General features: G+C 40.8%; 157 protein-coding genes and 6 pseudogenes (2 of these 163 only partly in view). 90 read left to right on the forward strand and 73 right to left on the reverse strand.

The features are described from left to right. The 4 genes and pseudogenes from L6469_RS11690 to L6469_RS11705 form a co-directional block, all read left to right on the forward strand. On the forward strand, positions 1 to 2,050 hold the 3' portion of the coding sequence (locus tag L6469_RS11690; protein WP_162091569.1) for a carboxypeptidase-like regulatory domain-containing protein. Its footprint begins 449 nt before the window's first position; 2,050 of the gene's 2,499 nt are visible here — the last part of the coding sequence; the start codon falls outside the window, past its left edge; it ends in the stop codon at positions 2,048 to 2,050. A gap of 6 nt (positions 2,051 to 2,056) precedes the next feature. Next, positions 2,057 to 3,118 (forward strand): annotated as a pseudogene (locus L6469_RS11695) (cysteine peptidase family C39 domain-containing protein); the annotation flags it as partial. Then, positions 3,117 to 3,422, forward strand: a pseudogene (locus tag L6469_RS11700) (hypothetical protein); the annotation flags it as partial. The pseudogenes L6469_RS11695 and L6469_RS11700, both read left to right, overlap by 2 nt. Before the next feature lie 178 nt (positions 3,423 to 3,600). After that, positions 3,601 to 5,895: a TonB-dependent receptor gene (locus tag L6469_RS11705; RefSeq protein ID WP_006283796.1), complete on the forward strand. Its 2,295-nt coding sequence runs from the start codon at positions 3,601 to 3,603 to the stop codon at positions 5,893 to 5,895. Between the two features lie 62 nt (positions 5,896 to 5,957). Here L6469_RS11705 and L6469_RS11710 read toward each other — a convergent pair whose 3' ends face one another. Next, positions 5,958 to 6,716 carry a response regulator transcription factor gene (locus L6469_RS11710; RefSeq protein WP_006283797.1) on the reverse strand — a complete coding sequence of 253 codons (759 nt, stop codon included), beginning with the start codon at positions 6,714 to 6,716 and terminating at the stop codon, positions 5,958 to 5,960. Positions 6,717 to 6,897: 181 nt separating this feature from the next. Here L6469_RS11710 and L6469_RS11715 point away from each other — a divergent pair, with 181 nt between their 5' ends. From L6469_RS11715 to L6469_RS11730, 4 genes are all read left to right on the forward strand, one after another. Continuing rightward, positions 6,898 to 7,380 (forward strand): hypothetical protein, encoded by a 483-nt coding sequence (locus tag L6469_RS11715; RefSeq protein ID WP_143067138.1) that lies wholly within the window; start codon positions 6,898 to 6,900, stop codon positions 7,378 to 7,380. Between the two features lie 31 nt (positions 7,381 to 7,411). Then, complete coding sequence (locus L6469_RS11720; protein WP_074802997.1) at positions 7,412 to 7,759, forward strand: hypothetical protein; 348 nt, start codon at positions 7,412 to 7,414, stop codon at positions 7,757 to 7,759. A gap of 191 nt (positions 7,760 to 7,950) precedes the next feature. After that, entirely contained in the window at positions 7,951 to 9,144 is a 1,194-nt protein-coding gene (locus L6469_RS11725) for a hypothetical protein (RefSeq protein WP_006283800.1), read from the forward strand. A 257-nt stretch (positions 9,145 to 9,401) separates the two neighbouring features. Then, positions 9,402 to 9,596 carry a hypothetical protein gene (locus L6469_RS11730; protein ID WP_039871293.1) on the forward strand — a complete coding sequence of 65 codons (195 nt, stop codon included), beginning with the start codon at positions 9,402 to 9,404 and terminating at the stop codon, positions 9,594 to 9,596. A gap of 73 nt (positions 9,597 to 9,669) precedes the next feature. Here L6469_RS11730 and L6469_RS11735 read toward each other — a convergent pair whose 3' ends face one another. Beyond that, the gene (locus tag L6469_RS11735; protein ID WP_039871295.1) at positions 9,670 to 10,536 is read right to left on the reverse strand and encodes a phosphate ABC transporter ATP-binding protein; all 867 of its coding nucleotides are present in this window, start codon (positions 10,534 to 10,536) and stop codon (positions 9,670 to 9,672) included. A 244-nt stretch (positions 10,537 to 10,780) separates the two neighbouring features. Between L6469_RS11735 and L6469_RS11740 the strand changes: the two genes are divergently transcribed. The 13 genes from L6469_RS11740 to pstA all read left to right on the forward strand — a co-directional run bounded on the left by L6469_RS11740 (position 10,781) and on the right by pstA (position 22,848). Beyond that, a complete protein-coding gene (locus L6469_RS11740) occupies positions 10,781 to 11,422 on the forward strand; it encodes a response regulator transcription factor (protein WP_006283803.1) in 642 nt (213 codons plus the stop codon). An 88-nt stretch (positions 11,423 to 11,510) separates the two neighbouring features. Beyond that, entirely contained in the window at positions 11,511 to 11,723 is a 213-nt protein-coding gene (thiS, locus tag L6469_RS11745) for a sulfur carrier protein ThiS (RefSeq protein ID WP_006283805.1), read from the forward strand. Positions 11,724 to 11,750: 27 nt separating this feature from the next. Beyond that, positions 11,751 to 12,557 (forward strand): HesA/MoeB/ThiF family protein, encoded by an 807-nt coding sequence (locus tag L6469_RS11750; protein WP_006283807.1) that lies wholly within the window; start codon positions 11,751 to 11,753, stop codon positions 12,555 to 12,557. Positions 12,558 to 12,609: 52 nt separating this feature from the next. Continuing rightward, on the forward strand, positions 12,610 to 13,017 hold the full coding sequence (locus L6469_RS11755; protein ID WP_006283808.1) for a M67 family metallopeptidase: 408 nt from the start codon (positions 12,610 to 12,612) through the stop codon (positions 13,015 to 13,017). 30 nt (positions 13,018 to 13,047) lie between these two features. Continuing rightward, positions 13,048 to 15,444, forward strand: coding sequence for a sulfurtransferase TusA family protein (locus tag L6469_RS11760; protein WP_006283810.1), 2,397 nt, complete (start codon positions 13,048 to 13,050; stop codon positions 15,442 to 15,444). 15 nt (positions 15,445 to 15,459) lie between these two features. Next, positions 15,460 to 15,915: a bifunctional precorrin-2 dehydrogenase/sirohydrochlorin ferrochelatase gene (locus L6469_RS11765; RefSeq protein ID WP_006283811.1), complete on the forward strand. Its 456-nt coding sequence runs from the start codon at positions 15,460 to 15,462 to the stop codon at positions 15,913 to 15,915. A gap of 56 nt (positions 15,916 to 15,971) precedes the next feature. Then, the gene (cobA, locus tag L6469_RS11770) at positions 15,972 to 16,769 is read left to right on the forward strand and encodes a uroporphyrinogen-III C-methyltransferase (protein ID WP_006283812.1); all 798 of its coding nucleotides are present in this window, start codon (positions 15,972 to 15,974) and stop codon (positions 16,767 to 16,769) included. Positions 16,770 to 16,801: 32 nt separating this feature from the next. Further along, positions 16,802 to 17,707 carry a sulfate adenylyltransferase subunit CysD gene (cysD, locus tag L6469_RS11775; protein WP_006283813.1) on the forward strand — a complete coding sequence of 302 codons (906 nt, stop codon included), beginning with the start codon at positions 16,802 to 16,804 and terminating at the stop codon, positions 17,705 to 17,707. Positions 17,708 to 17,770: 63 nt separating this feature from the next. Beyond that, complete coding sequence (locus L6469_RS11780) at positions 17,771 to 19,042, forward strand: sulfate adenylyltransferase subunit 1 (protein WP_006283814.1); 1,272 nt, start codon at positions 17,771 to 17,773, stop codon at positions 19,040 to 19,042. A gap of 19 nt (positions 19,043 to 19,061) precedes the next feature. Beyond that, positions 19,062 to 19,778, forward strand: coding sequence for a phosphoadenylyl-sulfate reductase (locus L6469_RS11785; RefSeq protein ID WP_223918761.1), 717 nt, complete (start codon positions 19,062 to 19,064; stop codon positions 19,776 to 19,778). Between the two features lie 184 nt (positions 19,779 to 19,962). Continuing rightward, entirely contained in the window at positions 19,963 to 20,949 is a 987-nt protein-coding gene (locus tag L6469_RS11790; RefSeq protein WP_006283816.1) for a PstS family phosphate ABC transporter substrate-binding protein, read from the forward strand. Between the two features lie 137 nt (positions 20,950 to 21,086). Further along, positions 21,087 to 21,971 (forward strand): phosphate ABC transporter permease subunit PstC, encoded by an 885-nt coding sequence (pstC, locus tag L6469_RS11795; RefSeq protein WP_006283818.1) that lies wholly within the window; start codon positions 21,087 to 21,089, stop codon positions 21,969 to 21,971. Between the two features lie 31 nt (positions 21,972 to 22,002). Next, a complete protein-coding gene (pstA, locus tag L6469_RS11800) occupies positions 22,003 to 22,848 on the forward strand; it encodes a phosphate ABC transporter permease PstA (protein ID WP_006283819.1) in 846 nt (281 codons plus the stop codon). 139 nt (positions 22,849 to 22,987) lie between these two features. On the opposite strand, the gene L6469_RS11805 is transcribed toward pstA, so the two are convergent. Next, positions 22,988 to 23,389 carry a hypothetical protein gene (locus L6469_RS11805; protein ID WP_143007220.1) on the reverse strand — a complete coding sequence of 134 codons (402 nt, stop codon included), beginning with the start codon at positions 23,387 to 23,389 and terminating at the stop codon, positions 22,988 to 22,990. Between the two features lie 216 nt (positions 23,390 to 23,605). Between L6469_RS11805 and L6469_RS14835 the strand changes: the two genes are divergently transcribed. From L6469_RS14835 to L6469_RS11825, 5 genes are all read left to right on the forward strand, one after another. Next, positions 23,606 to 23,965 carry a DUF6769 family protein gene (locus L6469_RS14835; protein WP_074803003.1) on the forward strand — a complete coding sequence of 120 codons (360 nt, stop codon included), beginning with the start codon at positions 23,606 to 23,608 and terminating at the stop codon, positions 23,963 to 23,965. Between the two features lie 82 nt (positions 23,966 to 24,047). Continuing rightward, on the forward strand, positions 24,048 to 27,200 hold the full coding sequence (locus L6469_RS11810; RefSeq protein WP_006283821.1) for an efflux RND transporter permease subunit: 3,153 nt from the start codon (positions 24,048 to 24,050) through the stop codon (positions 27,198 to 27,200). Next, a complete protein-coding gene (locus L6469_RS11815) occupies positions 27,197 to 28,426 on the forward strand; it encodes a TolC family protein (RefSeq protein WP_006283822.1) in 1,230 nt (409 codons plus the stop codon). The genes L6469_RS11810 and L6469_RS11815 overlap by 4 nt, the downstream gene beginning before the upstream one ends. A gap of 9 nt (positions 28,427 to 28,435) precedes the next feature. Further along, positions 28,436 to 29,611 carry an efflux RND transporter periplasmic adaptor subunit gene (locus L6469_RS11820; RefSeq protein ID WP_006283823.1) on the forward strand — a complete coding sequence of 392 codons (1,176 nt, stop codon included), beginning with the start codon at positions 28,436 to 28,438 and terminating at the stop codon, positions 29,609 to 29,611. Positions 29,612 to 30,233: 622 nt separating this feature from the next. After that, a complete protein-coding gene (locus L6469_RS11825) occupies positions 30,234 to 31,514 on the forward strand; it encodes an ATP-binding protein (protein WP_039871302.1) in 1,281 nt (426 codons plus the stop codon). A 1,488-nt stretch (positions 31,515 to 33,002) separates the two neighbouring features. Here the strand turns inward: L6469_RS11825 and L6469_RS11830 are convergent. After that, positions 33,003 to 34,172, reverse strand: a complete 1,170-nt coding sequence (locus L6469_RS11830; RefSeq protein WP_081456359.1) for a retropepsin-like aspartic protease — start codon at positions 34,170 to 34,172, stop codon at positions 33,003 to 33,005. Positions 34,173 to 34,502: 330 nt separating this feature from the next. On the opposite strand from L6469_RS11830, the gene L6469_RS11835 reads away from it, so the two are divergent. Continuing rightward, on the forward strand, positions 34,503 to 35,378 hold the full coding sequence (locus L6469_RS11835) for a helix-turn-helix domain-containing protein (protein ID WP_006283826.1): 876 nt from the start codon (positions 34,503 to 34,505) through the stop codon (positions 35,376 to 35,378). A 125-nt stretch (positions 35,379 to 35,503) separates the two neighbouring features. On the opposite strand, the gene L6469_RS11840 is transcribed toward L6469_RS11835, so the two are convergent. Then, on the reverse strand, positions 35,504 to 36,127 hold the full coding sequence (locus tag L6469_RS11840) for a flavodoxin family protein (protein ID WP_039871341.1): 624 nt from the start codon (positions 36,125 to 36,127) through the stop codon (positions 35,504 to 35,506). Positions 36,128 to 36,227: 100 nt separating this feature from the next. Next, positions 36,228 to 37,589, reverse strand: a complete 1,362-nt coding sequence (locus tag L6469_RS11845; RefSeq protein WP_006283828.1) for a glycoside hydrolase family 28 protein — start codon at positions 37,587 to 37,589, stop codon at positions 36,228 to 36,230. 665 nt (positions 37,590 to 38,254) lie between these two features. On the opposite strand from L6469_RS11845, the gene L6469_RS11850 reads away from it, so the two are divergent. Further along, complete coding sequence (locus tag L6469_RS11850) at positions 38,255 to 40,252, forward strand: BCCT family transporter (RefSeq protein ID WP_006283829.1); 1,998 nt, start codon at positions 38,255 to 38,257, stop codon at positions 40,250 to 40,252. A gap of 252 nt (positions 40,253 to 40,504) precedes the next feature. On the opposite strand, the gene L6469_RS11855 is transcribed toward L6469_RS11850, so the two are convergent. The 12 genes from L6469_RS11855 to L6469_RS11910 form a co-directional block, all read right to left on the reverse strand. Beyond that, positions 40,505 to 41,059, reverse strand: coding sequence for a hypothetical protein (locus tag L6469_RS11855; protein WP_039871345.1), 555 nt, complete (start codon positions 41,057 to 41,059; stop codon positions 40,505 to 40,507). 67 nt (positions 41,060 to 41,126) lie between these two features. Continuing rightward, positions 41,127 to 41,684 carry a hypothetical protein gene (locus L6469_RS11860; protein WP_006283831.1) on the reverse strand — a complete coding sequence of 186 codons (558 nt, stop codon included), beginning with the start codon at positions 41,682 to 41,684 and terminating at the stop codon, positions 41,127 to 41,129. A 5-nt stretch (positions 41,685 to 41,689) separates the two neighbouring features. Next, positions 41,690 to 41,869, reverse strand: a complete 180-nt coding sequence (locus L6469_RS11865; RefSeq protein ID WP_006283832.1) for a hypothetical protein — start codon at positions 41,867 to 41,869, stop codon at positions 41,690 to 41,692. A 191-nt stretch (positions 41,870 to 42,060) separates the two neighbouring features. Then, the gene (locus L6469_RS11870) at positions 42,061 to 42,621 is read right to left on the reverse strand and encodes a hypothetical protein (protein ID WP_006283833.1); all 561 of its coding nucleotides are present in this window, start codon (positions 42,619 to 42,621) and stop codon (positions 42,061 to 42,063) included. A 5-nt stretch (positions 42,622 to 42,626) separates the two neighbouring features. Continuing rightward, positions 42,627 to 42,983 carry a hypothetical protein gene (locus tag L6469_RS11875; RefSeq protein WP_143067139.1) on the reverse strand — a complete coding sequence of 119 codons (357 nt, stop codon included), beginning with the start codon at positions 42,981 to 42,983 and terminating at the stop codon, positions 42,627 to 42,629. Between the two features lie 136 nt (positions 42,984 to 43,119). Continuing rightward, a complete protein-coding gene (locus tag L6469_RS11880; RefSeq protein WP_006283835.1) occupies positions 43,120 to 43,719 on the reverse strand; it encodes a hypothetical protein in 600 nt (199 codons plus the stop codon). Between the two features lie 108 nt (positions 43,720 to 43,827). Next, a complete protein-coding gene (locus tag L6469_RS11885) occupies positions 43,828 to 44,133 on the reverse strand; it encodes a hypothetical protein (protein WP_143067140.1) in 306 nt (101 codons plus the stop codon). Between the two features lie 715 nt (positions 44,134 to 44,848). After that, positions 44,849 to 46,975, reverse strand: coding sequence for a glycoside hydrolase family 97 protein (locus L6469_RS11890; RefSeq protein ID WP_006283837.1), 2,127 nt, complete (start codon positions 46,973 to 46,975; stop codon positions 44,849 to 44,851). Between the two features lie 20 nt (positions 46,976 to 46,995). Continuing rightward, positions 46,996 to 48,777: a glycoside hydrolase family 66 protein gene (locus L6469_RS11895; RefSeq protein ID WP_006283838.1), complete on the reverse strand. Its 1,782-nt coding sequence runs from the start codon at positions 48,775 to 48,777 to the stop codon at positions 46,996 to 46,998. Between the two features lies 1 nt (position 48,778). Next, entirely contained in the window at positions 48,779 to 50,269 is a 1,491-nt protein-coding gene (locus tag L6469_RS11900) for a SusF/SusE family outer membrane protein (protein ID WP_006283839.1), read from the reverse strand. A 107-nt stretch (positions 50,270 to 50,376) separates the two neighbouring features. Further along, on the reverse strand, positions 50,377 to 51,855 hold the full coding sequence (locus L6469_RS11905; protein ID WP_006283840.1) for a RagB/SusD family nutrient uptake outer membrane protein: 1,479 nt from the start codon (positions 51,853 to 51,855) through the stop codon (positions 50,377 to 50,379). A 43-nt stretch (positions 51,856 to 51,898) separates the two neighbouring features. Continuing rightward, the gene (locus L6469_RS11910; protein WP_006283841.1) at positions 51,899 to 54,895 is read right to left on the reverse strand and encodes a SusC/RagA family TonB-linked outer membrane protein; all 2,997 of its coding nucleotides are present in this window, start codon (positions 54,893 to 54,895) and stop codon (positions 51,899 to 51,901) included. 220 nt (positions 54,896 to 55,115) lie between these two features. Between L6469_RS11910 and L6469_RS11915 the strand changes: the two genes are divergently transcribed. From L6469_RS11915 to L6469_RS11945, 7 genes are all read left to right on the forward strand, one after another. Continuing rightward, positions 55,116 to 56,777, forward strand: coding sequence for a DUF6377 domain-containing protein (locus tag L6469_RS11915; RefSeq protein WP_223918732.1), 1,662 nt, complete (start codon positions 55,116 to 55,118; stop codon positions 56,775 to 56,777). 230 nt (positions 56,778 to 57,007) lie between these two features. After that, entirely contained in the window at positions 57,008 to 57,472 is a 465-nt protein-coding gene (locus L6469_RS11920) for a GNAT family N-acetyltransferase (protein ID WP_006283844.1), read from the forward strand. A gap of 197 nt (positions 57,473 to 57,669) precedes the next feature. Continuing rightward, a complete protein-coding gene (locus L6469_RS11925; protein ID WP_006283846.1) occupies positions 57,670 to 58,155 on the forward strand; it encodes a DsrE/DsrF/DrsH-like family protein in 486 nt (161 codons plus the stop codon). 26 nt (positions 58,156 to 58,181) lie between these two features. Next, on the forward strand, positions 58,182 to 58,406 hold the full coding sequence (locus L6469_RS11930) for a sulfurtransferase TusA family protein (protein WP_006283848.1): 225 nt from the start codon (positions 58,182 to 58,184) through the stop codon (positions 58,404 to 58,406). 6 nt (positions 58,407 to 58,412) lie between these two features. Further along, a complete protein-coding gene (locus L6469_RS11935; protein WP_006283849.1) occupies positions 58,413 to 59,852 on the forward strand; it encodes a family 2B encapsulin nanocompartment shell protein in 1,440 nt (479 codons plus the stop codon). A gap of 287 nt (positions 59,853 to 60,139) precedes the next feature. Further along, positions 60,140 to 61,351, forward strand: a complete 1,212-nt coding sequence (locus L6469_RS11940; RefSeq protein ID WP_143067147.1) for a cysteine desulfurase — start codon at positions 60,140 to 60,142, stop codon at positions 61,349 to 61,351. A 320-nt stretch (positions 61,352 to 61,671) separates the two neighbouring features. Next, a complete protein-coding gene (locus L6469_RS11945) occupies positions 61,672 to 63,222 on the forward strand; it encodes an SLC13 family permease (protein WP_039871311.1) in 1,551 nt (516 codons plus the stop codon). A 27-nt stretch (positions 63,223 to 63,249) separates the two neighbouring features. Here the strand turns inward: L6469_RS11945 and L6469_RS11950 are convergent, their stop codons facing one another. From L6469_RS11950 to L6469_RS11960, 3 genes are read right to left on the reverse strand one after another with little or no spacing between them, the layout of a single operon-like run. Continuing rightward, positions 63,250 to 64,185: a CapA family protein gene (locus L6469_RS11950; protein ID WP_006283852.1), complete on the reverse strand. Its 936-nt coding sequence runs from the start codon at positions 64,183 to 64,185 to the stop codon at positions 63,250 to 63,252. After that, positions 64,154 to 66,577 (reverse strand): DUF3160 domain-containing protein, encoded by a 2,424-nt coding sequence (locus L6469_RS11955; RefSeq protein WP_074803006.1) that lies wholly within the window; start codon positions 66,575 to 66,577, stop codon positions 64,154 to 64,156. The genes L6469_RS11950 and L6469_RS11955 overlap by 32 nt, the downstream gene beginning before the upstream one ends. Positions 66,578 to 66,582: 5 nt before the next feature. Continuing rightward, a complete protein-coding gene (locus tag L6469_RS11960; RefSeq protein ID WP_223918730.1) occupies positions 66,583 to 67,095 on the reverse strand; it encodes a hypothetical protein in 513 nt (170 codons plus the stop codon). Positions 67,096 to 67,277: 182 nt separating this feature from the next. Between L6469_RS11960 and rd the strand changes: the two genes are divergently transcribed. Further along, positions 67,278 to 67,442, forward strand: a complete 165-nt coding sequence (gene rd, locus L6469_RS11965; RefSeq protein WP_074548930.1) for a rubredoxin — start codon at positions 67,278 to 67,280, stop codon at positions 67,440 to 67,442. Positions 67,443 to 67,555: 113 nt separating this feature from the next. Here the strand turns inward: rd and L6469_RS11970 are convergent, their stop codons facing one another. The 11 genes from L6469_RS11970 to L6469_RS12020 all read right to left on the reverse strand — a co-directional run bounded on the left by L6469_RS11970 (position 67,556) and on the right by L6469_RS12020 (position 85,537). Then, positions 67,556 to 68,236, reverse strand: coding sequence for a hypothetical protein (locus tag L6469_RS11970; RefSeq protein ID WP_223918729.1), 681 nt, complete (start codon positions 68,234 to 68,236; stop codon positions 67,556 to 67,558). Positions 68,237 to 68,246: 10 nt separating this feature from the next. Continuing rightward, positions 68,247 to 70,562: a TonB-dependent receptor domain-containing protein gene (locus tag L6469_RS11975; RefSeq protein WP_223918728.1), complete on the reverse strand. Its 2,316-nt coding sequence runs from the start codon at positions 70,560 to 70,562 to the stop codon at positions 68,247 to 68,249. Positions 70,563 to 70,949: 387 nt separating this feature from the next. After that, entirely contained in the window at positions 70,950 to 71,801 is an 852-nt protein-coding gene (locus L6469_RS11980; protein WP_162091570.1) for a TlpA family protein disulfide reductase, read from the reverse strand. Further along, on the reverse strand, positions 71,773 to 73,356 hold the full coding sequence (locus L6469_RS11985; RefSeq protein ID WP_006283859.1) for a RagB/SusD family nutrient uptake outer membrane protein: 1,584 nt from the start codon (positions 73,354 to 73,356) through the stop codon (positions 71,773 to 71,775). Before L6469_RS11985 ends, L6469_RS11980 begins: the two co-directional genes overlap by 29 nt. Positions 73,357 to 73,368: 12 nt before the next feature. Beyond that, positions 73,369 to 76,950, reverse strand: coding sequence for a SusC/RagA family TonB-linked outer membrane protein (locus tag L6469_RS11990; RefSeq protein ID WP_081456361.1), 3,582 nt, complete (start codon positions 76,948 to 76,950; stop codon positions 73,369 to 73,371). A gap of 7 nt (positions 76,951 to 76,957) precedes the next feature. Beyond that, positions 76,958 to 78,019: a FecR family protein gene (locus L6469_RS11995; protein ID WP_074803012.1), complete on the reverse strand. Its 1,062-nt coding sequence runs from the start codon at positions 78,017 to 78,019 to the stop codon at positions 76,958 to 76,960. Between the two features lie 65 nt (positions 78,020 to 78,084). Beyond that, positions 78,085 to 78,666: an RNA polymerase sigma-70 factor gene (locus L6469_RS12000; RefSeq protein WP_074803014.1), complete on the reverse strand. Its 582-nt coding sequence runs from the start codon at positions 78,664 to 78,666 to the stop codon at positions 78,085 to 78,087. A 298-nt stretch (positions 78,667 to 78,964) separates the two neighbouring features. After that, the gene (locus L6469_RS12005; RefSeq protein ID WP_074803064.1) at positions 78,965 to 80,548 is read right to left on the reverse strand and encodes a SusD/RagB family nutrient-binding outer membrane lipoprotein; all 1,584 of its coding nucleotides are present in this window, start codon (positions 80,546 to 80,548) and stop codon (positions 78,965 to 78,967) included. Positions 80,549 to 80,567: 19 nt separating this feature from the next. Continuing rightward, entirely contained in the window at positions 80,568 to 83,750 is a 3,183-nt protein-coding gene (locus L6469_RS12010; protein WP_006281489.1) for a SusC/RagA family TonB-linked outer membrane protein, read from the reverse strand. A gap of 687 nt (positions 83,751 to 84,437) precedes the next feature. After that, positions 84,438 to 85,166, reverse strand: coding sequence for a YjjG family noncanonical pyrimidine nucleotidase (locus tag L6469_RS12015; RefSeq protein ID WP_006281490.1), 729 nt, complete (start codon positions 85,164 to 85,166; stop codon positions 84,438 to 84,440). A 134-nt stretch (positions 85,167 to 85,300) separates the two neighbouring features. Beyond that, on the reverse strand, positions 85,301 to 85,537 hold the full coding sequence (locus L6469_RS12020) for a DUF2726 domain-containing protein (RefSeq protein WP_006281491.1): 237 nt from the start codon (positions 85,535 to 85,537) through the stop codon (positions 85,301 to 85,303). An 833-nt stretch (positions 85,538 to 86,370) separates the two neighbouring features. Here L6469_RS12020 and L6469_RS12025 point away from each other — a divergent pair. The 5 genes and pseudogenes from L6469_RS12025 to L6469_RS14840 form a co-directional block, all read left to right on the forward strand. Continuing rightward, on the forward strand, positions 86,371 to 87,309 hold the full coding sequence (locus tag L6469_RS12025) for a hypothetical protein (protein ID WP_237851164.1): 939 nt from the start codon (positions 86,371 to 86,373) through the stop codon (positions 87,307 to 87,309). Positions 87,310 to 87,328: 19 nt separating this feature from the next. Beyond that, positions 87,329 to 88,441, forward strand: coding sequence for a DHH family phosphoesterase (locus L6469_RS12030; protein ID WP_006281493.1), 1,113 nt, complete (start codon positions 87,329 to 87,331; stop codon positions 88,439 to 88,441). A gap of 23 nt (positions 88,442 to 88,464) precedes the next feature. Beyond that, positions 88,465 to 98,202, forward strand: coding sequence for a LamG domain-containing protein (locus tag L6469_RS12035; protein WP_006281494.1), 9,738 nt, complete (start codon positions 88,465 to 88,467; stop codon positions 98,200 to 98,202). Between the two features lie 91 nt (positions 98,203 to 98,293). After that, entirely contained in the window at positions 98,294 to 99,019 is a 726-nt protein-coding gene (locus L6469_RS12040) for a TraX family protein (RefSeq protein ID WP_006281495.1), read from the forward strand. Between the two features lie 385 nt (positions 99,020 to 99,404). Continuing rightward, positions 99,405 to 99,485 (forward strand): annotated as a pseudogene (locus L6469_RS14840) (N-acetylmuramidase domain-containing protein); the annotation flags it as partial. 139 nt (positions 99,486 to 99,624) lie between these two features. On the opposite strand, the gene L6469_RS12045 reads toward L6469_RS14840, so the two are convergent. The 6 genes from L6469_RS12045 to L6469_RS12070 form a co-directional block, all read right to left on the reverse strand. After that, on the reverse strand, positions 99,625 to 100,710 hold the full coding sequence (locus tag L6469_RS12045) for an ImmA/IrrE family metallo-endopeptidase (RefSeq protein ID WP_006281496.1): 1,086 nt from the start codon (positions 100,708 to 100,710) through the stop codon (positions 99,625 to 99,627). Between the two features lie 19 nt (positions 100,711 to 100,729). Further along, positions 100,730 to 100,936 (reverse strand): hypothetical protein, encoded by a 207-nt coding sequence (locus L6469_RS12050; protein ID WP_177181302.1) that lies wholly within the window; start codon positions 100,934 to 100,936, stop codon positions 100,730 to 100,732. Between the two features lie 70 nt (positions 100,937 to 101,006). Further along, positions 101,007 to 103,385: a TIM-barrel domain-containing protein gene (locus L6469_RS12055; protein ID WP_006281498.1), complete on the reverse strand. Its 2,379-nt coding sequence runs from the start codon at positions 103,383 to 103,385 to the stop codon at positions 101,007 to 101,009. Between the two features lie 829 nt (positions 103,386 to 104,214). Continuing rightward, positions 104,215 to 104,361 (reverse strand): PepSY-associated TM helix domain-containing protein, encoded by a 147-nt coding sequence (locus L6469_RS12060; protein ID WP_316928426.1) that lies wholly within the window; start codon positions 104,359 to 104,361, stop codon positions 104,215 to 104,217. A 98-nt stretch (positions 104,362 to 104,459) separates the two neighbouring features. Then, on the reverse strand, positions 104,460 to 104,816 hold the full coding sequence (locus L6469_RS12065) for a DUF488 domain-containing protein (protein ID WP_006281499.1): 357 nt from the start codon (positions 104,814 to 104,816) through the stop codon (positions 104,460 to 104,462). 4 nt (positions 104,817 to 104,820) lie between these two features. Further along, a complete protein-coding gene (locus L6469_RS12070) occupies positions 104,821 to 105,366 on the reverse strand; it encodes a hemerythrin domain-containing protein (protein WP_006281500.1) in 546 nt (181 codons plus the stop codon). Between the two features lie 68 nt (positions 105,367 to 105,434). On the opposite strand from L6469_RS12070, the gene L6469_RS12075 reads away from it, so the two are divergent. After that, a complete protein-coding gene (locus L6469_RS12075; RefSeq protein ID WP_006281501.1) occupies positions 105,435 to 106,358 on the forward strand; it encodes a hypothetical protein in 924 nt (307 codons plus the stop codon). Positions 106,359 to 106,558: 200 nt separating this feature from the next. Continuing rightward, the gene (locus L6469_RS12080) at positions 106,559 to 107,119 is read left to right on the forward strand and encodes a sugar O-acetyltransferase (protein WP_006281503.1); all 561 of its coding nucleotides are present in this window, start codon (positions 106,559 to 106,561) and stop codon (positions 107,117 to 107,119) included. Between the two features lie 107 nt (positions 107,120 to 107,226). On the opposite strand, the gene L6469_RS12085 is transcribed toward L6469_RS12080, so the two are convergent. Next, on the reverse strand, positions 107,227 to 108,162 hold the full coding sequence (locus L6469_RS12085) for an HAD family hydrolase (RefSeq protein ID WP_083382189.1): 936 nt from the start codon (positions 108,160 to 108,162) through the stop codon (positions 107,227 to 107,229). A 263-nt stretch (positions 108,163 to 108,425) separates the two neighbouring features. Between L6469_RS12085 and L6469_RS12090 the strand changes: the two genes are divergently transcribed. Then, positions 108,426 to 111,743 (forward strand): SusC/RagA family TonB-linked outer membrane protein, encoded by a 3,318-nt coding sequence (locus tag L6469_RS12090; protein WP_074803020.1) that lies wholly within the window; start codon positions 108,426 to 108,428, stop codon positions 111,741 to 111,743. A 14-nt stretch (positions 111,744 to 111,757) separates the two neighbouring features. Beyond that, positions 111,758 to 114,109 (forward strand): RagB/SusD family nutrient uptake outer membrane protein, encoded by a 2,352-nt coding sequence (locus L6469_RS12095; RefSeq protein WP_074803023.1) that lies wholly within the window; start codon positions 111,758 to 111,760, stop codon positions 114,107 to 114,109. Positions 114,110 to 114,223: 114 nt separating this feature from the next. Here the strand turns inward: L6469_RS12095 and L6469_RS12100 are convergent, their stop codons facing one another. The 3 genes from L6469_RS12100 to L6469_RS12110 all read right to left on the reverse strand — a co-directional run bounded on the left by L6469_RS12100 (position 114,224) and on the right by L6469_RS12110 (position 119,510). Further along, the gene (locus L6469_RS12100) at positions 114,224 to 114,886 is read right to left on the reverse strand and encodes a hypothetical protein (protein WP_039869303.1); all 663 of its coding nucleotides are present in this window, start codon (positions 114,884 to 114,886) and stop codon (positions 114,224 to 114,226) included. A 205-nt stretch (positions 114,887 to 115,091) separates the two neighbouring features. Continuing rightward, positions 115,092 to 115,292, reverse strand: coding sequence for a hypothetical protein (locus L6469_RS12105; RefSeq protein WP_027453993.1), 201 nt, complete (start codon positions 115,290 to 115,292; stop codon positions 115,092 to 115,094). Positions 115,293 to 115,337: 45 nt separating this feature from the next. Continuing rightward, on the reverse strand, positions 115,338 to 119,510 hold the full coding sequence (locus tag L6469_RS12110) for a two-component regulator propeller domain-containing protein (RefSeq protein ID WP_006281146.1): 4,173 nt from the start codon (positions 119,508 to 119,510) through the stop codon (positions 115,338 to 115,340). 190 nt (positions 119,511 to 119,700) lie between these two features. On the opposite strand from L6469_RS12110, the gene L6469_RS12115 reads away from it, so the two are divergent. Next, the gene (locus tag L6469_RS12115) at positions 119,701 to 122,109 is read left to right on the forward strand and encodes a glycosyl hydrolase family 95 catalytic domain-containing protein (RefSeq protein ID WP_006281147.1); all 2,409 of its coding nucleotides are present in this window, start codon (positions 119,701 to 119,703) and stop codon (positions 122,107 to 122,109) included. An 80-nt stretch (positions 122,110 to 122,189) separates the two neighbouring features. After that, positions 122,190 to 123,488: a serine dehydratase subunit alpha family protein gene (locus L6469_RS12120; protein WP_006281148.1), complete on the forward strand. Its 1,299-nt coding sequence runs from the start codon at positions 122,190 to 122,192 to the stop codon at positions 123,486 to 123,488. Between the two features lie 450 nt (positions 123,489 to 123,938). On the opposite strand, the gene L6469_RS12125 is transcribed toward L6469_RS12120, so the two are convergent. Continuing rightward, positions 123,939 to 125,180 (reverse strand): DUF3575 domain-containing protein, encoded by a 1,242-nt coding sequence (locus L6469_RS12125; RefSeq protein WP_176969581.1) that lies wholly within the window; start codon positions 125,178 to 125,180, stop codon positions 123,939 to 123,941. A 129-nt stretch (positions 125,181 to 125,309) separates the two neighbouring features. On the opposite strand from L6469_RS12125, the gene L6469_RS12130 reads away from it, so the two are divergent. Together L6469_RS12130 and L6469_RS12135 are read left to right on the forward strand one after the other, a co-directional pair. Beyond that, positions 125,310 to 125,801 (forward strand): hypothetical protein, encoded by a 492-nt coding sequence (locus L6469_RS12130; protein ID WP_006281150.1) that lies wholly within the window; start codon positions 125,310 to 125,312, stop codon positions 125,799 to 125,801. A gap of 7 nt (positions 125,802 to 125,808) precedes the next feature. Then, positions 125,809 to 127,080, forward strand: coding sequence for a DUF4421 family protein (locus L6469_RS12135; RefSeq protein WP_006281151.1), 1,272 nt, complete (start codon positions 125,809 to 125,811; stop codon positions 127,078 to 127,080). A 649-nt stretch (positions 127,081 to 127,729) separates the two neighbouring features. On the opposite strand, the gene L6469_RS12140 is transcribed toward L6469_RS12135, so the two are convergent. The 5 genes from L6469_RS12140 to L6469_RS12160 all read right to left on the reverse strand — a co-directional run bounded on the left by L6469_RS12140 (position 127,730) and on the right by L6469_RS12160 (position 132,876). Next, the gene (locus tag L6469_RS12140) at positions 127,730 to 128,959 is read right to left on the reverse strand and encodes a tetratricopeptide repeat protein (RefSeq protein WP_006281152.1); all 1,230 of its coding nucleotides are present in this window, start codon (positions 128,957 to 128,959) and stop codon (positions 127,730 to 127,732) included. A 343-nt stretch (positions 128,960 to 129,302) separates the two neighbouring features. Then, the gene (locus L6469_RS12145) at positions 129,303 to 129,701 is read right to left on the reverse strand and encodes an FKBP-type peptidyl-prolyl cis-trans isomerase (RefSeq protein WP_006281153.1); all 399 of its coding nucleotides are present in this window, start codon (positions 129,699 to 129,701) and stop codon (positions 129,303 to 129,305) included. A 97-nt stretch (positions 129,702 to 129,798) separates the two neighbouring features. Then, positions 129,799 to 131,763 carry a calcineurin-like phosphoesterase C-terminal domain-containing protein gene (locus tag L6469_RS12150; protein WP_143067143.1) on the reverse strand — a complete coding sequence of 655 codons (1,965 nt, stop codon included), beginning with the start codon at positions 131,761 to 131,763 and terminating at the stop codon, positions 129,799 to 129,801. A gap of 117 nt (positions 131,764 to 131,880) precedes the next feature. After that, on the reverse strand, positions 131,881 to 132,195 hold the full coding sequence (locus L6469_RS12155) for a hypothetical protein (protein WP_050787885.1): 315 nt from the start codon (positions 132,193 to 132,195) through the stop codon (positions 131,881 to 131,883). 24 nt (positions 132,196 to 132,219) lie between these two features. Then, on the reverse strand, positions 132,220 to 132,876 hold the full coding sequence (locus L6469_RS12160) for a phosphatase PAP2 family protein (protein ID WP_074614235.1): 657 nt from the start codon (positions 132,874 to 132,876) through the stop codon (positions 132,220 to 132,222). Between the two features lie 595 nt (positions 132,877 to 133,471). On the opposite strand from L6469_RS12160, the gene L6469_RS12165 reads away from it, so the two are divergent. From L6469_RS12165 to L6469_RS12175, 3 genes are all read left to right on the forward strand, one after another. After that, positions 133,472 to 134,479, forward strand: coding sequence for a helix-turn-helix transcriptional regulator (locus L6469_RS12165; protein WP_006281156.1), 1,008 nt, complete (start codon positions 133,472 to 133,474; stop codon positions 134,477 to 134,479). Positions 134,480 to 134,642: 163 nt separating this feature from the next. Next, complete coding sequence (locus L6469_RS12170; protein WP_027454002.1) at positions 134,643 to 134,933, forward strand: hypothetical protein; 291 nt, start codon at positions 134,643 to 134,645, stop codon at positions 134,931 to 134,933. A gap of 883 nt (positions 134,934 to 135,816) precedes the next feature. After that, complete coding sequence (locus L6469_RS12175; protein WP_006281157.1) at positions 135,817 to 136,815, forward strand: 2-hydroxyacid dehydrogenase; 999 nt, start codon at positions 135,817 to 135,819, stop codon at positions 136,813 to 136,815. Between the two features lie 30 nt (positions 136,816 to 136,845). On the opposite strand, the gene L6469_RS12180 is transcribed toward L6469_RS12175, so the two are convergent. Genes L6469_RS12180 through L6469_RS12190 form a run of 3 tightly spaced genes read right to left on the reverse strand, consistent with a single transcriptional unit; the run spans position 136,846 to position 142,275 of the window. After that, the gene (locus L6469_RS12180; protein ID WP_006281158.1) at positions 136,846 to 138,717 is read right to left on the reverse strand and encodes a glycoside hydrolase family 97 protein; all 1,872 of its coding nucleotides are present in this window, start codon (positions 138,715 to 138,717) and stop codon (positions 136,846 to 136,848) included. After that, positions 138,714 to 140,162 carry a family 43 glycosylhydrolase gene (locus L6469_RS12185; protein WP_006281159.1) on the reverse strand — a complete coding sequence of 483 codons (1,449 nt, stop codon included), beginning with the start codon at positions 140,160 to 140,162 and terminating at the stop codon, positions 138,714 to 138,716. Before L6469_RS12185 ends, L6469_RS12180 begins: the two co-directional genes overlap by 4 nt. A gap of 19 nt (positions 140,163 to 140,181) precedes the next feature. Continuing rightward, entirely contained in the window at positions 140,182 to 142,275 is a 2,094-nt protein-coding gene (locus L6469_RS12190) for a family 43 glycosylhydrolase (protein ID WP_006281160.1), read from the reverse strand. A 224-nt stretch (positions 142,276 to 142,499) separates the two neighbouring features. Between L6469_RS12190 and L6469_RS14755 the strand changes: the two genes are divergently transcribed. From L6469_RS14755 to L6469_RS12225, 7 genes are all read left to right on the forward strand, one after another. After that, a complete protein-coding gene (locus tag L6469_RS14755) occupies positions 142,500 to 144,716 on the forward strand; it encodes a TIM-barrel domain-containing protein (RefSeq protein WP_223918727.1) in 2,217 nt (738 codons plus the stop codon). Positions 144,717 to 144,771: 55 nt separating this feature from the next. After that, complete coding sequence (locus L6469_RS12200; protein ID WP_039869312.1) at positions 144,772 to 145,725, forward strand: alpha/beta hydrolase; 954 nt, start codon at positions 144,772 to 144,774, stop codon at positions 145,723 to 145,725. Between the two features lie 512 nt (positions 145,726 to 146,237). Next, complete coding sequence (locus tag L6469_RS12205) at positions 146,238 to 148,328, forward strand: protein-disulfide reductase DsbD family protein (RefSeq protein WP_039869314.1); 2,091 nt, start codon at positions 146,238 to 146,240, stop codon at positions 148,326 to 148,328. A 766-nt stretch (positions 148,329 to 149,094) separates the two neighbouring features. Beyond that, complete coding sequence (locus L6469_RS12210) at positions 149,095 to 150,474, forward strand: glycoside hydrolase family 28 protein (RefSeq protein ID WP_050787886.1); 1,380 nt, start codon at positions 149,095 to 149,097, stop codon at positions 150,472 to 150,474. Positions 150,475 to 150,653: 179 nt separating this feature from the next. After that, a complete protein-coding gene (locus tag L6469_RS12215) occupies positions 150,654 to 152,342 on the forward strand; it encodes a putative transporter (RefSeq protein WP_006281165.1) in 1,689 nt (562 codons plus the stop codon). Positions 152,343 to 152,371: 29 nt separating this feature from the next. Next, a complete protein-coding gene (locus L6469_RS12220; RefSeq protein ID WP_006281166.1) occupies positions 152,372 to 153,766 on the forward strand; it encodes a threonine/serine ThrE exporter family protein in 1,395 nt (464 codons plus the stop codon). Positions 153,767 to 153,807: 41 nt separating this feature from the next. Then, positions 153,808 to 154,716 (forward strand): LysR family transcriptional regulator, encoded by a 909-nt coding sequence (locus tag L6469_RS12225; RefSeq protein WP_027454010.1) that lies wholly within the window; start codon positions 153,808 to 153,810, stop codon positions 154,714 to 154,716. Between the two features lie 560 nt (positions 154,717 to 155,276). Here L6469_RS12225 and L6469_RS14720 read toward each other — a convergent pair. The 5 genes from L6469_RS14720 to L6469_RS12250 all read right to left on the reverse strand — a co-directional run bounded on the left by L6469_RS14720 (position 155,277) and on the right by L6469_RS12250 (position 164,892). Beyond that, positions 155,277 to 155,975 (reverse strand): hypothetical protein, encoded by a 699-nt coding sequence (locus L6469_RS14720; RefSeq protein WP_006281168.1) that lies wholly within the window; start codon positions 155,973 to 155,975, stop codon positions 155,277 to 155,279. 402 nt (positions 155,976 to 156,377) lie between these two features. Further along, positions 156,378 to 156,872 carry an anaerobic ribonucleoside-triphosphate reductase activating protein gene (gene nrdG, locus L6469_RS12235; RefSeq protein ID WP_006281169.1) on the reverse strand — a complete coding sequence of 165 codons (495 nt, stop codon included), beginning with the start codon at positions 156,870 to 156,872 and terminating at the stop codon, positions 156,378 to 156,380. Next, positions 156,872 to 159,091, reverse strand: coding sequence for an anaerobic ribonucleoside triphosphate reductase (locus L6469_RS12240; protein ID WP_006281170.1), 2,220 nt, complete (start codon positions 159,089 to 159,091; stop codon positions 156,872 to 156,874). The genes nrdG and L6469_RS12240 overlap by 1 nt, the downstream gene beginning before the upstream one ends. A gap of 333 nt (positions 159,092 to 159,424) precedes the next feature. Continuing rightward, positions 159,425 to 160,414 carry a helix-turn-helix domain-containing protein gene (locus tag L6469_RS12245; protein WP_006281171.1) on the reverse strand — a complete coding sequence of 330 codons (990 nt, stop codon included), beginning with the start codon at positions 160,412 to 160,414 and terminating at the stop codon, positions 159,425 to 159,427. 410 nt (positions 160,415 to 160,824) lie between these two features. After that, positions 160,825 to 164,892, reverse strand: a complete 4,068-nt coding sequence (locus L6469_RS12250; RefSeq protein ID WP_006281172.1) for a two-component regulator propeller domain-containing protein — start codon at positions 164,890 to 164,892, stop codon at positions 160,825 to 160,827. A 174-nt stretch (positions 164,893 to 165,066) separates the two neighbouring features. Here L6469_RS12250 and L6469_RS12255 point away from each other — a divergent pair, with 174 nt between their 5' ends. The 15 genes from L6469_RS12255 to L6469_RS12330 all read left to right on the forward strand — a co-directional run bounded on the left by L6469_RS12255 (position 165,067) and on the right by L6469_RS12330 (position 194,981). After that, positions 165,067 to 168,342, forward strand: coding sequence for a SusC/RagA family TonB-linked outer membrane protein (locus tag L6469_RS12255; RefSeq protein ID WP_074803028.1), 3,276 nt, complete (start codon positions 165,067 to 165,069; stop codon positions 168,340 to 168,342). A gap of 14 nt (positions 168,343 to 168,356) precedes the next feature. Continuing rightward, positions 168,357 to 170,372 carry a RagB/SusD family nutrient uptake outer membrane protein gene (locus tag L6469_RS12260; protein ID WP_074548985.1) on the forward strand — a complete coding sequence of 672 codons (2,016 nt, stop codon included), beginning with the start codon at positions 168,357 to 168,359 and terminating at the stop codon, positions 170,370 to 170,372. A gap of 148 nt (positions 170,373 to 170,520) precedes the next feature. Next, positions 170,521 to 172,764 carry a glycoside hydrolase family 88 protein gene (locus L6469_RS14760; protein WP_306432723.1) on the forward strand — a complete coding sequence of 748 codons (2,244 nt, stop codon included), beginning with the start codon at positions 170,521 to 170,523 and terminating at the stop codon, positions 172,762 to 172,764. A 466-nt stretch (positions 172,765 to 173,230) separates the two neighbouring features. Further along, a complete protein-coding gene (locus tag L6469_RS12275; RefSeq protein ID WP_074803031.1) occupies positions 173,231 to 174,586 on the forward strand; it encodes a DUF3575 domain-containing protein in 1,356 nt (451 codons plus the stop codon). Next, on the forward strand, positions 174,583 to 175,749 hold the full coding sequence (locus L6469_RS12280) for a hypothetical protein (RefSeq protein ID WP_006281862.1): 1,167 nt from the start codon (positions 174,583 to 174,585) through the stop codon (positions 175,747 to 175,749). Before L6469_RS12275 ends, L6469_RS12280 begins: the two co-directional genes overlap by 4 nt. Positions 175,750 to 175,785: 36 nt before the next feature. Further along, complete coding sequence (locus L6469_RS12285) at positions 175,786 to 176,988, forward strand: fimbrillin family protein (RefSeq protein ID WP_006281863.1); 1,203 nt, start codon at positions 175,786 to 175,788, stop codon at positions 176,986 to 176,988. 55 nt (positions 176,989 to 177,043) lie between these two features. Then, positions 177,044 to 179,086: a fimbrillin family protein gene (locus L6469_RS12290; protein WP_006281864.1), complete on the forward strand. Its 2,043-nt coding sequence runs from the start codon at positions 177,044 to 177,046 to the stop codon at positions 179,084 to 179,086. Positions 179,087 to 179,131: 45 nt separating this feature from the next. Beyond that, on the forward strand, positions 179,132 to 181,174 hold the full coding sequence (locus L6469_RS12295; protein ID WP_006281865.1) for a fimbrillin family protein: 2,043 nt from the start codon (positions 179,132 to 179,134) through the stop codon (positions 181,172 to 181,174). A 19-nt stretch (positions 181,175 to 181,193) separates the two neighbouring features. Then, entirely contained in the window at positions 181,194 to 183,134 is a 1,941-nt protein-coding gene (locus tag L6469_RS12300) for a fimbrillin family protein (protein ID WP_006281866.1), read from the forward strand. Between the two features lie 38 nt (positions 183,135 to 183,172). Further along, on the forward strand, positions 183,173 to 184,375 hold the full coding sequence (locus tag L6469_RS12305; RefSeq protein WP_074803034.1) for a fimbrillin family protein: 1,203 nt from the start codon (positions 183,173 to 183,175) through the stop codon (positions 184,373 to 184,375). A gap of 36 nt (positions 184,376 to 184,411) precedes the next feature. Continuing rightward, positions 184,412 to 187,279, forward strand: coding sequence for a fimbrillin family protein (locus L6469_RS12310; protein ID WP_143067144.1), 2,868 nt, complete (start codon positions 184,412 to 184,414; stop codon positions 187,277 to 187,279). A gap of 15 nt (positions 187,280 to 187,294) precedes the next feature. Then, on the forward strand, positions 187,295 to 189,130 hold the full coding sequence (locus tag L6469_RS12315; RefSeq protein WP_143067145.1) for a hypothetical protein: 1,836 nt from the start codon (positions 187,295 to 187,297) through the stop codon (positions 189,128 to 189,130). Between the two features lie 3 nt (positions 189,131 to 189,133). Next, complete coding sequence (locus L6469_RS12320; protein WP_177181303.1) at positions 189,134 to 191,716, forward strand: hypothetical protein; 2,583 nt, start codon at positions 189,134 to 189,136, stop codon at positions 191,714 to 191,716. Positions 191,717 to 191,720: 4 nt separating this feature from the next. Next, positions 191,721 to 192,815, forward strand: coding sequence for a fimbrillin family protein (locus L6469_RS12325; protein ID WP_074803046.1), 1,095 nt, complete (start codon positions 191,721 to 191,723; stop codon positions 192,813 to 192,815). 3 nt (positions 192,816 to 192,818) lie between these two features. Further along, entirely contained in the window at positions 192,819 to 194,981 is a 2,163-nt protein-coding gene (locus tag L6469_RS12330) for a hypothetical protein (RefSeq protein ID WP_006281522.1), read from the forward strand. A 53-nt stretch (positions 194,982 to 195,034) separates the two neighbouring features. Here L6469_RS12330 and L6469_RS12335 read toward each other — a convergent pair whose 3' ends face one another. Both L6469_RS12335 and L6469_RS12340 read right to left on the reverse strand, forming a co-directional pair. Next, positions 195,035 to 195,283 carry a hypothetical protein gene (locus L6469_RS12335; RefSeq protein WP_143067146.1) on the reverse strand — a complete coding sequence of 83 codons (249 nt, stop codon included), beginning with the start codon at positions 195,281 to 195,283 and terminating at the stop codon, positions 195,035 to 195,037. Positions 195,284 to 195,397: 114 nt separating this feature from the next. Further along, positions 195,398 to 195,487: pseudogene (locus L6469_RS12340) on the reverse strand (TonB-dependent receptor plug domain-containing protein); the annotation flags it as partial. Here L6469_RS12340 and L6469_RS12345 point away from each other — a divergent pair. The 3 genes and pseudogenes from L6469_RS12345 to L6469_RS12355 all read left to right on the forward strand — a co-directional run. Then, positions 195,488 to 195,736, forward strand: a pseudogene (locus tag L6469_RS12345) (site-specific integrase); the annotation flags it as partial. Position 195,737: 1 nt separating this feature from the next. Beyond that, a pseudogene (locus L6469_RS12350) lies at positions 195,738 to 195,932 on the forward strand (hypothetical protein); the annotation flags it as partial. A gap of 502 nt (positions 195,933 to 196,434) precedes the next feature. After that, entirely contained in the window at positions 196,435 to 197,037 is a 603-nt protein-coding gene (locus L6469_RS12355; protein ID WP_006281520.1) for a hypothetical protein, read from the forward strand. Between the two features lie 195 nt (positions 197,038 to 197,232). On the opposite strand, the gene L6469_RS12360 is transcribed toward L6469_RS12355, so the two are convergent. After that, positions 197,233 to 197,502, reverse strand: a complete 270-nt coding sequence (locus L6469_RS12360) for a helix-turn-helix domain-containing protein (RefSeq protein WP_074803052.1) — start codon at positions 197,500 to 197,502, stop codon at positions 197,233 to 197,235. A 270-nt stretch (positions 197,503 to 197,772) separates the two neighbouring features. Here L6469_RS12360 and L6469_RS12365 point away from each other — a divergent pair, with 270 nt between their 5' ends. Both L6469_RS12365 and L6469_RS12370 read left to right on the forward strand, forming a co-directional pair. Then, positions 197,773 to 198,267, forward strand: a complete 495-nt coding sequence (locus L6469_RS12365; RefSeq protein WP_006281518.1) for a hypothetical protein — start codon at positions 197,773 to 197,775, stop codon at positions 198,265 to 198,267. Positions 198,268 to 198,443: 176 nt separating this feature from the next. Beyond that, positions 198,444 to 199,301, forward strand: a complete 858-nt coding sequence (locus L6469_RS12370; RefSeq protein WP_006281517.1) for a helix-turn-helix transcriptional regulator — start codon at positions 198,444 to 198,446, stop codon at positions 199,299 to 199,301. Positions 199,302 to 199,579: 278 nt separating this feature from the next. On the opposite strand, the gene L6469_RS12375 is transcribed toward L6469_RS12370, so the two are convergent. From L6469_RS12375 to L6469_RS12405, 7 genes are all read right to left on the reverse strand, one after another. Further along, positions 199,580 to 200,752 (reverse strand): IS4 family transposase, encoded by a 1,173-nt coding sequence (locus L6469_RS12375; protein ID WP_006281516.1) that lies wholly within the window; start codon positions 200,750 to 200,752, stop codon positions 199,580 to 199,582. Positions 200,753 to 200,947: 195 nt separating this feature from the next. Then, entirely contained in the window at positions 200,948 to 201,241 is a 294-nt protein-coding gene (locus L6469_RS12380; RefSeq protein ID WP_223918725.1) for a hypothetical protein, read from the reverse strand. Between the two features lie 294 nt (positions 201,242 to 201,535). Then, positions 201,536 to 201,673, reverse strand: coding sequence for a hypothetical protein (locus L6469_RS12385; protein WP_006281514.1), 138 nt, complete (start codon positions 201,671 to 201,673; stop codon positions 201,536 to 201,538). Between the two features lie 179 nt (positions 201,674 to 201,852). Then, on the reverse strand, positions 201,853 to 202,212 hold the full coding sequence (locus L6469_RS12390; RefSeq protein WP_039869638.1) for a hypothetical protein: 360 nt from the start codon (positions 202,210 to 202,212) through the stop codon (positions 201,853 to 201,855). Positions 202,213 to 202,355: 143 nt separating this feature from the next. Continuing rightward, entirely contained in the window at positions 202,356 to 202,565 is a 210-nt protein-coding gene (locus L6469_RS12395) for a hypothetical protein (protein ID WP_039869635.1), read from the reverse strand. Beyond that, positions 202,562 to 203,065 (reverse strand): DUF3990 domain-containing protein, encoded by a 504-nt coding sequence (locus L6469_RS12400; RefSeq protein WP_006281512.1) that lies wholly within the window; start codon positions 203,063 to 203,065, stop codon positions 202,562 to 202,564. Before L6469_RS12400 ends, L6469_RS12395 begins: the two co-directional genes overlap by 4 nt. After that, complete coding sequence (locus L6469_RS12405; protein WP_006281511.1) at positions 203,062 to 203,481, reverse strand: DUF3791 domain-containing protein; 420 nt, start codon at positions 203,479 to 203,481, stop codon at positions 203,062 to 203,064. The genes L6469_RS12400 and L6469_RS12405 overlap by 4 nt, the downstream gene beginning before the upstream one ends. Before the next feature lie 237 nt (positions 203,482 to 203,718). Here L6469_RS12405 and L6469_RS12410 point away from each other — a divergent pair, with 237 nt between their 5' ends. After that, the gene (locus L6469_RS12410) at positions 203,719 to 203,991 is read left to right on the forward strand and encodes a hypothetical protein (RefSeq protein WP_006281510.1); all 273 of its coding nucleotides are present in this window, start codon (positions 203,719 to 203,721) and stop codon (positions 203,989 to 203,991) included. 164 nt (positions 203,992 to 204,155) lie between these two features. Here the strand turns inward: L6469_RS12410 and L6469_RS12415 are convergent, their stop codons facing one another. The 4 genes from L6469_RS12415 to L6469_RS12430 all read right to left on the reverse strand — a co-directional run bounded on the left by L6469_RS12415 (position 204,156) and on the right by L6469_RS12430 (position 211,719). Continuing rightward, positions 204,156 to 205,229 (reverse strand): DUF4957 domain-containing protein, encoded by a 1,074-nt coding sequence (locus L6469_RS12415; RefSeq protein WP_006281509.1) that lies wholly within the window; start codon positions 205,227 to 205,229, stop codon positions 204,156 to 204,158. 162 nt (positions 205,230 to 205,391) lie between these two features. Then, a complete protein-coding gene (locus tag L6469_RS12420) occupies positions 205,392 to 208,742 on the reverse strand; it encodes a pectinesterase family protein (protein WP_081456314.1) in 3,351 nt (1,116 codons plus the stop codon). A 298-nt stretch (positions 208,743 to 209,040) separates the two neighbouring features. Beyond that, positions 209,041 to 210,255, reverse strand: a complete 1,215-nt coding sequence (locus L6469_RS12425) for a heparan-alpha-glucosaminide N-acetyltransferase domain-containing protein (protein WP_006281507.1) — start codon at positions 210,253 to 210,255, stop codon at positions 209,041 to 209,043. Positions 210,256 to 210,414: 159 nt separating this feature from the next. After that, a complete protein-coding gene (locus L6469_RS12430; RefSeq protein ID WP_006281506.1) occupies positions 210,415 to 211,719 on the reverse strand; it encodes an acetylxylan esterase in 1,305 nt (434 codons plus the stop codon). A gap of 399 nt (positions 211,720 to 212,118) precedes the next feature. Here L6469_RS12430 and L6469_RS12435 point away from each other — a divergent pair, with 399 nt between their 5' ends. From L6469_RS12435 to L6469_RS12450, 4 genes are all read left to right on the forward strand, one after another. Then, the gene (locus L6469_RS12435) at positions 212,119 to 215,430 is read left to right on the forward strand and encodes a SusC/RagA family TonB-linked outer membrane protein (protein ID WP_006281505.1); all 3,312 of its coding nucleotides are present in this window, start codon (positions 212,119 to 212,121) and stop codon (positions 215,428 to 215,430) included. A gap of 3 nt (positions 215,431 to 215,433) precedes the next feature. After that, entirely contained in the window at positions 215,434 to 216,840 is a 1,407-nt protein-coding gene (locus tag L6469_RS12440) for a RagB/SusD family nutrient uptake outer membrane protein (protein WP_074803055.1), read from the forward strand. A 4-nt stretch (positions 216,841 to 216,844) separates the two neighbouring features. Next, positions 216,845 to 218,017, forward strand: coding sequence for a TlpA family protein disulfide reductase (locus L6469_RS12445; protein ID WP_006281747.1), 1,173 nt, complete (start codon positions 216,845 to 216,847; stop codon positions 218,015 to 218,017). A 150-nt stretch (positions 218,018 to 218,167) separates the two neighbouring features. Further along, entirely contained in the window at positions 218,168 to 219,391 is a 1,224-nt protein-coding gene (locus L6469_RS12450; protein ID WP_006281748.1) for a DUF4861 family protein, read from the forward strand. Positions 219,392 to 219,543: 152 nt separating this feature from the next. On the opposite strand, the gene L6469_RS12455 is transcribed toward L6469_RS12450, so the two are convergent. Then, complete coding sequence (locus tag L6469_RS12455; RefSeq protein WP_006281749.1) at positions 219,544 to 220,128, reverse strand: hypothetical protein; 585 nt, start codon at positions 220,126 to 220,128, stop codon at positions 219,544 to 219,546. 124 nt (positions 220,129 to 220,252) lie between these two features. Here L6469_RS12455 and L6469_RS12460 point away from each other — a divergent pair, with 124 nt between their 5' ends. The 6 genes from L6469_RS12460 (at position 220,253) to tnpC (L6469_RS12485) (ending at position 225,763) form a co-directional block, all read left to right on the forward strand. Beyond that, complete coding sequence (locus L6469_RS12460; protein WP_006281293.1) at positions 220,253 to 220,648, forward strand: hypothetical protein; 396 nt, start codon at positions 220,253 to 220,255, stop codon at positions 220,646 to 220,648. Then, positions 220,642 to 220,977 carry an IS66 family insertion sequence element accessory protein TnpB gene (gene tnpB / locus L6469_RS12465; protein ID WP_039869440.1) on the forward strand — a complete coding sequence of 112 codons (336 nt, stop codon included), beginning with the start codon at positions 220,642 to 220,644 and terminating at the stop codon, positions 220,975 to 220,977. Before L6469_RS12460 ends, tnpB (L6469_RS12465) begins: the two co-directional genes overlap by 7 nt. 129 nt (positions 220,978 to 221,106) lie before the next feature. Then, positions 221,107 to 222,915: an IS66 family transposase gene (gene tnpC, locus L6469_RS12470; RefSeq protein ID WP_006282801.1), complete on the forward strand. Its 1,809-nt coding sequence runs from the start codon at positions 221,107 to 221,109 to the stop codon at positions 222,913 to 222,915. 185 nt (positions 222,916 to 223,100) lie between these two features. Then, the gene (locus L6469_RS12475; RefSeq protein ID WP_006281293.1) at positions 223,101 to 223,496 is read left to right on the forward strand and encodes a hypothetical protein; all 396 of its coding nucleotides are present in this window, start codon (positions 223,101 to 223,103) and stop codon (positions 223,494 to 223,496) included. Continuing rightward, complete coding sequence (gene tnpB / locus L6469_RS12480; RefSeq protein WP_039869440.1) at positions 223,490 to 223,825, forward strand: IS66 family insertion sequence element accessory protein TnpB; 336 nt, start codon at positions 223,490 to 223,492, stop codon at positions 223,823 to 223,825. Before L6469_RS12475 ends, tnpB (L6469_RS12480) begins: the two co-directional genes overlap by 7 nt. A gap of 129 nt (positions 223,826 to 223,954) precedes the next feature. Further along, positions 223,955 to 225,763, forward strand: a complete 1,809-nt coding sequence (tnpC, locus tag L6469_RS12485) for an IS66 family transposase (protein ID WP_006282801.1) — start codon at positions 223,955 to 223,957, stop codon at positions 225,761 to 225,763. Between the two features lie 1,558 nt (positions 225,764 to 227,321). On the opposite strand, the gene L6469_RS12490 is transcribed toward tnpC (L6469_RS12485), so the two are convergent. Together L6469_RS12490 and L6469_RS12495 are read right to left on the reverse strand one after the other, a co-directional pair. Beyond that, on the reverse strand, positions 227,322 to 230,675 hold the full coding sequence (locus L6469_RS12490) for an RHS repeat domain-containing protein (RefSeq protein WP_006281139.1): 3,354 nt from the start codon (positions 230,673 to 230,675) through the stop codon (positions 227,322 to 227,324). Then, positions 230,665 to 230,686, reverse strand: partial view of an RHS repeat domain-containing protein gene (locus L6469_RS12495; RefSeq protein WP_039869290.1) — the 3' end only. It continues 2,855 nt past the right edge of the window; only the last 22 of its 2,877 coding nucleotides appear in the window; the start codon falls outside the window, past its right edge; the stop codon is at positions 230,665 to 230,667. Before L6469_RS12495 ends, L6469_RS12490 begins: the two co-directional genes overlap by 11 nt.

Genomic DNA, 230,686 nt, shown 5'->3' on the forward strand with positions numbered 1-230,686 from the left:
TGAGGGACTGGATATGTTAGGAGATAAGTACGGCATAGCCACCAACTCACTGCCACAGGTGGATGTGGGCTCCGTGCAGGTGATGAGAAACCATCAATCCATCCGTGTGCTGGAGGACTTCACCTATACCGACGAGGCGGCAGTGAATATCCGTATGAAGGAGGGAGCCAAGAGCCATTGGGTGACGTCGTTCAACGGAGGGGCAGGCATCAGCAGCCATACAGGGTTATGGAAATTCGAGGGCTTTGGTCTGCGGTTGAAGTCAGATTTCCAGACCATGCTCACCTACAAGACCAACAACACGGGGCAGGACATCAGCAAGGAAACAACGAGTCTATTCAACTTCGACGATTTGGAAAGTCAAGGCGACTATATCCAACTGTCACCGCCTACGACACCCAACCTTGCCGAAAGCCGCACCATGTTCAACCGCAGCCATGCCGTCACGCTCAACACACTGAAACGGTTTAATGAGTCGTCGCAGATGAACGTACAGATAATCTATAACAACAACCGCGAAACGGCAGAGGGTGAAAGGCGCACGGAGTATTTCCTGCCAGACGGTAACCGCATCATCGACAATCGCAAGGACTATCTGCAAAAGGTCAACGAACTATATGCACTGGTGAAGTATGAGCGCAACAGCACCAACCAATATCTGAAGAACTCGCTTTCGGAAGATTTCACATGGAGCCGCCAGTGGCTTAATGAGTCGGGGTCATCCAACCATAATCAGTTTGCCCGCAAGCCCGAATACGATATCAAGGACAATCTGTATATCATCCGCAAGTACGGCAACCGCCTTGTTTCGTTCTATTCCAATAACCGCATCATCAGCCGTCCGCAGTCATTGTCCGTAGATTCACTTTATCAGTACATTAGCAGTCAGCGATACAGCACCGACACCTATGCTATGGGTGGTATCAAACTCGGACGATTCAGCCTCTCACTCAAAGCGGGTGTGAATGCAGCCTTGCATCGTCTGGAGTCTGATCTGACAGGACTTCCCGACACCATCGGACAGTTGGCAGATAACAGCCGTTTCTCTTTTGCCCGCATCTATATGCAGCCGAATATAACCTACAAGACGCGCGACATTAATGTGGAACTCAGCCCTACAACGGAATACCTTTACGAGAAATACAGCCACGACAACGGTCATCACCAAATGCTCTTCATGCCAGACCTCAGCATCCGATGGTATGTCACGCCCCGTCTGCGTCTTTCGTTGGGTGGTTCTGCGTCCGTGGAGCCTTTGGATGCTAGTCGTTTCTACCGTTCACTGGTATTGCAGGACTTCCAGTATATCAACCGAGGATATGCGGGCTATCGGCATAGCCATACGCAGGCAATCCGTGGCGGCATCAACTATAACGATGCACTGAAGGCCCTGCACACCATTTTGACCGTATCGCGTACTTTCAGCACCTCGCCCTACACACCGACACGCCAGTTCGTGGGCGATTACATCATCCTCTCTGCTGTAGAGCAGGAAAGCAAGTCTGACTCTTGGCAAGCCAACCTGATAGCCAGCAAGGGCATCAACCTCTGGAATGGCGTTGTCAATCTCCGTGCCTTGTATCTTAACAGCGATGCCTCGATGCTTCAAAACGGAATAATGACCGACTACAACAGTCAGATGCTCAACGTCCGCGCAGGTCTCGACTTCTCTTTTTGGAAGGATATGCATCTGCGCTATGGCCTCACGTTCAATCAGAGCCGTATGCAAATCCAGTCGATGGATTATTCGCTGAAAACTGACGGCTGGAAGCAAGACCTCTCCATCATCATTCCTGTAAGCCCGTTCACTATCGACCTCCGAGGCGAGTATTACCGCAACGAGATTACCAGCGGAAATTACAAAGACTTCTTTCTGGCTGACATCAAAGCCAGTTACAAGTCAAAGCGTCTTGATCTCACTCTCTCGCTCAACAATCTGCTGAACCGTGACACCTATTCATACGTCATCACCAGCGACCTCACCAGCAGCACCTCCACTAACCGCATTCGTGGACGCGAGTTGTTTTTTTCAGTATATTATAAGTTATAATACTATATGAAAAAGATACACTATATTAAGCAATATGACAGTATGAAATGCGGGATCGCATGCCTACAAATGATATGTGCGTATCATGGAAGGACATTTTGTCAGGATTATCTTTCGAATATTTGTTTTGCAACTACTGAAGGTGTGTCCCTTCTCGGCATCAGAGACGCAGCCGTTAAAATTGGATTATATACTATTAGTGGTCGTTTAACTATAGACGAGCTATCCTCAGCAACGTTACCATGTATCCTGCACTGGAATCAGAACCATTTTGTTATTTTATATAAGGTAAAGAAAGGACAAAAGTTCTATATAGCCGACCCAGGAAAAGGACTGATAACTTACACTATGGATGAGTTCAAACAGCATTGGATTGAAACGGGGCAAGGAGAAGATGAAAAAGGAATTGCCATGTTTCTTGAACCTACACAGGCTTTTTACGATAACACCAACGAACATGAAACACGAACAGAAAAGCCGTTCAAGTTCTTATTCGGCTATATCAAGCAATACCGTAAGTATTTCTTCCAAATAATACTTGGCTTGCTTGTTGGAAGCCTTCTACAACTTGCATTGCCATTCCTTACCCAGAACATTGTCGATATTGGCATTAAGAACAAAGATATAAGTTTCATCTGGCTAATATTGATAGGGCAACTTGTCATCACACTCAGCCGGACATCGGTTGATTTTATCCGTAGGTGGCTCTTGCTGCATATCTCCATGCGCATCAATATCTCACTGGTAAGCGACTTCTTTATTAAGTTGCTTCAACTTCCTATGTCGTTCTTCGACACAAAGCTGATGGGTGACTTGATGCAGCGTATCGGTGATCATTCACGGGTTAACTCATTCCTGACACAGCAGACGTTAAATGTGGCTTTTTCCCTTATCAGTTTTGCTGTGTTCGGTTGTGTGCTGTTGGTCTATAACAGGCTCATCTTCTTAATATTTCTTATTGGAAGTATTCTGTATGGTGGATGGATGGCACTGTTTTTGCGCCGTCGTAAGGTTATTGACTATGAGTTGTTTGAGCAACAAGCTATCAATAACAATAAGACATACAAAATATGCGGAATATTGGCATATTGGACGCTTTGCTATTGCTAAAGATTCGGGAATATCTACATTGACTTTGTTCAAGCGGTTAATGGCATTGGCTGTAAAGCCGATAGTAGAGGACAAGTACAGTTATATGATTGCAGAGATTGACAGCAAACTATTGAAAGTAATGAAGGTCTTGGGATTTGGCACACGCCAAATAGGAAAATCCATAGACTACCTGACATCGGAGACCGTTCCTGTATGTTCCAGTAAAAGAGGTATCAAGGGTTTCTTTTCAAAGTATGGTGAACTTTGCAAGGCTGTATGATTACACTTTTGTGTAATATTTAAGCCAATAAACTTAGAATTACACTTTTGTGTAGTGAAAAGATTTGGAGAAGACAATACATTTGCAACATCGAAAGACAAGAAAAGTTGTCGGCATATCATGATGCCGACTCCAAAATTATAATAAGACAATGCATATAATAAATAAGATAATGTTTATGAAAAAGGAACTTCTCACATTGCTCATGTCTGGCTGCTCCGGTATCCTTGTTGCACAAACTACGGGAACGGTAGTAGATGAAAACAAGCAACCATTACCAGCTGCAACGGTTTCGTTATTTCGTGAAAGCGAAAATAAGATGATTAGTGGAGTGGTAACTGATATAAATGGCGGCTTTGAACTGAATACGCATGAAGGAGAGAACTATAGAATAAGGATATCCTTTGTAGGGTATTCTACGCAGGAAGTTAAATGCCAAAACATTTCTAAACACCTATCGTTGGGTACAATAGTGTTGGAACCGGACAGTAAGATGCTTAATGGTGTAACCGTGACAGCCAATAGCGTAACACAAAAAACTGACCGACAAATTATCATCCCTAATCAGCTTCAGCGAAAAACATCAAGCAATGGTTTAGGTTTGTTGCAGCATCTTCAGCTTTCACGCATCTCAGTAAATACGCTTGACAGTAAGGTAACTACTACTATGGGGGATGCCGTAGAATTGCGTATTAATGGCGTAAAGGCGGAGATACAGGAGGTGAAGGCTCTCCTGCCGGCAGATGTATTGAAAATAGAATATCATGATAATCCTGGTCTAAGATACGGAAATGTAGCTGCCGTAATTGACATTATTTTAAAGGAAAAGAAGAATGGAGGAAGCATCTCCGGAGAGTTGATGAACACTATCAATCCTTTAGGTATAGGAGATTATCAGCTATCGGGTAATTATCATGTAGGTAATTCAAACTTCAAGGCATCTGTAAACTGGAATCGGCGTAATGTAAACTGGTTACGTGAAAACATGGAGGCCTTCAATGCAACGACACCCGGTATCAGCAACTATGAGATAGGGCAAAAGACAAAGGCACGATACGATAACATCAATCTATCCATTGGCTACGATTACATACATAGCGGAAACATATTGAGTGTTACTTTTCGTGATTTATATAACAATACCCCTCATGCGGTATCTGACAGAAACTCCAGGCTTATTCAGGCCAGCAACACATTCGATATCAAGGACCGCACCAAGTCAAGGAGCAACAATCCATCGTTAGATATTTATTATCAGCATGAGTTTACCAAGGATAGGCATCTGTTCTTTGACCTGATAGGAACATATATCTATACTAAAAACGACCGTTTATATCGCCAATCTCAGGGGAATGCTGTGCAGGAAATAACTTCCCATGTCGATGGGAATAAATATTCGGCCATAGCTGAAGTTATTTACGAGCAGAAAATCAAGGATTCGCGGTTGTCATTCGGTCTGCGACATCAGCAGATGTACACAAAAAACGCATATGATGGAAACACATCCTCAAGCGTTAAGATGAATACAGCTGAGAGTTATGCTTTTGGAGAATGGGCTTCAACGTTAGGGAAACTGGATTATACGGTAGGTATTGGTGTAATGAGGACCTATGCCAGCCAAGGAAATGCAAAACAGGTAAAATATATATTTCGCCCGACTATTCAGCTGGGATACCGTTTCAACAATTATCTGTCAATACGCTACAAAGCCTACATGGGAGGGTACGCACCCTCACTTGCCGAATTAAGCGATGTTGAACAGCACATAGACATTTACCAAATACGCCGTGGAAATCCAAATCTACAGGCGGTCAGTTTTTTCTCTAATGAACTATCAATTAGCGTAGGAACAAAGTATATCAGTGCAGAATGGTTTACCCGTTACAGCTATGACAACAAGCCATATATGGAAGAAACAATCTACACGAATGGCCTCTATGTTAGGAGTTATGCCAATCAAAGAGGCTTCCATCGACTGAACTCTCAAATAAATCTAAAAATACGACCTTGGAAGGATTATATATCCATTCAATTAGCCCCATTTGTCAATCGCTATATCAGTAATGGCAATACTTATACGCATGCACATACCAACTGGGGGGTACGCGCCAACTTAATGGGAATGTACAAGAATTGGTACATAGGAGCCAATCTTGAGACAAGTTTTCATAGCCTGTGGGGGGAGACACTTAACAAAAATGAGAAATCACATAGTATAGTCTTTGGGTACAATAGAGAAAAATGGGGTATAGAACTCCAGTTGCAGAACATCTTCAGTTCACGTTATGAAATGTCTGTAGAAAATTTTTCCCACCTTGCTCCTTACAATCAAATGGTATGGTCGAGAAATCTATGTAAAGTTTTCGGCATAGACTTTCATTTCAACCTGAACTTTGGAAAGCATGGCTCTGAGGTGAACCAACGTATTCATAACTCTGATACTGATGCAGGCATTGTGCCAACAACGAAGTAGCAGATAAATATAAATTCACGTACAAGATAAAGAGGATGTCGAAAATCTTTGTTGGTTATAATTTACAACAATCCGTAGCTTGTAGCGTATGATAATGCTTCTGTGATATTTTTTACACCTAACTTGTCAAAAAGGTTGCGTCTATAGAATTTAATTGTATCTACAGACTTGCACATGTGATCGGCTATCTCGTCACGGTTAAATCCTTGTGCCGACAAAACCAATACATCTTTTTCTTCGGAAGTTAGTTCTATTTTCTCTTTTTCTTTCCATTTGTGTGAGAGACGAGAATACTCCCATATACGATCATCGCCAGACATACGGAATTCTATGTGTCCTGCGGAAGTGTGAGGTGATAATGAGACAACACATAACCCTAACCATGTCCTTCCATCTTCCGTCATAACGAGAGGAGTTATCTTATGATTGATTAACGTGGAGTGTTTTCCATTCAGAATATGGAAATCGTATGAGATAATACACTTCCGCCTTTGACTTAGTGGGAACTTATTAAAGAAATTAAATCCAGACTTGTTTATCTCTGCTAACATGCTATGTTCTTCTTTAGGCACATTGCTGATATAAAATAAATAGCCCATTTCCAACAATTCTTCAGGAGTATATCCACATAGGAAAAGTGGATTGTCAGATACATAAAGAAATCCCTTCTTAAAGTAGTCGATTACATAGACACTTTGATAAGTCGAACGCGAAAATGAATCCACGCCTCGAAGTAACACATCCAGATCTCTGTAATTTTCTTCTGTTACAGAATCTACTGAGTTTGCTTCTATAAAGAAATCCTCTACTCTAATATCCATTTGACTATGATTTTGGGTGCAAAGATAAAAAAAAATAATCTATAATATCAAGCGGTATTTACCCAAAAGGGTAATATTTAAAGGAGTTTTAACCTAATTACCCTTTTGGGTAGTGAAAATAATAAAAACACTAAGTATTTTTGCAAACGAAAAAGTAAATACATAATATTAAATGGAATACATGATTTCAATAATACAATATGTATTATCCGCTTACAAAATAAGTGGAAAAAGAAATGACATCTATAAGATTCTCTTTTCAGGCCCTACATTTCATCGTCTGGAGTCTGATCTGACAGGACTTCCCGACACCATCGGACAGTTGGCAGATAACAGCCGTTTCTCTTTTGCCCGCATCTATATGCAGCCGAATATAACCTACAAGACGCGCGACATTAATGTGGAACTCGGCCCTACAACGGAATACCTTTACGAGAAATACAGCCACGACAATGGTCATCACCAAATGCTCTTCATGCCAGACCTCAGCATCCGATGGTATGTCACGCCCCGTCTGCGTTTTTCGTTGGGTGGTTCTGCGTCCGTGGAGCCATTGGATGCCAGTCGTTTCTACCGAACCGTGACACCTATTCATACGTCATCACCAGCGACCTCACCAGCAGCACCTCCACTAACCGCATTCGTGGACGGGAACTGTTATTGACAGCTTATTATAAACTATAAACATCCATATTATGCAGAACAATCTTAGATACATAAATCTCTCTTGGGCAGTGGTGGCCATCTGTGAGGATGGCATCCTGCCACTTTCCACCATCGTCCATGACGCGCAGGACGAGGTGGAAATGGTGGAGCATTACGTCATCGGCTACATGGCCTTCTGGCACATCGCCTTTGTCGACGAGAGCCGCCTCGTGCCCTGCCACGAAGACACACTCCGCACCGATGCCCGACAGAAGATAGACCGCTACATCGCCAGCCATCCCCCCGTCGAGACCTTTCCCCGCTTCTATCTTGTTCTTCTCCGCCAGACTATCGCCCCGATGGAACCCGACGGCATGAGCCGGGTGTATCAAATGTAACAATGGTTAAAACTCAATAGCAAAATGAAAAGACTGATTCTATTGATGCTTATGTTTATACGCAGTACATCGGTGCATCACTCACATATAACTTCAATGCCACAAACTCAAAGTACAAAGGTACGGGCGCAGGTAATGCGGAAAAGAACAGATTATAATACTATAAGTTATAAACGATAATCAGAATAAAAATGAAACATCAGAAACACTACAAACGGTTCTTGTTCCTGCTGGCAATGCTTTTGACAGTGACATTTGCAGTAGCACAGACCGATGAACGAACAAAAAAGCAAAAGGATTATCTTTCGTTCATTCAAGGCCAGACCATTTCCCCCTTCGACTACTTATCACAGAAGATAAAGCAATATAATGTTGTATCGTTGGGCGAAGACCACTGGATAAAAGACCACATGCTATTCCTGGCTGACTACCTCGACTACGTTGCCAACGACACGACTTTTCACATTGATGCGCTTGCTTGGGAAAGCGGCAATAGCATAGACCAGAAGAAGGCCGACACGTTGATGATGTCGAAAACCTTCCGCGAGGATTTGGCGCTACAGATTCTTCGTGATGCCCCTGAAACTTACGGCTGGCCATACAAGGAGGCTCTGGAAGACATCAAGGCTTTGTGGCGTTACAACAGAGCACAAGGCAAGTTCACTCGTCTGCTCCTTCTTGATCCTCCCTACATGTTGCAACTATTAGACGGTGACAAATATGAGTACACGTTAAGCCGTGACCAATCAACAGCCAACAAGATTGCAGGCTATGTTGGCTCCAATCGCAAGGTACTCTACTACGCTGGTTTAAGCCATACGATGCGGCAATTTCATTCTTCTTATAACTCAAAGTCTGGAATGTACAACGTTCAGGCTACGGCGGGAAAGATACTCTCAGTCCTCTATCCCAACAGGGTTTTCACTATCAAACTTTGGGGTGGACTGATGGGTAGTAACGGCTACATCCCGAGTGCTGATGATTTCCGATGGGAACGTTCCAGCGACGGACTAGCAGACGAAGCCTTCCGCTGTAATGGCAACCGCCCTGTGGGTTTCGACATTGCAGGAAGCCCCTTTGCCAACATTCTCATTTCCGACTTTTTCCATTTTCAATATAGCGAACGGATGTTGAGTAAAAGTAACGGCAGTCCATTCCGTGCCAACGAAAGCCTTGGCGACCGTGTTGACGGCATTATTTTCTTTCGTCCTGTCAACGAGTTCTCTATCCCTCATATTGAACCGAAGATGTTCGATGACGTATTTTTGAAGCGCATTGAAAAGAGAACAAAGGGCGAAGTGAAGACGCTTAACGACCTGTATCTCTATATCAAGAAGAATCACCCGATACTGAGTGAGGACTTGGATAGTTTGTCCACCTACTGAAAAATAGCCAGACAAAAGAGCACGACAAGCAAATATTTAGGCAAACCGGATAATATCTCAAGAAACTATGCAGAACAATTTCAAATACATAAATCTCTCTTGGGCTGTGGTGGGCTTCTGTGAGGCTCCCCACCAGCCCCTTTCGTCTTGCATCCCAGGCATCGACAAGGACGAGGCCGCAGCCGTGGAGCTACAATGATGATAACCCAAACAAAAGAACGATGAAAAGACTGATTCTGTTTTCAATGGTTTGCCTGATGACCACAGTAACACAGGCGCAGAACGAGACTACTGCGGAGAACGATTCCGTGGCATGGGACAAGATGCTCAGCCAAATCTCCGTAACAGGACACCGCCACATCGTCAGGATTAAGGGCAACACGCTTGTTGCACAGGTGGCTAATTCAATAAAATGCAAGCTAAATTCTTATGTTTTCATGCAGAAAACCTGAGTATGCGCATTAGAGCTGTCTGAATAATATGCAAGTTATGACGAATATTTTGTCGCAAAAAAAAGAGAAAGCTTTAACTAAAAGCTCCCTCTAAATATTTCTTGGTTAATTCATTCTTAGGATGGTGAAACACCTGCTCGGCAGGACCTGCTTCAATCACTTCGCCTAGATACATGAAGACGACATAGTCTGCTAAGCGAAGGGCTTGTCGAAGAGTATGAGTTACCATAACGATAGAATAATCTTTTTTTAATTCTGTGAAGAGTGACTCTACCTTTTTGCTCGAGATAGGATCGAGAGCACTTGTACTCTCGTCGGCCAGCAGATAGCTAGGTTCTACAGCTAGGCTGCGGGCAAGGCATAGACGTTGCTGTTGACCACCACTCAAACGGTTGGCTGGACTATGCAGGCGATCCTTAACCTCATCCCACAAACCTACCTGCTGTAGATAGTGTTTTACAACAGCATCGAGCTTTTTCCTACCACGGATACCATGAATACGGCAGCCATAGGCTACATTGTCGTAGATACTCATCGGTAGCGGACAAGGACGCTGTGGAACCAATCCGATGTTACGACGCAGCTGAGTAAGTTCACTGCTCGATGCCTTTAATATGTTGTGTTCACCTAGAATAACCTCACCTGATATCTTCATCCCCTCTACACCATCGTTAAGACGATTGAAGGTACGGAGTAGGGTAGACTTACCGCAACCGCTTGGACCTATAATGCAGGTAATTTTGTGCTGAGGTATTTCTACATTTACGTCTTTCAATATCTTTGCACCTTTTACAGATACGTTTAATCCTTTAGTCGAAAGATTAACATTCTGCTCGCGCTTAAACTTTGCGTTTACCACAAAATGTTCGGTCTTGTTCCATCCGAAACTTGGGGCAAGCCCGAATACTTTATTAGTAACTGATGATATTGCTATGTTCATAATTCCTTGTCTAATTATTTGGTTCACGGTTGCAAAGGTAAAGCATAAAAATGATTCTCCAAATACCATTTTATAGGCATTTTGATACCATATGTTAGGTATGTGTTTCTAATGTGTTAGTTAGTATACCTAATGTATGGTATACCATATACCATATTTGGCTTATTGTACAACCCCAATATTTGTCATAATTTTGCACCAGAGTTAAGCCACTGATTATTCTCAATTAAAGAAAGACGATAATATGACGAATTTTATAATAGCCGATAATCAGGAACTTACGCAGGTAGGACTAACTGCTCTTATTAATAAGGTAGAACCCCATAGCAGCGTAATTGTTTCCTATAAGCGAGAACTGATAGAACAGCTTGAAAAAGCTCCCGACAGCGTTATACTGTTAGACTATACGCTCTTCGACTTTACCGATGTAGAGAGTTTGCTTATTCTTTGCGACCGATTCCCTACTTCGCAGTGGTTGTTGATAACCGATGACCTCACAGAGTCGTTCATGCGTAAAGTAATTTGTTCGTCTAAGAATATAGGCATCATCTTTAAAGATAGTCAGATTAGTTATCTCCATGAGGCGATACAAGATGCTGTTCAGAAACGGAGATATATCTGCCACCGTGCTACCGAGATACTTATAGACTCGCAACTTAAGGAGGAACCTGCTACTAACTTGACAAGTACGGAGATAGAAATACTTCGAAGCATCGCTCAAGGTAAAACTACCAAAGAAATTGCTGCAGAGCGATATAGTTCGATACACACGATTAATACGCATCGTAAGAATATCTTCAAAAAGCTCAAAGTAAATACGGCACACGAGGCTGTAAAATATGCTTTCAGAGCAGGACTGGTAGATACAAGCGAATTCTATATTTAGCGAAAATACAAACGCAAAGGTTATTATAAGGTATATGCGGCGGTTCTAAATCATGTGAAATATAAACCAATAAAACAGATAAAAAGTTATGGCAAAGATTATTGTTAACGACGAAGTACAGGAAGTTACTCTTCCTCTTAATCTCTCGGAATTGATTAAACTTAATCGTGTGTTTCAGCCAGAAATGGTTACTGTACAGATTAACGAAGAGTTTGTAGAGCGTGAAGATTATGATGCCACACAACTCAAGGAAGGTGATAAGGTAGACTTCCTTTACTTCATGGGTGGCGGACAGGCATAAATAGAAATCTCGAAAAAAAAGATTGTTATGGAACTTACAGAAGAACAAATAGAACGCTATTCGCGCCACATTCTGCTTCAAGATGTAGGCGTAGAAGGCCAGGAAAAAATAAATAATGCCCGCGTTCTCATCGTTGGTGCAGGTGGCTTGGGTGCTCCTGCTGCGATGTATCTGGCTGCTGCCGGTGTAGGGCATATCGGTATCGTGGATGCCGATGTGGTAGATCTGAGTAATCTTCAACGTCAGATTATCCATTTCACGAAAGATGTTGGTGTAAAGAAGGTAGAGAGTGCTAAGGAAAAAATGCTCGCCATTAACCCTGATATAGAGGTAACTACTTATCACGAATTTCTCTACTCTGATAATGCACGTGAAATAATCAAGCCATGGGATTTTGTAATCGATGGAACAGACAACTTTCCTGTAAAATTCCTTATCAACGATGCTTGTATCCTTGAAAATAAAGCTTTCAGTCATGGTGGTATCCTCCGTTTCAATGGTCAAACCTTTACTCATATACCAGGTTCTGCTTGCTATCGTTGTTTCTTTAAGGAACCACCTCCAGCAGGAGCTGTACCAACCTGTAGTCAGGCCGGAGTACTTGGTGCCATTGCTGGTATGCTTGGAACCATTCAGGCTGCAGAAGCTCTGAAATACATCCTTGGTGTAGGTGATCTGTTGACCAACCGTCTCCTTACCTTCGATGCGAAGACGATGAATTTCCGTACCATCAACGTGAAGAAACGTGATACCTGCGAAATCTGTGGCAGTCATCCTACAATAGATCATTTGATAGATTATGAGCAGGCTGCGTGCGATCTGAAAAACCATTAATATAGAATCTAACGATTCACGAATACAAACCCGTCAAGGAGGAATTGAAAAAATGAAAATCAATGAAGATGTAATAGAGCGCATGATACTACAAGCTCAAGAAGATGCGCCAATTGAAACATGTGGTTATTTGATGGGCAATGACGACGTGGTAACCGAAAGCTACTGGATGGAAAATATCGATCATAGCGAAGAACATTTCTCGTTTGCACCGAAAGATCAGTTTGCTGCACTCAAGTATGCACGTAGTAAAGGACTGAAAATTTTAGCCAACTGGCATTCTCATCCAGCATCACCATCACGACCATCGCAAGAAGATATTCGTATGGCACTCGATCCACGTATCCGCTACGCTATCGTTTCGCTCTTTGAGGGCATTCATATCAATTCGTTTGCCATTCGCGAGGGAGAGGTCATCGATAAGGAGGTGCATTTCGCACAGGAACCATCTGAAGAGTAATAATATTAGAATTTTAGAAAGGAACAAGATATGTATAGAATACCATCAACGCTAGCTGGCGATATCAGCTACACGGAAGAGCTTATACAAAAATTTAAGGCAGGCGAAATTACTGCTGGCCAGTTGAAGTCTAATCGTGTGCCAATGGGTATCTACGAACAGCGTAAAAACCAGCACCACATGCTTCGTATTCGTTGTACAGGCGGTATTATCACTCCTGCACAGTTGGCTATTGTCGCTCAGGTGGGCAAGCAGGTTTCTACATCCCATCTGCATATCACCACTCGTCAGGAGATTCAGATTCATAATGTGGATATCCTCGATGCTATTCCTGCTCTGCGTAAACTGGAGAAGGCAGGTCTTGCTACACAGGGTGGCGGTGGAAATACTGTTCGTAACATGACTACCAACGATTTGAGCGGTCTTACTAGCGATGAGGCTTTCGATGTGTATCCATACGTAGTAGAGCTTACTTCGCGACTCATCGCCGAGAAAGACTCCTTCTCTATGCCTCGTAAGTATAAGATAGCGGTAGATCATAACGTGAAAGATGCTAGTTCTTCTTATGTGGCAGATTTAGGCCTTCAGGCACGCGTGGTAGATGGTAAGCGCGGTTTCCGTGTTCTCGTTGCTGGTAGTACCGCCACTAATCCTCATGTAGGATGGGAAGTATTCGACTTCTTACCCGAAGTAGATCTTCTGAGAGCAGCTAAGGCTCTGAAAAACTGGTTTAATGCTTACGGTAACCGTCGTAATCGCCACAAAGCTCGTATGCGTTACGTATTCTATAAATATGGTGAGGAAGAAGCGAAACGACTCTATTTTGAGGAGTTTGACAAACTGAAGAAAGACGGTTCACTTGATTTTTATGCACCTGCTCTGCCGGTAGAACATCTTACACCCGACTTTGCTCCAGCTGAAGGCATAGCTAAGCATGAGAGTTTCAAGATTTGGAAAAAGCGTTATGCGCACCAGCAGACGAATGAGGAAGGTAAAAAGAAAAACTTCTGGTATGCTTATCTTCCTGTAAGTCATGGTAACAACCGTCCGGAGTTTTTCGCAGAAGTAGCCGAATTTCTTCAAGCATTTGGTAATGATGTTATTCGATTCACCAAGCGCGAGCAGATTCAGGTGCGTAATATACCAGAGGCTTATCTCCCAAATATCTACCAGCTCTTTAAGAAGCTCGGTGCTTATCAGGTAGACTATCCTGTATTTATCAATGCGCTTACCTCTTGTACCGGAGCAGATACTTGTCGATTGGGTATCTGTCTGCCAAAGGGAGCTATCGACGCCATTACTAAGCGTTTATTGGCAAGCGATCTTAATTTTGATGCATTACCTGACCTTCAATTGAGCATGACCGGATGTACCAATATCTGTGCGAATGCTACTTGGGCTGACCTTGGATTCAGTGGTCGTGTAGGTCGTACAGGAGATGATCCATATCCTGCTTATACGGTATGGTTACCTGCTGCTGGTAAAAATGAAATCGACTTGCAACAAGGTTTTATTGCAGCGAAATACATACCAGAATTTGTAGAAGACTACGTTCGTGATATCCTTAACCATTTGGCTGAATATGCTGATTACTATGACTATGTAGCTAACCGAGGGAAAAACGTGGTGAAGGAACTTCTGGTTAAATATAAAGAGGTACCTCCTTATAGCGAGGAGCCAGATACCTATTTCGATTTCGATGACGATGAAAAATTCAGTCTTATCAAGTACGGTCAGGCTGAGTGCTCTGCAGGTCTCTTTGATATCATCGATATCGATCAGGATACCATTGCCCAGAAGCGTAAGCAGCTCGATGAAGCAACATCGATCAGTGTTGACGAAACAGAGAAAATTCTTCACGATATCGTGTTCTCTGAGAATCGCATGCTTTTGGTAACACGCGGTCTTGACCCTCGTACAGACGATGACGTATATCATGGATTCGTTAACGAGTTTATCAACACCGGCATTGTTCCTGCCAAATATCAGATACTAACCGATAAGGCTCGAAACAACCAGCCACTGTTATCAGAGAAGTCGCTCATCTATGAACTGGCCGATCTGCTCAGCGATCTCTATAAGAATATGGACGATTCGTTACAGTTTAAGACCACAACCTCAGCTCCTGTAGAAGTAGTTCCAGCCGAAGAAAAGAAAATCGTTTCAGCCTCGGTTGCTGACGACAAAAAGGCGAGTGCTATCCAGCCAGATGTGAAGAAAGACTTCAGAGGGGTCGCTTGTCCGATGAACTTTGTGAAAACCAAGATTGCTTTGGCACCAATGCAGAGTGGACAGATACTCGAGATACTCCTCGATGACGGTCAGCCTATCGCTAATGTACCAGGTAGTGTTAAGAATGAAGGTCATGAGGTAATTGCTACCGAAAAAGTAGACAACTACTGGAAGGTAAGTATTAAGAAGAAGTAAATAACAATAAAATACATGGAATATCTTCCGATATCAATACGCATATCAGATGCCCGAATCCTTATTGTAGGTGGAGGTAAGGTGGCCACACATAAGGCACAGATACTACATCGGTTTACCGATAAGGCAACGGTTATCGCTAAGGAGATTTCCGATGAGATTAAGGCTCTGCCTTTTACCACCATAGAGCGGCCCTTCCGCGAGAAAGACCTCGACGGCATCAACCTGCTCTTTGTGGTAACAGGCGACCATGAGCTGAATCATCAGATAAAAGACTTAGCTTCTAAGCGAGGCATACTGACGAGTGTGTGTGATGACCCTGCAGCTTGCGATTTCATCTCGCCAGCGATCTACCGGCAAGATAACCTTACAATAGCAGTAGGCAGTGACTCACGCGATGTAAAGCGAAGTATACGAGTAAGAAACCGCATACAACAAGCTATAGAAAACGGTGAACTAGATATTGAATAGGTCTAAGAGAGGACACTTATTCTGTAGTAAAAACAAACGAACGAAAGGAACGAAGCATGAGTAAATTACACAATATAACTAAGCAGCAAGATAATGAAGCAACCATCCGTCCAGGTCAGGTAAAATTGGTAGGATTCGGTCCGGGTGATCCTGATTTACTTACAGTCAAAGCTGTTAAAGCTATCGAGGCAGCTGACATCATTTTCTATGATGATCTCATCTCGAAAGACTATTTAGAGCAGATTGATGCTGAAAAGGTATATGTGGGCAAACGAAGTGGGCATCATTCAGTAGAACAAAGGGATATTAACCAACTTCTTCTTCAGGCTGCTAAAGCCGGTAAGGAAGTGGTAAGACTAAAAGGTGGTGACCCGATGCTCTTTGCTCATGCTGGTGAGGAAATCGAATTCCTTGAGAGTTATGGTATAACCGTAAGTGTTATTCCTGGTATCACCACAGCCAGTGCGATGGCTTCCAGTCTCAAGGTGAGTCTTACCCACCGCCAGTTATCATCTAGTGTAGCATTGGTCAATGGACATTCCAATCGTCCTGAAACCCCTAATGCTGATACCTTGGTATACTATATGGGAGCTGCCAAGTTGCCTCTCATCGCCCGTACTTTGCTTGGTAAGGGTAAATCTGCCGATACCCCAGTAATACTCGTCTACAATGTATCGCATGCAGACGAACAGCGATTCGAAACAACCATCGGTGAGCTGGCTACTGATATCAGAGTATATCCTACACCACTCATAGCGCTTGTAGGCGACGTGGTGGCTACCATGCACCAGCGTGTAGAAGATATCGTCAAGGCCAGAGGCCAACAGTTCGCATTACGCGAACACCATGTGTAATCAATTATAAACCGACAAAAATAAAAGTATATATGGACCAAGAAAGAATAACCCATTTGCGTGAACTTGAATCAGAGTCAATATATGTGCTTCGTGAGGTAGCAGCTCAGTTTGAGCATCCTTGTATCCTCTTCTCGGGAGGTAAGGATTCTATCGTAGTTACCTATCTGGCATACAAAGCATTTTATCCAGCTAAGATTCCTTTCCAGCTGTTGCATATCGACACTGGTCATAACTTTCAGGAGACACTCGATTATCGTGATGCTCTCGTTGAAAAGTTGGGTGCAGACCTTATCATAGGCAGCGTACAGGAGAGTATTGATCAGGGACGTGTGAAAGAGGAAACTGGTTATTATGCCAGTCGTAACCGTCTACAGACTACCACTTTGCTCGATAGTCTTGAGAAATATAAGTTTGATGCTGCTATTGGTGGTGCTCGTAGAGATGAAGAGAAGGCCAGAGCCAAGGAGCGTTTCTTCAGTCATCGTGATGAGTTCGGGCAGTGGAACCCAAAGAACCAGCGTCCAGAGTTGTGGAACATCTTCAACGGTCGTAAAAATATGGGTGAACATTTCCGTGTATTCCCTATATCAAACTGGACCGAGATGGATGTTTGGCAGTATATCTACTTGGAGAATATTCCAATGCCAAGTCTTTACTTTACCCATGAGCGCGAGGTATTCAAGCGAGATGGACAGTGGTTGGCTGCACTCCCAGTAATTCCACGTAAACCTACTGAAGAGGTTGTTAAAATGCAGGTTCGCTGCCGTACAATCGGTGATATTACTTGTACAGGTCTTACAGAGAGCAAGGCTACATCTGTAGCCGATATTATCGACGAAATTGCTGCTACCCGTGTTACAGAGCGTGGAGGACGTGCGGATGACAAACGCTCAGAGACAGCTATGGAAGATCGCAAAAAGGCCGGTTACTTCTAAATCGAAGGTTGGTTATTCAGCTTTCAACTATCAAACTTCATCTTTCACTTTAAATAGAAAATTATGCCAGATACAAGAGGTTATTTAGATATGCAGCTACTCCGCTTCAGTACAGCGGGTAGTGTAGACGATGGTAAGAGTACACTAATAGGACGATTGCTTTACGATAGCAAGTCAATCTTTGAAGATCAGCTTGAAGCCGTAGAAGAGGCTAGTAAGAGTAGAGGTAATGAGGAGGTTAACCTTGCATTGCTTACCGATGGTCTTCGGGCTGAGCGTGAACAGGGAATCACCATTGATGTAGCTTATCGCTATTTTGCTACACCAAAGCGAAAGTTTATCATTGCCGACACTCCGGGACACATCGAGTACACGCGTAACATGGTTACAGGTGCTTCTACAGCAGGATTGTCTATTATCTTGATTGATGCTCGTCATGGTGTGCTTGAACAGACGGTGCGTCATAGCTATATATCATCATTGCTGGGTATTCCTCATATCGTAGTAGCCATTAACAAGATGGACCTCGTAGATTATTCTGAGGAAGTATATCAGAAGATTATTGCTGACTACACCAAAATGTCGGAGATACTTCATATTAAGAATGTGGTATTTATCCCAATCAGCGCCAGAGACGGTGATAATGTGGTTAACCACAGCGATAATATGTCTTGGTACAAAGGGCCTGCTTTGCTCGAATATCTCGAGACGGTGCCCGTAGAGCACAAGCAGGTAACAGAATATTTTCGTTATCCTGTACAGTATGTTATCCGTCCTATCAGCAGTAAGTTCCCTGATTTTCGTGGCTATGCAGGTCGTGTAGCTGGTGGTAAGATTAAGGTAGGCGATAAGGTACGTGTGTTACCTTCAGGACAGGAGAGCACCGTTACCCGTATTAGTCAGGCTGATCGTGAGTTAGAAGAGGCAACATCACCATTGAGCATCGATATCCAGTTGGCTAATGATATAGACATCAGTCGTGGTGATACGCTAGTTAAGGCTGATGAGCCACAGCCCCAGATAGAACAGGATGTAACCATGGATGTATGCTGGTTTAATGAGACACCAGCTCAAGTACGCAAGAAATATATCGTACGCCAGACAACCAGCGAAACTCTCGCTATCGTACGTAGTATTAACTTCCGTCGCAATATCAATACACTTGAGAAAGAGCAGGGGGTAAGCGAACTCAAGATGAACGATATCGCAGAGATTACCATCCATACAGCTAATCCGCTTGTGTTCGACCGTTATCAAGACAATCGTATCACAGGTTCTGTTATCTTTATCGATCCCGATACTAACGAGACTGTAGGAGCTGGTATGATCAAGTAATAAGAATACAAAAACAGTTCTGAATGATATGAGTGAACAAGAAATACAGCAACTGAATGAACGTTTTAGCGATGCGTCAGCTGAGGAAATTGTCGGTTTTTTCCTTGAGCATTTTCAAGGGCGCATCGCCCTTTCTTCATCCTTGAGTATCGAAGATCAGACACTCCTCGATATTATTGTGAAGAAAGATAAGAAGGCTCGTATTTTTACATTAGATACTGGCCGTCTTTTCCCGGAAACTTACCAGCTTATCGATCGTACCAACATGACCTATGGTATTAACATCGAGGTATTTTTTCCTGATTATAAAGAAGTACAGCGTATGGTACGCGAAGAGGGTATTAACCTTTTCTATGGCAGTATAGAGAGCCGTCATCGTTGTTGCCAGATTCGTAAGTTGGAGCCGTTGAAGCGTGCCATGGAAGGAGTGGATGCTTGGATTTGTGGTCTACGCAAAGAACAGTCGGTTACCCGTAAAGATATGCAGGTGGTAGAGTGGGACGATATACATGGCAAGATCAAAATCAATCCACTGATCAATTGGAGTGAGGAGGATGTTTGGAATTATATCAAGACCAATCATGTACCTTATAATAAGTTACACGATAAAGGTTACCCAAGTATAGGCTGCGAACCCTGTACCCGTGCCATCAAACCGGGCGAGGATGTACGTGCCGGTCGTTGGTGGTGGGAAGATCCTGATCATCGCGAATGTGGCTTGCATCAAAAGCACTAAATACAGAGCACCTTCTTCTAAGGGGGTGCTCTTATTGTATGTAGTGGGCGGATATAACAAACGTTAGTGATATGGTTTACCTCGTCCATGGTATTTCGTATACCTCTATTTAGCCGTACCTTTGCCGATGTAAATAGAATATAAACCAATACGTACTACTTAATCATTAGGAAAGGAAGTAAATATGCGAAAAATTATTGTAAACATAGCCAGTTTAGCATGGATAGCAATCATCGGCCTAGGCGCTGTAGCTTGTGGCGGAAACACAAATAGTAAGCATAACTCAGGTGATAAGGGCGAAGAACTATCAGGTAATATTTCTTTGTCTGGTGCTTTTGCCCTCTATCCTTTAGCTGTAAAATGGGCTAACGATTTTGAGAAACTCCATCCGCACGTTTCCATTGATATCTCTGCAGGTGGAGCAGGTAAGGGACTTACCGATGCTCTTTCTGATGTGGTGGATTTGGGTATGGTAAGTCGTGATCTTGATGCTTCTGAAATTGAGCGTGGTGCTGTAGGGTTCGCTGTTGCTAAGGATGCAGTGGTACCAACAATAAATGCCAAGAATCCTGTATATAAAGATTTAGTAGTCAAAGGTGCCAAGCGTCAGACTTTTGTTGATTTGTGGATTACAGGTAAGACTAAAACTTGGGGTCAGATAGCAGGCAATAGCAGTAAGGTTGCGGTGAGTGTGTATACACGAAGTGATGCTTGTGGTGCTGCTGAGACTTGGGCTAAATACTTAGGTAAGAAACAGGAAGACCTGAAAGGTACTGGCGTGTTTGGTGATCCAGGTGTGGCATCTGCTGTACAGAAAGATCAGAATGGTATAGGTCTTAACAATATCGGTTATGCTTACGATAGCAAAAGCGGTAAACTTAATCCAGGTATTGCCATTTTGCCAATCGATGTTAACGAAAATGGAAAAATCGATGATGACGAAAACTTCTATGCTGACCGTTCTCAACTTGTAAAAGCGATAGCTGATGGTAAATACCCTTCACCTCCTGCACGAGACCTCTATTTGGTGGCTCATGGCATACCTAAAAGTCCTGTAGTAAAAGCCTTCCTCAAGTATGTGCTTACGCAGGGTCAGAAGTCTAACGAGGGTCAAGGATATATCACCATCAGCCAGGAAAAACTGCAGAGCAGTTTGAAGAAACTCAAATAAGGCTACTTTTATACACCCCACTAGATGTAGCCATACAGTAAACCTATACGAAATATGAAACAGTTTTTAAGCGTATTCTTCAAGGCCATATTTACACTGGCCATCGGATACACAGTAAATTATTATATTTATTACGGATGAATAATACACGATTATGGAAAGATAAAATAGCAGGTAAGGTGATGGCAGTACTCACCATCGCCTCCCTGTTTCTTGTCGTAGCGATGGGAATAGGTCTCTACCTGAAGTCGGTGCCTATTCTCGAAAAGGAGTCTGTATGGACTTTACTCTCATCGTCAGAATGGAAACCGATGAGTGGTCGCTTTGGTTTTTTCCCATTTCTGATGGGAACCCTCAGCGTAACCCTGCTGGCTGTAGCGTTCGCTCTACCGATATCGCTTTTCATGGCTATTTATCTTACAGAATATTCCCGCAGTGTGGTGCGACGATTTATCTATCCTCTGCTCGATATTCTAGCAGGTTTACCATCTGTGATTTATGGTGTATGGGGTACGCTGCTCATCGTGCCTTGGGTGTCTGGTGTCGTAGCTCCAGCGTTGGGACGCTCTTCCAGTGGATATACGGTGTTGGCAGGCGCAGTAGTACTCGGTGTAATGATATTACCACTGTTGGTAAGTCTTTTTATCGAGCTATTTGCTAATGTGGGTAATGAGTATCGTGAGGCATCTCTCTCGTTAGGTGCTACTCGTTGGCAAACCACCATCCACGTTATTTTGCGTAAAACATTTCCGGGTATTATAGCAGCCATAGTATTGGCTGTAAGTCGTACGTTGGGTGAAACTATCGCTGTGCTGATGGTCTGCGGAAACTTGGCTATCGTACCTAATTCGATACTCGATGCCTTCTATCCGATTCCGGCGCTTATAGCCAATGCCTATGGCGAGATGATGTCCATGCCATTATATGAGTCAGCTCTCATGTTTGCGGCCTTCATACTCTTCTTTGTGGTTCTTGTATTTAATCTGTTCTCACGATTAGTACTCCGCAAGTTTAAACAGTAACCTATTATGCATTTTTAAAAAGTGAAAGTTTATGATTCGTAGTGTCATAGAAGAAAAAATAGCCAAGTCGTTGATGTATCTGTCGGCAGTATTGATACTCTATTTTGTGCTGAGTGTAATCTTCTCTGTATTCAGTCGAGGTCTGCCTGTACTTACTTGGGAAATGATAACTTCAACTCCGGGTGGTGGCTTCTATATTGGCGGTAAGGGTGGATTTCTTAATGCCATTATGGGTTCTGTATATATAGTAGGAGGGTCTACCATTATCGGTTTACTGATTTCTATACCAGTAGTATTCTATCTCAATGTATATCTCAAACCAGACAGTAAGTTTGGTTCTATCGCCCGTCTAGGTTATGATATGCTTTTCGGTATCCCTTCCATCGTGTATGGTGCTTTCGGTTTTACCATCATGGTACTCTTGGGGCTTCGTGCTTCACTTTTAGGAGGTATTATCGTAGTTACGTTACTTATCATTCCAATATTCATCCGATCTATGGACGAGGTAGCCAAGAGTATTCCGAAAGATTTGCTCGAAGCCAGTTTCTCGTTAGGAGCTACCCGTTGGGAAACCATTGGTATCGTGGTACGTCAGATTGCACCGGCGATAGCAACAGCCACCCTGCTTTCTATCGGTAGGGCTATCGGTGATGCTGCAGGGGTAATGTTTACAGCAGGCTTTTCTGATAATATACCCGATAGTCTTTCACGTCCTGCAGCAACTTTACCACTGAGTGTATTTTTCCAACTGAGTGCTCCACAACAAGAAGTGCAGGACAGAGCCTATGCCGCAGCCGTAGTCCTAACGATTATTGTGCTTATTCTTAGTCTTGCCGGTCGTTTCGTACTCAACCGCTTTTCCAAAAATAAAATTTAGTCCTTTTTATATCATATCCCATTGAGAGTGAATGGGGTGTACTTATCCTGACAGGTATCTCTATTATAGAGATACCTGATTGTTTATAATCCAAAACGAAAAGTATCGAATGTTTTCTGTTTATACTCTTTATTGTAGATTATTTGGTTAGTGTCACTACGGCATCATAAGTGTTTCCGTTGTCTGCTGTAATCTCGCTTTCAGCTATGAGCTGTTCATTTGAAAAAGATAGAATAGTCCATACCAGTTTACGTTCAGATCCATCACTCTCTTGATAGGTGATAAAGATGGCAGCATCACCTGCTCGATAGGTTCCCGTAGCCTCTGTGTTGTCGCCCTTCAAAGTAACTTTGCCATTTTCGTCAAATTCGATGTAGCGGTAGGTTACTTCTATCGATGTATCATTGTTGAGTAACTCGTAATCAAGTATCCAAAGTCCGGGTAGGGCATCATTAATGGCTCCCGAATCTTCTAACTTGTCGCACGATGTACTGCATAAAAGGCAGAGCATCAGTAAAATAGTTCGTATAATCGATTTCATCTTGGTTTATAATTATTAAGTCCGAGTAATTTGCTGTATATAAAGTTCAATCGGAAGACGAATAGACAGTTCTTATATTTTTTTCCAAAATTATATATATATTTTCTTCTGTCCAAATATTTTAGAGAATAAAGTAGAAGATATATGATTATTATCATCTATTTTGCCTTTTGCAACCGAGTTGCAAAAAGAAAATGATATCTTTGCAATCGAAAAATGAAAAAGGCTCTCTATATATACCATCTGGTGTTGGCAACTTTTTTGATGTTGCTAACCACAGTGATACCTCATCACCATCATGATGATGAGATATGTATAGAGGTAGAACATGCTGATCATAAGGCAGAGCATGATTCGAGTTGCATCAAGCATATGCTTACTATTCAGGCCGATGATTCTGTGTCGAGACAGACACATGTTTCAGTGCGTTTTGTTCCCCTTTATGCCTTTTTCCGAACTTTATCACGGAAAGCCTTGATGCAGTCTGCAGTCCGAGTGGCATATGCAGAAGTATCAACTTTCTACCATTCTCCCCAAACACGGGGCTTCCATTCTTTACGGGCTCCTCCGTTATAGTTTTAATTGTAGAATGTACATGTGATAGCATGTGCGTGAATATACGATAAAAACTATTTGAAATACTTTTTTAGCAGTAAATATGATTACTAAAATCATTCATTTTTCCATAAACCACAAGTTTATGGTACTGCTCTTATTGGTTGCTATCATCGGTGGCGGCCTATACAGCATGCGTACCATTCATGTGGATTCAACGCCTGATATTACAGATAATCAGGTGCAGGTGATTACGTCATCACCTAATCTGTCAACGCTTGATATCGAGCAATTTGTAACGTATCCTGTAGAGCTTGCTATGAGTAATCTGCCGGGTGTAGAGGATATCCGATCTGTATCCCGTTTTGGTCTGTCTGTGGTAACGGTTGTCTTTCGCGAAGACATGGGTACTTATCGGCCAAGACAGTTGGTGAAGGAGAAACTCGATGAAGTAGAAGAACAGATACCAGAAGGGTTCGGTAAACCAGAAATGGGACCGATTACCACCGGTTTGGGCGAGATATATCAATATACCCTTGTACCTAAAGATACCGCAAAATATTCCCCTCAAGAGTTGCGTACAATGCAAGATTGGGTAATTAAGCGACAACTTGCTATGATTCCTGGAGTGGTAGATGTCAACTCGTTTGGTGGTAGTATCAAACAGTATGAAATTGCCCTTAGTTCAGAACAGCTAAATTCTCGTCATGTATCGATGCAAGAGGTATTTGAAGCTCTCTCTAAAAATAATGTGAATACTGGTGGCGCCTATATCGAGAAAGACCACATGGCGAGTTTTATACGTGGCGAAGGACTCGTGAAATCGATTGATGATATCAAAAATATCGTTGTAAAAAATGAGGAAGGTGTACCAGTGCTTATTAGTGATGTAGCAGAGGATGTTCGTTTCGGGCATCAGGTTCGCTATGGCGCGTTTACCCAAAACGGACATGAGGCTGTAGGTGGTATGATCTTGATGCTTAAGGATGCTAATTCTGATCAGGTAGTCAAGGCTGTTAAGGCCCGTATCGAGGAAGTTCAGAAGAGTTTGCCAACTGATATTCAGATAAAACCGTTTCTTGATCGTAGCAACTTGATAGAGCGTACTACCAGTACCATTGCTCAAAATCTTATAGAGGGTGCACTTATTGTTATCTTTGTACTTGTACTGTTGTTGGGTAGTGTACGAGGTGGTATCATTACGGCATCAGTAATTCCACTGGCCCTGTTGTTTGCATTTATTTTGATGCGCATTTTTCATGTCTCGGCTAATCTGATGAGTTTGGGTGCTATCGACTTCGGTATCATCGTAGACGGTGCGGTGATTATTGTGGAAGGTATTGTACACAGGATAGACCATCTTGTACATCATCACGGTGAAAAAGTCGATTCTAAATATATGGACCATATTAGTTATGAATCGGCTTCCACAATGATGGGGTCTGCCTTTTTCGGACAACTTATTATCCTTATCGTCTTTACCCCGATATTATTTCTTACAGGTGTAAGTGGCAAGATGTTTCAGCCTATGGCGTACACTTTCGCTTTTGCAGTGCTTGGAGCTCTAATACTCTGTCTTACCTATGTACCAGTGGCTAGTAGTCTCTTGCTCAGACCGGTGGGGCATTCCCGCAATAGTATTGTGCGTATGGAGAATAGCTTGAAACATTACAGTGAGTGTATAATGCTTCGTATACAGCGTATATATGAACCTGTACTTCATTTTTCACTTTCGCATAATCGCTTCGTGTTAGGTATAGCTATTGCACTCTTTACGCTATCAGGCTTTATCTTTAGTCGGATGGGAGGTGAATTTATTCCAGAGCTTGATGAAGGCGATATCGCTATGCAGACATTTCTCCGTCCTGGTAGTTCGCTTGAAGAAACCATTAAGCGTGAGGAGGAAGTGGAGCGTCTGTTGTTAAAGCATTTCCCAGAAATCAAGACAATCTGTGCCCGTATTGGTGTTGCTGATATCCCGACCGACCCGATGGGATTCGACTATACCGACTCATTTGTGATACTCGAAAAGGATAAAAGTAAGTGGAAAAATGCCAAGACAAAAGAAGAACTAATCGAGAAAATGCTTGAGAAGTTAAATACCCTTCCAGGATTGAACTATTCTTTCTCACAGCCAGTGGCTTTGCGATTCAATGAACTCCTTACTGGTGTGCGTGAAGATATAGCAGTGAAGGTATATGGCGAAGATCTCGATACGCTGAATATTATTGGCGAAAAGATTGTTAATATTGTTTCAAAGATAGATGGTGCTGAAGATGTCGCTCTAGAACGAACAGCCGGTTTGCCACAGATCACAGTGAAATACGATAGACAACGTATCGCCCGTTATGGACTTGACATTGACAAACTTAACAACTATGTAAGTGCAGCTTTTGCAGGAGCTAAAGCTGGAGTTATTTTTGAAGGCGAAAAGCGATTTGACATGGTGATTCGTTTGGATCAGAAAGAACGCAAGAGCATCGAGGATATTAAGAATCTGTATGTTGACCTGCCCAATGGATCGCTCATTCCTCTGAAAGAAGTTGCTGATATCAGTTATGAGCCTGGACCTATGCAGATTAGCCGTGACAAAGCTTCGAGACGCATCTATGTGGGGGTGAATGTGCGTGGTCGAGACGTACAGTCGCTTGTAGACGAAATACGACATAAGATAGACCGACAGTTGAAGTTGCCTATTGGCTATCATATTACTTACGGAGGTGAATTCCAAAATCTTCAGGATGCACGCGATCGTATGACTATTGTGATGCCGATAGCCCTACTGCTCATTTTTGTATTGCTTTATTTTGCCCTAAAATCAGTGAAGCAAGCTCTCATGATCTATATAGCGGTACCACTCGCTACTATCGGTGGCATTTTGGCCTTGGCTTTAAGAGGTATGCCGTTTAGTATCTCGGCTGGTGTTGGCTTTATTGTACTCTTTGGTGTAGCAGTGCTTAACGGATTGGTTTTGATCAACCGTTTCAACACTTTGCAAAAAGAAGGTATGAGCGATATTCGCCAGCGCGTTATTCAGGGTACTCGTGAGCGATTACGACCTATCCTAATCACGGCTACAGCTGCTATGCTCGGATTCTTACCTATGGCCATTTCCGGATCTGCAGGAGCAGAGGTGCAGCGCCCATTAGCAACCGTTGTTATCGGTGGACTCTTGACGGCTACTGTTCTCACACTGGTCATTGTACCTATATTATATACACTCGAAGAAAAAGTCGGTAAAAACAAAAAAATATGAAGTATTCTGTATTAACATATCATGAGATAATATTGAAGGCTATCGTCTTCTTGGGGGGCTTCTTTGTTGCTGGCCTCGGATTATCTGCTCAGACCTTGGATAAGAATAGGCTCAATATCCAAAGCATCGGACTGAAAGAGGCTCAAGACATTGCCCTTAAAAATTATCCGTCGATGCGAGCTGCTAGACTCCATACGCAGAGTCAGCAGGCGCTTACACCATCAGCTTTCGATCTGGGTGAAACCGAACTCTCTACGGGGGGGGAAGAAATCGGTAAAGGTAACGAAGCAACTTACACGCTTATTGCTCTGCGACAAAATTTCGATATCTTCAGTATTGGAGCCAAGAAAAGTTTCCTACAGCAACAGGTCAAGGTGGCTGAAGCTGAAGAGCAAGTGTTGGAGCGTGAGATCATGCGCCAGGTGGGTATTGACTATATTCATGCATTGGTGGCACACCATCGTACACAGGTATATATGCATCTGGATTCGATATATAGTAACTTCGAAAAGGCAGCTAAATGGCGATATGAAACAGGGGCAACTTCTCAACTGGAATATATCAGTGCTCACCAGCAGACTTCTCAAAATAGGTTGGCGATGCGACAGGCGCTGATGAATGAGAAGATAGCGCTGCAAAATCTAAACCGTTGGTTAGGTGAAAAGACTTCCTATTGTCCGAAAGAACTCATTCTGCCAGATGAAAGTAATGCTCGATTAGCAGAGCACCCCAGTGTGAGTCTGGCTCGTGAGAAAGTAAGGCTTGCTGAGCAGCAGATGAAAGCTGAAAGAGCTGAATTTCTGCCTAAACTGTATGTACAGGGGGGCGCCCAAAAAATAGGAGATAAGTCGGGTTACTGGCAGTATGAGGTAGGGGTGAGCCTGCCGCTATTTAGCAAAACTCGGGGTGCAAAAGCTAAATCAGGGCAATTGCAGCGTGAAGCCGAGCAAGCTCGTCTGGAACAAACCCAATTGCAGTTACAAAGTGAACTGCAGACCCTCAAGGCCAGTGATGAAAAATGGAGTGAGCAACTGAACTATTATCGTGAAGTGGAATTACCCTTGGCCAATGAATTACAACGTGTCGCTATCCGTTCTTACCAACAGGGAGCTATCTCGTATATGGACTTTATCCAAAATATAAAGGAGGGTATCAAGGTGCAACTCGACTATTGGGATACCTATCGCGAATATTTCAGCAACCGTATGAATATGCTATATTATTAAGTTATCAAAATGAAAAAAATATTTCTATATATGACACTTGTCGCCATGACATGGACAAGTTGTACCAATTCATCTAATCAGGAGAATAAAGTGGAAGAAGAGGAAACTTCCGAAATCGAGTCAGAAGTAACAGATGTTACCCTAACCGATGCACAAGTGAAGAAGTTGGGTATAACTTTTGGTGCTTTACCTACCCATGAATTTTCAGGAGAGATTGAAGCCAATGGCAAGTTGGCTGTGGCTCCTCAAAGTCAAGCTTCGGTATCTCCTTATACCGGTGGTAATGTAAAACAGATACTTGTACGAGAAGGACAGCAAGTGACCAAGGGACAGGTATTGGCACTGCTCTCTCATCCCGATTTACTCGACGTACAGAACCGCTATCTTGACGCCTATAATCGTCTTATTTATGTAGGTAAGGAATATGAACGTCAGCGTAAACTCTACAGTGAGAAGATTGGTTCTGGTAAAGATTATCAACAGATTCTTTCAGAGTATCGTCTGCTTCTGGGACAACTTCGTACGACAGGTGCTCAACTTCGCATGATGGGCATTCATCCGGCATCTATAGTCCGTGGTAAAACAGTAACAGCTATCGCCCTTCGTGCACCGATTGCCGGTACTATAGAAGAGATTTCGGCTGAAATCGGACAGTATGTCGATAATCAGATGACGATGTTTCATATAGTGAATTTTAGTAATATCTATGCAGATCTGTTGGTATTTGAGAAAGATTTACCCAAGATACGAGTAGGACAGAAGGTTAATTTCGAACTGAAGTCTGGCTGTGGCGATAAATTTACGGGCAAGATAACTTCTGTAGGCAGAATATTCGACAATAGTCCGAAAGCAGCTCATGTACGTGCTACAATAGTAGGACCGAAATATGAGTTTGTTGAGGGGCTCTATCTTTGTGGAAAAATAGCCTCTGATGCGCACAAGATGTATGCCCTGTCTACAGAGGGTATAGTCTCTGATGCAGGTAAGACCTATGCCTTTACGGTAAGTAGAGGTAAGGGCTCTTACACTTTTCATCCTGTAGAGGTAAACACGGGGAAAGAAGAAAACGGCTATGTAGAGCTGAAACTGATAGATAAACAGAGTCTTCATGCACAGTTTGCTTTGAATGGAGCTTATTATATATTGTCAGAGATGAAGAAAGCTGAAACGGGTGAGGATGATTAATCCTTACCCCTTTTTAAGTCGAAATAACTATTGATCCTTGATACATGTCAAGAATACACCTAAAATGTGCTGAAAAACATAGAATTGTTTGGTGTGTTCGTACACAATGCGTATCTTTGCAGTGTAAAAAAGAAATAAAAGAAAGTATAACGAGACCAATAGGGGTCTCATAAAGATGTAGAAAGGATAATAATTATGATGACATTAATGGTAGTTTTAGCAGTAGTAGTAGCAGTAGCAGCAAATGCAGTAAACGTAAACAACAATATCGCTGCTAACAAGTAAAAAAGGTAAAGTAGCTGTCGATGTTATATGACAGCCTTACAAGCAAATTCTTAAAAACAAAATATATAGACCGGATTTCTTCGAATAGAAGGAATTCGGTTTCTTTTTTGTTGTATTAGTCGATTGTATAGCTATCAATTTAATTTTTTATGTGTCGAAAAGTGTAGCTTTGTAGTAAATTTATGTGTCGAAAAGTGTAGTAAATACTTGTTTTTATGTGTCGAAAAGTGTAGCTTTGCAGCGAATTTATGTGTCGAAAAGTGTAGTAAATACTTGTTTTTATGTGTCGAAAAGTGTAACTTTGCAGCGAATTTATGTGTCGAAAAGTGTTATTGTTATGGAAAGAATAGTGCTAAAACAGCTTATAGAATGGAAGAATAGTGCTGATAGGAAGCCTCTGATTCTAAATGGTGCGCGTCAGGTTGGTAAAACTTGGCTGCTACAAGAACTTGCCCGAAAGGAATACAAGAAACAGGCATATATTGTTTGCAGAAAGAATGAACTTGTTCGGCAGGTGTTTGCTCAAGATTTTGATGTAGAAAGAATCTTACGTGCGTTGTGTGCAATAACAGGAGTAGATATTACCCCAGGGGATACGCTTATAATTCTTGATGAGGTTCAGGATATTCCAGAAGCAATTGAAGCGCTTAAATATTTTAGGGAAGAAGCTCCGCAATATCATATTGCTGTAGCGGGTTCTTTATTGGGAATTTCTTTGCACGAAGGAGTCTCTTATCCGGTTGGGAAAGTGGATGAAATAAATGTTTATCCTATGAACTTTCGTGAGTTCCTTCTTGCTAAAGGTGAGGATGAAATGTGCAAGTTGCTTGATGCAAAAGACTATCAAACCACTAATTTGATACATGAAAAATATGTAGATCTTCTTCGCCAATATTATTATGTTGGTGGAATGCCTGAAGCGGTAAAAAAATATATAGATACTGCAGGACTGCAAGAGGTAAGAAAAATACAAGAGAATATTCTTGTTGGCTACGAAAAAGATTTTTCGAAGCATGCTCCTAAGGATTTGGTTCCCCGAATTCGTCAGGTATGGAAAAGTATGCCGTCGCAATTATTCAAAGAGAACAAAAAATTTATTTATGGTGTAATCAAGAAAGGAGCAAGGGCCAAGGAGTATGAACTAGCAATTCAATGGCTTGTTGATGCAGGTTTAGTATATAAAGTATCAAGATGTACAAAACCGGCTTCACCTTTAGGAATCTATGAAGATGTAAGTGTTTTTAAATTATATATGGTCGACGTGGGTTTGCTTGGTGCTATGGTAAAAGCTGACCCTGCTACAATATTGATCAAAAATAATAAGTTTACAGAATATAAAGGTGGTATGACAGAGCAGTATGTATTACAACAGTTTAAAAGCGAAGGTGTTGCACCTATTTTTTATTTTTCTGCTGATGATAGCCGTTTAGAAATGGATTTTCTTATAGAGGCCAAAGGTAATATAGTACCAATAGAAGTTAAAGCAGAAGAAAATGTAAAAGCAAATTCTTTAATGAACTTTCTGCAAAGACATCCTGATATTACAGGACGTCGATATAGCATGCTGCCGTATATACGTCAAGAGCAGTTGCTGTGTATGCCTTTATATATGGTTTAGTTTGATTCTAAAAAGTATGGTATTACCTTAATTTCGAGAATTAAAATTTACTATTATCCGAAAATATTTGTACATTTGCGAAATCTTCTCATAATAGTAAAAATTACGATGAAGATTCGTAGTTTTTACTATTTATTGGTTTAAGAGTGGCACACCTTCATTTTTATTCTTCTTTTTGTTCAAAGCTATGTAAGTGCCCCATAAAAGTATGATCATGTAACCACTATACTTTTATCGAATAAACATCATACTTTTATCACGTAAACATCATACTTTTAGATAGTCAATATTATACTTTCGTAATTTATTGGGAATGGTGATAGAGATAGAGACATGTGCGTGGTGTCTTTATGATTGTGTATAGTGTACATACGTTCAGGATTCGAATGCATGCAGTCAGAAATGTAATCTTTGTGAGATTTTTTAGCATGAGATTTTCTACACTGGTATTTTGTTAAATCATTTGACAAAAAACAGTGTCACGAAAAATCGTCATCTAGCTCAAAATTTTCAACTTTTGGTCAGCCCATTTGGTACCTAGCGACTGCAGTTAACGCCCACCTCCGGCAAAACCCAAGCTCCTAGGGTGTAAAAGCTTAGGGTTTATCTCGTAAAGTCATAGGTCTTATCGAGTAAACTCTAAGGTTTTACACCCTAGGAGCTTGGGTTTTGCCACCCATTTTCCAATTGGTAAAAATGATACTGCGTAACCTCCTGATAATCAGGTAGATGTAAACTACCGTAAAATTCGCGAATTTAAGTCTTTCCAGCACAGCTGCGACGAATTCGCTAATTACAGAGCCGTTCATGTCAAAAATTCTCGCCAAGAACGCAAAGACGCAATGCTTTTTTTAGTGCGCGAAGAGTTTAAGAATCTAATTTTTTATAGGCTTCATATTCTTTAATAACTTTGCGTCTTAGCGTGCTTTGCGAGATTTTTTTATCCAAGATATTTTTCCGGCATAGTTGCGTCGAATAGGCAAGTTACAGAGTAGTTGATGTAAAATCTCACGCCAAGAGCGCAAAGACGCAAAGCTTTTTTTAGGATGCAAAGATTTTTAGAGTATCCGTTATTTTGTGGAGACATACGGATTTTTTTGTATAGGCTTCATATTCTTTAATAACTTTGCGTCTTAGCGTGCTTTGCGAGATTTTTTTATCCAAGATATTTTTCCGGCATAGTTGCGTCGAATAGGCAAGTTACAGAGTAGTTGATGTAAAATCTCACGCCAAGAGCGCAAAGACGCAAAGCTTTTTTTAGGATGCAAAGATTTTTAGAGTATCCGTTATTTTGTGGAGACATACGGATTTTTTTGTAGAGGCTTTATATTCTTAATGACTTTGCGTCTTAGCGTGCTTTGCGAGATTTTCTTTAATCTTTTACACATTTGATTATATCTTTATATGATTTCATAAAAATAGAATACATTTATCTTATACCATAAAGGCAGATAGATTCCGAAACGAATAAAAATATGAAGAATAGGCTTACCTATTAATCAAAATTTCTATTATATCTCCTGTTTCATTCTTAAATTTCGCAGAAAAAGTCAAATCCTTGCTAGATTTTTCCTTAGCGTTCAGATAATCATTCACACCCGCTATTGGATAATTATTATATTCGGTCAAACAAAATCCTTTTCTAAGTCCCTGTTTGTAAACATCACTATTTGTATTTATCATGGAAACATATAAGTTGCCATTCTCCCAGGAATATACAACATCATCATTTTTCTTTTCTATGCGAACAACTTTTCCCGAAGCATAAGGTTGATAGATCAATTTCTTTCTTTCAGGGTTAATGATGATATTTCCATATTCAAGAATTCTACTTCCTATCAATGTTCCTCCAAAAGCCGCTTTAATAGGTATTTCGCAAAATATTCCTTCACCAAGTCTAAGTTCTTTTAGTTTCATGAATATTTGTTCATTTGGCTTCTCGAGTCCATTAGCACCTCTAGCGGCACTTCCTATATCTCTCCATTCTATCTGCTCCATAAACAAATTTCCACTTTTCCCACTAGCGGATTTGTCATAATACTCAGACTTATCAACACGCATAAATGAATTTGCTCCTGTGTCGAACATCGCCCATCCACTACATCCATATGACATAGAAAATTGTACGTTCAACTTATTTTTATAAGGAATTTCGAAACCGTCTTCTTTGTCGAATACATTTTTAATATCGGTCAAAACGAGCAAACTGTCTTGTAAATTAATCTTTACCGAAATTCCATTTTCAATCAAGCGATAAGCTCCCAACATGCCATCACAGTTTAATGGCATGCCCACATTGATAACTACATAATTATAATTGGAGATAGAAACACTTCCCAATTGGAATTCACGCATAAAACCATATTCGGTTTTGTTTTTCCTCTTGTCAAATCCGCCAAATAGAATACTACCTTGCTGTTCCTTTACGATATTTCCATTCGCACTATCCAACATGAAATCACGAGCTCCAGTATCAAATAGGAACTTGTATTCCTTATTATTTATTTTTACGGGAACATAAATATGTCCATTAATATATGATATTTTTATCGTATCACAAAATCCCTTTTTTGATAAAAGAAGCTCTGTATTGGTAGCAGCAAATAGCAATGAACTTTGTAGAGTATAAAATAACAGTAAAGAAAATAGAACTCTCATACCAATAATACGTTTATAATGATAATATGTCTATATATCTATTTTAATAATAAATACCATAGCTACTTTTTGTATGTTCTCACTTAAAGTAACTAAACGCGAATTCAACAAGCAAGTGCAAATTTAGTTTATATTCTTCATAAAACACTCTTTTGGTATTGAAAAGTTGAGTTTTGCTGTTGGCTAATGTGTTTAAATGTTATAGATTTTGGTATATATTTCATATCTCTTCATGTTTGCTGAGAAAATCGACCAGTTAATAGATTACTTATGTTTATCATCTATTTATTGGTTAATTTTGCAAATTATACAATAAAATAGACTTAGCGAATGACTTGGATTTCATTTTTTTCTTCGATGCTTGGTGTGGAACGGGAAGAGTTTCCACAGAAAGAGTGTGTGACGGCTGAGGCTCAGGCTGAAAAGAAACCGGTAAAGCTACAGCCTGAAAAAATTGTGATTGTAGCTGATGAAAGTCACTATACTTCTTCATGTTTGGTTCAGTTGGCTGAAGAATATCCGGTGATAGTGTGTGAAGATGGACAAAAAGCGATGTTACAGATTTTGGAACAGAAGCCGGCACTGGTCATAGCGAATAGCCAGTTGCCAACTATGAATGGTATTCAGCTCTGTACCTGTATACGAAATAATTTTAATGTCAATGACATTCCTGTTATAATTCTCTCTGATCATCCTTCGGATCAGGAGCGTCTAGATAGTTTGGCATCAGGTGCCAGTGATTATTTTTGTATGTCGGTATCGCTTATCATGCTTCGTACACGTATACATAGTCTTATCAATCAGTATAATACTGTAATCAAAAAGTATGCTGTGAGAGAAATAGAAGGAAAAGCCATACAAGAAATCAACTTGCAGACGCATGATGAGAAGTTGATGGAAAATATTTTAGTTGTGATTAGCAATAACATGAGTAACCCAGAATTGACAGTAGAAACCTTGTCAGAAGGTGTGGGCATAAGTCGAGGCCACTTGTATCGTAAGGTGAGGGAAATGACAAATGACACTCCGCATGCTCTTGTTCGCAAGATACGACTTCAACAAGCGGCTCGACTTTTAGCAGAGCATCATTATAATGTGTCGCGTGTCATGCGCGTTTGTGGCTTCCGTAATGCTTCTTCCTTTGCTCGTATGTTTAAGCAAACTTACGGTAAATCGCCAACCGATTTTATGAATCAGAGTTATTAAGCAGAAAACTTAATAACATGAATTTGTATAAACGTGTATGGGGAAGAATATGTTAACGTTTTCTTCCCCATATATATTGAAGGAAAGTATCTTATTTCGAGAATAGAATCTAAGATGAACTGTGATTATCGAATAAAATTCATTGGATTCCAAGTTTCAGTTTCAGGTTTTTCAGCAGCTTCTACACCATGGAATTTTTTGAGCATCCATGCCATGTTACGACCTAGCTGTCGCATGGTCTGCATACCTTCTTTATCTTGAGCAGCCTCACCTGGAGTACGACCATAAGCGATGTTCCAGTACTGAGATGGAACTTGTGGCATATTCATCATTTCGAACGCCATGTTTAAGGTCTGGAATGCAGCTGAAGCACCACCACGGCGACAAATAGCTACATTAGCAACGGGTTTGAAGCGGAAAGCATTGCCTCCTGCATAAAGCATACGCTGAATAAGGGCCAAAAGGGCACCATTAGGTTGACCATAATAAACTGGCGAACCGAAAACAAAAGCGTCTGCTGTTTCTGCTTTTTCGAGAATGCTGTTGCAGATATCGTCGTTGAATACGCAACGGTTATTTCCTTTTTGGGCGCAGGCACCACAGGCAATGCAACCACGAACGGGCTTGTTGCCAATCTCTACAATCTCTGTCTCAATACCTTCTGCTTCAAGGGTTTTGGCTATTTCTGATAATGCGATAAATGTGTTGCCGTTCTTTACGGCACTTCCGCTAACTAGTAGTACTTTCATCATGTTTTTGTGTAATTGTTTGTTGTTCGTGCGACAAAAATACATAATCTTTTTGAAAAATACGAGTTTATCAATAAAAGATTATATTTGTGCCTCTGTCTTATTTAAAGGAAACAGTTCCTGCATCCTGCAGAATTGTTTCCATGGATGAGCCTTTCACATTTTCATATGTAACCTGTTCTATAGGCTGTTCTGGCAGTCCTACCATTTTAATCAGAGTAGGGCACTGGTCTATGCTGATATTTTTGAAGTGAATATTGCGGAATTTAGGCGTGAGTGCATTCGGTTCTTTTACCGCAAAACGTTCGGCTAGTTTTCCTACATATTCAGGAGAACCCAGCAAGTCCCATTTTATGGCAGTATATTTAGTCTGTTTGGCATGGATATTTTCCATCCAGACATTTTCTGCACCACCACCACGAGGACGACGAGACTTGAAATAGAGAGCAAAGCGAGGATGCTCCATTTCGATATCGTAGACATAGACATTGCGAATCATGGCAGCTGTCTCGCTCCCGATGGTAAATCCACCTGCAGCATTAACTACTTTGCAATGACGTATCACGATATTTTCAGTAGGGCGGTTGCGTTTGACACCATCCATGCCACGGCCAGATTTAAGCGTAAAACAGTCATCGCCACAGTCAAGTGTCGTATACTCTACAAGTCCATTGCGAGAAGAATCGAAGTCGATGCCATCAGTACGAGCGTGTCCGAAACTGTTGACGGTTACATCTCTTATGATGATATTCTCGCAATATACTGGTACGATATTCCAGAATACGGAACGTTCGAGAGTAACACCTTCGAGTAAAACATTACGGCTGTTGACAGGACCAAAGAAGGTAGGCAGACATATTTCTGCTTTCTCTTGATGGTCTATCGTATGTTTTTTCTGTCCATCAAATATACGTTCTTCCATTTTCATCTGCTGTAACTCCTCGCTGACCCCTTGCATCGTATGCTGCATGAGTTCGCAGTCTATATCTGGAGCTACCAGTTTACCTTTTCCGGTAACTGCAATATTTTCAGTTCCGTTGGCATAAATCATGGCACCTAAAGAATAGATGTCTACACCTTCATTGCGTGTAGCGACCACGGGTAGATAGTCTGCAATGCGACCAGAGAAGTGTAGTTCGGCTCCAGCTTCAAGATGTAGGTCTACATGACTTTTTAGGATAAGTCGGCCTGTATACCATTTTCCTGCAGGAATGATGACATGTCCGCCCCCATAGTTGCTTACCTTATCAATAGCTCGCTGGATGGCTTTGGTAGATAGCTTGCCGATTTTAGCCCCCATCTTTCGGATATTGACTTTATAGGCAGCAAATGTAGGACGATAGAGTTGAGGCATATCGAAAGGAGCCTGTATCGGTTCGATATGTGTGGGTACATTCCATTGTGCTTGAAGTTGCACAACAAGGGCCAATAAAAGGGTAGTCAGTACGATTCTTGATTTCATATTTTGAATAGCGTATACATGTTTATATTAGGTTAAAACGTATAATCACTTCATTTTGTCCTCAATCCGTTTGATGAAGGTCAAGAAATGGCTTATTTTATGTTGTATAACATGTTTTTTCTTGTTTTTCTCAATATTTTGGCTTACTTTTGCATTCGGAAAATAGGGATTATAAGGTATGTAAGGGTAGCCAAGTGGCTTACTCATAAGATTTGTAGAAAGGATAATAATTATGACAGCATTAGTGATTGTATTAGCAGTAGTGGTAACCGCAATAGCTATGGCGGTAAATGTAAATAAGAATATCACTGCAGGCAAATAAGCCGCACGCTATATGCAAATAAGCCGAGAATTTTCTCGGCTTATTTGCATATAGGTATAGACCATCTCTTATTTTTTTTCTCTGATTTTTATTCACAGTATGTTTGATATCGTCATGGTTGATATGAAGCAACTGATGATAATCGAAAGCTACTTATTTTAGTTAGAGAAAAGTAAAGCGTTTCTTGAGTCTGTTATCAATTACAAATAAAAATTAAAGTACCTTTTCCACAATAAGGTAATTTTTATTTTTTTATATATTTGTGATAATTGTAAAATGAAACGCATCAAAACTCTTTCTATCCAAAAATACATCACTTCATTAACTTACAATTAAATGAAATATGATGAACAAATTAAATATTAAAACAACATTTACAAAAAAAGTAGCCTATCCTGGTTTACTAGTATTAATTCTTTTATCATTTTTAGCTGCATTATTTCCTGATGGGGTAAATGGTGTGCTAACAAGTATACAGAATAAAATATATAAAGATTTCAGTTGGGTATATATATTGTTGGTATCCTTCTTCGTGATATTCCTTTTTATTTTGGCATTCAGTAAAATGGGAAATGTCCGACTAGGTGCCGATAATTCCAAACCCAAATACTCATTTTTTTCATGGATATCCATGCTCTTTGCTGCGGGTATGGGTATTGGACTGATGTATTTCGGTGTAGCCGAACCTATGTCACATTATGTGTATCCGGCTCTACCAGAAATAACAAATCATGCCAAGGATTCACAGTTGGCTACATTCTTTCATTGGGGATTGCATGCCTGGGCCATTTTTGCAGTAATGGGACTTATTCTAGCTTATTTTTCATTTCGTTATAAGCTACCATTGAGTATTCGTAGTGGATTGTATCCTATACTTGGTGACAAAATTCACGGTTGGGTGGGTGATGTCGTCGATATCTTTGCATTGATAAGTACATTCTTTGGTATTTCCACCTCTATGGGCTTTGGTGTGATGCAGCTCAATGCCGGACTCGTGCATTTAGGTGTTCTTCATCAGTCAAACTTCCTTTTCCAATGTATTATAGTCTTGGTCGTTACAGTTATGGCCACGATGTCGGCTGTAGCTGGTGTGAATAAAGGTGTAAAGCGACTTAGTGAAATCAATCTTGGGGCAGCTATTGTATTGCTTCTCTTTGTATTGTTCTTAGGTCCTACTACCTTCTTGCTGAGCGCTTTTTCAGAAGGAGTAGGTAATTATATCCAAAAATTCGCCAGTTTAACCTTCGATACATTTGCTTTTGAGAAGGCAGGTCGTGGATGGTTTACCAGTTGGACTGTAATGTATTGGGCATGGTGGATTAGTTGGGCACCATTCGTCGGTCTTTTCATTGCTCGTATCTCTAAAGGGCGAACTATTCGAGAATATGTGCTGGCAGTATTGTTAGTACCTTCGCTCTTTATCTTCTTATGGATGACTGTATTTGGTAATGGTGCGATATGGATGGATAGAAATGTATTGCATGGTGCACTCAGTAAATTGGTTCATCAGCCAGATATTTTACTTTTTGCCTTCTTTGAGAGTTTTCCAATGGCAAAGGCTATTTGTGTGATGGCAATAGCAATGATAGCAATCTTCTTCGTCACTTCAGCTGATTCTGGAATTCTGGTTATGAATAGTATTTCAACAGCTAATAATCCTCATTCGCCTAAGTGGCAGAATGTGTTCTGGGGCATACTTATGGCCGTTATCACGATGGCTTTGATCTATGCCGGCGGACTACAATCGCTCCAGTCTATGACCCTTGTATCTGCACTTCCATTTGGATTGATCATGCTCGTACTATGTTTCTGTCTGTTCAAAGCCTTACGTACTGATGAACTCTATAATTCGGCTCATATGCCATATGGTAGTAGAAATTGGAATGGCGAAAACTGGAAACTACGTTTGCAGCAGATTGTGACATTCCACAAAAAGGAAGATATAAAGCGATTCTTCAACGAAAAAGTAGAACCAGCCTTTAAGGATTTGCAGGAAGAGTTTATGCAATATGGTATTCAAGCAGAAATCTTACGAGGAAAGAACGGTCCACTCTCAATAGAGCTAAACATTCCACATGACCGTATTCGCAATTTCCGTTATGGCGTGGCAGCAGAAAAACAGCAACTCTCTGATTATCTGATAGATGAGGATAATACTCCAGACGTAGATAATGGTATGCAGTATGTGCCAGTAACTTATTATACAGATGGACGTACGGGTAACGATATTCAGTATTTAAGTCAGCAAGAGATTATTGCTGATGTTCTTCGAGAGTACGACCGATATCTCTGTATTGTTGCTGATGAGCGTAATGCTATGGTATTTGTTGATAAGAATTAGGTGTAAGAAGTTCATATCATGATGTACCAATGAAAAAGGTACTCCTTTTTTGTCGTGTTGGCAAATAAGGGGTGCCTTTATATTGTTTGTTAGAGAGATAATTCGAACGTTTCTTACTTCATTTTCGCGTGGCATTACAATCAGGAGAAGCTATACATCACCGTGCTTCTCCTGATTTTTGCTTTGGTCTTGTCAAGGCATAGAAATAATCAATACAATTTGATCCTAATCAGCTGACAACAATAGCAGCTTTTAAAATAATAATACACCCCACATGGCAGCTACACCTATAGCCAGCATAATCCAAGAACCTATGAAAAAAGCTATAGTAATCCATTTCCATTTTTTATGCCACGATGCATCTTTTTTTTCAAACTTTTTATAATACTTAAGATATTTATCTTTGGTAAAAACAGCTCTGTACGCTGGGATATATCCTATTCCAATTGGGAGACCAAATAAAATTGCATTCAACCAAGGATATTTGTCTTCAAAAAAACGAATCCCTAGACCACCTAAAATAAACGAAAAAAGACCAGGGTATCCAGAATAGAGAAAGCCAAATATACGGTTCGCCTCTCCAACAGAAAAGCTTTTTTTCTTATCAAAAAAGATTTTCCGCCCTTCAGTATCATTTATATTTTTTTCTGCTACTCTATGATACCATTTCTCAAAGCCAAATAACTTAGAAAAAAATCTTAAATACTTCGAGGTATTATTAAGTGCATTTTCGTATAATCTCACTTCTCCTTTATAAATGCAATAATGCAATGCATTCATGCAATACTCAAATTTATTATTCTTCATCTTTTTCATTTGCCATAAAGATAATCGATATAATTTGATCCTAATCAGCTGACAATAATAGTAGCTTTTAAAATAATAATATACCCCACATGGCAGCTACACCTATAGCCAGCATAATCCAAGAACCTATGAAAAAAGCTATAGTAATCCATTTCCATTTTTTATGCCATGATGCATCTTTTTTCTTAAACTTTTTATGATACTTCAGATATTTATCTTTGGTAAAAACAGCTCTGTACGCTGGGATATATCCTATTCCAATTGGAATACCAAATAAAATTGCATTCAACAAAGGATATTTGTATTCAAAAAAACGATACCAAAGACCACCTAAAATAAACGAAAAAAGACCAGGGTATCCAGTATAGAGAAAGCCAAACGTACTGTTCGCCCTCCCGATATAAAATCCGTTTTCTTTGTCATATAAATATTTATCCAGTAACTTCTTTTCTCTAGGAAGACGTTCGTGATATTTCTTTTTATATTCCTTCGTAAAAAGATACTTTGGTATGGGAGAAAGAAGAGCATGAATAACTTTATCAATAACAATTCCAGATTTTATATCACCGCGCCAAATACAATAATGTATAGCATTTAATATGTATTCAAATCTACTGTAATTCATCGTTTCTATCTATTATAAATTTTATTAATCATTTCTGTTCCTATCATGCTTCCTTTAAATGATCCATATATACCACCAATGATATCACCAGCCCATCCGCCAACAACACTTGCTGTTGCTTTATAAGTATTGTAACCCATTGTTTTGAATTTTCCATAATTGATCCATTTGGTAGCTCTGCTCATGGTTTCTATAATGTTAAGCCTTTTTTAATTATTAGAAACGGACAAATCTATAGCAGAACTAATCATGGATTTTTTGTATGTTTCTGTTGTAAATCCAGCGAGGCCATATCCTGATTTTTGTTTTGGTCTTGTCAAGGCATAGAAATAATCAATACAATTTGATCCTAATCAGCTGACAACAATAGCAGCTTTTAAAGTAATAATATACCCCACATGGCGACAGCCCCACCCATAGCCATCATAATCCAAGAACCTATGAAAAAAGCTATAGTAATCCATTTCCATTTTTTATGCCACGATGCATCTTTTTTTTCAAACTTTTTATAATACTTAAGATATTTATCTTTGGTAAAAACAGCTCTGTACGCTGGGATATATCCTATTCCAATTGGGATACCAAATAAAATTGCATTCAACAAAGGATATTTGTTTTCAAAAAAACGAGACCCAAGACCACCTAAAATAAACGAAAAAAGACCAGGGTATCCAGTATAGAGAAAGCCAAATATACTGTTCGCCCTCCCGATATAAAATCCGTTTTCTTTGTCATATAAATATTTATCCAGTAACTTCTTTTCTCTAGGAAGACGTTCGTAATATTTCTTTTTATATTCCTTCGTAAAAAGAAACTTTGGTATGGGAGAAAGAAGAGCATGAATAACTTTATCAATAACAATTCCAAATTTTATATCACCGCGCCAAATACAATAATGTATAGCATTTAATATGTATTCAAATTTACTATAATTCATCGTTTCTATCTATTATAAATTTTATTAATCATGTCTTTTCCTTTCATGCTTCCTTTAAATGATCCATATATACCACCAATGATACCACCAATTATAGATCCAGGAAACATTCCAACCCCTTCAATCCATATCCCCATTTCTGCACCCAATGCCGCTCCCGCTTGTAGACCAGCTAAGCCACCAACAGTTCCGCCAGCAAAACCTGCAGTTGCATAAGCAGTATGATACCAATCAGTGTAACCTGTTTTTTTATAATCACTACAGTCATAATACATTCCCATATATATGTCATTAGCAGTAAGAAGGTTCCCTATAGGACCAGTAAATTTTGTTATACCTTTTCCTAAAGTTGTCAGTTTCATCGTTTTCACATATTGATTTCCATAGAATCCACGTTCGTCAGAAGCACACCAATGTATTCGAAGCTTATTATCAATGGTGGAATTTTCTGCATTTTTCTCCAAGGATGAACCTATCAGTCTATTGTAGTATTATTCATTAATATGAATGCCTTATGATCTGAATAATCTCTTGTATTCCTCCTATAGCACATACTCCACCGATTGTTGTAAAAAAAAGCGAAATAATACAAAAAACAATGGTTATCCATTTCCACTTCTTATGCCATTGCTCATCTTTTTTCTTAAACTTTTTATGATACTTCAGATATTTGTCATTACTAAAGACTGCTTTATATGCAGGAATATAACCTAAGCCGATAGGTAAGCCTAGTAATATAATCACAACAATCTCTTTCACGTTTTCACATATACCATTTGCTATTCCGAGCAATATAAATGATAAAAGACCAGGGTATCCAGAATAGAGAAAGCCAAACGTACTGTTCGCCTCTCCAACAGAAAGTTCAATTTTTTTCCCATATAAATAGTCTTGATTTTTTTTATCATCATGGAACTTTTTAACACGCCTTTCATAATACTTTTTAAGCCCCAAAATTATAGATAAAACCTTAATCAGTCTATATACTTGTCTTTCTACTTTGTAATTTAACCAGACTTCTCCTTTATAAATGCAATAATGTAATGCATTCATGCAATACTCAAATTTATATTTATACTTACTATCTTTGTTTGCCATAACAATAATCAAGTTTTGTTGTCCGCTCTTTCATAAATGAAGCAATTTGTAGATGACAAATTCTTTTTATGAGTTAAAAGGATAGTTATATGTAAAAAGCATTTTTTCTTAAATAAAAAAGATAAAATAAGCCGTTAGAAAAAAATCAATAAGCAGTAGACAAAGAACATTTAAACGCCATTTTCTTAATTTCAAGTCACGTAGCCTTTCTAATCTTTTTATAGAAAAACACTTATTATGAGATGAATAAATACTATAAAAGACAATTAATGCAATAATAATTTCAGTTATCAAAAAAGAGTTCATAAAATATTGCTCTGCGAAAAGCCTCGTTATATATGCTATAAGCAATGCCCAAGGAGTAAAAAGAATAACTACAATTATGGCAGAACCTTGAATTTCAAAGTCCTTCATATCACATATTTTATGATATGCAGAATAATTATTATAGTCAAAAAAAATATATCGTATTATACAATAAAATAACGACCACACTAATGCGTAAAAATCACATATTACATAGTTAACTATATTAATATGTCGAAATAACTTTTTAAGAGTTTTTAAGTTATATAGTTTATTCATTATGCAAATAATTAAATTCACTAATTGTATTAGCGAAGCATTTCTTCAAAAACATAATCAGTACTTTATGCGATTACTAAGATTGAACTCTATGGTGTAACTTACGTTATTCTTTTGGCTTATTCCCGAGGCATCATAATAGTAGTTAATCTTGCTTTGACTGAATGTAAACAACGGGACAAAAACGAATAGAAGTAAGCATTTTTTCATATTGTTATCTCTGATTTGGTAATTGCTCTTAGTAAATATATTTATGGTTTAGCTATAATATATAGCCATACTTTCGTATTTTGTTGCAAAAGTAGTAATAAATAAAATAATATAAAAATATTTTGTTTTGTTTTTTTGTAGAATTGTAATATATATATACTAAATTCATGTGTGTTCGACGTAATTTAATATTACGCAAGTTGCGTATCAAGAGAGGTTGCTTTATTCATGTTAGTTTCGATGAGTAAGCAGATAATAAAAGCTTCTCTTGTGAAAATGTATCGTTTTGAGGTTGCCTATAGATATGGCATTCACAAGAGAAGCTTTTGGGGGGTTAATTTGCAGGTTTAATGCTGATAGCATATCCACCGCCAGGAACCGCTTTCAGTTTGAGAACGGTGTTCGAGTTTACTGTTTTCTTGCTGATAACGTATGCCTGTGGATTAGTGCGATAATTGGCATTCTTAGCGTCGGCATAGATTGTTGCGATGTACTTTTTACCTTTGTCAAGGAAATTAAGCTTGAGGTGTGAGGTGTGTCCATTTTCACCTGTTGTGCATCCCACAAACCAGTTAGCACTATTTTTAGCTTTTCGAGCAACGGTAATATACTGTCCAGGTTCAGCCTCAAGATAACGACTGTCGTCCCAATCTACTGCAACATCCTTGATGAATTGGAAAGCATCCATGTGTTTGCGATAGTTCTCTACAAGATCAGCAGCCATCTGGAGTGGACTATACATCGTGACGTACAGTGCCAGCTGACGTGCCAAAGTAGAGTTGACATGCGCATGGTTATTAGGATTCATCTTGCTCATATCCATTTCGAAGATGCCAGGAGTATAATCCATAGGACCTCCCTGCAGTCGGGTAAAAGGTAAGATGGTTGTGTGGTTTACATGGTTGCTAGCCCCTGCTTCGTATTCAGTTCCTCGGGCAGCCTCGTTACCAATGAGGTTAGGATAGGTTCGGCATAAACCAGTAGGGCGAACAGCTTCGTGAGCATTTACCATGATATGATGTTTAGCCGCTTCTTGAACAGCATAGAGATAGTGGTTTACCATCCATTGTCCGTAGTGATGCTCACCCCGTGGCAAGATATTACCTACATAACCGCTCTTAACAGCGTCGTAGCCATATTTATTCATGAGATTGTATGCTGCTTCCATGTGGCGCTCGTAATTGCGTACAGAACCACTTGTCTCGTGATGCATAAGGAGTTTCACGCCTTTGCTGTGAGCATATTCGTTAAGAGCCTTGATGTCAAAGTCAGGATAGGGAGTAGTAAAGTCAAAAACATAATCTTTTTCCTGACCAAACCAGTCTTCCCAACCGATATTCCAACCTTCTACAAGAACTTGGTCGAGCCCGTTCTCGGCAGCAAAGTCGATATATTTGCGGACATTTGCATTGTTAGCCCCATGTTTGCCATGAGTTTTTACCTTAGTATAGTCGATAGAATCGAGTTTCACTGAAGGCAAGTCCCACGTGTAAGACCATTGGCTCATGCCGTTAATCATTTCCCACCATACTCCTGCATATTTTACCGGATGAATCCAACTAGTGTCTTTGAGTTTGCAAGGATCGTTAAGATTGAGAATAAGATTACTTGAAAGCATGTCTCTTGCATCGTCGCTAACAATGATAGTTCGCCATGGACTCTTGCAAGGGGCTTGAAGATAACCTTTGTCACCTCGTGCATCAGGAGTGAGAAATGATTCGAAAATCATGTTCTTGTCATCGAGATTGAGGTGCATACAGCTATAGTCTACCAGTGCAGCTTCGTGCAGATTGATATAGATTCCGTCAGGAGTCTTCATTTGCAGAGAGGTTTGAACGCATGTTGGTCCTGCAAGGGTTTGTGAAGCGTTGTTGTCATAGGCTGTAGGTAGCTTCTGTCGTATTTCAGAGAGTTTTGATTCTGTATAGTTATATTCCTGAGTGTCGTAGTCGCCAGGAATCCACCATGCCGTATTGTCGCCACTCATAGCAAACTGGCTATGCTCTTCTTTAATTACAAAATAGTTGAGGTTTTTGGACAGCGGAAACTCGTAACGGAAGCCTAAACCATCATCGTAAAGACGGAAACGGATATTGAGACCTCGTTCTTGTGACTGTTGATATAATTCAACAAACATTTCGTTGTAGTGGTTGCGTATGTTGCGAGTCTCACCCCATACAGGTTGCCATGTTTCATCAAAGGATGATGCTGTCGTTTTTTTGATGACAAAATCCTGCTGTAAGTTGTGGGCATTCTTGAGCTCTAGTCCGAGATGAGATGGACGAATAACGGTTTTGCCTTTATACTGAAGTATGTAAGTAGGTTCGCCCTTTTCAGATAACGAGAAAGTCATCTGTAGCTTTCCGTTTGGCGAATGGAGTACAATAGGCTCTGCTGCTATGATTTTGCCTGCAAGACAAATAGCAGCAACTAAGAGAATCGTTCTTATTAAATGTTTCATTTATATTTCTTCGTTTATATTTATTTTTCTAATACAATCATTGACCAGTATTTTAGATTTGGAACGGTGGTCATTACATAGTTGTTATCTTGTCTGAAACTAATCTGCTGTGGTGCGCCACCCATATAGTCTGGACTTGCTATCCATATTTTCTTTACACCTGAAGCCTTGATACGTACAGGAATATTGTTCAAGGTGGTTGGTTCTGGTTGTGTGCCGTTCATGTCACGCCAGCTCAAACTGTTGGCTTGGGTAAAGTTAATGAGGTTGATGACCTGTTGGTTACCAACATTTCGGTTAATCGCAGTAACACCATGTGTCACAGGAGGCCATGCGTTGATGCTGATGGTCTGATCGCCAGATGTAATATCTGAGGTAGTTTGTTGTCCACCATCTCGAAGCAGATTTTCGTAGGCTGTCATGAAGTCGTAATAGGCTACGATATTCTTCTTCAGTTCGCTGCTCATTTGTAGGTTGTTGTTAGGGAAATATTCATGACAGAGCATGTGGTCGCCAAGTTCAAGATGTGCACCACCCAGCGCAAAGATGACAGCATCGGTGAGGAGAATGCCTGGAGTGTTGAAAGTACCCAGTTCACCACTCTTGCCGTAGTCCATGTAGGCAGCAAAGACGGTATTCATGGTGTTACCACTGAAATAGTTGTTTTCGTTAATAACCTTGCCAAAGTCACTGAACTTATCTTCTGATCCCCACATCTCGTTGTAGAGGAAATCGACATCGTTGGTGCCAGCGATATTCTGCTGACCAAATCTTGAAACGGCATTCATAACGAGTGATTTCTCAGGACGTGCTTCTTTTATAGCTTTGATGAACGAAGCGAAACTATGTGGTAGATTTATAATTCCACCATAGTAGTCGTATACAGTACCTCGATCGCCTACTTGGTCGATATGGAAACCATCGAAATCAAGACTGCTGTAAACATCATTGTTGCGCTCTATGATATAGTTTTGCCAGTCTTTATGAGATGGGTCGAGAAGATAGATATCGCTTTTCCAGTCTTTAGATAGAGTAAGTTTGTCGATATCGGAGTGCTTGTTATTTTTGTAAAGATACCAATGTCTATTGACACCATCTGTCTGGGCATCGTCAAGTGCACCATAACAAAGATTATAAAACATCGCTTTCATCCCATGTTCATGAGCGCTGCTTATATAATTTTTAACAACAGAAGTAAGCACCTGTCGGTTGGCGATGTCCTTATATTCATCTAGTAGGTTATCACGAGTGCCTCCAAGTGGCCAGTGATGCTTGTTTTGCCAGTCGTAAAACTGCAGACCGTTGATGTGGCAGCGGTTAAGGAAATGAAGCTCATTTTCTATTTGTGAGCTCGTTTTAGTGGCATCATAGGTACCTACGAATCCATATCGAGGAAAACGCTTCCAGTTGGTCGATACATCTATGCCAATGGTGGCATAGATGTTTTCCTTGTTATCAGAAAGGGTATATACATCAGCGAGGTAGCCCATGTTGTCAGCTGAAGGGGCTGTCCATGAGAAGGTGTTTGCGGAGAGCGATTGTTCTTCTATCACATCTGCTCCATGACGAATGCGAATCTTAGCCCCTTCAGGAATGGTACCACTGATTTTGAAGTTTACCTGTGATTCTGGAGCATAGATGGCCTTATCTGTAGTTATCTCAAGACTGATGTAGTCATTCATGGCAACAATGGGCGAGAAGGTCTCAATGTTGGTATATTCATTATTGTTAGCATCGTTATCGCTGCTACATGAAAAGGCAGACAATGCTGCAATAAAGAGTAATATATTCATTTTTTTCATATTATTGTTTTACTATTGTAACGGTTTCTTTCAATTGGTTTAGTGTGATGGTATAGGTACCAGAAGAGGCGATTTTCCATTTCTGATCTACATCTCCGATATTCTTGTCGAGATACTGAGCTTGAAGATATGCGTCACTCTTGTCGATGAAAAGTGCGTGCTCTTCGGTTCCTGTTGGAGCTACATCGTTGCCCTGTGCGCACATGAGCCATGCACCATTCCAGTCGCTTCGCTTGTCAAAAGAGAATTTCAGTTCACCGGCATTCAACTGTCCTGTCCATGTGAATACCATAGGGTCGGTCGTAGCAGTCATGGTAGTCGCATTTCCTAAATCCCAACCGTTTGGGGTGGCATCGCCCACCATATATACCATTTCGTAAGGAGTGAATTCTTTCATCATCATACGTTCTTTTCCATTACGGATATCGAGACAAATCTTATATGCTTTAGGGGTTTCATGGTCGTTGAGGTACCATTTATGGTCTGGGTCGAAGCCACTGACGAATGATACAGAAGCATCGGTATATGACTGGTGTTCGCTGGTCGCTTTATACATGTTCTCCCAACTGCCATTGGCTGTACCAAACTTGAATTCGCCTGATGTGTTGATGATTTTGCCATAACGGAAAAGGAATGGATCGATTGGATCTTGGGTCATCTCTTCGAATCCCCAACCGGTAGCATCGCCCACAAAGTACATTTGGTCGTAGTCAGGACGCATGCCGTCAGCTTTCTCGCAAATGAGCGTTCCTTCGAGCAAGTCAACGCTGATTTTGTAGTAATGAGCTTCTTGGATATGGAATTTCTCATCCGGGTCTTCATCGTTTTCACGGTAAACAAGATTGCCTTTCCCATCGTTATTATATGAAGGTAGAAAGTTGCCCATAGTAGTGACAAATTTATAATCACCTTCTACAAGATTGCCTTCCCAGGTGAACTTACCATTGTCCTGACGTGTCATCTCGGTGGCATGATCGATATTCCAACCGTTTGGCGTAGCATCGCCTATCAGGAAGAGAGATTCAGTAACTGGCTGATAAGGGATTACAGAGAATTCAATAGTTGAAGTTTGTATTTCTGTACCTTTAGATATGGCTGATATTCGTGCTTCGAGATCCATGCTCTGACCAGGTGTGCCTTCAAATTTGTCAAGAATGATATTGTTGAGGTTTTCTTGTGAGGCACTCCAACTGTATATCTGCGTTTCGTTATTCACAGCCACATAAGCATTCTGGAAGTTGGTTCCTTTAGGAGCCAGTTCCAGTTGGTAATATATACGATTGCCTGTTCCACCATTATTTCCTGTGGTCCATGACAATAGCACAGCCTCATTGGCATGCGTGTGTTCATCGAGTATTGTCGTCTGTTGGTCTACGGTTAGTGTAAGCTCATCGCAACCTTTGTTTAACATCGAGTAGTCGTTATCGGCACATGATGTCAACCCTACGATTGCTAAAGCAAGGAGTAGTACGTTAGAGCAGACAGCTAACATGAGATTATATGTTTTTTTCATCTTTTGTTTTGTTTAAATGATTATTAGCTAAACTTCTTTTTCAGTTTAGTTAGGTTTTGATATCGTTATGTTACCTTTTTAAATCATTAATATCCGTTATTCTGTGTCATCAGTGGATTGGCATCCATCTCGGTTTGAGGAATAGGGAAGAGTAGACGCTCCTTGGTGGCACGCGATTTGCCGATAGAATGTAAGAAACTTACGGCATAATTACCATCGTTAATTCTAATCATGTCAAACCATCTGTGACCTTCGAATGCTAACTCCATACGACGTTCGTGAATAATTTTATCACGCATTTCAGACTGGTTGAGTCCAGCAACATTTGCTAGTCCTGCTCGATGACGAACGATATTCAATGGTTCGCAGGCTTTAGCCGTTTCGCCTAACTCGTTAAGTGCTTCAGCTTTCATCAGAAGCACATCGGCATAACGCCATACCACAAAATTGGCAGGATTGGTATTATATTCTGGTGAAATCGCTTTTGTTACAAGAAATTTTCTTACGTTATAACCCGTATTAGAATAGCTGTTCTTGTATTTTTTACCGTCAAAATCTGGACAGCCTTCATAGAAAACGGTAAGATCTTTGCGTTTGTCGCCCTCTTCATATTGCGACATGAATTCTTCTGTAGGTTGATTCCAACCATAGCATCCTGCAACAAAGTCTGAATTGCGTGGTCCCATAAAGGTAGAAAGCCAGCTTGACTGAGGATTGTTTCCCCAAAAATCATACTCAGTGTTGCCAGAGAACTGTACCTCGAAGATAGACTCTGGTCCGTTGTTTACAGTTGCATCGAAATTATCTTCGTATTTGCATTTTGACAAGTCGTATCCGAGAGCCGTAACCGAATCACAAAGGTTTACGACATGTTGATAATAATCTTTGTTTTTTGAGGCACGTGTAAGATATATGTCTGCCATCTGAGTGAGAGCAGCATCTTTGCAAGCTCGACCTACGTTTTCTGAATCATATTCAGATTTAGCAGGAAGAATATCAATAGCACGCTGACAGTCGGACATAATTTGGCGATATACATCATCGACGGATGCACGGGCTATGGCTGTTGAATTTCCCGGTTCGAAAGGTTCTAGGCGCAATGGCACACCGCCATATAGGCGTACAAGAATGTAATAATAATGTGCGCGTAGGAAAAGTGCTTCGCCAAGGCAACGTTCTTGAATACTGCCGGGCTCGTAACCTGAGTTTTCTATACTTTTTATCAATGTGTTGCACTGTCCGATACCTACCCATGGAGAACGCCACATATAGAGTGCCATACCATTATCGCTCAGTGTAGTGAAGTTTGATGCTTGTACTGTTTCCAAACCGTCAGTACCACCACCAGCACCAACCTCGCTATTACCAGCAACAATATCTAGTGTCCATAGGCGTTGGTTATACATGTTTGAGCTTTGTAATGTACGATAGCATGCGTTTGTCATGGCTATGGCCACCTGATCGTCTATCTTCGTATTGGTATCAACTGTATTCTTAGGTGATTTCTCGAGGAAATCGTCGCTACAAGATGAAGTTGTTGCGATAACTGCTATACCCAAGAACATATAGTTTATGATATATTTAACGTTTCGTTTCATAATGACGTTTTTACAAGTTGAAATTTATACCCAGATTAAAGGTTCTCGAAATAGGGTAGCGAGAGAGATCAATACCATTGATGTCGACCTCTGGATCAAAACCGCTGTAATTGGTGATGGTAAACACATTCTCGCAAGAGAGTGTGAGGCGTGCATTCTGTATGGTTAGAGCCTTGAGCCAGTCCTTAGGGAAGTTGTATGAAAGACTTAATGTCTTTAGTCGGAGATATGATCCATTTTCTACATATCTGTCAGAGACGCGGGTATTCTGGTTGGGATCGCCAAATACGGCACGTGGCATATTGTTACTGGTGCCTTCTGCTGTCCATCTATTCAGCACATCAGTTGTCTGGTTGTAGGCTGCAGACATACCTGTAAGGTCAATATTATTAGCGTTGAAAATCTTGTTTCCTGCTACGCCCTGGAAATATATGCTCAGTTCGAAGCCTTTCCAAGTAAGGGTATTATTAAGTGAGAAAAGGTTTGTCGGATTAGGATTGCCGATAACTGTTCGGTCTTCATCGTTGATTATACCATCATTGTTGAGATCCTTGAAACGGATATCACCAGGCTCTGCACCAGGTTGAATAGCATGGTCTAATACTTCTGCTTCATTCTGGAAAATGCCATCGGTTACATAGCCATAAAATACATTGATAGGGTATCCTTTGTCGAGTACGGTAACATAGGAGTTGTTGATTTGGTTGATGTAGTATGGAACGCTACTGTTCAGATCTTTAATTTTGTTTCTATTGTATGTGTAAGACAAATCTGAAGTCCATCCGATGTGACCTTTAAGGTTTACGGTATGAAGAGATATTTCAAAACCGCTGTTGCGGACCTTACCGGCATTGGTATAGGTTGTACTGGTATCTTCAAACCCCGACGTGATAGGTATTGATGCTTTGACGAGCATATCACTTGTCGTTTTGAGATAAGCATCAAAAGAGAGAATGGCTCGCTGGTTGAATAAAGTCGCATCAAATCCGATGTTAGCTTGTGCTACTTCTTCCCAATGGATAGAAGGGTTGGCAAGGGTTGTAGAAACAAGGGCAGCCTGTTCGTTACCACTATAACCGAAAGGATAAACGCTCGTGTTGTAAGAAGCGAGATAACTGTAGTTGCTTACGCTCGCCTGACTACCTGTTACACCATATCCTGCACGTATTTTCAAATCACCGAGGATATCGTTCTTAGGGAACCAGTCTTCTTCAGAAATACGCCATGCAAGAGATACAGATGGGAAGGTTCCCCATCGATGATTACTGCCGAAACGGCTAGAACCATCACGTCTTACAGTAGCTGTGAGCAGGTATTTGTTATTGTAGTCGTAGTTGAAACGCGCCATATATGAGAATAAAGCCCATTCGGTCTCATTTCCACCTATAGCGTGCATCTTCTGACCATTGTCCATTTCGTGAACATTGTCGAAAGCAAACACATTTTTCTGTGCGTTGAGATAGTCATAGTTATTCCATTGGGCAGATATACCGGCCATCACGTTGAAGTGGTGCTTCTTGGCAAGGGTATAGTCAAAGAGGAAATAATTATCCCAAAGATAGGTAAATGATTTATTGTCGCTCTTATAGCGTGAACTTTCTTCTACAGCAGATGGTTTCCAGTTGTATGCTGGAGTGAAGTTGTCGGCATACCAGAATTTTGCATCCAAACCGAATGTGCTCTTATATTTCAGCCATTTGGTGAACGTAAGTTCTGCGGTAAGGTTACCCAAGAAGTTGTATCCGTTAGTTTTTTGCTTATCGGTTTCAATTGGACCTATTGGGTTTCGAGTAGAACCGTACCATGTTGAGTTTCCTTCAGGACCGGTCCATTCTCCATTCTCGTCTTTTACAGCATAGGTAGGAAGTGCACGTAGGGCATTACCAATATCATAACTGCCCTGTTGTTTCTTATCGGCACTTACTGTGATATTGTTGGACATTTTTAGCCAAGGGAGAACCTGTGCGTCGGCATTTTCCTGAAATGTGAAACGTCTGTATTTCACACTCTTCACAGTACCCGATTGGTTCAAGTAGCCGCCTGATACATAATAATGAGCCTTGTCGCTACCACCAGAGTAACTTACAGAATAATTTTGCATATAGCCCGTTTGGAGAAGCTCATCGAGCCAGTTTGTTCCATTTCCGAGTGCAGAAGGATTACTCCAGTCTGGGTTTGTTGCATATCCAGCATTATTAAGCATGTCATTGCTTAAAGCTGCATATTGGCTGGCATTTAGCATTTCTGGTGTATGCATGGTTCGTTGGATGGAGAAATTGGCAGCAAATGATAACGTGCCTTTTCCTTCTTTTCCTTTTTTTGTCGTGATCATTACTACACCGTTGGCACCACGACTACCATAGATCGCTGTTGCCGAAGCGTCTTTCAGAACATCGAGACGTTCAATATCAGCCATATTCATATTGTTGAGGCTGAGATCGGTAGGCACACCATCAATGACAACAAGTGGATCGCAATTGTTGATAGAACCCAAACCGCGGATTTTAATGGAAACGTTGTCACCTGGTTTTCCTGCATCTACTACTTGTAATCCTGCTACCTTACCCTGCATAGCCTGACCGATGTTGCTTACTGGTGACTCTAAATCGGTAGCATTAAGAGAGCCAACAGAACCTGTGAGGTCGTTTTTTCTCATGGTGCCATAGCCTATGACAACTACTTCGTTGAGTTTTGTATTCTGCTCATGAAGAATAATAGATATAGGTTTTACATCGTTGATTTTGGCTTCTTGAGTCACAAAACCTATATAAGAAAATGTAATGGTTGAATTTTGTGGTACAGATAATGTGAATTTACCATCCAAGTCGGTAACGGTTCCGTTATTTGCACCTTTGCGCATGACAGTACATCCAATGATAGGTTCACCTGACTCATCAGTTACCACACCATTGATTTTTATGTTTTGAGCTAGTGTCGATAGTGACAATAGCGTAGTGAAGACAACCAACGTTAATCGTGGATTTACATGTCTTTTCTTTCTTTTCATAGATTCTGGTTTTGAAATGTTAGTTATTTGGCTATTTCGGTGCAAAGTAACAACATTTTTGAGTAATATGTGTCATAAGGTAGTACTTAAGTAGAAATACTATTATTTCTTATTCTGTATATATTGTTGACTATTAAATAGTTATGTTGATTATGAAAAAAATACGAAGTAGATACTTGTAGTTTGCTAAAAACTGTTTATCTTTGCAGAAAACCAAATCATGACAATGTTTAAAGCCTTTTTAATCCTTATTTTTACTCTTTTGAGCTATAGTGTTTCAGCTCAACAGAAAGAGAATTTATTGCTTCAACTTGATTCCGTGTTGGCTCATCGTCAGCAGGCTATGATAGAGAAAGAAAAACGAATAAACTATCTCAAAACGAATTTATTGAGAGAAAGTAATCTGAGAGCGAAACTCAATATTTATAGTCAGATATATGATGAGTATTATGTTTTTCAGTTTGACTCTGCTCATGTATATATTAATAAAGGTATCGAACTTGCTAAGAAACTTGATGATCAATACTATTACAGTATGTTCATCATTCGTAAGGCTCAGCTTATGGCTATCGGTGGTCTTTATTATGAATCACGTAATCTTATAGATAGTATTGACACTTCTACACTTGATGCCAATTTACAGTTTGATTATTATCTATGCTTATTCAGAATATATAGTTACTGGAGCGATTATTGTAACGACAAGGAATATAAACCTCATTACAGAAAATTGGCTAATGATTATTTGAGTAAAGCGATTGTTCATCTTGACAAAAGAGACATTGCCTATGATTATTATATGGGCGAATTTTATGTGTATGTAAATTTTGATTCCAAGACAGCGCGTAAGTATTATCTGTCGGCTATTAAGAAGTGTCCTAAGAATTCGCGCCTTTACGCTATGGCTTGTTTTGCCTTAGCTGGTAATTATAGAAACGATAATCATGAACAACAGTATGAAAAATATCTCATTCTGTCGGCTTTGAGTGATGCTCATAACCTCACGATGGAAAATTTTTCTTTGCAGATGCTTGCTTCTTATATTTTTGAAACAGATGAAAGTAATATAGAGCATGCTCAGAATTATATCAACCAATCGTTGGCTGATGCTAAGTTTTATAATAGCAAACTAAGAATAATAGAAATATCAGAACGATTACCTGGCATTATCTCTAAATATGACGAGGCTGTCAAATCGCGTAATCGTATGCAGAAACTGGTTATTATTTCTGTATCCGTCCTTTTATTCATCCTTCTTTGTGCTATGGCATTTATTTTCAAACAAAATGCCAAACTTACGGCCAGTAGAAAGGAACTCTATAAGCGAAATATGCAATTGTCGGAACTGAATCATCAGCAAAGAAATCTTAACGGACAACTAAATACGTTGAACGAAAGATTGGTAGATACCAACAAAAAGCGTGAAGGCTTGGCCAAGATATATATAGATTTATGTGCTAAATATATCAACAGACTCAAAAACCAGAAAACTCTTGTACAGCGAAAGATAAAGGCCAATCAGGTGAATGAATTACTCACCTTAATTACTTCTTCTAAGTTTTCTGAAGAGGATGCTGCAACATTCTTGAACCGTTTTGATAAGGCATTCCTCGATCTATATCCTACATTCATAGAAGAGTTTAATGCTTTATTAAAGCCAGATGAGAAGATTGTTGTGAAAGCGACGAACACAATGACAACAGAACTTCGTATCTTTGCTCTCATAAGATTAGGAGTTAGTGAGAGTAGTGAAATAGCCGATTTGCTATTTTATTCTCCACAGACCATCTATAATTATCGCTCAAGTACAAGGAACAAAGCTCTTCATCGTGACAGCTTTGAGTCTGATGTGGTAAAACTCTGTACGGTAATACGTGTGTAGTCTTGCTATGGCAAGGTGTGTCTTTGTGAAACAAACTTTTGGGGAGTTGAAAATTTGATTTTTTCCTCGCATAAGTTAGGTATTCTGCGGTTTGAAATGGCTTTTATAAATGTTTTTATGAGCATAATCTGACATAAGCTATAGAAAATCATTAACTTTACACTCGTAATGTATATTTTATCCCTGTAAGTATGTAACCGATGCGGGATAAATAGTTTAAAAAGTTAGAAATGATTACGATAAAGACATATCATGAGCAGTATCAGGCTGATTTCATTCGCTTGAACAAAGAGTGGATCGAGACTTACTTCCGTTTGGAGGAGTCTGACCTTCGGACTTTTGCCAATATCGATAGCTACATCTTGGGCAATGGTGGACAGATATTTCTTGCTATTGATGACAGTAGTGGTAAGGTTGTAGGATGTTGCGCGCTAATCAATCATCCAGAAAAGAATGTATATGAGTTGGCCAAAATGGCCGTTTCACCTAAAGCTCAAGGAAAACACATCGGGTACAAGTTGGGCTTGGCTCTCATAGAATATGCCCGTCAACTGGGTGCCAAAAGACTTTATCTGGAAGGAAACACCCATTTGGCTGCTTCCATCCATCTTTATCGAAATTTAGGATTCAAAGAAGTTTCTTTGGACGGTAGCACTTATGACCGTTGCGATATTATCATGGAATTAGATTTATAGTACATTTTCTTTGTAGCGATATCTAATTTTTTCCCTCCCCACATACTCCCTTATGGATGGTACATGGTATACTATATCATGGGTATCTAAAATGCCACAAATGGGCTATTGTAGATACCCCGGAATCACTGTACCTTTGCCGTTGTAATAGAGTATTGATCAGAATAAGTACACCCTATAATTATAAATTGCGAATTATGAATCCTGAATTGAAAAAAAAACTAAGCATTATCGCTTTTAGCGGTGATTTCGACAAGTTAACTGCAGTATTCACCTTAGCAACCGGTGCGGCAGCAGTGGGTTACGAAGTAAACATCTTCTTCACGTTCTGGGGGCTGGATGCGATTAAGAAAAAGCAGGGACGTTCGTTCGTGGGCGGAAACGGATTAACGAAGTTATTCGGCTTCATGATGGGCGGTCTGAAGGTGACCCCAACAAGCCGTTTCAATTTTGGTGGTATAGGTCCCAGGATATTCCGCTATCTGATGCGAAAAAATAATGTTGCGACACTTGAAGAACTTGTTGAGGCTGCTAAAGCACTCGGTATCAATCTCTATGCTTGCGAGATGGCCATGCACGTGCTTGGCTTGAAAAAAGAGGATTTTATCTCTGAAGTGAAGGATGTACTTGGCGTAGCAACGTTCTTGAAACTTTCTGAAGGCGGAAGAACATTATTCATTTAACCCAATGATAAATCGGAAATACATTTATGGCAACAAAGACACTAGACATTACGAAGGAGCATTGCCCGATGACCTTCGTAAAAACAAAGATTGAACTATCAAAACTCAGTCCGGGTGATATTCTTGAAGTTTTACTGGCTGAGGGTGAACCTCTCGATAATGTTCCGCGCAACGCAAAAGAACAAGGTTATAACGTACTTTCCGTAGAACACGTGGAAGGGACAACTCATAAAGTAATCATTAAAAAATAAAAGGACATGGCAGAATCAAATCTACAGCGCAGTGTGACTACTGCTACCGCCAGAAGACTGGCTACTACTACTAAGACTGCTCCACAGATGGGCAGTATCACTCCTCGTTTGTTACTTAAACTATTGCCTTGGGTGCAGGTGAGCGGCGGTACTTTCCGCGTAAACCGAACGAAGGTAGAGCTTCGTAAGAATGACCGTTTGCCTATTCAGTTCGTCTACGGTCAACCGTCATTTACGGCCAAGGATTTGAAAGCCATTCCGCTGTTTTCAGAATTCGATGACGAAACATTAGACCGCTTGGTAAATTCTTTCGAGACGAAGGAGGTGAATGTAGATAAATTTTTCGTGGAAGAAGGTAAGGACAAGCAGCGTTTCTTCATCGTGGCAAGTGGACAAGCTGAAGTTATCAGCAAGGGTCCTCATGGCGAAGATCTCCGAATAGCTCTCTTGGGCGACGGTGAGTATTTTGGTGAGGCAGACCTTCTCGATGAGCAGATATCAACAGTCAGTGTTCGTGCAGTCACGCCTACAACGTTTCTTGGCTTGAAACTGAATGAACTCATCAAGGTTATTAAAGAAGTACCCGATTTTCGTGAAACTTTCAATAAGGCTGTCGATAAGCAGTTGCGCCTGAAGGCTTCTGTTAACGATAATGGCGAGAAGCATATTGACCTGTTGAGCGGTCATGAAGAGGATAACGTTATCCCTGAGACCTATATTGACTATGAAGAGAATCCTACAGAGTATAGTCTTAATACCCTGCAGACTGTAGTTCGAGTACACACTCGTGTTAGTGACCTTTATAACAATCCTTACAACCAGTTGGAGGAACAGTTGCGCCTCTCCATTGAAAGTATAAAGGAACGTCAGGAATGGGAGCTCATCAATAATAAAAAATTCGGTCTGCTTTCAGCTGTAAATCCTGCTTACCGTATCTCGGCACGCTACGGTTCACCTACGCCAGACGATTTAGACGAGTTATTGAGTCTTGTGTGGAAGGAACCTGCATTCTTTATAGCTCATCCGCGTGCAATCGCGGCTTTCGAACGCGAATGTACTTGGCGAGGAGTTCCTCCTGTGACCACCGACTTATTCGGTACTAAGGTTATTTTGTGGCGTGGTGTTCCACTGATTCCGAGCGATAAGGTAGAAGTAGAAGGACAATATCTAACAGGGCGTGGCGTAGGCACGACAAAGATTATTCTAGTGCGTACCGGTGAGCAGAATCAGGGCGTTATCGGTTTACATCAGAGTGGTATCCCTGGTGAAATAGCACCATCGCTCAGTGCCCGTTTGATGGGTCTCGATAAGTTTGGTGTAGCTTCTTACTTGCTTACCAAGTATTTCTCGCTCGCCGCACTCACCGACGATGCTATCGCTGTTCTTGAGAACGTAGAGGTAGGTTACTATCATGACTACCAATATCGTAACAAAATAGAGAAATAATGATTGATATCAATAATATAAGTGGATATAATATTGATGACTCTGGCTTCGAGTTACTTCGCCAGGTGGCTCAGAAATATTGTCCCGAGGAGTGGCAAAGCGAGCGAAGGACTGTTATTCCTGATGAAAAACTGAATTTATCAGCATTGATAGGACTATACGATACAACAGTCTCGAGTCCTGCAGAACAGTCGGTCACGACAACGCTTCCTCAAGACAATGGTTTCGGTATCGGTATTCCAGAGTCGGAAAAACTCCGAACTTTGCACTATGAAGAGGTCGATACCCTGAATTCTGAAGAGATCAAGAAGGATTTTCCCGTGCTCAATCAGCAAGTGAATGGGCATGACCTGGTATGGCTCGATAACGGCGCCACGACGCAGAAACCTCTGCAAGTCATCGATAAAATTTCGGATTATTATAAGACGTATAATTCGAACATTCATCGCGGTGCCCACACGTTGGCAGCTCGTGCCACTGATGCTTACGAGGAAGCTCGCGAAAAGGTGCAGCACTTTATTAATGCTGCTAGTTCTGAAGAAATTATCTTTGTTCGTGGCACCACTGAGGGGATTAATCTTGTGGCGCAGACTTATGGCAGACAGTATCTTACACCTGGCGATGAAGTTATTGTTAGCGAGCTCGACCACCATGCTAATATTGTGCCTTGGCAGCGTATTTGTCAGGAGAAGGGGTGTACATTGAAGGCCATACCGACAGACAAGAATGGCGACTTGGTACTCTCGGAGTTCGAACGGCTCATAACACCTCGTACGCGTTTTGTCAGCGTGGGCCATGTGAATAATACCTTTGGTACTATCAACGATGTAAAGCGTATCATTGAAATCGCTCACTCGCATAATATCCCTGTGCTGATAGACGGTGCACAGTCTATTGCTCATACGCCGGTTGATGTGCAACAACTCGGTACTGACTTCTTTGTGTTCAGTGGACATAAGATTTATGGTCCTAATGGTATCGGAGTGGTTTATGGGCGCAAAGATATCCTCGACAAGATGCAACCGTGGCAAGGTGGAGGAAACATGATTACAGACGTTACTATAGAGCATACGGAATATAATGTGCCACCAGCTCGTTTCGAAGCTGGTACACCTAATGTGGCAGATGCTATTGGTCTGGGTGCTGCTCTCGATTATGTACGTCACCTCGGTATCCGTAATATCGAAGCTCATGAGCATAAATTGACAGAATATGCAAGAGAGCAATTGGCTCAAATCAAAGGACTCACACTTATCGGCAACCCTAAACATCGTGTCTCGGTGGTTAGCTTTGTACTTGATGGTATCGCAGTACCTGAAACAGGAACCTTGTTGGACAAAGAAGGTATTGCAGTCCGTGCTGGACATCACTGTGCCCAACCAGCCTTGCGTGCTTTGGGCTATGAAATGAGCGTTCGTCCAACTTTCGCTCTTTACAATACTCGTGAAGATGTGGATAAATTAGTTATCGCCCTTAGAAAGATTGTTGGAAGTAAATGAACTTCGAAATGATGTGTTTTGGTCACATTTGAAAAAAAACCTTCAGATATATAACTTACAAGAATTTATCAACCCTGCATAAAACGCAATTTTTGCGGCTTTGTGCAGGGGTATTTTCTGTTTGTCTGAGTTAATATGTATATCATAGAATTTTATTGGTTAACAATAATTAACAAGAAAAACTTTGCTTATCTCTTACATTATCATTAAAAATTACTAAGTTTGTATTTATTCATAAGAACGCATTAAACTACAAATCGTATCAAACGTAACTGATTTTTTTGCGTGTATTGTCGCATTATAAACTTAAATTTTAGCTTATGAGTGAGAAACACATAAATGCAACTGTGAATCCGGCACCAAATTCAGGATCTTCTTTTGATAAAAAGAGACGTATTATAGGTTCTATTGTGGGGCCAGTTTTGGCTTTGTTTACCTGGTTTGTACCTATTGAGGCATTAAGTCCGGAGGCACATCATTTGCTTGCCATTCTTGCACTGATTGGTACATGGTGGATTACCGAACCTATTCCTATCCCCGTAACATCAGTGCTTGCACCTATCTTGATCGTCCTTACAGGCGTAGCACCAGTCAAATCGGCCTTTGCAGCCTTTTCAAGTCCGATTATTTTCCTCTTTATGGGAGGTTTTATATTGGCGAAGGCTATGATGGTAAATGGACTCGATAAACGTATTGCTTATGGCATTGTGTCGATGAAGTGGGTAGGAGATAATCCAAGGCGCATTTTCTTAGCCATCGGTTTGGCTTGTATGCTCTGTTCCGGTTGGATTAGTAATACTGCTACAGCAGCGATGATGTTCCCTATCGCTTTGGGTTTACTCGAAGCGATTCGTGAGATGCAAGCCGCTAATGGCAAGCATATAGACTTACACAATTATAAGTATGCCACAGGCCTGATGTTGATGACGGCTTATGCATGTTCTGTAGGCGGTGTGCTTACGCCTATCGGAACTCCACCTAACTTGATTATGATGGGGTTCTTGGATGAGATGGTACAGATACATATCGGCTTCTTTGAGTGGATGATTTGGGGATTTATAGCGATGATTATTTACTTCGTTATCGCCTATGTAGTACTGAGTAGATTGTATCCGTCAGATTGTGATCATATCGAGGGTGCACATGAGTTTATTCAGAGTAAGGTAGACGAACTTGGTCCGTGGACTCGTGCCCAGAAGAATACAATTATCGCTTTTTCTACGGCTGTTATTCTGTGGATTGCACCGGGCATACTGAGCATCTGTTTAGGTTCTGATAGTGAGATTCTTAAATCGTATAATAAATATATTCCAGAGTCAGTAGCTGCTATGGTAGGAGCATTGATGCTTTTCTTCCTGCCTATAAAGCATGGAACTGGTCAACGTACATTAGGATGGAAAGATGCAGTGCATGGCGTAGAGTGGGGTACCTTGTTACTTTTTGGTGGTGGACTTACCATGGGAGGAATGATGTATACCACCGGTTTGAGTGAGTGGATCGGCAATATCATTATTGCAGGAATTGGTGGCAGTAATAACCAGCTTATTCTCATCGCTGTATTTGCAGTAATGGCGTTGTTATTGTCTGAGCTTACTTCGCATACAGCAGCTACTAACATGATCGGTCCTCTTGCCATCACTGCAGCAATTAGTGCTGGCTTTAGTCCTGTTCCAGTATCGGTGGCCATAGCATTGTCAGCATCATTAGGTTTTATGCTTCCAGTTTCAACTCCGCCAAATGCTATCGTGTATGCCAGTGGCTATGTTCCAATAACCAAGATGATCAAGAGTGGAGCCTATATCGACTTCATTGGTATTTTCTTTGTAACCATACCTCTCGTATATTATCTTGTTGAAGCGATTGTACAATAAGTTATATCGATGAAACTGTAAAGGGAATTACAACATCTTGGGACAGCATTTCATGATGTTTACAGGTATGGTGCTTACTTCTGCATCTTGAGGTTTCACCACAATTTTTACCATACATGCTTTGCTGTTCAGATTCTTTTGTTGATCAAATATGTAATTTCCGATGCTGTAGTAGATAGAATGTCCATGATAATTTTCTATCGTTTGCAGCGTATGGGTATGATGGCCCACCAGAATATCGGCTCCGGCATCAATAATCTGGTGGGCCTGTCTGCGTTGGTTGAGCGTTGGGGTTAGTGTGTGTTCCTGTCCCCAATGCAGACTTACGATAATATAGGCTTCTGGATCTTGTTTTCGTAATAATGCTATTCGTTGTACCATACAGTCAATAGATTCTTGTGCCACACAGGGCCGGTCGGTAAGAAAGGCATAATTTTCAAGTGGCATCTTGAGTCTACTGATATACCATACTTTACGGGGATATTCGGCAATGCAGACGGGCTGAAGGGCTTCTTCCATATTTAGTCCGGCTCCAAGAGGAATCATCCCGTATTTTTTGATTTGCACTTGTGTGTCTGTCAGTCCTTTTCTGCCTTGGTCGATACTGTGGTTGTTAGCCAGGTTGATATGTGTGAAGCCATGTCGAGCTAATTGGCCAAGCCATTCTGGTTCTGCCCGAAACATGTAACGTTTGAAAACTGGCTGTTTGATAGAGGTTGCTGGACATTCGAGATTGCCGATAACCCTTTCTGCATGATGAAACAGGCTATCCGTACGAATATCAAGCAGTTTGTTGAAAGCAATTTCGATCGATGGAGCATGTTCAATAATTTGTCTCACACCGCGATCTAGCAAAATATCACCGGTAAGAATAATTCGAAGACTGTCTGCAGAGACCTTGGCCTGAATAGAGGTTAGGCCCCCGAATAAGCTAACAGCCAGAGCTATAAAATATCTCTTCATTTTCTTTTACCATATTTAGTGAAGGCAGACTAATCTCTTGCATCCATTCTGGAACAAATTTGTTTGGATTAGACTCCAGCTCTTTTTGCCATTCTTCGTCTGTAAGTCGAGGAAGGTCTGAAGGCATATTCAGTTGACGATAAGAAAGGATAGCTCCGCGGGTAAGGTATAGCTTACCTCCGATTTCTACGACAACATAGATTTCATAAGCTGGTCCAACACCAGCATAGACGACATGTTTGTTTTCGATATTATCGCCATTGCTGGTAAAGATATCTGCCACAATCGAGACTTTCTTGTCTGCTCCCACGATATCATTCCAATCTTGTATTTCTTCATTTTGTCGTAGCAGGTCCATGGAGATATATTCCACAGTGCTACCCATCACCTTGATGTTGTCATACTCTTCGTCGGTTGGCTCGATTCCTTTCAGTTCTTTTTCACTGATTTTCAGGCAGAATTCCATGTTTTCGCGTATTCTCTCAGTCACATTTTGTACTTTTTCGGTATACATGTTATATTGTTTGAAAAAGTTTGCAGTCTTATCAAGTAACGCGATAGCATTTTCCCAGAAATAAGTATTTGGTTCCACATAGCCTTTGGTGATAGGATCGTCAGGTCCGTAACCTCCACATTCAGCCCCAGCAGGTTGTTTGGCATAAAGTATAGCGTCGTGTTTCAGTTCCGCCCAGGAAGCCAATGCACTATTCAGGCATTTTTTCTGCCATTGAGGTGACTGCATGAAGTAAGGCATACCTTGAGTCTTGCTAAGTGTCGGGAGTATATGGAGCCACTGATTCGTCATTGTAGCCTCCCAAGGGACGGTTTGCATCACTTGTTTGGCGCTTTGTAATGCAGTCGTGAATCCCTTCCATTTCTGAGCTTCTTGAAGTTCGTTGAGAAGAATATTCTCAGCGGCTTCCCATCCCATCGAGGCCATGATATCCAATCCGTTTGGTTGTTCTCGTTTACATGGAAAAGTTTTGTTATCTACCATTTTCAGCATAACCTCGGCATCCGGTTGATAGCGTTGAGGCATCAGATTTATTTTGTAAATACTTGTTTTTTGGAATAGAGGACGTATACGAATCTGCTTATCGGCTAGAACTTTGATAATGTTACTTACTTTGCGAACGGCTTTCTTATTACTCAATTTTTGACCAAGTTTATTCCATTCTATTCCCACCTGTTCTATGGTCACATGGTCAGGTTTTCCCATCAGATAGGTTATTGGTTCCGCAATGGTTTGGTATGCGTTCTTGATAGCTGGTGTTTCTAGAGCCTGAGCCAACAGAATTGCTCTACGCATTTGCTCTACATAGTCGGCAGCCATCGGTATGGTTTGCAGCCACATCATTGTCCGGAAGTAATACTCTAGATTCTTTGTTCGCATGTAGTGTCCACGTGGACGAAAAAGGCTGTAAGCGAAGTTGGTGTTGTAATAGTCTGGTCCGAGAAACAGACTAGGATAATCACTATTGCTGTTGGCATGGAAATATTCCTCTTTAGCCAGTTGTAAGTATTTTTCGTTGAGGCGATATGACTTGAAATTGACATATTCAGGAGCCGTTCCTTTCAAGAGCTCTAGAGCTATTGCAAAATAGGTTTTGCACCATTCAGCATCGTCTGTGATTTCAAACTCTTCCTTACTGCCTGCTTTCAGATTGGTATTGGCTTGTTTCCATTGTGCTTTATCGAAATATTCGAATCCGAGTAGACAAAGTTTCTGTAAAGCAGGATACAGCCTTTGCTGTTCGATATCTCTTAAAACACAATCGAAGTAAAGATGATAGAGTTGCAAAAATAAATCGGTTGTAATAAAAGAAGGGAAGGTACGATAATCATTATTCTCGTAAATATGAAACAACTGGTCATAATTTGCCGGTGAGACAGCAAAGCCGTATCGGCCGAGCTTGTCCATCAGATTGTCAGGTCTTTTATCCAGTTGGAAAGGATTGATGAGGTTATCTAAATTTACTTGATAACCGTAGGGTGCGATAAAGTTTTTCTTTAAGAGTTCCTCTTCACGCTGTTTAGCCCTATTGATAAAGTCCATTTCTGCCTTCGAGTAGTGGTAAGGCAGTTTTTGACCGCCATCTTCTCGAAAGAATCGTCCCATCATGGTATCGTTATACCAGGTAGTGCTACTGAAGACTCCTCGAAGAGTAGCATCTTTAAAGCAATAGCCTTGTCGGGCTGCGAAGGCATTGCGGACAACTCGCAGTTCACATACATTGAGCTGACTTAAATCCATATTTAGATCAATGTTTTTTTTCAGTTTTTCTACATTGATGTGGGCTTTCCCTGGGAGTATAATCCCTTGTGCCATTGCGGTTACACCCAGTATGAGGTGTATGGTCAGCGTGAAAATAGTAGCATTTAGTTTTTTCATAACTATTATCGTTTAAATTGTTTTTTAGCTTCTTGTTCTGTAGTATCGTAAATCAGATATCTGATAAAGGAAGGACCAAATTGTCCCATTTTAAACTCGGCAACCAACCATTTATCCCCCCGTTTCTCCAAACTTCTGATATGATGATTTACACATCTAAAATTTTGTAGACTACCGGCCAGACGGGATCCTAGCCACATCGGTCGAATTTTACCATTGACATTCTTAAAAATAAAGAGTCTTCGAGCTTTCTGGGGATAGAATCGGGTACCTTTGACCACTCCGATAAGAACTTCTTCTGTACCGTTATTGTCTATATCAGCCGTTTGCATTTGATATATCGGATAGGGCAGTGGCCACTCATGGAGTGACGAATCGGTTTGGAGTTGTAAATAAGATAAACTGTCGTTTACCTTTCGTAACCGATATGTCTGTGCATACATCTTGTTAATGCATAGTATACTTAACAACCACGCAATGCCGACAACACTCCAGATAAGATGGTATAGAGCGTACATGATGTTATCGTAATATTCTTTTTATATGAGTAATGATGAGTTAATGTTATGCAAAGATATAAAACATTTATATCGTTTATTTATTATTTAACACTTTTTTTCTGCACTTATTAATAAAATCTTTTATATTTGCAATAATGAGATTAATAAAAATAGTATTATACCCTTAAATTCAAAACATTATGAAAAAATACGTATGTAATGTGTGTGGTTACATTTATGATCCAAAAGTAGGTGATCCTGATAGTGGTATTGCAGCTGGAACAGCTTTTGAAGACATCCCAGATGATTGGGTATGTCCGCTTTGTGGAGTAGGAAAGGGAGACTTTTCTCCAGTTGAGGAATAATAAATATTATATGTAGGGGAGAGCTACAGTTCTTTCTTATAGTGTATGATATGTATGAGGTTGTGTCAAAAGTAGCAGACACAACCTCTTTTCGTCTTACACATCCCCTCCCTTTATCGATTAGCTACTATTATTTTTCTAGTCATATCAGCAAACCCCTCAAGAGTTATCCAGGTGTTAGGGAGCAACTCTGGTTGTGTTGCGTCCCAGTGATATAGAGCAGGGAAAGGGTAACTCTTTTTATCTGATTGGATAATATAAACAATAGCGTAGTAATTTCCTTTCAGCATTACGCGGTCAACGCACAACACTCGCTTTTTCGATGGCGAAATGATAAGGTTACGCCAAAAATCTTCATTCTGCAATTTACGATTACTATTCCACTCACCTGGTAATTCTACGACACAGTCACTCTTGATATTCAAAGAATAGTTAGGTGCCCATTCATGATTATCTTTGTCAAGTCTTAAAACCATGAATTTATCTGCAAATACGAATTCTACTCTTTTGTTCTTAAATGGCAATTGGTTGATGCTTGCTTTAATTAAATCATAAGCTGCATACTGATGATTATAATTCGATTGGTTAATAAAATTCAACTTATAACCACCTGTATAATTTGGAGACAGTAAATCTTCCCTCAGCGGATATTTAATATTCGTTTTAGAATTGATAATCTCATATGGATTCTCTTGAATACTTAACTCTGAAGAGTCTGTAAAATCGAAATTCGAGTTTGCACATCCTGATAACAGAAGGGCAGCCAGCATGATAACTATTGAATTTTTCATCATATTATGTTTATTAGAATCGACGTATTTCATTTGACTTCGTATTTGCTTGATGTCTTTTTTGTTTATAATTAAATGAATAAGAAACCAAAAGGAAAACATTTTTGTTATCCCTATTGCTGTATGAAGCATCATTTATCCAATCACATCGTGTCGTGCTAGTACGTGAGCGAGGGCACAAAACGTTATTGACTGATAATTCGAAAAACCAGCTTTTTATATTTTTTGAAAGAGAGAGTTGAGTGTTCCATTGTTCCGTAACCTCCCTAAAGAGAGAATAGTTCTTGCCATAGTAGTCTACAAACAGCGTGATACTAAAGTCATTTTTCAACTCGAAAGTATTATGCACTTTGAAATTCACATATGGATGATTGAAATGATAAGGAGTATCCATATAGGTATATGAGAAAGTTTGCCCACCTAATCCAATCTCAAGGTACGGCGTATAGATACCAAAATGTTGCCACCAGTTTACTCCAACATTCCATCGTTTATAATTTGAAATATTTGTTGCCTGAGACAATACGATATCTTTTGATTCTCCCAATAAACTTCTCTTCATGGCGATATCATCATTAACGAAATCTAATGAACCTATCAAGCGTAAGTTCTTGTACGATGCTAGCATATTAATAGAATTCGTATAAGAATAATCTAACTTGGAATTTCCTTGGACATAGTAGTAGCGGCTTTGATATTCTATGTTATCATTCAGTTCACCATAGTTAGGTCTTCTGACGGTTTGTCTATAGCCCAAAGAAATATTAGAGACATCATTTGGATGATAGGATATATTCAATGAAGGGAACAAATCATTATAATCACGACTTTGAGATTTCTGCTTCATATTTCCGACAAAATACTGCCAGCTGGCATATTCATAACGCAATCCTGCATTCATGGAGAATTTCCCTATCTGGGTATTTAGATTCGCATAAGCAGCTCCAAGAATTTGTTCATTTTTATTCTCCGCATTTTTCATTTCTGTTTCGATATTATTTTCATCGAAATCGAAAGTTTGTTTATAGCGTGAATAGGTGAATTCTCCGCCATAATTAAGAGAGACTTTGGTTGTTATCGGAGTATTGATGTCTGCAACAAAGGAGTTCATCAAATAATGAGACTTATTTTTCGTTGAGACCTCTACATCATTTTGTTCCCCGTAGAATAGTTTTCTACTCTGCGTTCCGACTAAGATATCATCCGTAAAGTCAAGTCTTGTCTTGCCAAGAGAAAGAGTGTAAAATGTATTCGTAAGCCATTGAATCGGGACATTTTTTGATTTATTTATTCCATCTGTATGAAAATCATTAACCCCATCCGTGTAATGATTAATTATAGCATCATCAATAGTATGGTTATGCTCATATTTTGTAATCCTTGTATTGAAGCCAATGGTTTGCCGGGTTGAAGGTTGATAGGTAATGCCTAAGTTACCATCAAGAAAAGTCATGTCATAGTCTAATGTCGTATTATTGGTATACAATAGATTAGGCTCGCTAATAACAGACGTTCTATCCTCGGTGTATTCCTGAGTTTTATAGTTGGCATGACCTATTCCTCCTGTGATTTGCCACTTACCGGAATTATACACTACAGAGGCACCCTCATTGTTGGAGAATTTTCTACCTTTAGTAATACTTGTATATGCATTTCCTCCCAATCCATCAGGGTTATCAACTGTAAATATCTTGATAACCGCCTTCACATCTGAAGAATACCGAGATCCGGGATTTGTAATCACCTGCACTTTTTTTATCCGGTCAGAGTTGATGGTCTTAAGGATATTTGCATCGTAAACTTTACTATTGTTTAAATAAACAACAGCCCCACCACGACCAAATATATTGTACTCGCCACCACCACCTGAGACAAATGGTATTTGATTCATTAAATTATCCAGCGAGCCAGCTTTAGCTAAAATCGTGTTTTGAACATTTGCAGTAATGATATCATTTTCATTTTTAAAAAGACTGCGCTTTCCTTTCACGACAACTTCTCCTATCTCGGTTGATTTATTTTTCAAAATAATATGTAGAGGCTGTTGAAATGTTTTCGCTAAACTGATGGTGTCAGACGACATACCTACATAAGAAGTTATAAGATAACCTGGGGTTTTCTTTCTTTGAATGGGTAAAGAAAAAGTTCCTTTTGGGGACGTTGTTGTTCCTGTAACAAAATGCATACAAGAATCGACTTGCACTACATTCGCAAATTCAACGACATTTCCGTTGTCATCGTAAACAATTCCCTCAATCTTTTGTTCCTGAGCAGACAGAGTTACAGGCGATATGACCAAAAGGGAAATAATTAAATTTGAGGTTTTCATAACTGATTTCAGAGATGCAATTTGGTGTTTTTTTTATATTTAATTATTGTCGGTTAATTTGTATTTATCGGCAAAAAACGTTCCTCAAAAGGGACATGCTAAAGTAAATATTAATTATCGAAATAAAAAAAACTTCATATATTTTAACCATTCTTTTAACTCTTGTTTATAATTAGTTGTGCTATTCATGCGCCGGCGTTTTTATGTTTAGATGTGCCGGTTATCAAATATATCTAATATTATCGATGACATTATCAGTGATATTATCGGTAATCATAAATACACTTAAAGGAGACTAGCATCACTGCTAATCTCCTTTTCAAGTAGAGTAGATTAAATTTCCATAATTAAGAAATTTAACTTTTTTCGAGGGAAAATGATCTCATGTTATTTACTGTTTACGAGTTTATCGAAATAATCATTGAATTCAGGGGAAGACGGTCTCATCGCATCGGATGTGATGAAACGGCCTTGCCTGTCGACGATGATAAAACGTGGAATACCTATCACGTGATAGGTGCTATCGAGCACTTCATCGCCCTCGGGCGTAACCAGATATTGATGCCATGAAGTGGGATGTTTGGCAAGGAAAGCCGTCCAACGCTCGCGTTTCTTGTCACATGCAATACTCATGATATGTACGTCGCTGCAATGGTTGTAACGCTGCTGGAGTTTTTCTATGAAAGGTATTTCCTCAATGCAGGGCACGCACCATGTTCCCCAGATGTCTATAAACAGCAATTTGCCGCGGAAATCAGTCAGTTTAAGTATGTTTCCTTTTTCATCAGTAAATGTGAAGTCGGGAGCTGGTTTGCCAGAATAGAGGGCACTATTCTGGCGGACACTTTCTTCATAGGCATTCCGCACCTTCTGACGGATAGAGTCTGTGGAACTGGCAGCAAGATACATATCAAGGATAGGCTTGGGATCCTCGGTGGTCGTCATCTGTATCAGGTCGGTAGCGATAAAGCCTTTGATGCGCTCACGCCACTCTACATTTTCCAACTTTTGGTCAGCTACTTTCAGCATTTCCCTGAAATAGTCATTGCCATTCACAAAGTCTGTTTCAGGCAACTGAGCTATCATATATTCCATCAGAGCCTGAGCATCATAGGTATTAGGAATCGTAAAACGCTCACTCTGATTCTTCTGTGCACTGGCTGTAAGAGAGAGAGTTGCCAGTAGCACAAACATTGAAATATAGTAGAATCTATTCATCATAATTCCAATCTTCTTCATTTCTTTCATCATCTTCGTCTTTATTGATTTCAACTTTCTCCTTCAGGATATCGCCGGCGGTGTAGTTGTTCTGCACCAACTGATTACCACTACGGGTGATTTCGAGGTTGGTGAGGGGAATAGCGTAGCGCTTCGACTTAACAGGTAGGGTGTATTTGTAGACCATGCTATAGTCAACAATATTGTTGGATGCTGCGTAGAAAGTGTGCTCTACCGTCACATCGTCAGCAGTGGTTTCGTTAAAAGCCAGGCGGCGGATATCGAACCAGCGCATCACAAAGGGCATCTCACGATGGCGCTCTTCAAGAATCAGACTGATGGCCTCATCCTGACTGTCAGCAGACAAGTCTACCAGCTCAGCCCCCTGACGAATACGGGCACGACGCAACTTATTCAAGTACTGCATGGCCTCTGAGACCTTATTCTGTCGGGCCAGTGCCTCAGCGGCTGTCAGTAGCATTTCAGGAACGGTGGGACCCGATTGTACCTCATCGCCACTGATATAGTTTTTAAACTTACAATAAAGGATATCGTCTCCGAAACCACTCAATCCCGTATCCCATAGTCCATATCTCACAAAGAACTGCTTGAATCTCAGGTCGTTCTCCTGATCATAGAGAGCAATGAGACTCTCTGAGGGAATCAGATAGTTGCCGCTGTTGACAGCGAAATACTGTGAATAGTAGTTCTCCTGGTAGTCAGCCATCTGGTTGGGGGCATACTGATACAGTTCGGAATAATAAACCTTATTTTCCTTTCCACTGGAAGGATTCCAGAGATTGTTTTCAACGAGTTTCAGGGAGTTGTAGTCTTGCAGAGTTGCCTTTGTACTTTTTAGAGCCTCCTGGGCATACTGCGCAGCCTGAGCATAATCCTGTGTGAAGAGATAGTAGCGTGCCAGCATGGCCTGCACGGCAGGTTTGCTGACTCGCCATCGTAGATTAACATCACTGACAGGTGTCTCAAGGGCTGCCTGAAGATCGGCTAAAATAAAGGCGTATGTATCCTGGATGGATGAGCGTATCATGGACTCTTCATAGTCCGTTGACTGTTTCAGCGGCAAACCAGGTTCGTTAAGGTTCTCCTGAGCATAAGGCACACAGTAAGTCTGCACCAAGTTCCAGTTGGCCATAGCCCGCATGAATCGGGCCTCAGCGATGTAAGCCTGCCGTGACTGGTCGTTCAAATCCTCTACATTGTCGAGGTCATTTAGGATAAGGTTGGCCGTAAAGACCTTCTTAAAACCGTCCTCCCAAACTTCATTACCCCACTGATTGTTGGCAATATCGTCAACAGAGAAAACCAGTCCTCCTAAATAACTTTCCGAGAGCCAGCCAATCTGATCTAACATGTCAATTGTCAGACCGATGTCGTCTGAGGATGAAACAACAACAGATGTTTTGGCATTAAAGATGCTACTATTATTGAGAAGGGCCTCAATCTGCTCAGAACGGTTGATTACCTCATTATCCCCTTTGCTCGGCACCGTGTCGAGATAGTCGTTACAAGCGACAAATATCATTGAGACAACTATGGAATATATAATTTTCTTCATATCTGATACTGTTTAAAATTTGATACTTGCGCCGATTGTACATGTCAGTTCCGGACGGTAACTGCCAGGCAGATAGTCTGGATGATAGTTCTTGGAGTTGGCCGCCCAAATGAGCCCGACATTTTCCAGTTTTCCAAATACGGACACATCTTTCAGCCTGAGTCCAGTGAGCCATTTGTGAGGCAACTGATAATTCAGGTCAATCTCACTCAGGTAGATATAGGAGGCATCCTCCACAGCCATGTTGAGTGAACGTGGGTACATGCTCCACCCCGAGTAGCTCATCAGGCTGATGGGGTTCCCATCGTCATCGACGGTGGGCAGTGGCATCATGTTCGTCGGAGTGGTAATCACACTGCCCGAAGAGTCCATCAGATCACCAACCTGAGCAAGTACATTGCTTTTTTCACCCCAACTGGTGATATAATTATAGTTGAACTGTGGCATTGTCATCTTACCACCAAAGCGACCATTCATATAGGCACTCAGCGAGATGGTTTTCCATTGTACGGTAAAATTCAATCCTGCCGTATGAGGAGCAATCGTCGTACCCTGATAGTGAAGCAAACTTTTCCAGGGCAGATAGAACAGCGACTCATCATTGATGCTATACTTATTGCCTTCTGTATCAAGCACACAAGGTACTCCATTATTCAAACCGCCGTACTCAAAGGTAAAAATCGGGCTCATGGCATAGCCTGGAATATAGTCGGAATTGAGGAAATCGCTCACATTATTTATTTCCGTATACAGTTTCGTAACTTCATTTTTATTATAACTATACGTCAGGTTGCCGCTCAACGTAAAATCGCCAATAGCCCCTTGAGCACCCAACGAGAGTTCGATACCCTTATTGGTCAGTTCTGCATTATTGAAGGATGCCGATGACGTACCGTTGACAGCAGCGATATTCACAGAACCTAACACGTCAGTACTCTTTTTGTTATAGACATCAACAGAACCGAACAAATGGTTATTCAACAAAGCAAAGTCCAGGCCAATATTCGTGATAGCGGTCTTCTCCCAGCGCAGGGTAGGATTACCGTAGTCGTAGATACTGCCAGGGTACTGTCCTGTCCACTCGTCAACGCTTGATGAGGAGATACTGACCGTTGTATGCGCAGAAGAGGCCGTGGCAGCATTTCCGTTTTGGCCATAGGTGAGACGTAGCGTCAGGCGATTTACCAGATCAGTTTTACTCAGCCACGACTCATTGGCCAAGTTCCAAATCGCGCCCACTGACCAGAGGGGGCTCCAGCGATATTTTGGTTTCGAAGTTATTAGGTTTGAGGCATCGCTACGAGCAGAGAACGACACACCATAACGGTCGTCAAACATATAGGCAACATTACCATAGAACGATACGAAACGGTTGTGATTCCATGAGTCATAGACATGTTCCTTGCCATTTTGAGGCACACCCATGATGCTGCTCTGAGAGCCATCCATCGTATCAACATAGCCTTCTTGACCAACAGTGCCACCATTGGTTGCCGTCACACCCCAAAGATAGGGATTCGTCCAAGACTCGTAGTAATAGTTACTAATCTCATTACCAATCACGGCATTGATGGCATGCTTCTCTCCCAGAACTTTATCAAAGGTGAGGTCGTTGCGGAAGAGGTTACTGTGATTCTTACCTTTGTCATTGATGACGAGATCACCCGCCGGTACAGCAGAGATGCCCAGGGCATTGCCATCCATGTCACCGGGAGTGTAGTAATTCACATAGTAACGTGTATAGAAACTCTCCTCATCGTTTGTACGCTTCTGCGTATAACGACTTGACTCAAACTGGAATTTGGAATTAAAGCGCAGTCCGTCGATAATATTCACTTGTAAACCAGCCTGCAAGCGGAACTGGGTGTTGTTCACTCGCTGCCGACGACTTCGAGCCTCCTGAAGCAGGTTGTAGTTCATGTTGTGATAAGTGAATCCACTCCAGTCGAACATATTGAGCACATCACTGTTATAACTGCCGTGGAAGTGACAAGCGTAAGAACCATCAGAGTTCACTAGCATTTCATAGGGAGACAGGATACTCAGATTGCTGATTCCTATCTGTGAAGAGTGACGATTGTCATTCACCAGATTCAGCCCCAGATTCAGACTGACATATTTATTAATCTGGTATTCGTTCTGCCAGTCCATTTTCCACTGGTTGTTGCGACTACCTAGAAAATCCCCTTTCTCATGGATAAACTCTACCGAGAACCGCGTTCCCCACTGGCCGATGCCACCGCTGAGAGCTACGTTGGTCATACTCTGAAGGGGGCGTTGCAACAGATTGTCCCTGATTTGTTTCGTATTGTCAAGTGAAGCCAAATCTGCCAATTGACGATTCATCTCAGCCATATCCATTGTTCCCCAGTTGTATCCTTGATATAGAAGTAACTGAGACTTGGTAAGTCCTGAATAGAGGTTAGTGATATTACGAGAATATGGCGAACTGATCATACTTTTCTCAAAGAGCCATTTCTCATAGTTAATCGTCTGTGAAGCAGAAGTAAGATTAGTCAGCTGATGTACATTCTGTTTCTTAGCAATCGTTAACTGTGTAGAGCCTTCCACCGTCCACTGTCCATCTTTCTGACCTTTCTTTGTTGTGATTACAATAACGCCATTGGCAGAACGCGCTCCCCAGATACTGGCGGCAGCGGCGTCTTTTAGGAAAGTGATACTCTCGATATCCTTTGGGTTGATACGCTCCAACGCATTCAAATTAGGGTTGGTCGATGCTCCACTACTAGGATTATCCATCACAGGGAAGCCATCGATGACCACTAGAGGGGTATAGTCAGCATTCATCGTTGAGGTGCCGCGGATTGTGATGGTTTTACCACCGCGCCCATCATCCACACTCTGCATACCGGCTACAAGTCCATCAAGGGCTAAAGAAAGGTTTCCTGTATGGCGTTTCTCGATATCATTATGCTTCAGAATAGTAAATGAGCCCGTTGCCCGTTCTTTCGAAATGGTCTGATAACCTGTTACAACTACCTCATTCAGGCGGTTGTCTGATATCATCCTGATATTCTGTTTTATGTCAACCGTTCCCTGTGCGAAATCTGACGTGTGAGTCTGCATGCCCAGATAAGCATACTCCAACTGACAGACTGTCGTGGGGGCATTGATGACGTAATGACCGGTATTATCCGTTACCGTCTGTATACCCTTGTCTTTCACTCTGACAACAGCACCTGGCAGTGGCTCACCCTGATCATCACGTACCACGCCCTCAATATGGCGAGTACGCCCTTTCTGGTCGCGATGGGTGATGGTGACGATACTGCCATTGATGGTGTATTTGCACCCTAGCTGTTTGAGTACATCGCCCAACACACGTTCTGCAGACACATCCTTCACGCTGATCGTCACCAACGGCAGTTGCCTGATAAGTTCTGAGCTACAGACGAAGTCGAGCCCCGTCTGTTTCTTCATCTCCGCCAAGAATTCCTTCACTCCAACTTTGGTCAGGGTGAAGGTCACGGGCTTGTTTTTGACCGTCTGAGCCGTAGCGGGCAGCAAAGTCGCCGTACCCGCCAACAGAATCAAGACCAATACAAGCCGTCTCATAGTTGTCTTAACTTGCATCTTTTATTTATTTAATGGTTATCACATTTCCTTCAGTACGAATATCAACCTCAGCCACAGTGGCAATAGCCTCTAACGAGGCATTTATTTCATTGTAGCGACTCAGAATTCCAGTAAACAAAATCTCACGACTCGGCTCACTAAGGAACTGTACCTTCATGCCATACCAACGGGAAAGTACATCCATCAATCGCCAAAGTTGACAGTCCTCAAAAACAAAATGTCCAGTGTTCCAAGCAACGTACGGCTCTACATCGATATTTTCCATTAGACATTGATTATCGTTTATTGAACATTTCTGCTTGGGGCGCATGAGTTGTTCTGAACTACCTGAAGGGGTTACACCTACAGAGCCGTTTACGAGAACGATTTCCGTGCTATTCTTGCCTCGCGTAGAGACGTTAAACTCTGTGCCATAAGCAGTTGCCATACCTTGTGGAGTGTGGACTCTAAAGGGATGAAGACGATCTTTGGCTACCATGAAGTAGGCCTCGCCGTCAAGTAACACGTCACGAGTATTGCCTACAAATTTTTCGGGATATATAATGTGCGTATTATAATTAAGATGTACTAACGAGCCATCCGGAAGTGTCAGCCAAAATTCTTTATTACTACGCGTGGTTACTTGCTTGGCAGTAAGCAATTGCTCCACCACTTCATCCTCTTGGATATGGTAGGTTGAGTGTAGATTCTCACTTACTGTCTGTGTACCCAAATTTTGTACAAAAGGGGTTACAGAAGCCTCTTGTCGACCACTTTTCTGACTCATTGCTATGGCGTGCTGTACTTCCTCAGACACCGTTGGCGGGATAACTTTAGCGTATTGCCACCACCAAAATAGGCCACATACCAAAAACGCAGCAACAGCGGCAACCATGGCATATCGGTAGCGTCTGCATAATTCCAGACGGGGACTTCTGGTCATAGTTCCCGTTCTCATCAGCATCTGCTTCAGCGCCTTCTCTGCATCTGTCGCGGCATAGTCATCGTAGCGTCTGACGAGATCCTCGTCTTCCCCACAATGTTCTTGAATATCATGGAGCAAGTTATCTAGCGTTTCTTTGTTCATATAAACCCTTTTTTATCTCTATACGCATGAACACTCAAAAAGGGTACAAGTTTGTGCAAAAAAAATCAAGCAAATATAATCATCATCAGTGCTGCTGCCTCGGGAGAGAGCGACTTGCGCATTTTCTCAATTCCCCTCAGACGAATCTTTTTCACAGTATTGACACTTATCTGCATCGCCTCTGCAATCTCGTGATTCTTTTTTCCTTCCATGATATGTAGAAAAACTTCGCGATGTTTTTCTGGCATTTCATCAAGTGCCATGAATAACTGGCGATACAGTTCCTCTTTGTGCTGAACCAAATCACCGTTATCATCTGTCTGCATCTCCCGATAGATCTGTTCCACATGGATTGCATGCTTCTGCGTAACCTGTTGACGTCTCAGATAAGTGATACTCTCATTTCTCACAGCATTAAATAGATAGGCCTTCAACATACCTATCGTTTTGAATGTATTTTTATTTTTCCATGATCCATAGAAAGTTTCCTGAACGATATCTTCAGCAATATTCCTACCACCCACCATCTGCATGGCATAAGCAACCATAGCCTTATAGAAATGCCTATAAAGCATGGTTAGCGCTGCATTGTCCCATCGATGGATAACGTCAAGACTCAGTGGTTTTATGTAATTTCCCTCTTGCATTTTGATTCCAAAATTACTGAAAAGATTTCATATTGAAATGCTTTTCTGCTATTTTTTATCTGTTTTGTAAAAATATACCATGTTTACGGTATATTTCATTAAGCGAGGATTATAGGTGATATTATCGGTAATCATAAATACACTTAAAGGAGACTAGCATCACTGCTAATCTCCTTTTCAAGTAGAGTAGATAAATTTCCATAATTAAGAAATTTAATTTTTTCGTATTTATAATTTTTTGATAATCATCTCATGCCTTTCAACGTTATCAATAGAATTGATGTGTTGAGTATTTTGATTACTTATTAGCAGGGTGATCATATGTAGAAGTACGTACATCCCAGTACATCTTGCTGTAGTAATTATTGGTACCATCCTGGAGCTTTGCAACAGCAGCTTTCCAGTTAGCACCGTTTAATGTACTTTCGTTGGTAGGATACTTCACACGAGAAATGATATCCCCTTTAGTATCGCTCAATGGAGAGAATTTATACTTGGTAGTGCCTAGTATTGCAGAATACTCATTAGGGCGAACAATCTGTTCTGGATAACCTGTACGGCGAATCTCAGTCCATGCTTCAGTACCATTGCAGAAGAGATCAAGATACTTCTGGATAGCTACGGTCTCAGCATCAACTCTGCCAGAAACGGCTGATACATAAGTATCTATATCTTCGGCAGAGATAACGCCACCTGCTAAGTTAGACCAGTATTCGATAGATGCACGTACACCTTCTTCGTAATCACTCTTGTTATAACCATTGTACTCTGCTTCGATAAACTTCTGTTCTGCATAAGTCATCAATGGTACTGCAAAGTTTTTGGTCAGACACAATGGTGGGTTAGAGGACCAGTTGGTAACTTTATCCTGAGAATAAAGTTTAGCCTGGATACCAGTCTGAGTAGCTACTGCCATACCGTTATAGTCACCATTTGCGTTAGGAGAAGAGTAAATCTGCAAACGTGGGTCTACTACACCTTCCCATGGATGTGATTTCTGGTTCAAAGTATCAGGTTGACCTTTTAGCAAGTCAGCAAGAGTCTTGTTCAAGCTGAAGTCGTTACGTCTGTCAACGAAGTAACCCTCGTATAACTTACAATAGTCGGTACCAGAACTTACATACTTAAAATTAGCAGCATCATCATTGCTTGTCATCACACCACTGGCAAGAGCCTCCTTGATGTATGTTTTCCAGTTAGAATCAACCTTAGAGAGGTGGATGGCCAAACGGCATTTCAGCGAGTTACCAAACTTTTTCCACTTTGATGCATCACCGTTATAGATAATATCGCCCGATGTAAAAGCTACTTCGTTCTCATCGATCATATTTACAGCCTCAGTCAATTCATTGATCATATTCGTGTAAATATCTTTCTGATCATCGTAAGCAGCATAGAGTATACCTTCGTCTTCCAGTTTCGCCACTTCAGAGTATGGTACGTTGCCCCATGTATCAGTGATGACATCCATCAACCACACCTTCATAATCTTGGCAGCAGCAATCTGGTTGGCATTAGCACCATATGCAGAGTTTGTAGCAGCGTGATTATTCTGATTCTCCTTAATTACCTTATCAAAGTTAGCAATACCCTGATACAGATAATTAAAGTAACTGTTGTTTACAGATTCACGAATCTGGTAACGGTCTTCCTCTGTATAGTTAATCTGGCTCCATTGCTGTGCATAAGCCAAACACTGGCGGCCACTAAACCATACATCGTAGATATTATCCATAGTCCATTTTTGAGCACCTTCCATCAACATATTAGATGGAACAGCCGATGCATTGTTAGGACTCACATTCATTTGCTCCAAGTCGCTGCACGCAGTGGCAGAAAGAGCGATGCATCCTGCATATATATACTTTAAAAACTTATTCATTGTCATTTCTCCCTATCAATTAAAATTTGAGATTTACAGTAAAACCATAGCTGGCTACCATTGGAGTAGCACCACCCTCGATACCCTGAACGTTACCAGATGAGGTGACAATCATTTCTGGGTCAAAGTGCTTGGTATCAGGACCCCATACGGCCAAGTTGCGACCATAAGCAGAGAGGCGAAGATACTTTACAAAATAGTTTGGATTCAACTTGAAGGTGTAACCCAGGTTGATTTCGCGGAGTTTGATGTAGTCAGAACGTAATACATTCTGTGCACCAGGACCAGTATAATAGTTCTCAAAGTAATCACGTGCATCTACAGTCTTGGTATTTACACCAGTACTCTTGTATGTACCATCAGCATTCTTGATGAGGTTACCGCTTTCATCTACAGCAGCAACATATCCCTGTGCTACGATACCATTCTCACGAACACCATTAGCTGCAGTTTCTTCGAACATACCGCAATATGTACCCCACATCTGTGTGGTAGAGAAGAAGTGACCACCCTTAGAGAAGTCAAACTGTATGCTTGCATCGAAGTTCTTATAGCGGAATGTGTTGTTCCATCCACCTGTAAAGTCAGGGAAGATGTTAGCAACACTTACGTAAGAATCGGTAGCCAAATACTGACCTGTTTCTGGATCAACCAATTTGTGACCCTCTGAATCATAGAGGAAGTCTTTCGTACGGATGACACCATATTCTTCACCAACAACAGCACCGATTTCAGCTGCGAATGGAGCGCTGGCGATACGATAGTAATCTACACCATCGGTAAGACTCTTCACCTTGTTCTTGTTAGAAGAGAGGGTGAGGTTGGTGTTCCACTCAAAGTCTCTATTCTTGATAGGTGTAGCATGGAGTGCGAACTCAATACCGCTGTTAGAGATTTCACCAGAGTTGATCATCTTATACAGATAACCGGTTGTACCTGATACAGACAAAGGAAGAATTTCGTCCTTAGTATTGGTATGATAGTAGGTGAAGTCGAAACCTAAACGATTATTCAAGAACGATGCCTCGAGACCGATTTCGAATGAAGTGGTAGACTCTGGTTTCAAGTCGGCATTATTTAATGTGTTAGGTAAGCGATAACCTGGAGTATTACTGTCGATATTGGTATACTGTGTATAGGTAGAATAGATCTGATAAGGATCGGTATCGTTACCTACTTGAGAGAAACCAGCACGAATCTTACCGTATGACAACCAAGGTGCTTTTTCCTTCAAAACCTCAGAGAACAACCAGCTGGCTGATACAGAAGGGTATACGTAGGTGTTATTGCTAGAAGGAAGAGCAGAAGACTTATCACCACGAAGAGTAGCCTCCAAATAAAGTTGGTCTTTATAGCCCACTGTTACATCAGCAAAGAGAGAGTTAGTACCCTTTTCACGCTTTAAGTTATCTGATGTTGGTGTAGATATAGAGTTGGCTAGATTATAGAAGTCAGCGATAGCAAGACCGCCCTTTGTCGTACCATAAAGATACTCATAGTGGCGCTTCATGATATTGGCACCGACATTGGCACTCAGACTGAAATCCTTAAATTTCTGAGCATATTGCAACATAAACTCGTGGTTGATTTCATACTGTTGACGACTATACTCTGAATATTTAGACTCCTCTTGTGAACCGACAGCATTACGCTCATACTGCTTGTCTACATAAAAGTCAAGATTAGCCTTATACTGGAATTTCAACTCAGGAAGAATCTGATAGCTGAAACCGAGATTACCATAAATACGGTTACGAACATCATTTTCATAAGTCTTATAGCGGCTCCAGTATACATTGTTGTGGTAAGCTGGAGTAGGATCATCTACGCTATTACGGTTCCAGGTAGCCTGTGTTCCGTCTGGATACATATAGTATTCTTCCAGCTCGTTCATATTTAGCTGACGCTGACCCCACTGTGTGAACTTAACCATGATGTTATTATCACCATAACCAGTATCCTGACGACCCTTGGTACGGTTATTAAAGTAGTTCACATTCGTGAAGATATTCAGTTTCTTATCCTTGCTGGTTACGTTACCTGTAACATTCAGTGTATTTTTATACTGACTACTGTTTGGTAAATAGCCCTTCAGATCAGTATTGGTATAAGATACACGGAAAGAACCATTGTCTAGAGCCTGAGATACGGCAATATTATTGGTGAAAGAAACACCGGTATTAAAGAAGTCACGATAGTCAGAAGAAGCAGGACTCCAAGCCGATGTCGTAGGATCGCCTACTTTGCCATTTGCTTCCCATTTCGCAAGATCATACCATGAAAGTACCTGTCGGCCATCGAGTTTTGGACCCCAGCTTTCATCCATACCGTAATCTACAGTAGTATATTCTTTACCATTGATAATAGCTGTGCCGAAATCATCTTCGCCATAACCACCACCATATTCGCTCTGCAGTTTAGGCAATTTAGTAACAGACTCAAAACCGACAGTTGAAGTAAAGTCTACCTGTAAGTCTTTACCCTTAGCATGCTTTGTAGTAATCATGATAACACCGTTAGCAGCACGGCTACCATAAAGAGCTGTAGCAGCAGCACCCTTCAATACAGAGATATTTTCGATATCATCAGGGTTGATATCCTGTACCAAGTTACCGTAGTCGTAACCACCAGCACCGCGAGCGGTACTTGTGCTGTTGTAGTCAGTACCCTCGATAGGCACACCATCTACAACGAAAAGAGGCTGGTTATTACCAGAAAGTGAGTTGTTACCACGAATCAAAATCTTAGACGAGCCACCCATGCTACCAGCACCAGATGAGATACTCAAACCAGCTACTTTACCCTGAAGTGCATTAACAGGGTTGCTCAAACCACCACGGCTTTTCAGCAAATCAGAACCAGCTACCTCACTGACCGCATAACCCAGTGCTTTCTTTTCACGAGAAACGCCTAAGGCTGTAACTACAACCTCGTTCAATAATTTGTTATCTGGATCTAGGCTTATTCGCAAGTTACCAGAGGCATTTACTGTTTTTTGCTGCATTCCCAGATACGAAATAACGAGTTTTGCACCACTTGGTACTGATAACGAGAACTTACCATCAACATCGGTAAGTGTTCCCGTTTTAGTTCCAGCGACGATGACAGAAGCACCAACTACTGGTAAGCCATCTTCGCTGAAATTACGGTACCCTGGACTTGTGTTTGTGCCATTGCTATTCCGCAACTGAGGAATGAGCATGCCAAAATTGTCGTAAGTCTTTTTTCCATAAAATCTCTCTTTAAACTAAATGTTCTAGTTATAAGTATTATTCACATTTTCTCTCTCAAATCATCTTGCAGAAGTAGTAATAAAGGTAGACAAAATCGGCAAGATTCTTACGATTTGATCCTTAACAGTTGCAAATATAAATCAAATTTATTAAACATACAAATATTTTTCTTCTTTTTTGTTAGAAAATAGCTTTTTTATGTTACATTCTAATACTAAAAGTATGGTATATGATTATAAATAGAAATTTTATGTATGTTTTGCTTCGCAATCTGTTAAGTAAGCCTAGCTTCTTCCACTCTTCCGATGGTTAAAAGAATAGTCTATTTTGTTCTTTTTAATTTTATTTGCTGTTTTCCTTTCATAGTGCAAGGTGTTAGTGCTGTTTATGTGTTCTTTTGTTATGTTATGTATGCAAAAATAATCAAAACGTTATTTATTTACGTTATTAATTAGCAATAATTTATTAAATATCTTGTAATGATTACAAAATGATAGTTTTATCTTTTATTTAGCTATTGATATAAAAGTAATGCGGTTATAATTGTTTCTATTTGATAGATGTTTGATAATTTTTGAAGAGCGATAGGGGATATGTAGATATTGATTGGCTGGAATATACGAAGTAGTATATATTCGAGTGCAAAAAGCTAAGGATTATAGCATTTCTTGTATTTGGCTGAGTTTATCAGTCGTCAGCAGAATATGCGAATCCATATCTTTTTGCACATTCCATCGGTTGAACCAGATGGCATCGAGCCCATAGCCAAGTGCACCAAGAATATCCGTATTATAATTATCGCCAATCATGAGTGTGGAGTCCTTGTCAGCTCCCGTAATATGAAGTGCATAATCAAAGAAACCCTTGCCAGGCTTGTTTTCTCCTGCATCTTCACTGAGTATAATATGGTCGAAATACTGGAGCATATCCGAAGCTTGCAGCTTCTTATATTGTACTTCATGGAAGCCATTACTACAGATTGACAGATGATAGCCCTCGTTACGAAGATACTGCATTAAATGGTGTGCTCCCTCCACGGTACCCGGTTTGCAAGAGCAGAGATCGAGATATTGGTCACTCACCTCACGGCAGAAATCGTCAGTTAGCCAACTTGTATCTGTGCCTGGCAGGCAACATTCAAGGATAGGGCGTCTGAATCGTTCTACGATGAGCACATCACGTGTCATCTCTTTGCGGGTATACCGTGCCCACACATCCTCGTTAGTTGTCCAGTATGCAGTAACGAATGCATCGAAATCAGGAATCATGTTAGACCAAGAACGGAGCTCGTAAAGTTCGCGTAGAGCGATTGAATTATTACCACGAGTATCATAGAGTGTATCATCGAAGTCGATGAACAGGTGAGTATATTTCGGATTTTTCATGTGTGCAAAGGTACGAAAAAAAAATATTGTTATCAATTATGTGTCGTTTTATGTTGACTTGGACATGCCTAATAGCTTACTTATAATGGAAATAGAATATTTGTTCAACTCGCTCATGCATGATAAGTTATAAACTAGGCATATACTTTTGAAAGTTTAGCTACAATCCTTTCTCTTTCTCCACTTTCTCTAGTGGAAAGTCGAAGTATTGGGATATTGTAAGAAGCTAAAATGTGGTCCTTAATGTCATCGCGTTCTTTTTGTTTAGTACCTTCGTGATGATAAGTGTAGCCATCTGTTTCAACAACGAGTACTGTTTGGTGGCTAATCTTATCATAAATAAGAAAATCAAGATGAGTAGTATCATGCATTACAAAATCGTGTTCTTTTTGAGGTAATTCATAAATCAACACTTGAATACTTTAAACGCTGATAATCAGCAATTTAAATCTTAAACAGTAGAAAAGTGGTCCTGTGTGTTTTTTACCTTGGCTTGTGAGGGCAGATTTTACGTATTTAACTTTCATAAACGTGTAGATAGGGGGAAATTATGACAGACTGATGAGGCATAAGTACCTCAAAATGCGTCCTTTTAAGAAGATTTTCTTCCGTATCGGAGCATAATTACAATATTTTTTTGTATATTGCACCGAAGATTGCTTTTTGCCCATACATATTTGTGATCACCACTGCTGATAATGATAATAATAACAATAATAAATCTAATATCCGCAGTTAATAATTAGATTCAAATTGCAAGTGCCTGAATATAAGTGACTTCGAGAAATCACAGATTCCATGTTATGAGCCTGTAGAGTACTTGTTATAGACAGAATATATTGTTGAACCCTAAAACCAAAATATATGCGTATGCCACCATAGCAAGACACAATAGGACATAAAGACTGGACGTCCACTTTTGATTCTTGTATTCTGATAATTGGGGAATTGGAGGTTTGCTATTTTTATAACATTCAAAAAACAGATAGCACAATGAAGAAAGCGTACACGAAACCGGCGATGAGGGTGGTAGCCCTCCAGCAGCGGCATCATCTGCTCGGCATGAGTGGAGAGATTTCTGGGTATCAGAAGTCGAGTAGCGGATTCAGTCAGGACGAGAGCGACAGCAGCAACGCCCCACAGAGCCGCGGCATCTGGGACAATGACTGAAGCAAGTAAAAAAAAACGAAAACGTTAATCCATTATGAGAACGAAAGAACAATTTCTGATGCTTTGGATGCTCGGCGGCATGATGCTGGCCGGGCTGGCGGCCTGTTCGGGCGACTACGACACGGCCACAGACGGCAGCGCGCCGCAGACGGCCGACGACGGCGTCAAGGTACGACACATTACCATTACGGAGACCGAGGAGGAGGCGGCACGGCAGATAATGACTCGCGCCTCGCTTGCTGAGGGTGACGGCATCCTCACCGCCTTGTGGACGGCGGACGACGGGCTGACGTACTGCAATTTGAGCAGAGTGGATCGTGGTAATAGCGATGCGCCCTACAGCGGCCTGCTGATAGCCAACTCCACTGCTGCCACCTCGCAGTTTACAGGCGACGTGTATTGCCTTGCTGGTGACTACCTGGCGGTGGTCTATCCAGCCACGACTTTCGAGACGAACGATAGCTATACCATCTCGCTCACGGGACAGAACGGCACGCTCAGCAAGCTCGCCACCAACTACCACTACGTCTTTGGCAAGGCAACCGTGACAGAGGTGACCGAAACGACGGCCAACGCCACGATAGGGAAGATGAAGAGCCTGCTGACGGTGTGCAAGTTCTCGTTTAAGGATAAGAATACGGGCGATGCCATCCCCATCAAGTCACTCAGCATTAGTTATAGCACTGGTGACTCAAACAACGGAAAATATCCGCAGTCGGCTACGGTGGCCATCGGTGTCAATACGGCGCAGAATGATGTCCATGCAACGGGTGCAGATATCACAGCGCCCCTCACGATTACTGCCTCTGGTCAGACGGAGGTCTATGTCGCCCTGCTGCCCACCGCCGCGCAGAGCACCTTCAACTTCACCGTCAGTGATGGCAACGGCAATACCTATAGCGGCACGGCCAATGCCACGCTCGTTGAAGGAGAATACGTGGATGCCACGGGGCTGAAACTTACAAAACAATAACAGGAAAAAGATAAAGACTATGAATAAGAATAGACTTTGGCTGATGGCCACCATCCTCGTCTGTGGCTTGGGACTATTCACCTCATGCTCGTCGGAAGACGATCCTCTGGTGATACCCGAACAGGGGAAGGCGTTTCGCGCTATGCTGAAAACGCTCGACTGGGGAGCAGACACGACATTCGTGTATGGTCACAAAACGCCTGACGTGGATGCCGTCTGTTCGTCGTTGGGTTATGCCAAGCTGATGAATGCGCTGGGCTACAACTGCAAGGCAAAGGTGTCGAGTGCGACCAACCGCGAGACAGCCTATATCTCTGGCGTGTTCGGCTTTGAACTGCCCGAATTGAAGAGCAGTGTGGTGCCGCAGACACGGCTCATACTGACCGACCACACCGACTATGCCCAGTGTGTGGACGGTGCCAGGGAGGCTATCATCCTACAGAAGATAGACCACCACGTAGAGGGCGACATTCAGGACAGCGGCATTCCCTACGTTCGCAGGGAGATGATTGGCTCCACCTGCACCATCATCTACGAGATGTACAGGGAGACAGGTGTCGACATCGACGATGAGACTGCCCGCATTCTGCTTGCCGGATTGCTGTCGGACACACGTAATCTCACCAAGACTACCACTCAGCATGAGGACTCCGTGGCATGGACGGCGCTGGTCGCCCAGTTGCAGTTGGAGGACAAAGTGGCAGAGATTAACCGCCAGATGACCGATGCCGCCAATAATTACGATGGCATGAGCGATGGCGAGATCTTTCTCTCGGACTATAAGGAGTATGAGATAGGTGGCAAGGCTATCGGTTTCGGTTCGCTTAATTGCAAGGCAAGCGAGATGGATGACTTTATCAGCCGTATGTTGGGCGTGATGCCCCAGGTGATGTGCGACAACAGGCGCGACATGCTGTTTGCCAAGATCGATAATCTTGTACCCAATCCCGACGAGAGCGATCCTGACACGCCTTTCGTGGAAGACGGCACCTATTTCATCTATTACGGTGAAGGGACTCAGGCTGTGGCCGAGGCCATCTTCGGACCGTCGCTCCGTGAAGGTGTAACCTACTCCAAGGAAGAACTATCACGTAAACAGATTGTGCCGAGAATAACAGAAATACTGCAATGAAATAAACCCAAAAGATAAAGACTATGAAGACAAAAGAACAACAAGGATTCAGGCGGTTGGGACGCAGGGCGTTCGGGCTGCAAGTGCTGATGCTCTTGCTCGTGATGCTCATCGGGGGAAGCCCGACGACGTGGGCCAACGATGACCCCGGTGGAGGAACCTACACCTTCTGGACCAACGCTGAGGGGGTAAAAGATATAAAAGACTATTTCAAGACCGTTAGTGCCTTTAGCTTCGCTGACGATAAGTATTTCTGGGAATTCGAGTTCAAGGCCATGCAGCACGCCTATCTGGAGAATCACGGAAAGATATACCTGCAGACGAACGACAACAAGTGGCACACAGTGGCTGAATGGGACAAAGAAGCCAACAGCAACAATGTCAGTTTCAGTGTCAAGGATGAGTCTTGGGGTAACATCGTCATGGTAAGCGGCAACGACTTGGCCAGTATCGGCGGCATCATGACCCTCCGGTTCAAGCCCATACAAAGGTGTTTCGACGATGGCGTGAAGCGCATCAAGATGGAATACGACATATGGGAGTGGATGAACTATATCCATGATGATGTACCTCGGGGTGACATCCGATATGAGAAGGACCTCAATATGGCGTTTGCCGACAATGAACCCACACCCGACCTGGAGGTGGACTGGGCCGATGACTACTGCATCAGTCTCAAGGCCAGGAACGTATATGACAAGCGCAACCAGAACAACAATGTCAAGCAGTATTACACAACATACAGGATAGTTAGTGGCGACAGAGTCAATAACGGCCGATACATCAGCGAAACAATGAATGTATCTGACTTCACCGTAACTGGTGAACACGGAGGGATGATAGATGTTGAAAGAAACGCTGTTGCCAGAATTAACAACCTGATATGCGGCGCATACTTCCATCCGATGGGCATTCGCTTTACCCCCACCATCGAATATGTCCCGTATGGGAATACCAACCACCAGAGCAACACTCCTGTCACACTCACCCGACCGGCGAAAGAGATTATCATCGACCCTTTCACCTGCGCAAAGAGCCTCAATGTGGACTTTGACAAATGGACCAGGAAGAACACCATTCGCTGGACACGCTACGAGGAGCAACGCGGCTGGAGCGTGAACTGCATGGTGACACGCCCTTGCCGCACGGACGGCAAGTGGTACGTCATCCGCTATGAGGATGGTCAGGCAGCAGACACCTACACCCTCATTGCCGAGATGAACGGCGATGCCACCGACCTCAAGGTGGAGGACAGCGACATCGACTACGATAAACGCTACAACTATCGCGTCATCTTCCTGCCCGTCGTGCTGGCAGACAAATACGACAAGGACCATCTGACCAGTGGCGTGCTGGCAAACCCCGAAAGGCTACTGACGAACTTCTGGATAGAGCAGCAGGTGAGCACACAGCTTGAGATGCCCATCAAGCTGACACAGGACCGCAGTTACGACGGAGCCGTGCGCCTGAAGTGGGAATACTGCGCTGCCCCCACGGGCGAGAACTGGACGATTGAATACCGTCCGGCAGAGACAGGCAGTGCCTGGCGCGTGCTCGACAACAGCATGATGGTCGATACGGAGGCATCGGAGGCCAGCTTCGATGCCGAAGGGTCGGTGTGCGACATGATGGACTATCGTGTAAAAACCACCTATATGAACCGAGACTTCTACTCTAACGTCTATACTGGCAACCTGCCTGCTGGCAGCTACATCAGCGAGGTGAATGCATCGACAGGCACGGAGGAGAAGACCGTCATCGTGAAGTGGAAGGTGGCTCGCGCCGACGTTACAAACGATATCTACTTCCGTGTGCTGCGCCGCGTCATTGGCGATACAGACTGGACGCTGCTCACCGACGAGATTCATGGCACGGCCACGGAATACACCTATACCGATGACCGTCCGCTGGCCGGCTCGTACTATGAATACTCCGTGCAGGCCTACGGCGCGAAGTGCGACGAGCAGATCGTGAAGACCGACGAGGTCATCGCCCCTGGTTTCTCGCAAGCCCGAGGCACCATCACTGGTCACATCTCCTACGGCTCGGGAACAGCCGTCGATGGCGTGAAGGTGAACCTCGTCAAGGCCAGTGCCGACGAGCAGACCGACCAGCCGCAGTTCCTCTCGCGCTACATCGAGGGTGCAGGCAAGGGCTTGCAGTGGACGACTGCTAACAAGGAGAAGTACGCCAACGTGCTCAGCGGTGACGGCACCTTCACCATACAGTTCTGGGCACGGCCAAAGAGCGTGGATGCCGGAGGAGCCGCCAACCAAACCATTCTGCGATTAGGCAACGGACTGGAGCTGGGCGTGATGAGCGACGACGGCACACATTTCTATCTGAACAGAGTCATCCACTATGACAATAGGCTGAACTCGCATCACTTCAATAAGAGCCTGCCGTTCAGCACCACCGACTTTACCCACGTCACCGCCGTCTATGACCACGGCATGTTGACTTGTTATGTGGGCACCGACTCGCTGCTGTCGTACACACTCGATTGCACTCAGTATAAGGACTGGAACATTGGCAGCGATCCCACCCTCGCTGTGGGCGGCATCGAAAGCATGTACGCAGGTATGGGCCAGTCCTTCAACGGCTATATTGACGACATCCGCCTATGGAACAGAGCCCTGAGCAAAGAAGAGGTGGAAGCCAACTACACCCGTATCCTCGGTGGTACGGAGTACGGTTTGGTGCTCTACTGGCCGCTCGACGAGGGACTCGGTGTGAAGGACTATGCCTTCGACGTGGCCCGTCAGGACGGCATCTACCAGCTGAACCATCCTGAGGTTGGACTTAATGCCACGCCGTCGGCCACCGTGCCGCAGCAGTTGGGTCTTTACGGTGTGACCGACAAGAATGGCAACTATATCATACGCGGTATTCCGTTCCAGCAAGGCGGCACCAACTACGAGATTGCCCCGCTGTACGGCGTGCATCAGTTCAATCCCGTCACACGCTCGATGTTCGTCAGCCCCACCTCGCTGACGGCTAACAACATCGACTTCGAGGATGTGTCGTCGTTCCCCATGGAGGGATACGTTTACTATGCCGGCACGAACATTCCTGCCGAGGGCATACAGTTCTATGTGGATGGTCAGCTGCTGACCACCGATGGCGAAGTTCAGCAGAGCGATGCACAAGGCCGCTACAGAATCTCCGTTCCTATAGGCGAGCATTTTGTCGAAGCCAAGCTGGGCAATCACAAGATGGTCAATCAGGGCCGCTTCCCTATCAAAGGTAAGCGTAACTTCAATGCCCCTGTGACCTATAATTTTTCCGATTCCACACTCGTGAACTTTGTAGGGCGCGTCAGTGGCGGCGAACGTAACGACACACTGGCCGTGGGCTTCGGAGCGTCGAAGAACAACATTGGCACGGCCACCATCACGTTGAAACTGAACAACGAATCGTTATCGTTCAACCGCGTGGAGGGCAAGCCCCAAACATCGGCTACCCAGATTCGCACGTGGGAGAGCGACACTGTGAGCATCAACAGCACGGCATGGACAGGCTTCGAAGGCGGCGACGCACGCTACATATTCATCAATACCGACCCCGCGACGGGCGAGTTCTCGGCCAAGTTGCCACCGCTGAAGTACATCGTGAAGAACATCGAGATACCTAAGAACCCCGACATAGAGTTCAATATCCTGCCAGAGATAGACTTGAGCAACGTGCTGAAGGAGCAGATCGACTCGTTGTGGCAGGTGGATGAACGGGGCGACTCCGTGCTAAACAAGTATAAGTACCACACCAAACTTGTGCAAACCTACTTTGCCACACCTCAGGTGGACATCAGCCAGCCCAAGAGTGGCAAGGACGTCTTCGGCATACAGGAATACAAGGGTGAGGACGAACTGGGCAAGTTTACCGTCAGCGACCTGTGGACACGCACGGATGAAGGTGCCGTCAGCTACAAGTACGGTTATCCTATCTATAAGATGGGCGATGAATATCACACAGAACTCTACGGCTATGAGGTCTATACGAACTACGACAACGGAGAGGCTGCCAACGACACCATCCCCCTCGCCGGCCAGGTTATTACTGTGGCCAACGAGATGTCGAGCGACCAGACCATCGTGGCCGTGCTTCCGCCCGGTGAAACCGAATACCAGTTGGGCCAGGTGTACGACCTGAAGAAGAACCAATTGGTGCTTGACTCACTGGGACGCTACGCCTTCAAGTGGAATGCCGGAGCACCCAACGTCGTCAGTCCGTACACCCGTCATCTGGGCATCACGCTGGAGCGCAAAGGACGTACCTACGCCCCCAATGGCATAAATGCCATCGTCGTGGGCAGTCTTCCTATCGGCAACAACTTCGTCACCAATGGCCCCGACCAGGTGCTGATGGTGCTGCGCGACCCGCCAGGCGCTAAGTCGAAGACCGTGTGGAAGACTGGCTCGACCAAGACGAAGGTGAGAAGTTCCACCAGCGGAGGCTATGGCAACGAGAAGATGATGTATGAGGCAAACTTAGGTGCGAAGGTGAGATTCATGTCGGGCTTCGGACTCTACTACGAGACCACAGACCTTGACAATACCTCTGATATAGGCGGTGGAATTCACTATACGTGGAACAAGAACTCATCGACCGAAAAGACGTGGACGCTGACCGCTACCGAGCAGGTATCCACCGGTGCCACTAAGGACTATTGCGGATCGAATGGCGATGTCTTCATAGGCTACAGCACCAACCTGCTCATGGGCAAATGCCGCAAGGTGGGATTCTTCCGCGACAACGAGACGGCGCCCTTCGAACTGAAAGACGATGTGGCTACCAGCCTGGGCGACAGCGTGACAACAAAGTTCATGTACTCCACCTACGAGATTGAAGAGGTGATGATTCCGAAGTGGCGGGAGACACGCAATGGCTACCTCACGCAGCACTTCGATACTGAGGCCGAGGCCCGCGCTTTCGTGAATAACACGAGCGAGGTGCTCTATGCCACATGGGTCAAGGAGGATGATACAAGCTACGGACAGGAGGGCACCTACGTGCAGGTGACACCCGCCGCATGGGAGAGCCTCACAGATTTTGTGGCCGAAGACAAGGTGGCCTGGTGCAACAATCAGATAGAAAGCTGGCAAAAGGTCCTCTACAACAACGAATACGACAAGGTGACGGCTATTGAGAATCGCGACAAATACTGGCAGCGCAACATCTCGTTCGATGGTGGATCGGGCTACTCCTACACAGCCCGCAATGATACGACCAAAGTGGTGAAACACAACTATTCGCACAATCTGGGAGGTATCGTAAAGGGTGGTTTCTCAACGAAAAACACGGCCGCTTCCATACAGTTCAAGACGAAGATGTCAGTCGACACAGAGAACGGTTGGGCTTACTCCACCACTGAGAGCGACTACGACGAGAATACGAAGGACTATGCCGAGTTCGACTACACCTTTGATGACGGCAACAAGGGCACCGACTTCTCAGTGGATATCTACAAGTCGCCTACGGGCTGGAGCGACATCTTCAGTATCTTCGGCGGACAAAGCTACAATCCCTATCAGAAGGAAGAGAAGACCCAGTACTACGAGCCGGGACAGCACATTCTCTCCAACGGAACGGAACAGATGGAGAATCCCGACATACAAATCAGCACTGACGGCGGCATCGCTGTCAAGAGTGCCGTACTGACCGACATACCCGCCGGACAGACAGGGCAGTTTACCCTGCATCTGTCGAACATCAGTACCACCACACAGGGCTTCGACTTTACCTATAATCTGTCGGTTGCGGAAGGCACCAACCAGCATGGACTGGAGATACTGATGGACGGTGTGCCTGCCAATGGACGAGGCATATTCATCCCCGCCGGCGAGACGGTGAAGAAGGTAATCACCGTTCGACAGACTGACCAGAGCGTGCTCGACTATGAGAACATCGAACTGTGGTTCTCGTCAGCATATCAGGCCATCAAGATTCACGATATCGCTAAGTTGAGCGTACATTTCAAGCCCTCGTCATCGCCCGTGGAACTGGCAATCACCGAGCCGGTGGTGAATTGCAAGACGGACAGTGCCCGTCTGGAGATGAAGGTGAAGGGCTTCAACCGCCAGTTCAAGAACCTGAAGAACGTGGGCGTGCAGTACCGTTTCCAGGGCAACACGCAGTGGACGGCCCTGCATACGTGGGTGACCAACAAGGCCGACTCGCTCAATGCCAACTACAACCTGCTGCCTGCCACGGGCGACCTGCCGCTGGAACTTAAAATGATTAGCGACCAGAGCTACCCCGAGGGCAACTACGAGTTCCGCGCCTTCACCACCACACCCTACGGCAACGAACAGGTGCAGGTCTATAGCGACGTCATCAACGTCGTCAAGGACATCACCCGACCCATCAACATCTTCACACCTACACCTGCTAACGGCATCTTAGGCTACGGCGACCAGCTGGTCATCGAGTTCAACGAGGACATCGTGCCGGGCTACGTGAGCGACAACAATGTCATCGTCACCGCCAAGCTCAACGACACGCAGGTGGACCATGAGGTGGCACTGCAGCTGATGCCTTTCGGCGAAGCACCGCGCACGGTGAACCCCGTGTTCCTGCAGGGCGACTTCTCCATCGACTTCTGGCTCTACCGCCGTGACAGCGGCACGCTCTTGTCCTTAGGCAAGACAAATTCGAGATTTGCACTCAACGTCCGCGACGACGGCTACGTGGTGGCTACCGTGGGCGGGACACAGCATGTGAGCGACCGCCCCATGCCCAAGGACGAGTGGACCTTCGTGGCACTGAGTTACAAGGCCAGTACCATGACCTTCGACATGGAGGCGTCGGCAGACCAGGCCGGTAACGTGATGCTGTTCGAGGACCGCCCCGTGGAGCTGAAGGACCTGGAGGCCTTCAGCTATACCGATGACTATCACCTCTACCTCGGCGGCATCGACGCCGACATCCACTCGCTGAGCCTCTACAATATCTATCGCGACGTTCACAAGGCCACCGCCACCAAGGATCAAGCCAAGGACAGCTACGTCTATGGACTGGCCAACTACTGGCCATTTGACGAGGGCCACGGCTTCACGGCCGCCGACAAGCGCCACACCCACGACTTCTCCGTTCCCGACCGCTGGCTCTTGGAGAACGTGAACTACGGCCTGCGCATGGACGACAACGAGGGTGCGAAGATCGACATCACACAAATCAACACCAGGCCCGGCGACAGCTATGCCATAGAGTTGTGGCATCGAATCAGCGACTATGACGGCAAGGATGTGGTATTCGAGACGACCACGCCCAACCAAGGCAAAGACCAGCAGCAGCACAACAAACTGAAGCTGCACTACGACGGGAAGAAGAACCTGATTCTCAACTACGACAAGGATTCCATCATGGTGGCCAGTGCCGAGGACTTCCCCGAAGTCATGGACTGGCGTCATCTGGCACTCAACGTGGTGCGCGGCCAGGCAGCCAGCTTCTATCTCAACGGCCAGCGCACAGCCGTCATCGCCGAGACCGATGTGCCGCCATTGGAAGGCTCCGTGCTCGTCGTGGGCAAGGATGCCAAGGATTCCTGGGTCGATGAACTGCGCATCTGGCACGCCTCGCTCAGCGAGAGCCGTCTGCAGCAGAACATGTACAACACCATCGACACCGCCGACATCTACAGTCGCGGCCTTGTGGCCTACTATCCCTTCGAGAAGACGGGCAAAGACAATGGTGTCCCCACGAAGGTGCAGACCTTGGAGAACATGGCTCATCCCAGTGCGCTCAGCGGTTTACCCGCCGTGATAGACACCACCCTCGCCACCTTCTCGCGCTTCGCACCGCCCCTGAAGAACGCTCCCGACGAAACACCCATTAACACCACACCCGTCGCCTCGGAGCGCAAGCTCATCATCAACCTCACTGGAGAGAATAGCCGGCTGCGCCGCATCGAGGGCACCACGCTCAACATCACCGTGGACCAGATCCGCGACCTGCACGGCAACACCTCGCTGCCCATCCGCTGGACGGCCTACGTGCAGCAGAACACGCTGACGTGGATGAAGGACTCGGTGAACATCATCAAGAAGTACGGCGACGACTATACCTTCGACGTGGACATCGAGAACAAGAGTGGCAGCACCGAGCTATATACCTTATATAATATGCCGCAGTGGCTCTCGCTCGTCGACAGCGAACGCACGGACGACGTGAGTCCGCTGAAGACGAAGACGCTGCGCTTCGAGGTGAACCCGCTGGTGCCCGTGGGCAACTACGACGTGGCCATCGGTCTGTTGGGCAACAACGGCATTCTGGAACCGCTGCGCATCGTGATGAAGGTACGCGGCGAGAAACCGCAGTGGGCCGTTGACCCGACGAAGTACGACCACAACATGTCGATTATCGGACAGGTGTATATCGGCGGCATCCTGATGGAGAACCCGGAGAGCATGGTGGCCGCCTTCATCGGCAATGAGTGCCGAGGCGTGGCATCGCCCGAGAAGGTGCGCGGCGCGGCCTACGTGACGATGAACGTCTATGGCACCGACAACAAGCGGTACGACATGGGCAAGGAAGTGAGCTTCCGCATCTGGGATGCATCGAAGGGCGTGGCCTACACCGACGCCAATATCGCCGTGACGGTGAAGACCGCTGCCATGAAGGACTCCACCGTGACCACCGTCATCTTCGGCCAGGATAAGATACTGGGTGACTTCGACACGCCCGCCATCTGGACGAAGAGCGAGAACGTGGAGCAGCTCATCCCCATCCACCAGAACTGGAACTGGATAGCTTTCGGCGTGGAGCCGCAGAGCACCTACCTCGACCATGTGTTCGGCGCATACGCGGAGTGGAGCATGCTGCTCAAGAGCCGTGATAATTGGAACGACTACAACGGTGCCCAGTGGGGCGGCGGCACGCTCAAGAGTGCGAAGGCCAACGAGATGTACAAGCTGAAGATAGACCGCCTGCCAACCACGAAGCAAGATGAGCCTAACAGCCTGCTCGCCGTGTCGGGCCGACAGCTGAAGGAGGACAAGGAGAGGGCCGTCACGCTGGCGAAGGGCTGGAACTGGATAGCCTACACACCGCTGACGACGATGACCGTGGATGAAGCGCTGGCTGCCGCCAATCCGCAGAAGGGCGACATCGTGAAGTCGCAGACGGGCGTGGCCATCTACAGCGAATACGGCTGGGAAGGCAGTCTGAAGGCCTTGGAGAGTGGACGCGGCTACCTGTACTACAGCAACGCCAACGACACAAAGTCGTTCCTCTATCCGACGGAAACGGCAGCATCGGCTGCAAGGGTAAATACCCGCATGGCAGCATCACGGGGTGCAACCGAAGACCTGCGCATCTTCAATCCCGTGCCCCTGGGCCTCTATCCGAGCAACATGACGATGGCCATTCAGCTGCGTGACGGAGACGCTGTGGTTGACACCGCCGAGGTGGCCGCCTTCATCGGTGACGAGTGCCGCGGTGCAACACGCGCCAGCGACAACGCCCTCTACTACCTTGTCATCAGTGGCGACGGAGCCGGACAGTCCATGGTGCTGCGCACCTGCACCGACGGCAAGATCATCGACATCGACAACACGCAGACATACGTCAGCGATGCTAACATCGGCACATCGTGGGAGCCTTACGTCCTCGACCTGAGCAGTGCGCTGTCTGGCATCAGTTCGATTGTCACAGACGACAATGACGACTCCGACTGGTGGACCCTCCAAGGCTTTAAGATAGGTCGCAAGCCCACGCAGCCTGGCGTGTATATACATCACGGACAAAAGATAACTATCAAGTAATAACTATCACGACGAGGAGACGGGGTACATCCCCGTTTCCTTTCATAAAAATGAAGAACTGGATAACATCGTAAACATTATGATTAGAGTAATGATGGAAAAAGGACTGAGCGGCAACGCACTGAAGGTCATCGCCATCGTCGCCATGACGATCGACCACCTGGCTTGGGTGGGCATTGAGACCTACGAGCAGGCAGAGACGCCGACGCAGATATTCCTGCACTGCATCGGACGGCTGACGGCCCCGATGATGATATTCTTCGTGGCCGAGGGCTATCACCACACGCACGACTTCCGCCGCTACCTACGCCGTCTGCTCATGCTGGCCGTGGTGAGCCACTTCGCCTTCTGCTATTTCAACATGTCGGGCTTCAACCCGCTCGGCAACCTGCTCTTCAATGCCACGAGCATCGCCTGGCCGCTGCTCTGGGGGCTGATACTGCTGAAAGTATGGGACATGGAGCGACTTGCCCGATGGCAGAAGGTCGGTGTTACGTTGGTGGCCTGCCTGCTCACCTGCACCTCCGACTGGAGTTGTGCCGCCCCGCTGGCCATACTCATGATAGGCCGGAACCGGGGCTGCTTCCACAAGCAGATGCTCTGGATGATGGCCATCATCTCGCTCTACGCCGTCGCCTTCTTCATATTCCACAGTCCCACCTACGGCATGGTCCACCTGGCCTGCTGGCTGGCAGTACCGCTGCTGGCGATGTACAACGGCCAGCGAGGACGGCTGAAGTGGCTCGGCAAGTTCTTCTACTATTACTATCCCGCCCACATGGCGGTAATAGGCCTGCTGGCCCGTTGCTTCCAATAACCGTGAGGTACCAGAATTAATCCAATCTTTGATTTTAGGTGGATAGGCTTTTTCTTTTTTTTGATATTCTTCTTGAAAAAACATCATTTGGTTTGCTCTTTTACCCAAGGTTGCAACAAGAAAGCCTAGATCCTGTTTGGCTAATTTTTCGAGTACATTTTCTACTGCAGAGTTATTATTAGAAATTTAGTGGACAGCAATAAAATAGTTTATAAAGCGTAGAACGGAATAAGTAGGAAATGAGCCTAGAATATGAATTATAGAAGATGAAAAAAGCAAAATGACTGATTTTGTTTTCTATAAAAGATAAACTGCATACTGAAATCCGGAGTGAAAGCATGGATGAAATTATAAATGAATGACGTTTAGTGGATAATTTGCCCGACACTACAATGGCCCTCAATATGCACAGAATAAATACGACGAGAAGCTGCAGAAGGCTTATGGTATTAGTAATAGCCTATGATATGTGGTTGTGGTGATAGATGTATTTTTGTTCAATTCCTTAATTTAGAATTATAAGTCTAGATGAGTTTTTTTATCTGCTCATTATAGTAAAAAAGGCAGGAAATCAAATTCCTGCCTTTGATAAAAAGCTTTACTTTCTAATTGAATAGTTCGAAACTTTCTACATGCATTGCAAATGGTAAAATTCCTAGATGCTGTAACCTTCCTACTATGATTGCAGGGTGGGTATTGAATGTTGCCGCATAATGCTTTAGGGCTGTTGATCCAAAATCGTTGCTTGCAATAATGAGATTGGTTTCCTTTTCTGTCAATAAGACATTTGATGAGAACTCATTGGCCTGTTTTTCCTTTTTTAATTGTTCTTCATTATAATCGATGTCTTCAAGAAATATGTCTTTCTTTCCATGTAGGAGAATATGTCCTATTTCATGGAAGAAAGAGAACCAAAATGTATCATATCTTTTGCTTCTTCCTGAAAGTTGAATGCATGGGATATTGTTAATCCATCTTGTTGAGCCGCTGATTGGGGCTTTTCTCAGGCACGGAGTGTAGATGAGCTTTATTCCACATTCTGCACATAAGGATTGTAGTTGCTTTGGAAAGTTATTAGGCTCCTTTCGCATAAGTTCTTTCATAGCTGATAGTTTACTTCGTAGCAAATTTTCGGAGTATTTAACTTTTATGTTGATCTCCGATGCTTGAAGTTCACCTTTTCTTAACCATGCAGAAATGGCATACGGTTCTTTTGTTGTAGCCAGGGAAATGCGAAAAGCAACTTTTAATTGCTGATTCATATAGTAATTCTCCCATGCATTGGGTGAACTTACTCCGAAGAAGTCAAGAATGACAGCAGTTTTCTCATCTTGAACAGTTTTCTTTTCAATCCAGCCTTGATTGACCATGTCTGTATATGGAAATTTTTTAGCCCATTCCGCAAAAGATGCAATTTGCTCTCGACGCTTTGATCGAGCAAGGCATTCGTCATATATGCGTTGCCTATTCATCCAGAAATTAGCAGGAATTTTTGTGACGCTTTCGAAAGTTACAGCCATTTCTGGGGTAATAGAACTGATGCCTTTAATAATGGCAATTATAGTCTTCTCTGGTTTAGAAGTGCGCACTGCGAACTCCTTAACAGACATACCCATTTCTTTCATTTTCTCATTTAAGGTAGTTCCTGGGTGAGAAACATTTTCTGGGATATATAAGTTCTTTGTTGCCATATTCTTTTTGTTTTAAATGTTATTTGCCGTGGTAGTTGTCTATTTCTTCTATTTCAATACTATCAATCTCTATCCAAATATACTTGCCGTTAGAATCCGTTGGAATAGGATGTGCCGTTGGAGTGAAAATTAGTCTGTAAGGCTGATCCAGGTCGCATGCCCATTGGCCTTTTTTATTGCCAACTAGTTCGTGGTAGTGACCTGGCAAGTATCTGACCTCTTCCAAAGTGCTGGCTGTGTAGAGATCATCTAGTCTCTGCTTCTGATCTTGACGTTTTCGATAGCTGTAGATCTTTCTATTTTACATTAATCCCCTTACCTGTGTAAGTAACGGTCTTTTCTATTCCACCAATCACCTTCACGCGGAAAGTGCGTGTCTGTAGCATGCCTGGGAAGGTGCCTTTGCGCTTGCCGATGGTGAGCGTCTTCGTTTTGTCGTTCCAAGTGAGTGGAATGGTAGAGTAGATACCCTTCTCGTAGTTGTAGTTGTCGCCCTCGTCTTCATAAAGAGTGAAAGAGGCATCAGCACCAGGATAAACCACGATGTCAAGATTGTCATAGTGGTTCTCGTTGGCGTACTGCACGTCGGGACCAAGTGGAAGGATTGAACCGGCCTTAATATAAAGTGGTGAATGACTGATAGGTGCATTGGCAGTGAGAGTCTGTCCACCATTGTAGCGTCTACCGGTCCAATAATCGTACCACATGGCGCCTGCGGGTAGATAGACGCTGAAGGTTTTGTTCGCTTTCCAGTCTACTGAAGTGTAAGTCTCGCGTTTTCCGTCTTTGCGGTCCCATCCACCCAACGGGTCGGTGCGTACAATCTTCTCTGTGGTGTAGAGTGGGTTAACGACAGGGCAGACGAGCACGTTGTGGCCGAAGAGATACTGGCGGTTGTTGTTCCATGTCTGTTTGTCATCTTTGAAATCCATGAAAAGAGCTCGCATGAAAGAATCGTTGTATTTCGTTACCTGCCATGACTGACTGTAGATGTAAGGAAGAAAGCGATAGCGAAGTTTCACGGCATCTACTAAAGCATCGTAAATAGGTTCGCCAGATTTACCGAAATAATAGAGTTCGCGATAGACGTCTGTGCCATGGCTACGCATCATCGGAGTGAAAGCGCCAAACTGCATCCAGCGAACGTAAAGTTCTTGATATTGTGGGTTGCGAGTGGCTGAGTTGAAGCCTTGCGTATTATATGAACCGGCGAAGAACCCACCGATGTCGGTGTTCACGTTAGGGTTGGCGGTGAGGGTATAGTTGAGACAGATAGGTACTTGTTTACGAAAACTCTCCCATGAAGAGCTGATATCGCCGCTCCAGGTGTTGGCACCATAACGCTGCTGACCGGAAAAATAAGAGCGGGTGAGGATGAATACTCGCTTATCACGGGTTGTGGCGCGTTGGTGGTCGTACACTCCGCCCACCGTCATGAGTGGGTACGCATTGCGGACACTGCGATAAGAGCCCATGGATGTAGGCTGATCTAAGTCGCTCTCTTTGTAGCTGAGATGGTCGGGGTCGGTGGAGTCCATCCACCAGGCATCAATACCCATATTGTAAAGATTACTGAGATATTTCCAGTAGATATCGCGTGCCTCACTGCTGTAGGCATCGTAACAACGTACACCACTCGGGTAGTCCATGCGTGGAGGCCATTGTGTCAGACCGCTCTGAGGCCATGTCTCGAAGTCGAGCAGGAATCCCTTTTTCTTCATATCTCGGTAAGCCTTAGTCTCGGGTCCGAAAGAAGCCCATATAGAGATGCTCATGTGAGCTTTCTGTTTGTGTACCTCGTCAATCATCTGTTGGGCGCGATCAAAGTCTGGGTTGATAAACTCCATAGCATTCCAAGTGTAGTTGCTGCCCCAGTATTGCCAGTCTTGAATTATACCGTCAAAAGGTACTTTGAGGTCGCGATACTTGTGTACTACATCCAGCAGCTCCTGTTGGGTCTTGTAGCGTTCTCTACTCTGATGGAAACCGTATGTCCACAGAGGGAGCATAGGTACTTCTCCAGAAAGGTGTCGCATCTCAGCAATTACTCCATCGGCATTGCCACCATAGATAAAGTAATAGTCGGCGAGTTTGCCCACTTCCGATTCCAAAACGACATGACCTGCTTCTCCTTCGGCTGGGGTAATCAACTGAGTTGGCGAATAATTATCCCAAAAGATACCATAGCCTTTGATGCTCTGATAAAAATGGGCGAAGTCTTCCAAGTTGCTTTGTATCATGCGACGATTTTCGCCACGCTGACTCATTTTGCCGTTTTGTAAAAGGCCAACTCCGTAAATACTTTCGTCTGCATCGACAGCAAAAGTTTGTTTTACCTTAAACGCACCACGGTCGAGGTTCGTAGTTATAGGGGTGAATGTGGTTTCTCCTTCGCTGGTGAGAATATTGCCTTTGTTGTCGGCAAAGGTTACCTTGCCATCTTGCACTGTAACTTTGAGAGCTGATGATTGATACACGGTGGCGGTTCCTTTCTTGGTTTGGGTTACTTTCACCGGTTTAGGTTGTGCGATGACTACGAGTGATTTTTTTTCCTCGTTTACACCATTGTCCTTGATGATGCGGACAGTGTTAGGGGTGTAAAATACGACTTTCTGTGCCCAGCTAGCGGTGGCCAGCAAAGGGTAGAGAACTAAGAGTAATGTCTTTTTCTTCATATGGTTATATTCTTGTTAAGGTTGAATGATTCAGTTTAATTCCATTCCTGTATAAATTCTCACTTATAACCTTGCAAAGGTACTTATTTTTATCAAAAGTAAAGTATTTATTTGAAATTTTGTGCATAATAGGTTAAGCATTTTATGAACTCTTTCTTTTACTAAACTTGATAAGTAATCGAAAATAACCAATTTTAGACACTTATTATTCGTTGTGCCTACCTTGCTATCCTGCAGATTGAAAAGAAAAAATCAAAAAAAAGGCCTCTTCTCAAACTGCTCATCTAGAAGAAAAAATGGAGCTTTTATAGAAGAGAATCTTTACAGATGTATCCCTTTTTTTTAGTCGTGCTCTAAAACCCAAGCTCCTAACCTCCATTAGCTATGGGTTTACCTCGTTAACTCTATGGTCTTATCGAATAAACTCTAAGGTTTTGCCCCCTAGGACCTTGGGTTTTGGAGCATCAAGAATGTAAAGAAAATACAAGTCGCTGATTGATAGGAGTTTATAAAGGTAGTCATAATTCCCGTATTTCACTCCCTACTTACGATTCGTGGATAATATGCGAATCTCACGGCACCTTTTGTAAAATAAAAATAAAGCTAATTTTGAGGAAGGTTGATGGTGTGGCAGAAATACGGATAGCCATTAGAAAGATGTAGAGAAAACTGCCGACTGTGCCTAGGAAGGTGAAGATATGCCCCGTATGTACTTCGAGAGCGAGATTCCAAAGCGAAATAGGCAATTGGTACATGCTTTTAGGTTGTGGTAGGCGGTCTGTTCCCCCATCGTAAGTGCAATAAAAGGGTTGTCCGAAATCGTTGCTGATCAACTTCTAGGTACATTTACATTGCCAAATGCCTTGCGATGGTTCAGTATGATGCCTGATATACAAAATAGAAGTATGAATAGGCATACAACTATGCCTATCCATTTATGTTGTTTTCGGAAAAATATTTTTGCTTTCATATGCATTTAAATATTTATTTATAAATATAATACATCCTATTCTATTGTACTGAGGTGAGTTTAGTTTGTTGCAATCTGCAACAATGTCGATGAAGTTGGAAGTCCTATCTCAATATCCAGTCACGAAGGATGATAGCGTGGTTGCATGTCTTGGAACGTGCGCCATAAACTAGAGTTATATCTGTATTGTGTAATAGCTCAATACACCGATAGGCAAAAGCCTTGACTGTAGGATTGTTTGCCAGTTCTTCTTCATATCGAGTTTTAAACTCTTCGAAATTTTCTTCCTTATGCCCAAACCATATTCTAAGTGTTGGAGTAGGGGCAACCTCTTTAGCCCACTCGTCTAAATGAGCAGTATTCTTACTGATACCACGAGGCCACAAACGGTCTATCAGTATTCGATAGCCGTCTGTCTTTTCTACCTGCTCATAGATTCGTTTTATCTTCAGTTCATGCATTTATTCATTCTATTGTTGTTATTCCCTCTGCAGCAATGGCACGAGGAAAAAGTATTTCGTCTTCCAGTTTAATGTGTTCTCCAAGCCATGCTACAAAAGCTGTCAATTTGTTGGTAAGCATTATGCATGGCTCTGATGATGCAAACGGTTCTAGTTGCTGGTTCATAATGCCTAGTATACGATCATAACGCTCCAGTTCTCCACTGTGTTCCGTCATCATTACGCGGATGGGATATTGTACTGATCCGCAATGAAATGTCTGTGGTTCACTTCCGCTGTCTATAGTTGTCTGGAGTTTACAAATGTATGGAAAAAGTATGCTCTCTTCCTTCTGGAAATGGTTTGATAGGTCGTTGAAACTCTCACTCAAAAGAGTTACCACATGCTGCATATCTACGGTACCATCTAAATTTTTCAACATATCTGCTTCACGTCGCATTGCATCTACATACATCACGCATCCCTCGTGGTAATTGTTTATAATGTAGTTTACCAACTTGTTCATAGGCCATTCTTGGGCTTCATTGATTACTTGTTTAAATTCTGTCATCTTTTTTCCTATTTAACTTTTTAAGATGGCGCAAAAGTAATTTTTATGTATTTATTGGATGGTAACATATGTTACGTTTTGAACGATTTAACACTTTTTATATTTTTAATTTGCATCTCGATGCTCGATGGGGACGCCACAACAGTCAGCGTTATGGAGGCATCTTCAGCATGTATCGTAACCACTGGTCTAATACGCTCTCTACCAATTTCAGTGATATGGATAACTACAAGGTGAACAGCAATGCGAATCCTGTTACACGTGTGTTCAGTGTAAAAGACAAGTTTACGCTTCGTTCTACAGATGGGCTAAAAGTTTCGGCACATGCAAGTTACTATTTTCGTCAAGTTCCGCGAGTAACAAATGAACCTGAGAGATATCGCGATTTCTCGGCTGGCATAAAGGGCGAATGGACCATTACTGATAATGACTATGTTGAGTTGGCATATGCTTTCGATCAGTACGATAAGTCGACACTGCAACGTTCACAGAATCTCGATATACGTTCATACAGTAATGTTCAGAATAGTGTTCGCGCACTTTACAATCATACGATGGGTAGGGGGGATATCTTGACCGTGGGTGGTGACATGATGCGCGATTACCTAATGAACGACAAACTGACAGAAGGTGCTCAGGATTACCTCATTAATGGAGCACATCTTGAAGATTATAGCCGTGCTGAACTGAAGGCAATACGGGGGTCGAGACCGGAGTATCTTATTATGCCTGCCACTTTCGGTATGTGGGTGGTTGTCATGCTTTTCTACGTATTCTGCACTAAGACGGGATGCGACTTTATCAACTGGTTGCAGAATCATTGTTTGCCAAGAAATCGCAGATTTAGCAACCTGCAAGGTGGTATCCGTGTAGGCATTTTCTATATTGATGCTGAAGAAAGAATTGCATATTGCAGCCTGGGGGCGCAATATACGTTATGCATTGGCAACCGTTATCGTGTTCTGGACATTTGTGGAGATTATGGCCCGTAATGGCTTTTTCAATGAGATATGGGTTGAACCTTTAAATCATATCCGCGAAATGACTTTCATTCTCACGATATTTATCATCGTTGTAGCTCTTACCATATTCTGTTCCAAGTATATCAAGACAGAAGATTAGGTTAAAATAGCAGCGTCTGTTTACATACGGTTCAGTTTTTTTTACTACTTTTGTGTTCTGATAATATATAATGAGTATGACAGAGAAAGAAAAGATGCTGGCTGGTGAGATTTATTCTGCCGTTGACCCTCAGCTGATAAATGAATTGACTGAAGTAAAGGAGATTATTCATGACTATAACTTATTACGACCCTCGGAGAAACAGAAGGCAAGAGAGATACTGAGAGGACTCTTGGGATACATCGCTGATGACGATTTTCTGATTATCCAGCCTTTCTACTGCGACTATGGCAAGCAGATAAGGATAGGCAAGCGGTTTTTTGCTAATTTCAATTTTACAGTGCTCGACGAAGCTCCAGTAACAATTGGCGATGATTGCTTTATAGGACCAAATGTCAGCATCTATACGGCTTGTCATAGTACCAACCCTGTGGAACGTAATAGTCGCCGTGAATGGTCTAAGTCTGTTCGCATCGGTGACAATGTGTGGATTGGTGGAAGTGTTACCATTCTACCTGGGGTTACTATTGGAGACAATGTTACCATAGGTGCTGGAAGCGTAGTGGTGAAAGATATACCTTCGAACTCTATTGCAGTAGGTAACCCATGTAAGGTAATTAAGTCTATATAATGCGAGTTCACAATAGAAGTGCAATTAAAACAAATCATTACTGACAATGGACTTGAATTTGCTTCACACGAGAAGATAACCAAGAGTATCAAATCTCTTGTCTATTCTTAATTTTGAGGAAGGTTGATGGTGTGGCAGAAATACGGATAGCCATCGTCGATATCGAGAGCTTGTTCTACGATACAGTTAGAGTCTGCCTGCCAATATTTTTTGAGTGTTTTTCCTCCGAGCACGTCTAAAGCGCGAGTATCGTTCGGATTAAGAATAATCTTTAGCGATTGGGCATATTGCATCATCTCTAAATCGCCACGGCTATTGCCTGCAGCCAACAGTGGCTTTACCCCTATATACTTCTTGATAGCATTCACCTTGCCAGCTTCGAGCGAAAGTGGACGTTCACATTCGTCCATGAGTTTGCCATCAGCACCTTCTTTGATGCGTATGCCGATAATATGGTCTTCAGGAATACCAAAGGCTTCGGTACATACCTGCTGATAAAGGAGTTCTAGAGAACCTGTGACCACCCAGATTTCAAAATTGTGGCGCTTCAGATTGGTGATAAGTGTCTGCATATCGGTGAAGACTTTAGAAGTGTAGCACCGGTTATAGGTACGGATACCGATTTGGCGAGCCTCTTCTCGTGTCATGCCACTCAGCATGCGGGCATAATAATGATAATACTCGTCATCAGTAAGCGTTTCTTTTTCGCTGCAGAATTTTTCGAAGAGTGCATATTTCTGTTTGGAAATATCGTCAGTTTTACCTCGGTAGGCGGCCATATAAGAGAATAAGGCCTCATCGTTGAGATAATACGGACGTTGTCCGATAAGTGTGCCATCACAATCGAATACAGCTACTTTACGGCTTTTCATTGTGTCTGTCGTTTGTAGGAAGTGGGTTACCTGAGCATTGCTGTGTCTGCTCCATCCCGTTATCTGCTGATAAGGTATGGAAGTCTGGTTAACCGTACGGCAAGAGGTTACGAGGAAAAAGGTTACTAACAGAGCGATAGTTAAGACCTTGTCAGTGTATTGTGGCATCATGATTCATATTTACTAAAAAACGATACAAAGTTACAAAAATATTTTTTACACGATGATGTTTCATCGGTTGATTCATGATTTTTGCAACGAAGAAAGAAAACGTTATCACTAGTTTGTGGTATTTTATTTTACCAAATTATAGCGATATAATTTACCATGTCAACGGGATTGTGTGGGCAAACAGACAGCCGTACCTTTGCACCACCGAAAAAAAGCATTTATAAACTGCTTGCGAATAACTTTATAAATCTAAGTGTTAGCGTATGGAATTTAAAGTAAAAAAACTACAACAACTTAAGAGGGACCTTATTTTGCTGACTGGTCTGTTGGTACAACTATCAGCCTGGGCGCAAGATATTATAGGTACTGTTCGTGATGCTCATACCGGTGAGCCTATTATCGGTGCAGTGGTGAGTGTAAAAGGTAAAAGTGCGAATAAGCTGACATCGGTTACAGATATCGATGGTAAGTTTCGTCTGAAAGTGGATAATACACCAACTGTTCTTCTTATTTCGTATACAGGGTATAATCCAGAGGAGGTAGATGTGTACGAACTGACCAATGAGGGTATCGACGTAAATCTATCTGAAAATCTGAATCACTTGCAGGAAGTGGTGGTCGTGGGTTACGGTCAGCAGAAGAAGAGTGACCTGACGGGTGCTTTGACACAGATCAACAGCGAAACGCTGACAGAACGCCCGGTGCAAAATGTATTGCAGGCACTGCAAGGTAAGGCGCCTGGTGTACAGGTAAGTTCAAATAATCGTCCTGGTGAACTGGGAAGTGTACTTATACGTGGTAGTCGTTCTTTGTTGGCTGATAATGCACCATTATACGTTGTAGACGGTATACCGTTTACAGCTGGTTCGCTATCGGATATCGCGCCAAGTGATATTGAGAGTATCGAGATACTTAAAGATGCTTCTGCCACCGCTATTTATGGTTCGCGTGGTGCGAATGGTGTCATTCTCGTGAATACGAAGAAGGGGGCTAAAGGTAAGGTAACGATCAATTACGATGGTACTTTCAGCTGGAGTACACTGCACTCGCTGACCGACTGGATGAGTGCGGGTGAACTGCTTGACTATAAGCGACAGGCTGCTATTACGGGTGGAACCTATAATGGCTCGTATGGTACAGCTCCAGATCCTGATCGTGATAAAGTGCTCTTTATCGGTACAGAGGAGTGGTGCGACCGTGTCATCAAGTCTGGTTATCAGTATGATGCTAATGGTAATGTGGTGCTTCGTGATGCAACAGAAGCAGAAAAAGCTGCAGGCTATGCAGACCAGGTACCTGTATACGATTCATCGAAACTGTTGAATACCGACTGGGCTGATTTGGCTACTCGTACAGCTTTCTCACAGAATCATCAAGTATCTTTGTCGGCTGGTAGTGACAAGAGTAAACTGTATATCTCGTTAGGCTATCTTGACCAGCAAGTGCCGATGAAAGACCAAGACTATACCCGTGTAACGGCCAATGTGAATGGTAGTATACAAGCTACCCAGTGGCTCAATGTCGGTTTGAATCTGAATGCTGCTTATTCGCTGAAAAATTATGGTATCGTGCAAAACTCATCGAATTCCGTAGCTAAAGATTCATATGGATTGGCTCTGAATACACTTCCATGGGTACCTGCTTATAATGAAGACGGAAGTTATCTTATCGGAAGTACTAGTGGTAGTGCAGGACATAACATCCTATCGGATATCGATGAGTCGGAAAACGAATATCGCTATTATGCGACCAACCTTAGTTCTTATGCTGAGCTTGATTTCGGTCATATCTATGCTCCTTTACAGGGTCTGAAGTGGCGTACCAACTTTGGTGCCCAGTTCCGTAGTTCACGCTATGGCAGTTACTATGGAGAAAATTGGAGTAACCCTTATGAAATAGTAAGTACGGCAGCAGGTGTAGCTTATAATCAGCATAGTGAATCTCTGTCATGGACACTTGAAAATCTGATTTTCTATGAAAAAGACATTACTCCAGACCACCACATCGGACTCACCCTGTTGCAGAGTGCAGAACGTTATCGTACAGAGTCGCTCAATGTGCGTGCTTATGGTACCGTTTATCCAACTGCAAAATGGTATGATGTAGGCGATAGTGACGATCAGCAGACAACCTATGGTAGCAGTTACACCAACTGGACCCGTGCTTCTTATATGGCCCGTCTGAACTATGCTTTTAAGAACCGCTATCTGCTTACTTTGACGGGTAGAAAGGATGGTGCAAGTGTACTGGCAGAAGGTAACAAGTGGGATTTCTTCCCATCGGCAGCTTTCGCATGGAAGGCAAGTGAGGAAAGTTTCCTTAGGGATGTAAAATGGCTCGATCAGTTGAAACTTCGTGCTGGATATGGTGTTACGGGTAACTCGTCTGTGAGTGCTTATTCTACTTCTGGTTCTGTAACTTCTGAATTCGCCAGTATCCCATTTGGTATTGGTGGTAATGTATCGAATACTACAGGTGCCAAACCAGACGTAATGCCAAATTATAACTTGAAATGGGAGCGTACTTCTTCATTTAATCTGGGTGTAGACTTCAGTGTATTCAGAGGACGCCTCAATGGTTCGATAGACTTCTATACCTCTCGTACAAGCGATGTCATTATGAACCGAAGCATACCGGTGATTACGGGATATGCACAGATACGTTCGAATGTCGGTGAAACACAAAATAGAGGTTTTGAACTTGCATTATCAAGCACGAATATCCAGACACGCAACTTCACCTGGCAGACAGATTTGAGTTTCTCTACTAATCATGAGGAAATCGTAAGTCTTGTAAATGGTAAAGAAGATATGGCAGCCAATAACTGGTTTATCGGAGAAGCGTTAAACGTGTATTATGACTATAAATACGACCGTATCTGGCAAAATACAGAAGAGGATGCTTTGCTCAGAGCAGCTTATTCTGCTAACGGTTTAACCTTCTTGGCAGGACAGTATAAGATTAAGGATCAGCCGCTAATTCTTGTTGATGAGAACACTGCAGGAGCTAAATCTTTCACTTATAATGGTACTACCTATTATTATGAGAATAATGGTTTTGGTACCTTTGATGAAGATGATAAAGTGGTATACAATAAATCGCCAAAGTGGGAAGCTGGTTTGACAAATACTTTTAAATATAAGAATTGGACCCTGAGTACCTATATCTATGGTCGATTTGGTGGATGGTATTATGGTTTGACACAGACCATAGGTCGTAGAGTAGAAAACGATACTTGGAGCGAAACGAACACCGATGCAGCTTTTGCTCAACCTACAACAGCTACACGTACCACTGATTACGACTATGTACGCAACTATTCACGTAGCGACATGGTACTGGTGAAGAATATCGGTTTGTCGTATACCTTTAAGCGCAGACAGTTACGTTCGCTCGGACTCGGCAGTGCTGAAGTTTATGCGCAGGTGCTCAATCCGTTTATCTTTGGTGGAGAACTGGTTAAGGCTGGTATCAACCCTGATGATGTAACCGGATGGACAAGTAGTAATCATATCGGTGGACAGACGAACAATACAGCCATCACCAAGAGTTTTGTATTAGGAGTAAAATTAGGTTTTTAATGGGAGATTAGTACATGAATAAAATCGTAAAAAATATCATATATTTTACAGCGCTGGGGGCTACATTGACCAGTTGCTCAGATAGTTTCCTGAAAGAAGAGATGGTAAGTACCATCACTCAGGATTATTTTGAAACTCAGCAGGGTTTAGATCAGCTCATAGTAAGTACTTATAATGCTGTTCGTCTGCGTCATCCTTATCAGGAAGGTGGATACATGTTTGAAACCGGTACAGATGTTGGTATCTGCAGTGGGTCTACAGCAGTGAATAATTTTTCTTCGTCAGCCTGGTCTTCTTCTGGTACCATCGCTACCCAGGGTAATACCTTCCTGGGTACGCAGAGCAAACAGCAGTCGGGCTATATCATCAATGCTTATCCTGTAGTGGCAGCTTGTAACCGAGCCATAACCGCTATCCGTTCGGGTAATGCTGTGGGCGACTATGCCACGGATGCAAATTATGCCGCACGAAGACTGTCAGAAGCCCTCTTTAATAGAGCTTATGTATTGTTCAGTCTGAACACACTTTTTGGTGATATCTATATTCCTACAACGAGTGTAACGACTATGCCAGACAATTTCGACTATAAGCGCCAGCCTGCAGAAGAACTGTATCGCCTTCTGATAGGTGACTTGCGTTATGCTTACGAGCATCTGCCAGCCAGCTATAGTGACTCAGAGTTTGGTCGAATAACCAAGTATGCTGCTGCTCACTTCCTAGCCAAACTATACCTTTATCGTGCACAGGGTGCTGCGTATGGTACGAGCGAATATGGTAGAAATACTGATGGAACTATCGATAACACTCATGCGAAATCGTATTTGGGACAGTTATATAAGGGTAATGTCAGTACCGATCTTGATTCGGTTATTTACTATGCGAATGCCGTGATAGGGAGTGGACAATATCAACTGGAGAGTAACTATGGTAATATTTTCAAGTGTGGCATCGGTGACTGGAGTAACGAAGGAAGTAAAGAACTTATTTTATCCGCAGTTTATGGTAACGGAACCGATAACTATCGCTACGGTAATCGAGTAGTGGCGCTCTTTGCGGGTAAATATGTGGATGCAAAATGGGGTATACCAAATTATACCTGGGAAAATGAGACCCAACCTAAGGCAGGATACTATCATAACAATGACTGGGGATTTGATGTCTATACAGATAAAATCAATGATAGTAGATATCAGAATTCATTCCATCTGGAATACACTACAGCTTTGAATGGTGGAACTTCTAGCAGTGCTGCTGCCGACGAGAAATATTATGCCTATAACGATGCTAGCAATGGTACATATACTTGGACTGAAGCTCAGGCGGAATATTTCAATACGCATATTCAACCTACCTATAAGCGTGCGTCCTGGGGTGGTAGAAAGGCTGTGGCAGGTGAACATAAAATGGGAACAGGCGATTTGGCCTTTGCCTATCTGGAAAATACAAAAGAAACGGCTATTGATGTAGAAGAGGCTGATGCACAACCATTTGTACTCTTTGCTCGTTGGATGAAAAAGGATGGCAAGTATTATTATCGTCCACAGATTGTACCTAAAGGTACTCAATATTCTTTTGTCAACGATCTCGGTTCTGGAGCTTCGACCAACCATTATGGTCTTGAGAATCAAGTTTTGACCGGTGAGCCAGGTACGACAAAATATAATGATCCAAACCGTAGTGGTGTGAATGCTCACTTTGGAACTCGTGACGTGCCTGTATTCCGCCTTGCTGAAACTTATCTGCTCCGTGCGGAAGCATACGGTCGAAAGGGTGATTATAGCAACGCTATTGCTGATATCAACCAGTTGCGCTATCGTGCAGCTTTCAAAGCCGGTGAAACTCGTAACGAGGTGTTGGCTAGATTGTATCCTGGACATGAGCTGCTGAATGCAGACGAGCAGGTGTATCCTTATACCGTAAGCAATGACGCTTATGCACAGATTAAGGTTGATGCCAGCTATTGGGATGGAACTTCTGCAAAATCATTACAAGAGAATTATCCTCCTACCGCAGATACAGACGCGAAGCGTTTTATAGAGTTTATCTATAATGAGTATGCCCGTGAGTTTAATGAAGAAGAAATATATTATGAAGGACTTCATCATTCGGGACTCCAGGCTGAGCGCATACAGTGGCATAATCAGATGGGTGCTAATGAAAATAATACGACCTATGCTGTAGGAAGCTGGGATAGTTCAGACAATACCACGTCGTCTACCGGACAGACGGGTAAGCCAAAAGGAAATTTCCAGAATTATATGACGATTAAGCCATTCCATGTGAATTTCCTCAATACACTGACAGATGAGGCTGGCCATGCATTGAGCGATGAAGCCAAACAACTCTATCAGAATTATGGATATTAATAAACAAGGAATAGTTAACAGCGAAATCGGGCACGTGCGTAAGGCAAGTGCCCGATTTTTATAGGTAATAATCTACGGGAATCGTATAGATAGCTCCGATAAGCGTTAAGCTATTTATAGATATTCTCCTAACATATTCTTAATTCTGGTACTGATATTAGCATTATGCTGCGTATAGCGAATCATGCGACCATGGAATTTTACTTTAAGAATAGCTGCATGGTATAAGACACAATGCTCCAAGTCAGGATCATTAGCTCGGATATGACCGTATGCCAAAATCTGCTTGCGATAAGTCTTGGCAACATCTTTTACAGAGTGTGTCATCAGATAACGCATGCTGATACCCTTTTTCTTTAATATGCTTTCATACTGTATCATCTCCTCATCCATTCTGATTTTATCCTCAGGAATGAGAGTCGTAATGCATTCGCTTATCATCAGTTTGTCGTCTGTATGCTGGTCAAAAACCTTATGATTAGGATACATCTCTGTATAGAGATATTCACAAGGTATAGTTATGGTTTTGCCTTCAGGAGTGAAGACAGTAACATTGTAATTTAGCGTACAAATATTTTGATCAATAAATCCCAGCTTGATGTCTTTGAGGATATCCTTGGTAGAGGGATTGATATGAAATTCATGCCACGCAGGGTCATTTGGGTTTTCATGTAAATATTGTAATCGGCCTTTAGCCGATGCTTCGATATTGTTGTTACAACAATAATATATAGTAACAGCAATTGCTATAACTATAAGTACTACTATTTTTTTCATTTTGATGCTGATGTTTGGTCTTGAATGATATTATGAAATGCGAATAATCTATGTGATAGAAATATACTTTAAAGGTTGTTCAAGACAAATATACATATTAATAGTGATATGTATTCGTATTTCAACCTATATCTTTTGTTTTATTGATAATCATTAACGTTTTCGCTCTTTTCCCGTATATTGAAAGCTGAAAGCTAGCTGATACTTAATGTACAGTACCAGCTAGTTTTTCACTACATTCACGATTAATCTGTGCAATCTCTTTCTTACCTTCGATATAGTCAAGATAGATATCGTCGACCACGCTTTCGTCATAGTCTTCACATCCACCGGCATCCATGCCGAGGGCTTCTAAAACGATTTTGAGGCGTTCTTCTTTTGTCGTGTCTTTAATTAATATACTCATTGTTTTTATGATTTTATGTTTAAATAATGATTTCGTTTTGTTGATTTATAGCAATCCTTTTTTCTTCATATAATCTGTAGGCAGATCACCAAATTCAGCTTTAAAACTCTTTCTGAAATAGGCGATACTGTTGATACCCACCATAAATGAAATATCGTTAAGACTATATTTATTCTCCATCATCAGTTGTTCAGCATAATGCATCCTGTATTTTCGGATGTATTCGTTGGTAGAGAGTCCGGTAAGAGCTTTCATCTTACGATAGAGTGAACTTCCACTCATGGCTACATGATCGGCTATCATATTGACATCGAGGTCGTTCCTAATATTATCCTGGATGTATTGGTTTACCTTATCCAGGAATTTCTTGTCCGTAGTATTCAGTCTAACGGTTTCATTTGCCGTTGTTATAGCTGTGTATTGTGGATTTTCATCTGTTTTCAAAAAATCTATAGAATCCGAATTTACAGAAGTTTTTCCATCTTTTTTGGCAGCTGTGAGTGCAGATAACAGCATAAAGGCCTGTCCCACGGTTTCAGATTTAAAAGTTTTAGGTGGAGTAGTCCTTCTGTTCCCATATTTTAAGACCGTCTCTGTCTGTGATTCGAGAATGACACTGGCCATACGTTTACGTTGTTGCAGCAGATTGTTAACACGGCTCTCTAGTATAGCATGCGTAAACGGTTTGGTAATATAACTATCGGCACCAGCCTCATAACCTTCCACTTTAGCATCATTAGAATCCTTAGCTGTCAATAATATAATAGGTATATGACAAGTACGCATATCCTCTTTCAGAGTACGGCACATCATGTTACCATTCATTTTCGGCATCATGATATCTGAGATAATGATGTCTGGAATGGTTTCGAGTGCGATAGCCAAACCCTCTTGGCCATTTTGTGCCTGTTTGACTGTGAAATGTTGTGCAAATGATGCTGTCACATATTCGAGAATATCGTGGTTGTCTTCCACGACGAGCATAATCGGCTTTTCGTCTGCAGCTTGGTTATTTTCTGTAGACAGTTCTTTCGTGTTTGCAGCGGTAGGAGTATGCTGGTTACTTCGTTTAGCTTTAGGATATACATTCTCCTCATCGAGCGATACAACGAAACTGGTACCTTGCTCAAGACTGCTCTTCAACTGAATAGTACCCTGATGGAGTTCGACCAACTGCTTAACCAAAGCCAGACCGATACCTGTGCCAAAGGCCTGGTGCTTACCTCTCTCTTGGTAGAAGCATTCGTAAATATGCTCTTGAGCCTTTTGAGAGATACCATGTCCAGTATCACTTATAGTGATATCTACCAAATGCTTATTTAATAGTCTTCGTCGTTCTACGCTGATATCTATCGACCCTCTTTCGGTATATTTAATAGAATTAGTTACCAGATTATCGACAATCATGCCAATAGCATCCTTGTCAAAATACATTTCGATACGAGGTTCTTGGGCAAAGAATCGAATCTCTACCTCCTTCTTACGATTGAGTTCTTGATATTTTATAATGCACTCGTGGATATAATCAACAATATTATCATGTGATATCAACAATTCTCGAGTTTTGCTCACAGATTTTCTGAATTCAAGGATAGATGTGATTAAATTGTTGAGATGCTGTGCATTCTGATGAATAAGAGACAACTGATGGTTGACCGAATCAGGTAAATCGGTGCGCTTAGAAATGTCTTCTAGTGGACTCAAAATGAGAGTAAGAGGGGTACGAAGTTCGTGCGTGATATTCGTATAGAAGCGTATACGCTCTTCGCTCAAAGCCTGTTCGTTAGCCAGATTCATCTTCTCTGATTCTAACAAATATTTTAATTGGATATGACGAATAATTGTACGGACTATCACAAAAATGACACCGATAAATACAAAGATATAGAGCATCTTCATCCACCAAGTGAAATACCATGGGGCAGCTATAATCAGTTTGAACGCTGTATACTTTTTAGGCCAAGGCTGATTACGTAAGTGACACTTTACTAACAGGTTATGTGTACCATAAGGTACCTCATGGAGAATGGCTCTGTTTTTAGATGTATAGTACCAATCCTTATTGACACCTTCCAGTTTGTAACAATATTCCACACAGTGTCTATATTCATATTCTTGAATATTCAAGTCTATATCCAGAGTATTCTGGTCTGATTCCACTCTTAATTCCTTTTTGCCAATCAGATTGACGACACTATCTTCTATTTCATTACCATTATTATGGTAGAGATGAAGGCCAGTGATATACGCTTTAAGTTCTTTGCGACGCGAGAAGATATCCTTTGGATTAAAATAGTTGAGGCCAGCTTCAGTAGTACCGAAATAAATGATATTATTAAGGCCTTGAGCTACACAGCCAGCCACGAAATCGCCAACTAAGACATTATCGTTATAACCAAAGTTAATAAATTTTCCCTTTCTAAGGCAGCTCAATCCCTTCGCCGTACTTACCCAGATATCTCCATCACGATTTTGTATGACAGCTCGAATGAAATTACTCTTCAATCCATCTTTTGTCGTATATAGTTTATATTTGCCCTTAACAAACTGGTTGTCGAATCGTACTAATCCTTCATCCGTGGCAGCCCAGATATATCCATCTCGATCTTGCATCAGATGTGCAGCGGTATTCGTAGGGAAACCGGTACGTGAGCTAAATCTCTTAACGAGTTTTTCGTTAGGACTATATACATAGATACCGTCTCCCAATACGTTTTCCCACGCATTACCCTTTTTGTCGAAAACAATAGAGGTAACCATAAACCCCTCTCTCTTTATAGAGCGAATTACTTTTAGCGTATTCTTGTCGACTATAATGACACCGGTGGCTGTACCTATTCTTATTCTTCCTAAAGGATCTTCCTGAAAGCATCTGACGTCTTCGTTATTAAGAATATGAGTCATCTGAGAACCTTTGCGTACATAAGCACCATTGAGATAGGAACCAAACCATAGATTGCCGCTTTTATCCTTATAAGCAGCCCGTATAACACTGTTATTCATCGAATATTCGGCTATGCGATGTAAATCTGGTGAAAATTCAGCCACACCGTAGCCACCTGTACCGACAAAAAGATGATTTTGGTTATCCACCACAAGACTTAATACAGAACGTGCAGATAAAAACTCATCAGAGTTGGCACCGTATATAATTTTGCGGATAGGTGGTAGAGAATTTGTGATAAAGTTTACCCCTGAACCGTAATGGCCTATCCATAGATTGTGATGGGAATCTTCGTAGAATGTGCGTACAAAATTACTCACCAGACTATGTTGGGTGTCGCCAGCCGTAATCTGATTAAAATGGAAAACCTCTTTTTGTGAAAGTTCTTGAGGTGAATGGAGTAGAATGATACCATTTTGTTCGACACTCACCATGATGCGGTAATTCTCAGATATGCCGATGGTGAAAATGCGGTGGCCATCTATCTGTGGGTGATGGATAGGAGTAATCTTGTCTGTAGCGTAATCATACAGGCAGAGCCCCTTACTCGTGCCTACCCAAATATTACCGACAGGGTCTTGATAAAGACTATTCACTTCATCGCTCATAAGCGATGATGGTTGGATAGAATTAGCACGGTAGTTTTTAGCTTTTCGTGTATGGGTATTAATTAAGGTAAGACCATGATGCCTGTGGCCTACTAATATCAGTCCATCGCGCAAATCAAGGGCACACCAAAGATCATCATCGGGTAACCCTTTCACATTCTTACTATTATAGTGAGTAAACTTCCCTGTTTTGTAGTTAAAGTGATCCAAACCACTACTATAGGTAGTAATCCACATATTGCCATCGTAAGCACGTGTAAGATAGGTTATCTCGTTGGCTATCAGACTATATCTGTCTTGATTGTTATGTCGATAATTTTTAAAGGTGTTCGTGGCATAATTAAATGCATTCAGGCCACGGTCTCGTGTACCAATCCAAAGTATCGGTCGTTTGGGATCATCGAGTAGACTTCTAATATTATTATCCGTCAGCTGACCTGGTGATTTATAATAACTGATAAAGTGGGAACCGTCGAAACGATTAAGCCCTTGTTCTGTGGCAAACCACATGAATCCCCATTTATCCTGTTTTATGTCAAGAATATAGTTGCTGGAAAGTCCTTCTCGGAGTCCCAGCTTTTTTACATCAAAGTCAGTCCTGCTTTGCGCAGCATATATACTTAAACTTAGTAAATAATAAAAAGCAAATAAAAGCCAATGTTTCATTATGAATACTCTCGTATGTACTTGTTTTCTTACACATGTATGGATGCAAAGATACATTTTTTTTGATTAGTGTGCTTCTTTATTGATCATAAAAACTATCTTTTTGGACAAATAATCATATAAAAAGCAGTTTTTGGGGGGCTTTGTGTGTCAATTTTTAGTATATTTGCGTATCTAAAAACCTTCATATATGTTAAAATCCATACTGTTGTCTGGTTTCCTGCTTATGAAGTTTTGGGCTCCTTCATGGGCACAAATGCAACTTCTCTATCATGAGCCTGCTCACTATTTCGAGGAATCTTTACCGATTGGTAATGGTAAGCTTGGCGGATTGGTCTATGGTAATCCGAAACACGATACGATTTATCTAAACGATATCACTTTGTGGACTGGTAAGCCTGTAGACCTAGATGAGGGAAAGGGAGCTTCTTTATGGCTACCAGAAATACGAAAAGCACTCTTTGCAGAAAACTATCGTAAGGCCGATTCTCTACAATTGCATCTGCAAGGAAAAAATTCAGCGTTTTATCAGCCTTTAGGTACACTTCAACTTACTAGTTTAACAGACGAGCGTTATTCTGATTATCAGCGTCAACTCGATCTGGATAGTTCACTGGTTAAAATCAGTTATCGACAAGGTGGAGTACTGTATCAGCGTGAATATTTTGCTGATAATCCCGACAATATGCTGGCCATTCGTATTAGTGGCGACAAAAAGGGAAGTGTTTCGATGGATATTTCTATCGGTTCGCTGTTGCCAGTACAAGTGAAGGCTTCGCTTACCAGAAGTTTGCAGGCTAATACCGCTCAAGGTCAACTTACGATGTTGGGACATGCTCAAGGCGTCAGCAGCGAATCTACTCATTTTTGCACCATGCTTCAGGCTCGTGCTCAAGGTGGGACAGTTCAGGTAATTCATGGAAAATTGAGAGTGGAACATGCTGATACCCTTATTATATATATAGTGAACGAAACCAGTTTTGCTGGTGCTGATAAACATCCGGTGCAAGATGGTGCACCTTACCTCGCTCAGGTAACTGATGATTTATGGCATTTGCAAAATTATAGCTATGACGAATTGCGTAGTCGTCATGTAGCTGATTATCAGAAGTTTTATAATCGAGTCAAACTTCGTCTCGGTACAGTCGATCATGCTCCACAAACCGTGGATACATGGTCACTCCTAAAAAACTATGGTAAGAATCATCAAGCGTATCTTGACCGTTATTTAGAAACCCTCTATTTCCAATATGGGCGCTATCTACTGATCAGTTGTTCTCGTACATCAGGTGTTCCCGCCAATCTACAAGGGCTTTGGAATCACTATCTGGAAGCTCCATGGCGTGGTAATTACACCGTAAATATCAATCTGGAAGAGAATTATTGGCCAGCAGAAGTTGCCAATCTGAGTGAGATGGAAGAACCCATTCACGATTTTATGGCATCTTTAGCTCAAAATGGACATTTCACGGCGCACCATTTTTATGGGATAGACCGAGGTTGGTGCTCTTCACATAATAGTGATATCTGGGCCAAAACCGCACCGGTAGGCGAGGGCAGGGAAAGTCCGGAGTGGAGTAACTGGAATATGGGAGGAGCATGGTTGTCATCTACACTTTGGGAACATTATCTCTATACACAAGATCTTGATTTTCTGCGTCGTACTGCTTATCCTATTCTGAATGGCGCTAGTCAGTTTGTTTTACGTTGGCTTGTGGATAATCCCCAAAAATCGGGTGAGTTGATTACCGCCCCAAGTACCAGTCCTGAGAACGAATATGTGACCGATAAAGGATATCATGGTACAACTTGTTATGGTGGTACAGCAGATTTGGCCATTATCCGCGAATTATTGCTGAATACCCTTCATGCACGACAAGTGCTCGGACTGAAAGAGAAAAAAGAAGACCAAAAAGGTTACCCTACTGTCAGTGAGGCTTTAGCCCGATTACATCCTTATACGGTAGGCAAGGATGGTGATCTCAATGAATGGTATTACGACTGGAAGGATTACGATATTCATCATCGACATCAGTCACATCTTATCGGACTCTATCCTGGGCACCATATCACGATAGATCAGCAGCCACAGTTGGCTGCTGCTGCAGAGAAAACGCTGCTGCAGAAGGGTGAAGAGACTACCGGCTGGAGTACGGGGTGGCGTATAAACCTTTGGGCTCGCCTGCATCGGGCGGATATGGCCTATCGCACTTTTCAGCGTTTGTTGCAATATGTAACCCCAGATCAGTATCAGGGTAAAGACCGTATGCATCGAGGTGGAACCTATCCGAATCTCTTTGATGCCCATCCGCCTTTCCAAATCGATGGAAATTTCGGTGGTACCGCAGGTGTTTGTGAAATGTTACTGCAGAGTGAGGTTGATTATAGTAAACGTAAACCTCAGTATCATGTCTATCTTTTACCTGCTTTACCAGAAGAGTGGAAAGACGGCGAAGTAAGTGGACTTTGTGCCCGTGGGGGTATCGTTGTGAACATGAAGTGGAGAAACGGAAAGGTGGTAGACTATCAGTTGACTTCGAAGACAGGTAAGCCTGTTAAGGCCATTGTGCATGTAAATGGACAAATTATACGAGAATAATTCTGAATAGAATGCTAAAAAAAGAAGTCATGTGAGAAAAAAATCGTACTTTTGCACCATTAATAGAAGAGAATTATAAAATGGTGTTGGAAAAGAAAGTGCGAGAACAGATTATTGCTCTCGTGAATAGAGAAGTTGTGCCTGCTGTGGGATGTACAGAACCTATGGCAGTGGCTTTGTGTACAGCGAAGGCAGCTGAAAATTTAGGTAATCGACGACCGGAGAAGATAACTGCACGTCTGAGTGCAAATATATTAAAGAATGCTATGGGTGTCGGTATACCTGGTACGGGTATGATCGGACTTCCTATCGCTATCGCTTTGGGTGCTATGATCGGTAAATCTTCTTATCAGTTAGAGGTGATTAAAGATCTTACCCCCGAAACCTTAGAAGCAGGTAAATGTTATCTGCAAGAGCAGACTATTGATATACAACTCAAGAAGGATATCACAGAAAAACTCTACATTGAAATCGTATGCGAAGCAGATGGACATACTTCCACAGCCATTATCGCTGGCGGTCATACCCATTTTGTCTATGAAAGTGTTGACAGTGAAATACGTTTAGACCAGCTCAACGCTCTGCATAGTGAAGGTGAGGAGGAAGAAATCGCACTCAATATGCGATTGGTGTATGATTTTGCTATGACTGCTCCTGTCGATGAAATGCGATTTATTCTGAAAACTCAGGAATATAATCTTCGTGCAGCTAAAGAAAGTATTAAAGGAAACTATGGACATTGTTTAGGAAAAACCATGGATAGACCTTTAAGTCATGGTATTTTTGGCAATACAATCTTCTCGAACATCATATCCAAGACGGCTTCTGCGTGTGATGCTCGTATGGGTGGAGCCATGATTCCTGTTATGAGTAATTCAGGAAGCGGTAATCAAGGTATTTGTGCGACTAATCCTGTGGCTGTCTTTGCGCAGGAAAATGAAAATACCGAGGAAGAAACAATTCGTGGATTGATGTTGAGTCATCTCACGGCTATCTATATTAAGCAGAGTTTAGGAAAACTCTCAGCCCTCTGTGGATGTGTGGTAGCTAGTATCGGTAGTAGTTGTGGTATTACCTACTTAATGGGCGGTGATTATTCGCGTATCTGCCATACTGTTCAGAATATGATAGCCAATCTTACTGGTATGATCTGTGATGGCGCTAAGCCAAGTTGTTCGTTGAAAATCTGTAGTGGTGTAAGTACGGCGATCCTTTCAGCTATGCTGAGTATAGAAGGTAAATGGGTTACTTCTGCTGAAGGTATTATTGACGAGGATGTAGACCGAAGTATTCATAATTTGACAAGTATAGGTAAAGATGCAATGAATGCCACTGATGATATGGTACTTGAAATTATGACTCATAAAAGCAATTGCTAAATTCGTAATCGAAAATTAGAAATGTAATTATATGAAAAATAAAAGAGGTGTACTATAAAGTACACCTCTTTTCTATTCGCATTAATTACACATTTGGGTTTCTTTATCCACAACATAAATTATATTCGCATCAAACATCTATTATTAAATATCTTTTTTATCCATTTCTTGATTTACTTGAATGGATTTGGATCTCCGTTACGTTCTCAATTTTTATATATGCAAAGTTAAATAATAAGTATTTTCATGGATATAACTTTTTGCCAAGAAAACATGAAAAATTATCATGTATAGGTTTAAATGTGCAGAAATAAGGGTATAATTAGCTTTTTAGCCTATTTTTTTTTGAGTAATAATGATATGGGAGTGAAAACATGAAAAACAGTCAAATCAACTGTTTTCAAGATTTTGATGTATATAGTATTCTCAAGATAAAGCCAATATGGTGAGTTACTTTTTCTTATACCATACATTAATATAACAAGCGTCACGTAGCCAAGGGAAAATCGTATGAAGTAATTTGTACCAAGTTTGTCCGCCATTCAGCTTTATCAACTTTTCTTTACGAAGATCTTCAGGCGTATTGTCTATAATATTAAGAATCTGATTTTTCTCTGCCATTTTACTCTTAGCTACAGCATCTCGCAATCCCATCCAGTCTTCTCCTTCTGCAGAAATGGTAATGATATCGGCATCTACACTGGTGAAGTTAAGAATGTATTCCTTAAGAGCTTGAGCACGCTCTTTAGATAATTGTCGGTTATATTCTTCGTTTCCTTCAGGAGAAGCAAAACCGGTAATGCTGATACTGTTTAAATCTGCGTATTGGTCTACACTGATATCTTGAACAGCCTGCAGAATATCGCGAAGCGAACTTGCATTGCCCATGTATTCTCCTTTGATAACCGCATTATTCACAGGGAACCGAACCGTGAGACGACGGTCGCGACGGGCCTCGCTACCCACTTCTCTGACGAAAGGATATTTTTCGGCAATAGCCTCAATATTCTTATATTTCTCAGCAGGAGTAAGTTTTTTGTGAGGTCTTGGTGTATAGACCGCAGGAAGCACCTTAATTTTTTCTTCTTTTTTACCAAGAGTATATACTAAGTTTACTGCAACCTTCGTTGGTCCGAAAAAGCCCTTTTTGTTTTCATCTAGTTTGGCACCGCAAGTTTCGCAATTATAGCGGTCGTACAGTGCGTAATAATACCCTAGGCCAATTTCTGCTTCTATATCCCAATGTCCGTCAATATTCCACCTTCTGCCATAGCCCACACCAATATTATAGAATGTACCTTGATATCGATAATCTTTTTTAAACGGAAAAAAGAGAGTCTTTACCTTATTTATATTAAAAGAGCCAGCAGAAGCATGAATACCCCAAAAACCTTTTTGAAAAACTTCATGAGTCCAATAGCGTAATTCGCCAGTGATATGCATGAATCGATATTTCTTATTATTAGGTCTATTCCACGCATTGATACCCAAATCAATATCTGCAGAAATGTGTTTGTTAAGGCCATATTCTGCAGCTACATTTGGAGCGAAAACACTCCATTCCACAGCATTTGTCTTGAGCGACAAAGGTATGGAATCTTTTCTCTCATCTGCGTGAATTGTACTAGAAAAGAGAAATAAAAGGTTTATAAGAATGATAATTTTAGTCGATGCTGATATAAACCGATTCATAGCTATTTTCATTTGAAGTTCAAATTTAACTGCTTTTCTTTGAAAAAACAAGTGTTTGTTTATTTTTTTAGTTTTTTATGCCGATTTTGGTCTACTTTTTTCTATCTTTGCTACACTAAAAAGAAAATAATGTTTAAAAGATCGCTATTCTTTGCTTTAGTTCTCATCATGTACGCTTTGGTTATTTCTTCTTGTTCGAGTGAAGAGGAAGAGATGATTCGTAATCCTAGAGCTTCATATCTTATGACTACAGAATTTGACTTTTATTGTGTTGATCATTTTATTTTGGAAGATTCTAATCGGATGACAGTAAGCAGCATGGCTGATCGTATTAGCGCATGTGTTGATTCTTTTAAGAAATCTTATCCTTATGATTTGCCTTATGAGAATTATATGGATTCTTTATCTCGTTGTGATACTACGATATTGAAACTTTTTAAGGAGCGCTCCCTAGGCTTTCAAGCTGATATTCAACATTTTGATGAGCTTTTTAAACAGGATAGTGTGGGGCATGGCATCTATACGATGACGATTGTGCCAAAATTGATTAGATATACTTCCATGAATGTGAGTAGTATGATAGTATACGGTGATACGATAGTGATTAATTATTCGAAGTAGGATAGTTATGAAAAGATTTTTTTCTGTCAGTATTATAGTATTCATGTTTTTATTGGTTAGCCTTAGTGGTTTTGCCGCTGAAGGTACCAATGAAGGCATACAGGTTGACTCTTGTAACATCGTTACCCCAACATCTTTTTCGAGTGTGTTGTTACCGCAGGATATTCAGAAGGATTCTGTTCAATTACCTGTTAAGAAAAAAGGCTTTTTACCTGCTTTAGGTCGTGTCGTTGATGGTTTGATTAATTGGTTTACTAGTGATACAGCGTGGGTAGAGCCTTGTCACTATTTCTGTTGGGCACAGTTGCAGTCGCAGCTTACGTATGACTTGATGACTCCTCATTTTCATAAAGCTAATGATTTTGAGTTAATTAATCGTGCCGTTATCGGCACACGACCTACTATTATGGCAGGGTTTAATGTCGGAATCAGTCTTCTGTCTTATTCCCTTATGTTTCAAATAGGGCGATATAAGAACCAGCATGGTGATACTCGTAGCAATACCGAATTACAGTTGCAAACCTCACGATTTGTGATTGATTTATTCCGTATGGAAACGGGCAACCAGTTTAAACTTTATGATGTAAAACTGAATCGACCAGATTTGTTTATTAATGCAGAAGGACAGTATATCAATTTTATATCTAACAAACTAGAGGGTTTTGACTTTTACTATATTTTTAATTGGAAACATTTCTCCAGTCCTGCAGCTTATTCGATGTCGACCGTTCAAAAGCGTAGTGCAGGTACATGGATGGGTGGATTTGGTTATAATTCAAGTTCCACCTCTTTCAATGCGAGTGAGTACTTAAAATTCTCAGCTCAGAATATAATTCCTGGTAAAGAACAGGAAGTTGCCGACTTGATAGAGGGTTATACTAATATCTCCATGATTTCACCCGAAATGCTCACCTATTTGATGCCCGATATTTCTTATAAGAGTTATTATTTGATGGGAGGTTATGCCTATAATTGGGTACCTGCTCCGCGTTGGTTAGTAGGAGGTTTGGCGATGATGGAATTGAGTTATAAGCGTCATTTGTCAGAGAACTATTACTATCGTTATACCGGTCATTATTTTATTCCTGATGCCATGTTCAGACTTGCTGCCATATATAATACTGGTGATTGGTATGCGGGAATGGAATCTCAGGCTTTCAGTAATTTCTATCATGATCGTAGATACTGTTCCATCAATATGCATGCTCGGGTGCGTTTCTTTGTAGGTTTTTATTTCTTAAAAAATAAGGCTTATAAGAAGAAAAAGATTGTTCTTTAGAGTGTAGGTGATAGATTTTGCATGATTCTCTCTATATTGTCTTATTTCTTTTTAGCATAATAAGAGTTTTTATGTGTCGTAAAAGAATATGAATAATTATTATATGCTTTCATAAATTGTACATTGATCAATGAACAGGGAGAAAATATGCAAAAACAGTACCTTGAATCACCTTAAATATACGTAAAATGTGAGCTAAACTTGTATATTTGTGCATAAAATGGTAGCGATATAGAATAATATACTTTGCAAGTTTATGAAGAAAATAGTATTTAATATGCACTTTTTTAAAGGTATTTTTAGGAATTATGCTATTAAAGGATAAAAAATACTATCAATTTTTGCAATATTGGACGGTAATTACCTTTTTTTCCCTATCTTTGCATTCGCAAAAAAATAGAATAATACAGTTTAATATATATATCCGTTTTTTGGGAGGCTGTGGGAGTGATCTTATAGTTCTCTATGTTGACCCTAAGAGGTCTTTTTAAACTTATAAGAGTAATATTTACTCTTTGGGGAGTTTTGGGAGTGATCTTAGAGCTCTCTAATCATGAGTTTAATTGAAATGAAAGGAGGCACAGTTTTCGATGTAAGACTGTGCCTCTGAAGTTTTACATAAAAACCGTTGATTGATTCTATTCTTGCTTTAAGCAGCCTTTTCTAATTTTTTGTTTTTCTTGTATAGTTTGAAGGTAATAAAGCTAATGATACATAAGAAAACAAACATCACAGCAACAGCAATTTCTGCGATGACAATATGTTTATGCTGCTCTTTTATCGCTCTTTGAGCCATTTTCTGTTGATCTTTCTGAAGCATAATCAACATAATGCGACATTCCTCGAGAATATGAGTACGTTTTTGATATTCGGTGTTCATGAACTCTTCATGAGCTAATTTCTCATATTCGTAAGCTTTTTGATAATTTTTCATGCCAGCATAAACCTTCGCATATTCTAGATTAATATCTTTTTTAGTGATGTAAATAGCATTATTTTTAGCATAAGCGTATGCACTATCGAGGGCCGTTAAAGCTTTCGTATATTCTCCCTGGTAGAAATATGTTTCTGCTATGGAACGAAAAGCCAATGGTATTCTTGATACACTTACGCGTTTGGCACTTGCCAAGGCCTTATCCGCATATTTAATCGCTTCTTTAAACTGTTTCCTTTTTGTCAGTAGTTCGGCCTTGTATGCTAATGTAATAGGTGTTGTTGTATTTTCCTTAATATTGATTGCTAGGGCCTTATCTATCCATTCTTCTGCTGATTTATATTTCTTTTGGAAAAATTCGCTTACAGCTTTATGAGTAGCACCGTTATACATCATGAACTTGATGTTTCGCTTTACCCCCATTTGATAGCATTCTTCTGCAAACCTTATTCCACTTGTGTCTCGAAGCTGTATGGACAATTCGGAAAGATTGGCCAAAATGATGCCGAATTGTTCATAGCAGTGGGCACGACGTGCTCTGCTAAGTCCTTCACGATAATACCAACGAGCTAAATAGTTACTACCTGCTTTATTTTCGTATATGCCTATAGCATTAAATATGTGTGAAGCCAAGGTGTCGTTTTTCACGACATCAGCGCAGTGTTTGGCTTTCCATAAATAACGTAGCCCCTTTTCGCGATTACCGCTAAACAAATCTGCAATTCCCAAAAAGAAGTTTGCATAGCCTTCTCCAGTTTCATTTTTCTGGTCTTTAGAAGCTATTATAAGTCTTCGTGCGACAGCTTTCAAATGTAAATCATCATATTCCCTATTGTACTTATTGCATATTTCAATTAAATCATGGATGCTCTTGTTAGCAAACTCTTTGTCTCCTGGTATATATGTCTTATTTTGTGCCTTAATCGTAGTTAGGGTACACAACATGATTATCATTATGTATATAATACGTAAAGTTTGCTTCATCATATTTGACTTAATTATGGTTTAACTTACTCTTATAACAATGCGATGATATACTATTATCTATTTTTATTACTGTTATTGCAAAGATAATGAAAATCAATATTCGAACAAAGTAATTTCTTTGGAATAATTTGATTTGGCTTGTAATTTTTTGTTTTAATTGAGCTATTTGCCCTTTTATATGTACAATAATACAACCCATGAAAAACCGAATTCGCACACTCTTCAGTTTACGATATCAACTTTCAAGTGTGCGAATGTTTAAAGTTTTATTTTTTTAGGTGACGCAGTTTACAGGGTAACCTTATCCGATGCCGAGTAATTCTACTTCAAAAATAAGGGTACTACCTCCAGGAATACCTGGTTGAGAATATTTTCCATATCCTTTTTCTGCTGGGATATACAGTTCCCACTGGTCTCCTACATGCATTTCCTGCATCGCGATAATCCATCCGTCGATTAGTTCATTCAGTCTGATGGCGAAAGGAGCACCACCGCGACTGCTATCAAACTTTTTACCGTTGATAGTCCAGCCTGTATAATGAGCTGTTACGATACTTCGTTTACTAGGTTTTGGTCCATTTGCATCACCGCTCTTTAATACCTTATAATATATACCTTGAGGTAGTGCCATGACCCCCTCTTCTTTAGCTTTTTCTTCAAGCCATTTTTTGTTGGCTGCGGCGTATTCTCTTTTAACCATAGTCTTTATTGTTTTATTAATATATTCTCTTTACGATTGTCGTGTAGTGAGCGATATCATATAGCTTGAATCATATCAGACTATTTGTTTTATCGTTTCATTTTACTCTAGAAGAGTCTTTGCTAGATTTTCTTACTCTTGTCGTGTCCTTGTTTGCATTTCTTATTTTAGAAGAATCTTTACTACCATTGTTTTTCATCAGGCTATCCTTACTATTAGACGTTTTATTGTCAGTAGCTTTTTCGTTGGCCTTTTTCTCATAAAGAGCAGTTTCTATTTTAGTTTTCAGAATATCTGATGCATTATAATAGTGTGCATAGTTCTTATAAGGCTCCGTGATAACTTGCTTGCTGCTACAGGTATAGATGTTACCATAGCGATCGTAGGCTTTCACGATAATCTCTGTATTCTTATTTTTGGGCACATAATAATACAGATGGTTCATAATCAAGAACCCATTATTCTTACTGACAAACCAGTAACTTACGCTTTGTGCATATTTGTGATGATAACCAGCGGCAAAAGCATCTTGTCCCAATCCGCTGAGTCGTATCATCGGATATTCTTGTCCATCTTCAATGGCCACAATACGCCATTTAGAATCTGCATTAAAAACATTAGCGATGAGTACGCTACTATCTTGTGGCATAGTCCAATCATTCTGATATTTCTCACCATTAAAGTCGGTGTCACTCCTGAATAGTGTCATCTGAATATTGGCATCCATGAATGTACTCTTATAATAACAATTTAAGATGTCGGTACTTGAGAAATTATATACATAGTAACCGTTAGGCTCTCCCAGAATGTTCACATTCGACTGCCATATATTACCACAAGCAGCAGCATGACAATGTTCCAATATATTAAGACCATGATAGTTGATCTCGTGATTTACAGCAAAGTGTGTATGTCCGCAGAATAATTCGTATCCTCCTCTGAAAGGTGCGAGTAGATGAAGAATCTCTATGAGTTTTGATGAATAATAATGACCCTTTTCTGTTGGGATATTCAGCGGTGTACGTTTGTTCTTCGGACGATTACCGAATGTAAACGGTATGTGATAATTCAAGATTACCTTTTTGTTCTTAGGAACCAACTTGAGGTCTTGTCTCAGCCAATTCATCTGTGACAGAGATAGTTCGCCCGGCTGATAATAACTGCCTTTTACAAAGTGTACATTATTAAAACAGACATAATGAACGTCACCACGGTCGAACGAGTAGTCAGTTGGTCCCCAACTTTCTTCCCATTTGTTTTTATATAGCTCTTTTCCATCTTGGTCATGATTTCCAATCACAGAGAACACTTTCATGCGCGAACTGCCGAGCGCTTCTCTGATCTGACGTTCCAATTTGCTATTATACCCGCCATAATACTGCACATCATCTCCCATACTGATGCCGTATACAGGTGTACCTTCAGGCAATTTGCTAATCGTATTTTTGATATCCACCATGGTTTCTTCGGTGAAGCGCTGTACATCGCTCTTTTGTATCGGATTATCACTAGCGTCGGTATAATAGGGGCTATAAGCATTGGTTACCTGTGGATCACCGATAACAATCATGCGATAATTCGTTTCCTTACCTCCGGGAAGGCGTTTTAATACAAAGTTGTATACCCGTTTTTGGGTACTTGTACGCTGATAGAAATAAGCCGTGTTATCAGTTGCGGAATGAGTCGGGACCTCACAGTCTGCAGGTACAGTATAGTAGATAAATTTTGCGTTTTTATGCCGTTTAAATGCATATTCTCCTTTTTGATTAGTCTTAACGCAAGAGTAACCATCGCTGACTACCACTCCAGGCATTGCCATGCCTGCAGTATCTTTTACACTACCTTTTATATAATAGGTAGAGTCTACATGAGGTTTTACGGAGTCGTGTCTTAGAGTATCTTTTGCAATGTGTTGCTGAAGTGGTGTAGGAATAGAGTCAGTTATGAGGCGTGTTCCATCCAGATGCTTACTACCCAGATATTTCATACCTAGGCTAGTAAGTGCTATAGCAAGGATGATACCGATAAATGTATATATTGCTTTTTTCTTATTTTCCATCATATTGCAAAGTTACTGCTTTTCTTGTAATCTTGTATCAAGTTTCAGCTTTTGTTCTTCAAATAAATGAAAGAAGCACAAGTTTTACGTCGTATAATTTATGATATATATTGTCGCTTATTATATATATATAATGTGGAGTTCTTGGTTGACGATAAAATCAGCCTCACCTCGTTCATCAGGAATGTATATCATGCGTAATCCTTGATAATCTTTTGGAACTCGCAAGTCTGTGCCATCGTATTGCAGATAATTCCATTTAGGTTCACCAAAATCATAGGAATGGCCAGTTAGTATCAGTCGCATACCTACAGGATCGATTTCCCAATATCCACCACCGATACATTGATCACCTGGTTGGAGTAAGTCTTTGTGTTGGTCGACAAAACCGATTCGAAAGTTCCCGTTGCTACAAATAATAAATTTTGGTGCCATATGATATCTATTTAAGTATATCGGTTATATATTAGTATGCATTAATGCCCACCATAGTAAACCAGCCCATGTCAAATAGAGGGTATAGTTGATGGCCTTTGGACAAATATCAGTAGTATAAAGTCCTAATTTATTTTTCAGAAGTTTGTAGCCATAATATGCGAGGATGAAACCGATAACAGCTCCACAGAGAATATCTCCAGGATAGTGTACACCAAGATATATGCGTGAATAACACATCAAAACCGCAAACAGTATGACAGAAATACGAGTTCGTTTATCCCTAAATGTACAACAAAGGAAAGTAACGATAGCTACCATATTAGCGGCATGACTTGATACAAATCCATATTGTCCTCCTTTATAGTCATTGACATAATGGAGAAAGTGCTCTATCTCAGGACAATGAGAGGGGCGTAATCGAGCCACCCATGGTTTGATGAGTCCAGATGAAATCTGATCGCAAGCGGTAATAAGCAGTGCTATAAAGACGATCATTAAAACTTTATCTTTCGTTTTTCCTGGGTGATAATAGATCATGCTCATGACTAAAACTATCATTAAGAGAATCCAAGCTGGCATTCTACTATATTGATACCAGAACAAGTCCATGCAGGGTGAGCCATCAAAGTTGAGAAAAAGCATGAGGCTTTTGTCCACACGATCTAAATAGGATAACATTGCAGAATGTATAATAGCAATAAGTGTATAATACATGAAGCTATAAATTGGTTTTTAAAAATGATACTGCAAAGTTACTATAAATAAATGAATAATGTGAATGATCTAAAAGATAATACAGGCTTCGAATAGATTAATTAGGGTAAAATGCAAAAAATCCCCGCCTTCTTGCAAAGTCAGGGATTTTTCATAAGCGTATTTTTCTAGGTATTATTGTAAAGTAAAAAATATTCCCTCTCTTGTCTCGCGACAAGATAGGAAATTTACATAAAGAAAAATTTTTATTTTTTACTAGTTGAAGTATATATCTTTATAATTCTTGTTTGTCGTTTATCACGCGTCTCATTAGTCTCTACGTTCTTATTCTATATAAAGAACGTATTCCTATCAATTGTGGTGCAAAAGTAGTATTTTTTTTGTTATTTCCAAAAAAAATATTATCGAATTTATCTTAATTACAAAAAAATATGTAATTTTGCACCTTGAAAGGGGTCAAATAAAGAGTTTTTTATAAAAATCTATCCATAGAAGGACTCAAATCAATCAAGAAAATAACCTCTTTGGAAGGATATATATATTGTGTTGTGTTAAACTTATGAAAGAATTTAAACTCAAGGAATTTATTACCGAATTTATAGATTCTCGTACCAATAATATGGAGGAACGACATCGGCTTATCGTTTTTATGATGACAATGTTTGTCGTGTTTATTGGTTTCCCATGTCATATTTTCGGACTTGTTGGTACCCCAAGTACCATCATGCGTTTGTTAAGTGCTATTTCTATATTTTCTTCAGCTACCTTAGTAATACTATATGTAAAGAGAAAGATAGAATTAGTTCCTGTTTTTACGATTTTTGGAATTATTGGACAAGGAGTTCAGACTTTGAAGATTTTATTGCTCACTTTTTATGTGGGTGGTGATAGGTTCTATCTCATACCGTTAAATCATACTATTTCTATGATTTATACCATGCTGTTTGTCATGGCCTATAGCAAAATTATGCCAACTATTATTACAGGTGTAAGTTTGACTACCTATATAATAAGTATGACATACCTCAATGATGAAAAGTTATTTGCTTTTTTTGTTGTATTTTTCTTTGTTCAGTTTTTTATTTGTTTTGCTGGTTCTTTTACGCGACAGAGTTTTTATTCATTGCAGCAGCAAAATCAAAATTATCACATCAGCGAAAAAAGGTTAAATAGTTTGCTACGTCTGAAAAGAGATCACATAGAAGCTTATTTGAATCTTTGCCAGAATGACCATGCTTCAGATAAAGACATAGATCGTCTGTTTGCTATTCTTGATGATCGTTCTCAGCGTAATATTGTTAATGCAGTGAAAAAGAAAATGGCAGAAATGAAAGCTGAGAAATCTTCTTTGGTAGAGACTTTTACAGATTTTACTCCAACGGAAATAGAGGTATCTCGACTTATACTTTTAGATAAAAAGTTGAAAGAAATTTGTATTACGATGGGGAAGTCTGAGACGAATATCAACTCTGTGCGTTCACATATTCGAAAGAAACTGGGACTCAGTGCTAATGAAGTTTTAAAAGATGCTTTGGAAAGTAGAATAAAAACAAAAAATGTATTCTAAATTAATAAAATGCGCCAAATTGGTGCATTTTATTGGGTTTATACCTTCTATTTCACGTAACTTATCTCTTTTTTTACTTCTTTTGAAACAACTTATTGAAAAAAAGATTATATTTGAGCCATTAAAAACCTTAAAGTATTAAATCTATTCCAAACTGTTTACTATGAATACAACCGTTATCATTTTTTTAGTTGTGGTCGTGTTCGTTGCACTGGCCTATTTTAATTACTGGCATAGTCATCATTTCAAAATAAAAGAGGAATCGATTAAGCCTACTGTGGAGAAAATTTTTGCCGAACAAGGAAAAACGATACTTCGGAAAAAAGATTTTATCCGGTTGGTTGCCCGTTCTTATAGCTGTGGCAGTAAGGAAGCCTTGTATATTTTAGGTTTGGCTCGTAGTATGTCTGTGGTAGAGGAAGATGGTAATAAGGTAAAACTTGTTGCTGCTTAAAAACTATTCAATCGACTAAGACCAAATCAAAAGTAGCAATATTTCAAATTTAAGGATTTTGAATAAAAAAAGGCGTTCAGCAATTTGCTGTAACGCCTTTTGATTAATATCTCTTGTTAGAGATGTTTCATAGTGGAAATAAAGCTTCATAAGAGTTTAAAACTTTTATTGATTTAAAGCGAACTGTATCTGGAAATCACTTCTAAATAACAGTTAAAACGAATAAATAAAATATATATAAAAACTTCAACTAAATTTCGTTTGATGATGCAAAGGTAAAATATAATTTTTTTAAATCCAAATCTTTTTTAGGCTTTTTTTGATTTATACTTAAAAATGGCTGATTTGACTATTATTTAGTTCGATTTTGACTAATTTATTATTTATTTCTATGTTTTTAATGGTGCTTCATGGTAAATTGTTAATTTGTCTTGTCTCCATCAAGGTAAATCAAGGGGGTGTTTTTATTAGGTATTATTAGTATTTTCGATAGAGAAGGTTTTGTGTTCTTTTGCTTTAAATGAGTTTGGGGCATCTTATAGTCTAAGTGTCAATTCTTAATTATTCTCATTATTTTGATGACGATTTAATTTGTTTTTGCTACTATTATTATCATTTTACTATTTTTTCTTCATTTTTTTGGAAAAATATTTGGTTAATTCGAATCTTCTTGGTAATTTTGCAGTATTATAGTAAAGAAATTCCTATTTGACCTATTTTAGTAGGTTAAAATTAAACAGAACTAATTTTTTTCTCGTACATAATGTTGAAACCGAGTTCTTTGACTGTGAAGTCCGAGAGCTCTTTTTTTGTATTAAAAGTTTGGAAGTTGATTAATTATTTTCTATCTTTGAATAATCAACTAACTATTATTATATTGTACATGAAGAAAATTGCATTTTTCGACGCTCATAGTTATGATATGGTTTCATTTAATACATGGAACGAGTCTTTTGGTTTTGATATCCATTATTATAAAGAGCGATTGACGCTTGATACAGTAGAACTTGCCAAAGGCAAAGATGCTGTTTGTGTGTTTGTCAACGATGAGTTGACCTCTGATGTTATCGATAAACTCGTAGAAAATGGTGTTAAGCTTATTGCTTTGCGTTGTGCAGGTTTTAATAATGTAGATTTAAAGGCTGCAAGAGATAAAATACGTGTTGTCCGTGTTCCAGCTTATTCACCACATGCTGTGGCTGAATATGCGGTAACCCTTATGCTAGCCCTTAATCGTAAGATCTATCGTTCTACTCAACGTACACGAGAGGGTAATTTCAGATTATCAGGACTTTTGGGTTTTGATATGTTTGGTAAAACAGCTGGAATTATTGGTATGGGGCGCATTGCCAAAGAGTTGATTAAAATCTTACGTGGTTTCGGCATGAATGTTTTGGCTTATGATAAATATCCTGATGTAAAGTTTGCAGAGGAAAATGGGGTAAAGATGGTTGCATTGCCTGAATTGTATGAAAATAGTGACATTATTTCTCTGCATTGTCCTTTAACATTAGAAACGAAGCACATGATAGATCGTGATGCTATTGAAATGATGAAACCTGGTGTTATGATTATCAATACCGGTAGAGGTAAGTTAATTCGTACAGAAGATTTAGTAGAAGGCTTGCGTAGTCGGAAAGTAGGTAGTGCAGGACTTGATGTTTATGAGGAGGAAGCCAAATTCTTCTATGAAGATCATTCCGACCGTATGATTAACGATGATTCATTGGCTTTGCTACTTATGATGCCCAATGTAATCATTACCTCTCATCAAGCTTTTTTTACAGAAGAGGCTCTTAAGAATATCGCCAATACAACACTTCAAAACATAAAAGACTGTTTTGAAGGTAAAGAATTGGTTAATGAAGTCAAACAGGAATAGTTTTTTAGTAGGGATAATTGTATTTTACAATTATCCCTGCTGAATTACCATCACGAATCCACCATTGGGCCATTCATGGAAAGTGCTTGGTATCTTCTTATATTTACTGATTTTCCACTCTTTGCTGTTATCTTCGAATACGGTTACTTCTTGGATAGATGAGAGCTTTATCTTTTGATTGAGACAACATTTTACGATACAGTTTTGGTCGGTTCCATTTATACCTGCGACAAACCAAGTTTTGCCTTTTCTTCGTGCGATGATAACATTTTTCCCAATATCACCCTTTATCAATTTCGTTTCATCCCAGGTTGAAGGAAGTTGGGATAAGAAACTTTGTACTTCTTGTGGTTGAGTCAGGTAACTTTCTGGTTTATCTGCCAAATGCTGTAAACCACTCTCAAAGAGTACTGTGAGTGCCAACTCATGTGCATTAGTAGTAATGTGAGGATGCTGTGAATTGCTGAAGGCACACGGAGTGTAATCCATAGATCCAATGATATTTCGGGTAAATGGTAGGGTTGCGTTGTGGCAGGCAGCTTCGTGAGTAAAGGTAGGTACGTTATTATACCATTCCGCTCCATATACCGCCTCTGTGCTCATCAAGTTAGGGTAGGTGCGTTGCCACCCGCGCGGAATCGTTGCTCCATGAAAGTTAACCAGGAGATGATGTCTGGCCGCACATTCAAGCAAGTCGATGCAGTATTCCATATTCATTTGGTTGTCACCCGAAAAGAAATCGATTTTGACACCTGCAATACCCAGCTTTTCGCACCATGCAAATTCCTTTTCTCTATCTTCAGGTTTGTTGAGTCGAAATAGTGGAGTAGGAGCACCATTAGTCCAACCGACACTAGAATTGTACCAAATCATCGGTTTAACGCCTTTTTCGTGGGCATAGCGTATAGCATCTTCTATGGTTTTTCCATTTTTCATCTGATCCCATTCTGCATCGATGAGTACATAGGGTAGTTGTAGTGCTTTTGCCATGTCTACGTACTTTTGGATAATGGCATAATCATTACTGCCATGGTTATATGCCCAGTATATCCATGATACGACACCTGGATTAATCCAACTCGTATCCTTTATTTTAGAAGGTTCAGATAAATCAGTAATTAAGGTAGATTCAACGAGTTTTTCTTTTTTACCTATCATCAGCACTCGCCATGGAGTATGCCAGTTCCCATGTATTTTTACATCGTTTTCAGCAGGAGTAACTTTAAACTGTTCTCCCTCGTTGTAAAGGCAAGAAGCACTCTGGTTACGTTCGATATTTGCCTCAGATATAAGAACATAGCAATCTTTTTGTGGTTCGAGCAAAGCTGGATAGCCCCATCGTTTTACATTACCATCAGTAGTGAGTTCGATACCCTGAAACAAACGTTTCGGTTTCATTTTATGCGAAGTCATTTCTGGGTATAGACTTTCATAAGCGTCAGTCCACTCCATCATCCAGCGTTTCATTCCTTCAGGTATACGATAACTGGTATATTCTTTTGGTACTTTCTCATTTTGCAAGCCATTGATGACATATCTGAATGCAAGACCATCGTTAAAGAGTCGTAGTTGCAGATTGCCCAACTGATATTCCGTACCCTGATTGGTGCAATGACTCTTTTTGCCGGTAAGCATCTTATAATCCTCTACAATTGGTTTTGTTGCAACAAATGACGGGGTAAATTCAGCTTTATCCATACCTATTTGGATATCCATCATGTGTCGTTTGCAGTAGCTTACTTTCAGAGAATGACCTTCTACCGAGACCTTGATTTTACCATCTGGTGATATCGCCTGATTCGTGATTTGAGAAACCTGCGTGACATGATTTGTATGGTTTGTCTTTGCATTTATACCGAACGAAAGAACGGACATTAAAGCGATACCTAAATATTTAATCATTGTTGTCTTAAATTCCATTTTGAGTTATCTGATTTAAAATTATATTCTGCCAAAGTTGGTGTACTATCGCCTGCAGAATACAAGCAATATTTTTTATTTTCGCCTTCGATTCCAGGTATGGCTTTCGGCATAATTCTGAAAGTGCCATCAGTGAGCTGCTCTATACGCCACAACTGTTCATCAGCTCCAGTATAAACTGTGCTAGCGATGAGTTCGCCATGAGCAGTAGCTGTGAGCATACGAGATGTTCCAGCAATTCCTATCGTATAATATGGTCCACCGAGATAGCCACCTTTTCCCTCTGCCGGTTTAATTTCCCAGCGTTGATTAGGTCTGAACATATAATCATTACAGCGAATCCCGATTTCTCCTTTAGGCCATGTCTTTTCCACCTCTTCGAGACGCTGGCTGTCTATCGGTTTGGCTTCAGTCGTATCCTTCTGCCCCCAGAAATGTATCTCCTGAGGTATTCTGACGAAATCAGTAGCAAGCTCTAGTGCATATCCACGGCGTTCAGATTCTATTTCGTAGATGCCAGCCTTAAAGCGATTGCCAGCTTTAGGCCATCCATTTTTCCAGAGTAATGGTCTGATACCCAGTACACTTCTTCCACCCTGATCGAAGTCTGCCTCGTAGTGGAGTGAAATAATCTCAACCCCTTCATCGATGCATACTCGTCCGAAATGTCCTGTACCCACTACTCTGTCGCCGCCAGCAACAACCATTTTTCCTCCACCGGCTAGCATATCTCTGCCGACGTTATCCACAAAGGGGCCATTTGGACTTTTAGAGCGACCACATATTATATTATAAGTAGAATTGACCCCATCGCAACAGGTACCGTGCGTACCCAGAAGATAATACCAGCCATCATGCTCTATCATATCTGTAGCCTCACAGTCGATAGCGATATCTTTTTCAATATTACCCTCAACGCGTCTACCCGTTTTAGGGTCTAATTCTATTTGTCGGATATTGCCCCAATAGGTACCATAAGTTACCCATAGTTTTCCGGTCTTGGGATCAATAAACAGGCTTGGGTCTATGGCATCACAGTCTTCGAGGCCATCAGAATTAGCTACCTCTACGGGTGCTGTGTATTTGAAATCAGGTGATAGAGGATCGAGCGTCTTATTCCACATGGTCAGAATACGCCCATTATGTCCACCCATCAGTCCGCCACCCGTGGCACCATATATAACTAAGTATCGGTCTCCGATTTTCATCACATCGGGAGCGGCACCTCTTCCGGGTCTGACAGCTCCATCGTGCCATGTCCAGCCATCTTCAGAGATGAGTCCACCTTCACCCGTGCCAAAGGTGTAGTATTTTCCATCACAGGCCACGATTGTCGAGGGGTCGTGAATATAGGGTTCACCGATTTGAGCAGACACTTGTTGTGTAAGTGCCAACATATATATATAGGATATTTTACGCCAGTTCATGATGTTATATTTTAGGTTATTATTTGGTTTTGATAGTAATATTGGTAACCGGTTTGCCCGATTCGTGCACAAATCGCATACACATATCGCTCATTCCGGGACCATTGATGACAGCCACACGAACGATATTCTTACCTTTATGTAATGTAAGGCGTTGAGACATGCCATCATCCTTTACCATGCGTCGGTCACTTTCCAGGGTAAGTACTGGAGCATTGTTAACCCACCATTGTGAAGCTCCGTTAGAACCGGCAGCCAATCGCACATTTGGGATATCCTCTTGACATTCCACAATGGTAGTTGCCCAGAAGAGAACACCATACATAGACTTATTCAGACCAGAGGCAAATCGGAATAGTTTGGTATTAAATTGTTTGCTGTCTAGCGCATGCCATTTCAGTTTTTGATTAGTCTCTTTCCAATGGACAGTTTGTCCATCTTTAGGCATATTCTTAAAGAGCGTTTGATAGTCCTTGCGGGCAAACTCTTGTTGCATGAAAGCATACGAGAAGATTAAATTACTGCGATTCGGTTTATTGATTGGTTCAAGTAATAACCATCGGTGAATAAATCCTTCCTCATCGGGTGTCGAAAATGGATCTCGAAGTAGAGTCTGTGATGACGAACTCTTACCATCTATTTTCATAAAATAGTCCTCCAGCTTAGGTGCTTGCGGTACTTCTTCATCAAGAGCTAGGAATCGGAGCCAGTCGATTTGAACATTACCCGTATTGCAGACGATTTCGATATTACCGATGCATTTATTAGGTGCAGTAGTATTTGAGAGATTTTCTATTCCTTTGATGAAATGATCAGTTTTCAGATATTCTTCTGTCCATCGTGGTGCATCGACATCAAAAGTGGCAATCTTCTTACCGTTGACGAGAATAGAAGCATTTCCTTTACCCATAACACGTATCACCATATTTTGCTTGGCGAGGGCAAAGTTTACATGCTCATAACTTACCGAAGCCCCCTTTTTCAGATCTACCATCCATCCCATTTGTGGCATACGCTCAAAGATATAATCTATTTTTGCATTTCCTTTCAGAGAACTATACCGGTCTATCTGTATGGGTTGAGTAGCATTACTGATACCCACACCTCTGAACGTCGGTTTTACCTCTTGTATGGTCCCGTCAGCATTAAAAGTTAGTTTATCGATACATACCGAGCGGTTTTTGTCGAAATGAGGGGATAAGTCGTTGTGGTGGTAAAACAAATACCATTGTCCCTGATAATTAACGATGCTATGATGATTAGTCCAGCATCCGTTAGCGTGTTCGCTCATGATGATACCTTTAAAATCCCATGGACCTAGAGGGTTATCGCTCATCGCATAAGCAAGTGTTTCGGTGCCTTTTTCCTTTCTTACCCATGGAAAGGTGAGGTAATATTTACCTTTATGCTTAAAGGCAAATGGACCTTCTTTGAAACCTTCTGGTAAACCTTTCATCTCAAACGGAGCCATTATTTGTTCCATGTCTTGTGGAGAAGGAGTATTTCCGGAAGGCATGTTGGCTTCAGGATGATATCCGACAATTTCTGTCATGTTATCTTGTAATTGGGCGCCACGTATACCCATTCCGGCCCAGTAAATATATGCTTTGCCATCGTCATCGAGAAGTACACAGGGATCTATGCCCATAACGCCAGCTATAGGTTGAGGCAGACAGGTAAACGGACCTTCTGGATGGTTTGCTGTCGCCACACCGATTGCAAAGCCTTTGCCTTCTTGGGGTGCATCGGGAAAATAAAAATAATATTTGCCATTCTTATATACACAGTCGGGTGCCCACATCGAATAGCCATCTTTCTTACCCCAAGGCACATCTTGCTGTGATAAGATTACCCCATGATCTGTCCAGTCTGTAAGATTATCAGTAGAATATACATGATAGTCTGCCATACAAAACCAGTCTTGTCGTTGACCTTGTGGGGCTACAATATCATGCGAAGGATAAAGATACACCTTATTATTAAATACACGAGCTGTCGGGTCAGCAGTAAACTGTTCACTGATGATCGGATTTTGTGCTCGGCTAAGTTGGGGCAATAAGCAGAGTGCGGATACGATAATGCCTGCTTTGTGCCAGTTATTACGGTTTTTCATTATTATAGGTTTGTACGTTCGAATTAAAGATATAAGTTTTTATACTTGCAAATATACCATTTCTTTTCATAAATACCATGGAGTAAGGACGAGAATATCATTCAGGTTATGAAATTTTTAGCATGTGAAATAATACACAAAATATATGGTATATTTCGCAAAGTTTTTCTTTGAAATCTCGGTATCTTTGCAAGAAAAATATTGAATAACCTATATTTTGTAAAATGCAACGTTTTAATTTAACTATTTTATCACTATTCATGGTACTCACGTCTATGGGGCAGGAACGTTTGCCGGGATGGCAGCAAGAACTGACCCAAGTAGACCGTAATGCGATTCGTGTACGTTATTATCCGAAGGTTAACTCTTCAGATAGTAAAAAATTACCCACTTTACCCGATTGGCTTTATGAAGGAAGAGCCGATAAAACCTATCAAGCTCAGGGAAATTCGCGTAAAAATCGTGACAAAGGAAAAGAGAAGATAAAGGTATCTTTCGATCAGGCTAAAAATGAGATACAATTTATGAACCCAAAAGGAGAAGTCGTTTTCCGTGATATCAATCGCCGCTTGGAAAATGGAAGAGCTTCGCTCACCTTTGCTACAGATTCTGATGAGTATCTTTTTGGACTGGGACAATTTCAGGATGGATATAGTAATGTACGAGGGTTGTCGAGACGACTTACTCAGGTGAATACTCAGATATCTATTCCGATGTTGATCTCAAGTAAGGGCTATGGTATCCTCTGGAATAATTATGGTATGACAGAATATAATCCATGTTCATACCATATTAATTTAGTAAAGCGCGGGGGCAAAGGTATACAGGATGTTGTAGAGGTAACTTCTACAGAAGGAGGAAAAAAGGAAGTGCGTGAAAGACATATCTTTGAAGCCGATCTGACCATAACAAAGGCTGGTGATTATTCTCTACTGCTTGATGTAGGACAGAAAATGGCTCGCAGACATCATCTGTTAATCGATGGAAAAACTGTAATTGATATGCAAAATATCTGGCTACCCCCAACCGCTTCGAGTATCGTGCATCTCGAAGCGGGTGTGCACCATTTACAGGCAGAGTTGACGAAAGACGATCGCCCTGTGCTTTATTATGATATGGTGAAGAATAGCACCACCTTTTCTTCACCTGTGGCCGATGCTGTAGATTATACCGTATTTGTTGGCACTCCGGATGAAATTATCGCTTCTTATCGCAGACTTACAGGTGAATGCCCTGTTATGCCATCATGGGCTTTGGGATATATACATTGTCGTGAACGCTTCCACTCGTCAGACGAAATAATACAGACGGCTAATCGATTTCTACAGGAACAAATGCCACTTCGTATGATTGTGCAAGACTGGCAGTATTGGGGCAGATATGGTTGGAATTCGATGAAGTTTGATGAACAATATTACCCTAATCCGAAAGCGTTAACCGATAGTTTGCATCGTTTGGGTGTAAAACTGATGGTATCTGTCTGGTCTAAAATCGACCGAAATTCTGAAGTCGGCAAGCAAATGGCAGCTGACAACTATTATATCAAAAATACAGACTGGATAGATTTCTTTAACCCTAAAGCTGCAGAAGCCTATTGGAAAAATTTTAATGAGCGCTTGGTTCCGCTGGGAATAGATGCTTGGTGGCAGGATGCTACCGAACCCGAAAATGATGATTTGGCGGGTCGTATGGTCAACCAAGAACAATGGTCGGGTGAGCAAGTGCGCAATGTCTATCCGCTTCTTGTCAACAAGACGGTATACGAAGGATTAATGAAGGCAGGAAAAACACCGATGATACTTACTCGATGCGGTTTCCCTGGTATTCAGCGATATGGAAGTGCCCTCTGGAGTGGCGATGTCGGTAACGATTGGGAGACTTTTCGCCGACAGATAACTGCAGGGTTGGGATTGCAAGCTGCAGGTATACCTTGGTGGACTTATGATGCCGGTGGATTCTTCAGACCAGGAAATCAGTATACTGATCCAAACTATATCGAACGTATGTTGCGATGGATTCAGACGAGTGTTTATCTTCCTCTTATGCGTGTTCATGGGTATATGAGTAATACAGAACCATGGAATTATGGTGAAAAGGCTCAACAGATCATAGCTGCTTGTATACATGAGCGTGAACAACTTCGCCCATACATCGAGCACTGTGCTAAGCGTATATCTTCTGAAGGGTATACGATTATGCGTCCACTTGTTTTCGATTTTGCCAATGATCAAGAGGCTCTTCGACAAAAATATGAATATATGTTTGGTGATAAATATCTTGTAAGTCCGATAACAGAACCTAAGGTTACGACTTGGACCACTTATCTGCCGAAAAATAAAAAGGGATGGCGCGACCATCGTACAGGTAAGTGGTATGCTGGAGGACAATATGTTACAACTCGAGTAGACTTAACCGCAATACCTATATTTGAACGTCAATAAAGATGAAAAAGTAAAAAAAGCTGGCATTTGCCGGCTTTTTTGTATCTTTGCAGACATGAAAAAGATATTTCTGTCGATATTGACTATATTCCTACTGTTGGTTGTCCTTATGATAGCTGGCAGTTTCTATATGTTGAGTTACTCCCTTACTCCTGAGAACAATAAGGGACGTAACATCACCAAGATGTATGCTCGACTTTACCAAGATCATCCTGATATGAAACCCTGGGTTGATTCGTTGCAGCAAGCACATGCTTTTCATGATACCATAATCGTGGCCCAGGATGGTGATCGCCATGCAGCTACGTGGATTCCTTCATCGTCGGGTTCTCATCGTGTAGCATTTCTTATCCATGGCTATACAGATAGTTATGTGCGCATGTTACCTATCGCTCGCATCTATTATCAGATGGGATATAATGTCTTCTTGCCTGATCTTCATGGTAATGGTCGCAGTGAAGGAGAAGCGCAGCAGATGGGGTGGAAAGACCGACTTGATGTAGAAGAGTGGATACCTATTGCCAATACTCTCTTTGCGGATAGTACGGGAACAACCCAAATGGTTCTTCATGGTGTTTCTATGGGAGCGGCTACAACGATGTGCATCAGTGGAGATCAAACACCTTCGTATGTAAAATGTTTTGTAGAAGACTGTGGGTATACCAGTGTGTGGGATGAATTTAGTGAACAATTGCATGAGCAGTTCTCTCTTCCTGATTTTCCTCTGTTATATACAACTTCGATACTTTGTGATATACGTTATGGATGGAATTTTACAGAGGCTTCGCCTATAGAACAAGTTAAGAAGAGTACTAAACCAATGCTTTTTATTCATGGTAGTAATGATTCTTTTGTGCCTACTCGCATGGTTTACCCTTTATATAAGGCCAAGTCTGGTATAAAAGAATTGTGGGTCGCACCAGGTTCTAAGCATGCTCGGAGTCAGTCTGATCATCCTGAAGAGTATGCAAGAAAAGTTGAGGGCTTTGTCTCTCGATTTGTCCATTGATTATACGTAGTCTGTAATCATGCAAGAAAGGCACTACCTTTATTGGTAAGTGCCTTTCCAATCCGCTAAAAAATGCAATTCTTAATGATCTAGAATACACAAATTTTTGATTTTCATGTCCCCTGTCCTAAAATCACTTCCAAGGCAGATTACCTTCTAATGCCATTAACTCTCAAATATGTATAGTGCTAATATATGTTTTTTAGCAATAATAAGCAACCAAAAATCGGTCAAGACTGATTTCTGTGCTATAATTGAAAAAAATATATCCTTTTTTGACAATTTTCTGTCTTCTTGTTGAAGGCTAATAGTGATGTTACTTCTTCGTATTGATACGCTTATCGCCTCATGTAGTATCACCAGATTTTATCGGTTTATATTGAGTAAAAATATTTCGTATATTCTTTTGTGTTTTTCATAATTTTTGCCTAAATTTGCATTTGGTAATTAGAAGAGAAAAAGTATCAGATTTATAATTTGATATCGTATTTAATGAGAAGTTTAAAATTAAAATGAAGAAAAAAATTTGGATGTTGCTTGTTGCACTGGTGTTAGTGCTTTCTGTTCAAGCTCAGATGCTGAATCCTGTTAAATTTACTACTCAGTTGAAAATAGGTAATTCGGCTCAAGCTGAAATTATCTTTACGGGTAAGATTAATCCTGGATGGCATGTATATTCTACTAATTTAGGTAATGATGGCCCTATCTCGGCCACTTTTAATGTGAATAAGTTGGATGGTGTTCAACTTGTTGGCAAGCTTATGGCAAGAGGCCACGAAATTAGTAATTATGATAAGTTGTTTGGTATGACACTTCGCTATTTTGAGGGGAGTGTTACTTTTGTGCAAAAAGTTAAGTTTACCAAACCGAATTATTCCATAGATGCTTATTTGGAGTATGGAGCATGCAATGATCAAAACTGCTTGCCTCCAACTTCTGTGGATATCAACAAAAGTGGTAAGAGTCCTGCTGTAGATGGTGATGCCAAGGCTCAAGAAGCTCAGGCTTTATCAGCAGAGATACCTGCTGCAGGTGGACAAATGGATGTAGCAGACCAAGCAGCTTTATCCAAAATGAAGGCCGACTCGTTAGCACAAGTTAAGGCTGATAGTGCTGCAGAAGCAGCTGTCGCTAAAATGTCAAAAGCAGAAAAGGATATTCTGTGGCAACCCGTAATAAAGCAGTTGCAAGCTTTTGGTGGTACAAGTGATATAGCTAATCACTCCTTAATATATATATTCTTCATGGGATTTTTAGGTGGTCTTCTTGCATTGGTGATGCCATGTATTTGGCCTATTATCCCAATGACAGTAAGTTTCTTCTTGAAGCGTGCAAAGGACAATCGTCAGAAGGGTATACGGGATGCGATTACATATGGTGTTTCTATTGTTGTTATTTATTTGGCATTGGGTATTTTAGTAACCGCAATCTTCGGCCCAAGTACACTTAATTCTTTAGCAACAAATGCCATCTTCAATATATTCTTGTTTGCTTTGCTGGTTATTTTTGCATTGAGCTTCTTCGGATGGTTTGAAATAAAACTTCCTGATAGTTGGGCGAATAGGGTAGACAGTAAGGCCACTGCAGCCACAGGTGTGCTGTCTATCTTCTTGATGGCTTTCACTCTTGTATTAGTCAGTTTCTCATGTACAGCACCTATCGTAGGTTTACTGCTTGTAGAGACCGTTACTTCTGGTAATTGGTTAGGTCCAGCCTTGGGTATGTTTGGTTTTGCCTTGGCGCTTGCTGTACCATTTACCCTCTTTGCTCTATTCCCATCACTGATGAAAAAGAGTCCAAAGAGTGGTGCCTGGATGGAACAGATTAAGATCGTGTTAGGATTTATTGAATTAGCTTTTGCCTTGAAGTTCTTTAGTGTAGCCGATTTAGCTTACGGTTGGCATTTGCTTGATCGTGAAGTGTTCTTGAGTCTTTGGATAGCGATATTCCTTTTCATGGGATTGTATCTTATCGGTGTGCTCAAGTTTAGAGTGGACGAAATCGGCGGTGAATTAAATCGTCCAATGCCAGTGCCAAGTATCATGTTGGGTTTATGCGCATTTGCCTTCTCGATCTATTTGGTACCAGGACTTTGGGGGGCTCCATGTAAGGCGGTAAGTGCTTTCGCACCTCCGATGAATACGCAAGATTTTAATCTGAATACCAAGACTGTTGAGGCTCATTATACCAATTATGAAGAGGGTATGGCTGCCGCTAAGGCACAAGGCAAGCCTGTGCTGATAGACTTTACGGGTTTTGGTTGTGTTAACTGTCGTAAGATGGAGGCAGCTGTATGGACAGATCCTCAAGTTGCAGAAAAGTTAGAGAAGGATTATGTCTTGATCAGTCTCTTTGTTGACGATAAGACTCCATTAGCAGAGCCGATTAAGGTGAATGAAAACGGTGTAGAGCGTACTCTTCGTACCATTGGTGATAAGTGGAGTTATTTGCAGAGCCACAAGTTTGGTGCTAATGCTCAACCATTCTATGTCGCTGTCGATAATGCTGGTAATCCATTGAACTCAGCTTATGGCTACAAAGAAGATGTACCAGCTTATCTCGATTTTCTTGATAAGGGCTTAGCTACTTATCAGAAGAAATAAGTTTTTCTATATATTCGTATAACCACTATATTTATATATATTCCACAAAGTCACTTGTGCTGTTGAAGTACGGGTGGCTTTTTTAATGTTTTATTTTTGTCATCGCTTATTTGAAAAAATATTGTGTACGTACACATTTTTCTTGATTTAAAACAAGAAAAGGCCTAAAATCGATGATTTTTCTATTTTTTTATGTTGTAAAACACAAAAAAGTTGTACTTTTGCAGTGTCATAAGAAAAATAGTTTTAGGTTAAAGATTGTTTAGGTTTAGTATTAGGTTATAAAGGTTATATAAAGATTGTCAGTGGACAAAGATCTTAGGTATTATGTTTTAGGTAATAAAGATTATTTTAGGTTTAATAATGATGTTTAAGAGGATTCGGCCGTGAGGCTGGACCTCATGCCAAAGGCGGGGAGTTTCTCTTCGCTATTTTTTTTATATATATACTCTATACTTCTTTCGGTTTACATTTAGGCTTTTTTATTTTAGATTAGAATTTATCCATTTCAAGGAATTAATTGTTTCCTTAGAAGTATTAGTGAGACAGTATATTTATACTTCATGTAATCTAAATATTCCTTTGTTTTCTTAGTCATTGTATTATCTAAACAAGCAATTTTGTTAGCAATAAGCACAATTTTGATAAAAAATCATAGTCTAATGAACAAATTTAGCCCCTTTTAAGTACGCGTTTATCGTAACTTTGCATTCAAAATAGATTGAAAGAAAGTAATTTACCAAAACAAATCGTTTTACTTTAATAAATGAACAAATTAATAATAGGAATCATTAGTCTGTTGATGATAGGCAATGTTCAATGTTTAAGCGCTTTTGAAATTCCTCATGTAGAGCAACCTACTTTTGCTAACTATGAGGTTAGTATTATTGACTTTGGCGCACAATGCGGGCCTGATCATGTTAATACCATGGCGATTAACCAAGCAATAAAAGCTGTAAGTCAGCATGGAGGTGGTAAAGTAATTATACCAGCAGGTTATTGGATGACAGGTGCTATAGAAATGCAGAGTAATGTGAACCTTTATTTGGATTATAACGCATTTGTTTCTTTCACTACCAATATTTCAGATTATCGATTAGTAGATACCGATTTTGAGGGTAGTCCATCAAAGCGTTGTATTGCTCCTATTTCAGGTACGCATCTTCAGAATATTGCTATTACGGGTCATGGTGTTTTTGATGGTTCCGGTGAACGTTGGCGTCCAGTAAAGCGTAGTAAACTGACAAGCGCGCAGTGGAAGAATTTTACCTCTCGTCCTGGTTCTGTCAATAAGAAAGGTGATGTTTGGGAGCCAGATAGCAATGCTGCTAATATTCGTCCGGTACTGCTTAATTTCACATCTTGTAAAAATGTGAAACTCGAGGGAGTAACCTTTAAGAATTCACCAGCGTGGTGTGTGCATCCTTTGTTATGCGAAAATGTGACGATTGATAATATTAAGGTAAATAATCCTTGGTATGCTCAGAATGGTGATGCCCTGGATGTTGAGTCTTGCAAAAATGTAGTGATTATCAATAGCCTTTTTGATGCAGGTGACGATGCTATCTGTATCAAGTCGGGCAAAAACGAGGCTGGTCGTCGCCGTGGTGTACCATGTGAGAATGTATATATCAAGAATAATACTGTACTTCATGGTCATGGTGGCTTTGTTATCGGAAGTGAAATGTCTGGTGGCGTAAAGAATATCTATATATCAGATTGTACTTTTATTGGTACAGATGTAGGTTTGCGATTCAAGAGTGCCCGTGGTCGTGGTGGTGTCGTAGAAAATATATATATCGACCGTATCAATATGAAGAATATTGTAAACGAGGCGATAACTATGAACCTATATTATTCTTCAAATGGTAAACCTGCAGAACGTACTGATGTAAATGAAGGTACACCTGTCTTTAGAAATATTGAAATGAAAAATCTGTTAGTAGAAGGCGCAGGTAAATCATTCTATCTCTATGGTCTGCCAGAAATGCCACTCGAAAATATTAGCATTCAAAATATGCGTGTTTCAAAGATTGCAGAAACGAGTAGTATTAACTATGCTAAAAATATCAAGATAGAAGGTTATCAGGCTAGTGATGCCAAGCATATTGTTGTATCCAATAGTTCTGCTGTAAAAATCAAGTAACACAGCAGTAAAGATCAACTTAACTATTTATACAAATTTAAGCTCTGTCGAGCAGAATAGTCATTCTATAATATAGCGATATCGGTTTTGTCTATAGCCGGTATCGCTATAATTCATAATGTTCTGTAGGTAGCTATCGCTAAATTCCATAACTTTGCAATCGTAAACTTAAATGAGTTATGGAAATTGTAGAGAATCTTTTCAAGGGCTTCCCTGAATTATGGGGTGGTGGTGTAGCCCACTCAGTGATGATACTGTCACTGGTCATTACGTTGGGTTTGTGTTTAGGTAAGTTAAAGGTAAAAGGCGTTTCTTTAGGACTAGCCTGGATTTTGTTTACAGGTCTGGTTTTCGGGCATTTTAGTCTTAATCTTGACGAACATTTGCTCCATTTTCTTAAAGAATTCGGTTTAATACTTTTTGTTTATTCAATCGGTTTGGAAGTAGGTCCTGGTTTTTTCTCCTCATTCAGACGAGGTGGTAAAGCACTAAATGGTCTTGTTGCTATTGTGATAGCGATAAGTTTAGTTACGGCCATCGCTATTTTCTATATCTCTGGTTCGCCAATTACAACTATTGCTGGTATTCTTTCAGGTGCAGTAACTAATACACCAGGTTTAGGAGCTGCTCAACAGGCCTATAGCGATTTGCGTCATATCGATGCACCGACGATTGCTAGTGGCTATGCTGTAACTTATCCTATGGGTGTACTTGGAGTTATTATCTCATTTATTATCCTTCGTTTTGTGCTACGCATTCGTCGTGAAGAAGAAGAGAAAGACGCAGAACGAGGCATGGGCCATCTTGAAGATATTACCCTGAATACATTTTCAATAGAAATATGTAATCCTGCTGTTGATGGTGCTACTGTAAAACATGTACACGATTTGCTGAAACGAGATTTTATGATTTCTCGTATTATGCGACAAAACCAGAATATCAAGCATGAAGTGGTTAATGGTCATACCGAACTGCATGTTGGTGATACCTTATTAATAGTAGCTCGTCCAGCCGACCAAGATCCTATCTGTGCATTGATGGGTAAATTATCAGATATCGATTGGAATGAACAGAATAGTGAATTGATTTCACGTCGTATCTTGATTACGCGTTCTTCTATAAATGGTAAAACAATAGGTCAGTTGAAAATACGCTCACAGTTTGGTGCCAATATTACCCGTGTTAATCGTTCAGGGGTAGACTTGGTTGCAACCTCACATCTCAAACTTCAGATGGGCGATCGTGTCACCGTAGTGGGCGACGAACTATCCATTAGTCATGTAGAAAACATGATGGGTAACTCTTTGAAGCGACTCAATGATCCTAATCTGATTCCTATTTTCCTTGGAATAGTCCTTGGTTGTTTCTTGGCAAATGTTCCATTCTTCATTCCTGGCATACCAGAGCGCTTACGTCTTGGATTGACAGGTGGTCCACTGATTATTGCAATTTTGATGGGCTATTTTGGTCCTAAATATAATCTTGTCACCTATAACACCATTAGTGCAAACTTAATGTTACGTCGTTTTGGACTTTGTATTTTCCTTGCAGGAGTGGGCTTAGGAACAGGTCATGATTTTGTACAGACTGTAGTATCAGAGAGTGGACTTATCTGGATACTATATGGTTTGGCTATTACAATGATACCTATTTTACTTGGCGGCATCATAGGCCGTTATGTTTTTCATATTAATTATTTCACACTGATGGGCGTACTCGCAGGTGCCAATACTAATCCTCCTGCTTTAGCTTATGCCAATGAGATGACACCTAGCGATACGCCATCAGTGGGATATAGTACGGTATATCCATTTGCAATGTTCTTACGCATTGTCACTATTCAGATATTAATCTTTGTTTTTGGATAACATTATAAAATAGATTCATTATAGACCTTATGAAATCAACTCTTATTACAACGCCTGATGCATGTTTGCTGCATCGTAAGTTAGATTTATTATTGCGCACAGGTAGTCTGCTCATGGATTCTTCAGCAGATACAGCTCGTATTATGCGTAATTTAAATCGTACGATGAAATATTTGGATTTAGATGATAAGCATCTTCACATGAACATCGATTATAGCATATTGATGGTCAACTATTCAGATGAGACACATTCTTTTACAAAGTTCCGTCGTTGTGATACCCATAAAATCGATATGACTGTCATTACAGCTGTAAGTCATTTAACTTGGGAGGCTATACGTAATAATTATTCTTTGGATGAGTACGAGAAAAAACTAGATGAGATAGAACATGGTCCACGTTATTATACACCGTGGCAGATAGCAGTAGCAGCAGGTTTTGCCTGTGGAGGATTCTGTGTACAGTTTGGTTGTGACTGGCCTGCATTTTTTTATGCATCAATAGCAGCTATATTGGGCTTTCGTCTTCGTATGTTCTTAGGTGCTAAGCACATGAATGCCTATATCTGTATAGGTATATCTGCTTTTGTTGCCACGATTCTGGCTTGGCTATCCTCTTACATTTCGTTATCGCCAACTTTGCAGCGTGTCGTTCCGGCATTTATGCATTCTGATACCCCTTGGCATCCTTTGATGGCATGTACATTGTTTATCGTACCTGGAGTACCTTTGATAAATTTTGTCAGTGATATGCTCTGTGGACATATTCAGACGGGTTTTGTAAGAGCGCTTAATACCTTACTTATCGTTATCGCTATGGCTTTTGGTATCGGTTTTGCCATTCAGATATTTGGTATTAATAACTTTGTTACTAATTTGTCGATGACCCCTCATCATACTTACGTAGAGTTTGCTATTGCAGCAGCAATTTCCGCTATGGGTTTCTCCACGATTTTCAATACGCCTTATAAGATGTTGCCAATCGTAGCTATGGGTGGAATTATCGCGGTTTGTACACGTAATTTTGTAAATCTTGGTCCAAGTAATGGTAATTTTGGTCTTGATCAGGGCTTAATTATGGGTTCTTTGGCTGGTAGTGTACTTGTAAGTTTAATTATTGTGTTCATATCACATCGTGTACATATTCCTCATCAGTGTATTTCCATTCCTAGTGTTATACCTATGGTGCCAGGAGTGCTTATGTATCGTGCATTGTTTGCTTTTATAGAGATGAAGGGTGTAGTTGGTGAAGTTACTAACGGTATGCATAACCTCATGATGGCAAGTATGGCCATTCTGGTGATAGCGATAGGTACATCCCTACCAAATATCTTTAAGCATCATTTACTAGAGAGTAAACGTAAATTAAGATATTACGATTTATTGCTAGAACGTAGAAAAGAAAATCAAAATCATGTGGGGTAGGCAATAAAATTGTATCTTTGCAGCGTTATATTTAGGATAATATGGAAATAAGACAACTCAAATATTTTTTAAAGGTAGCCGAAACGCTTAACTTCTCAGAAGCGAGTCGGCGCCTATTTATCACTCAGAGTACTCTTTCACAGCAAATTAGTCATTTGGAAGCTGAGATTGAACTTCCGCTTTTCGAGCGTAGTGGGCGAGGGGTATTCCTTACGGAAGCAGGAAAAGAACTTATTCCTTATGCACTTAAGGCAGTGTCTGCTACCGAGTCGTGTATGGATCATATTAATGATCTTAAGAAAATGCTTACGGGTGAACTCAATATCGGTGTAACTTATTCATTTCGTACGATTATGATGGATACGATGATTGACTTCTTGAAGGCTTATCCAGGAGTTAAACTGAATATTATATATCGTTCGATGGAGGAGTTGATGTTGATGCTGAAGAGCAGACAACTTGATTTTGTTCTTGCTTTCAGTCCGCTAAAATTTGATTCAGAAATAGATAGTAGAGTTATTTTTAGTAATCGAGTGGCTGCAGTTGTTAAAGATGGACATCCACTTTCTCAGCAGCAGAGTGCACGATTGGAAGATTTGGAACGATACGATCTTGTACTTCCTGCTAGAGGACTGCAGGCTCGTAATGCATTTGATAAGCTGGTAGATCGGAAAGACTTGCATCTTCGAGTGAAGGTTGAGGTTAATAATGTAGATATTATTTTCAAACTATTGCATCGAAGTAATTATGTGGCAGTGTTGTCAGAATCTACGGTATTACATGAAGATGGGTGTGTTTCTATTCCTATTGATGTTCCTGATAATCGCATGGAGGGATGTATTCATGTGCTTAAAGATGCTTATATAAAGAATTCTGCTCAGGAGTTTATTAGGATGTTATGTCAGTCCACTTCTATTCTTATGAATTTTGCATTGAAGGATATTTTATAAAAAAAGAAAACAAGCAGGCTATCACAGCTTGCTTGTTTTCTTTTTTCCTAAATGTGTAAAGTGCATAGTCAGCTATTGATTACGAGAGGCTGACATACGACTTTCATAGAATACATGTACATACCATTGATATGAGTTTATACTAATATTATATTCCTCTAAAAAAGGACACGACATCCCGTCGTATCCTTTCTGTAACATCTTTTATCATAGGATGTTATGATCTATTTATATGTACAAAGGTACATGATTTATAGTATATGTGCAATGACTTTCTATGGGTTATATAGATTGTGGTTATCGGTAAATTCGATATGCTACTGATTCAATAAAGATTTTCGGTTTTATATACAAGGGGTTTCAGATATAATACTTATCTTTGCCATGATATAATGTTCAGCATGTTGATTATTATAAATCTCGATTAACTTTAAAAATGGGGTGTCCTTCTTTGCAAGGTCACCCTTTTTAAAATGTTATTTTAGAGAGATAATAAAAAAAGGATGTATACGCTATGAAGTGTATACATCCTTTTAATGATATGATTTATATCTTGTTTCTTATTTATCAAAGTTATCTTCGATATTGTTATCGCTATTATAATTTGCAGTGTTATTATTATAGCCACCATTGTTATAGCTATTATAACCGCCAATGTGGTTATTAGAATTGTATCCACCACGGTTGGTGTTGTAGCCGCCACCACGGTTGGCACCATAACCACCACCTCGAGAATTATATCCACCACGATTGGTATTATATCCACCATTGCGATTAGCGTTATAGCTGCCACCACGATTGGCACCATAGCCGCCACCGCGAGAATTATATCCACCACGGTTGGTATTGCCATAAGATGGACGACGGTTATTATTATATGATGGACGAGAAGGTCTTCTGCTTTGCTGTTCATTCTGTTTTTCATCTTCAGCTTCGCTATTTTCGTCATCATCATTTTTTATTTCGAAGAGCCAACCTTTAGCAGGAGAAAAACGTTCTCCTGGGTCTACATGATATTTCTGTTTACCCATCTGAAAGAGTTTTAAATCCTCTTCCCAGCTATTTTCGGTTATTGCTTCTTTTTCTATTGTAATGTAATAGATGAGTGACTTTTGTTCTCCTTCTTCTGCCCATGGTGCACGATTAGGATTGAGTACGATTATTCGTGCTCTACCATCTTTTAAATAACGAGTACAAATTAAGTCAGCATTTTCTGAATCACGGGGAATTACGAGATATGCGTATTTTCTATATGCCATTTTTGAGATCCTTCCTTACTTTCAGATTTTAGTTGTTTTGATTTTTAAAATCGTTCTAGTTGTTTTATTGTTATCTTGTTTATATTCTTTTTATATCTTAGCAATTTATTGTCTTTATTTCGCATTTCACTTCTCTATTTTAAATTATACAAAGAGTATTTCAGAGATGTTACATAATGCATGATAGTCTTTGCCGATATTTGTGGATACAAAAATATAAAAAAAAACTAGAGTTTGCAAATATTTATCTTAACTTTGAGCTAAAAAATATTAATTTTGTTAGATTGTAAGGGGTTGCTTGTAAATTTATTAATAAAAATAGGGTTCAGTGGTTAATAAACTGAACCCTATCGTCATGATTGTAATATAAATGTATATTGATTATGAATAATTTTTTTGGAGTTAGATGTCTAATTCTTGCAAAACAATCTTTCCTTCTTGAAGTGATTTCTTGACATTTATGATACGCTGGTTGCTTGATCCTCTAAATACAAGGTCTTCGTCTCTCAATGCCTTGACGAAAGGACCGTCGACAAGTACATCGACTAATTCAAGTAGTTTCCGTTGCCTCTTGTCTTTTATTAAGTGCTCATAGGTGAATCCACTGAAGCACCAAATGGTTTTGTTGGTTTCTTTTCGTATCGCTTCAGCCAATTCGGCAAAACCCTCAGGCTGGAACATAGGGTCACCTCCAGAGAAAGTAACATTAGCATAAGGGTCAGCCTTAATAATTTTCATGATGTCCTCTGTAGACATTTCATGTCCGGCAGTGATATCCCATGACTGTGGATTGTGACATCCCGAACAGGCATTAGGACATCCCGCACAGTAGATGGTGGTTCGAAAACCTGGTCCATCTACCATCGTATCTTCTATGATGTCAAGTACCGAAATCATTAATCTTGTTTACCAATATGAGTTACGCGATCATTTAATTCGGCTAATTTGGCTCCATTCCAACGGTCGGTTGTACCTACCAGATAGCCTGTGATACGCTGAAGTTTATCGATATGTTTGCTTCCACACTTTGGGCAAACCTCCATGTTAGCGTCTGCATTCTCGTAGCCACAATCCATACATCTGTTACGATTATGATTTACACTACCATAGCCCATGTTCAGTTTGTCCATCATGTCTACCACACTCATAATAACTTGTGGGTTGTGTGTTGCATCACCATCTATCTCTACATAGAAGATGTGTCCGCCACGAGTTAAGTTATGGTAAGGCGCTTCTACTTCAGCTTTATGACGAGCAGAGCACTTGTAGTATACTGGTACGTGATTTGAGTTCGTATAATATTCACGATCGGTAACACCTTCTATTATACCATATTGCTTACGATCATACTTGGTAAATCTTCCGCTCAAACCTTCTGCTGGTGTAGCGAGGATACTATAATTATGTTGATATTTCTCAGAGTAGTCGTTAGCTCTGTCGCGCATATAAGTAACAATCTTCAAGCCCAACTCTTGTGCTTTTTCGCTTTCGCCATGATGAACACCGATAAGTGCTTTCAGACATTCAGCTAATCCGATGAAGCCGATACCCAGGGTTCCTTGATTAATGACACTCTCTATAGTATCATTAGGGCCTAGATTCTCACATCCGTTCCATAATTTAGTCATCAAAAGAGGGAACTGTTTTGCGTAAGCTGTCTTTTGGAATTGGAAACGCTCATCAAGCTGTTTCGCAGTTACATCGAGCAAATGATCGAGTTTTGCAAAGAAGCAATCGATACGTTCCTGCTCATTTTTTATGCTCATACACTCGATAGCGAGGCGAACGATATTAATGGTAGAGAAACTTAAGTTACCGCGACCAACAGAAGTCTTTTCGCCGAAACGATTTTCAAATACGCGTGTACGACATCCCATGGTAGCAACTTCCCACTTATAGCGCTCTGGATCGTTAGCATTCCATTTTTCATTCTGATTGTATGTTGCGTCGAGATTTAGGAAATTTGGGAAAAATCTACGTGCAGTTACTTTGCATGCGAATTTATATAAGTCGTAGTTACGATCTTCGGGTAAGAAGTTTACACCTCTCTTCTTTTTCCAAATTTGAATAGGGAAGATTGCGGTCTCGCCATTACCAACTCCTTCATAGGTAGACTGAAGCAATTCGCGCATGATGCAACGACCTTCAGCCGAAGTATCCGTACCATAATTAATAGAAGAGAATACAACCTGATTACCACCACGAGAGTGAATGGTATTCATATTATGTATAAATGCTTCCATAGACTGATGAACGCGATTTACCGTTTTGTTAATGGCATGCTGTTTCAAGCGATCATCACCCTCAAGACCATCGAGATCTTGAATGAGATAGTCATCGATAGGAGCATCCAGGAGGTGCTTTAAGTCTTGGCCTGTTAGTTTTTCTAGATTTACGATTTCTTCCTGATAACTAGAACGTACATAAGGTGCAAGATAGAAGTCAAAAGCAGGTATAGCCTGACCTCCATGCATTTCGTTCTGACAGGTTTCAAGTGAGATACATGCTAAAACAGCAGCAGTCTCAATGCGCTTAGCTGGACGAGAACTACCATGACCCGCAACAAAGCCATTTTTGAGAATATTATCAAGTGGATGCTGTACGCATGTGAGTGACTTCGTAGGATAGTAATCTTTGTCGTGAATGTGCAAATAGTTTTTCTTTACGGCATCACGAACATCGTCAGACAATAAAAAGTCGTCTACGAAGGGTTTAGTGCTTTCAGACGCGAATTTCATCATCATGCCGGCAGGGGTGTCGGCATTCATATTAGCGTTTTCTCTGGTAACATCGTTTTTCTGGATATTTACGATTTCCATGAAAACATCACGTGTTTTTGCTTTTCTGGCAATTGATCTCTGGTTGCGATAGGCGATGTACTTCTGAGCTACGTCCTTGCGCGCACTTTTCATCAGTTCAACTTCAACCGCGTCTTGGATAGCTTCGACAGACATCTGAGATTTACCCTTTGTAGCAATATGGTCTGTAATCTTTTGGATTAAAACATCGTCTTCACCCTTATCAGTAACAAGCATAGCTTTGCGGATAGCTGACTTGATTTTGACATCGTTAAATCCCACGATGCGACCATCTCTTTTTACTACTGTCTGTATCATTATTAATTAGAAATTTAAGTTGTAAATAGCATTTGAAAATCTATTTGCAAAAGTAACTAATATTTCAATAGGGTGTACCTTTTGGATAACTTTTTTAGTGTTAAAATATGTCAAGTGCCTGATTATCAAGCATCTACAAAATAAAGTGGAAAACTTTTTGTTTATTTTTACAAAATGTGTTTTCCAAAAATGTTTTTTTTAATGTTTCACGCAGCATTAAAATTTTGGGCATAGTTTGTAAAGCGCAACAGCTATGTAAGATAAGTGTTTGACTTTAAGCACTTAACTCGTTTGGATTAAATAAATAGTGATTTCAATGTTTCACAGAAAGCCTTATTTTTCTTCTTGTGAAATTGTTCTATATTCTGTTGGTGACATACCATATCGCTCTTTGAAAAGACGTGTAAAAGTACCTCTGCTTCTGTATCCACAGAGTTCTGCAATCATTGAAATATTATATTTATCTTCAGATAATAGTTGGGCTGCATAACGTAGTCGATAATTATCAATAAATTCTTTTGTACTCTTTCCGCTACACTGTTTTATAGCATCATCGATATAGCAGTGATTGGTGCCGATGAGTTTGGCTAATTTTGTACGATTGAGCTCTGTTTCTGAGAAGATTTTGTCTTCTTCCATGAGTTCACATAATTTGCGATATATGTTTTCAGAAGGTGATAAAATAGCTTTAGATTGGCATAAAACTTCTTTTTCTTCTAGTTTTTCAACCCTTTCTTCTATTTTTATTTTCTTAAAAAGTTTTCTATTTTTGTCCTTCAAAATTTTATGATAGCATATAGTTATTCGAGACAAAATAAAGAGAAGTATCAGCAGAATACTGATAATGATTATTGTAGTTTGTTGTGAGTGTAATATTGATTTTTGTTTATCTATCGTAAATTGTTTTTCGTTATTTTGTTCCCGTATCAGTAATGCTTGTGTTTGAGCATTTTTATCTATAAGACTGTCGTTGATCAGCAATATATGTTCATATAGTTGTATAGCTTCTTTATATCTTCCGGTGTTGGCCAAAGAGTATGCTTTGTTTCTTAATAAATGAGTATAGTTGATGCTGATGGTATCTTTTTTGCTATATTCAGGTAAGATTGCTGCAATCATCTTCAGCGCTTTTTCCGGTTGATTAGATTCTGTATAATAATCTATAATGTTTTTTTTGACTTGTGAGGCTTTGGCATAAGCTGTATTTTCAATCAACCTATATATATAGGTGTCATCAGATATGTCTACTGGTTCATTTATACAGCTTGTCATAACTATGAAGTTTATTGCCATAAAGGCTAAAGCAATTATTTTCTTTTCCATTATTATTCGCTTGATTACAAGTGCCGCAAATATACATATTTTTGATGAAACATAGTCTATGTAACAGGTAAATTGATAGAATCATATTTTATTTTGTCTAAATAGTATAATAAAAAAGATGCATCAGATGTTATTCTGGTGCATCTTCTAATTCTTAATCAATTCTTATATTGATAAATATTAAAATTCTAACAATCAAGGTCTTTTTCTTTCGCTTTAGTTGAAGTTTCATCTTATATAATTTATCATTCGCTTATGACAATGCTTTATTTTTTACTGTTGCAAAAATAGTAAATATGAATGTTTTTTGTTTCTCAAAAAGTATTTATTAGTAATAATTTGTATTTTTAGAGCAAAATTAAATCCTTTAAATACCATGAAGGCTTGATATCCACCATCTTGTCCACCATTCATTCCACTTTCGAATATTCTTTAGGAGATACTCCAAATTCCTTTTTGAAGCATTTAGAGAAATATTTTGGTGTATTGAATCCTACCATGAGCGCCAAGTCAACAACATGAATTCGTGGTTGTTGAGTTAGTATTTCTGACGCTTTCAGCATACGTATATGTGTGATATATTCCACAATGCTTTTTCCGGTGAGGGCTTTAATTCGATTGTATAGGGTACTGGAACTGATGTTAAGATCCTCTGCTAATTGTTCTCTACCATATTCTGCATCTTCGATATGGTCATGAATAAGTCGATTAACATGGTTGATGAAGATTTGATCGGGATTACTAATATGCTTATTGGTATGTAGGTTGAGTTTGAAGTCCTCTGTTTCTTGAATGAGTCGTTGTATATTTTTACGATTATCCAGCAGATTAGCTATTCTCATTTTCAGTTCCTCCATGCTGAATGGTTTGTTCATGAAATCATCAGCGCCAGCTTCCAATCCCTTATTTTTATCTTCTGTGGTGGTTTTTGCTGTCAATAAGACAACCGGTATGAGTTGATAATCATGATTTGTTTTGATTAGTCTTGTTAGTTCCAGACCGTCCATGATAGGCATCATGATGTCTGAAATGACCAAGTCAAGACTCTCTTTTTGTATGATATTCCATGCCTGACTGCCATTTTTGGCTGTTATGATGTGATATAGGTTGCCGAGTATTTTTTGCATGAGTTGCAATAATTCCAGATTATCCTCGACTATCAGGATAGTATAATTTGTCTTTCTTTTAGGTTTGGGTGGTATGACGATTGCCATTTTTTCAGTTTGTTTTTTTTCGTCTCCGTTATGGTTGATGCATCCTTCTTTTTTAGCGACGATACCGGTTTGATCGATTTCATCTGCAGTATAATCACTTTTACGGATGGGGAGTGTTACTCGAAATGTGGTACCTACGTTTTGCTTACTTTCATAGGTAATCGTGCCATGATGCAGTCTTACCAGTTGGTTCGTGATGGCTAATCCGAGACCTGTTCCCTCAGTTTTTACTTTGCGATAATCACCATCGAGAAATCTGCTATATAGATTTTTTTGTTTGTTTTTTGCTATTCCTATACCTTGATCTTCTACTTCCAGTATAATGTTAGCAGCATGTAACTTGAGTCTTACTTTTACTTCTCCTCCAGGTCGATTGTATTTGAAGGCATTTGAAAGCAGATTATATATAATTTTATCTAGTTTGTCAGGGTCAAACCAGGCGAGTGTGTAGCTATTGGGTATTTGTGTTTTTAATATATTATTTCTGTGTACTCCCATCGGACCGATGTTTTCGCATTCTTGGCGAACGAAGGCTGCAATATCCCCTTTACTTACCTGAAGCTTTAGTTTACCAGCTTGACTTTTTCTCATTTCTAGTATCTGTCTGAATAGTCTACTTAATCGTTTTACATTATTCTGAATAATAGCATAGTCGTCATCTAGTTGTGGCACTCTGTCTTTCATTTGGTCTATTGCCGCAGAGATTACAGTTAGAGGGGTTAGCAGTTCGTGGGTAATGTTGGTAAGAAAGGCATTCATGTTAGCTTTATTACGATCCTGAATACGTCTTTGATACATTTTTTGTATGATATATATGATTCCTAATAGAAGGAGCAGATATATAGCTTTTGCACCTGTCGAAGCATACCATGCCGGTAATACGTTCACTTTCAGTTCATAGCCCATATCATGCCATATACCCGTATTATCCATAGCTCTTACATGTAGTTTGTAGTTACCTGAAGGTAGGTTTTGGAATATTGCTCGGTGTTTGTTGTTGGTCAGATATTGCCAGTGTTCATCATATCCTTCCAGTTTGTAGGCATATTTATTGTGCTCTACGTCGGTATAGTTGAGCAAAGAGAAGTTGAAACTTATTTTTCTGATCGTTGAAGGGATAGTTATTTCTCGACAGTATTGTGCTGTTAGAGTTGTTATTTCTTCTCGTTTAGTCGAGTCTAACTCTTCGAGCGATGCGTCATCTATCAATATATCTGATAGGATAAGATGAGCTTGTTGCTCTGGGGTTCGATCTATTTTTTCTGGAGTAAGTGAGAGTATCGTGTTATGCTGCCCCCAAAATAGTTCATCTTGATATTTGTAGGTGCTGCCGGCAGGAAAAAAAGTCTCGCCTATACCATCTGCTTCTGTATACGTCGTTACGATAGGAGAGGCGTTATGGCTGAAATCCAGTTTTACCAGACCGTAGTTGGTCGTTAGCCAAATATGATGTTTGTTGTCTTCGTTAATGGCATATATACATTCTCCATCGATGTGATATTTACGATTGAGTGATATAAACCGATCTTGTTCTGCCTGATAGAGAAAGAGTCCACTACTTGCTGATATGGCCCATAACCTGTGGTAACTATCTTCAAAACAGGCCGTTGCGTCGTTAATGGCGAAATTCCCATTTTGTTGGCAGTATTGATGAAATTGCAGTTGATTACCTTTCTGTTTGTTTTTTCTGATGCGTATAATACCTTCATTGTCTGTAGATACCCACATGTCGCCATGATGGTCTTCTGTGATGTTTCTTACATCTACGAAACTGAAATCTTTTCCTTTTTCCTGAATTTTCAGAATGGTACCTTTGCCGTTTGGATAAACGATGCTTAATGCAGAGCGCTGGCCTATCCACATCGTGTGATCGCGACTTTGGTATAGTGTATTCACAAAGTTGTCAGCAATATATGGGGTAGTGGGAGCACTCAACACTCGAGCAGGTTTGTTGTCATATCTGATAATTACACCAAAACTGCCGTTGGCCAACCAAATTTCGCCATTATCTCGTTTGATAATAGATGATATTTTAGTACTTAACACGTTTTGAGGTACATTTTCTAAACCTGTTATATCTTGATTATATAGAGTGGTATTGGTTTGCCGATTATATAATGCCAAACCGTAAGGATTTAGTCCTAGCCACATGGTGTTACCGTCGGCTGTGTAGATACAGTTGATAGCATTGATTAAAAAAGGAGCTCGATTGAGATCGATTTGTGCACGACTGAATGGAGTGGGATTCGTGTTTACCGGTATGATGCCATAATTCATGGTGCCCACCCATATATTATGGTTTTGATCGGTGAGCAGGCAGTAGCAGAAATCCAGTCGGGTATGACCGAGCGAAGTATATTTTTGCCATTTTTCCTGAGGTTTATTCATATCAAGCAGTGCGATGCCCTCTCGGCTACAAGCCCATATCATATTTTGTTTTGTATCCTCTAGTATATGATAATAAGTATCAAAATCATGAGTCTTATAGGGATAGCTTATGATATCAGGTTGTTGTATTCGTTCTGGGTGATTTAGTCTTTGCATACCTTCTCCCCAACTGCCCACCCATAATCGCTTTTTGTGGTCGAAGACTAGGGAATAGACCGAATTTTTGTTATTGATAGGTGGATAGGCATAGAAAATATTTGAATTTGGTTTCATGCGATACAGGCCATTGCTCCAGGTTCCCAAATAGAGTACACCATTGTTGTCTTCTGTAAATGTCTTCACGCTACCTATAAATTGGCGTATTTTTTTACCTGATGGCGTAATGACCCAGGAATTTTGTGTTGTGTAATTATGAAAACTGTCATTTTGGGCATCGTAATAAGTTACACCATTATCTGTACCTATCCACAAGCGTCCCTTGCGGTCTATATATAAGGTATAAATCACACGCTGATTTTCTTTCGGTAAGAAATAGGTTTTAAATTTTCCTGTTTTTTTATCCATTCTCACTAGACCACCACGAGTACCTATCCACAGATGATCATTATGGTCTTCTTCTATACACAGTATATTATTATTAGGTAGAATTTTGGGTGTAAAGGCATTACTGACATATGATTTTACGGTATAACCATCATACGATTTCAGACCAACATTAGTACCCATCCACATCATACCTTGTTGATCCATAAAGAGGCAGTGAAGTTCTTCTGAGGGCATTGTTCTCAGTATGGGCATTAGACGGTAAGGAAAAGATTCTGCCATAACAATCATGGTAATAAACAATAGCAGAATGATGGATATGTATTTTTTCATGTATTGAGTAAAAATGAAGTTTTGAGTGCAAATTTAGATTAAATTTTTAAGAAATTATCAAAATATTCACGAATTGTTCCCTATAATTCACGAATTGTTCCCTCTTTTTTAAGAAAATAAGACCATTTTTGCGATACAAACCTAATTTATACAATAATCTAAATATCTATTGTTATGAGAAGTAGTAACCAATATTTCCACACAAGAAAGTTTGTCTTTCTGATGGCGATGATTGCAGGACTTCCTTCACTGCCACTTACGACTAAGGCAGCTGAAACGGTTCAGTTGACGAATCAGGCCGAAAAAATATCCGGCCAAGTGTTAGACCAAAATGGAGATCCTGTTATCGGTGCGACTATTAAAGTTAAAGGAACCACTACTGGTACAGTGACTGATTTAGATGGTAACTTTACCATTAATGCTCATTCGGGTAGTACGCTCGAAGTTTCTTACATTGGTTATAAGACGATGCAGGTTAAAGCTGCTAATCATGCGGTTATTAAAATGCAAGAAGATAGTAAAAATCTGAATGAGGTGGTCGTTGTCGGTTATGGTACGATGCGTAAAAAGGATCTCACCGGTTCTGTTGTTCAGATTGATCCTAATAAGATAGCCGATCAAAATCCGGGAAGTGTACAGGATATTCTTCGTGGCACTCCAGGTCTTCAGATAGGTTTCGATTCTTCTGCTAAGGGTGCAGGGGCTTCTATCCAGTTACGTGGTCAGAATTCTCTTTATACAGATGGCTCTCACAACTCACCATTGATTATTCTCGATGGTATGCAGTTTAATGGTGAACTTTCTGAAATTAATCCTGATGACATTGCTCAGATTGATGTTTTAAAAGATGCTTCTTCAGCAGCTATTTATGGTGCTAAAGCTGCTAGTGGTGTATTGATTATTACGACAAAGAAGGGTAAAGTAGGTAAACCGGTTATTAATGTCAGCATGAATCTTGCTGCAAATACCAAGGCTCATTACCGTAAGGTATTTAGTGCTAGCGATTATATGAGATATCGTGAGGACTGGTTTAAAGCTCAGACGTATGGTTATGACGAAAATGGCAACTGGGGGTATTATGGTAAGGATAGTGGTGTACCTGCTGGTTATTATGATAATGTAAATAATATCAGTCAGTATGGTCTGACAGAGGAACAATGGGCTACTATGGGTGCTAAGACTCTGCAGAGTGGTGAATCTATCCAGTCGCTTTATGCTCGCAGAATGGGTCTTGACGCTGATGCCGCTCTTGTTATGCAAAATTATCTTGCTGGTAAGAGTTATAATTGGGAGGATGCAACATTCCGTACAGGTTTTAATCAAGACTATGATGCTAGCGTTTCTGGCGCTTCCGATCGGGTAAATTATTATCTCAGTTTCGGATATCTGAAGAATCAGGGTGCTATTCAAGGTGATAACTATAGTGCTTATCGTGCCAATATGAAGATCTCTGCAGATATTACGAATTGGTTGCAGATTGGTGCAAATGTTAATTTCCAGGATCGTACGGATACTTCTTCACCAGTTCCGCTGGGTACTAATTATTGGGATAATAACCAGTTGAGAGAGTCTCCTTATGCTCAGCGTTATAATGAGGATGGTACAGAGAATCAGTATCCTCGTAGTGGTAATCCTACCAATGGAGGTTACAATTATCATTTTGATCAACAGTTTATCAAGCTTAATAAGGGTTATACGACATTAAATACCATTTTCAATGCAAAGGTAACTCTGCCGTTCGGGTTCACATACCAATTTAATATTGCTCCACGCCTGCAGTGGTTCTATGACCGCTATCACATGTCTGCAGAGCTGCCAAACAGTGATCCTGCAACACGAGGAGTAAACCGTAATTCATCTAAGACATACGATTATAGCCTCAATAATACTTTGACATGGGATAGAGTATTCAATAAAGATCATCATGTTACGGTGACTTTGGTACAAGAGGCTGAGGAAAATAAGTACTGGAGCGATAATATTTCAGCTCGTAATATTACTCCTACTGATGTCTTGGGATATCATTATATCTCTGGTGCCAACAAGGCACAAAGTAGTTTTTCTACGAATGATACCCATTCTACTGCAGCGGCTTATTTAGGGCGATTGTTCTATGGTTATAAAGATCGGTATATGTTTACGGGTACTGTCCGTCGAGACGGTTATTCGGCTTTCGGTCAGAACAATCCATGGGCTACATTCTGGTCGATGGGTGGTAGCTGGGTCTTCTCTGAAGAAGATTTTGTCAAGAAGAGTATGCCATGGTTAGATTATGGTAAGCTGAGAGTATCTTATGGTACTAATGGTAACCGTTCTCTCTCTAATACTTATCTGGCACTTTCAGACTTGGCTAATGGTGGTCTTTATGCTTATTATAAATATGGATCTACTTCGCAAGAAGTTATTAATGCTTTGAGTATTAATCGTCTGGGTAATCCTAACTTGGAGTGGGAAAAGACTTCTTCATGGAATATTGGACTCGACTTTTCTGTGCTCGATCAGCGACTTACGGGTAGTATCGATTGGTACACGAAACGTACTCATGATATGATTATGCGTCAGCGTCTGCCTAACTTCACCGGTTTTAGCAGTATTACTACTAACTTGGGTGAGGTTACCAATAGTGGTATTGAACTCACCCTCAATTCTCGTAATATTGATACTGAGAATTTTAAATGGAATACCTCGGTAGGCTTCTCTTACAATAAAAACAAGATTAAGCATCTGTATTACGAGTATGACGAAGAGGGTAAGGAAATAGATGATACCAGCAATGGTTGGTTTATCGGTAAGCCTATTGGAGAAATTTGGTATTGGAAAACTGATGGTATCTGGCAAGTTAATGAAGCGGAAGAGGCAGCCAAGGTAAATCAGAAGCCTGGAGACCCAAAGGTCGTTAATAGCTATACTGAAGACGATAAAATCAATGCTGATGGCACCCGTACACCGGTTTATAATGATAACGACCGTGAATATCTAGGTACCACCCAACCTCCTGTATACTGGAATATGCGCAATGATTTCACCTTCTTCAAAGACTTTACCTTCTCTTTCTCTATGTATTCTTATATGGGGCATAAGAGTTTGTCTGGCGAATGGCTGAATAATGATAATTCCGGTTCTATGTTTACAAATACTTGTAATGTATACGATAAGGAATACTGGACTCCTGACAATCCAACCAATGATTATGCTCGATTGAATGCCGTTGGCCCTTCTGGCGTAACTGGAATCCAGAAGCTATATAACCGGTCATTTGTACGTCTTGACAATATCACTTTTGGCTACACACTGCCTAAGGCATTGACCATGAAATGGGGTATACAGCGTGTACACGTAAGTGCTGGTATCAACAATGTCTTTACTATCAGCAGTTGGAAGTATGGTGATCCTGAAACAGGCGGATTTTCTAATCGTCAGTTCCAGTTCGGTCTTAATGTAACATTATAAAAAGGAGCAAAAACATGAAAATCAATTCAAAAAATATATTCCGCACAAGTGCTGTGTTAGCCTTTGCAGGAACCATGGTGGGCTGTACGAGTGACTTCCTAAAACAGGACCCATTGTCATTTTATGAACCAGGTACTACCTATACCACAGAAGCCGGACTTCAGTCAGCGTTGGCTCAATGCGACAAACAGTTGAAAACATATCGTATCGATGGTAACTGGAATAATGTAGGTATCTTTACTAACTATCTCATGTCTGATGTTGGTATGTATGCCAAGACCGATATGGGTGGCGGTTTCCAAGATAACTTTGATGCCAAACTTACGCCAACCTCTGGTATGGCTTCTGGTGGTGATGCTAATTATATGCAGCGTTTTTGGGATCAGGGATATAGTATGGTGAAGTATGCCAACTCTATTTTGAGCTATGTAGATCAGGTAGATGGGCTTTCTAATGAACTGCGTGACGCTTATAAGGGACGTGCTTATTTCCATCGTGCGTATGCTTATTATAATCTCTGTCTTCAGTTTGGTGATATCCCTTTGGTAACCAAGTTGATAGCTTCGCCTAAACGTAACTATCGTTCTACCAGTAAGGAAGCTGTTTTTCAGATGTTAGTACACGATTTGGAATTTGCTGTTGCGCATGTTCCTTCTCAGAGTAAGATGAGCTATGTAGGTCAGGTGAATCAAGAAGCTTGTATGCAGTTGCTTATCAAGTGCTATCTTGTTACAGGTGAATATGCTAAAGCCGAGCAGACTGCTACCGATCTGATTAATAATCATGGTTTAAAACTGATGACTGAGAGCTTTGGTACCTGGCAACCTTCTGGTAATGAGAATACCTGGAAGGTGGAACGCAATGTTGTATGGGATTTACATCGTACCCCTAATATTGCTGACCCAGCCAACAAGGAAACCATCATGATGATTGTCAATTCTAATGATGAAGACTTCACTACCTATAATGTGATGCGTGCTTGTTTTGCACACTGGAGTAATAGTGTTATCCGTGATCCTCATGGTATGGCTACTCCTGGTAATAACATCGCCCGCAACAATAGCAATTATAATGATACACTCGACTGGGTGCGTGCTGCTGGTCGTGGTATTGCCGTTAATCGTACCTCTTTCTATTATAATAAGACCATTTGGAGCTATGATGGCGAGACAGATTGGCAAGATCTTCGTCATAATCGTAAGGTTGGTAACTGGATGGAGATGGAAGATTTCAAATATAACAATCCGAAGTCTGAGTGCTATGGTCAGCATTATCAGCTTTATGCCGATAAAGACTATGCTGATGGCAATGGTAAAGTGCTTGTACATAAGGGTGATTTGCTCTGTTCTGATACTATTCGTAGCTGGTATCCTACACCTTTATATCAGTTGTATATCTTAGATACTCCTAACGAGAATAATATGGGAGCTAATCAGTTCCAGGGTGCTTCTGGTAAGGGTGCCAATGGTGATATGTATCTTTTCCGTCTGGCAGAAACCTATCTGCTCCGTGCTGAGGCTCGTCTCTATCAGAAGAATCCTGCAGGGGCAGCAGAAGATGTTAATGCTATCCGTAAGCGTGCTAATGCTAAAAAGATGTATACTACTGTAAATATTGGTGATATCATGGCTGAACGTGCTCGTGAACTTTATCTCGAAGAGTTCCGTCAGGCTGAAATGGTTCGTGTATCATGGTGTTTGGCTAAGAGTGGTATTGCTGATGAATGGGGTAACACTTACGATCTTAATACTTGGGATAAGCAGGAAGGTACTGATCTCTCGGGTGGTAGCTATTGGTATCGTCGTTGTACTACTTATAATGTGTTTAATCACGATTATGGTAAAGGTCAGCAGGGTAACCAAACTTTTGAATATAAGATTAACAAGCATAATCTGTTCTGGCCTATTCCTAATTCTGCTATTACGGCGAATAACCAAGGTCAACTTCGACAGAATTATGGCTATGATGGTTACAGCGATGCTATCCCAATGTGGACTAATTGGGAAGATGCTGTGGCAGACGAGCAGTAGATCTTTAGTTCATAACATATAGATATGTCCTCCGTCATGTGTCTTGGTCCCTGTGTTGGGGCATCGGGCATATTGCGGAGGCTTATCGTGTCGATTCTAAATGCTTAAATAGTATATATGTTTATTATAAGAGATAAGAACCTAGACTATGATGAGGAAAATTTACATGGTATTTGCCTTGCTTTCTTGTATGATGATGTCTGTTCAGGCTAAAACAGACGGTCAGATTCATCCTGGAGCTATTTGGCACGACAATCGGGGAATTCATATTAATGCGCATGGTGGCGGCGTTATGCAGTATAATGGAACCTATTATTGGTTTGGTGAGCATAAAGCTGAAAACACAAGTAGTGCTTTAGTTGGGGTGACTTGTTATACGAGTAAAGATCTGGTGCATTGGAACTATCAGGGGGTAGCTCTTTCGGTTAGTGATCAGCCAGGTAGTGATATTGAAAAGGGATGTATCTTGGAACGCCCTAAAGTGGTATATAACGAAGCTACTGGTAAGTTTGTGATGTGGTTTCATCTCGAACTGAAAGGGCGTGGCTATGCGGCAGCACGTTATGGTGTGGCTGTCAGCGATAATCCTGCTGGTCCTTATCGCTTCCTGCGTTCCGAACGTTCATGTGCCGGACTTTATCCGCAAAATTTAGCGCATCGTATGTCTGTATCCGATTATCGTAAAGGTCTGAAGATGGGATGGTGGACACCTGCTTGGCAGAATCTTGTAAAACATGGTCTCTATATTGAGCGTGATTTCGATAATGGACAGATGTCACGTGATCAGACTATTTTTGTCGATGATGACGGTAAGGCTTACCATGTCTTTTCTTCAGAAGAAAATCTTACCCTCCATATCGCCGAACTTAATAAGGATTATACGGCAGAGACTGGCCGCTACTGGACGATGGCTGAAGGGGGACAGAATGAAGCACCGGCTGTCTTCAAGCATGGCGATACGTATTGGATGATTACGAGTGGATGTACGGGCTGGGCTCCTAATAAAGCTCGTATGTTTTGGGCTAAGTCTATTACAGGACCTTGGCATCAGGTTGATAATCCATGCCGTGGACCAAAGTCTGATATTACTTTCGGCGGGCAGAGTACATTTGTGCTTCCGGTTCTTACCCAAAAAGGTACAGAGTATATCTTTATGGCCGATATATGGCGCCCTCAGCATCCTAATGATGCTCGTTATATTTGGTTGCCTATCGATTTTGATACAGCTGGTACTCCGGTGATTCATTGGCAGGATGCCTGGACTCCTTCTAAACCTGTTCTCAAAAGGGCTGTTAAGAATGATGCTCTTACGGTTAGGAAGCAAGAGGTGTTAAGTTATATTCAGCTTGTTAATGACTATTGGCAGGCTAATAATAAGCCAGAAGTTCGTAGCTTCTGGGATCATGCCGCTTACCACACTGGTAATATAGCTGCTTATCAGCTTACCGGTAACCGTTCCTGGTTGAATTATTCTTCTACTTGGGGTGAGTATAATAAGTGGATGGGGGCTCGAGAATCAAATCCGGCTAAGTGGAAATATCTCAAATATGGAGAAGGACAGGATTATGTTCTTTTTGGCGATTGGCAGATTTGTTTTCAGACGTATCTTGATCTTGTGGCTATTGAACAGGGTGGTTATAGTCGTAAGATGATGGAAGACCCACGTGTGGCTCGTGCCATTGAAGTTATGGGATATGAAGCTGACAGTAAAGTTCACGATTATTGGTGGTGGGCTGATGCGCTTTATATGGTTATGCCGGTGATGACGAAAATGTATAAGATGACTGGCGATGAGAAATATCTTGATAAACTTTATGAGAACATCTGTTATAGCGATAGTATTATGCTTGATGAGGAGACAGGACTTTATTTCCGCGATGGCCGTTATGTTTACCCTAAACATAAGACAAATAGTGGCAAGAAAGATTTCTGGGCAAGAGGTGATGGTTGGGTGTTGGCCGGTTTAGCTAAGGTATTACAAGATATGCCTTCCGATTATCGTCATTATCGATTCTTTTTGGAGAAGTATAAGAAATTAGCCAAGTCGGTTGCCGCTTTACAGCAAAAAGAAGGCTATTGGACTCGTAGTATGATGGATGCAGAACAGGCACCTGGCCCTGAGACTAGTGGTACTGCCTTTTTTACTTATGGCTTGTTATGGGGAATCAATCACCAGATCTTGTCGGCTAGGGAATATATGCCTGTAATCAATCGTTCATGGCATTATCTCACGAAAACTGCCATTCAAGATAATGGCAAATTGGGTTATGTTCAACCTATTGGTGACAGGGCTATTCCTGGCCAGGTTATTAATGCTGATAGTCAAGCTAATTTTGGAGTAGGGGCATTCCTTCTTGCTGCTACTGAGTATTATTACTATTTAAGTAAATAATTCTAAAAATAGGTAGGTGTTTTTAAGTAAATAGATGTTTATTTACTTAAAAACACCCTCTATTTATTTTTTTTCTATCGTATCCTTCTTTTATTCTCACTATTTGCTATCAATTTGACACTTTGCTATTTTATACTTTACAATTATTCTTTTTTGACCAATTTTCATGCTTGTTAAGTACATTTCTCTGTCTTTACTTTCATCAAATTGAAAGTTTGTGCCCTTTAAATCCCTTTAAATCCTTGCTGTTTTAAATTTCAAGGTGTTTTAAGGTTTGGTTCTTAATGAAGACTCATTTCAATCTGTTTTTTCGTAAACAGTTCATTTATAGGCGTTTTAACAAAAAAATGTTTGGCACTTTAAAAAATAGTTATAATTTTGCAGCGTTTTCAAGAAATGATTTATTTCTAGGCATGTATGAAAGTATGTATTTAAGTTGATAGTATACAAAATTAAGCGAATGATTATGTTGAAGTTTCTTGCTACTTTGGGTTTCCTATCTCTAGTAGTAACTCCCATTACTGGACAAAACAAATCAAATTTTAGACAACCAGCAGAGTTTCCTTTCGTGTTGGTTTCAGATTCAGGTGCAGTGGCTCCTGTGATTTCTGATTCATTATTTGATCAGGCATCTCGAGGTATTCGTTTTCGTGTTAATAAGACATACTTGATAAAAGATCAGCCTTTTATTTCCCTTTATAATGATAGTTTACTGTCTTGGGCGCATGATAACAATTTGCGTTTAAGTAAGGTTTATATTCGTGGTGCTGCTTCTCCAGAAGGACCTTATGACAATAATAAGTATTTGGGTAAGGCTCGTGCTGCTCGTTTAGTGGAGTTCCTCGACCGTGATGGCAGTCTAAAAAAGGCTAACGAAGTTCTTTCTTCTGGTATCAATGAAGATTATGCTTACCTGATTACTTTAATGAAAGAAGCTAATGATCCCGGATATCCGGAAGTGGAGGCTATGTGGAATGCATGTGGTCATAGTGAACCTAAGATGAAGATGAGATTGATGCAGGCTTATAAGGGTAAACTGTGGAAACGTCTTCTTGATCAGTATTTCCCAATACTTCGTCAGGCTCGTGTTATGTTATGGTATACCACTCGCTATAATCTTCATATTGGTAATCTCGGACAGTTATATCCTCATATGATGCTGGCTGATTTGCCTGATTTGCAAGTGCCACGTTCTGATCGTTCGCCTAAATATGCACGTCGACATCTTATCGCCCTTCGTACCAATTTGCTTCATGATTTCTTCTATATGCCTAACTTCGGAAAGGCTTTTGGTATGAATGTTCAGTTGGAATACTATCCTCTTACGGGGCATTATACCTATAATGCGGGATTTACTTATACTAATCATCGTCATTGGGAGGATTACCAGTTTTTTCAGATTCGTGATCTTCGCTTAGAACTTCGTCGCTATTTTGTTGGTGGTGGAGAATTTATAGGTCCTTTTCTCAGTGCTTATGCTAATGGTACTTTCTATGGTATTGGTTTAAGCCAGACTAAAGGTTGGGAAGGTGAAGGTGGTGGTGCCGGTATCGGTATCGGATACACGTGCAAGTTGAATCGTAAGGGGTCCCTTCGTCTTGAGTTTAATGCCGAATTCGGTGGTTTTTATACTGAGTATGATCCTTATATATATGGTAATCCGATTACGGGTACCAAAGATGGTCTTTACTATTATGACTATTATGGTAAAGCCAGCGATTTTAAGGAGCGTCAGCATAGTCGACTTTGGTTAGGTCCTACCAATGCAGGTATCCACCTTACTTATGATATCATTTACCGAAAGAAGAAGCAAATCAGATGAAAAAGAAAATTTCTTATATAGTAATAATCATTTTAACGGCGCTTACCTCGCTTACATCTTGTATCGAACCGCCTTTGTATTTGCCGGGTGAAGAACTGCAGATTGTTATGCCTGAGGTATATACTGATATTGATGTTGCCTGGGATGTAGAAACTGATATTCAGGTAAAATGGCATTATGGATGGGATAAAGAAGATACTGAGCTTTTTGATTCTCTAGGTTATCCGATGCCTACAGTCCTGGAAGTTCGTCGTCTTTATAATGGTCAGTATGCTGATGGTAATGTTATAAGTACTGATGCTTTTACTACGACCAAGAGTACCTTTAGAAAATATTTTGAATTCGGCTATTATGATATGCTCTTTTGGTCGGATGTTGATAAAGATAATGATGTAGCTCCAAATCTTCAAATTAATGAACAGGATGTTCAGGCTGTTCAAGCCTATACTAAGGGTAATCATGGTATGTATGGTTTGGATATTGACTCTATTGATACCACTAAGGTTATAGGTCTTCATGATCAGCCTGAGATGTTTTATGGTGCCTTTCCACAGGATATTTACATCTCTACCGATTTACGCGATTATGAGTACGATTCTATAAATAATGTGTACATAAAGCATATCGAAGCTAAACTGAAACCTTTAGTTTATGTTTATCTCTTTCAGATAGTGCTTCATAATAATCATGGTATTGTACAGGCTGTAGATGGTAATGCGGCTATCTCCTCTCTTGCTGGAAGTGTCAATGTAAACACTGGTCATACTGGTGAGGAGCCTAGTATGGTTTATATGAACACCCGTATGAAGCAAAATATCGATGTCGATGGTGAAAACTGTGATATTATTGGTGGCCGTCTGAATACTTTTGGTCTTTGTGATATGGATCGTTATGATGCGGAGCGTGGTACTACTTATCAGGGTGGACAGCCTAATTTCCATAACTATATTTATTTTGATATGACCTTAGCTGATGGCTCTGTGAAAACGTATCGTTATGATGTAACCGATCAGATGCAGGCTAATGCTTATGGAGGTATTATCACTCTTCATGTCGACTGTGAGAGTCTTGAACCGATTTATAATGATGCTAATAAGATGAGTGGTCTTTTCATACCAACTATTGAAGATTATGAAGAAGTTATCTGGCATGTCGAAATATAAGAAAATAATCGTTAAGAATATATCCGAATCATAGTAATGTATAATTTTAAAAAGTCTAAACTAGGCGTAATGGCAACGATGGTATTTGCTGGTGCTTTGGGCTTGTCAAGCTGTACCTCGGGTAGTGATGCTGATGAGGAGTATACAGGTAATTTAGACCCTGTAGGCTTCAGTCAGGTCGCTATTCAGTCGTTAAAGAGCAATGCCACCGAAGCTACAAGTAATTCCCCTCTGACACAGGGGTTTATGGTGAGCCTTTGGAAGGGTTTTGCTACCAGTAGCCAACAAACGCTCATGGATATGTACGAAGTGAAATACCTTACGGACAATTGGACAGGTTCTTATTCTTGGTCGTATGTGGGTACTACTGCTGATGGCTTCAGTAAAGAGCAGCGACAGACTTATTGGGATACGAACAAGATGCCATACCGTTTTTATGCACTTACACCTTATCCAACAGATGCTACCGGTTTTGTTTTATCCGACACTCAGTTAACTTTGCCGTTGTCTGCTCAGTTCACGTATCAGACAAGTACTAATGGAAATATTTCTGAAGGTCGCGAAGATTATCTTCCAGCTCAAGTAGAGCGACAGGCTAGTGGTAAAGATTACGATGTGATGATCGACAATGGAACCAAGCAGATTAATACGGGTAGCACTACGCTCAACCGTTCGGTGGCTTTACCTTTTCATCATTTTACCTCAAAGGTGCGGTTTGGCATTTATACCGAGTCGATCGTATCTACAGAAGAAGCGCTACCGGTTACAGATATTGTCATCAAGGTTGTTTCGGATAATTTTGCTACATCGGCGATGGGCTATCAAGCCAACCTCAGTACGGGCGATATGCTTTCTGGCAGTTTTACACAATTGACACGTCAAAATGGTGTTGTACTGCTTACCACAGATTCAAGTAATGCGAATGACAACAATATCCTTCAAGCGAATAAAGATACCAAAGCCTATATGATGCGATGCCCAGAGGGGCTGCTACAGATACCTCAGAGTGGCGTAATGCTCACAATTAGTTTTAAGGTGGGCTCGAAAGAATTTACAGACATACCATTGACGGTAACCGAAGGCGATGAAACGATGACTTCATTTACATGGAATCCTAATACGCTCTACACCTACCTGATTAAGGTAAAAGACCTGGTTAAGGCGGATATCGAATGTACTGCAACGATAGAAGATTGGGATTACATTTATTCGACAATTAACACTGATCTTGAAAAGTAACATAATTAATAAATATTGCGATATAATCTAAAAGAATAAGTATACGTAAAATAAAATGAAGAAGCTTAATTACCTCATGTTTGCGGCTGCGACCGCCATGTTTGCTACTAGTTGTAGTACCGATAGTTTGGAAGCTTTGATTCCAGACAGTGAAAAAACCGCTATTGAGTTTGGTGGTAGTTCTGCACAGGTTACTCGTGCAGGATTGAGTAAAGCCAATCCAACGAATGTTGTGATGCAGATCAAAAGTCAGAAAAAGGGTAGTACCGGTAATAATAATGTCCGTGTAACTCGTACTGTGGCTACAGCTTCTGCAGATAACACTTATGATGACACATCATACTCTACATTATCTTTTTTAAATGATTATCAGCGTTATTGGGATGATGCGTATGGTCGTGATGCTGAACTTTCTGTTTATGCGATAGCTGTTCCTGGTAAAACGACTGATTCTAAGGCTGCAGAAGATAAACTTAAAGCAAGTACTTCTACTTGGTCTTCTGAAGAGTTATCACACACTGTAGATTGGACTGTTTCTACAGCTCAGACTAATACAACTCTTGCTGATGAGGATCTTATCTTCAGTAATAATATCAGTGGTGACAACAAGATGAAATTCAAGCTTAAAGATCCTAATGACGAGGATGGTGCTGGTACGTTTGATTCTGGTAACTTGAATTTTACTCACGCTTTGTCTCGTATTACGATTAATTTGAAGAGAGGTGCAGGTTTCTCTGGTGAAAATACATTCCAGTTTGCTACTGATACTAATGTTTCTCTTAACGCTATGCCTGTAGGGGGTACACTTGATTTGGCTTCTGGTGAGTGGACAACTACTTCTACTGCTACTGTATCTTCTATGTACAAGGCTAGTGCTATTACAGGTTCTGCTGCTAACGAGTATAAAGATTATAAACTGATGGCTCAGGTATTACCAGGCAAGATTTATACTGATGGTGATGTGAATAAGGAACTCAGCTTTACTATTGATGGTAACCAGTATACCATTTCATCTGATATGATGTTTGATGCTTTGAACGTTGCAGATGTAAAGGCTTCAGTAACTAAACTTACTGATACGAATATCACATTAGAGAAGGGATTGAATTATACATTCAATATTACTGTAAACAAGACTGGTGTAAACGTTACTGCTAGCATTCAGGATTGGACTCCAATTTCAGCAGAAGATTTAGATTTGACTAACGATAATATCAAGGTTTCTGTTTACGATACAGAGAATGATCATATTAGTGATTTCGAACTTTATCGTTCTGTTGTAGATAATGAGGATAATTCAGATGGAACTTATGCTTCTAGAGGTAATGCTACTTGGTATTATCAGGATAACCAAACTTATTATAATTTCCGTTCTACCTCTAATGTAACGAGCTTGAATTCTGATCTGAAGAGTTTTGCGATGACAGCAGGTTCAACAGACTATCAGTGGGGTGCACCATTGAAGGCTAATGCGATTACTGCTGGTGTAACTCCTAAGTACGATACAGAAAATGGTTACAATGACTTAATCTTTGGTCAGATTGGTGCTACTTCTAGTACTATTAATATGACTCAGTTCCACATGATGAGCAAGGTAACCGTAAAGCTCACTTCTGAACCAAAAGATGATAAAGATGATAACCAGAAAGTAGACTTAACTGGTAGCAAGGTATATATTACTCGCATTAATAAAGATGGTGAAGTTCTCATGGCTACAGGTAAGATTACATCATCTAATCTGCAGAAAGACTTGGAGATGACTCCAGAAACTAACACAACATCTTATATTTATAATATGAGTGTTGTACCTCAGACATTGGTTCGTGGTACTTCTGATGCAGATTATATCGGTATCCGTATTGAGACTGCTTCAGGTAAGTCTATTTACTACTACGAGAAGCTTAGCGATGTGAAAGCTTCTGATGCAACTACTAGTCAGAATAATAAAACTGGTGAGTCTATTTCTTACTGGTATCCAGGTCATCACTACACGTATGTATTTAATATCCTCAAGACTGGTGTTAATGGTGTTACCGCTTCTTTGGTAGATTGGACTACGGTAACCGGTGCAACACAGAATATCTCTCTCGAGGATTAATACGAAATCATCTTAAATTCAAAAATTAATTTCAACAATTAATTAATGAAATTAAATACAACATACATATCTCTCATTTCACTGCTCACGCTGACTGCGTGTAGCAGTGACTTGTCGGATATTCTCAACGGTAATTCGGGTAAAGAGGAAGTGACCTTTACGACAACGAATTTGGAATCTTCTGTCGTTACTCGTGCTGGTTTCGCAGATGGTAATACTGCCATTTTTGCGAAGATGAAAAGCGAAGCGGATAACAAAACGACTCAATGGACTGCTACAACTTTGTTGGCAAGCAAAGATACAACGAATAGTGAGACATCAACAAGTAGTGTATCATATAATACGGTGTCTGATACTCGTTTTTGGGATGATACCCATGGACGAGATGCGAATATTTCTGTATATGCTGTTGCTATAGCAAATAATAGTGAAACGACCAATACGGCAAGCTCTCTTTTATCAGCTCCTAATCAGTGGACAGATGCTACAGATACGAATTCTGGTCTGTCCTTTGATTATACTGTTTCTACTGCTCAGAATGTAGCTACAACTTCTTTTGATCAGTATGATCTTGTTTATAGTAACAATATTACGAATGGTACAACGGACGCTCGTTTGAAGTTTACTCGTTCTTCTGATTCTGATAATGGTCATACGGGGTCTTTTGACAAAGGTAGTCTTCTGTTTAATCATGCGCTTACTAAGATTACGGTTAATCTTCTTAAGGGTAATGGTTTTGAGGGTGACTTCGTCTCAGCCAAGACTTCTGTGATGATTGGCTCTTCTGCTAATCAGCCTACATTAAAAGGTAATTTTGATGTGGCATCAGGCGAATGGGAGTTAGATGAGAATACGAAAGGTGAAGTTTCTGCTACAGTAGGTACTTTATTGAATTCTTATGATGTAGATAATGCTACTTATGATGTTATTCCGACGAATGCTATCGTCATGCCGGGTTATACTTTGCGTCAGTCGAATACCAATACTGCGCTTACGATTAATGTATCCGATAACTTATATTATGTGAGCGAAGCTAATTTGTATGCGGCTCTTCAAAAGGTGTTGTCGCTTTCGGAGAGTTCTTATGCAATGGCTCAAGGTTATCATTATATTTTCAATATTGAGTTGAATAAAACGGGAATTAAGGTTACTGCTTCTTTGGCAAAGTGGAATTCTGTTGTTGGTGAAACGCAGAATCCATCTAATGCTCGTATTTCTGTTGAATTCCTCAATGTTGATGGTAGTTCAGCTCAGAGTAAAGTTAATTTGTATCGTCTCCTGGATGAGGCTTCTGAGATTTCTGATGATTATGTCGGCATGAACTGGAATGGTAATTACGGTTCGGCTGCTACGGTAGAAACAAACGGTACTACAAACTGGTATTTTGATAGTAATAAGAGTTATTATCATTTCAGAACGACGAATGTGACTCCTACTCGGGTTTCAGCAATGACTGCAACCAATAATGATGGTGGGGATTATGTGCCGATTTCTAGTGGTAAAAGAAATGCAAGCGATCCTATTTGGGGCGCTCCTATGAAGGGTAATACTATTCGCTATTCGTCTACTAGTGGTTTTACGGATTGTTTGATATCTGCCATTGGTCCTACTTCGAATATGATTCATCTTACCCAACTTCACATGTTGTCTCAGCTGGATATTTATTTGACTACTACGACAGGTACTGATGCTGTAACTCTTGAAGGTTCTACGGTGGTTATTACTGGTATGAGTCCTGAAGGACAGGTGTTGATGGGGTCAGGTAAGATTAATGCTACAGATTCTGTGACAGATGTTACCATGACTGCTCCTTCTGCAGGAACTGTGGCTACAACACCTTTTACTTGGGATGTCGTTCCGCAGACTCTTTCTCATATAGGGTTGATTATTACGACAGGTGATCATAATAAGTATGTCATTTCTGATTTGAGCAAAATCGTAGAGACGGGTACTTCATCTACGATTTCTGAGTGGATTCCCGGAACACATTATACATATACCTTCGATTTGAGGAAGACTGACGTTAAGGCTTCTGTAAGTCTCGCTGATTGGACAACCAAGTCAGCAAGCGCTCCCGTTTGGTTCTAAAAACAATACAAGATTATAAATGATGACATTAAAATATTCCATAGTTTCGTTATCTGCATTGATGCTTCTGGCAAGTTGTTCATCAGACGACTTAACAAACGAAAACGCTTCAGATCGTCTGGCTTTGAGTTTCGATGCCTCTTTGAGTTCTGCTCAGGTTACACGTGCCACAGCTAATTCTTTTGACACAGGTGAAACCTTGTATACTTTTGTTCAGCATGTTGATGCTTATAATCAATTGGTTAGTATCGATGACCGTTCACCACGAATGGTAACTTTGACTGTTGGCAGTGATATGACTAGCGTTACTTCTACAGAAGATCTCTATTGGGATGATTTCAGCCTTGGTGGCGGCGATGATGATACGAATCTTCGTAAGTCTGGTCATGGCTTACGTAGTTACTATGGATATGGTTATAATGGTGGTACACCGAGTACGGCGCTTGTGGATAGTACAGGCGTGTTGGGTTGGACTGCTCCTACTACTCAGAATTCTGCAGAGATTGTTCAGCATGCTGATTTGCTTTGGTCGTCTACTCAGCCTAAGGTGGTTTATAACCATGAATCTTCTTCTGCCAAAAGTGGAACCGGCACATTGTCTGTTCCTTATACTCATGCGATGAGTGAATTTACTATCGAATTGGTTGCAGGTGATGGTTTTACATCGAATACTACTTTTGCAAATACTACCGTTACATTGCATCAGATGAATACGGTTGGTACCTTTACAGCTCCTTCTGCAACGGTCTCTGGTGGTACAGAAGCAGACATCACGATGTATAAAAGTTCTATGTCTGCAGATCGTAGTACTTTCGTAGCGATGACTGTTCCTGGTACTGATTTGGCTGAAGGTGAGTCCTTTATTACCATTACTGATGCCGATGGCAATAACTATCATCTGAATGTTACGCAGGCTATGTTGTCTACAGGTGAATCAAATTGGGGGAGCGGTCTTGCTACTGTTACATCTGAAAGTGCTACAACTTATGCCACTCAGCCTGGTTATAATTATCACCTTACGGTAAAACTCGCCAAGCAGGGTATTACTGCTGAAGCTTCTTTAGCAGATTGGCAAACGGTTACGGCTACTGGTGATGGTGTTATTGATTTTTCAGCTGATGTAACCACTCAGAACGCCACAGAAGGCTTAACTTCTGGCGATACTTTTGATCTGTGGATGGTACAGGATGCAACTGATTATACCTATGGAGAAAAGTCTTCTTTGGTTTCTTACAATGGTACTGGCTTGTCTTTAGCACCCTCTCTTTATTGGCCTAACGGAACAGATAAGTTCTTCTTCCGCGCGCAAGCGAATAGAAGTGTAGAGGGTGCTCTCTCTGGAAATATTTCAGAACCAACTACGGTTTCTCAGGGTGAAGATCGTATGTGGGCTACCACAAAGGCTGCGGATGGTTACGATGAAGGTGCTTCTTTGAGTCCTCGTACGGGTAATGTACCTTTGTTGTTCAGCCATATCATGAGTAAAATCAGTGTTGTCCTTAAAACGCCTGTGGCTGCATCTGGTGCTGCTGATGCGAATACGAAGCATGTTAACTTGGAGGGTGCTACGATCTCTATCAGTAATGTATATCCTTCAGGTACAGTTGATATCCATAATGGTAGTATTACACCAAGTGGCACAAAGGCTGCCATTACAACTACCGAGGGTATTGCTGCAGATGCAGTCAAGACAGAAGAAAGCTATAACACGGCAGCAGCCTTGACCGATTATATCGTTGTTCCACAGTCTACTTCTGCTATGGTTTTGACGATAACACTGGGCGATGGTACAGTCTATAAAATCAATCTGAATAGTGATACTGATCTTGATAAATGGGTTAGAGGCAAAGCGTATGTGTATACTATTACGCTTGAGAAGGAAGCTGTTACTGTAGCCGGTTTGGTTAAAAATTGGGAGGATGTTACAGGTAGTGGTAAGGCGATCTTGGAGTGGGATTAATCAGTTCCCGCTCTACACTTGTAAATGAAGATAGGATTATGGATAAAATGATGAGATGTCGTTCATTATATATAGGGTTATCATTGCTGTTGACAGCATGCTCTGCTTCTGATTTCGACGGTGGCTCTACTCCAGAGACATCCACAGATGAAGTGGTAGGGCAGACGGTATCTTTCACTGTTAATGAGGCTGTAAGTCGTGCTACCTCTACGATTGCTATGGATAACGATGGTCGTTTTGTATGTAGTATGTATTATCACTCTAAGAATGGGGATACCAATGATAGTGCCTATGATATGGCTGCAAGTTCTACTGCTTGGCTAAAGATAAATGCTAGTGGTACGCCTGTTTATTGGAATAAGGATTATACGACAGAGAATGTTACTACCAACGAGGATGGTGACGATACGAGTGCTGGAAAGTTTTATTGGCAAAACCGTTTGAGTCATGTCTTTCTGGCTCTTGCTGACTATAATCAGCTCACGACTAATACCTATAATTCGGGTGCTCAGGGTGCCCTGAAGATGTATCCTGATGGCGATAATAAGGATGATAAGACCCTGATGGTCAATGGTAACACATTAGCGAATGATAGTTCGATAAATGTTTACGATTTGACGAGAGGGGATAAGACGAGCATGGCCGAACAGCCTGATCCTATCGTTGCTCTTACCGCTCAGGTGCCTGCTAATTATATCAGCAATACAGTTGCGCTGACCTTTAAGCATCAGTTTGCTCAAGTACAGGTTAATGTTTTTAATGACCGTTCTGCCGACCAGTCTGTCAGTCTTACATCTGAACTGATTACGAAAGTAGAACTGATAGATGTTTCTACTGAGGGATATGTGTATAATCGAATCAATGAAGATGGTTCTGTGAATGCCACTGTGAGCAATACGATAACCCCGAATGAAGATGATACGCCAGTAACCGCATTCGAGATGTTTTCGATGAGTACTCCTGCATCGGGAGCTGTCAAGTCTTATCAGGCGATAGCCTTTGGCTCCCTTCGTAAGATACGTATTACTTGGAAGGAAAGTACAGATGATGATGCCATTGAGCACGTTACTACTTATACCCTGGATACGGGTAAAAACACGTTGGCAAGTGGTAAGAAGTATACCTATAATATCTACCTCATTCGTAGTTCGCTGGTATCGCTCAAACCAACCATTACCGACTGGACTTTAGATAAAACGTATTCGTCTGAAGCTACTATTTCAGACGATACAGAGGATTAACGCACAGTATAAATTATATAGTAAGTATACATTATCATGAGCATACAAATGATGCAACATACGAAACATATTGGTTCATGGCTTATCAGCCTTCTGGCGATGTTACTGCTGACAGGTTGTGGTGAAGATATCACTGCCGAAGGAACAGATGATATTCTGGCAGGCGATGCTGTACAGTTTACTACCTATGTGCAGACCCCGGTAACCCGTGCTACTTCTCAAGACGAATTAACGGATGAGATGAATTCCAACTATAAGATTATTGAGAGTGGTTATAAGCTGTCGGTGTCTATGCTTCAGAAACTCACTGGTGTTTCTGAGGGTGAAGTAGATACATCGATTGTGGCTACGGGTACCTATACATCTACGAATAATGCCAATGGTATCTTGAGTGGTTCATCTTTATATTGGCCAGATACACAGAATCGTTATGGTTTTAAGGCTGAAGCGGGAAGTGATGTGATAAAAGCCGATCAGTCGCAGTATACAGAAGGGTATTTGCAGCAAGATAAACTCTTGGGGTTTGGTTATTTGCCTTTGTATTATTCAGATCCTAGCCAGATGGATCAGGTAGATGCTGCTAATTATCATACTGCCAAAGATTGGAAAGCTGGCATCAAGAGCTATAATAATATTACGGATAATAGTGATGCTACTAAGCGTATACCTTTATATATGAAGCATCAGCGTGCCAAGATTACCGTTATTCTGAAGGCAGCAGACGATTTTCCTGTAGAAGATTTACAGTATAATCAGTATCCTTCTGCTTTGTCTGCTACCATTTACTCGTATACAGAAGGTAAGGATGAAGCTGATGTCGAAATTTCTCCTTATACTTATGAATATACTTGGCCTGAGGGGCTTGAACATGCTGGTGATAAGACGACAGCATTTACTGCCGTAGTTAATCCTTACGATTATGCAACTCATTCTTCTAAGGTTATCATTCGTATTGTCATAGCCAACCAGAAGTTTACTTTTATGGCAGCCAATGAGGCGAATACAGAAAATAGTAGTGCCTATAATCTTACTGCTGGCAAGCATCTTATCATTACCGCTACACTCTCGCGCGATCAGCGTAAAGTGGCATTCACTGCCAATGTGCAGGATTGGGAGTCTGAACCGGCTGTCGAGGCGAATACCGATGAGTTTGGAGGTAATGGTAATACAATTCAAATTGTGGATAAGGCTACTCTGATAGAATTCCTTACTTCTACTACTGAGTATAATACTGCTGGTGGAGTAGGTGTCGTTGCTGCTGAATCTATTGATTTAGATGAGGATGAAGATTGGGATGGGTCAAAATATCGACTCAACGGTACGTTGAATCTTGCTGGTGCAACGATTTTGACAAAGCATCAGATGCTCGATACGATTGCTTCTACGGGTAAATTGGTGAATGGTACTATTTCTGTGAAGGCTGGTTCTTCTTTACCTTCTGCAGTGGCAAGTATTAATTCGGGTACTATTGATAAGTTGGATATTGTAGCGGATAAGACCTCAACGATTGCTCAAGCTACAGTTGCTGGTCTTGTAGAAAAGAATGATCAGGGTACGATTTCTAATTGTACATCCGATCTTCCGGTTTATGGTGTTCTTCCTGATCAAGCTTCTGAGGCTTATGTCGGTGGTATTGCTGGTACATCTCTCAGTGCTACTGTAGATGGTATTACTACCCGTGCCATCATTGATAATTGTACGGTAAATGCCCGTATTGATGGAGCTGATGGTGTCAAGGGTGGTGGTATCGTTGGTTCTGCCGATGGTAAAGTTACAAATTGTACCAATGATTATGGTATTACCTTACTGCAGGATGCTGATAACTTTAAGAATATCGTGCAGCATGCTGCTACTGAGAATACAGAATTTACGGGAAACGCATGGCCTACTATAGCAGAAAATCGTTTGAGTAGCGTGAATGTCGATAATGCTGTGGCTGAGTCTGATCGTTATACTGCAGTTATTGATCGTCAGGCTGAGTTGAGAGAATCGTTTACTTCATTTTATAATGCTGCGAATAATAAATATCGATTGGCTGACAGTTTCGAATTGAAAGACTGGAATCATTATAATAGCACGAATGGTTATGAGTCTACTGCGGATGAAATACATACCAAGTATAATGATTATAGTGCCAACTATCTGCTTGAAGGTAATCATAAGACGATTACGACCGATGGTATGATCTTTAATACTATCAGCAATGCGATAAGCAATCTTCAGGTGAAGTTGTCTGCTAACTTGATTGCAACTCCTCATACCACTTCTGGTATTCAGGATGGTCTTGATGGTTATGCTCCGGTGGCTTTTGCAGTAGCTGGTAGCAATGCTGTGCTGAGTAATGTTAACGTTACCTCAGATTACTATGTTCAGTCGGCTAACCCATCTGGAGTTGTGGTGTGGGCTTACGATGGAGCTACGATACAAAACTGTAAGAGTAATGTGCCTGTACAGGTATGGTTGGCGTCTACTGTAGACAAAGATGCTAACCATTTTGCAGGAGGCATCGTTGCGTCTGCTTATGATGCTTCTATTATGAGTTGTAGTTATTCTCGTGCTGATAATACGCTTTTCGTCAATACTTCTGACGATTATACTTCTACTTCTACCACAGGCGCTTCTACCGGTGTGGCTTATTATGGTGGTATTCTTGGTGGACCAAGTGCAAAGGGTTCTTCTGCTACAGGGACAATTCTTATTCAAGATTGTTCCAGCAATTTCAGTACTCCAACTACCACTAATGCGTATAAGGGTTCTATCTTAGGTACAGGTGTTTATAGTAGTAATACTTATATCAGTGCTGATTGTAGGGGTAACTGGTGGCCTGCTTTGTCTTATCCTGTAGGTACTGGAGGCGCATCCCTTGTTGGAACGAAGAATGCTGTTACACCTTCTTTTGAATAATTCGATTTTATGGATATGAATAAGAAATATAGTTATCTTTTGGTATTTGTTGCACTCCTCTTGATGGGGTGCTCAGACCATCTTGCTGATGATGCAGGAACGTCAGATTCTGCCTTTGATGCGTCTGATATTCAGGTTGGTTCTGTCCAATTGACTACCGATGCTGATGGGGTTACGGCTACTACGCGTGCTACAGCAGCGGTCGATGTGGATTATTTGAAGGCATATCTTGAACGCGGACTTCCTATTCGCTATAGTCAGGAACTAACTCCTACTGCATTTCAGTTTGCTAATCTCCAATTGACGGGAGATGATTATACCATCACTGATTGGGAAACTGAAACGCCTGCGAAATGGCTCTATAATGGTAAGCACTATTTTCAGAGTACTGCTTGGCCTACAGCTATTATCGGTGCAACTGGAGATGGTACTACCTTTGATGCGGCTGATCAGAGTGGTGATAACTATACAGCTCTGAGCGAAGCTTTAGCCATTTCACCTTCTTTTCAAGTGAGTGCTACAGTGGGTAAGATTACGATACCTTATTCACATCGCATGGCGCGTGTTATCGCTTATATTCTTATCGATTCTACGATGAATACGACACTGAAGAATTATAAGGTCTCTTCATCGGGCGAAACGACTGATGCTGATGATCCTACGAATACGGGTATCCGTTTTAAGGGGGTTAAGGTGCTCAATTATCTTGACTCGCTTTCTACGAATCTGTCTCATGGGGTAAACGTATATTTTCCTCGATGGACTTCAGTAAAGAGTGTCATTCCACATTATGTGGGTGAGTTTGCGAGCTATGATCATGCTGGACAGACGAATCTCGATGATGAGCGTTTTGTCTATTATTATGATAGCGAGAACAAAACGTATATTTTCCCGAGTGATGCCGAGGCTTGGAATAAAGCGAAGGCTTCTGTGGATAATCAAGAGTCTCAATATGAGGTTTTTGATTTAGGGGGTAAGGTTCCTGTTTACGATATTCTGGTTCGCCCTACCTACACGGCTAAGGATAGTGTGATGTATGATGAGCTCGAGGATATGGCTTCTGTTGCGGCTTTAACGAATAGTGTAGAGTTTGAACTTGAGTTGGAGAATGGCTTGAAATATACCAAGACGGTGAACATTGATCTTGATATGAATAAGGAAACTGTAATCTACTTGCGTATCGGTAAAGAGGCTGTTGATTATCAGGCGACTGGTCAGCTTAAATGGGAAGAGACTGTGGGTTCACAGGCGTATTATGGTCTTGATAATACTGCCGAATTTACGCTTTCGCAGGCGGGTAGCAGTTGGCAGCGTGCTTATACGAATACGTCTAACAGTGTTACCACGGTTGCTGATGCTCATACTTACGATAAGCAGTATCTGAGTGATACTGACTGGGTAAGTTATTTCTTGCAAGCGACTGAAAAGGGAGAACATCACGGCGATTACTTTATCTTAAATAGTGATGTCACCATCGATGTTAGTGAACTCCCTGCTGATTTCGTTTTTACGGGGCATTTGGATGCTCAGGGACATACGATTACGTTGACAGATTCTAAGAATACAGGTAGAACTTATATCTTTGATGGTATTAATGGTGAATATAATACTGTGCAAGAGAGCGATGAAACTCAGGTGTGGGAGGCTAATGTTCACAAAGAAACATATAATGGCGGTACTACCTATATTTGGGTGCCAACCATAGGGTGGCGTGCCGAAGTTCTCAACACTGCCATTAGCGGTGGTCGTCTGTATAAAAGTAATGCTATCGTAACGGGTAATGTGAATAACTGTAGCGACGCTTCGGATGATGTGATTAATCATACCCCTACAACGTTGCCTACTTATTAAAGTATGATGAAGATGAAAAGATCAACGATATTTTTGCTATTGGCTACATTCCTGATGGTGGGTTGTAGCGAGAGCGATTTTGGAGGAAGTGAGCAGAATAGTCTTTTGGGCAAGGCTGTTAATTTCGATGCCTCTATCTCTGATGCCTTTGTTACGCGTGCCACATATTATCATGATGGTTCGTTTAATGAGGGTGATCATCTCACTATTTTCCGTCAGGAGGCTGTCAGTGGTAGTTCTACTCAGTTTAGTTCTGATACCGAGATTTCTCGTGTTTATTCGCTTCAGGGTGAATATGCCAGTACGGTTAATCTGGGTACGAGTTGGAAAGTGTTGACGGGGGCTACGGGTACGTATGCTGACAAGAGGTCTTTTGTTCAAACGGCTGCCGACTCATTGGTATGGGAAAATGGCTCAACGGTTCGCTTCCGTGCTTGGGGACGTAGTAATCTGGCTAATGTCCTGAATAACTCGAAGACTAATAAGGCTTCTTTTTATCCAGACTATACTTTGTCGGATTGGATTACGGTATCTGGACCTACTGAGACAATCCCGATGAAATTACTCCATTTGGCTTGTCGTATCGGTTTCGCACCAAAGTCGGGTAACGAACTTGCTGGTATCGAACTCTGTACGGAGGCTTCTGATTATGTTGATGATACCGAGGAAGGGGGGCTTACGGCTGTAGAAAAGGCGAAAGCTGTCGAAGATGCTTATCACACGATGTGTATGCCGGCAGGTGTCAATATGAGTAATGGTACGCTCTATGGTCTTACGCAAAATCATTATACTAATACTTCTGATTTCTCTACTATCGAGTCTTCTTCTGTTATATCATCTGCTGCAGAAGATGGTCTTGTGCCTTTTGGCTTGTTGTCTGCTGATGAGATAGTTAATTTGGTGGAGCATCCACAATTTATGGCTGTTGATGGTCGACGTTATATGATTTCTATTCCGTATCTTATGGATAACGGTACCGATCAGGGTAGTTATATCCACCTTCCGGCTTATACTCGTTTCCGTGTCCGACTGAAAGATGTGAATAATGGTGACCAGGCGGCTACGACGAATACGGAGGGTTCTTATCATATTCTTACTATCGGTGAAGTGGAAAACAATGGTACCAAGGTTTTTGCTGATGGTATCGATTTGATGCCAGGGTATAGTTATCTTTTTACGGTTGGTTATAAGTATGGCAAGTTTACCATGTCGGTTAATAAAAGTCTTTCATGGACCGAGCAGGATGCGGTTGCCGCTGAAACGGCTTCTGCTGATGGTAGTATTGCGACAGCGAAGTATGATTGGTGGAAAAAGGCTCTTTTTGATGCTTATACGAATCTTAAGAATGGTAAGACAAGCAGTTATTTGCCTGAATTTAAAATAGGTAGTGCTGAAGAATTCCTCGAGTTTATTCATCTCGTTAATGGTACGGCTGCTACCTATACCAGTGGACTTACCCTGAATGGTGAACCTGAAGAAATTTTGTATCCGAATGCTACTTGGACGAAAGATGATGAAACTGATGAAGAGGGTAATGCTGTAACCGTTACCGAGGAAGAGGCTCCAGGATATGTGTTCTATTGGCATTATCAACCTGCCAGCAGTACTACTGCGGCTAAGTTTTACCGCTCTTATCTCACTGGTCCGTATTCGTTCTATGAGAAGAATTTGAATACCAAACCTCATTTTAAGATTACGCTTACTGCCGATATCGATTTGCAGGATGTGGAGATACCTGCTATCGGTAATAGTGCGGATCATCCTTTCGAAGGTGTCTTTGATGGTGCCGGTCATACGCTCAAAAATGTTTATGTCAATGGTGGTTGTCTCTTTGGTTATGTGAAGGGGGCTGCTATCTCTAATCTGAAGATAGAGAGCAACCATACTACTTCACTTCTCAACACTGCTACAGCCGATAAGGAACATGCGGTGTATATTGCAGGTGTATCTGTGAATGCTCCTACTACTCATGCGATTGCACATACAGTGACAGGTTTGGGGTATGTCGTAGGGTGTGTTCATGAGGGAACTGCTTCTGGTGCTTTGGTGGGTACAGCTAGTAATCTGTATATGTATGGTTGTATGGAGACGGGTAGTGGACTTACTTCTGGTGCGGGAGCTCTTCTGGACCGTTATGCTTCGGGCAGTACTGCTTTCTTTGCACCGTTGTCTTCATTGACTTGGGGGCGGTTCATGTGTAATTATTATGATACACAGCGCTCTACTGGTGTGAATGCCGTAGGTACATCTTCTGTAACTTATTTGCCACAACAGTATATCCGTGGTGCACATTCTCATGTGCTGAAGGCTAAGGTTGATAATTTGCTTAGTGGTGATGTTAATTATAATTCGCTCACAAGTCGACAAAAAGAGGAAATGTACGGCTTGGCACCATGGAAGGCGATGAACTATGCTATTTATAAATATAATACATCGGTTATCGGACAGTCTTATCCTTGTAATATGCAGTATAATGCCGGTGCCAGTCTTATTTACGACAACCGTTATCCGCAGTTATCATCAGGTGCGCCAAACAGTGCCACTTATTCTGCTTCTTCTTATAATGTCTTGCTCCAAAATAATTAAGTCAATGAAGAAATTAGCATATATTCTTATGTCAGCTCTTGTCTTGGTATCCTGTTCGCAGAATGAGGATTTGCAGACTGCATCGTCTGAAAAGGGCTTAACTCTCACCACTTCTGTTTCTGCTTTCGATGGTGAGGAAACAACTCGTGCCACGGTAGATGGTACAACTTTCTTTGCGGGTGAACGTATGAAACTGAAGGTTATTTGCCCGTTTGTTTCTACTACTGAGATCGGGGAGACGACCTGGGGGCATAGTAGTGACGGATTCTGGCTTATGAAGTGGGATGATAGTAGTAGTTCATGGATTAATCTTACGACCATCGATGATGTTGATGTCGAAGGGAAGTATACCGTATCTACTCCTTGGAGTATTTTTGACCAGTATGAGGCACAGCAGACTCCTTATGTCTATACTGCTTCTACTTGGTCTGAGAATGTGGAGTTTCTTGCTCCATCGGGCAGTCTTATCAATCAGTATAGTTATGTGTTCTATGCCGATCAAAGTCTGCTGGCCAATTATCAGAAGTCTGATTTGCTTTGGGCGCAGACGATTATGCAGACGGGATCATATCGTGTTCACCTCGATTTTCAGCATGTACTGAGTTGTATGGAGGTCACTGTAGCTGATGCGAATCATGTATTGGATAATACTACCCCGGTTGTGACATTAGAGGGAATGCCTGATATCGATCAGCAAGAGATTGTGGTGGGTGATTACTATGCAGATCGTAGTAAGGATAATGCTATCAGCTATAATTATAAGCAGAAGTCTAGGTGTTCGCAGCAGGATAATGGTAAAGTATTAGGTATTGCTGTGAATGGTGCTTCTAAGGCTTCTGTTGTCGCTTTTACAGATGCAAGTATCAGTCAGCAGGCGGTATATACCGCTTATCAGGTCGCTACTAATACATATCGCATTCTTGTGCCGCCATGTACCTTAGCCACTTCGCCTGTACTTTGGCTTCGTGCTGGCAGCAAGCGCTATAAGCTCACGTTGAATACGGTTGCTGCTCTGGGAGGTGAGGGCAAAACTTCGGCTGCTTCTTGTGTTTTTGAGCAGGGTAAGTTATATAAGATTAAGATGACTATAACCGAGTAAAAGATGAAAATCAGATTATCATATATTGCTTTATTGACAACTGTCATGTTACAGGCTTGTAGCACTGACGGTGATTTGTTGGGTACTGGTGATAGTGACCCTCAGGAGTTGAAAGGTATCACAGTGAGTATCATGGGCAGTAGTCTTTCTTCTACTCGTGCCACGGCCACCACGCCTGTTATTGGTGTAGAACTGGGTCGCAATAGTTTTGTTGCCGATGATCAGCTCATGCTTACCACTTTTAAGCGTACCAGTAATGCTATTGATCAATTCTCTTATACTGATAAGGAATATGTCTATTCAGGGACAGCCTGGAGCATGGCAACCAAAGAAAAACTATATTGGACGGATGCTGTCAGTATGCATACGATAGCAGGTTATAGCTTGCCTTCATCCGATTATTTTTGGGCAACGGGTATTTTAAGTGATACGGATACCAAGTGTTATTATGGTGCTCTGGGTGGTTCTTACATCAATGGAAATTTGGTCTTGCCGGATACGGTAGATTATTCAGCTGGCAATACAACCATTCAGGCACAGGATCTCTTGTTGCTTCATAATGCAGCTTTATCACCTGAAGAAAACCAAACTGCTGCTGCGCTCGAAATGAAACATGCCTTGAGTAGTGTTCGTGTCAATGTCAACGTCGATGATTATTCTTCAGGTTCTTCTTCTGTTGATTATAATGAGGTAACCATTTCTGATGTCATCATCAAGAATCAACCTGTTTTCTATCGCTGGAATCAGGTTGGTGATAGTGTTATTTCTTCTACCTCTCAGGATGATATTAGTACGATTGCTGGGGCTGACTATTCTTCAGATACGAAGCGTATGATTAAGTTATGGCAGGCTTCTAGTACTGATGATGCTAAAACGGGTACCAAAAGTGAATCTTTCTATGGTCTTGTTGTGCCTCAGACTAAAGAGTATTATAATTATTATGCTAAAGAGGGTGTCGTGACGGTTCAACCGGTGCAGATCTCTTTCACGGTAAGTTATCCAAATGCGAAGACGGGTGAAGTAGAGAGCCATACCTATACGACATCGGTGTATGGTAGCAATTCGAGTCAGGTGTATTTCAATCCTGGTAAATGTACCACGATTGATATCAATATGAACCATAAGAACGAGAAGTTAACAACGACCGTATCGTTCCAGGATTGGCAGTTTGTTGCTACCCCAGACCAGGGTGAACTGGTGAAGGTTACCAATTATCTTTCATCGGCAGATTTCACCAAAGTCTATACGCCTGCGGATGTTGAAGCAAATGCTTCGCTCGATGCTACTTGGCTTCATTCTAGTGGAAATTCGTATGCTGATGAGGCTGGCAATGATGGTTCGGTAACTCATCCATATCTCATTAATACGCCCGATCAGTTGCTTACTTTGGCCAAGATGGTCAACACGGATGGTGTTACCTTTGAGGGTAAATATATTGTTCTTAATGCGGATATCATTATGCAAGCGTCTTCTGATTCAACGAAGGCTGAAAGTAGTAAGAGCAGTAAGTCGGCTGTCGTATGGCCTGGTATCGGAACGGAAGAACATACTTTCCTGGGTACGTTCTGGGGAGCTAATCGTTATATTCACCGTTTGTATGGTAATCCTCTCTTCACCGCCATTGGTGCTTCGGGTAATGTATCGCGAGTGCAGTTGCATAGTATCAGCGTAGCGGGTGATGGTGTTTTGGCGAATACGAATGCCGGTATGATAGCTGGTTGTCGAATACTTGGAGATGCCACACTTACCGGTACGGGTTCAGCTCAAGGTGCAGTCGTTGGTACGAATACCGGTGATATCGTAGCTTGCTATCATGTAGGTAATACTCAGGGAGTTGCTACTCATGTGGGTGGTTTGGTAGGAAGCAATACGGGTAGTCTGACAGGTTGTTACCATACGGGTACTGTCACGGGAGGCTCTGTGCTTGGTGGTATTGTTGCCGTCAGCTCTTTAGCATCAGACAAGTTTATTTATGGTTGTTATTACAATAGTACACTCTTTACCACAGGGGCTTCAATAGAAGGGGTAACGGGTTATCCGAGAAATACGATGGTAAGCAGTGGTTTTGTTACAATGCTTAAAACTGCTCTGAGTGAAAAAGGCTACACGGGTTTGGATTTCGAATTCCGTCCGGCTAATTATCCGAGTTTGATAGATACCTATTAATAGAAACTGCGCTCATCATTGCTCTTATAGAGTATGATCTCGATTTTTGCATCTCAATAGGTATAGACCGTAGTTACCCTTTGATCCATACGAATAAATCCGTTAGGTTTATAGGTCAGTTGCGAGAATCGCACATCACCCTCTTGCGCATAGAGAGGCAAAGCAGCAATATGAGCATCACTTACATCAGCCAGAATCTGCTGATGCACAGCCTCGATGGTACTACAACATACCAACCTCAGTGTATTGAGTACCAATGTTGGCAATATCATTGTAAGCAGCTTCATAAATAGTATAATCATAATCTGCCTAGTTATAACGCTTAGCTCCCCAAGAACGACGTGTTTTCTCATAGCTCTCTTCACCAGCCAAAAGGTCGATATGATGACCGGTGTACCAATCTTTTGTATAGGTCATCTTGAACCATACAAAGCAGCAGCAGAGGCATCTTTGAGCACATCTATACTTTCGATATCATCCTGATTGATATTACTCAAAGGATTACTCTAAAGGCTCTCCGCTTTAAGGACTTGGAGGATGAAATGGAAACGTCAAGGGATATATTTCTCTTTGCCTATTATACAGGTGCAGCCTATTGCGACTTGATGGAACTGAGCAAGTCCCACCTTGTACGTGACGATGAAGGTAAAATGTGGCTGAAGTTCAATCGCCACAAGACAGGCGTATTATGCCGTATTAAGCTGCTGCCTGAATCCATAAGTCTAATGGAGAGATTCCACGACGATGAAAGTGAGAGAGGAAGAAGTCGTTATCAATGGACGGTTCAAAGGTTATGCACCGCTCTATCCGCTTCTAGTCATCATCGCCCTGTCCTTTCAGTTAGACAGCACGGAGGCTCATTTGTTCAGAAAGTACTCCAGTAGAAAATTGCAGGCAGAGACTGCCATTGTAACACCAATCTTCCTGTTGAGCAATACCAAGAATCGATGAATATATTTCCTTTTTCTTTCACCGATATTATCCTACTACATAACTACAATATGAGGTAATATAGTGAAAGAAAAAGGATTAGAATGTAGTTAGAAATTATCCTACATATTACTACTTTTTGACTACATATTAATGTTCAAATATTTTTAAATAAACTCTATTGTGGTATTGTGTATAATTAAGGGACGGTATTTGATGACGCATTTCGGACCATAACACGGTTGCTGTAACTATTCAGCGGTTATTAAAGTTGAATATCAGCAACTTATAAGCACAATATTGTGGTTAAAAACCTCAAAATGACATTATTCGCTTGATTTTGTTTATATCTAATTCTGTAACTTGCTGATAATCAATGATAATTTATATGCCTTACCGCTGAATAGTTACACATGCTGCTCTGTAGTTAAATTTTCAAAAAAAAATGGAAAAATAGTTGTTTGCTTTGTTTTTTATTGTTATCTTTGACATGAAATACAATTTTTGAGGAGGAATGATTTTTATGAAATATGTTTTTATTTCGATATTAACAATTCTTTTGGTTAGTTGTCAAGAAGAAGACGCTAATCATCTTTTGCGTTATTCCATGAAAGATGGAATGATTTTGTATACACAAGAAGATGTGTGTAATTATGAAAGCGCAAACTCTTTTTTAAATGCAGAGAACAATTTTAGAAAAAAGCCCGAAGATGTCGTAATAAATCAAGACTCTAAGAAAGATTCGATATATGGATATGACGAAATATTGTCAGTTTCTTGGGAAAGAGCAAAATTTGGGAAATGGATAGAAAAATATAATTTGGACAAAAAAAAGACATATTTTGTGCAAACCATTAAAGTTATTAAACTTATTCCGTCTTCTGGTGAATATGCTCTAACAGAAGGTTTCTATAATGATTATAATAAAGATTCTATTGGAGTAAATCTAAATACAGGAAAGAGGGGATTCATTGTTTCTTCTAGCAACACAAATGGTAGATATGAAGCGTATACTATTATGAAAAAGATTGGATATGATGATAATGGAAACAGTGTCGGTTTTTACTATCCAATTAAACCATCAAAGATTAAATGGAAATATTTTAAAATCAAAACAATATGGTGATGAAAAAACTTTTCTTATTATCAATTATGGCTTTTGCCATATCAGTAACATCATGTACTAACGATTCACAAGACGAATTGGTTTCAACAAGAGTCGTTGCATTTTAATTGCAGCTTTTATCGCCTCAAAACACTATAAATAAGACGACTTCGTTCGGATGTTACATGCGGAGTATTCTCCTTGATTTATTTTCCATCACTTATAATTATCTTCCAACATCTCCTCCAAATCCGAAGCCTTATAGAGAATCTTCCCTGCGAACTGTGTGTAGGGGATAATCCTCCTGTCTCGATAGTCCTGCAAGGTGCGCTTACTGATGTTAAGCAACTTGCACACATCACCGTTGTGCAGCCAGTCCGTATGTCTGCATTGTTCTCCGAAAGCCTTGTGGCAGGTCTCGGCAAGGCTGAGTATCTCGTCCCTCAACCTTGCCCAATTTGAGTCCGTAATGATAAAATATCCCATAGATTTATTATTGTTTTGTTTGTATTTCTGTCTTATTGGTATTGACAATACCTTTACCTGTTTTGCGTATCATCGCACGTTTATGTCTACAAAAGTATGATGAGTTTACCATACTTCAAAGCAGCAGGGAACAGAAGGGAAATATCGGGAACTTCAAGGAAAAGGCAACGCATTCCATCAACTGACGTTTGTACCTTTTTGCTCTGTATTTTTCTTTCGCCGCCATTTTAGTGCAAAGACAGGGCGGTGCATATCCAATTCAATCGGTGTATGTTCACCTTAGGCAACAAACTGGAAAGCAAGAAAGCCTCGCAATTTATCGGAGCCTTCTCTGTTTTATTCCTGCTAACGACCTTAGTACGTCTTATTTCGGCGCAGGAGCTATTTAACAAATATCTGGAATATGCATTTTTGGCATTAATCATCGGACTACTTATCGCCAACACGATTAAAACACCCCTATGGCTCAAGCCCGCTCTGCAAACCGAGTTTTACATCACGTTCGTTCTCCAACCAACCCTTGGCGTAGAACAAACAGGTGACATCATCAAGCATCTGGGACAATTTAAGAACTGGGCCTTTGCACTAGCTTTCACCAGTATCGGATTGGAAACAAATTTCAAGGAACTTGGTCAAAAAGTAGAAGGAGGAAAACCTATAGCTCTATACATTATTGGACAACTCTTTAATATCGCACTCACCTATTTCGTGGTTTGGGTATTACTGAGTGGAAGATTCTTTTCAATCCCATCCATCCAACTCTAAATAAAATCCCACATGAACTTTAATGTCAGCAAACGGTTGCAAACGCCTGCAAATAATTAGTTGATTATCAGTTAACAAGCGTTTGCAGTCTTTCCAAATGGCTATTGCGAGTTCCATCCGCTTTGATTAATTTTGTACCGCATTTGGAACTTGACAATGAAGTGCCGCTGCATAAGATGTTGCACCCTAAAGCAGATAATGCAACGCCGCTGCACCAAAATTGTCAGACAATGCTGAAAACGGATAAATTCACAAGAACAAGCACTATGGGAAAGAAAAGCGAAACACAACTTAACAGTTCGGGCGGCAGCGAGGTCAACGTAAGACCGCGGCAGGAGTTCTATCGTCCGCGGCAGGTGGCTGAACTGCTCGGCATCAGTTTGAGGACTTACTACACGATGGTCAGTCGGGGGAAGCTGCACCCGGTCAAACTCTCGGAGCGTGTGACCGTCGTCGCACGGAAAGAGATTCTTAGTATGATAGAGGCGGCACTTGGGGAGACGCTCTCGCAGTCGATATTCTCAAAAGACAAACGGAATGATTGCAAGGGGAAGGACAGCAAGGGAAAGGTGAATGATGGTGCAAAGACTCGCAGAGTGTCGAAAGGAACTGCCAAGGATCGTGCTCCCGTTGGCGTTACCCATGACACACATTATACCATGGCGGAGATCTGCGCCAAGTTCGACTATAGCTATGGCCGTCTCTATACACTTAGAATGCGGTATCAGATTCCGTCCATCCACGCTTTCGGCACGACGTGCTATCCGAAGGAGGCTGTCGACAAGGCCATCGCTGAGGAGCGTGAGCGTTTGGGCAGGACGCTCGGCGAGCATTGGTACACCTGCGGAGAGCTGATGCGCATCTACGGTCTCGGCAAGACGCAGGTCAGGCGGTTCGCCAACACCCACAATGTGCGGACGAAGAAGGCCAACGGCAACCGGCTCTATTACTTGAAGGAGGACTGGGAGGCGGAGCGAAGAAAGGCGGAGGGCAAGAGCGCGTCAACCAAGGAGAAGCGCAAGGGCGCGTCATGAACCATAGAAGCGGAGCGTTGCTATTGGCCAAATCCGAGTCCGATTGTGTCGAAAAAACGGCAAATAAGCGGGTAAAACAAGCAAAATCGGCCTTTTCTGAGGTCAAATACACGTAAGGGGTTGTAGCCAGACGCAACCTGTCGTAACTTTGTAGAAGATTTAGCTGCACTCGGCAATGTTAATATTGCAAGAACAGCCGATCTTGGTAATACGATAGTAGAAATTTAGTCAGTTAATTTGAAACGAAAAAATAAGTCACTAGTGTCTCCTAACAATTGTTAATTGAATTTGAAGTCTATACATAGCTGCCCATCGTCGCCATCCTCGTATTCCATCTTAAAGGGTTGGAACAGTTCATTAATACTGTCTTTAACGAGTAACGAGTTGCCCAGTATTCGCATCACCTCCACGACAGGCCTTCCAATCTTTAAGTCATGCTCTACAATGGCTATAAGGCAATAGGTTATAATGGCAACATGAATCTGAATTCTTACAAAATTTTCAGAGGTTCCCCAGAATGTTTTCACCTTGAGATGCTGCTTTATCCATTTAAAAAAGAGCTCGACCTGCCAACGATATCGGTACAACAAGGCAATATCTTTTGCTTTGAGATAGAAGTTGTTTGTATAATAGTTGAACGATCTTTTCAGTTCTTTGGCATAATATACGACTCTACGAAGATTAGATGGGTAGTTGCCTTTATTTCGTTTGCCGGTAAATCTAATTGTCTGGTCACGGAGTATACCATCGTCTCCTTCGAGGAAATCGCTTCCATCAACTATCTCGTAGGTTGGTTTGCCCTTTTCTCTGATGATGAAGAATGCACCAGTTTGAGAGATGGAGAACATTCTGGAGAGGTCAAAGTAGCCTCTATCAAAGACATAACACGCTGAAGGTTCGTATGTAAGCATATCCATGAAATGGGAATCATGAAGTTTAGCGTTCGTAATCCTGTAAAAAACAGGTATCTCTGTCGCTATATCAATTTGAGTGTGGACTTTAATGCCTGACTTGGTACTTCTGAAATGAGCCCAGTTGAACATAGACATACAAAGATCAATGGTGGTTGAATCGACAGCATAGAATCTTCCATGGAGTTCGAAGTCCTTTGTAATGCGTTTGCCCTGTGCGATATTTATCATGTAAAATGCGAAATCCTCAAAGATATGGTAATCCCGATAGGAATTTACGCGAGACAAAGAAGTACGATTTATAGGTCGCGCACCAAATCCAAGACTGTATGATCTTTTCGCATGTGCTGCCAGTATGTCCGTTAGCTCACGGAGACTGCCACAGCCTGCTAGCTGCCCATACATAAGAGCCAGAAGATGACTCCATGGAGATGGATTCCAATTGAAAGTTTGATCCATATACTTTTTGGCGATACGTCTGAACTGACGCTGCGGAAGAAAAGCCGTAAGTTGGGCGAAAATGTACTGACCTATATGCATTTTTTGCTCCGAAAATGATTCGGATGCAAAGGTAAGCATTTCAAATCCCGGACAAGGCCTTTAACCGCTATAATGTTGTTTTATAGATAGATACATCCTAAATTAACAATAATTTGGAGACACTAGTGACTGCAACCGTTTCTTGCCAAGGAGTGTCGTAAGCTCCGTAAAATCAGATTGCTCCCCATAAACCTCCTAGAGGATTACACCCATGGAATGACTAATATCTGCATGATATATATGCCCGGATCCAGTAATACCCTTGACCAGATTATGGCCTTTGTCACTTATGATGTAATCGGAATCACTTCCAGCAGATTTCTCTGCTGCCTTTATTCTGTCTTGAACGTCATCGCCATTGAAACCCTTGCTGACCGACATGTCAAGAACCGTAACATCCTCATGTCTTAAAGGACGCCCCTGATGCTCGGAAGGAACACCAAGAGTCAAGAGAAGTTTCTGCCCATTTATGGCAATACTCTCATCCACGACCATTGCGAACTTCTTGTCCTTGTATGGCTGGTCATCCTGCTAGACAGAGAGGCCAAGTTTTTTAATCCAGTTCTCAACAGTGTTGTAGCACGGGGCCTTTCCGAAAGCATCACCCAGCAGCTCGGTGAAGATCTCCAGGATTGTCACTACTGTTCGCAGCCCACATGGTGTACGCATGTAGATTAAAACGCAGAGTTGAATGACTATAAGAGGGAATCTATGTCCGGGAACAGGCTCGAAAGTAACCGACTTTGTTCTTCGGTCAATGTTATCTTCCGAACGTCTTTTTTTTTAAAGCTCCTTCTGGGCTTTGTCATACTTAGCCTTGAACTTGTCTTTTTGAGATGCAGGTTTCTTGTTCTCTTTACGAAGACGTTTTAGCTCCTCTTGGGGTGTCTCTTTATCACGGCTTGAATCTAACTTTTTCATTGATTTATATACTCTTGAATTATACTTCAAAGTTACTAAAAATCAATGAGTTATGCAAATTTTCAAAGAACTATTTCGTTACTTAAAACGTTAAATATCAGAACATTATATTAACAACTCAACGGGTGATATCAGCCTCTGTTTCTCGGAACATCTAACTGGACACCCTAATAAATAATCTATGTTTTGTAAATATAGGAATCGCAGTAGGCACAAAAGTGTTTAAACTTGTCTATCTGAGAGAGTTTCTTCTCCCAAGACCAGTAGAGTTTTGCTGCGAAGAGGTCTTCGCCATACATGAAAATCCAATTGTGGGCAAGGCTCTGTATCGCTTCTTTGCGCGTTTTGCCAAGAAACTTGTCGCTGATTTCTCCGTATTCAAGGTAGAGACGGTCAATATATCCTTTGTCGGTGATGAAAATATGATAGTATTCCATTTCGCTCTCTGACATTGCCAATTGATAGTCGGGGATAGTAGCAAGAAGGCTGTTGATCTCAATCAGCAAAGTCATTTTCTCTTCCATTGTCAATTCTTTCATAATATATGAACGTAAATGTTATATAATTATCGTTTTGTTTTAGAAATATATCATTGACCGTTGCTCTCCTGATGGTACACTTTGCTATCATAGGATTGAATGTAAATGGTTTCTCTTTAGTTACATAGCAGGACTTTTACTCCTCATTGTGCCATCGTTACCTCTTTGAACAGTCGTTCCGACAACTCATCAAAAGATGTTCCTTCTGGTATCTTTCCTCCAGCCAGCTCATTGGCTACTTTTGACATGCATACCGCGCCGACAGCTGCCATGGTTGATAGGTGCAGCTCTTTGGCAATATAGGTTGTGAGCCTTGACAGCAATTTTTCTATTTCGAGTTTATCTGTAATCATAAGTCTAATATTAATTGTCTAATTCCTTTTTCTGTACAAAAGCAATATTGGATGTATTCCGGGCCTGGATATTTCAGCTGTTTTGCTAACTTGATGAGGTTTGAACTTCTGTCGTATGCGTCGCCATAGATCCTTCGATACTCCAATAATATGGCATCCACACGTGAGTCCGCAACAGGACCGATGACAATGTCATAGTCATGCTTGTAGGCATGAAGAGTACTCTTTTCTCTGTTCCTTAACACAAAAAACGCCCATTCAGCCGTTCTGCCATCGAACTTCTTTATCCTTACATCGATGGGGCATCTTGATGGATTGAATATGAACGGTGACACTTCCGGACTGCCTTCTCCAATAATAGCAGTGGTCCGCTGAGCCATGGCGACTGCACGAGTATAATCCTTCGTCAGATAGAAGCCACGACCAAAGTCCTTGAAGTCCTTACTCTTTGACAGGTCAATCTTGGTTATCAGTTGGTTACTGCCGTGATAAAGTATCATAAACGACCACCGTTATTGGCACATACACGTGAGACATCATTGACAATCTCTTGATTGCTGAGGGTCTTCTCAATGTCCTGGTATTGGCGTAGAAAATCCATCCCCTTGAAAGTCACGATGTAGCTGTAAGCTTGTGTAAGAGGAACCTTCTTCTCGTCAGCGAAGTTGTTGATAACTGACACGACAAAATCACTCTCCTCTGAGTTAAAGCCCGATTTGTCAACGACATTAATCTGCAATGCCGACCCCATCTTGCCAAGAATGAAAGATGCCACCTCTGGCGTTATCGGTGCGCCATGCTCAATCTTTGACACGCGAGACTCCTTCAGACCGATCAGCCTGCCGAGTTGGGCTTGCGTAAGACTTTTCTTCTTTCGCTCCTCGCGTATAATCATTCCTAAGCTCTTGTTCTCCATATCTACCTATCTATTGTTGTTCACCGCAAAGATAAGCAAAACTTTCCAATTATGGAAAGTTACGGATAAAAATTGTACTTATAAAAAGTTAAAGGTAAGAGTCTTTTTCTTAATATTTCATAACAAGAAGTAGAATAACTGCCTTAGCAGTAGCTAAACATAGTCTATTTAGCCATGCACATTTTTGTACCATTTACCCCGTAACTATTTGAAAATCAAGCAACATTATATTTACACATGAAAAAAATAGGAAAATATGCCTTGATTACATTAGCCATAACGGCTGTCGTCAGTCTCTATATGATGACCCAACGCATAGGACTAATTGATGGACTCCAATTTGGTTGTGGCCAATATTACTATACCGACATACCCAACTGGCAACACTACTTTCAAACCGACCACTACCAGTCACCAGTATCCATGCAGTTTCTCGTTACCGTGTTTTTCATCTGGGGCTACCTGATGATGAAACTATGGTTCTGGCTGGATCATAAATGGAATGCATAAAAAAACTGCGCTCATCATTGCTCTTATAGAGCATGATCTCGATTTTTGCATCTCAATAGGTACAGACCTTAGTTACCTTTTTATCCATACAAATAAATCCCATTTACATCGAAGTAAATGGGATTTATATTTGTATTTATTTATATAAATATTTGCTATATCTGTTATTTAAGCCATCTTGGGTCTCCTACTGAAGATGGCATAGATACGGTTAAGCCTTCTGCTGTGCTTGTAATTGTAGCTATGCCTTCTACGCTGTTCTTAACCGGCTCATTTGTATCACCTGTTACTTCATTCACTCCTGTATTGACACCTTCATAGTTGAATAAGTTTCCAGAAATATTCCATGTAGGGTTAGTACCCTGAGAACCACCATTCAAACCTTTAATAACTTGGCCACTCTTACCGCAGTCGACAAATACGCTGTTTTCTACATTGTATGCTAACCATTTTTGGTTAGATTGGCGATGAGTGTAGAAGTTTTTCGATTTAGCGAGATTATAGAATGTAGAATTCTTGATATTGAACGTTTGGGTACTGTTTTCTTCTATTTCAGTAAGCTTTTGACCACTTTGAGAAGAATACATACTCTTAGTCGTAGCTCCGGGTACATTACCCCAAATCGTAGAGTTCTCAATAGTCAAAGTCTTAGCACAACTACCCTTGGTAAAATCAATGGTAATAGCATCACCTGCCTGCTCAACGAGACTGTTGACGATATTAAAGTTGGTAATGAGATAATTCTTAGTGCTTGAATAGAAGAGCGCTTTCTTGAGTCCTGTTACGGATACATTCTCGAAGTCGATAGCTTCTATAGTAGTAACTTGCTCGTTTACAGTATTCAAACTGATCAGTGGGGTAGTGGAAGCTGTTGCATCAATTGTCACATTACTCAACTTGAAATTGTTGTTGACAATGAAACCTCCGTTCTCGCCTAATACAAGATGAGCAGCAGTACTGTTGGCTGGTGTCAAAATCGTAATCTGTTTGCCTGAAAGATCGATAGTCTCATTAAGAGTCAGGTTGATACCTGGAGCCAACTTAATAACGGTAGCTTCAGCACCAGCATCTTGAATAGCCTTTACCAGATCATCAATTGTAGTAATATATGAACCTGTTGTTTCTTCTGTTCCAGGAGATACTGGGTTATCTGACTTACTACAAGAAACAAAACTTGCTGATCCAGAAATCAACAATGCAGCTACTAATGTTTTGGCTATTGAAAATCGTTTTTCCATAATATTATAAATGTGTTAGTTTAATAATGTATAGCTCAGAAGATCAGACAGCTTCATAAGCAATTGATATTAGATATTGCAAATATAATCTTTATTTTTCATTCTCCAAATATTTCGATTAAAAAAGTTTATTTTTTAATCGAAATATTTCGAAACTACATTTTATTGCATAACCTTCTTGATAGTGATGGTACCATCGCTATAGGTTGTGCGAATAATGTTAAGACCAGGCTGAAGGTTATTACTCTTGATGCCGTTGGCATTGTAATATTCTACAGCGGTAGCTGTTGCATCGCCTTCTACAGAGTTGATTGCTGTGATGGTTGCGTTCAGCAGATTGCTCTTGGCATTGACTGAAATAGACAGGGTGGCACCTGCATAGGTACTTACCTGTGATTCAACCTTGCTGACATCGTAAGCACTATAACTATAATAGCTGGAAGGATTAAAGTAGCTATTGCTGCCCGAACGGCTCTGGGTATTGGTAGCACCGCTACATCCTGTTAACGTAATGTTATAGTCGGTATAACCACTAGAGGTAGCTTTGTTAGCCCATGGATTCTTCTGAGCCTTACTGCTGGTAAAGGCTGTATTTTCCACGTAGATATTGCTCTTGTAGGCTGCACCGATACAGTAAGATGCTACACTGCTGGAGTAAAGACAGTTGACGATGTGAATCTTGCCAAATCGTACGCGAGGCATGCGCTCGATACAACCTTCATCCCACCAACAGTTAGCGAATGTGGTATTGAGTTTACCTTCGTCTTTAGATGCATTCTTATCGCTTCCTCCCCAAAGATTAGAGAAGCAGTGCTTGTCTGAACCGCCTGAACCTCCGGCCCATGGTGTGATAAGATAACGGAAACGGCACCAGGTAACAGCGATATTATTACTTCCATTATTGGCATCGAAGTTGCCGTCTACACCATCCTGAAAATCACAGTGGTCTACCCAGATATACTGACAGTTTTGTAGGGTAAGGTTGTCATTACCATCGATATCATAGGCACCTGCCCCCTTGAATGTAAGGTTGCGAAGTATGATGTTAGAACAGTTTTTGAGGAAGAGAATACCGGTTTTACTCACAGTAGAAGTATGAGTAGGGTTGCTCAATGCACTGCCTGGAAGACCATATACGGTTTTGTTCTTGGCACCATTTACAGTAAGCTGGCCGGTAAAGGTAAGGGTGCCTTTCACATAGATTGTTGTTGCAGATGTGCCTGCTAAAGCCGAAACCAATTCGTCTGCTGTTGTAACGGTTACGGTATTCTTATCGCTTGAACCGGTCACGCTGCCGCCATAAGTGGCCCATCCTATAGGTGCATTCTGATCATAGCTGCTCATTCCTGAGGTAGTGGTAGATGAACCGCTCGTAGAACTACTGCTGATGCTGGTAACCTTGACACTGGCTGCTGTACCGAATCCTCCCATCGGATTAGAAGCGCGTACGGAATAAGTACCGGTAGCTGAAATCGTGTATGAGGTCGTTCCGCTGCCTACGATAGCTACATATTTGTCATCCTTGAAGATGGCATACGAACTGGCACCGCTGACGGCACTCCAGCTGATTTTGCTGCCACTCTGTGATACTTTGTTCACCGTAAGTTGTGCTGCATCCTCATTAGGAGTCCAACTGGTAAATACCTTGCTTAGGGCATAGCCTGCTGCTTTGCTATCAGAGAGTATCGTTTCCATCTTGTTGGTGGTAGACCCATAGGTAAAGCTGACGATATTAGAAGAAGGAGAAACGGTGGTACCGCTGGTATTCTTGGAGTTGTATTCTACAAACTTATTAGCTACCACATTCATACCTGCTGTTGTGAATCGGGTAGAGAGAATATTGGTAGGGTCTGTCAATACGGTGTTGATATAGGCGAGTTTAGGACTGCCCCCCCAGGCACGCCCCAGACTATAACTGGCAGCAGCATTGCTGATGGTACAATTATTGAATACGTATCCCCATGAGGTAGAAGTGTAAGGAGCTGCGATAACACAACTACCGGAACCATTAGAGGTACGTTTGCGAACGCCAAGGGTACAATTATTGAAGAAGGCATCACCGCTACCGCAGATAAAGTCTACTGTACCGTAAATGGTACTGCCTTCGAAATAATACTGTCCGTTGGTGTTGTTAGAATAATAGGTATCTTGATAAGAATCGAGACATACATTCTTACAGATGGTACCTGTACCTTTATCTTGTAAGGCTACAGCTCTACCGGCACTGCCGGCATTATAGTAATCGAGTGCATTCTTGAGGGTAAGATCTTGGAAATAGTTGTTGTTACCTTTATTGATAATGGTGGCAGTGGTGCTGATACCCTCATTGGCTACTGCGGGTGTATTCTTGATAATGGTACCTTCCATACTCTGGCCGATAATAGAGATGTTGCTACCGGTGATAGCGGTAAGGCAGGTGGTACCGAGATCGTAGGTGCCATTAGGCAGGAAGATATACTTACGTGATGAAGAGGTACTGCTGTTAGCCTTGCTCAGTGCTGACAGAAAACTGCTTGCGCTACCAGCTGTTACTACATAATATTCTTGACTTACTGCGGTGAAGTTGCCACTGGCTGTTGTCGTGTTGTCTGTTGATCCTGTGCTTGAACTGCTGCTAGAGCTGTTTGATGAAGTGGAAGATGTTGCTGTACCCGAACCGGTATAGTTTTGCATGGCTACCTGAATGCTATACAGATAGCTGGTAGCTGAAGTATAGAGTACGACATAGCCTTGAGATACTTCTGTAGCGGTAGCAGTGTGAGTAACTTTATCGCTGCTTACTGCTGTTCCGCCAAGTGCATAGTTGTGATAGCCTGGATAGCTTGTAACGGTAACGACATCGCTGGTGCTGGTAACTGGAATACGGAGGGTTGTCTTGGCATTAACCTGAGCATCGCTTGTGCGCTGGGCAAACTTACCGTAAGCACCTATGCAGTAGATATTCACATCGCTCAAAGTAGATGGTATATGTCCGCTTGTTCCTTCGATGGTTAGTCCACTTAGTGCCGAAGGGTTTACATTTTGGAAATCCCATGTTGCTGTGGTGGTATTGGATACCGTCTGTACCAGTTTGATACTATACAAATAGGTGGTAGAAGTAGCTTGTACCTGCACATATCCCTGTGTTACTTCGCTGGCAGTCGCAGTATGGGTTGTTGTGTTAGCAGTAGCTGCTGTACCATTAATAGTATAGTTGTGATAACCTGGGTAACTTACGATAGTGATGACGTCTTTGGTACTCTGTACAGGTATGCGCAGATACGTGTTAGCATTCATCTGTACATCACTCGTGCGGACTGCAAACTTACCGCTTTTGGCGATAACAAACATGTTAATCGATGAATTAGAAGAAGCCACGTGGGTCTCTGTGCCCTCGATTTTAATCCCGGAGAGCGAGGATGGATTCATGTTCTGAAAATCCCAGAGCGCCGTGATAGTTGAGGCGTGTACCGTGTTAACAAACAGGCACAGCAAAAATAACACCAAAGTGTTGATTCGCGTAAAATGTTTCATAAAAAGTTAATTGTAGGTTAAATTATTATTGATTTGGTTTATTTACTTACTGAGGTTTTTTTATTTGCCTTGTTTAGGTCTTGTTTGCTTTATATGTTATTTTACATATTTTTTATGTGCCAAAAGTACTTAACATTTTTGGAAAAAGCAAAAAATGTTATGTTAAAAGATGTCGTAAACGTTTACGTTAATGGGAGTAAAATGAATAATTTCTCGTCAAGAACGTTTTGTTACCAAGTATTTAAGGTTTTCTTGGCATCTTAGTGTTCTTGGCGAGAAATTATAATATTTATCGAATTTATAGTTTGATATTGTCCAGATAATTATTGAGGAAGTTTGGCATTACCTCACAAGTGGCATATGCATAATAAGCCATATAGAGTGTTATCGCAAATACCGTCATGATGAATATCCAGTCGTATCTGCCCACAAAATCGTCTACCCATTCTTCAAAGTGGCGTACGTATACCATAACAATCATAGAAGTGATAAGGGTGCAGACCATCCATGTCACCATATAATCGCTCGTATTATGCAGATTAAACATGGTGCTGCCAATAGTGATAACACCCCATGATACACTATAGTACTTATTAATATGGCATGATGGAAATTGTAAATGCGTGATGACCTCTTCTGAAAGATGATGCTGTATATAGGTAGTTATCAAATAACTGATACCTATCAGCATCGGTATAAAGCTCATGATGAAAAGTGCTTCACCTAAATGAAGCCAGCAGTATCTGCTCAGATTATCTCCTAGTGCACCCAGATAGGTCTGCGATGTGTAAAGCTGCAGATAAAAATAGGCACTTATCGTAAATATTCCTATAGGGATGGCAATGCTGAAAAATGCTTTCTTATTGTTGATATGCCGATATATTGATCCCATCCATTGGCCACCTGCGATAAAGATAAACCAGTTGAATAGCGGGTAATAACTTTCGGTGTGTGTAGGCCATAGCAACCCTAAAGCCTGATTAACCATATAGTTATTCGTCTCTACTCCTGTAAGGAAAGTACCCAGCAATGACATACCGATGGCAATAAGGAGGGTTAAAGCTGTGGATAACTTCAGTGCACGGGTTATCGCCATTACGATGAAAGCCAGTCCGGCTAACTGTAAGATGTCGCTCGAAAAATTAAGTACCTGTTGAGGATTATAGTAAGCAGGGTCAAGTTGAGCCCCCAAATAATAGGGTATGGCATATCTGAAAATATTAAGCGTTTGGCCAAACGTTAACAGTTTGATGGCACGCCAAAACATATCTCCAGCTGTATGATGTGTGGTGTACATCATGGTAAACCCCATACTAAACATAAAAATAGGTGCACCTAAAACACGTCCGAACACATAAGATTGTGTCCAAACAAGGCTATTATCAAAATCGAAAATAAACTCATCGCAAATATGTGCACCGATGAGACAACAGATGATAGTGAACGATTTAAGTAGATCGAGTTCTATCTGTCGGCCAGTATTAACTTCTTGTTGAGCAAAAAATGTTTTCATGTAAATGATATAATAAATTGATGCGTATGATGTTCTTCATGCAAATGTATAAAATATTTTGGCATTGTCGATATTTTATGGTTAAAATTATCGAGTAAGGCAAAAAAAGTATTAGTCTGTATGGACTAATACTTTCTTTAGGATGTATTCTGGCGATACTTATTTCAGATGATTTTTGATATAGACCATCTGTCCATATTCTGTAGCGTCACTTGTCCAATGCTCATTAATCGGAGTAATGAGTGAGTCTTTAGGTCCTTGAAGCAGATTCCATACCATGTAGCTCGTCGTAGGTGGACAGGTGTTGTCGTTAAATCCCCACGTCATGTAGACCGGACAGGTGATGCGGCGTGCAAAGTTGACAACATCATAATATGCCATCGTCTTGATCTTCTCTGGAGTCTGCATACCATTTTTCTTCACGAAATGAGGATAGCCACCAGTTCCTCCATTTGCGTAACCTGCCATTTCGCTCAAAGCCGGATGATTAACCACCGACAGCGTAACACGCTTATCGAGTGCAGCTGTAATCAGACTTAGTGCTCCTCCCTGACTACCTCCTTGTACGATCGTATTCTTGCCATCCCATTCATCGAGCGAGGTAAGGAAGTCTATCGCCCTCACGCAGGCTGTATATACATGACGCATATAATAATTCTCACGATTATCAAGTCCCATATCAAGATACTCGCTGAAAGCCGAACGCACGTCCTTGAAGTCTTCTTCAGACAGTTCTGGATTGATACCATGAATCTCCATTTCCATACGAATCATGCCATTACGGGCATAGTAGCTATGACGCATAGGCTCCTTGATGGTTTTCACTCCTGCTCCCGGTGGACAGAGTACAACTGGGTATGAACCTTTCTTAGTCGGTTTGGTAAGATAGGCATATACACTATGAGTACGATCCACTTTGAGTTTCACCAGATAACAGTCGATTTCTTGGTCAGAATAACGCTCCACCTTCTTCATGGTATATTCTAGCGGTTGTTGTTTTCGGGCATCTTGAAGTGTCTTTTGCCAGAAAATATCAAAATCAGAAGGGTTCTTGGTAGTAGGGGTTAATTTTTCAGGCGAAAAGCCTACTTTGACATGGTGGGTATAAACTGTACCATCCACGTTGGCCTTTAATACGCAGTCGAGGAATCCTGGTTTGTTCATTGTTCCTACCTCAATTTTGGCTCGGCCGTTTTTAAGATGTACCTTTCCATTTTTAAATGGTTTGAGCATATCTTGTGCAAGCTGAAATTCCACTTCACAATCGCGAGGAATACCATATTTAAGGAAGGTTACCTCAATGGTAGCCTTTTCTCCGGCCTTATAAAGCCAGTCGGCATGGTTGGGAATAGTAGTCCACAGTACATCACTACGATACGGATAATTTTCTGCCTGAACATGTACACTCTTCATGGTGAAAAGGAGAGATAGGCAGAACATCAATAATACTGAATATCGTTTCATAACTAGATTTGTTTTAAAAAAATATGTTACATGTAGGTTTTTGCTGTTTTCAAATAGTTGATGCAAAAGTAAATAAAAAAATCAAGATAGTAAGCATAATGGTGTGAATTTTGTACTTTTCTTGACTAGGACCACTTTTTAGTGGACACTAGTGATCTAAATAACTGAATTCTTTTAAGTGAAAATAGAGCCGCATAGAAGTCATTATGCGGCATACTGTATGATGAAACCACTAATTATATACCAATATCGTGGTATTTTTAGGATGAATCAGGTTCAAATAACTGTAATTCTTATATAGTATAGTTAAAATATTGTATTTTTGTAGCCAATTATTAGAGACACAATAACTAAGGTATTTAGTAATATTTTTAAAGTTTAAGAGAACAAAATTACTTTATGAGAGACTTTTGGTTGAACAGGCCAGGGACGTTATTGACGACCTGTCTATTAGTGTTACCATCTGTATCAAGTATTGCAGGATATGCTGCAGAACATCATGCTTCTCTTCCGACAGTTGCACAGCAAAAAGAAGATCTGAAACATGTTACAGGAACGGTAACCGATGAGAATGGTGAGCCCTTGATAGGTGCTGCAGTTAATGTACCTGGTAGTCCGTATGGTACCATTGTCGATGCGGATGGTCGCTATGAATTTTATGTTCCGAAAGAATGTAAAGAGGTGCAAGTGAGTTACGTGGGCATGAAGACGGCTATTATTCCGCTTCGCTCACATGAAAATGACAATCATTTTGTTTTGACAGAAGACAAGAGTATGCTTAACGAGGTGGTGGTAACTGGTTACCAGACCTTGAGTAAAGAGCGTACTACGGGTGCTTTTGCTAAAGTAACTAGCACAGACTTGCAAGATAAGCGGTTTAGTGATTTGTCATCTCTACTCCAAGGTGAAATAGCTGGTTATAATACCCAGAATAATCAGATTCGTGGTATCTCTACGATGAATGGTGTGGCTACACCTTTGTATGTAGTCGATGGTTTCCCTATCGAGAATACGAATTATTCGAGTACGGGAAGTATCACAGAGAGCATTCCTTCTCTTAATATCGATGATATCGAGAGTGTAACAGTTCTTAAGGATGCTTCTGCTGCCAGTATTTATGGTGCACGTGCTGCTAATGGCGTTATCGTTATTACGACCAAGAATGCGAGAAAGAACAAAAAGGTGGATGTGAACTTCTCCATGAATCTGGTCTGGAATCCTTATAGTTATGACTATGATCGACTTACGAATTCGAGTGATATCGTTAATCTGGAGAAGTTATGGGCTTCTGATAATCCCAACTTAAAGGGTGATGGAGCATCGGCTTATGCTCAAAATCTGCTCACGAATAATGTATATCAGAGTCAGGGTATTCGTAATATTCTGAAATATTATGCTGGTCAGATCTCTGAGAGTGAAATGAATTCGGCGCTTGCTCGGTTATCTGGTCTTGGCTATCGCTATTATAAGGATGTCGAAAAATATGCCAAGCGAGATGCTTTCTATCAACAGTATCATCTGAGTGTGGGTAAGGCTACTGATAGTAATAACTTCCGTGCTTCGCTGGCTTATCGTACAAATAAACAGCATAACAAGTATGATAAAGACAATAGTTGGACTCTTGATATCAAAGACCGTCTGACGATTACTCCATGGTTGCATTTCACCGTAGGTAATTATGCTTTTATCGAGAGTACTCAGCGCCAGACATTCGATCCTTTATCTGCCAGCTATACCTATGAACCTTATGATGGTCTGAAGAATGAGGATGGTACGAACACGGTATATACACAGGAAGATCGCTTAACGAGCAGCCGTCTGGCCATTCTTAATAAGTATGGACTTTACTCAATGGATATCACACCACTTGACGAGATAGGTCGTAATCTGGACCGTACGAAGACTTTCACTGACCGTGTGTATGGTAAACTGGATGTAGATTTGACAAGCTGGCTCAAGTATAATGTGATGTTCCAGTATGAGTATTCGATGAATCGCGAAAAACTGTTGTATGACAAGGAAAGTTATTATGTGCGTAATCTGGTTAATCAGTATGCTACAGACAATGGTAACGGTGTTGCTACCTATAATATTCCTTATGGCAATATCTATTATCGTGCTAATCAGAACAGACAATCGTATATCTTCCGTCATCAGTTGAATTTCGATAAGACCTTTGGTGGTAAGCATAATGTTGTCGCTTTGGCTGGTCATGAGGTTCGTCGCTCTATCATAGACTATGATAACAGCACTCTTTACAACTATGATGATGATATGTTAAGTTACGCTCTGATAGACCAGACTGCACTCAGCAGCATCGCCGGTCTGATGGGGGGCTATGGTCTGCAGGAAAGAGATTTCGCTTATATGCGTAACCTCGATAATCGATATATCTCTTTTTATGCGAATGCTGCTTATACTTACGACGACAAATATGTAGCGTCTGCCAGTGTGAGATGGGATCGTTCTAATCTTTGGGGTACTAACTCTGAGTATCAGAATAAGCCTATTTGGAGTATGGGTCTTGCCTGGAATGTCGATAAGGAAGATTGGTTTCATGTCAGTTGGGTAGATCGATTGAAACTACGATTCTCTCATGGTATCGCTGGTAATATCGCTAAGGATGCTGCTCCATACATGACAGCGGGTTATTATAACAATAATAATGTGGGTGGTCAGTATGGCAGTATCAACAGTCGTCCTAATCCTGACTTACGCTGGGAGAAGACTACTACTACTGATATTGGTATCGACTTCGATTTGCTGAAAGGACGTCTCTATGGTAGCATCGAATACTACAACAAGAAGGGTAGTGACTTGCTAGCCAACACGATGGGTGTACCTACTGAGGGTTGGGGCTATTCTACCTATAAGATTAACAACGGAGAAATGCGCAACAGGGGTTTCGAAATGACACTCGGGGGCGATATCGTGCGTACCAAAGACTTCCGTTTGGATGGTAGCCTGACTTATAGCTATAATCAAAATAAGGTAACCTATGTCAATGTAACGGCTCCTGTATATTATTTACAGTTAGACTATCCTGAGGCTTATCCGGTAATCGGTAACTCTTATAATGGGCTTTATGGCTATCACTTTGCCGGTCTGAGTGAAGAGGGTTTGCCACAGATATATGATGCTGAAGGCAAAGCTGTAACCTATAGTCCTGGTGATCTTGAATCTATCCACTATTTGGGAAGCAACACTCCAACTTCTTTGGCAAGTATCAAACTGGGTGCACATTATAAGGGCTTCTCATTAAGTGTACTGGCTACTTATATGGGTGGTTACAAAGCTCGTAATACAGATTTGCCGATGTTTAGTAATAACTATAATTCGGCAACGGGTAGCTATATTGCGTCTATCGCACCTGTTAATAGTAACATTATGAATGCCTGGACTCCACAGAATACCAATACAGATGTGCCACGTGTGGTATATGGCGAAAGTCCTCTGTTCAATTATGACAGTCGTTCTATCTACTATTACAGCGATGCTAATGTATACGATATGAGTCATTGGGAATTGAGTAATATCTCACTGAGCTATACTTTGCCACGCCAGTGGGTACATCTGGCTCATTTGTCAAATGTACGTTTGCAGTTGGATGTGGAGAATGTGGCTACCATCGCCAAGAGTAAGACTGCACATTATATGCTCGCCGGTAATCAGGCACCAAACTATGTATTCGGACTCTATTTAGACTTATAAGCAATGAAAAAAGATATAATTAAAATAGCCCTTTTCGGTCTGACTTTGTCAGGTACACTGGTGAGTTGTTCTGATTATCTGGACAATGTGCCAAAGGGCCAGAAGATACCAACATCGCTGAGCGACTTCACGACGCTCTTGGCTGATGAATATACCAATCATCGTGAGGATATTACACAGGCTTCTGTTCTTCTGAACGATCGCTATGTTACGATATCATACCAAAGTTATTATCCTCTATGGAAGGCGAATTATTTCTGGGATACGTCTATTGATCGTATCAAGGAGAATAATAGTGACGAGACAACTTACTACAATGGGTATGCTGCTGTTTCTACAGCTAACCTTATCTTGGAGAATGTCGATGCGACGACGGCGACAGATTCAGAAAAGGCTATCGCTAAGGCGCAGGCTAAATTCCTTCGTGCTAGTAGATATCTCACTTTGGTAAATTATTATAGTAAGCCTTATCAGGCTGCTACAGCTGCTACAGATGTGGGGGTACCGGTTATCACCAGTGCTAATGTCAGTGCTCCTTATACACAGCTCAGTGTGCAGGGGGTATACGATTTTATTGTAAATGATTTGACCGAAGCGGTTGTTGATTTGCCTGAAACTTCGCTCAACGTTCTCTATGCTAATAAGGCTGCAGGGTATGCTCTCTTAGCTCGTACTTATCTTACGATGGGTAACTATGCTCAGGCTCTGCAGGCTGCTGACGAAGCGTTAAGTCGTCATGATGATTTGTTCGACTGGACACAGTTTTATGCTGAACATCAGTCTATTATTGAGCAGCCCGGTGTTTATCAGGCTAATTTATCACCTATGGGGCATGACTGGGTAGAAAATTACTATTTCTGTAATGGTTCTAACAGTTATAGTGGCTATGAATTCCAGGTGAGTGAGTGGCGTGGACAGCAGGTGGAGAAGGGTGACGTTCAGTTTGCTTCTCGTTTTAAACTTCGTACTGTCGGTAGTGAAACGTATTATGACCGTATCTTGAGCGGTTATTATAATAAAGGTGGCATTACTACTACTGAGGTTTGGCTCATCAAAGCCGAGTGTCTGGTTCGTACTGGCGACATCGCTGGTGGTTTGAAAATCTTAAACGATGTACGTGCTAAACGTATCCTTGCTTCGGAATATCACGATATTACCGCCTCATCAGAGACTGAAGCTGTGAAAGCGATTATCCGTACCAAGAGTGATGCTCTTATTCAGACGATTGTACCATTTATGGATCGCCGTCGTCTCAACCTCGATGCGGCAACAGCTGAAACTCTAACTCGTGAGGAGGGTGGAAAAACTTATAGTATTGCTCCTGATAGTTATATGTGGACTATGCCTTTCCCACAGGGTGCTTTAGAAAATAGTGGTAATGGTAGTTTCACACAAAATGTAGAAAAGTAATAAGATGAAAAAAATAGTTTTAAGCAGTTTGTTTGTAGCTGCAGTTCTGGGTGTTCATGCCCAGAGCTCTGTAACGCTTCATGTAAATGATGTGGCTGATGGTACAGCTATTACCGCAGAAATCGGTTGTACCTTTCAAGATGAAAAGCCTATCGCTGAGGCTGTTCTTAAAAATGGACAGGCTGTTTTCAATTTACCGGTTACTGAACCCCGCATGATTGATTTTCGTGTAAAGGGTAATGATGGCAGATTACTCCATCTGATGACAACGAAAGGGGAGAACGTGTCTGCTTATGTTACGGCTAAGCGTATTGTCAGTCAAGGTGTGGAGTATATCAATGGTAACGAGGAAAAACAGCAGGTATTCGATTCGCCTACGCATGCTGAATATATGATAAAGATTGGTGCCTTTAAGTCTTATCTTAATCTGTATAATAAGGCTTATCATGATGCTTTCAAGTCGGTTAACGATCAAATCAATAAGGCGTATGAAGCAAAGGATACTGCTACGGTCAAGGCTCTTCAGCAGTCTGCTGAATACCAGCAGATGATCAAGTTTGATAGTGAATTCTTTAAACTGCTTAATGAGGAGTATCCTAAACGGTTTGCGGCTAACAGGGAGACGTTCTGGAGTCCACTTATGCAGTTGGATACCTATACCTATTTTACCCCAGAAAATCGTTCGGGTTATGATGAGTTATCTGATGCTGCCAAGAATTCGTTTTATGGTAAGTGTTTGAAGGAACAGGTTTATCCAAAGGGTTTCACGGGACAGGCTTACTCAGAATTCGACGTGCTCGATCAGAATGGCAAGAAGACTCCTTCACGTAAGTTGATTAAAGGTAAGAAATATATGCTTATCGATTTTTGGGCCAGCTGGTGCCGTCCTTGTAGAGCAGAGATTCCTAATCTGAAACAGGTATATGCTGATTATGCTACCAAGGGTTTGCAGATTATCTCTGTATCGCTTGACAGAAGTGATGCTGCCTGGAAAAAGGCTCTGAAGGAAGAACAGTTGCCTTGGCCAAATGGTATCGACAAGAGTGGTATCGCCAATGCCTATAAGGTGCAGACGATTCCGGCAATGTTTCTTGTTGATGTGGCTACGGGCAAGATAGTTGGAGAGAATCTTCGTGGTGAGTCTCTTCGTAATAAGCTTGCTGAATTGTTGAAATAATCACAGATAGTCTGTAAAGTAAATACTTTTTTTATTCGATTTTTAGGAACCGTCGCTAATGATAGTGACGGTTTTTTGTTTTTATTCATTTGTCAACTTCGGAGAATATTTGTACTTTTGTGCAGTATTTCAAAAAAAATCTAAGATAACATGAAAAAATATGGGTTGATCCTCTTTTTCCTTTTGTTTACTTTTCATGCAAGAGCTGCTCAAAAAGTAAAAATTACGATTTCTAATCCAACTAACCGTCAACGCCAGGAGGTGGTGGAGATTCCTGCAGAACTGCTGGTTGATGTGCAACCGCTGAAGGTAGGGCGGAATCAGCAGGTTTTCGTTCGGAATGTGTTGGGACAGCAGGTGGAAAGTCAGGTTACCCATGACAGTAAACTGCTTGTATATGCGATGGTTCGCCCTCATGGTAAGGCCCAGTTTACGGTGGAAAGAGGAACCCCGAATACGTATCGTGCATGGACTGCCGGTGCTCAATATCCACAAAGAGCAGACGACATGGCTTGGGAGAACGATAAGTGTGCCTATCGAATGTATGGTCCCGCTCTGCAACGGAGTGGAGAGCGATCATTCGGTACAGATGTTTGGGTTAAGAATACGCCAGAACTTGTAGTTGCACAACGATACTTTCAGCATAACGATGGATGGAAGAAAGCACAGGCTCTTCGTAAGCAAGGCAGAAAAGCTGAAGGCGATTCCATTTTTACGTCGCAATCGTTCCATGTAGACCACGGATATGGGTTAGATGCCTATCGTGTGGGGGCGACATTAGGTTTAGGTGCACCAAGTATCCTCCTGGGTGATAGTTTGGTTATGCCTTATTGCTATCGTGATTATGAAATACTCGATGAGGGTCCGCTTCGCTTTACGGTGCACCTTATTTATAATAAGTCAACCATTGGTGTCCATAAGAATATTGAGGAGCATCGTCTGGTTAGTCTCGACAGAGGTTCAGATTTCAATAAGCTCACAGTATGGTATGAAGGCATGAATGGTGATTATCACTTGGCAACCGGTTTCCCGATACACGAAGAAGACGTAACATCGTACGAAAAGGGTAAAGATATGATTCTTTATGCTGACCCCACAGATGCTATGAAGGTGAATAATTCACAAGTATATGTCGGCATACTTTTTCCTGAAGGAGTAGAAAAGACCCAACTGCAGACTTTCAGTCAGAAACATGATGGTGCCATAGGACATCTTATTGGTATACATCATCAGCAGAATAACCAACCTTATACTTATTATTTCGGAGCCGGTTGGAGTGGTAGTGGAATAATCAGTCTGGAAGACTGGAAATTACATGCTAAGTATGCGATGCAGAATATTCGAGAGCCTTTAGCGGTTACCCATGCTCTCTAACCAAGCCTTGATTGTTTCGGTAATAGCGATATATTACATAATGTATGATATAATAAAATTCAAGCGAAGATTGCATTTTTAGCATTCGTTGTTTCATTGTAGGCTGTCCATACAAAAACACTTTCCGTGTTTTTGTATTGACGAGAAAATATTTATTTTTGGATCATAAATTTTTCTCCGTTTTCTAAAGAATATTGAAGCAATCCAAGTTTTTTGTTCCATATTACTTCTTTTAAACCAATACTGGACTGTTCTCCATAATTGTGCTCCATTTGAGTAGTATCTCTTCGAATACAATTTTTATAGTACTTCCGACCAATTTTAACACATACTAGATCCATTTTTTTATATATCCAACACCACTCACAGAAAAGGCAACTATTAATGAGTTTGCCTTTTCTATCATTTCGTTTTACTTCAAATCCTATGCTGAAAGTATCAGTAGAATGTTTTAACATCATATCAACATAAGCAAATCCATAATACTCATTATCACCTTCTATCCAGTTTTGACCTTCGGTATCAAGAATAAAAGTATTCCTTGGATTATTTATATCAACACACTTAACAATTAACGTATCCCTATTGTTATGATTTGACTTATATAAGATTGTATCATTCTCATGATAATGATTTATCCACGACAAATCATCCTCCGTCAGTTGTACTTTATGACAATAAGGTAAACCACAAGAAGATAACAATAATGAAAGTATAATAAATTTTTTATTTCTCATAAAATTGATTATAAAAGTTATTAATAGAATGGCCTTTATGCTTGCCTGTGTAAGCGTCCAATTTCGACCCTTGTGGTAAAAAACGACCCTTTTTAACTTTGCATGGTCAATAAATAAAACGATTATGCAAACAGACGAAAGAACAATTTCAGATGCAGAACTGGAACGATTATGGTTTCTGTATCAAATGGAAGGTGCTCCAAATAATATTCCGCTTATAGAGTTCTGTGTTAGTCGCGGAGTGCCTTTTTATCTTTTTGATCGATATGCCAATGAGCATATCAAGAATAAAATTGAGCCAGTAACTATAACAGGCCTTCCTGTGCCTCAAAAGAAACGTGGTCGTCCTCGAAAAATTCAAAATTCAGAAGCATGCGACCAATTGGCTGGAAATTCCCCAAAAATGAAAGCTAAAGTATCAGCTGTTATACAGTTGGAAAATGGTACAGTTGTAAGCATAAAAAGTAATTGTTATTCTGATGTCAAGGATATCATAGATAGATTGGAGGATCCATGTTAGATTTATCTGAGTTTAAACACTTCTATTACGTGCCAGGTTATGTAAATATGAGCTGGGGATTTTACCGATTGTTAGAGTTTGTGACTGACGAATGCCATGTCATTCCTCATGAAGGTGATGTATTCATCTTTATGTCCAGAAATCGTAGACGCGTACGACTTATCTATTATGATAAACAGGCTTATTATATGAACGAGAAAACATTCTATAATAAAGATTACAGGTTTATGAAAGTTGAATTCAAAGATCAGAAAACCGTATACAGTATAGAATGGAAAGATCTCCTGACTTTGCTTGAAAATCCTGTTATTTCGGTACTGAGATTATGATCTGAACTTCAGTAATCAGTGCTTATACATTTGAATTTAATTTATTGAATATCAGTTATTTAAGTGTTATTTTGTTCGTGTTTTTGCGATTTTTTTTGTACCTTTGTAAGTACAAAAGCAAGTAAAAGCATGGAAGAAAAAGAATTCAAAAAAAGAAAATTCTTTATGGAATATATCAATTCACGAGAGGATAATCCTGTCGTAAAATCTGCCCATGCTTCTATGAGTTCAGCTGATAAAGACAAGTATATCAGCATCCTTGAGCGTGATGTTGAGCAGTATCGTCAGATGCTCCAGGAGTCATTGGAGAATCAGAAGAAGATACAGGATAGACTTGATCGTGTTGCTGCTATGCTTGAGAAGAGCGATAAGGAGAAATCAACACTTCACGATACCATCAATCGCCTGATGACTCAACTTGAAGGAAACCAGAAACAGATACAATCCCTTCAGAACCAGATAAAGAATCTGATCAATCAGTCAATGGTTGACAAGGCAAATCTGTATGGAAAGAAAGTCTGGAATAACAGAGGAGGCAATACTACTACTGTCAGTCGTCAGGAAGCAAAGGATGACTTTGATGGAACTGCTGCTTCCCTACCCTCAGCAACTTCCGATGAAGAGCCAAGCAAGGAAGACCAGAAGGAAGTAGACAATCAATGCAAGGTTGGCATGAAATATAATACTATGGGTGCTGACATGGTTATTGATTATAAATGTGATGAAACCAAAATACCTGATGGTGCCAAGATAATCCGTAGGTTTACTCGCAGTATCTATGATCAGGTCAGCTACATTGTTGAACACAAAGTACATTACATAGTCTACAAACTTCCTGGACAAGATCCGATCACAGTTCATTTTACCCTTCCTGGTAATGAGGAAATCGAAGAGGATTACAAGAAACTGAGTGTTGTGCCACACACCCATGTAACAAGCAGGTTCCTTTCTCGTCTGACAATGAACAAATACCAAATGGATACTCCTCTTTACCGAGAGATCATCCGCATGATGGAAGATAAATTCAGCATATGCCGCCAGACACTTACAAATTATATTGGTATAGGCGCAGAATATCTCAAACTGGTTCTTCCATATCTTAAGAATAATCTACTTCAGGATGGAGCCAATATCCATTGTGATGAAACCTGGTGCAGAGTCAGGATCTACAACAAGGTTCTTAAGAAATACATCTGGTGTGTCGTCAATAAGGAAACCAAGGTTGTATACTTCTTCTACGATAATGGAAGTAGAGGCCAGGATGTTATCAAGAACTTCATCGGTTCTTCAAATATCAACTCAATACAGACAGATTCTTATTGTGGTTATAACTTCTTTGATCGGGAGGATAATGATATTACTCATTTGTATTGTATTGCACACGCCAGGTCAAAGTTCTTCTATGCATATGAGCGAGGTAAAGACTATCGAGCAAAGGACTTCCTGGACTGGTTTGGATGGCTTTACGGCAGAGAGGAAACCTATAGAAAACAGAATCTCTCACCTGCGGAAATCAAGAAAAGAAGAAACGATTCTGAAACTACTGAATGCATCGTTAAGATATATTCAAGAATGTGTGAACTTCAGAAGGATGACTCTATCAAGGGCGAATTGATGACGAAAGCACTCAATTACCTGAGTAACGGTTGGAAGAAGTTCTTCACCTTCCGTGAAGATGGTAATTACGAAATCGATAACCTGGAAGCTGAACGCTGCATCAGGCCATTAACTGTGAACAGAAAGAATGCACCGATACTCGGAAGTGAGAGCGGTGTAGAGAATCTGTGTCTCTATATGACCTTAGTCGAAACATGTAAGAAGAACAATATATCACCATTAAGATACTTCGAACGCTTCTTTGATATCATAGCAAAGACAAATGGTGTTGGAATTGAATGGGACCAGATGACACCTTCAAAACTCTGTCAGGAATCATAAAAAAGCAAAAAAAACAAAAAATACTAAATAGGCTGAATCGCTTTAGAATCGCGGTTCAGCCTATATTTTTATATTGTTAGGTCGAAATTGGACGCTTACTCGATGATATTGTAAGCGTCCAATTTCGACCCTTGTGGTAAAAAACGACCCTTTTTAACTTTGCATGGTCAATAAATAAAACGATTATGCAAACAGACGAAAGAACAATTTCAGATGCAGAACTGGAACGATTATGGTTTCTGTATCAAATGGAAGGTGCTCCAAATAATATTCCGCTTATAGAGTTCTGTGTTAGTCGCGGAGTGCCTTTTTATCTTTTTGATCGATATGCCAATGAGCATATCAAGAATAAAATTGAGCCAGTAACTATAACAGGCCTTCCTGTGCCTCAAAAGAAACGTGGTCGTCCTCGAAAAATTCAAAATTCAGAAGCATGCGACCAATTGGCTGGAAATTCCCCAAAAATGAAAGCTAAAGTATCAGCTGTTATACAGTTGGAAAATGGTACAGTTGTAAGCATAAAAAGTAATTGTTATTCTGATGTCAAGGATATCATAGATAGATTGGAGGATCCATGTTAGATTTATCTGAGTTTAAACACTTCTATTACGTGCCAGGTTATGTAAATATGAGCTGGGGATTTTACCGATTGTTAGAGTTTGTGACTGACGAATGCCATGTCATTCCTCATGAAGGTGATGTATTCATCTTTATGTCCAGAAATCGTAGACGCGTACGACTTATCTATTATGATAAACAGGCTTATTATATGAACGAGAAAACATTCTATAATAAAGATTACAGGTTTATGAAAGTTGAATTCAAAGATCAGAAAACCGTATACAGTATAGAATGGAAAGATCTCCTGACTTTGCTTGAAAATCCTGTTATTTCGGTACTGAGATTATGATCTGAACTTCAGTAATCAGTGCTTATACATTTGAATTTAATTTATTGAATATCAGTTATTTAAGTGTTATTTTGTTCGTGTTTTTGCGATTTTTTTTGTACCTTTGTAAGTACAAAAGCAAGTAAAAGCATGGAAGAAAAAGAATTCAAAAAAAGAAAATTCTTTATGGAATATATCAATTCACGAGAGGATAATCCTGTCGTAAAATCTGCCCATGCTTCTATGAGTTCAGCTGATAAAGACAAGTATATCAGCATCCTTGAGCGTGATGTTGAGCAGTATCGTCAGATGCTCCAGGAGTCATTGGAGAATCAGAAGAAGATACAGGATAGACTTGATCGTGTTGCTGCTATGCTTGAGAAGAGCGATAAGGAGAAATCAACACTTCACGATACCATCAATCGCCTGATGACTCAACTTGAAGGAAACCAGAAACAGATACAATCCCTTCAGAACCAGATAAAGAATCTGATCAATCAGTCAATGGTTGACAAGGCAAATCTGTATGGAAAGAAAGTCTGGAATAACAGAGGAGGCAATACTACTACTGTCAGTCGTCAGGAAGCAAAGGATGACTTTGATGGAACTGCTGCTTCCCTACCCTCAGCAACTTCCGATGAAGAGCCAAGCAAGGAAGACCAGAAGGAAGTAGACAATCAATGCAAGGTTGGCATGAAATATAATACTATGGGTGCTGACATGGTTATTGATTATAAATGTGATGAAACCAAAATACCTGATGGTGCCAAGATAATCCGTAGGTTTACTCGCAGTATCTATGATCAGGTCAGCTACATTGTTGAACACAAAGTACATTACATAGTCTACAAACTTCCTGGACAAGATCCGATCACAGTTCATTTTACCCTTCCTGGTAATGAGGAAATCGAAGAGGATTACAAGAAACTGAGTGTTGTGCCACACACCCATGTAACAAGCAGGTTCCTTTCTCGTCTGACAATGAACAAATACCAAATGGATACTCCTCTTTACCGAGAGATCATCCGCATGATGGAAGATAAATTCAGCATATGCCGCCAGACACTTACAAATTATATTGGTATAGGCGCAGAATATCTCAAACTGGTTCTTCCATATCTTAAGAATAATCTACTTCAGGATGGAGCCAATATCCATTGTGATGAAACCTGGTGCAGAGTCAGGATCTACAACAAGGTTCTTAAGAAATACATCTGGTGTGTCGTCAATAAGGAAACCAAGGTTGTATACTTCTTCTACGATAATGGAAGTAGAGGCCAGGATGTTATCAAGAACTTCATCGGTTCTTCAAATATCAACTCAATACAGACAGATTCTTATTGTGGTTATAACTTCTTTGATCGGGAGGATAATGATATTACTCATTTGTATTGTATTGCACACGCCAGGTCAAAGTTCTTCTATGCATATGAGCGAGGTAAAGACTATCGAGCAAAGGACTTCCTGGACTGGTTTGGATGGCTTTACGGCAGAGAGGAAACCTATAGAAAACAGAATCTCTCACCTGCGGAAATCAAGAAAAGAAGAAACGATTCTGAAACTACTGAATGCATCGTTAAGATATATTCAAGAATGTGTGAACTTCAGAAGGATGACTCTATCAAGGGCGAATTGATGACGAAAGCACTCAATTACCTGAGTAACGGTTGGAAGAAGTTCTTCACCTTCCGTGAAGATGGTAATTACGAAATCGATAACCTGGAAGCTGAACGCTGCATCAGGCCATTAACTGTGAACAGAAAGAATGCACCGATACTCGGAAGTGAGAGCGGTGTAGAGAATCTGTGTCTCTATATGACCTTAGTCGAAACATGTAAGAAGAACAATATATCACCATTAAGATACTTCGAACGCTTCTTTGATATCATAGCAAAGACAAATGGTGTTGGAATTGAATGGGACCAGATGACACCTTCAAAACTCTGTCAGGAATCATAAAAAAGCAAAAAAAACAAAAAATACTAAATAGGCTGAATCGCTTTAGAATCGCGGTTCAGCCTATATTTTTATATTGTTAGGTCGAAATTGGACGCTTACCTTGCCTGTATTTACATATGTAGATATACCAGAGGCATATGTATTCAGTCCATGCACTTTGTCTAACTCCTTGCCATTATACTTAAAGGGCTGTATGCCGGTATCATTGAAATGAAATGCGCCTTCATACAATACATTAAATTTCATCCGTATTTTATTTATTCATGATTATTAAGTTTACAAAAACAGTAAATGTATTTTACGATAGTTATCTGGTTCAAAGGTACTACGTAAAGCAATATGTTGTACTTTTTGATAGAAATTCTCATCTCTTTATCAGTGTTTAAACTCTACAGATCAATAACCCTGTTCGAGATAAGAATTTCTAAAAGAGCATGGGTTGTTTTATAGTTTATTTGTGATTATTGATGTAATCAATTATAAAAAGTGTAACTATATTGATAACCAACAAGCTATAATTGAATATTTTTGCTTGTTTACATTTTGCTATCATTTCCGGTTCATCTCTTAGCCTGTCGTATTCGTTAAAAATTTCTCTATATCTCTCATTTCGGAATAATACTATATATTTGAATATCATACATAAAATTACACATACCAAGATTGATACTTTATTTAAGAACCTCGGTATGTTAAAGAATAGATGCATAAAATAATCTATTCCATTTATAAACACTAAAGATAACCCACTAATAATTCCGAAAGCATATATAATCGAAGATTCACTGGTTTCTAAATGTCTTCTGTAGTAGCGATATATTACATAATGCATGATATAATAAAATTCCATCATTTGTTATATTTTTATATTATTTGTTCCAAAAATCTAAGTCATTATACTCCAATGCTACCATTGAAATGAAATGCGCCTTCATACAATACATTAAATTTCATCCGTATTTTATTTATTCATGATTATTAAGTTTACAAAAACAGTAAATGTATTTTACGATAGTTATCTGCTTCAAAGGTACTACGTACAGCAATATGTTGTTCTTTTTTGATAGAAATTCTCATCTCTTTATCAGTGTTTAAACTCTACTGATCAATAACCCTGTTCGAGATAAGAATTTCTAAAAGAGCATGGGTTGTTTTATAGTTTATTTGTGATTATTGATGTAATCTACTATTATAAGTAATAATATATCGATAACCAATAAGCTATAATTGAATATTTTTGCTTGTTTACATTTTGCTATCATTTCTGGTTCATCTCTTAGCCTGTCGTATTCATTAAATATTTCTCTATATATATCATTTCGAAAGAATATCATATATTCAAAAATCGCCCAAAGTACAATATATACCCAAGCAACAGGTTTGTCAACATGAAGTGGAGTTTCAAGTAATAAACACACGAAATAATCAATATTTAATATTATAAAAAAAAATAAAACCATAAGAATACTGCAAGCACGCCCCATCGACATCGTACGGCTCTCAAGATTCTTTCGGTAATAGCGATATATTACATAATGTATGATATAATAAAATTCCATCATTTGTTATATTTGTATATTATTTGTTTCAAAAATCTAAGTCTTTTATCCTCCAATGCCCTTTTCCCTAAAAAATAGGCACTTGATATAGCCCAACCATAAGTAGGAATAAAGCCAACTCCTGTCATGATTAAATCCAGACCACCTTCACCAACCAATTTCTTTTGATGTTCATATATTTCTATACCAATTATGATTGCTGACAGTGCAGCAGAAGCCCCTCCTAAATACTTTATACCTGATGCTATTTTATTAGCACCTCGTAGATTGAAATCAATATCCACATTTCTAAATCTAAATGTTGGCTTAGCAGAGTTTATATATCGTCCTGTTGTTAACTCTCTAAATGCGTAAGCATTACTTCTTTCAAGAGGTTTTGCCATTCCCCATCCCGCAAATCCCAATCCAGTACTTAAATCTGTATTTTTATTGTCTATAGTTGACCACCAACGGCTCTCTGAGACTTTTTCATGGAAGCGTCTTTCTAATGTTCCACCATTTGAATAACCCACATCATCTGGACCAAATGCTACATACCATTCGTTTTTGTCTGAGGCATAATGTACATTTGAAATCCCAACAGAATGACTATTTGCATAATCTATAGCTTCTTCTTGACTATCAAACAGTCCATTGATATCTATATGATTTATAGGATTGTCGTGACAATATGTAAATGGACTCACATCTTGGAAAAGCTCACAAAGGGGGTCCACTTTATTCCAAACGAGAACAACGGAGTTATATTGTCTTGCTCCATAGTCATATGTATTCAGTCCATGCACTTTGTCTAACTCCTTGCCATTATACTTAAAGGGCTGTATGCCGGTATCTTCATGGGCAAACGGCGTACCGAAAGGATAATAGTTTGTACTTTCTAATACTTGTCCTTTATTATCTATCACTTCACGAATATTACCTAAATGATCACTGGTAAAATAATAAAAAGTAATATAAGACGGTATTATGTTGCGGTTGAAAAAATTAGGCTTACATAATTCAGTGTTGTTGAATTGACAATATCCACCATCAAACATATACTTATCTATCTTGCCGTTTTCTACTATTAAATGACCAGATAATAAATAGTCTGTCGAATCTACATATTGTATTTCTGCATTAGAAAGCGCATGAGTGGTTCCTATCGGTACTGTTATATTTGGAACAGCAGTGTAGTGAATGGTACGAAGTTTTACACCAGAAGGAGAATAAACATATCTGGTTACATTTCCATCTGCAAACTGTATCCGAATAGGGTTATTGTTGTTATCATAATCAATATGGGTTATACCTTTACTTGCATCACAAATTAAAGCTCCATTACCATTGTATAGAAATGTCGAAGAGGAGCCTTTGCTACCATTGAAATGAAATGCGCCTTCATACAATACATTATCAGCATTCTCATCAACACTGCTCAACTGAGCACCAGTATAGCTTAATGCCAAATCGTCTATGGCTCCATAACTGCCATTCTGCTTTAATCCATTTCGAATAATTCTGTCTGCTGAGCTATTGCTGTTATAATGAACAGACTCGTTAAACCGGCTTACGTTATTTGTAAAATTCTGCTCTCCATAAACCGCTTCAGTCATTCTGTTCATTTTGTCATAAGTAAAAGTATATCCGCGGTTGTTGTCGGAAAAATTGTCATTCCATTGCAAACTGCTTATATTGCCATTATAGGCAGCGGCACCATACGGATTTTCGGCATAATATAGCTTCTCCTGAAAGGTGGTCGTGCCTATGTGGCTAAGCCATCCGTGTAAATCATAGTCATATGATATAGAGGCGTTTTTTGATCCTGACAAAGGTCGTTTTACATTTGCAAGGCGTCCGAATTCATCATAGCTATAATTGATGATGCTTGATTCCTGCTGGCCATTGTAATTAATCGTTGTTTTGACATTTTTTACCTTATCATTCTCTTCATAATAGGTATTTTCAATATCAGCATCCAAAGTCTTGCCATCTGGTATTGCAACTTTGATATTGGAGGTTAATATCTTATTTGAGAAAGAATACGTATTGGTGATATGCTCAAGATCTCCTTTTAGACCTTTAGCCTTTGACTCTAATAAATTACCTTTAATGTCATATCCAAGACAGCTGTAGAGTAACTCTCCATTATTGGCTTGGGAAATAGTTCCTGTAAGATATCCTGAAGAATACTCGTAATCAGAAGCGCCATCCAGATGAAGGTTGGAGAATTCAGAACTTCGTGATCCATTTAGAAAACGATAATCGTCGTAATAATTTACCGTTTCAAGTACAGGGTTGGTTATAGTACAACCAGCCCCAACAACATAATCCGTGTGAAGTATACCTCCGCTATTCTCTGAATAAGAAACGGTTCCATCCATAGACTCACTTATATCTTTTTGACTGCAAATGCCCTGTATAGCTACACGCCCCAGATAATCATAAAGCATAAATCGAAATTTATTCTGTTCACGGAGCAATGCATCCTGCATATATGTTAAGTGATCAGCCTTATCATACCAATATTCAATATAATCACAACCGGGCAGTATCTTCTTATGCAACCTTCCTCTGATATCATAACGATATTCATATCCATTTATTGTTTCATCAGGTGTCAGTTGATATTCTGGCATTAAGACATATCTCAACTGACTTAAATCGTTATATACATAATAAGTACATGAGCCTGAGGTGTTGGAAATATCACTATATCTTTTCTCCAGCACTTTTAATCCACGCATATCATAGAAGCACTCTACACGACATGAATCTGCATCCCAACTTGTCTCTTTGGTCAGTGCTCCAGCCTGATAGTATCCATTGTCAATTAAAGTGTTTTGATCTAAAGGAGCTTCATAATATTTTACTTCATTTTTGTCGTTAAAAGTAGAGGTATATCTGTTCTTTTTGTTTTTTGTCACCCATAATGAACCCGGTATACTGACCTCTGATTTGTGACCAAATTCATCATAGGCTATGTCACTATAAGCATACGCACCCAAATGTTGAGCCTGGACCGTCTTAAATGAACTTTCGGTCATATTATTTGATGAGCTTTGCTCAAAAGGTAAATAATTTCGGTTTACTCTTCCTAAGTTATCATAGGTCTGTCCACTGATGACATAAGTCCCTTTGGTATTAACCGATCCGTCTGCCGTTATTGTAGGTCGTCCGAGTCCATCATAATACTGAAATTTATGCCGTATCTTTAAGGCTGATTCATCATTAGGATCCAAATCACCTTCATAGTTATATGCTTCAACCATGGTTTTAACTTCCACATAGTTGTCTGAGGAAGTCTGGGCTGAAACACGAATGGCAAAGCACAATAGAAGTAGACCTAAATATATATATACTTTATTTTTCATTTTTTCTTGTG

This window comes from Segatella baroniae B14, assembly GCF_022024235.1.
GTDB lineage: Bacteria > Bacteroidota > Bacteroidia > Bacteroidales > Bacteroidaceae > Prevotella > Prevotella bryantii.

Bases quoted from the DNA above. Each gene is read 5' to 3' on its own strand.
- L6469_RS12435 (WP_006281505.1), top strand. From the start codon at position 212,119: ATGAGAGACTTTTGGTTGAACAGGCCAGGGACGTTATTGACGACCTGT.
- L6469_RS12425 (WP_006281507.1), bottom strand. From the start codon at position 210,255: ATGAAAACATTTTTTGCTCAACAAGAAGTTAATACTGGCCGACAGATA.
- L6469_RS12175 (WP_006281157.1), top strand. From the start codon at position 135,817: ATGAAGAAAATTGCATTTTTCGACGCTCATAGTTATGATATGGTTTCA.
- L6469_RS12105 (WP_027453993.1), bottom strand. From the start codon at position 115,292: ATGAGTATATTAATTAAAGACACGACAAAAGAAGAACGCCTCAAAATC.
- L6469_RS12005 (WP_074803064.1), bottom strand. From the start codon at position 80,548: ATGAATAAGTTTTTAAAGTATATATATGCAGGATGCATCGCTCTTTCT.
- L6469_RS11990 (WP_081456361.1), bottom strand. From the start codon at position 76,950: ATGCAAGTTAAGACAACTATGAGACGGCTTGTATTGGTCTTGATTCTG.
- L6469_RS12255 (WP_074803028.1), top strand. From the start codon at position 165,067: ATGAGAAGTAGTAACCAATATTTCCACACAAGAAAGTTTGTCTTTCTG.
- L6469_RS11830 (WP_081456359.1), bottom strand. From the start codon at position 34,172: ATGAGAGTTCTATTTTCTTTACTGTTATTTTATACTCTACAAAGTTCA.
- L6469_RS14720 (WP_006281168.1), bottom strand. From the start codon at position 155,975: ATGGCATATAGAAAATACGCATATCTCGTAATTCCCCGTGATTCAGAA.
- L6469_RS12145 (WP_006281153.1), bottom strand. From the start codon at position 129,701: ATGGTTAAAAGAGAATACGCCGCAGCCAACAAAAAATGGCTTGAAGAA.
- L6469_RS11780 (WP_006283814.1), top strand. From the start codon at position 17,771: ATGCCAGATACAAGAGGTTATTTAGATATGCAGCTACTCCGCTTCAGT.
- L6469_RS12080 (WP_006281503.1), top strand. From the start codon at position 106,559: ATGAGTATGACAGAGAAAGAAAAGATGCTGGCTGGTGAGATTTATTCT.
- L6469_RS12075 (WP_006281501.1), top strand. From the start codon at position 105,435: ATGTTACGTTTTGAACGATTTAACACTTTTTATATTTTTAATTTGCAT.
- L6469_RS12305 (WP_074803034.1), top strand. From the start codon at position 183,173: ATGGATAAAATGATGAGATGTCGTTCATTATATATAGGGTTATCATTG.
- cysD (WP_006283813.1), top strand. From the start codon at position 16,802: ATGGACCAAGAAAGAATAACCCATTTGCGTGAACTTGAATCAGAGTCA.
- L6469_RS12290 (WP_006281864.1), top strand. From the start codon at position 177,044: ATGAAGAAGCTTAATTACCTCATGTTTGCGGCTGCGACCGCCATGTTT.
- L6469_RS12295 (WP_006281865.1), top strand. From the start codon at position 179,132: ATGAAATTAAATACAACATACATATCTCTCATTTCACTGCTCACGCTG.
- L6469_RS12400 (WP_006281512.1), bottom strand. From the start codon at position 203,065: ATGATACTTTATCACGGCAGTAACCAACTGATAACCAAGATTGACCTG.
- L6469_RS11930 (WP_006283848.1), top strand. From the start codon at position 58,182: ATGGCAACAAAGACACTAGACATTACGAAGGAGCATTGCCCGATGACC.
- L6469_RS11850 (WP_006283829.1), top strand. From the start codon at position 38,255: ATGATGAACAAATTAAATATTAAAACAACATTTACAAAAAAAGTAGCC.
- L6469_RS12025 (WP_237851164.1), top strand. From the start codon at position 86,371: ATGAGAACGAAAGAACAATTTCTGATGCTTTGGATGCTCGGCGGCATG.
- L6469_RS12285 (WP_006281863.1), top strand. From the start codon at position 175,786: ATGTATAATTTTAAAAAGTCTAAACTAGGCGTAATGGCAACGATGGTA.
- L6469_RS11760 (WP_006283810.1), top strand. From the start codon at position 13,048: ATGTATAGAATACCATCAACGCTAGCTGGCGATATCAGCTACACGGAA.
- L6469_RS12300 (WP_006281866.1), top strand. From the start codon at position 181,194: ATGATGACATTAAAATATTCCATAGTTTCGTTATCTGCATTGATGCTT.
- L6469_RS12225 (WP_027454010.1), top strand. From the start codon at position 153,808: ATGGAAATAAGACAACTCAAATATTTTTTAAAGGTAGCCGAAACGCTT.
- L6469_RS12325 (WP_074803046.1), top strand. From the start codon at position 191,721: ATGAAGAAATTAGCATATATTCTTATGTCAGCTCTTGTCTTGGTATCC.
- L6469_RS12165 (WP_006281156.1), top strand. From the start codon at position 133,472: ATGAAAGAATTTAAACTCAAGGAATTTATTACCGAATTTATAGATTCT.
- L6469_RS11995 (WP_074803012.1), bottom strand. From the start codon at position 78,019: ATGAACAAAGAAACGCTAGATAACTTGCTCCATGATATTCAAGAACAT.
- L6469_RS11905 (WP_006283840.1), bottom strand. From the start codon at position 51,855: ATGTTCTTGGGTATAGCAGTTATCGCAACAACTTCATCTTGTAGCGAC.
- L6469_RS12430 (WP_006281506.1), bottom strand. From the start codon at position 211,719: ATGAAACGATATTCAGTATTATTGATGTTCTGCCTATCTCTCCTTTTC.
- nrdG (WP_006281169.1), bottom strand. From the start codon at position 156,872: ATGATTTCGGTACTTGACATCATAGAAGATACGATGGTAGATGGACCA.
- L6469_RS11810 (WP_006283821.1), top strand. From the start codon at position 24,048: ATGATTACTAAAATCATTCATTTTTCCATAAACCACAAGTTTATGGTA.
- L6469_RS12330 (WP_006281522.1), top strand. From the start codon at position 192,819: ATGAAAATCAGATTATCATATATTGCTTTATTGACAACTGTCATGTTA.
- pstC (WP_006283818.1), top strand. From the start codon at position 21,087: ATGAATAATACACGATTATGGAAAGATAAAATAGCAGGTAAGGTGATG.
- L6469_RS11945 (WP_039871311.1), top strand. From the start codon at position 61,672: ATGAGTGAGAAACACATAAATGCAACTGTGAATCCGGCACCAAATTCA.
- L6469_RS11845 (WP_006283828.1), bottom strand. From the start codon at position 37,589: ATGAAATCAAGAATCGTACTGACTACCCTTTTATTGGCCCTTGTTGTG.
- L6469_RS12420 (WP_081456314.1), bottom strand. From the start codon at position 208,742: ATGAAACATTTTACGCGAATCAACACTTTGGTGTTATTTTTGCTGTGC.
- L6469_RS12455 (WP_006281749.1), bottom strand. From the start codon at position 220,128: ATGAGAAATAAAAAATTTATTATACTTTCATTATTGTTATCTTCTTGT.
- L6469_RS11860 (WP_006283831.1), bottom strand. From the start codon at position 41,684: ATGAATTACAGTAGATTTGAATACATATTAAATGCTATACATTATTGT.
- L6469_RS11870 (WP_006283833.1), bottom strand. From the start codon at position 42,621: ATGAATTATAGTAAATTTGAATACATATTAAATGCTATACATTATTGT.
- L6469_RS11815 (WP_006283822.1), top strand. From the start codon at position 27,197: ATGAAGTATTCTGTATTAACATATCATGAGATAATATTGAAGGCTATC.
- L6469_RS12070 (WP_006281500.1), bottom strand. From the start codon at position 105,366: ATGACAGAATTTAAACAAGTAATCAATGAAGCCCAAGAATGGCCTATG.
- L6469_RS12030 (WP_006281493.1), top strand. From the start codon at position 87,329: ATGAATAAGAATAGACTTTGGCTGATGGCCACCATCCTCGTCTGTGGC.
- L6469_RS12185 (WP_006281159.1), bottom strand. From the start codon at position 140,162: ATGAACTGGCGTAAAATATCCTATATATATATGTTGGCACTTACACAA.
- L6469_RS12055 (WP_006281498.1), bottom strand. From the start codon at position 103,385: ATGAAGAAAAAGACATTACTCTTAGTTCTCTACCCTTTGCTGGCCACC.
- L6469_RS11730 (WP_039871293.1), top strand. From the start codon at position 9,402: ATGACCACAGTAACACAGGCGCAGAACGAGACTACTGCGGAGAACGAT.
- L6469_RS12010 (WP_006281489.1), bottom strand. From the start codon at position 83,750: ATGCTCATTCCTCAGTTGCGGAATAGCAATGGCACAAACACAAGTCCA.
- L6469_RS12120 (WP_006281148.1), top strand. From the start codon at position 122,190: ATGGTGTTGGAAAAGAAAGTGCGAGAACAGATTATTGCTCTCGTGAAT.
- L6469_RS12190 (WP_006281160.1), bottom strand. From the start codon at position 142,275: ATGAAAAACCGTAATAACTGGCACAAAGCAGGCATTATCGTATCCGCA.
- L6469_RS12240 (WP_006281170.1), bottom strand. From the start codon at position 159,091: ATGATACAGACAGTAGTAAAAAGAGATGGTCGCATCGTGGGATTTAAC.
- L6469_RS11865 (WP_006283832.1), bottom strand. From the start codon at position 41,869: ATGAGCAGAGCTACCAAATGGATCAATTATGGAAAATTCAAAACAATG.
- L6469_RS12125 (WP_176969581.1), bottom strand. From the start codon at position 125,180: ATGAATCGGTTTATATCAGCATCGACTAAAATTATCATTCTTATAAAC.
- L6469_RS12275 (WP_074803031.1), top strand. From the start codon at position 173,231: ATGTTGAAGTTTCTTGCTACTTTGGGTTTCCTATCTCTAGTAGTAACT.
- L6469_RS11900 (WP_006283839.1), bottom strand. From the start codon at position 50,269: ATGTTAGCTGTCTGCTCTAACGTACTACTCCTTGCTTTAGCAATCGTA.
- L6469_RS11825 (WP_039871302.1), top strand. From the start codon at position 30,234: ATGGAAAGAATAGTGCTAAAACAGCTTATAGAATGGAAGAATAGTGCT.
- L6469_RS12450 (WP_006281748.1), top strand. From the start codon at position 218,168: ATGAAAAAATATGGGTTGATCCTCTTTTTCCTTTTGTTTACTTTTCAT.
- L6469_RS11890 (WP_006283837.1), bottom strand. From the start codon at position 46,975: ATGAAACATTTAATAAGAACGATTCTCTTAGTTGCTGCTATTTGTCTT.
- L6469_RS11950 (WP_006283852.1), bottom strand. From the start codon at position 64,185: ATGAAGAGATATTTTATAGCTCTGGCTGTTAGCTTATTCGGGGGCCTA.
- L6469_RS11960 (WP_223918730.1), bottom strand. From the start codon at position 67,095: ATGTACGCTCTATACCATCTTATCTGGAGTGTTGTCGGCATTGCGTGG.
- L6469_RS12155 (WP_050787885.1), bottom strand. From the start codon at position 132,195: ATGGCACCAAAATTTATTATTTGTAGCAACGGGAACTTTCGAATCGGT.
- L6469_RS11920 (WP_006283844.1), top strand. From the start codon at position 57,008: ATGATTACGATAAAGACATATCATGAGCAGTATCAGGCTGATTTCATT.
- L6469_RS12045 (WP_006281496.1), bottom strand. From the start codon at position 100,710: ATGGCAACAAAGAACTTATATATCCCAGAAAATGTTTCTCACCCAGGA.
- L6469_RS12000 (WP_074803014.1), bottom strand. From the start codon at position 78,666: ATGCAAGAGGGAAATTACATAAAACCACTGAGTCTTGACGTTATCCAT.
- tnpC (WP_006282801.1), top strand. From the start codon at position 223,955: ATGGAAGAAAAAGAATTCAAAAAAAGAAAATTCTTTATGGAATATATC.
- cobA (WP_006283812.1), top strand. From the start codon at position 15,972: ATGAGTAAATTACACAATATAACTAAGCAGCAAGATAATGAAGCAACC.
- L6469_RS11710 (WP_006283797.1), bottom strand. From the start codon at position 6,716: ATGGATATTAGAGTAGAGGATTTCTTTATAGAAGCAAACTCAGTAGAT.
- L6469_RS12475 (WP_006281293.1), top strand. From the start codon at position 223,101: ATGCAAACAGACGAAAGAACAATTTCAGATGCAGAACTGGAACGATTA.
- L6469_RS12160 (WP_074614235.1), bottom strand. From the start codon at position 132,876: ATGTTATCCTATTTAGATCGTGTGGACAAAAGCCTCATGCTTTTTCTC.
- L6469_RS12130 (WP_006281150.1), top strand. From the start codon at position 125,310: ATGTTTAAAAGATCGCTATTCTTTGCTTTAGTTCTCATCATGTACGCT.
- L6469_RS12395 (WP_039869635.1), bottom strand. From the start codon at position 202,565: ATGATTACAGATAAACTCGAAATAGAAAAATTGCTGTCAAGGCTCACA.
- L6469_RS12210 (WP_050787886.1), top strand. From the start codon at position 149,095: ATGAACAAATTAATAATAGGAATCATTAGTCTGTTGATGATAGGCAAT.
- L6469_RS14755 (WP_223918727.1), top strand. From the start codon at position 142,500: ATGCAACGTTTTAATTTAACTATTTTATCACTATTCATGGTACTCACG.
- L6469_RS11705 (WP_006283796.1), top strand. From the start codon at position 3,601: ATGAAAAAGGAACTTCTCACATTGCTCATGTCTGGCTGCTCCGGTATC.
- L6469_RS12415 (WP_006281509.1), bottom strand. From the start codon at position 205,229: ATGGAAAAACGATTTTCAATAGCCAAAACATTAGTAGCTGCATTGTTG.
- L6469_RS11735 (WP_039871295.1), bottom strand. From the start codon at position 10,536: ATGAACATAGCAATATCATCAGTTACTAATAAAGTATTCGGGCTTGCC.
- L6469_RS12205 (WP_039869314.1), top strand. From the start codon at position 146,238: ATGAAGAAAAAAATTTGGATGTTGCTTGTTGCACTGGTGTTAGTGCTT.
- L6469_RS12170 (WP_027454002.1), top strand. From the start codon at position 134,643: ATGAATACAACCGTTATCATTTTTTTAGTTGTGGTCGTGTTCGTTGCA.
- L6469_RS12180 (WP_006281158.1), bottom strand. From the start codon at position 138,717: ATGATTAAATATTTAGGTATCGCTTTAATGTCCGTTCTTTCGTTCGGT.
- L6469_RS12220 (WP_006281166.1), top strand. From the start codon at position 152,372: ATGAAATCAACTCTTATTACAACGCCTGATGCATGTTTGCTGCATCGT.
- L6469_RS11740 (WP_006283803.1), top strand. From the start codon at position 10,781: ATGACGAATTTTATAATAGCCGATAATCAGGAACTTACGCAGGTAGGA.
- L6469_RS12360 (WP_074803052.1), bottom strand. From the start codon at position 197,502: ATGGGATATTTTATCATTACGGACTCAAATTGGGCAAGGTTGAGGGAC.
- L6469_RS14835 (WP_074803003.1), top strand. From the start codon at position 23,606: ATGAAAAAGGCTCTCTATATATACCATCTGGTGTTGGCAACTTTTTTG.
- thiS (WP_006283805.1), top strand. From the start codon at position 11,511: ATGGCAAAGATTATTGTTAACGACGAAGTACAGGAAGTTACTCTTCCT.
- L6469_RS11840 (WP_039871341.1), bottom strand. From the start codon at position 36,127: ATGAAAGTACTACTAGTTAGCGGAAGTGCCGTAAAGAACGGCAACACA.
- L6469_RS11935 (WP_006283849.1), top strand. From the start codon at position 58,413: ATGGCAGAATCAAATCTACAGCGCAGTGTGACTACTGCTACCGCCAGA.
- L6469_RS12065 (WP_006281499.1), bottom strand. From the start codon at position 104,816: ATGCATGAACTGAAGATAAAACGAATCTATGAGCAGGTAGAAAAGACA.
- tnpC (WP_006282801.1), top strand. From the start codon at position 221,107: ATGGAAGAAAAAGAATTCAAAAAAAGAAAATTCTTTATGGAATATATC.
- L6469_RS11755 (WP_006283808.1), top strand. From the start codon at position 12,610: ATGAAAATCAATGAAGATGTAATAGAGCGCATGATACTACAAGCTCAA.
- L6469_RS12460 (WP_006281293.1), top strand. From the start codon at position 220,253: ATGCAAACAGACGAAAGAACAATTTCAGATGCAGAACTGGAACGATTA.
- L6469_RS12135 (WP_006281151.1), top strand. From the start codon at position 125,809: ATGAAAAGATTTTTTTCTGTCAGTATTATAGTATTCATGTTTTTATTG.
- L6469_RS11820 (WP_006283823.1), top strand. From the start codon at position 28,436: ATGAAAAAAATATTTCTATATATGACACTTGTCGCCATGACATGGACA.
- L6469_RS11915 (WP_223918732.1), top strand. From the start codon at position 55,116: ATGACAATGTTTAAAGCCTTTTTAATCCTTATTTTTACTCTTTTGAGC.
- L6469_RS12280 (WP_006281862.1), top strand. From the start codon at position 174,583: ATGAAAAAGAAAATTTCTTATATAGTAATAATCATTTTAACGGCGCTT.
- L6469_RS12445 (WP_006281747.1), top strand. From the start codon at position 216,845: ATGAAAAAAATAGTTTTAAGCAGTTTGTTTGTAGCTGCAGTTCTGGGT.
- L6469_RS12215 (WP_006281165.1), top strand. From the start codon at position 150,654: ATGGAAATTGTAGAGAATCTTTTCAAGGGCTTCCCTGAATTATGGGGT.
- L6469_RS12335 (WP_143067146.1), bottom strand. From the start codon at position 195,283: ATGATTATACTATTTATGAAGCTGCTTACAATGATATTGCCAACATTG.
- L6469_RS12085 (WP_083382189.1), bottom strand. From the start codon at position 108,162: ATGATGCCACAATACACTGACAAGGTCTTAACTATCGCTCTGTTAGTA.
- L6469_RS12410 (WP_006281510.1), top strand. From the start codon at position 203,719: ATGAAAAAAATAGGAAAATATGCCTTGATTACATTAGCCATAACGGCT.
- L6469_RS12405 (WP_006281511.1), bottom strand. From the start codon at position 203,481: ATGGAGAACAAGAGCTTAGGAATGATTATACGCGAGGAGCGAAAGAAG.
- L6469_RS12260 (WP_074548985.1), top strand. From the start codon at position 168,357: ATGAAAATCAATTCAAAAAATATATTCCGCACAAGTGCTGTGTTAGCC.
- L6469_RS12035 (WP_006281494.1), top strand. From the start codon at position 88,465: ATGAAGACAAAAGAACAACAAGGATTCAGGCGGTTGGGACGCAGGGCG.
- L6469_RS11880 (WP_006283835.1), bottom strand. From the start codon at position 43,719: ATGGCAAACAAAGATAGTAAGTATAAATATAAATTTGAGTATTGCATG.
- L6469_RS12140 (WP_006281152.1), bottom strand. From the start codon at position 128,959: ATGTTGTGTACCCTAACTACGATTAAGGCACAAAATAAGACATATATA.
- L6469_RS11790 (WP_006283816.1), top strand. From the start codon at position 19,963: ATGCGAAAAATTATTGTAAACATAGCCAGTTTAGCATGGATAGCAATC.
- L6469_RS12245 (WP_006281171.1), bottom strand. From the start codon at position 160,414: ATGGAAAAGAAAATAATTGCTTTAGCCTTTATGGCAATAAACTTCATA.
- L6469_RS11895 (WP_006283838.1), bottom strand. From the start codon at position 48,777: ATGAAAAAAATGAATATATTACTCTTTATTGCAGCATTGTCTGCCTTT.
- L6469_RS11985 (WP_006283859.1), bottom strand. From the start codon at position 73,356: ATGAAGAAAATTATATATTCCATAGTTGTCTCAATGATATTTGTCGCT.
- L6469_RS12100 (WP_039869303.1), bottom strand. From the start codon at position 114,886: ATGAAAAAAATAGTAGTACTTATAGTTATAGCAATTGCTGTTACTATA.
- L6469_RS11875 (WP_143067139.1), bottom strand. From the start codon at position 42,983: ATGAAACTGACAACTTTAGGAAAAGGTATAACAAAATTTACTGGTCCT.
- L6469_RS11720 (WP_074802997.1), top strand. From the start codon at position 7,412: ATGCAGAACAATCTTAGATACATAAATCTCTCTTGGGCAGTGGTGGCC.
- L6469_RS12150 (WP_143067143.1), bottom strand. From the start codon at position 131,763: ATGATGGAAAATAAGAAAAAAGCAATATATACATTTATCGGTATCATC.
- L6469_RS11980 (WP_162091570.1), bottom strand. From the start codon at position 71,801: ATGAAGAAGATTGGAATTATGATGAATAGATTCTACTATATTTCAATG.
- L6469_RS11805 (WP_143007220.1), bottom strand. From the start codon at position 23,389: ATGAAATCGATTATACGAACTATTTTACTGATGCTCTGCCTTTTATGC.
- L6469_RS14760 (WP_306432723.1), top strand. From the start codon at position 170,521: ATGATGAGGAAAATTTACATGGTATTTGCCTTGCTTTCTTGTATGATG.
- L6469_RS12390 (WP_039869638.1), bottom strand. From the start codon at position 202,212: ATGAAAGAATTGACAATGGAAGAGAAAATGACTTTGCTGATTGAGATC.
- L6469_RS12200 (WP_039869312.1), top strand. From the start codon at position 144,772: ATGAAAAAGATATTTCTGTCGATATTGACTATATTCCTACTGTTGGTT.
- L6469_RS11715 (WP_143067138.1), top strand. From the start codon at position 6,898: ATGATTTCAATAATACAATATGTATTATCCGCTTACAAAATAAGTGGA.
- L6469_RS12040 (WP_006281495.1), top strand. From the start codon at position 98,294: ATGATGGAAAAAGGACTGAGCGGCAACGCACTGAAGGTCATCGCCATC.
- L6469_RS12250 (WP_006281172.1), bottom strand. From the start codon at position 164,892: ATGAAAAAATACATATCCATCATTCTGCTATTGTTTATTACCATGATT.
- L6469_RS11835 (WP_006283826.1), top strand. From the start codon at position 34,503: ATGACTTGGATTTCATTTTTTTCTTCGATGCTTGGTGTGGAACGGGAA.
- pstA (WP_006283819.1), top strand. From the start codon at position 22,003: ATGATTCGTAGTGTCATAGAAGAAAAAATAGCCAAGTCGTTGATGTAT.
- L6469_RS12090 (WP_074803020.1), top strand. From the start codon at position 108,426: ATGGAATTTAAAGTAAAAAAACTACAACAACTTAAGAGGGACCTTATT.
- L6469_RS11925 (WP_006283846.1), top strand. From the start codon at position 57,670: ATGAATCCTGAATTGAAAAAAAAACTAAGCATTATCGCTTTTAGCGGT.
- L6469_RS12095 (WP_074803023.1), top strand. From the start codon at position 111,758: ATGAATAAAATCGTAAAAAATATCATATATTTTACAGCGCTGGGGGCT.
- L6469_RS11855 (WP_039871345.1), bottom strand. From the start codon at position 41,059: ATGAAGAATAATAAATTTGAGTATTGCATGAATGCATTGCATTATTGC.
- L6469_RS12375 (WP_006281516.1), bottom strand. From the start codon at position 200,752: ATGCATATAGGTCAGTACATTTTCGCCCAACTTACGGCTTTTCTTCCG.
- L6469_RS12020 (WP_006281491.1), bottom strand. From the start codon at position 85,537: ATGCATGATACTACTCATCTTGATTTTCTTATTTATGATAAGATTAGC.
- L6469_RS12015 (WP_006281490.1), bottom strand. From the start codon at position 85,166: ATGAAAAATCCGAAATATACTCACCTGTTCATCGACTTCGATGATACA.
- L6469_RS11975 (WP_223918728.1), bottom strand. From the start codon at position 70,562: ATGAAAACCTCAAATTTAATTATTTCCCTTTTGGTCATATCGCCTGTA.
- rd (WP_074548930.1), top strand. From the start codon at position 67,278: ATGAAAAAATACGTATGTAATGTGTGTGGTTACATTTATGATCCAAAA.
- tnpB (WP_039869440.1), top strand. From the start codon at position 223,490: ATGTTAGATTTATCTGAGTTTAAACACTTCTATTACGTGCCAGGTTAT.
- L6469_RS11750 (WP_006283807.1), top strand. From the start codon at position 11,751: ATGGAACTTACAGAAGAACAAATAGAACGCTATTCGCGCCACATTCTG.
- L6469_RS12115 (WP_006281147.1), top strand. From the start codon at position 119,701: ATGTTAAAATCCATACTGTTGTCTGGTTTCCTGCTTATGAAGTTTTGG.
- L6469_RS11725 (WP_006283800.1), top strand. From the start codon at position 7,951: ATGAAACATCAGAAACACTACAAACGGTTCTTGTTCCTGCTGGCAATG.
- tnpB (WP_039869440.1), top strand. From the start codon at position 220,642: ATGTTAGATTTATCTGAGTTTAAACACTTCTATTACGTGCCAGGTTAT.
- L6469_RS11885 (WP_143067140.1), bottom strand. From the start codon at position 44,133: ATGAAGGACTTTGAAATTCAAGGTTCTGCCATAATTGTAGTTATTCTT.
- L6469_RS12490 (WP_006281139.1), bottom strand. From the start codon at position 230,675: ATGAAAAATAAAGTATATATATATTTAGGTCTACTTCTATTGTGCTTT.
- L6469_RS12110 (WP_006281146.1), bottom strand. From the start codon at position 119,510: ATGAAACATTGGCTTTTATTTGCTTTTTATTATTTACTAAGTTTAAGT.
- L6469_RS11970 (WP_223918729.1), bottom strand. From the start codon at position 68,236: ATGATGAAAAATTCAATAGTTATCATGCTGGCTGCCCTTCTGTTATCA.
- L6469_RS12365 (WP_006281518.1), top strand. From the start codon at position 197,773: ATGTTCACCTTAGGCAACAAACTGGAAAGCAAGAAAGCCTCGCAATTT.
- L6469_RS12385 (WP_006281514.1), bottom strand. From the start codon at position 201,673: ATGAAAAAGTTAGATTCAAGCCGTGATAAAGAGACACCCCAAGAGGAG.
- L6469_RS11955 (WP_074803006.1), bottom strand. From the start codon at position 66,577: ATGAAAAAACTAAATGCTACTATTTTCACGCTGACCATACACCTCATA.
- L6469_RS11910 (WP_006283841.1), bottom strand. From the start codon at position 54,895: ATGAAAAGAAAGAAAAGACATGTAAATCCACGATTAACGTTGGTTGTC.
- L6469_RS11765 (WP_006283811.1), top strand. From the start codon at position 15,460: ATGGAATATCTTCCGATATCAATACGCATATCAGATGCCCGAATCCTT.
- L6469_RS12370 (WP_006281517.1), top strand. From the start codon at position 198,444: ATGTTGCACCCTAAAGCAGATAATGCAACGCCGCTGCACCAAAATTGT.
- L6469_RS12440 (WP_074803055.1), top strand. From the start codon at position 215,434: ATGAAAAAAGATATAATTAAAATAGCCCTTTTCGGTCTGACTTTGTCA.
- L6469_RS12315 (WP_143067145.1), top strand. From the start codon at position 187,295: ATGAATAAGAAATATAGTTATCTTTTGGTATTTGTTGCACTCCTCTTG.
- L6469_RS12060 (WP_316928426.1), bottom strand. From the start codon at position 104,361: ATGCATATGAAAGCAAAAATATTTTTCCGAAAACAACATAAATGGATA.
- L6469_RS12320 (WP_177181303.1), top strand. From the start codon at position 189,134: ATGATGAAGATGAAAAGATCAACGATATTTTTGCTATTGGCTACATTC.
- L6469_RS12355 (WP_006281520.1), top strand. From the start codon at position 196,435: ATGAAATATGTTTTTATTTCGATATTAACAATTCTTTTGGTTAGTTGT.
- L6469_RS12310 (WP_143067144.1), top strand. From the start codon at position 184,412: ATGAGCATACAAATGATGCAACATACGAAACATATTGGTTCATGGCTT.